The sequence below is a fragment of the Kosakonia sp. genome (genome assembly GCF_032104925.1).
Classification (GTDB): domain Bacteria; phylum Pseudomonadota; class Gammaproteobacteria; order Enterobacterales; family Enterobacteriaceae; genus Kosakonia.
The window spans coordinates 288,130-495,292 of the sequence record NZ_DAMCGF010000004.1; the positions used below are offsets into that span (position 1 = coordinate 288,130).

190 protein-coding genes, 2 pseudogenes and 1 riboswitch (1 of these 193 cut by a window edge) are annotated in these 207,163 nt (G+C 54.5%); of the genes and pseudogenes, 98 read left to right on the plus strand and 94 right to left on the minus strand.

Annotated features, from left to right (window positions below):
• The 12 genes from kdsB to RT644_RS10710 form a co-directional block, all read right to left on the minus strand.
• Positions 1-577 carry the 5' portion of a 3-deoxy-manno-octulosonate cytidylyltransferase gene (gene kdsB / locus RT644_RS10655; RefSeq protein ID WP_017456194.1) on the minus strand. 170 nt of this gene lie to the left of the window's left edge, so 577 of the gene's 747 nt are visible here — the first part of the coding sequence; the start codon lies at positions 575-577; the stop codon falls past the left edge of the window.
• Positions 574-756: a protein YcaR gene (gene ycaR / locus RT644_RS10660; RefSeq protein WP_020457241.1), complete on the minus strand. Its 183-nt coding sequence runs from the start codon at positions 754-756 to the stop codon at positions 574-576. The genes kdsB and ycaR overlap by 4 nt, the downstream gene beginning before the upstream one ends.
• Positions 757-809: 53 nt before the next feature.
• Positions 810-2,039, minus strand: coding sequence for a winged helix-turn-helix domain-containing protein (locus tag RT644_RS10665; RefSeq protein WP_313626609.1), 1,230 nt, complete (start codon positions 2,037-2,039; stop codon positions 810-812).
• Between the two features lie 45 nt (positions 2,040-2,084).
• Complete coding sequence (lpxK, locus tag RT644_RS10670) at positions 2,085-3,062, minus strand: tetraacyldisaccharide 4'-kinase (RefSeq protein ID WP_313626610.1); 978 nt, start codon at positions 3,060-3,062, stop codon at positions 2,085-2,087.
• On the minus strand, positions 3,059-4,807 hold the full coding sequence (gene msbA / locus RT644_RS10675; protein ID WP_045506679.1) for a lipid A ABC transporter ATP-binding protein/permease MsbA: 1,749 nt from the start codon (positions 4,805-4,807) through the stop codon (positions 3,059-3,061). Before msbA ends, lpxK begins: the two co-directional genes overlap by 4 nt.
• A 36-nt stretch (positions 4,808-4,843) precedes the next feature.
• A complete protein-coding gene (locus RT644_RS10680) occupies positions 4,844-7,108 on the minus strand; it encodes a ComEC family protein (RefSeq protein WP_313626611.1) in 2,265 nt (754 codons plus the stop codon).
• 215 nt (positions 7,109-7,323) lie between these two features.
• Positions 7,324-7,608 (minus strand): integration host factor subunit beta, encoded by a 285-nt coding sequence (ihfB, locus tag RT644_RS10685; protein ID WP_007374142.1) that lies wholly within the window; start codon positions 7,606-7,608, stop codon positions 7,324-7,326.
• Positions 7,609-7,791: 183 nt separating this feature from the next.
• A complete protein-coding gene (gene rpsA / locus RT644_RS10690) occupies positions 7,792-9,465 on the minus strand; it encodes a 30S ribosomal protein S1 (protein ID WP_017456188.1) in 1,674 nt (557 codons plus the stop codon).
• 113 nt (positions 9,466-9,578) lie between these two features.
• Positions 9,579-10,262: a (d)CMP kinase gene (gene cmk / locus RT644_RS10695; RefSeq protein ID WP_017456187.1), complete on the minus strand. Its 684-nt coding sequence runs from the start codon at positions 10,260-10,262 to the stop codon at positions 9,579-9,581.
• A 165-nt stretch (positions 10,263-10,427) separates the two neighbouring features.
• A complete protein-coding gene (gene aroA / locus RT644_RS10700; protein WP_313626612.1) occupies positions 10,428-11,711 on the minus strand; it encodes a 3-phosphoshikimate 1-carboxyvinyltransferase in 1,284 nt (427 codons plus the stop codon).
• Positions 11,712-11,782: 71 nt separating this feature from the next.
• Positions 11,783-12,868 carry a 3-phosphoserine/phosphohydroxythreonine transaminase gene (gene serC, locus RT644_RS10705; RefSeq protein ID WP_097406921.1) on the minus strand — a complete coding sequence of 362 codons (1,086 nt, stop codon included), beginning with the start codon at positions 12,866-12,868 and terminating at the stop codon, positions 11,783-11,785.
• A 162-nt stretch (positions 12,869-13,030) separates the two neighbouring features.
• Positions 13,031-13,723, minus strand: a complete 693-nt coding sequence (locus RT644_RS10710) for a DUF421 domain-containing protein (protein ID WP_020457234.1) — start codon at positions 13,721-13,723, stop codon at positions 13,031-13,033.
• Positions 13,724-13,859: 136 nt separating this feature from the next.
• Between RT644_RS10710 and ycaO the strand changes: the two genes are divergently transcribed.
• The 4 genes from ycaO to pflA all read left to right on the plus strand — a co-directional run bounded on the left by ycaO (position 13,860) and on the right by pflA (position 20,152).
• Entirely contained in the window at positions 13,860-15,620 is a 1,761-nt protein-coding gene (gene ycaO / locus RT644_RS10715) for a 30S ribosomal protein S12 methylthiotransferase accessory factor YcaO (RefSeq protein ID WP_045507236.1), read from the plus strand.
• 405 nt (positions 15,621-16,025) lie between these two features.
• Positions 16,026-16,883, plus strand: a complete 858-nt coding sequence (gene focA / locus RT644_RS10720; protein WP_020457232.1) for a formate transporter FocA — start codon at positions 16,026-16,028, stop codon at positions 16,881-16,883.
• 51 nt (positions 16,884-16,934) lie between these two features.
• A complete protein-coding gene (pflB, locus tag RT644_RS10725) occupies positions 16,935-19,217 on the plus strand; it encodes a formate C-acetyltransferase (protein ID WP_020457231.1) in 2,283 nt (760 codons plus the stop codon).
• Between the two features lie 194 nt (positions 19,218-19,411).
• On the plus strand, positions 19,412-20,152 hold the full coding sequence (pflA, locus tag RT644_RS10730; protein ID WP_020457230.1) for a pyruvate formate lyase 1-activating protein: 741 nt from the start codon (positions 19,412-19,414) through the stop codon (positions 20,150-20,152).
• Between the two features lie 65 nt (positions 20,153-20,217).
• Here the strand turns inward: pflA and RT644_RS10735 are convergent, their stop codons facing one another.
• The 6 genes from RT644_RS10735 to lrp form a co-directional block, all read right to left on the minus strand.
• Entirely contained in the window at positions 20,218-21,366 is a 1,149-nt protein-coding gene (locus RT644_RS10735) for an MFS transporter (protein ID WP_020457229.1), read from the minus strand.
• 453 nt (positions 21,367-21,819) lie between these two features.
• Positions 21,820-23,112 carry a serine--tRNA ligase gene (gene serS / locus RT644_RS10740; RefSeq protein ID WP_313626614.1) on the minus strand — a complete coding sequence of 431 codons (1,293 nt, stop codon included), beginning with the start codon at positions 23,110-23,112 and terminating at the stop codon, positions 21,820-21,822.
• Positions 23,113-23,203: 91 nt separating this feature from the next.
• The gene (gene rarA / locus RT644_RS10745; RefSeq protein WP_313626616.1) at positions 23,204-24,547 is read right to left on the minus strand and encodes a replication-associated recombination protein RarA; all 1,344 of its coding nucleotides are present in this window, start codon (positions 24,545-24,547) and stop codon (positions 23,204-23,206) included.
• Between the two features lie 9 nt (positions 24,548-24,556).
• Positions 24,557-25,168 carry an outer membrane lipoprotein chaperone LolA gene (lolA, locus tag RT644_RS10750; RefSeq protein WP_313626617.1) on the minus strand — a complete coding sequence of 204 codons (612 nt, stop codon included), beginning with the start codon at positions 25,166-25,168 and terminating at the stop codon, positions 24,557-24,559.
• 119 nt (positions 25,169-25,287) lie between these two features.
• The gene (ftsK, locus tag RT644_RS10755; protein WP_313626618.1) at positions 25,288-29,307 is read right to left on the minus strand and encodes a DNA translocase FtsK; all 4,020 of its coding nucleotides are present in this window, start codon (positions 29,305-29,307) and stop codon (positions 25,288-25,290) included.
• A 120-nt stretch (positions 29,308-29,427) separates the two neighbouring features.
• Entirely contained in the window at positions 29,428-29,922 is a 495-nt protein-coding gene (gene lrp, locus RT644_RS10760; protein WP_000228469.1) for a leucine-responsive transcriptional regulator Lrp, read from the minus strand.
• 553 nt (positions 29,923-30,475) lie between these two features.
• On the opposite strand from lrp, the gene trxB reads away from it, so the two are divergent.
• From trxB to RT644_RS10800, 9 genes and pseudogenes are all read left to right on the plus strand, one after another.
• Positions 30,476-31,441 (plus strand): thioredoxin-disulfide reductase, encoded by a 966-nt coding sequence (trxB, locus tag RT644_RS10765; protein WP_020457224.1) that lies wholly within the window; start codon positions 30,476-30,478, stop codon positions 31,439-31,441.
• Positions 31,442-31,555: 114 nt separating this feature from the next.
• On the plus strand, positions 31,556-33,322 hold the full coding sequence (gene cydD, locus RT644_RS10770; RefSeq protein ID WP_097406915.1) for a heme ABC transporter permease/ATP-binding protein CydD: 1,767 nt from the start codon (positions 31,556-31,558) through the stop codon (positions 33,320-33,322).
• Complete coding sequence (gene cydC / locus RT644_RS10775) at positions 33,323-35,044, plus strand: heme ABC transporter ATP-binding protein/permease CydC (RefSeq protein WP_313626620.1); 1,722 nt, start codon at positions 33,323-33,325, stop codon at positions 35,042-35,044. It abuts the gene before it with no gap.
• 106 nt (positions 35,045-35,150) lie between these two features.
• On the plus strand, positions 35,151-35,852 hold the full coding sequence (aat, locus tag RT644_RS10780) for a leucyl/phenylalanyl-tRNA--protein transferase (RefSeq protein WP_020457221.1): 702 nt from the start codon (positions 35,151-35,153) through the stop codon (positions 35,850-35,852).
• A 189-nt stretch (positions 35,853-36,041) separates the two neighbouring features.
• Positions 36,042-36,214 (plus strand): annotated as a pseudogene (locus RT644_RS23640) (hypothetical protein); the annotation flags it as partial.
• Positions 36,142-36,360, plus strand: a complete 219-nt coding sequence (gene infA, locus RT644_RS10785; protein WP_001040187.1) for a translation initiation factor IF-1 — start codon at positions 36,142-36,144, stop codon at positions 36,358-36,360. The pseudogene RT644_RS23640 and the gene infA, both read left to right, overlap by 73 nt.
• A gap of 159 nt (positions 36,361-36,519) precedes the next feature.
• The gene (locus tag RT644_RS10790) at positions 36,520-36,963 is read left to right on the plus strand and encodes an antitoxin Xre-like helix-turn-helix domain-containing protein (protein ID WP_020457220.1); all 444 of its coding nucleotides are present in this window, start codon (positions 36,520-36,522) and stop codon (positions 36,961-36,963) included.
• Complete coding sequence (locus RT644_RS10795; RefSeq protein WP_020457219.1) at positions 36,960-37,424, plus strand: RES family NAD+ phosphorylase; 465 nt, start codon at positions 36,960-36,962, stop codon at positions 37,422-37,424. Before RT644_RS10790 ends, RT644_RS10795 begins: the two co-directional genes overlap by 4 nt.
• Positions 37,425-37,526: 102 nt before the next feature.
• Positions 37,527-38,915: a diguanylate cyclase gene (locus tag RT644_RS10800; protein ID WP_313626622.1), complete on the plus strand. Its 1,389-nt coding sequence runs from the start codon at positions 37,527-37,529 to the stop codon at positions 38,913-38,915.
• Positions 38,916-38,982: 67 nt separating this feature from the next.
• On the opposite strand, the gene clpA is transcribed toward RT644_RS10800, so the two are convergent.
• Both clpA and clpS read right to left on the minus strand, forming a co-directional pair.
• Positions 38,983-41,271, minus strand: coding sequence for an ATP-dependent Clp protease ATP-binding subunit ClpA (gene clpA / locus RT644_RS10805; RefSeq protein ID WP_313626624.1), 2,289 nt, complete (start codon positions 41,269-41,271; stop codon positions 38,983-38,985).
• A gap of 30 nt (positions 41,272-41,301) precedes the next feature.
• A complete protein-coding gene (gene clpS / locus RT644_RS10810) occupies positions 41,302-41,622 on the minus strand; it encodes an ATP-dependent Clp protease adapter ClpS (RefSeq protein ID WP_017456164.1) in 321 nt (106 codons plus the stop codon).
• Positions 41,623-41,950: 328 nt separating this feature from the next.
• Between clpS and cspD the strand changes: the two genes are divergently transcribed.
• Positions 41,951-42,172: a cold shock-like protein CspD gene (gene cspD / locus RT644_RS10815; RefSeq protein WP_007374119.1), complete on the plus strand. Its 222-nt coding sequence runs from the start codon at positions 41,951-41,953 to the stop codon at positions 42,170-42,172.
• Between the two features lie 64 nt (positions 42,173-42,236).
• Here the strand turns inward: cspD and macB are convergent, their stop codons facing one another.
• Positions 42,237-44,183 carry a macrolide ABC transporter ATP-binding protein/permease MacB gene (gene macB / locus RT644_RS10820; protein ID WP_313626626.1) on the minus strand — a complete coding sequence of 649 codons (1,947 nt, stop codon included), beginning with the start codon at positions 44,181-44,183 and terminating at the stop codon, positions 42,237-42,239.
• Positions 44,180-45,292: a macrolide transporter subunit MacA gene (gene macA / locus RT644_RS10825; RefSeq protein WP_313626627.1), complete on the minus strand. Its 1,113-nt coding sequence runs from the start codon at positions 45,290-45,292 to the stop codon at positions 44,180-44,182. Before macA ends, macB begins: the two co-directional genes overlap by 4 nt.
• A gap of 90 nt (positions 45,293-45,382) precedes the next feature.
• Between macA and RT644_RS10830 the strand changes: the two are divergent.
• A pseudogene (locus RT644_RS10830) lies at positions 45,383-45,820 on the plus strand (VirK/YbjX family protein); the annotation flags it as partial.
• Here RT644_RS10830 and RT644_RS10835 read toward each other — a convergent pair.
• Positions 45,817-47,475 carry an ATP-dependent endonuclease gene (locus RT644_RS10835; protein ID WP_020457213.1) on the minus strand — a complete coding sequence of 553 codons (1,659 nt, stop codon included), beginning with the start codon at positions 47,473-47,475 and terminating at the stop codon, positions 45,817-45,819. The pseudogene RT644_RS10830 and the gene RT644_RS10835 overlap by 4 nt on opposite strands.
• Before the next feature lie 372 nt (positions 47,476-47,847).
• Here RT644_RS10835 and aqpZ point away from each other — a divergent pair, with 372 nt between their 5' ends.
• The 4 genes from aqpZ to hcr all read left to right on the plus strand — a co-directional run bounded on the left by aqpZ (position 47,848) and on the right by hcr (position 52,348).
• A complete protein-coding gene (gene aqpZ / locus RT644_RS10840) occupies positions 47,848-48,543 on the plus strand; it encodes an aquaporin Z (protein ID WP_313626629.1) in 696 nt (231 codons plus the stop codon).
• Between the two features lie 126 nt (positions 48,544-48,669).
• Complete coding sequence (locus RT644_RS10845; RefSeq protein WP_313626630.1) at positions 48,670-49,569, plus strand: lysine exporter LysO family protein; 900 nt, start codon at positions 48,670-48,672, stop codon at positions 49,567-49,569.
• Positions 49,570-49,716: 147 nt separating this feature from the next.
• Positions 49,717-51,369, plus strand: a complete 1,653-nt coding sequence (gene hcp, locus RT644_RS10850) for a hydroxylamine reductase (RefSeq protein WP_313626632.1) — start codon at positions 49,717-49,719, stop codon at positions 51,367-51,369.
• Between the two features lie 10 nt (positions 51,370-51,379).
• Entirely contained in the window at positions 51,380-52,348 is a 969-nt protein-coding gene (gene hcr, locus RT644_RS10855) for an NADH oxidoreductase (protein ID WP_020457210.1), read from the plus strand.
• Between the two features lie 52 nt (positions 52,349-52,400).
• Here hcr and RT644_RS10860 read toward each other — a convergent pair whose 3' ends face one another.
• Positions 52,401-52,829 (minus strand): DoxX family protein, encoded by a 429-nt coding sequence (locus RT644_RS10860; protein ID WP_020457209.1) that lies wholly within the window; start codon positions 52,827-52,829, stop codon positions 52,401-52,403.
• Positions 52,830-52,982: 153 nt separating this feature from the next.
• Here RT644_RS10860 and poxB point away from each other — a divergent pair, with 153 nt between their 5' ends.
• The 4 genes from poxB to RT644_RS10880 all read left to right on the plus strand — a co-directional run bounded on the left by poxB (position 52,983) and on the right by RT644_RS10880 (position 58,293).
• Complete coding sequence (gene poxB, locus RT644_RS10865; RefSeq protein WP_313626634.1) at positions 52,983-54,701, plus strand: ubiquinone-dependent pyruvate dehydrogenase; 1,719 nt, start codon at positions 52,983-52,985, stop codon at positions 54,699-54,701.
• 38 nt (positions 54,702-54,739) lie between these two features.
• A complete protein-coding gene (gene ltaE / locus RT644_RS10870) occupies positions 54,740-55,738 on the plus strand; it encodes a low-specificity L-threonine aldolase (protein WP_097406902.1) in 999 nt (332 codons plus the stop codon).
• 10 nt (positions 55,739-55,748) lie between these two features.
• Positions 55,749-57,185, plus strand: coding sequence for a DUF2867 domain-containing protein (locus RT644_RS10875; protein WP_313626636.1), 1,437 nt, complete (start codon positions 55,749-55,751; stop codon positions 57,183-57,185).
• 94 nt (positions 57,186-57,279) lie between these two features.
• Positions 57,280-58,293 (plus strand): NAD-dependent epimerase/dehydratase family protein, encoded by a 1,014-nt coding sequence (locus RT644_RS10880; RefSeq protein WP_020457205.1) that lies wholly within the window; start codon positions 57,280-57,282, stop codon positions 58,291-58,293.
• A 5-nt stretch (positions 58,294-58,298) separates the two neighbouring features.
• Here RT644_RS10880 and RT644_RS10885 read toward each other — a convergent pair whose 3' ends face one another.
• From RT644_RS10885 to RT644_RS10895, 3 genes are all read right to left on the minus strand, one after another.
• Positions 58,299-58,832 carry a WG repeat-containing protein gene (locus tag RT644_RS10885; RefSeq protein ID WP_233500360.1) on the minus strand — a complete coding sequence of 178 codons (534 nt, stop codon included), beginning with the start codon at positions 58,830-58,832 and terminating at the stop codon, positions 58,299-58,301.
• Positions 58,833-58,899: 67 nt separating this feature from the next.
• The gene (locus RT644_RS10890; RefSeq protein WP_020457203.1) at positions 58,900-59,730 is read right to left on the minus strand and encodes an N-acetylmuramoyl-L-alanine amidase; all 831 of its coding nucleotides are present in this window, start codon (positions 59,728-59,730) and stop codon (positions 58,900-58,902) included.
• On the minus strand, positions 59,727-60,050 hold the full coding sequence (locus tag RT644_RS10895; RefSeq protein ID WP_020457202.1) for a heavy metal-binding domain-containing protein: 324 nt from the start codon (positions 60,048-60,050) through the stop codon (positions 59,727-59,729). The genes RT644_RS10890 and RT644_RS10895 overlap by 4 nt, the downstream gene beginning before the upstream one ends.
• A gap of 102 nt (positions 60,051-60,152) precedes the next feature.
• Between RT644_RS10895 and RT644_RS10900 the strand changes: the two genes are divergently transcribed.
• The 6 genes from RT644_RS10900 to artJ all read left to right on the plus strand — a co-directional run bounded on the left by RT644_RS10900 (position 60,153) and on the right by artJ (position 64,650).
• Positions 60,153-60,668, plus strand: coding sequence for a lipoprotein (locus RT644_RS10900; RefSeq protein ID WP_020457201.1), 516 nt, complete (start codon positions 60,153-60,155; stop codon positions 60,666-60,668).
• 209 nt (positions 60,669-60,877) lie between these two features.
• Positions 60,878-61,606 carry an arginine ABC transporter ATP-binding protein ArtP gene (gene artP / locus RT644_RS10905; RefSeq protein ID WP_020457200.1) on the plus strand — a complete coding sequence of 243 codons (729 nt, stop codon included), beginning with the start codon at positions 60,878-60,880 and terminating at the stop codon, positions 61,604-61,606.
• Between the two features lie 19 nt (positions 61,607-61,625).
• Entirely contained in the window at positions 61,626-62,357 is a 732-nt protein-coding gene (artI, locus tag RT644_RS10910; protein ID WP_017456144.1) for an arginine ABC transporter substrate-binding protein ArtI, read from the plus strand.
• A gap of 6 nt (positions 62,358-62,363) precedes the next feature.
• On the plus strand, positions 62,364-63,080 hold the full coding sequence (artQ, locus tag RT644_RS10915) for an arginine ABC transporter permease ArtQ (protein ID WP_020457198.1): 717 nt from the start codon (positions 62,364-62,366) through the stop codon (positions 63,078-63,080).
• Positions 63,080-63,748, plus strand: a complete 669-nt coding sequence (gene artM, locus RT644_RS10920) for an arginine ABC transporter permease ArtM (protein WP_017456142.1) — start codon at positions 63,080-63,082, stop codon at positions 63,746-63,748. Before artQ ends, artM begins: the two co-directional genes overlap by 1 nt.
• A gap of 170 nt (positions 63,749-63,918) precedes the next feature.
• Complete coding sequence (artJ, locus tag RT644_RS10925) at positions 63,919-64,650, plus strand: arginine ABC transporter substrate-binding protein ArtJ (RefSeq protein ID WP_020457197.1); 732 nt, start codon at positions 63,919-63,921, stop codon at positions 64,648-64,650.
• Between the two features lie 31 nt (positions 64,651-64,681).
• On the opposite strand, the gene RT644_RS10930 is transcribed toward artJ, so the two are convergent.
• The 10 genes from RT644_RS10930 to nfsA all read right to left on the minus strand — a co-directional run bounded on the left by RT644_RS10930 (position 64,682) and on the right by nfsA (position 75,646).
• Positions 64,682-67,006: an FdhF/YdeP family oxidoreductase gene (locus tag RT644_RS10930; protein WP_313626640.1), complete on the minus strand. Its 2,325-nt coding sequence runs from the start codon at positions 67,004-67,006 to the stop codon at positions 64,682-64,684.
• Positions 67,007-67,129: 123 nt separating this feature from the next.
• The gene (rlmC, locus tag RT644_RS10935; protein ID WP_313626642.1) at positions 67,130-68,257 is read right to left on the minus strand and encodes a 23S rRNA (uracil(747)-C(5))-methyltransferase RlmC; all 1,128 of its coding nucleotides are present in this window, start codon (positions 68,255-68,257) and stop codon (positions 67,130-67,132) included.
• Between the two features lie 41 nt (positions 68,258-68,298).
• Positions 68,299-68,769, minus strand: coding sequence for a YbjO family protein (locus RT644_RS10940; protein ID WP_313626643.1), 471 nt, complete (start codon positions 68,767-68,769; stop codon positions 68,299-68,301).
• 73 nt (positions 68,770-68,842) lie between these two features.
• Positions 68,843-69,688 carry a putrescine ABC transporter permease PotI gene (potI, locus tag RT644_RS10945; protein WP_017456138.1) on the minus strand — a complete coding sequence of 282 codons (846 nt, stop codon included), beginning with the start codon at positions 69,686-69,688 and terminating at the stop codon, positions 68,843-68,845.
• Positions 69,685-70,638 (minus strand): putrescine ABC transporter permease PotH, encoded by a 954-nt coding sequence (potH, locus tag RT644_RS10950; protein ID WP_020457192.1) that lies wholly within the window; start codon positions 70,636-70,638, stop codon positions 69,685-69,687. The genes potI and potH overlap by 4 nt, the downstream gene beginning before the upstream one ends.
• A gap of 9 nt (positions 70,639-70,647) precedes the next feature.
• On the minus strand, positions 70,648-71,781 hold the full coding sequence (gene potG / locus RT644_RS10955) for a putrescine ABC transporter ATP-binding subunit PotG (RefSeq protein WP_045506612.1): 1,134 nt from the start codon (positions 71,779-71,781) through the stop codon (positions 70,648-70,650).
• Between the two features lie 140 nt (positions 71,782-71,921).
• Entirely contained in the window at positions 71,922-73,034 is a 1,113-nt protein-coding gene (gene potF / locus RT644_RS10960) for a spermidine/putrescine ABC transporter substrate-binding protein PotF (RefSeq protein WP_313626645.1), read from the minus strand.
• A 349-nt stretch (positions 73,035-73,383) separates the two neighbouring features.
• Complete coding sequence (locus RT644_RS10965) at positions 73,384-73,863, minus strand: YbjN domain-containing protein (RefSeq protein WP_313626647.1); 480 nt, start codon at positions 73,861-73,863, stop codon at positions 73,384-73,386.
• Positions 73,864-73,948: 85 nt separating this feature from the next.
• The gene (rimK, locus tag RT644_RS10970) at positions 73,949-74,851 is read right to left on the minus strand and encodes a 30S ribosomal protein S6--L-glutamate ligase (protein WP_020457188.1); all 903 of its coding nucleotides are present in this window, start codon (positions 74,849-74,851) and stop codon (positions 73,949-73,951) included.
• Positions 74,852-74,923: 72 nt separating this feature from the next.
• A complete protein-coding gene (nfsA, locus tag RT644_RS10975) occupies positions 74,924-75,646 on the minus strand; it encodes an oxygen-insensitive NADPH nitroreductase (protein WP_020457187.1) in 723 nt (240 codons plus the stop codon).
• 174 nt (positions 75,647-75,820) lie between these two features.
• Here nfsA and RT644_RS10980 point away from each other — a divergent pair, with 174 nt between their 5' ends.
• Positions 75,821-76,084, plus strand: coding sequence for a GrxA family glutaredoxin (locus RT644_RS10980; protein WP_017456131.1), 264 nt, complete (start codon positions 75,821-75,823; stop codon positions 76,082-76,084).
• 30 nt (positions 76,085-76,114) lie between these two features.
• On the opposite strand, the gene ybjM is transcribed toward RT644_RS10980, so the two are convergent.
• Positions 76,115-76,480 carry an inner membrane protein YbjM gene (gene ybjM / locus RT644_RS10985; RefSeq protein ID WP_313626648.1) on the minus strand — a complete coding sequence of 122 codons (366 nt, stop codon included), beginning with the start codon at positions 76,478-76,480 and terminating at the stop codon, positions 76,115-76,117.
• 281 nt (positions 76,481-76,761) lie between these two features.
• On the opposite strand from ybjM, the gene RT644_RS10990 reads away from it, so the two are divergent.
• Together RT644_RS10990 and RT644_RS10995 are read left to right on the plus strand one after the other, a co-directional pair.
• Positions 76,762-78,447 (plus strand): aspartate:alanine antiporter, encoded by a 1,686-nt coding sequence (locus tag RT644_RS10990; protein ID WP_020457185.1) that lies wholly within the window; start codon positions 76,762-76,764, stop codon positions 78,445-78,447.
• A gap of 285 nt (positions 78,448-78,732) precedes the next feature.
• On the plus strand, positions 78,733-79,395 hold the full coding sequence (locus RT644_RS10995; RefSeq protein ID WP_313626649.1) for a hypothetical protein: 663 nt from the start codon (positions 78,733-78,735) through the stop codon (positions 79,393-79,395).
• Here RT644_RS10995 and RT644_RS11000 read toward each other — a convergent pair.
• Positions 79,392-79,871, minus strand: coding sequence for a hypothetical protein (locus tag RT644_RS11000; protein ID WP_313626651.1), 480 nt, complete (start codon positions 79,869-79,871; stop codon positions 79,392-79,394). The genes RT644_RS10995 and RT644_RS11000 overlap by 4 nt on opposite strands.
• 109 nt (positions 79,872-79,980) lie before the next feature.
• Between RT644_RS11000 and RT644_RS11005 the strand changes: the two genes are divergently transcribed.
• Together RT644_RS11005 and RT644_RS11010 are read left to right on the plus strand one after the other, a co-directional pair.
• The gene (locus RT644_RS11005) at positions 79,981-80,199 is read left to right on the plus strand and encodes a hypothetical protein (RefSeq protein WP_313626652.1); all 219 of its coding nucleotides are present in this window, start codon (positions 79,981-79,983) and stop codon (positions 80,197-80,199) included.
• Positions 80,200-80,210: 11 nt separating this feature from the next.
• Positions 80,211-80,957, plus strand: coding sequence for a 2-phosphosulfolactate phosphatase (locus tag RT644_RS11010; RefSeq protein ID WP_313626654.1), 747 nt, complete (start codon positions 80,211-80,213; stop codon positions 80,955-80,957).
• Here RT644_RS11010 and RT644_RS11015 read toward each other — a convergent pair.
• Positions 80,928-81,470 (minus strand): TetR/AcrR family transcriptional regulator, encoded by a 543-nt coding sequence (locus RT644_RS11015; RefSeq protein WP_313626656.1) that lies wholly within the window; start codon positions 81,468-81,470, stop codon positions 80,928-80,930. The two genes, RT644_RS11010 and RT644_RS11015, sit on opposite strands and share 30 nt — an antisense overlap.
• An 80-nt stretch (positions 81,471-81,550) precedes the next feature.
• On the opposite strand from RT644_RS11015, the gene RT644_RS11020 reads away from it, so the two are divergent.
• A complete protein-coding gene (locus RT644_RS11020) occupies positions 81,551-82,753 on the plus strand; it encodes an MFS transporter (RefSeq protein WP_044489599.1) in 1,203 nt (400 codons plus the stop codon).
• Between the two features lie 31 nt (positions 82,754-82,784).
• Here RT644_RS11020 and RT644_RS11025 read toward each other — a convergent pair whose 3' ends face one another.
• Positions 82,785-84,017, minus strand: a complete 1,233-nt coding sequence (locus RT644_RS11025) for an MFS transporter (RefSeq protein WP_313626658.1) — start codon at positions 84,015-84,017, stop codon at positions 82,785-82,787.
• 274 nt (positions 84,018-84,291) lie between these two features.
• On the opposite strand from RT644_RS11025, the gene ybjG reads away from it, so the two are divergent.
• Together ybjG and deoR are read left to right on the plus strand one after the other, a co-directional pair.
• Positions 84,292-84,900, plus strand: a complete 609-nt coding sequence (gene ybjG / locus RT644_RS11030; protein ID WP_313626659.1) for an undecaprenyl-diphosphate phosphatase — start codon at positions 84,292-84,294, stop codon at positions 84,898-84,900.
• Positions 84,901-84,965: 65 nt separating this feature from the next.
• The gene (deoR, locus tag RT644_RS11035; RefSeq protein ID WP_097406890.1) at positions 84,966-85,724 is read left to right on the plus strand and encodes a DNA-binding transcriptional repressor DeoR; all 759 of its coding nucleotides are present in this window, start codon (positions 84,966-84,968) and stop codon (positions 85,722-85,724) included.
• A 31-nt stretch (positions 85,725-85,755) separates the two neighbouring features.
• Here deoR and dacC read toward each other — a convergent pair whose 3' ends face one another.
• On the minus strand, positions 85,756-86,958 hold the full coding sequence (dacC, locus tag RT644_RS11040; protein WP_097406889.1) for a serine-type D-Ala-D-Ala carboxypeptidase: 1,203 nt from the start codon (positions 86,956-86,958) through the stop codon (positions 85,756-85,758).
• A gap of 336 nt (positions 86,959-87,294) precedes the next feature.
• On the opposite strand from dacC, the gene RT644_RS11045 reads away from it, so the two are divergent.
• The gene (locus RT644_RS11045; protein ID WP_313626660.1) at positions 87,295-87,924 is read left to right on the plus strand and encodes a glutathione S-transferase family protein; all 630 of its coding nucleotides are present in this window, start codon (positions 87,295-87,297) and stop codon (positions 87,922-87,924) included.
• Positions 87,925-88,041: 117 nt separating this feature from the next.
• Here RT644_RS11045 and RT644_RS11050 read toward each other — a convergent pair whose 3' ends face one another.
• From RT644_RS11050 to RT644_RS11060, 3 genes are all read right to left on the minus strand, one after another.
• Complete coding sequence (locus RT644_RS11050; RefSeq protein WP_313626661.1) at positions 88,042-88,503, minus strand: hypothetical protein; 462 nt, start codon at positions 88,501-88,503, stop codon at positions 88,042-88,044.
• A 52-nt stretch (positions 88,504-88,555) separates the two neighbouring features.
• Positions 88,556-88,909: a hypothetical protein gene (locus tag RT644_RS11055; protein WP_020457173.1), complete on the minus strand. Its 354-nt coding sequence runs from the start codon at positions 88,907-88,909 to the stop codon at positions 88,556-88,558.
• Between the two features lie 215 nt (positions 88,910-89,124).
• Positions 89,125-90,015 carry a LysR substrate-binding domain-containing protein gene (locus RT644_RS11060; protein ID WP_020457172.1) on the minus strand — a complete coding sequence of 297 codons (891 nt, stop codon included), beginning with the start codon at positions 90,013-90,015 and terminating at the stop codon, positions 89,125-89,127.
• Between the two features lie 753 nt (positions 90,016-90,768).
• Here RT644_RS11060 and RT644_RS11065 point away from each other — a divergent pair.
• Positions 90,769-91,674: a flagellin gene (locus tag RT644_RS11065; protein ID WP_020457171.1), complete on the plus strand. Its 906-nt coding sequence runs from the start codon at positions 90,769-90,771 to the stop codon at positions 91,672-91,674.
• Positions 91,675-91,963: 289 nt separating this feature from the next.
• Here the strand turns inward: RT644_RS11065 and RT644_RS11070 are convergent, their stop codons facing one another.
• The 3 genes from RT644_RS11070 to RT644_RS11080 all read right to left on the minus strand — a co-directional run bounded on the left by RT644_RS11070 (position 91,964) and on the right by RT644_RS11080 (position 94,490).
• Complete coding sequence (locus tag RT644_RS11070; RefSeq protein ID WP_313626662.1) at positions 91,964-92,575, minus strand: protein phosphatase CheZ; 612 nt, start codon at positions 92,573-92,575, stop codon at positions 91,964-91,966.
• A gap of 247 nt (positions 92,576-92,822) precedes the next feature.
• A complete protein-coding gene (locus RT644_RS11075) occupies positions 92,823-93,929 on the minus strand; it encodes a PQQ-dependent sugar dehydrogenase (RefSeq protein ID WP_313626664.1) in 1,107 nt (368 codons plus the stop codon).
• A 177-nt stretch (positions 93,930-94,106) separates the two neighbouring features.
• On the minus strand, positions 94,107-94,490 hold the full coding sequence (locus RT644_RS11080) for a biofilm formation regulator BssR (protein ID WP_017456065.1): 384 nt from the start codon (positions 94,488-94,490) through the stop codon (positions 94,107-94,109).
• A gap of 431 nt (positions 94,491-94,921) precedes the next feature.
• On the opposite strand from RT644_RS11080, the gene RT644_RS11085 reads away from it, so the two are divergent.
• From RT644_RS11085 to RT644_RS11095, 3 genes are read left to right on the plus strand one after another with little or no spacing between them, the layout of a single operon-like run.
• Positions 94,922-95,545, plus strand: coding sequence for a glutathione S-transferase family protein (locus RT644_RS11085; RefSeq protein ID WP_313626665.1), 624 nt, complete (start codon positions 94,922-94,924; stop codon positions 95,543-95,545).
• On the plus strand, positions 95,532-95,930 hold the full coding sequence (locus RT644_RS11090) for an SH3 domain-containing protein (RefSeq protein WP_313626667.1): 399 nt from the start codon (positions 95,532-95,534) through the stop codon (positions 95,928-95,930). The genes RT644_RS11085 and RT644_RS11090 overlap by 14 nt, the downstream gene beginning before the upstream one ends.
• The gene (locus RT644_RS11095) at positions 95,911-96,348 is read left to right on the plus strand and encodes an NUDIX domain-containing protein (RefSeq protein ID WP_313626669.1); all 438 of its coding nucleotides are present in this window, start codon (positions 95,911-95,913) and stop codon (positions 96,346-96,348) included. The genes RT644_RS11090 and RT644_RS11095 overlap by 20 nt, the downstream gene beginning before the upstream one ends.
• A gap of 10 nt (positions 96,349-96,358) precedes the next feature.
• On the opposite strand, the gene RT644_RS11100 is transcribed toward RT644_RS11095, so the two are convergent.
• Positions 96,359-96,628, minus strand: coding sequence for a hypothetical protein (locus RT644_RS11100; protein ID WP_313626670.1), 270 nt, complete (start codon positions 96,626-96,628; stop codon positions 96,359-96,361).
• 117 nt (positions 96,629-96,745) lie between these two features.
• Positions 96,746-97,219, minus strand: a complete 474-nt coding sequence (locus RT644_RS11105; RefSeq protein ID WP_313626671.1) for a GNAT family N-acetyltransferase — start codon at positions 97,217-97,219, stop codon at positions 96,746-96,748.
• Between the two features lie 206 nt (positions 97,220-97,425).
• On the opposite strand from RT644_RS11105, the gene RT644_RS11110 reads away from it, so the two are divergent.
• The gene (locus RT644_RS11110) at positions 97,426-97,683 is read left to right on the plus strand and encodes a hypothetical protein (RefSeq protein WP_313626672.1); all 258 of its coding nucleotides are present in this window, start codon (positions 97,426-97,428) and stop codon (positions 97,681-97,683) included.
• A 29-nt stretch (positions 97,684-97,712) separates the two neighbouring features.
• On the opposite strand, the gene RT644_RS11115 is transcribed toward RT644_RS11110, so the two are convergent.
• Positions 97,713-98,612, minus strand: coding sequence for an alpha/beta hydrolase (locus RT644_RS11115; RefSeq protein WP_313626674.1), 900 nt, complete (start codon positions 98,610-98,612; stop codon positions 97,713-97,715).
• Between the two features lie 239 nt (positions 98,613-98,851).
• Entirely contained in the window at positions 98,852-99,259 is a 408-nt protein-coding gene (locus RT644_RS11120) for a hypothetical protein (RefSeq protein WP_086871778.1), read from the minus strand.
• 469 nt (positions 99,260-99,728) lie between these two features.
• On the opposite strand from RT644_RS11120, the gene rimO reads away from it, so the two are divergent.
• On the plus strand, positions 99,729-101,054 hold the full coding sequence (gene rimO / locus RT644_RS11125) for a 30S ribosomal protein S12 methylthiotransferase RimO (protein ID WP_020457158.1): 1,326 nt from the start codon (positions 99,729-99,731) through the stop codon (positions 101,052-101,054).
• Positions 101,055-101,091: 37 nt separating this feature from the next.
• Here rimO and gsiD read toward each other — a convergent pair whose 3' ends face one another.
• From gsiD to iaaA, 5 genes are read right to left on the minus strand one after another with little or no spacing between them, the layout of a single operon-like run.
• Positions 101,092-102,003, minus strand: coding sequence for a glutathione ABC transporter permease GsiD (gene gsiD / locus RT644_RS11130; RefSeq protein ID WP_020457157.1), 912 nt, complete (start codon positions 102,001-102,003; stop codon positions 101,092-101,094).
• 2 nt (positions 102,004-102,005) lie between these two features.
• Complete coding sequence (gene gsiC / locus RT644_RS11135; RefSeq protein WP_020457156.1) at positions 102,006-102,926, minus strand: glutathione ABC transporter permease GsiC; 921 nt, start codon at positions 102,924-102,926, stop codon at positions 102,006-102,008.
• Between the two features lie 45 nt (positions 102,927-102,971).
• The gene (gsiB, locus tag RT644_RS11140) at positions 102,972-104,513 is read right to left on the minus strand and encodes a glutathione ABC transporter substrate-binding protein GsiB (RefSeq protein ID WP_045506492.1); all 1,542 of its coding nucleotides are present in this window, start codon (positions 104,511-104,513) and stop codon (positions 102,972-102,974) included.
• Between the two features lie 33 nt (positions 104,514-104,546).
• On the minus strand, positions 104,547-106,406 hold the full coding sequence (gsiA, locus tag RT644_RS11145; protein ID WP_170956354.1) for a glutathione ABC transporter ATP-binding protein GsiA: 1,860 nt from the start codon (positions 106,404-106,406) through the stop codon (positions 104,547-104,549).
• A 19-nt stretch (positions 106,407-106,425) separates the two neighbouring features.
• A complete protein-coding gene (gene iaaA, locus RT644_RS11150; RefSeq protein ID WP_020457153.1) occupies positions 106,426-107,367 on the minus strand; it encodes a beta-aspartyl-peptidase in 942 nt (313 codons plus the stop codon).
• A gap of 163 nt (positions 107,368-107,530) precedes the next feature.
• Between iaaA and moeA the strand changes: the two genes are divergently transcribed.
• The 6 genes from moeA (at position 107,531) to RT644_RS11180 (ending at position 115,587) form a co-directional block, all read left to right on the plus strand.
• Positions 107,531-108,763 (plus strand): molybdopterin molybdotransferase MoeA, encoded by a 1,233-nt coding sequence (moeA, locus tag RT644_RS11155; RefSeq protein WP_313626677.1) that lies wholly within the window; start codon positions 107,531-107,533, stop codon positions 108,761-108,763.
• A 2-nt stretch (positions 108,764-108,765) separates the two neighbouring features.
• Positions 108,766-109,518 carry a molybdopterin-synthase adenylyltransferase MoeB gene (gene moeB, locus RT644_RS11160; protein ID WP_313626678.1) on the plus strand — a complete coding sequence of 251 codons (753 nt, stop codon included), beginning with the start codon at positions 108,766-108,768 and terminating at the stop codon, positions 109,516-109,518.
• Between the two features lie 122 nt (positions 109,519-109,640).
• A complete protein-coding gene (locus RT644_RS11165; RefSeq protein WP_313626679.1) occupies positions 109,641-110,540 on the plus strand; it encodes a glycyl-radical enzyme activating protein in 900 nt (299 codons plus the stop codon).
• A gap of 4 nt (positions 110,541-110,544) precedes the next feature.
• The gene (locus tag RT644_RS11170; RefSeq protein WP_313626681.1) at positions 110,545-112,977 is read left to right on the plus strand and encodes a formate C-acetyltransferase/glycerol dehydratase family glycyl radical enzyme; all 2,433 of its coding nucleotides are present in this window, start codon (positions 110,545-110,547) and stop codon (positions 112,975-112,977) included.
• 381 nt (positions 112,978-113,358) lie between these two features.
• Entirely contained in the window at positions 113,359-114,174 is an 816-nt protein-coding gene (locus RT644_RS11175) for a Cof-type HAD-IIB family hydrolase (RefSeq protein ID WP_097406880.1), read from the plus strand.
• A gap of 153 nt (positions 114,175-114,327) precedes the next feature.
• The gene (locus RT644_RS11180) at positions 114,328-115,587 is read left to right on the plus strand and encodes a DUF1479 domain-containing protein (protein WP_313626682.1); all 1,260 of its coding nucleotides are present in this window, start codon (positions 114,328-114,330) and stop codon (positions 115,585-115,587) included.
• On the opposite strand, the gene RT644_RS11185 is transcribed toward RT644_RS11180, so the two are convergent.
• Positions 115,584-116,657 carry a LacI family DNA-binding transcriptional regulator gene (locus RT644_RS11185; RefSeq protein WP_020457146.1) on the minus strand — a complete coding sequence of 358 codons (1,074 nt, stop codon included), beginning with the start codon at positions 116,655-116,657 and terminating at the stop codon, positions 115,584-115,586. The genes RT644_RS11180 and RT644_RS11185 overlap by 4 nt on opposite strands.
• A 298-nt stretch (positions 116,658-116,955) precedes the next feature.
• Between RT644_RS11185 and RT644_RS11190 the strand changes: the two genes are divergently transcribed.
• Both RT644_RS11190 and RT644_RS11195 read left to right on the plus strand, forming a co-directional pair.
• Positions 116,956-118,257, plus strand: a complete 1,302-nt coding sequence (locus RT644_RS11190) for an MFS transporter (protein WP_020457145.1) — start codon at positions 116,956-116,958, stop codon at positions 118,255-118,257.
• Positions 118,258-118,272: 15 nt separating this feature from the next.
• The gene (locus RT644_RS11195) at positions 118,273-120,639 is read left to right on the plus strand and encodes a glycoside hydrolase family 31 protein (RefSeq protein WP_313626683.1); all 2,367 of its coding nucleotides are present in this window, start codon (positions 118,273-118,275) and stop codon (positions 120,637-120,639) included.
• A gap of 286 nt (positions 120,640-120,925) precedes the next feature.
• Here RT644_RS11195 and RT644_RS11200 read toward each other — a convergent pair whose 3' ends face one another.
• A complete protein-coding gene (locus RT644_RS11200; RefSeq protein WP_020457143.1) occupies positions 120,926-122,518 on the minus strand; it encodes an ABC-F family ATPase in 1,593 nt (530 codons plus the stop codon).
• 208 nt (positions 122,519-122,726) lie between these two features.
• Between RT644_RS11200 and ldtB the strand changes: the two genes are divergently transcribed.
• A complete protein-coding gene (ldtB, locus tag RT644_RS11205) occupies positions 122,727-123,647 on the plus strand; it encodes a L,D-transpeptidase (protein ID WP_017456038.1) in 921 nt (306 codons plus the stop codon).
• Between the two features lie 46 nt (positions 123,648-123,693).
• Here ldtB and RT644_RS11210 read toward each other — a convergent pair whose 3' ends face one another.
• The 9 genes from RT644_RS11210 to mntR form a co-directional block, all read right to left on the minus strand.
• Positions 123,694-124,410: a GntR family transcriptional regulator gene (locus RT644_RS11210; RefSeq protein ID WP_017456037.1), complete on the minus strand. Its 717-nt coding sequence runs from the start codon at positions 124,408-124,410 to the stop codon at positions 123,694-123,696.
• Between the two features lie 15 nt (positions 124,411-124,425).
• Complete coding sequence (locus RT644_RS11215) at positions 124,426-125,745, minus strand: PTS transporter subunit EIIC (RefSeq protein ID WP_313626684.1); 1,320 nt, start codon at positions 125,743-125,745, stop codon at positions 124,426-124,428.
• A 24-nt stretch (positions 125,746-125,769) separates the two neighbouring features.
• A complete protein-coding gene (locus RT644_RS11220) occupies positions 125,770-127,146 on the minus strand; it encodes a glycoside hydrolase family 1 protein (protein WP_313626686.1) in 1,377 nt (458 codons plus the stop codon).
• Between the two features lie 153 nt (positions 127,147-127,299).
• Complete coding sequence (locus tag RT644_RS11225) at positions 127,300-128,346, minus strand: aldo/keto reductase (RefSeq protein WP_313626688.1); 1,047 nt, start codon at positions 128,344-128,346, stop codon at positions 127,300-127,302.
• 101 nt (positions 128,347-128,447) lie between these two features.
• Entirely contained in the window at positions 128,448-129,971 is a 1,524-nt protein-coding gene (locus RT644_RS11230; RefSeq protein WP_313626689.1) for an efflux transporter outer membrane subunit, read from the minus strand.
• Position 129,972: 1 nt separating this feature from the next.
• On the minus strand, positions 129,973-131,544 hold the full coding sequence (locus RT644_RS11235) for a DHA2 family efflux MFS transporter permease subunit (RefSeq protein ID WP_020457137.1): 1,572 nt from the start codon (positions 131,542-131,544) through the stop codon (positions 129,973-129,975).
• Complete coding sequence (locus RT644_RS11240) at positions 131,541-132,638, minus strand: HlyD family secretion protein (protein ID WP_313626690.1); 1,098 nt, start codon at positions 132,636-132,638, stop codon at positions 131,541-131,543. The genes RT644_RS11235 and RT644_RS11240 overlap by 4 nt, the downstream gene beginning before the upstream one ends.
• Positions 132,639-132,739: 101 nt before the next feature.
• Entirely contained in the window at positions 132,740-133,849 is a 1,110-nt protein-coding gene (locus tag RT644_RS11245) for an anion transporter (RefSeq protein ID WP_045506455.1), read from the minus strand.
• Positions 133,846-134,316, minus strand: coding sequence for a manganese-binding transcriptional regulator MntR (gene mntR / locus RT644_RS11250; protein WP_020457134.1), 471 nt, complete (start codon positions 134,314-134,316; stop codon positions 133,846-133,848). The genes RT644_RS11245 and mntR overlap by 4 nt, the downstream gene beginning before the upstream one ends.
• A 188-nt stretch (positions 134,317-134,504) precedes the next feature.
• On the opposite strand from mntR, the gene mntS reads away from it, so the two are divergent.
• Both mntS and RT644_RS11260 read left to right on the plus strand, forming a co-directional pair.
• Positions 134,505-134,636, plus strand: a complete 132-nt coding sequence (gene mntS / locus RT644_RS11255; RefSeq protein WP_045506449.1) for a manganase accumulation protein MntS — start codon at positions 134,505-134,507, stop codon at positions 134,634-134,636.
• A 281-nt stretch (positions 134,637-134,917) separates the two neighbouring features.
• A complete protein-coding gene (locus tag RT644_RS11260; RefSeq protein WP_020457132.1) occupies positions 134,918-136,507 on the plus strand; it encodes a phosphoethanolamine transferase in 1,590 nt (529 codons plus the stop codon).
• Positions 136,508-136,575: 68 nt separating this feature from the next.
• Here the strand turns inward: RT644_RS11260 and ompX are convergent, their stop codons facing one another.
• On the minus strand, positions 136,576-137,088 hold the full coding sequence (gene ompX, locus RT644_RS11265) for an outer membrane protein OmpX (protein ID WP_020457131.1): 513 nt from the start codon (positions 137,086-137,088) through the stop codon (positions 136,576-136,578).
• A 363-nt stretch (positions 137,089-137,451) separates the two neighbouring features.
• Here ompX and rhtA point away from each other — a divergent pair, with 363 nt between their 5' ends.
• From rhtA to ybiO, 6 genes are all read left to right on the plus strand, one after another.
• Positions 137,452-138,339, plus strand: a complete 888-nt coding sequence (rhtA, locus tag RT644_RS11270; RefSeq protein WP_313626692.1) for a threonine/homoserine exporter RhtA — start codon at positions 137,452-137,454, stop codon at positions 138,337-138,339.
• 297 nt (positions 138,340-138,636) lie between these two features.
• Positions 138,637-139,140 (plus strand): DNA starvation/stationary phase protection protein Dps, encoded by a 504-nt coding sequence (dps, locus tag RT644_RS11275; RefSeq protein WP_020457129.1) that lies wholly within the window; start codon positions 138,637-138,639, stop codon positions 139,138-139,140.
• 361 nt (positions 139,141-139,501) lie between these two features.
• Positions 139,502-140,248, plus strand: a complete 747-nt coding sequence (gene glnH, locus RT644_RS11280) for a glutamine ABC transporter substrate-binding protein GlnH (protein ID WP_020457128.1) — start codon at positions 139,502-139,504, stop codon at positions 140,246-140,248.
• An 85-nt stretch (positions 140,249-140,333) separates the two neighbouring features.
• A complete protein-coding gene (gene glnP, locus RT644_RS11285) occupies positions 140,334-140,993 on the plus strand; it encodes a glutamine ABC transporter permease GlnP (RefSeq protein WP_017456022.1) in 660 nt (219 codons plus the stop codon).
• Positions 140,990-141,712 (plus strand): glutamine ABC transporter ATP-binding protein GlnQ, encoded by a 723-nt coding sequence (gene glnQ / locus RT644_RS11290; RefSeq protein ID WP_017456021.1) that lies wholly within the window; start codon positions 140,990-140,992, stop codon positions 141,710-141,712. Before glnP ends, glnQ begins: the two co-directional genes overlap by 4 nt.
• Before the next feature lie 116 nt (positions 141,713-141,828).
• Positions 141,829-144,066: a mechanosensitive channel protein gene (gene ybiO, locus RT644_RS11295; RefSeq protein ID WP_313626694.1), complete on the plus strand. Its 2,238-nt coding sequence runs from the start codon at positions 141,829-141,831 to the stop codon at positions 144,064-144,066.
• Here ybiO and rlmF read toward each other — a convergent pair.
• A complete protein-coding gene (rlmF, locus tag RT644_RS11300) occupies positions 144,056-144,991 on the minus strand; it encodes a 23S rRNA (adenine(1618)-N(6))-methyltransferase RlmF (RefSeq protein WP_313626696.1) in 936 nt (311 codons plus the stop codon). The genes ybiO and rlmF overlap by 11 nt on opposite strands.
• Positions 144,992-145,089: 98 nt before the next feature.
• Between rlmF and RT644_RS11305 the strand changes: the two genes are divergently transcribed.
• The 3 genes from RT644_RS11305 (at position 145,090) to ybiJ (ending at position 146,615) form a co-directional block, all read left to right on the plus strand.
• A complete protein-coding gene (locus RT644_RS11305; RefSeq protein WP_097406867.1) occupies positions 145,090-145,704 on the plus strand; it encodes a flavin reductase family protein in 615 nt (204 codons plus the stop codon).
• A gap of 98 nt (positions 145,705-145,802) precedes the next feature.
• Positions 145,803-146,069 (plus strand): DksA/TraR family C4-type zinc finger protein, encoded by a 267-nt coding sequence (locus tag RT644_RS11310; RefSeq protein ID WP_020457124.1) that lies wholly within the window; start codon positions 145,803-145,805, stop codon positions 146,067-146,069.
• A gap of 285 nt (positions 146,070-146,354) precedes the next feature.
• The gene (gene ybiJ, locus RT644_RS11315) at positions 146,355-146,615 is read left to right on the plus strand and encodes a DUF1471 family protein YbiJ (RefSeq protein ID WP_045506432.1); all 261 of its coding nucleotides are present in this window, start codon (positions 146,355-146,357) and stop codon (positions 146,613-146,615) included.
• A gap of 113 nt (positions 146,616-146,728) precedes the next feature.
• On the opposite strand, the gene ybiB is transcribed toward ybiJ, so the two are convergent.
• Positions 146,729-147,691, minus strand: coding sequence for a DNA-binding protein YbiB (gene ybiB, locus RT644_RS11320; RefSeq protein WP_313626698.1), 963 nt, complete (start codon positions 147,689-147,691; stop codon positions 146,729-146,731).
• Between the two features lie 25 nt (positions 147,692-147,716).
• The gene (gene dinG, locus RT644_RS11325) at positions 147,717-149,870 is read right to left on the minus strand and encodes an ATP-dependent DNA helicase DinG (RefSeq protein ID WP_313626699.1); all 2,154 of its coding nucleotides are present in this window, start codon (positions 149,868-149,870) and stop codon (positions 147,717-147,719) included.
• A 331-nt stretch (positions 149,871-150,201) separates the two neighbouring features.
• On the opposite strand from dinG, the gene licT reads away from it, so the two are divergent.
• The 5 genes from licT to RT644_RS11350 all read left to right on the plus strand — a co-directional run bounded on the left by licT (position 150,202) and on the right by RT644_RS11350 (position 156,943).
• Positions 150,202-151,041 carry a BglG family transcription antiterminator LicT gene (gene licT / locus RT644_RS11330; protein WP_020457119.1) on the plus strand — a complete coding sequence of 280 codons (840 nt, stop codon included), beginning with the start codon at positions 150,202-150,204 and terminating at the stop codon, positions 151,039-151,041.
• 159 nt (positions 151,042-151,200) lie between these two features.
• Complete coding sequence (locus RT644_RS11335; protein WP_313626701.1) at positions 151,201-153,039, plus strand: beta-glucoside-specific PTS transporter subunit IIABC; 1,839 nt, start codon at positions 151,201-151,203, stop codon at positions 153,037-153,039.
• A gap of 11 nt (positions 153,040-153,050) precedes the next feature.
• Positions 153,051-154,523, plus strand: coding sequence for a 6-phospho-beta-glucosidase (locus RT644_RS11340; RefSeq protein ID WP_313626702.1), 1,473 nt, complete (start codon positions 153,051-153,053; stop codon positions 154,521-154,523).
• Positions 154,524-154,532: 9 nt separating this feature from the next.
• The gene (locus tag RT644_RS11345; RefSeq protein ID WP_313626703.1) at positions 154,533-155,924 is read left to right on the plus strand and encodes a glycoside hydrolase family 1 protein; all 1,392 of its coding nucleotides are present in this window, start codon (positions 154,533-154,535) and stop codon (positions 155,922-155,924) included.
• 65 nt (positions 155,925-155,989) lie between these two features.
• Positions 155,990-156,943: an alpha/beta hydrolase gene (locus RT644_RS11350; protein WP_313626705.1), complete on the plus strand. Its 954-nt coding sequence runs from the start codon at positions 155,990-155,992 to the stop codon at positions 156,941-156,943.
• On the opposite strand, the gene rhlE is transcribed toward RT644_RS11350, so the two are convergent.
• Positions 156,944-158,419, minus strand: coding sequence for an ATP-dependent RNA helicase RhlE (rhlE, locus tag RT644_RS11355; RefSeq protein WP_020457114.1), 1,476 nt, complete (start codon positions 158,417-158,419; stop codon positions 156,944-156,946). It lies immediately after the preceding gene.
• A 235-nt stretch (positions 158,420-158,654) separates the two neighbouring features.
• Here rhlE and cecR point away from each other — a divergent pair, with 235 nt between their 5' ends.
• The 5 genes from cecR to RT644_RS11380 are packed head-to-tail and all read left to right on the plus strand — an operon-like array spanning position 158,655 to position 164,295.
• Positions 158,655-159,329: a transcriptional regulator CecR gene (cecR, locus tag RT644_RS11360; RefSeq protein ID WP_313626707.1), complete on the plus strand. Its 675-nt coding sequence runs from the start codon at positions 158,655-158,657 to the stop codon at positions 159,327-159,329.
• Positions 159,329-160,324 carry a secretion protein HlyD gene (gene hlyD / locus RT644_RS11365; protein ID WP_313626753.1) on the plus strand — a complete coding sequence of 332 codons (996 nt, stop codon included), beginning with the start codon at positions 159,329-159,331 and terminating at the stop codon, positions 160,322-160,324. The genes cecR and hlyD overlap by 1 nt, the downstream gene beginning before the upstream one ends.
• Complete coding sequence (locus RT644_RS11370) at positions 160,317-162,056, plus strand: ATP-binding cassette domain-containing protein (protein ID WP_313626708.1); 1,740 nt, start codon at positions 160,317-160,319, stop codon at positions 162,054-162,056. Before hlyD ends, RT644_RS11370 begins: the two co-directional genes overlap by 8 nt.
• Positions 162,046-163,179, plus strand: coding sequence for an ABC transporter permease (locus tag RT644_RS11375; RefSeq protein ID WP_313626709.1), 1,134 nt, complete (start codon positions 162,046-162,048; stop codon positions 163,177-163,179). The genes RT644_RS11370 and RT644_RS11375 overlap by 11 nt, the downstream gene beginning before the upstream one ends.
• A 9-nt stretch (positions 163,180-163,188) precedes the next feature.
• Entirely contained in the window at positions 163,189-164,295 is a 1,107-nt protein-coding gene (locus RT644_RS11380; protein WP_175272647.1) for an ABC transporter permease, read from the plus strand.
• A gap of 52 nt (positions 164,296-164,347) precedes the next feature.
• Here RT644_RS11380 and RT644_RS11385 read toward each other — a convergent pair whose 3' ends face one another.
• A complete protein-coding gene (locus RT644_RS11385) occupies positions 164,348-164,785 on the minus strand; it encodes a YbhQ family protein (RefSeq protein WP_313626711.1) in 438 nt (145 codons plus the stop codon).
• Between the two features lie 132 nt (positions 164,786-164,917).
• On the opposite strand from RT644_RS11385, the gene RT644_RS11390 reads away from it, so the two are divergent.
• From RT644_RS11390 to RT644_RS11400, 3 genes are read left to right on the plus strand one after another with little or no spacing between them, the layout of a single operon-like run.
• Positions 164,918-165,679, plus strand: a complete 762-nt coding sequence (locus RT644_RS11390) for an endonuclease/exonuclease/phosphatase family protein (protein WP_020457107.1) — start codon at positions 164,918-164,920, stop codon at positions 165,677-165,679.
• Positions 165,676-166,920 carry a cardiolipin synthase ClsB gene (gene clsB, locus RT644_RS11395; protein ID WP_313626712.1) on the plus strand — a complete coding sequence of 415 codons (1,245 nt, stop codon included), beginning with the start codon at positions 165,676-165,678 and terminating at the stop codon, positions 166,918-166,920. Before RT644_RS11390 ends, clsB begins: the two co-directional genes overlap by 4 nt.
• Positions 166,917-167,885: a lysylphosphatidylglycerol synthase domain-containing protein gene (locus tag RT644_RS11400; protein WP_045514047.1), complete on the plus strand. Its 969-nt coding sequence runs from the start codon at positions 166,917-166,919 to the stop codon at positions 167,883-167,885. The genes clsB and RT644_RS11400 overlap by 4 nt, the downstream gene beginning before the upstream one ends.
• A gap of 4 nt (positions 167,886-167,889) precedes the next feature.
• Here the strand turns inward: RT644_RS11400 and RT644_RS11405 are convergent, their stop codons facing one another.
• From RT644_RS11405 to moaA, 7 genes are all read right to left on the minus strand, one after another.
• Complete coding sequence (locus tag RT644_RS11405) at positions 167,890-168,591, minus strand: Bax inhibitor-1 family protein (RefSeq protein ID WP_313626713.1); 702 nt, start codon at positions 168,589-168,591, stop codon at positions 167,890-167,892.
• Positions 168,592-168,666: 75 nt separating this feature from the next.
• On the minus strand, positions 168,667-169,374 hold the full coding sequence (locus RT644_RS11410; protein ID WP_017455996.1) for a Bax inhibitor-1 family protein: 708 nt from the start codon (positions 169,372-169,374) through the stop codon (positions 168,667-168,669).
• A 57-nt stretch (positions 169,375-169,431) separates the two neighbouring features.
• Positions 169,432-169,884 carry a molybdopterin synthase catalytic subunit MoaE gene (moaE, locus tag RT644_RS11415; RefSeq protein WP_020457103.1) on the minus strand — a complete coding sequence of 151 codons (453 nt, stop codon included), beginning with the start codon at positions 169,882-169,884 and terminating at the stop codon, positions 169,432-169,434.
• Position 169,885: 1 nt separating this feature from the next.
• A complete protein-coding gene (moaD, locus tag RT644_RS11420) occupies positions 169,886-170,131 on the minus strand; it encodes a molybdopterin synthase sulfur carrier subunit (protein WP_045514041.1) in 246 nt (81 codons plus the stop codon).
• Positions 170,124-170,609: a cyclic pyranopterin monophosphate synthase MoaC gene (gene moaC / locus RT644_RS11425; protein WP_045514037.1), complete on the minus strand. Its 486-nt coding sequence runs from the start codon at positions 170,607-170,609 to the stop codon at positions 170,124-170,126. The genes moaD and moaC overlap by 8 nt, the downstream gene beginning before the upstream one ends.
• Positions 170,610-170,612: 3 nt before the next feature.
• A complete protein-coding gene (gene moaB / locus RT644_RS11430; RefSeq protein WP_020457101.1) occupies positions 170,613-171,125 on the minus strand; it encodes a molybdenum cofactor biosynthesis protein B in 513 nt (170 codons plus the stop codon).
• A gap of 17 nt (positions 171,126-171,142) precedes the next feature.
• Positions 171,143-172,132, minus strand: a complete 990-nt coding sequence (gene moaA, locus RT644_RS11435) for a GTP 3',8-cyclase MoaA (RefSeq protein WP_313626714.1) — start codon at positions 172,130-172,132, stop codon at positions 171,143-171,145.
• Positions 172,120-172,265, minus strand: a riboswitch (molybdenum cofactor riboswitch). It overlaps the preceding gene by 13 nt.
• 226 nt (positions 172,266-172,491) lie before the next feature.
• On the opposite strand from moaA, the gene yvcK reads away from it, so the two are divergent.
• From yvcK to pmrB, 4 genes are all read left to right on the plus strand, one after another.
• Complete coding sequence (gene yvcK, locus RT644_RS11440) at positions 172,492-173,400, plus strand: uridine diphosphate-N-acetylglucosamine-binding protein YvcK (RefSeq protein ID WP_020457099.1); 909 nt, start codon at positions 172,492-172,494, stop codon at positions 173,398-173,400.
• Between the two features lie 109 nt (positions 173,401-173,509).
• Positions 173,510-175,153, plus strand: a complete 1,644-nt coding sequence (eptA, locus tag RT644_RS11445) for a phosphoethanolamine transferase EptA (protein WP_045514027.1) — start codon at positions 173,510-173,512, stop codon at positions 175,151-175,153.
• Entirely contained in the window at positions 175,150-175,821 is a 672-nt protein-coding gene (pmrA, locus tag RT644_RS11450; RefSeq protein ID WP_020457097.1) for a two-component system response regulator PmrA, read from the plus strand. Before eptA ends, pmrA begins: the two co-directional genes overlap by 4 nt.
• Positions 175,822-175,824: 3 nt before the next feature.
• Positions 175,825-176,910 (plus strand): two-component system sensor histidine kinase PmrB, encoded by a 1,086-nt coding sequence (gene pmrB / locus RT644_RS11455; RefSeq protein ID WP_020457096.1) that lies wholly within the window; start codon positions 175,825-175,827, stop codon positions 176,908-176,910.
• A 213-nt stretch (positions 176,911-177,123) separates the two neighbouring features.
• Here the strand turns inward: pmrB and uvrB are convergent, their stop codons facing one another.
• Positions 177,124-179,145, minus strand: coding sequence for an excinuclease ABC subunit UvrB (gene uvrB, locus RT644_RS11460; protein WP_313626717.1), 2,022 nt, complete (start codon positions 179,143-179,145; stop codon positions 177,124-177,126).
• A 412-nt stretch (positions 179,146-179,557) separates the two neighbouring features.
• Between uvrB and RT644_RS11465 the strand changes: the two genes are divergently transcribed.
• Together RT644_RS11465 and RT644_RS11470 are read left to right on the plus strand one after the other, a co-directional pair.
• Positions 179,558-179,935 carry a hypothetical protein gene (locus RT644_RS11465; RefSeq protein WP_160270908.1) on the plus strand — a complete coding sequence of 126 codons (378 nt, stop codon included), beginning with the start codon at positions 179,558-179,560 and terminating at the stop codon, positions 179,933-179,935.
• Entirely contained in the window at positions 179,898-180,620 is a 723-nt protein-coding gene (locus RT644_RS11470) for an ABC transporter ATP-binding protein (protein WP_313626718.1), read from the plus strand. The genes RT644_RS11465 and RT644_RS11470 overlap by 38 nt, the downstream gene beginning before the upstream one ends.
• Here RT644_RS11470 and bioD read toward each other — a convergent pair.
• Genes bioD through bioB form a run of 4 tightly spaced genes read right to left on the minus strand, consistent with a single transcriptional unit; the run spans position 180,562 to position 184,204 of the window.
• A complete protein-coding gene (gene bioD / locus RT644_RS11475) occupies positions 180,562-181,284 on the minus strand; it encodes a dethiobiotin synthase (RefSeq protein ID WP_020457092.1) in 723 nt (240 codons plus the stop codon). The two genes, RT644_RS11470 and bioD, sit on opposite strands and share 59 nt — an antisense overlap.
• Positions 181,277-182,026 carry a malonyl-ACP O-methyltransferase BioC gene (gene bioC / locus RT644_RS11480; RefSeq protein ID WP_313626720.1) on the minus strand — a complete coding sequence of 250 codons (750 nt, stop codon included), beginning with the start codon at positions 182,024-182,026 and terminating at the stop codon, positions 181,277-181,279. Before bioC ends, bioD begins: the two co-directional genes overlap by 8 nt.
• Complete coding sequence (gene bioF / locus RT644_RS11485) at positions 182,013-183,167, minus strand: 8-amino-7-oxononanoate synthase (protein WP_313626721.1); 1,155 nt, start codon at positions 183,165-183,167, stop codon at positions 182,013-182,015. The genes bioC and bioF overlap by 14 nt, the downstream gene beginning before the upstream one ends.
• The gene (bioB, locus tag RT644_RS11490) at positions 183,164-184,204 is read right to left on the minus strand and encodes a biotin synthase BioB (RefSeq protein WP_313626722.1); all 1,041 of its coding nucleotides are present in this window, start codon (positions 184,202-184,204) and stop codon (positions 183,164-183,166) included. Before bioB ends, bioF begins: the two co-directional genes overlap by 4 nt.
• An 86-nt stretch (positions 184,205-184,290) precedes the next feature.
• On the opposite strand from bioB, the gene bioA reads away from it, so the two are divergent.
• The 3 genes from bioA to RT644_RS11505 all read left to right on the plus strand — a co-directional run bounded on the left by bioA (position 184,291) and on the right by RT644_RS11505 (position 187,509).
• On the plus strand, positions 184,291-185,577 hold the full coding sequence (gene bioA, locus RT644_RS11495) for an adenosylmethionine--8-amino-7-oxononanoate transaminase (protein WP_313626724.1): 1,287 nt from the start codon (positions 184,291-184,293) through the stop codon (positions 185,575-185,577).
• Positions 185,578-185,635: 58 nt separating this feature from the next.
• Positions 185,636-186,112, plus strand: coding sequence for a kinase inhibitor (locus tag RT644_RS11500; protein WP_045514006.1), 477 nt, complete (start codon positions 185,636-185,638; stop codon positions 186,110-186,112).
• Between the two features lie 113 nt (positions 186,113-186,225).
• A complete protein-coding gene (locus RT644_RS11505; RefSeq protein WP_065368965.1) occupies positions 186,226-187,509 on the plus strand; it encodes a putative acyl-CoA thioester hydrolase in 1,284 nt (427 codons plus the stop codon).
• Positions 187,510-187,570: 61 nt separating this feature from the next.
• Here the strand turns inward: RT644_RS11505 and pgl are convergent, their stop codons facing one another.
• On the minus strand, positions 187,571-188,566 hold the full coding sequence (gene pgl, locus RT644_RS11510) for a 6-phosphogluconolactonase (RefSeq protein WP_020457085.1): 996 nt from the start codon (positions 188,564-188,566) through the stop codon (positions 187,571-187,573).
• 156 nt (positions 188,567-188,722) lie between these two features.
• On the opposite strand from pgl, the gene RT644_RS11515 reads away from it, so the two are divergent.
• Positions 188,723-189,541 (plus strand): pyridoxal phosphatase, encoded by an 819-nt coding sequence (locus RT644_RS11515; protein WP_313626726.1) that lies wholly within the window; start codon positions 188,723-188,725, stop codon positions 189,539-189,541.
• A gap of 109 nt (positions 189,542-189,650) precedes the next feature.
• Here RT644_RS11515 and modC read toward each other — a convergent pair whose 3' ends face one another.
• The 4 genes from modC to RT644_RS11535 all read right to left on the minus strand — a co-directional run bounded on the left by modC (position 189,651) and on the right by RT644_RS11535 (position 192,506).
• Positions 189,651-190,709, minus strand: a complete 1,059-nt coding sequence (gene modC / locus RT644_RS11520; RefSeq protein ID WP_045513997.1) for a molybdenum ABC transporter ATP-binding protein ModC — start codon at positions 190,707-190,709, stop codon at positions 189,651-189,653.
• Positions 190,710-190,712: 3 nt separating this feature from the next.
• A complete protein-coding gene (gene modB / locus RT644_RS11525) occupies positions 190,713-191,402 on the minus strand; it encodes a molybdate ABC transporter permease subunit (protein ID WP_020457082.1) in 690 nt (229 codons plus the stop codon).
• Positions 191,402-192,175 carry a molybdate ABC transporter substrate-binding protein gene (gene modA, locus RT644_RS11530; RefSeq protein WP_313626728.1) on the minus strand — a complete coding sequence of 258 codons (774 nt, stop codon included), beginning with the start codon at positions 192,173-192,175 and terminating at the stop codon, positions 191,402-191,404. The genes modB and modA overlap by 1 nt, the downstream gene beginning before the upstream one ends.
• Before the next feature lie 181 nt (positions 192,176-192,356).
• Entirely contained in the window at positions 192,357-192,506 is a 150-nt protein-coding gene (locus RT644_RS11535; RefSeq protein WP_017455971.1) for an AcrZ family multidrug efflux pump-associated protein, read from the minus strand.
• A 164-nt stretch (positions 192,507-192,670) separates the two neighbouring features.
• Between RT644_RS11535 and modE the strand changes: the two genes are divergently transcribed.
• From modE to gpmA, 9 genes are all read left to right on the plus strand, one after another.
• Complete coding sequence (gene modE / locus RT644_RS11540; RefSeq protein ID WP_313626730.1) at positions 192,671-193,459, plus strand: molybdenum-dependent transcriptional regulator; 789 nt, start codon at positions 192,671-192,673, stop codon at positions 193,457-193,459.
• A 67-nt stretch (positions 193,460-193,526) separates the two neighbouring features.
• Entirely contained in the window at positions 193,527-194,996 is a 1,470-nt protein-coding gene (gene modF / locus RT644_RS11545) for a molybdate ABC transporter ATP-binding protein ModF (protein ID WP_160270917.1), read from the plus strand.
• A gap of 175 nt (positions 194,997-195,171) precedes the next feature.
• Positions 195,172-196,092: a DUF2167 domain-containing protein gene (locus RT644_RS11550; RefSeq protein ID WP_313626732.1), complete on the plus strand. Its 921-nt coding sequence runs from the start codon at positions 195,172-195,174 to the stop codon at positions 196,090-196,092.
• Between the two features lie 3 nt (positions 196,093-196,095).
• Positions 196,096-196,791 carry a site-2 protease family protein gene (locus tag RT644_RS11555; RefSeq protein WP_233500364.1) on the plus strand — a complete coding sequence of 232 codons (696 nt, stop codon included), beginning with the start codon at positions 196,096-196,098 and terminating at the stop codon, positions 196,789-196,791.
• Between the two features lie 217 nt (positions 196,792-197,008).
• Positions 197,009-198,025: a UDP-glucose 4-epimerase GalE gene (gene galE, locus RT644_RS11560; RefSeq protein ID WP_020457076.1), complete on the plus strand. Its 1,017-nt coding sequence runs from the start codon at positions 197,009-197,011 to the stop codon at positions 198,023-198,025.
• A gap of 10 nt (positions 198,026-198,035) precedes the next feature.
• Positions 198,036-199,082, plus strand: coding sequence for a galactose-1-phosphate uridylyltransferase (gene galT / locus RT644_RS11565; protein WP_045513981.1), 1,047 nt, complete (start codon positions 198,036-198,038; stop codon positions 199,080-199,082).
• A gap of 2 nt (positions 199,083-199,084) precedes the next feature.
• A complete protein-coding gene (gene galK / locus RT644_RS11570) occupies positions 199,085-200,233 on the plus strand; it encodes a galactokinase (protein WP_313626735.1) in 1,149 nt (382 codons plus the stop codon).
• Positions 200,227-201,267 (plus strand): galactose-1-epimerase, encoded by a 1,041-nt coding sequence (gene galM / locus RT644_RS11575; protein WP_020457073.1) that lies wholly within the window; start codon positions 200,227-200,229, stop codon positions 201,265-201,267. Before galK ends, galM begins: the two co-directional genes overlap by 7 nt.
• Positions 201,268-201,474: 207 nt before the next feature.
• Positions 201,475-202,227, plus strand: a complete 753-nt coding sequence (gpmA, locus tag RT644_RS11580) for a 2,3-diphosphoglycerate-dependent phosphoglycerate mutase (RefSeq protein WP_020457072.1) — start codon at positions 201,475-201,477, stop codon at positions 202,225-202,227.
• A gap of 56 nt (positions 202,228-202,283) precedes the next feature.
• Here gpmA and aroG read toward each other — a convergent pair whose 3' ends face one another.
• Positions 202,284-203,336: a 3-deoxy-7-phosphoheptulonate synthase AroG gene (aroG, locus tag RT644_RS11585; protein WP_020457071.1), complete on the minus strand. Its 1,053-nt coding sequence runs from the start codon at positions 203,334-203,336 to the stop codon at positions 202,284-202,286.
• 318 nt (positions 203,337-203,654) lie between these two features.
• Between aroG and RT644_RS11590 the strand changes: the two genes are divergently transcribed.
• Together RT644_RS11590 and zitB are read left to right on the plus strand one after the other, a co-directional pair.
• Positions 203,655-204,032, plus strand: coding sequence for a protein YbgS (locus tag RT644_RS11590; protein WP_020457070.1), 378 nt, complete (start codon positions 203,655-203,657; stop codon positions 204,030-204,032).
• A 127-nt stretch (positions 204,033-204,159) separates the two neighbouring features.
• Positions 204,160-205,092 (plus strand): CDF family zinc transporter ZitB, encoded by a 933-nt coding sequence (gene zitB / locus RT644_RS11595; RefSeq protein WP_313626737.1) that lies wholly within the window; start codon positions 204,160-204,162, stop codon positions 205,090-205,092.
• Here zitB and pnuC read toward each other — a convergent pair.
• Together pnuC and nadA are read right to left on the minus strand one after the other, a co-directional pair.
• On the minus strand, positions 205,089-205,808 hold the full coding sequence (gene pnuC, locus RT644_RS11600; RefSeq protein ID WP_313626738.1) for a nicotinamide riboside transporter PnuC: 720 nt from the start codon (positions 205,806-205,808) through the stop codon (positions 205,089-205,091). The genes zitB and pnuC overlap by 4 nt on opposite strands.
• 38 nt (positions 205,809-205,846) lie before the next feature.
• Positions 205,847-206,890: a quinolinate synthase NadA gene (gene nadA / locus RT644_RS11605; protein ID WP_045514069.1), complete on the minus strand. Its 1,044-nt coding sequence runs from the start codon at positions 206,888-206,890 to the stop codon at positions 205,847-205,849.
• Positions 206,891-207,163 lie beyond the last annotated feature (273 nt).

Below are 207,163 nucleotides of genomic sequence, written 5' to 3' on the forward strand. Positions count from 1 at the left end.
GGATAAAACCGGCGCGATAGCCATAAATGCCGATATGGCGCAGGAAGGTATCGCCAATCGTCTCGCGAGATTGTGCGAAACGGTCGCGATCCCAGGGGATCGTGGCGCGGGAGAAGTAGAGCGCGTAACCCTCGGCGTCCATCACCACTTTCACCGCGTTCGGGTTGAACGCCTCTTCCGCGCTGTGAATCGGTACCGCCAGCGTTGCCATTCCAACATCACGCGCGGCAAGATTTTCTGCCACCTGGCGAATAATCGCCGGAGGGATCATGGGTTCATCACCCTGCACATTGACGATGACGGTATCGTCGCTGAAACCGCATTTTTCCACGACTTCGGCAAGGCGTTCAGTGCCGGACTGATGATCGGCGCGAGTCATACAGACTTCACCGCCAACCGCCTGGACCGCATGCATCACCTCTTCGTTGTCCGTCGCCACGATAATACGCTCAGCGCCGGATTCACGGGCGCGCTCCAGCACATGCACCACCATGGGCTTACCGTTAATGTCGACTAAAGGTTTGCCGGGCAAGCGAGTGGAAGCATAACGCGCGGGAATGATAACAACGAAACTCATGGCCGGCTCTCTTCGGCAGTTAATGAACGAGCTTCGGTTTCCAGTAATACCGGAATACCGTCCCGCACCGGATAGGCGAGGCTGTCGATTTTGCAGATTAGTTCTTGTTTATCCTGGGTGTAATTCAGTTTGCCGTTACACACCGGGCAGGCAATAATTTCAAGTAAACGGTGATCCATCTTTCCTCCTGATACACCGATAATTAACGGTTTAAGCTTATCATATTCATTTCTTACGCCGCGTCTATTTCCAGCCCGGCGCGGCATGCGGCAAATAACCCCGCAGGCAGTCGCGAGAACGTGACCCGCGACGCCCCCTGCCAGCGGGCAAAGTCGGTAATCGCGCCTAGCAACCCCTTTTCCAGCGAATGCCCGGGTTTAACGCCATCTTCCAGATACAGGGCAATAATCTCCAGTATGCCCGCTTTACGGTGCATTTTTGCATCCATACGCCCCACCAGTCGCCCACGATGCAACAATGGCAACACAAAATAGCCAAATTGTCGTTTCGGGGCCGGGGTATAGCACTCCAGACGGTAGCTAAAATCGAACAGTTGTTCGGCCCGTTTACGATCCCAGACTACGGGATCAAACGGTGAAAGCACCGCGCTGTGAGTAGCGACAAGTTTGCCAGCTTGCGCCTGTTCAAGCAGCGGCAATAAGGAGGCATGCAGCCAGGCCGGACCTATGTTTTCGACATTGACGGGATAAATGGTTCCCGCCTCCTGCATCTTCTCCAGCACTAACGGTAATGCTACGTTCCGCAAGCGGTAGTAATCCGCCAGCCACTGGGCGCGAAACAGTCCTAAACTGCGAGCGCTGTTTTCCAGCATTTGGTACTCCGCAGCATCCTGTGAGAGCAGATCGCGAGCATCATCCCAGTGCGGCACAACACGCTGCGTTAAATCATAAACACGCTGAAAATTGCGACGTTCCACCACCATCACTTTTCCGGCCGTAAATAGCCCTTCCAGATGCCGCTTATGCGGCTTCCACTCCCACCAGCCGCTGGCACCTTTACGTGGATGTTCAAAATCTGCTGAACGCACCGGACCATTTTGCGCAATATGTGCAATGAGCTGCTCTATTTCCGCCGCATGTTCCTGCATCCACGCTTCGCGATACTTCCAGCCCATTTTATCTGGCGCCAGCATGCGATGGCGCACCAGCGCAAAATCTTCACGCGGCAGAAAACAGGCTTCATGCGCCCAGTACTCCATCAGGTCACCGTTGCGTAGCGCGTCATCAAGCCAGTGCTGCGGGTAGTGCCCAAGGCGGCTAAAAAGCACCAGATAAGGGCTGCGGGCAACAATATTGATGGTGTCAATTTGCAGCAGCGACATGCGCTGAATAGTGGAGAGAATATCGCCCGGTTTTGCCCGACGGGAAGGTTTACGTAATAGTCCCTGGGCTGCGAGATGCAGATGACGGGCAGCAGTCAACGAAAGTTGTGGCACGGACATGGAGGTTCCTGTTTATCTAACAGGGCGCAGCCGATGCAACAACCGTCAGCGCGCCAGAGTGAACAATTCCTGTAGTAATTTTTGCGCCTGCTCACCCTCGAGCTGCGCGTCTACAGGCAAATACCACCAGTTATCCTCAGCAAATGACCGACACTTTACCGCGTCTTTTTCGGTCATCACCAGTGTCTGCCCCGGTTTCACCAGTGGCTTTACTTCATTCAGCGATAACGCCTGATGATCGGCAAGCGCTACCGTCTTTTGCAGCGTTGCACCACACTCGGTGAGAGTAGCAAAGAAACGCGGCGGATGGCCGATTCCTGCCATCGCAACGATATTGGTCAGTGTGTGAACGTCACGGCGTTCGCCGGTACGCAGATTAACAGCCAGTCCAGGGCGCAAACGCATCGGGATCTCTTCCGCTCTGGCTACACCGCCGTTGGTAATGATGGCATCGACACTTTTTAAACGCGACGCCCGCTCACGCATCGGCCCTGCGGGCAACCACCAGCCATTGCCAAAACGCCTGATGCCATCAACAACGACAATTTCCTTATCACGCGCCAGCTTATAATGTTGCAAACCGTCATCCGTAATGATCAGTTGTACCGGGTATTGCGCAAGAATCGCACTGACAGCGTCGCTTCTGACGGGAGAAACCGCAACCGGCGCGCCAGTGCGTTGATAAATCAGTACCGGTTCATCCCCGGCCTGAGCCGTAGTGGTTTCGGGTGTCAGCACGAGCGGGTAATGAGCTGCTTTACCACCGTAGCCACGCGACACCACGCCAACACGGATGCCACGCTGCTGTAGTTGCTCCACCAACCAGATGACAACGGGCGTTTTACCATTGCCGCCTGCCGTCAGATTGCCGACGACCACAACAGGAACCGGTGCACGCCAGGATTTTTTTAAACCAATGCGATAGGCGAAACGAATGGCACCACTCACCAGGCCGTAAAGCCAGGAGAGCGGTAGCAACAGCAGCCACAGCGGGGATTCACCGGACCAGATGCGTGCAATCATTCGCCAAACTGCATTTTGTGAAGCTGAGCATAGACCCCACGTTGTTCCAGCAGATCCGCATGGGTGCCACGTTCAACGATACGGCCATCTTCCACCACCACAATTTCGTCGGCCTGTTCGATGGTCGACAAACGGTGAGCAATCACCATTGAGGTACGGTTCTTTTGCAGCTCGTTCAGTGCGGCCTGAATGGCTCGTTCAGATTCGGTATCGAGCGCCGAGGTCGCTTCATCAAGAATGAGGATCGGGCTGTCGCGCAGCAGCGCGCGGGCAATCGCAATGCGCTGGCGCTGACCGCCTGAAAGCAGCACGCCGTTTTCCCCAATCACCGTATCCAGCCCTTCATCCATCTTATTGATAAAGTCGTAGGCATAGGCCATTTTCGCTGCTTGCTCAATCTCTTCGCGGCTGTACTGTTCGGTACGTGCGTAAGCGATGTTATTGGCAACCGTATCATTAAACAGATGTACGTTTTGCGACACCAGCGCAACCTGGTCACGCAACGACGTGAGCTTATATTCACGTAAGTCGTGACCATCCATCAGGATCTGGCCTTCGTCGACGTCATAAAAACGCGTGATCAGGCTTGCCAGCGTCGATTTACCCGAGCCAGAACGCCCTACCAGTGCGACGGTTTTGCCCGCCGGAATCGTCAGGTTGATATTGCGCAAGGCTGGCGTTTCACGCCCCGGATAGGTGAAGGTCACGTTGCGAAACTCAATATCACCGCGCGCACGTTCAATCACCCGCGTGCCTTCGTCTTTTTCTTGCTCGCTATCCAGAATCGCAAACAGTGTCTGGCATGCCGCCATACCACGCTGGAACTGAGCATTGACGTTGGTCAGGGATTTCAACGGGCGCATAAGCGCGATCATCGAAGAAAAGACAACGGTGATAGTACCCGCACTCAAGGTGGACATTACGCTTGGAAAGCTGGCGGCATACAGCACAAACGCCAGCGCCAGTGACGCAATAAGCTGGATAACAGGATCGGAAATAGACGATGCCGAGACCATTTTCATGCCCTGCAAGCGCATCTTGTTGCTGACTTTATCAAAACGGCTGGTTTCTACTTCCTGGCCGCCAAACATCAGCACTTCTTTATGCCCTTTCAGCATCTGCTCCGCGCTGGTGGTCACCTGCCCCATCGTGTTTTGCATATTTTTACTGATGTTACGAAAGCGTTTGGAAACCACGCGAATCGCTATCGAAACGATCGGCGCCAGCACAATGAGAATCAACGAGAGCTGCCAACTGTACCAGAACATCATGATAAACAAGCCGATGATCGATGCCCCCTCACGCACAACAGTAATCAATGCGCCGGAGGACGAGGAAGCGACCTGTTCAGAATCATAGGTAATACGCGAAAGTAAAGTGCCTGTAGATTGCTTATCAAAAAATGAAACCGGCATGCCCATCATATGGCTGAACAGGCGACGGCGCATGGTCATCACCACCTTTCCGGAAACCCAGGAAATGCAGTAACTAGAGATGTAGCTGGTGATACCTCGCAGGATCATCAGCCCAATAACCACCAGCGGCATCCACAGCAGCACAGAGCGGTCGGTTTTACCAAAACCATCATCCAGTAACGGTTTGAGCAGCGATAACATAAAGGTATCGCTGGCTGCGTTGAGGATTAACGCTATCCCCGACACGATCAGACCCGCTTTGAAAGGCGCAATAGTTGGCCATAATCGGCGGAATGTCTGCCACGTGGAGAGATCTTTGTCGTTATGCATTCAAAAAACCAGCACTTGTTGAAATAGCCGCATATTCTACCCGTTATCACTGGGGACGCCAAACCACTGATGATACCAACGCGGTAAAAGTTGATCTCGTAAGCTATGGATTTCCCAGCCCTGTGGCGTAAACGATACCGTTAACTGCCCTTGATGTGGTGTGTCGTACCAGCGATACCCCTGTTCACGGTAGCGGTCGATCACCTTTATCGAGGGAAATCGCCAGGCGTTGTAACGCGACGCCGACGCCAGTGCTGCTTCGCCGCCAATTCGCTGCACAAACGGCAGCGATGATGAACTATTGCTTCCATGATGAGGCACTTGCACTAGTGTAGACTGCAAATGCGTCCAGTAGTGGCTCAGCATCGCCATCTCACCTGCCGCTTCAATATCGCCTGTGAGCAGGAAGCTGTGTTGACCGTCATCGACTCTGACTACGCAAGAACGGTTGTTTCCTTTCGTCCCGGTACCGCTTAGCGGCCAATGAACGGTAAATGTTAATCCCTGCCATTGCCATTGCTGACCACGAAAGCATGGTTGATGTGCAGCCCAACCCAGCGGGCTACGGATCCATAATGCCGGCCAGGTTTCCAGCAAGGAGTCCAGGCCACCACGATGATCCAGATGTTCATGACTCAAAATAACGCCTTCGGGCTGCAAAGCATGCCAACGCAGCCATGGAATAATCAACTGTTGTCCACTATCGCCGCCCGGCCACGCGACGCCAGTGTCATAAAGTATCGCTTTGCCATTACGTTCAATCACCATTGCCAGGCCCTGCCCGACGTCGAGCATATGCACTGCCCACTCCCCCTGCCGTTCATTGCGCCAGAACGGCAGAGTAAGCAATGTCAGGCATACCAGACACAGCGCCGGTACGTTCCGCCATAAATGCAAACGCCAAACGATCAGCGCCAGCCACGGCAACCAGGCCAGCCACTGCCAGCGCATATCCACATTAAGCCAACCGGCAGGTAGCCAGTGCAGAAAAGTAAACAGGAAATCCAGTGTCCTATCTGCAAGGTACCAGCAAGCCAATTCCCCCGTCACAGGACCAATCAAGTGCAGCAACATTCCCAGTAAAATGAGCGGTACGGTAATAAACGTTACCAACGGAATAGCCAATAAATTTGCAGCTAGTGAACTCAGACTTATGCCGTGGAAAATTGATAACTGCACAGGAAGCAGCAATAACGTCATCCCTACTTGTAGATGAAGCAAATTGATACTGCCCTGGACCAGCTTAGTATGTTGTTTTGTAGAAGCTGGTAGCCATTGATACCAAAACAGCAGCGCGGCTACTGCGAAAGCGGACAGCCACAGACTGGTTGATAGCACGGCGAGGGGATCGGTGAATAAGATAGCGGCAATGCAACAAAGCCATACCTGCCAGGGCGACCACAATCGCCCGGATAGCCGTAACGCGGCCCAGACGCTAAGAGAAATAGCGGTACGCAATGCAGGAGCCTGTAGACCAGTCAGACAGGCGTAGCTTATTGCAAACCCTACGCCAGTAAGCAAGGGTAAACGCCAGCCAATCCAGCCGCCGGGAAAGAAAAATTGCACACTACGAACAACCAGCCAGCCCAACATTGCCGCCAGAGCAATATGTAGCCCTGATATCGCCATTAAATGCGCCGTACCGGTTTGCCGCATGATCTCTTTAACACTGGCATCCAGCGTTGTGCGCTCGCCCATCCCTAACGCCAGTATCACCTGCTGCCAGGGGTATGTATTCAGCGTTTCGGTTAGTGATTGCAGGTAGCGCGCGCGCCATGTGCACTGGGGGTCGCTCAGACGGGCATCCATAAAACGGCCACTCAGCGGCTGATGGGAAGTTATTGCATAACGCTGCGAGTCGAAGCCCCCATCATTCAGTTGCCCGTGGACGGCACGTGCTCTAATCGTCATTATCCATCGCTGGCCAGTACAAACTGGCTCCGGCAAATACTGGCCATAGAAGCTTATTCCTGCTGACGGAAACAGGCGTTTACCGTCCAGACGAGTGATTTTGCCCCAGTGCCGGGTCATATGATCCGTATCGGTAATTACCACTTCTGCCTGGTGATTCGCTCCAGGTAGATGCTCGCCAGGCCAGACTGCCTGCATTGCTGACAGCACTCCCCATGCGAATGCAAGTAATGTGACTGCACAATAACGAAACAGGCGGGAACGAAAACACGCAAACAGACATCCGATGGCAATCAGAAACCACACATACCCTGGAGTTGGTAGTGAAGGCATCCACTGTAATGGCAAAATGCCAATTATCAGGCATATAGCTAATGCCGGTAACGTCATGCATACCTCCTTGTTGCGTGGAGAGTATGCCCGCTGTCGCCAGGATTTTCTGTTTGGAATAGCTGTTTTGCGGTACAGGCTGTTGGATTTCGACGCTCTTACAGGGCATCTGCAAAATTGTGCGAAGTAACTTCAGAAATAAAGAGGTCAGAGAAACAAAAAAGCACCCACAGGTGCTTTTTTCGTCGAAGTGAATTTCAGCGTGTAGCTAAAAATTACTCATAAATATTGGCGCGGTCACGTAATTCTTTACCCGGTTTAAAGTGCGGAACGTATTTTCCTTCCAGATCCACTTTATCGCCTGTTTTCGGGTTACGCCCGGTGCGAGGTGCACGATAGTGCAGGGAAAAACTGCCGAAACCGCGGATCTCAATGCGCTCGCCCTGGGCAAGAGTAGAGGCCATATGCTCCAGCATCTCTTTTACAGCATCTTCCACAGCTTTAGCCGGAATATGCGACTGCTGGCTTGCAAGTCTTTCAATCAATTCTGACTTGGTCATGATTCCTCCGGTTTCCTTCAACGCAAAATTAGCTTTACTAGCTTTAACAAGGGCGGCCGTAGCCGCCCTTTGTCATTGATTACAGGACGAATCCTGTGATCTGTCAAGTAACTCATCATCGTTCACGCTGCAGCCGTGTGACTTACGTCCTGGTACAGCGTAAAGAATTCAGAGCGCTTGATATTACTCGCCTTTAGCTGCTTTGAAAGCTTCAGCCATAGCGTTAGAGAAATTGCCTTCTTCCTGTTTGTTGTTAACAGAAGCGATTGCATCTTTCTCGTCAGCTTCGTCTTTCGCACGAACAGACAGGCTAACTACGCGGTTTTTACGATCAACACCGGTGAATTTAGCTTCAACATCGTCGCCAACATTCAGAACCAGAGTTGCGTCTTCAACGCGGTCACGGGAAGCTTCAGAAGCGCGCAGGTAACCTTCAACGCCGTCAGCCAGTTCTACGGTCGCGCCTTTAGCGTCAACAGCAGTAACTTTACCGTTTACGATTGCGCCTTTCTTATTCAGTGCAACGTAGTTGTTGAACGGATCTTCGGCGAGCTGTTTAACGCCCAGAGAGATACGCTCACGCTCTGCGTCAACCTGCAGAACAACGGCTGCGATTTCGTCGCCTTTTTTGTATTCACGAACTGCTTCTTCGCCTGCAACGTTCCAGGAGATGTCAGACAGGTGAACCAGGCCATCGATACCGCCGTCCAGGCCGATGAAGATACCAAAGTCAGTGATAGACTTAATTTTACCTTCAACGCGGTCGCCCTTGTTGTGGGTTTCTGCGAACTGCTGCCACGGGTTGGATTTGCACTGTTTCAGGCCCAGGGAGATACGACGACGTTCTTCGTCGATATCCAGAACCATAACTTCCACTACGTCGCCAACGTTAACAACTTTGGACGGGTGGATGTTTTTGTTGGTCCAATCCATTTCGGAAACGTGAACCAGGCCTTCAACGCCTTCTTCGATTTCAACGAAGCAGCCGTAGTCGGTCAGGTTGGTCACGCGACCAGTCAGCTTGGTGCCTTCCGGGTAACGTTTAGCGATAGCTACCCACGGATCTTCGCCCAGCTGTTTCAGGCCCAGGGAAACACGAGTACGTTCGCGGTCGAATTTCAGCACTTTAACAGTGATTTCATCGCCAACGTTTACGATTTCGCTCGGATGCTTAACGCGTTTCCATGCCATATCGGTGATGTGCAGCAGGCCGTCAACGCCACCCAGATCAACGAATGCACCGTAGTCAGTGAGGTTCTTAACGATACCTTTAACTTCCATGCCTTCCTGCAGGTTTTCCAGCAGCTGATCGCGCTCTGCGCTGTTTTCGGATTCGATAACCGCACGACGTGAAACAACAACGTTGTTACGTTTCTGGTCCAGCTTGATTACTTTGAATTCAAGCTCTTTGCCTTCCAGGTGCAGAGTGTCACGGACCGGACGAACGTCTACCAGGGAACCCGGCAGGAACGCGCGAATACCGTTCAGCTCAACAGTGAAGCCGCCCTTGACTTTGCCGTTGATAACACCGGTAACAGTTTCAGCGTCTTCGTAAGCTTTTTCCAGCGTGATCCAAGCTTCGTGACGTTTAGCTTTTTCACGGGACAGCAGGGTTTCACCGAAGCCGTCTTCTACTGCATCCAGGGCAACGTCAACTTCGTCACCAACCTGGATTTCCAGCTCGCCCTGGGCGTTTTTGAACTGCTCTGCCGGAATGGCGGACTCAGATTTCAGACCGGCGTCAACCAGAACTACGTCTTTGTCGATAGCAACAACAACACCACGAACGATAGAACCCGGGCGGGTTTCGATTTCTTTCAGGGACTCTTCAAAGAGTTGAGCAAAAGATTCAGTCATATTGATAATCTTCAGGATTCTTCAATTTAACGTCCACCTGGCTTCATGCCGGATGGGGTTGTTTCACATGCCTGCTCACATTCCATTGCAGCAGGTACTACGAATTCGGTCGCTTATGCGAGAGCCAATTTTTGGCGAGCATATTGTAGCGCTTTCTCAATCACTTGCTCAATACTTAAACTGGTTGAATCCAGTACTAAAGCATCGGCAGCGGGAACCAGCGGTGCAACAGGACGGTTTCGATCGCGATCGTCACGTTCCTTTATCTCGGCCAAAAGGCGTTCAAAGTTAACACTAAAGCCCTTCTCCTGCAACTGTAGCATGCGCCGATGCGCACGCTCTTCAGAAGAAGCGTCAAGAAAAATTTTTACCGGCGCATCAGGAAAAACAACAGTCCCCATATCACGCCCATCGGCGATAAGTCCCGGCGCGTCACGGAATGCGCGCTGGCGACGCAATAACGCTTCACGCACTCGCGGAAACGCCGCAATCTGCGAGGCTGCATTTGCCACGTCCTGAGTACGGATTTCGCTGCTGACATCTTCGCCTTCCAGAATGACTTCCAGATGGCCATTTGTTGACACAAAACGCACATCCAGGTGCGCTGCCAGCGGAACCAAAACATCTTCGGAAGAAACATCGACATGGTGATGCAGCGCAGCGAGCGCCAGAACACGATAAATTGCGCCTGAGTCCAACAGATGCCATTGCAACGCTTCCGCCATTGCCTTGCAAAGCGTGCCTTTACCCGCGCCGCTTGGCCCATCAATGGTAATTACCGGGGCAATTGCCGTCATCTTTCTCTCCTTAATCAAGGCATATCGTTACATAACCGCGCGCATTATACGCGCCAATGTCCACAACCGTTACTGTTGCGTGCGAATAACCGAAGAGGATGCAGCTGAGTGTAGAATAATTGCGCGGGAAGCGGGCTGATTTACACCAGCCCGCAAGAAGGGAAGTTATGCCAGCGTACTAATATGGGCTAATTGCTCGAAATAGTCCGGGAAGGTCTTCGCTGTACATTTCGGATCAAGAATGGTGACCGGCGTATCAGACAGCGCCACCAGCGAGAAACACATCGCCATACGGTGATCGTTATAAGTCGCGATTTCCGCAAGCTGCAGCCTGGCAGGCGGTATCACGCGAATATAGTCTTCGCCCTCTTCCACTTCGGCTCCGACTTTACGCAACTCTGTCGCCATAGCGAACAAGCGATCGGTCTCTTTTACGCGCCAGTTATAGATATTACGCAGAGTGGTCGTGCCTTTGGCAAACAGCGCTGCCGTCGCGATGGTCATTGCCGCATCGGGAATGTGGTTCATATCCATATCGATGGCGTTCAACTCACCACGGGTGCAGGCAATATAATCATCGCCCCAGACCACGGTCGCGCCCATTTTCTCCAGCACATCAGCAAAGCGAATATCGCCCTGCACGCTGTTACGGCCTATACCGGTCACTTTCACCGTACCGCCTTTGATTGCACCGGCCGCGAGGAAATAAGAAGCAGAAGACGCATCACCCTCAACCAGATAATGGCCCGGAGACTGGTATTGCTGCGCACCGCGCACAACAAAGTGTTGATATTGCTGATTTTCAACCTCAACGCCAAAGGTCTTCATCAGATGCAGTGTGATATCAATATACGGTTTGGATACCAGGTCACCTTTGATAGTGATAACCGTGTCGTTGGGCGCCAGCGGGGCTGCCATTAGCAATGCGGTTAAGAACTGGCTGGAAACGCTGCCATCGACACTCACTTCACCGCCAGTAAAGCCACCGCGCAAATGCAGTGGCGGATAATTTTCCTGCTCAAGATAATCAACCTTTGCCCCGCCCTGACGAAGCGCATCAACCAGATGACCAATCGGACGCTCTTTCATGCGCGGCTCGCCAGTCAGCACAATATTGTTCTCGCCAAGACACAGCGCGGCGGCCAACGGACGCATGGCAGTTCCTGCGTTACCCAGAAACAGCTCCAGTTTTTCTGCTGAATGCAGCGGGCCACCAACCCCCGTCACTTCACAACGGGTACGATCGGCAGACAACGTGTAATGAACTCCCAGCGCGCTGAGGGCATTGAGCATGTGGCGCACATCATCACTGTCCAGCAAGTTAGTCAGAACAGTCGTGCCACGAGCGAATGCAGCCAGCAACAAGGCGCGGTTGGAGACACTCTTTGAACCAGGCAGATTGATGGTGCCATCTACTCGCGCGATGGGTTGTAACGTCAGGGATTCCATGAAACTTCACTCTCAACTAACAGAATAAAACCCCCACAGTGAAACTACGGGGGTACGTCAAAACAGCGCGATTAACCGTGGCGGCGTTCGAAATCGACCATGAAATCAGTGAGCGCCTGTACACCAGCTAACGGCATCGCATTATAGATAGAGGCGCGCATCCCGCCGACAACACGGTGACCTTTCAGCGCGTGCAGACCCGCAGCGAACGACTCCTCCAGGAAGACTTTATCGAGCGCGCTATCTGCCAGCTGGAACGGCACATTCATGCGCGAGCGGTTCGCTTTCGCCACATCGTTGCGGTAGAAATCGCTGCTGTCGATCACGCCGTACAACAGATCGGCTTTTTGCTGGTTGATTTTGTCCATTGCTGCCACACCGCCCTGTTTTTTCAGCCACTTAAACACCAGTCCAGAGAGATACCAGGCAAAGGTCGGGGGCGTGTTAAACATCGAGTCGTTTTCGTTCAGCACGGTGTAATCCAGGATCGACGGGCAAGCCTGATGCGCTTTACCCAGCAGATCTTCGCGCACAATCACCAGCGTCAAACCCGCCGGGCCGATATTTTTCTGCGCGCCTGCGTAGATCACGCCAAAACGGCTTACGTCAATCTGACGAGAGAGAATAGTCGAGGAGAAGTCAGCGGCGACAACCACATCACCGAAGTCCGGTGTTTCATCGATCGCAATACCGTCGATCGTTTCGTTCGGACAGTAGTGCAGATAGGCCGCATTATCGCTCAGTTGCCAGTCGCGCATCGGTTTCACCGCGCGCAGACCATCAACAGTGATTTTGGCGTCAATAACGTTCGGTGAGCAGTATTTTTTCGCTTCTTTTACCGCGCTCGCCGCCCAGTAGCCCGCATCAACGTAGTCAGCGGTGGTTTTATCGCCCAGCAAGTTCAGCGGAACGCCGGCAAACTGGCCGCGACCGCCGCCGTGACAGAACAGAACCTTATAGTTAGAGGGAATATTCAGCAGGTCGCGAAAATCCTTTTCTGCTTCTTCCGCCACGTGGATAAACTCTTTACCACGATGGCTAATTTCCATCACCGACGTTCCAAGACCTTGCCAGTCGCACAGCTCTTGTTGCGCTTGTTTGAGCACATCCGCCGGTAATACTGCCGGGCCAGAACTAAAATTAAAGACCTGAGTCATTTCCCCTCACCACGCTATAAAGCAATAAGTTATTCCTGTGACATCGGTTTTATCATTCAGCGCTACGCGCCGCAACGGGTAATGGGTGCCAGCGGCAAGATGTGCGCTAACTCACATAGCAGAAAGTTTTGTTTGCTCACCCCAGACCCGATAAAAACGCTGTTATGTCACGCGAACAGCCCGGCTTGCCTTCGACCATTCCGGATTTGCACAACGCGGGCAAGATTGCTTTTCCCCTTTATGCATGGCGACAATTTTACTGCAGCGGACACAAACATAATCCCCCGCTTCGGGAACCGTTGTGAAACGCTCACTGCAACCTTCAGGCAAAATACATAACCCGGGTTTCACCTCATCGTCTGGGAAGTAGTAAACGCTGATTTGACCGTTGGTTTCCATTATTGCCAGACGAATCTGTCCGAGTTGTTCCACGCCATTTAAACGTAGCTCCATAAAGAACTCGAACTCGGTCATGTTCGCCGCATGCACCTTTTCCCAGGCCAGTTCACCATTCTCAACAATGACAACCGGTTTGCCTTCCAGCAAATCTTCCAGCTTTTCGCTGTGCGACATCAGCCACATCACAAACCGGTAGAGCAACGCTAAAGTGATAAAAACCACCAGCACCGGCAGCATGGGAACATCGTCGTAAAAAGCGACATCCCCGGCCGCCGATCCCAGAGTCAGGATTATCAGCACCTCAAACAGGGACATCTGGCGTACGCCGCGTCGTCCGGTGATTTTGAGAAATAAAAAGACCAAAACAAAGGTATAGACACTACGCAGTGCGACTTCCCCGAGAAACTCAAGAGGGACCTTGTCGAGCGCCATGCGATGCAGATCAAACGCTTTCATTTTTTATGCCTGAACAGTCGTTACTTTTCTTAATCATAGCCATAAGTTTTATTTTCGTCGGTCAGACGTGGAAGATAGCGTCAGTCACGCAAAACCCGTATCATTGCGCGCTTTACGTACGAAAAAAGTGACCGCCATGACTCAAACATTTATTCCCGGCAAAGACGCCGCGCTGGAAGATTCCATCGCTCGCTTCCAGCAAAAGCTCACCGATCTCGGTTTTAACATCGAAGAGGCCTCATGGCTGAATCCGGTGCCAAACGTCTGGTCAGTGCATATTCGCGATAAAGAGTGCGCGCTGTGCTTCACCAACGGTAAAGGTGCGACCAAAAAAGCCGCGCTGGCCTCTGCGCTGGGCGAGTATTTCGAGCGTCTGTCCACCAACTACTTCTTCGCTGATTTCTGGCTGGGTGATGCTATCGCTCAGAGCCCGTTCGTTCATTATCCGAATGAGAAATGGTTCCCGCTGCCGGAAGATGATTCTCTGCCGGAAGGCATTCTGGATGCGCGTCTGCGCGCCTACTACGATCCGCAGAACGAACTGGCTGCCGGGATGCTCGTTGATCTGCAATCCGGCAATGATGAGCGCGGTATCTGTGCCCTGCCGTTTACCCGCCAGTCTGATGAGCAGACGGTTTATATCCCGATGAATATCGTCGGCAACTTATATGTTTCTAACGGCATGTCCGCCGGGAACACGCGCAATGAAGCCCGCGTGCAGGGGCTGTCCGAAGTGTTCGAACGCCATATTAAAAATCGCATTATTGCCGAGAGCATCAGCCTGCCAGAAATTCCGCAGGATGTGCTGGCGCGCTACCCGGGCGTTGTCGAAGCGATTGCCAAACTGGAAGCGGAAGGTTTCCCGATCTTCGCTTACGACGGTTCCCTGGGCGGTAAATACCCGGTTATCTGCGTTGTCCTGTTCAACCCGGCCAATGGCACCTGTTTTGCCTCTTTTGGCGCACATCCTGATTTCGGCGTGGCGCTTGAGCGTACTGTTACCGAGCTGCTGCAAGGCCGCGGGTTGAAAGATCTGGATGTCTTCACACCGCCAACCTTTGATGATGAAGAAGTGGCTGAGCATGCCAACCTCGAAACGCATTTTATCGACTCCAGCGGCTTGATCTCCTGGGATCTGTTCAAGCAGGATGCGGATTATCCGTTTGTTGACTGGAGCTTCGCAGGCACGACGGAAGAAGAGTTCGCCACACTCATGGCTATCTTTAAGGCAGAAGATAAAGAAGTCTATATTGCCGATTATGAGCATCTGGGTGTTTACGCCTGCCGTATTCTGGTGCCTGGCATGTCCGATATTTATCCGGCCGAAGATCTGTGGCTGGCGAACAACACCATGGGCAGCCATTTGCGCGAAACAATTCTCTCTTTGCCTGGCAGTGAATGGGAAAAAGAGGAGTACCTCAACCTTATCGCGCAGCTTGATGACGAAGGTCATGATGATTTCACCCGCGTTCGCGAGCTGCTGGGTCTGGCGACCGGTAAAGACAATGGCTGGTACACGCTGCGCATTGGTGAACTAAAAGCGATGCTGGCGCTGGCAGGCGGCGATTTGGATCAGGCATTAGCCTGGACTGAATGGACGATGGAATTCAATGCCTCGATCTTTAGTGCCGAACGGGCCAATTACTACCGCTGCCTGCAGACATTATTATTACTGGCGCAGGAAGAGGAGCGCGAGCCGCTGCAATACCTGAATGCATTCGTACGTATGTATGGTGCACAAGCGGTTGAAGCCGCCAGCGCCGCATTAAGCGGTGAAGCGCCGTTCTACGACCTGCAACCGGCAGACGGTTCCCTGCAGGCATTCCCGGCGCATCAGTCGCTGTTAGCGGCTTACGAAAAATTACAACGAGCCAAACGGGCATTCTGGTCGAAATAACGACAAGTAGCACGACAATATGTAGGCTTAATGAGTGGTCTACGCTATATTACGGGGCAATTTCATTGCCCCGTTTTATTTATTTTTTGGCAATGACTGCCATATGTAATATTAAAGTTAAATATGGGTAAATATAATTATCCACTCCAACTAATATTGTTACTTCTTATGGCAATTACTCCATTTTAATTAACTGTTTTTTGGGAGGTCACATAAAAAAATTCAACTCATTTTGCAATTTTTAAACTTTATTTTTATTTTGATAATCAACAAGTTACTCCGCATTCGTAGAAAAACCACGCTCTTTGCGGTCCTATAAGCCAGGCGAGATATGATCCATATCAAATTCTCTTCTATAATGCTTTGTTAGTATCTCGTCGCCGACTTAATAAAGAGAGAGTTAGTGTGAAAGCTGACAACCCTTTTGATCTTATTCTTCCAGCCGAGATGGCCAAAGTTGCCGAAGAAGCTGGTGTCTATAAAGCGACTAAACATCCGCTTAAGACTTTCTATCTTGCGATTACCGCAGGTGTGTTTATCTCCATTGCTTTCGTTTTCTACATCACCGCCACCACAGGTTCCGGTGCAATGCCGTACGGTATTGCTAAACTGATCGGTGGTGTCTGCTTCTCCCTGGGGCTGATTCTTTGCATTATTTGCGGTGCAGATCTCTTTACTTCAACCGTACTGATTGTCGTGGCTAAAGCCAGTGGGCGTATTACCTGGGGGCAACTGGCCCGCAACTGGATTAACGTCTATGTCGGCAACCTGGTGGGTGCGCTGCTGTTTGTGTTGTTAATGTGGTTGTCTGGCGAGTATATGGTCGCCAACGGCGGCTGGGGCTTAAACGTGCTACAAACCGCAGACCATAAAGTACACCACACATTTATTGAAGCCGTGGCGCTGGGCATTCTGGCTAACCTGATGGTTTGTATGGCCGTGTGGATGAGTTATTCCGGTCGCAGCCTGATGGATAAAGCCATGATTATGGTTCTGCCGGTGGCGATGTTTGTTGCCAGCGGTTTTGAACACAGTATTGCGAATATGTTTATGATCCCGATGGGTATTGTAATTCGCAACTTTGCAAGCCCGGAGTTCTGGACCGCTGTAGGTTCCAGCCCGGAAAATTTCTCACACCTGACCATTATGAATTTCATCACTGATAACCTGATCCCCGTAACAATCGGGAATATCATCGGTGGAGGATTATTAGTCGGGTTGACATACTGGGTCATTTACCTGCGTGGCAACGACCATCATTAATGGTTGTTCCAGGCAGTAAATAAAAAATCCACTTAAGAAGGTAGGTGTTACATGTCCGAGCTTAATGAAAAATTAGCCACAGCCTGGGAAGGTTTTGCGAAAGGTGACTGGCAGAAAGAAGTCAACGTACGTGACTTTATCCAGAAAAACTACACCCCGTACGAAGGCGATGAGTCCTTCCTGGCTGGCGCTACTGAAGCGACCACCAAACTGTGGGACAAGGTCATGGAAGGCGTTAAACTGGAAAACCGCACCCACGCGCCAGTTGATTTTGACACCTCCATTGCATCAACCATCACTTCTCACGACGCTGGTTACATCAACAAATCGTTAGAGAAAATCGTTGGCCTGCAAACTGAAGCTCCGCTGAAACGCGCAATCATTCCGTTCGGCGGCATCAAAATGGTTGAAGGTTCCTGCAAAGCGTACAACCGCGAACTGGATCCGCAACTTAAAAAAATCTTCACCGAATACCGTAAAACCCATAACCAGGGTGTATTCGATGTTTACACCAAAGACATTCTGAACTGCCGTAAATCCGGTGTTCTGACTGGTCTGCCGGATGCTTACGGCCGCGGTCGTATCATTGGTGACTACCGTCGCGTTGCGCTGTACGGCATCGACTTCCTGATGAAAGACAAATACGCTCAGTTCCAGTCTCTGCAGTCTGATCTGGAAAATGGCGTAAACCTGGAAGCGACTATCCGTCTGCGTGAAGAAATTGCTGAACAGCATCGCGCACTGGGTCAGATCAAAGAGATGGCAGCGAAATACGGTTGCGATATCTCTGGTCCGGCTACCAACGCTCAGGAAGCAATCCAGTGGACCTACTTCGGTTACCTGGCCGCTGTTAAGTCTCAAAACGGCGCTGCAATGTCCTTCGGCCGCGTATCCACCTTCCTGGACGTGTACATCGAACGTGACCTGAAAGCAGGCAAAATCACTGAGCAAGACGCTCAGGAAATGATTGACCACCTGGTCATGAAACTGCGTATGGTTCGCTTCCTGCGTACTCCTGAATATGATGAACTGTTCTCTGGCGACCCGATTTGGGCAACTGAATCTATCGGTGGTATGGGCGTTGATGGCCGTACGCTGGTTTCCAAAAACAGCTTCCGTTTCCTGAACACCCTGTACACCATGGGCCCGTCTCCGGAACCGAACATCACTGTTCTGTGGTCTGAAAAACTGCCGCTGAACTTCAAAAAATTCGCTGCGAAAGTCTCCATCGATACCTCTTCTCTGCAGTATGAGAACGATGATCTGATGCGTCCGGACTTCAACAACGATGACTACGCAATTGCTTGCTGTGTAAGCCCGATGGTTGTGGGTAAACAAATGCAGTTCTTCGGTGCGCGTGCTAACCTGGCGAAAACCATGCTGTACGCCATCAACGGCGGCGTTGATGAAAAACTGAAAATGCAGGTTGGTCCGAAATCTGAACCGATCAAAGGCGACGTGCTGAAATTCGACGAAGTGATGGATCGTATGGATCACTTTATGGATTGGCTGGCTAAACAGTACGTCACCGCGCTGAACATCATCCACTACATGCACGACAAATACAGCTACGAAGCTTCACTGATGGCGCTGCACGATCGTGACGTTATCCGTACCATGGCTTGCGGTATCGCTGGTCTGTCCGTAGCGGCTGACTCCCTGTCTGCTATCAAATACGCGAAAGTTAAACCGATTCGTGACGAAGACGGTCTGGCTATCGACTTCGAAATCGAAGGCGAATATCCGCAGTTTGGTAACAACGACGCTCGCGTTGATGATATGGCGGTTGACCTGGTTGAACGTTTCATGAAGAAAATTCAGAAACTGACAACTTACCGCAACGCTATCCCGACTCAGTCTGTTCTGACCATCACTTCTAACGTTGTGTACGGTAAGAAAACAGGTAACACCCCGGATGGCCGTCGCGCTGGTGCGCCGTTCGGACCGGGTGCTAACCCGATGCACGGCCGTGACCAGAAAGGTGCTGTTGCCTCTCTGACTTCCGTTGCTAAACTGCCGTTTGCTTACGCTAAAGATGGTATCTCTTACACCTTCTCTATCGTGCCGAACGCGCTGGGTAAAGACGATGAAGTCCGTAAAACCAACCTGGCTGGTCTGATGGATGGTTACTTCCATCACGAAGCGTCCATCGAAGGTGGTCAGCACCTGAACGTGAACGTCATGAACCGCGAAATGCTGCTCGACGCGATGGAAAACCCGGAAAAATATCCGCAGCTGACCATTCGTGTTTCTGGTTATGCCGTACGCTTTAACTCCCTGACTAAAGAACAGCAGCAGGACGTTATTACTCGTACTTTCACTCAGACCATGTAATGGTATTGACTGAAACTACGCAGTAAAAAGCGTATAATAAAGGCTCCACGACTGTGGGGCCTTTTTAACACCTGAAGTGTGCTTCGTCAGCCATCTATACTTGCTGGATGTCTGCCAAAACAGACTTAGCGCAGAAGGAATTAAACTGCGCAGACACAGGCCCCGGATGGGCCACATCTGGAGAAAACACCGCAATGTCAGTTATTGGTCGCATCCACTCCTTTGAATCCTGCGGCACGGTCGACGGCCCGGGCATCCGTTTTATCACCTTCTTCCAGGGCTGCCTGATGCGCTGCCTGTATTGCCATAACCGCGATACCTGGGATACACACGGTGGCAAAGAGATCACCGTTGAAGAACTAATGAAAGACGTCGTTACCTATCGGCACTTTATGAACGCCTCCGGCGGTGGCGTCACGGCATCCGGTGGAGAAGCAATCTTGCAGGCAGAATTCGTTCGCGACTGGTTTCGTGCCTGTAAAAAAGAGGGCATCCACACCTGCCTCGATACTAACGGCTTTGTGCGCCGTTACGATCCGGTGATTGATGAATTGCTGGAAGTTACTGATTTGGTGATGCTCGATCTCAAGCAAATGAACGATGAGATCCACCAGAATCTGGTCGGCGTATCCAATCACCGGACCCTTGAATTCGCCCAGTATTTATCGAAGAAAAATATCAACGTCTGGATCCGTTACGTCGTGGTACCCGGCTGGTCTGACGATGACGATTCCGCCCATCGCCTTGGTGAATTTACCCGCGACATGGGCAACGTCGAGAAAATCGAACTCCTGCCCTATCACGAGCTGGGCAAGCATAAATGGGTGGCGATGGGCGAAGAGTATAAGCTGGATGGCATTCACCCGCCGAAGAAAGAGACCATGGAGCGCGTTAAAGGCATCCTGGAGCAGTACGGTCATAAAGTAATGTATTGAGCCATCCTGAGACAAAAAAGCCACAACACTCAGTTGTGGCTTTTTTATTTATCAAGCGGCGTATATCAGGCGTGCGCCACCGGCGTTGGGTGATGTCCTGCTTTGCGCATCAGCATCACCAGATAGATAAACGACACACCCGCAATCATGATAAACAGCAAGCTATCTGAGTAGCTTTGCATCAGCATTGCGGTCAGCGTCGGACCAAGCAGGCTGCCAATGGTGTAACTCAGCAGAAGCGCCTGGTTCATTGCCACCAGCTGGTGATGTTCCACTTTCTCACAGGCCCATGCCATCGCCACCGGGTACAGGGTAAAGCCTGCGGTCCCGAGCACAAAAAGCGCGGGAGCCATAGCGGCATTGCTCAACATCGCAAAACATCCCACGATCACGACAAACACCTGCACACGCAGCACCAGCAGGCGACCAAAACGATCTGCCAGCCGACCAATCGGCCACTGCCCTACAATACCGGCGCTGACCATCAGCGCCATCCAGAAACCAATCCCCGAATCGCTGATCCCCTGGTGCGAAAGATAAAGCGGCATCAAGCCGTACAGTGAACCAAGGATGATCCCGGAGATAATACAGCCATTCACGCCCAGGCGAGCATGGCGCAGGCGCAGCATCGGCCATACCGAGGTCGGAGCCTGCTCTTCACTCTGCTGGTTGACAATGCGGGTAAACAGCAGCGGCAGGATCGCCGTTAACACCAGCGCAGTCGTCCACGGTAGTACGCTCATCAGATCTGTCGGCAGCTTACTGACCATCACCTGGCCAAGCACTGTGCCGACATAATAAACCATCATATAAGCTGCCAACAGGCGCCCACGATTGCGCGATGTACCGCTGCACATCAGGGCGCTTTCCACGACCACCCAAATCATCGCGCAGCCTACACCAGCGACAAAGCGCCAAACCATCCAGCTCCAGAAACCAATCATTAGCCCCAGGCCAACACAGCCTGCGGCAAAAATCAGCGAAGCAAGATAATAACTGCGGTTAAAACCCAGACGGCGAATTAATCGCCCGGTCAGTAACGTACCCAGCAAATTGCCAGTGAAGTAGGAAGAGCCCACCATCCCGACCTGCCAGGTCGGTAAGTTTTCGTGGGCGAGCCAGAGCGGCACGAGCGTATTTAACGTCGCGATCGCCAGCGTCAACAGCATTAAGCCACAGAGCAATAGCAGCACTGGCCGGGTATAGATGGACATGGATAAAAACCGTGAGGAAGTTCAGTTTGCGTGCGCATCATGCCACCGGTAAGAACATTGTCAATCCACGGATTTTTGACGCTGACACCTTTTGCATCACGACGATTCGTAAAACTTATCCAGCACTGGGCTTAACAAAAGACGATACAACTCACTCTATTGAAAACAAAAGAATACTTTTGCAAACAGACAGAATTGTCGGTCGAAAAAATTCATGATGAATGCCGGACTAAAAAGGCTGAAAAACGCACAGTAAAAATTATTGCCCACCATAGCGGCTGCATTATTCTCATTCAGGAAGGACATGCCAAAAAACTGAAAAAGAGCTTCGGCCAGTTCTGTGCAGGTTAAATACGAACCTGGTGCTGGCGCCACACGGAGCGAAGTTTTAACTAATCAATAAAAAAGCGCCCGCAGGCGCTTTCAGAATTAACATTCACTACAGGCAGATGATTAGCCGATGAACTCAAGGCCGTTCATGTACGGACGCAGTACTTCCGGCACTTCAATTCGCCCATCAGCCTGCTGATAGTTTTCCATTACCGCCACCAGCGTACGGCCAACTGCCAGACCGGAACCATTCAGGGTATGAACCAGACGAGTTTTCTTGTCGGACTTGCTACGGCAGCGCGCCTGCATACGACGAGCCTGGAAATCCCACACGTTAGAGCAGGAAGAGATTTCGCGGTAGGTGTCCTGCGCCGGGACCCACACTTCCAGATCGTAGGTTTTGCACGCGCCGAAGCCCATATCACCCGAGCACAGCAGCACTTTACGATAAGGAAGCCCCAGCAGCTGCAACACTTTTTCAGCGTGGCCAGTCATCTCTTCCAGCGCCGCCATGGAGTCTTCCGGGCGAACAATCTGCACCATTTCAACTTTATCGAACTGGTGCATACGGATCAGACCGCGCGTATCACGCCCATAAGATCCCGCTTCTGAGCGGAAACAAGGCGTATGCGCAGTCATTTTGATCGGCAGATCGTCTTCATCAATGATCTCATCACGCACCAGGTTCGTCAGCGGAACTTCCGCTGTCGGGATCAACGCGTAATTACTGCTGTCTGCCTCTTCTTCCAGCGGACGGGTGTGGAACAAATCACCCGCGAATTTCGGTAACTGCCCGGTGCCGTACAGCGTATCCTGGTTGACCAGATACGGGACATAGTTCTCAGCATAGCCGTGCTGTTCGGTGTGCAAGTCCAGCATGAACTGTGCGAGCGCACGATGCATACGCGCAATCTGCCCTTTCATCACCACAAAGCGAGAACCAGTAAGTTTCACCGCTGCGGCGAAATCCAGCCCGCCGTGCATTTCCCCCAGCGTTACGTGATCGCGAATGTCGAAATCAAATTTGCGCGGCGTACCCCAGCGGCTAACCTCAACGTTGTCGTTTTCGTCGCGGCCGACTGGAACACAATCGTCCGGCAGGTTAGGGATGGTCAGCGCGATGTCGCGGATCTCTGCCAACAGGGTTTCCAGCTCCGCTTTAGCCGCGTCCAGCTCTTCACCCAGCTTGTTCACTTCCAGGCGTAAAGGCTCGATATCTTCCCCGCGTGCTTTCGCCTGGCCAATGGATTTCGATCGCGAGTTGCGTTCCGCCTGCAAGTTTTCAGTGTTAACTTGCAAGACTTTACGACGCTCTTCGAGCGCACGTAATTTATCTACATCCAGCTTAAAGCCCCGGCGTGCCAGTTTTTCAGCGACTGCGTCTGGCTCGGTACGCAGCAGATTGGGATCGAGCATGCTTTTCCTGTGCTTATCGAATTGAAATAAAAGAATACGACCGCTGCCTGCGGTCGATGGTGTAAGTCGTAACCTTACCGCAACGCCCGCACTAGCGATAGCGTTTTATAGGGCTTTTATGATCCTGTTCGGTAAGCCAGGCGAGCTTTTCGCCAATCTTACCTTCAAGGCCTCTTGTCGAGGGGTGATAATAGCGCGTCTGTGCCATTTCTTGCGGGAAATATTCCTCACCGGCGGCATAGGCATTGGGTTCGTCATGCGCGTAACGATACTCCTGGCCGTAGCCCATCTCTTTCATCAGTTTGGTTGGCGCATTACGCAGATGAACCGGCACGTCATAATCGGGGCGATCGCGCGCATCCGCCAGTGCCGCTTTGAAGGCGGTATAAACCGCATTACTTTTCGGCGCACAGGCAAGGTAAACAATCGCCTGCGCAATCGCACGTTCGCCTTCTGCAGGACCAACGCGTGTAAAACAATCCCAGGCGGCAATCGCGACCTGCATCGCACGCGGATCGGCGTTACCGACATCTTCAGAGGCAATCGCCAGGCAGCGGCGCGCGACATATAAAGGATCGCCACCGGCGGTGATAATTCGCGCATACCAATAAAGCGCAGCATCCGGCGCACTGCCGCGGACCGATTTGTGCAACGCGGAGATCAAATCGTAAAACCGATCGCCTTTGTTGTCGAAACGGGCGCTGCGTTCACCGGCAATTTCCTTGAGCAGTTCTGGATTTAATACACGCTTGCCGGAACTGTCGAGTTCCGCCATATCCGCCATCATCTCAAGCGTATTTAGCGCCCGGCGCGCATCACCGCCAACCAGCTCGGCAATCGCCCGTCGGGTTTCATCCGGCAGAACAATATCCTGCCCGCCGTAACCGCGCACTTTGTCTTCCATCGCCTGCGTTAAAACCTGCTCGATATCCTCAGTGGTCAGCGATTTAAGCAAATAAACGCGCGCACGCGACAGCAATGCAGAATTGAGTTCAAAAGAGGGGTTTTCCGTCGTCGCGCCAATAAAAGTGATAGTGCCATCTTCAATATGCGGCAGAAAAGCGTCCTGCTGGCTTTTATTAAAGCGATGAACCTCATCGACAAACAGAATGGTACGGCGCCCGGCATTACGGTTTTGACGCGCACGCTCAATGGCTTCACGGATCTCTTTCACGCCGGAGGTCACCGCAGAGATACGTTCAACATCCGCGCTGGCATAACGCGCGATCACTTCTGCGAGCGTGGTTTTGCCCGTTCCCGGCGGTCCCCACAAAATCATGGAGTGTAAGTGTCCGGCTTCTATCGCGCGCGGGAGCGGCTTACCCGGCGCTAACAAATGTTGCTGACCAATGTACTGCGCTAAATTTTCTGGCCGCATACGCGCGGCCAGAGGTTGAAACGCATTATCGGAGAAGTCGAGCGACATGTTACTCATGCACGCCTCTTACTTGCGTTGATCGTCAACCGTTACGCCCTTCGGCGGGGTAAAGGTAAATTTAGACACATCAACAGTGCCATTTTGCTGTGATTTCAGCTGATAGCTGCTGCGCTGATCGTCCTGCTCAATGGCGCTAAATTGATGGATAGTGCCATCACGCCCCACGTTGATGGTGAACTGTTTCAGATTCCCGTTGTTGCCTTTCGGCGTCAGCACAAAATCGTCACCTTTTTGCTCAATATTGTACTGTTGCCAGTCGCTTGCCTGATTACGGGCTATCAGCATAAACGGCGTGTTACCCGTGGCGTCTTTCAGCCAGGTCGCTGTTGCCTGCTCAACAAATGGATTATAGAACCACAGCGTTTTACCATCTGACACCAGAACACTTTCATCCGGCTGGGTCATGTGCCAGTTGAACAAGTTTGGACGTTTCACCCACAGGTCGCCCTGACCTTCCTGCACCGCAGCGCCGCTGCCGTCAGTCACTTTTTGAGTGAAGGTAGCGTGAAAGCTGCTGACTTTATCGAGACGGCTTTTTAGGTCGCTGGAAGCATCAGCCCAGACATTGCTGACCAACAAACTACCCATTAATGCACAAACCAAAGCGACTTTTTTCATTGCTGTTCCTTAAATACGTCACTCCCGACGTGGGAGAATACTTCTGTCACTCTAAACACCGTGAACCAACAGCAACAGAAGAAAAGACTGAATTTCTATTGCGTTACATATCCTTGCAATCAGTCAAACGGCGGCGGCGCCAGCACTTCACGGTTTCCGTTATGCCCTTGTTCGCTGACGATCCCCTGCGCTTCCATCTGCTCGATGATACGCGCTGCGCGGTTGTAGCCGATACGGAACTGGCGCTGTACGCCGGAGATTGAGGCTTTGCGTTTTTCAGTTACGAAGTTAACAGCCTGATCGAATAACGGATCCAGCTCTTCTCCCCCCTCAAAACCGCCACCTGCACCGCCTTCGCTTTCGCTATCCGAGGTAATGCCATCGACATATTGCGGTCGCCCGCGCGCTTTCCAGTCCTGCACAACGGCGTGCACTTCCTGGTCGCGAACGAATGCACCATGAACACGTACAGGTGCAGAGGTCGAGTTCGGACCGGAATAGAGCATATCCCCCATTCCCAGCAGCGATTCCGCACCGCCCTGATCGAGGATGGTACGCGAGTCAATTTTGCTCGAAACAGTGAACGCGATACGTGTCGGGATGTTGGCTTTAATCAGACCAGTAATGACATCCACTGACGGACGCTGGGTCGCCAGCACCAGGTGAATGCCCGCGGCACGCGCTTTTTGCGCCAGACGCGCAATTAGCTCTTCCACTTTCTTACCGACGGTCATCATCAAATCGGCGAATTCATCCACCAGCACCACGATATACGGTAGTTTTTCCAGTACCGGATGCTCGACATCCATGCTGTCCCCCGGTTTCCAGTAAGGATCCGGGATCGGGCGGCCCATTCGCGCAGCCTCTGCGATCTTCTCGTTGTAGCCCGCCAGATTACGTACTCCGAGCGCCGACATCAGCTTGTAGCGCCGCTCCATTTCGTTGACGCTCCAGCGCAAGGCATTTGCAGCGTCTTTCATGTCGGTGACGACTTCGGTAAGCAGGTGCGGGATCCCCTCATACACTGACAGCTCAAGCATTTTCGGGTCGATCATGATAAAGCGCACCTCTTCCGGCGTCGCTTTATACAGCATGCTGAGGATCATGGCATTCACGCCCACCGATTTACCTGAACCAGTTGTACCCGCAACTAACAGGTGCGGCATCTTCGCCAGGTCGGCTATTACCGGATCGCCCGCGATATCTTTTCCCAGCACCACCGTCAGCGGCGACGGGTTTTCGCGGAATTTCACGCAGTCCAGTACTTCACGCAGGTAAACGGTTTGGCGTTTCTTGTTCGGCAGTTCCAGACCCACATACGGTTTCCCCGGAATAACTTCCACCACACGCACTGCAACGGTCGACAACGAACGTGCCAGATCGCGGGAAAGGTTCGAAATACGCGCAGCTTTCACACCTGGTGCAAGATTCAACTCAAAACGTGTGATAACCGGGCCTGGAGAATAGTTGACCACATCAGCTTTGATGCGGAAATCCGCCAGTCGCGCTTCCACCAGACGCGCCATCTGTTCCAGCGCAAACGTGTCTACCGGTTCGACTTCCGCGGGCGGCTGCGTCAGTAAATCCAGCGACGGCAGCGGTGTAGTCGGTTTTTGCATCGGCCGGCTGTCGCCATTACGCATTAGCAACGGGTGAATCAGGCTTTCTTGCGGCTGCGGTTGCGCCACAGGTTGGTGAGCTGGCTGCTGATAATGCTGCGGCTGTGCGACAGGTTGCTGCGCCGGCTGCTGATACTGCTGCGGCTGTGCGACAGGTTGATGCACCGGCTGCTGATATTGCTGCGGCTGTGCAACAGCTTGATGAGCTGGCTGCTGGTATTGCTGCTGTGCAACATGTTGATGCACTGGCTGCTGGTATTGCTGCTGCGCAACAGGTTGATGAGCTGGCTGCTGGTATTGCTGCGGCTGTGCAACAGCTTGATGAGCTGGCTGTTGATAATGTTGCTGCGGTTGTTGTTGGTGCTGTTCTGCAGGGGACTCCTGCTCCGGCATCACGCCTGGTGTAAACAGCGGTTCGCCTGGGCCATCATCTACCAGCGTCTTCATTGGTGAGAACGAAAAGTCCTCCGGCGTAAACGCCTGAGTCCCGGCAGGTTGTTCACCCGCATACCGCTGCTGCTGCGACGCAGCGAACTGACGCGCGAGCTCCGCCTCTTCAGCGTCTTCTTCACTCGGTACAGCATGCTGCGACTGGAATTGCGGCGTCTCATGCTGGAATCCATCACCATAGCGATGGTGCTGCGTGGCGGCGAACTGGCGTGCCAGTTCATCCTGCTGCTGCATATCAGCATCGTCTTCTGTGAATTGATCGTGATGATGGCGCGTTTCATCTTCTTCGCGCGCGCGCTCTTCGGCCATCCGCTGAGACGGCAACTTGATACCATAAGAAGCCAGTTCACGGCGCGTTGGTACACGGACCCGGTTCGGGCGCGGAAGCTGCGGGCCGATGCCCTCTTTCACCTGCGGACGCGGTGTACCACCTGCCGCAAGGCTGAACACCGGACCTGCCGCAGCGGTTGCCGCGGCTACGCTACTGGCAGCCTGCTGTACTCCGGCTGCAACTGGCGCAACGGTTGCTTCAACAGGCGGTATTGATGGCATAGTCGGCACAACCGGCTTCGAAACCGGTTCAATATTCTCAGGCTCAGGAAGCGGCTGATACCACGCCGCCAGTTGCTCACGCTCGCGTGCACGTTTCTCCTCTACTTCTTCGAAGTAATAGAGCGGTGGACGAGTCTGTTTCACTTCTTCAACGACAGGTTCAGGTTCGACTACGAGTTCTGGTGCCGGGGAGATTTGCGGCTGCGCCTCACCCTGCCATGGCAGCGGATCGTGTACCGACTGCGTATAAATATCGTCTTCTTGCGGCTGCGCCGTCACCGGAGCTTCTGGCGTCCAGCTATCCTGCGCGACAGGCTGCTGCCATTGTGGTTCTGCATATTGTGCAGACGGATACGCCGCTTCCGGTGAAACCGACGGGTTTGATACAGGCTGATAAGATGCAGGAGCGTTATGCTCATCTGCCGTTGGCTGATACGCAGCAGCTTGCTGTACAGGCGGCTGTGCATAGGGCCATTCAATTTCCTGCGGTGCCTGCACTACCGGATCAACCGGCGCGGCATAGACCTGCGCAGCGACAGTCGTCGCGGCAGCAGCGGTGGCCACGGGGGCCGTTATGCTGCGACCATTGAGCAGCGGATCGTATTCCTGTTCAGATTCAGTTGCGCGATGCCCGGAGAACAGCACGTCGTCAGCATCGGCAGGTATACCGCGAGCGCTATAAGCAATATCGTCTTCATCGTCATCCATCCGCTTACCAGAGAACAACGCCTCATCAGTTTTGCGCCCCATCGGATTCGCAAACTTTTCGGCAACCCGTTTTCGCCGCGCCAGTGCACCACGCAAAATACGGGTACGGCGAGATTCACGCGGAGTGTCGATATCACCTTTATCTTCATCATCCTCTTCATACTCTTCGTCATCGACCCAGGTATCATCACGACGGGTACGATTACTGGCAAAAGTGAGAATGTTGAGGATCACACTGCCAATTTTCTCGGCAATGGTCACCCATGACCACCCGGTGAACAGCGTCAAACCGGCGGCCCAGATACAGAGCAGTGCCAGCGTACCGCCACTGCTACGCAGCAGGGGTTGTAGCGTGGTACTTAGCAAACTGCCAATGACGCCGCCGGAGGCGAAATACCAAATATCATCCGCATTAATCGCCGCAAGACCACAAGAAGTAAGGATCAGCGCCAGCGCGCCAATCATGCGCAGCGATACAGCAAAATAGTCGATGTAGTCTTCACTGGCCCGATGGCGATAAGCAAACCAGCAGCCGCCGATAATAATCACCGGGATGGTATAAGCCATGATGCCAAAAATGAAAAACAGCGTATCGGCAAGCCACGCGCCGGGCACGCCGCCAAGATTATGGATAGGCTCATGCCAGGCCGTTTGCGACCAACTCGGATCGGACGGGTTAAAGCTGAGAAGCGCTGCCATTAACCAAACGGCAGAAAGTGAAACGAGGATCAGCAACGCCTCCAGGAGTCGACGTCCGCTGCTTAACTTGGTCAGTGTGACTTCTTTGTCTTCGGTGTATTCCTGGCTCAAGACAGGCTCTCCAGGTCCTTGATGCTAAAACGGACAACAGCGCCGGGTCTCCCCGGCACTGTTGCTGTATGGATTAACAGGAGTGTAATCAAAAAACAGCGATTTTGCACCTGTTCCGTATTAGCGCGTCTTAATTACCAGACGATTGCTCTGTTTGACTTCTTCCATTACCACATATGTGCGGGTGTCGTTAACGCCCGGCAGACGCAGCAGGGTTTCCCCTAACAGTTTGCGGTAAGCCGACATATCCGGTACTCGCGTCTTCAACAGATAGTCGAAATCGCCTGAAACCAGATGACACTCTTGAATCTCTTCAAGTTTTTGCACGGCAGCATTGAATTGTTCAAACACATCCGGCGCGCCACGATTCAGAGTAATCTCAACAAATACCAGAAGTGATGCATCCAGATAATGCGGGTTCAGCAGCGCCGTATAGCCCTGAATAAACCCTTGTCTTTCCAGCCTGCGCACACGCTCAAGGCATGGCGTTGGGGAAAGCCCCACTCGTTTAGAAAGCTCGACGTTGGAAATACGCCCATCTTTTTGCAATTCGTTCAGAATATTACGATCGATGCGGTCGAGATCTTTGCCAGGGCGCTTCTTGCTATCTACCATTATTATTGTCTCTCTGTATTCCTTCCCTACTCCTGTCTTGACCCTGTGCACTTCACTGTTCAGAGTCTTTGCCCGTCGCGCTACGCGGCGCGTAATGAAAGTTAGCGCGTCACGTAATCCCAGGGGCAGTATTGAGAAGACCGTTGCCTGGGGCAGCTATCGATATCACGAATGGCGTCTGTCCACGCCATACGTAGATTTCGCTAGCCCGGTAAAAATGGCATTTACATGCATGAATTTGCGTCACGCGCGAAACACTGCTTTTTTTCTTCCTTTGATGTTTTCGCAAATGCGCAGGGGATTGTCAAAGCAAAACATCTTTTTTTAGTACAACATGCCAGATATTCATCAGGGTCGTTCCCTAATCATCATTTTATCACCTTATAACTGCCGCTTTTTCAGTAGGAATTATTATATTTAGGCGGTTAACAGCCCCTCAGCCATCGGTCCTTTCTATTACACATATCGTTAACAAAATCGCTGCACCCTTTTTTTACGCCGGTAAATTCCCTACAATCCAGCCCAATGTCTGCCAAACAACAATGAGGATCTCATGGGTACGGCCAAACACAGTAAGCTGCTTATCCTTGGTTCAGGCCCTGCCGGTTATACCGCTGCGGTCTATGCTGCGCGTGCAAACCTGCAACCCGTTCTGATTACCGGTATGGAAAAAGGCGGCCAGCTCACCACCACCACTGAAGTGGAAAACTGGCCGGGTGACCCGCACGATCTGACCGGGCCACTGCTGATGGAGCGCATGCATGAACATGCCACCAAATTTGATACCGAAATCATCTTCGATCACATCAACAGCGTGGATTTGCAAAATCGCCCGTTCCGCCTGACTGGCGACAGCGGCGAGTACACCTGCGACGCATTGATTATTGCCACTGGCGCGTCTGCTCGTTATTTGGGCCTGGCGTCTGAAGAAGCATTCAAAGGCCGTGGCGTTTCCGCCTGCGCAACGTGTGACGGTTTCTTCTACCGCAACCAGAAAGTCGCGGTGATTGGCGGCGGTAACACCGCAGTGGAAGAAGCGCTGTATCTGGCAAATATTGCCTCTGAAGTGCATCTGATCCATCGCCGTGACACCTTCCGCGCGGAAAAAATCCTCATCAAACGCCTGATGGATAAAGTGGAAAGCGGCAATATTGTGCTGCACACTCACCGTACGCTGGAAGAGGTGACGGGCGATCAGATGGGCGTTAGCGGTCTGCGTCTGCGCGATACGCAGAATGCGGATAATGTCGAATCGCTGGAAGTTGCAGGTCTGTTTGTGGCTATCGGCCACAGCCCGAACACCGCTATCTTTGAAGGTCAACTGGCGCTGGAAAACGGCTACATCAAAGTGCAGTCCGGTATTCATGGTAACGCCACGCAAACCAGCGTTCCTGGCGTCTTTGCTGCTGGTGATGTCATGGATCATATTTACCGTCAGGCGATCACTTCTGCGGGTACAGGCTGTATGGCAGCGCTGGATGCAGAACGTTATCTCGACGGGCTCGCTGAACGTAAATAATCTTTACAACTCAGTAACAAAGGTAAAAAAGGCGACTATAAGTCGCCTTTATTTTTGCTCCGATGTAACATTGCGCCAGCTCAAAATCCGATAACTTCACCTGCAAAGCGCGCAATGAATAAAACCCGTCAACAAGAACTGACTCGCTGGTTAAAACAGCAAAGTATTATTTCCCGTCGCTGGCTGACGCTCTCCCGCCTGCTCGGCGTGGTCAGCGGCGTGCTGATCGTCGCGCAAGCCTGGATTATGGCGCGTATTCTGAACCATATGATTATGGAGAATATCCCGCGCGAAGCCCTGTTACTGCCGTTCACCTTGCTGGTTCTGATTTTTATCCTGCGCAGTTGGGTAGTCTGGTTACGTGAACGTGTCGGTTTCCATGCAGGTGCGCATATTCGCTTCGAAATTCGCCGTCAGGTTCTTGATCGACTGCACCAGGCCGGTCCGGCGTGGATCCAGGGAAAACCCGCAGGAAGTTGGGCCACGCTGATACTTGAGCAAATCGATGATATGCACGATTTCTACGCCCGCTACCTGCCGCAAATGGCGCTGGCGGCGAGCGTTCCGCTGCTGATTGTTATTACCCTGTTCCCGATTAACTGGGCTGCGGCGTTAATATTGCTAGGTACAGCTCCGTTAATTCCGCTCTTTATGGCGATGGTCGGAATGGGCGCGGCGGATGCAAACCGTCGTAACTTCAAAGCGCTGGCGCGCCTGAGCGGCCACTTCCTTGACCGCTTACGTGGAATGGAAACGCTACGCATTTTTGGCCGCGGTGCTGCGGAAACAGAAAATATTCGTCATGCCTCGCAGGATTTTCGCAGCCGCACCATGGAAGTGCTGCGCATGGCCTTCTTATCTTCCGGCGTGCTGGAGTTCTTCACCTCGTTATCGATTGCATTGGTGGCGGTCTACTTCGGTTTTTCCTATCTTGGCGAGCTGAATTTTGGTCACTACGGGGCTGGCGTAACCCTGTTCGCCGGTTTTCTCGCGTTAATTTTGGCACCGGAGTTCTTCCAGCCGCTGCGCGATCTCGGTACCTTTTATCACGCTAAAGCCCAGGCGATTGGCGCAGCGGATAGCCTGAAAACCTTTATGGAAGCGCCACTCGCACATCCGCAGCGAGGTGATATCACGCTGAAAACCGATGAGCCGGTAACACTGACGGCGAGCGATTTGCTGCTGAAATCTCCCGAAGGCGCAGTACTCGCCGGGCCGCTCAATTTTTCCCTGTCCGCGGGTCAGCGCGTCGTCGTGGTAGGAAGAAGCGGCTCTGGCAAGAGTTCGCTTATCAATGTACTTTCCGGTTTTCTGCCTTATGAAGGTTCATTGCGCGTTAACGGCATCGAACTGAGTGAGTTAGATCCGGATAGCTGGCGCGAAGCGATAAGTTGGGTTGGGCAAAATCCGCAACTTCCCGCCACCACGTTGCGCGAAAATGTGCTGCTGTCACGCCCCACTGCCAGCGATGCAGAGCTGCAAGCCGTTCTGGATAAAGCCTGGGTCAGCGAGTTTCTGCCACTGCTGCCAGAGGGACTGGAAACACAGCCTGGCGATCAGGCGGTACGCCTCTCTGTTGGTCAGGCGCAACGTGTGGCTGTTGCCCGTGCCCTGCTCTCTCCCTGCAAACTGTTGTTGCTGGATGAACCTTCCGCCAGCCTTGATGCCCACAGTGAACAACGCGTAATGCAGGCACTTACCGATGCCTCACGCCAGCAAACGACTCTGATGGTGACGCACCAGTTAGAAAACCTGGCTGACTGGGATGCTATCTGGGTAATGCAGGATGGCCAGATTATGGAACAAGGCAGCTACGCCGAACTCGTTGCTGCGCAGGGGATTTTTGCGGATCTCCTTGCCCATCGCCAGGAGGAGATTTAAATGCGCGCCTTACTGCCTTATCTCGCACTGTATAAACGCCACAAGTGGATGTTGATGCTCGGGGTTATCCTCGCCGTTATCACTTTGCTTGCCAGCATTAGCCTGTTGACGCTCTCCGGCTGGTTCCTCTCTGCGTGCGCCGTGGTTGGCGTCGCGGGCATCTACAGTTTTAACTATATGCTGCCCGCCGCCGGTGTGCGTGGCGCAGCGATTATTCGTACCGCCGGGCGCTATTTTGAACGGCTGGTCAGCCATGATGCGACGTTTCGTGTACTGGAACATTTGCGCGTTTCGACATTCAGTAAACTGCTCCCCCTCTCCCCTGCCGGACTGGCGCGTTTTCGCCAGGGCGACCTACTGAACCGCGTCGTCGCCGATGTCGACACGCTCGATCATCTTTACCTGCGCGTCATCTCCCCGCTGGTTGGTGCACTGGTGGTGATCATTGTTGTCACCCTGGGTTTAAGCGTACTGGACATACCGCTGGCGCTGATATTGGGCGGTATCATGCTGGCAACCTTGATTATCCTGCCGCCGTTATTTTACCGCGCGGGCAAGCCGACCGGCGAAAGTCTGACCGCACTGCGCGGGCAGTATCGCCAGCAATTAACCAGCTGGCTGCAAGGCCAGGCGGAATTAACCATTTTTGGTGCCAGCCAGCGATATCGTGCGCAGTTAGAAAACACCGAACTTAGCTGGCATGACGCCCAGCGCCGTCAATCCGATCTAAGTGCAGTCTCGCAGGCAGTGATGCTGCTCATCAGCGGCACGGCAGTGCTGGTTATGCTGTGGTTTGCTTCCGCCGATATTGGCGGTAACACGCAGCCCGGCGCGTTGATTGCGCTGTTTGTATTCTGTGCGCTTGCGGCTTTCGAAGCGCTGGCTCCGGTGACCGGTGCATTCCAGCACCTGGGGCAGGTTATCGCTTCCGCCATACGTATTACGCAGGTAACGGAATGCCAGCCGGAAGTGACGTTCCCGCAAAATAGTGTCATCACGCCAACAGATGTCGCCGTGCAATTCGATGCCCTGACATTTAGCTACCCAGGCCAACCACAGCGTGCGCTGGACTCAATTTCTTTATCGATTGCCGCCGGAGAACATGTCGCGATCCTTGGCCGAACCGGGTGCGGCAAGTCCACGTTATTGCAATTACTGACGCGCGCATGGGATCCGCAGCAAGGAGAGATTCATCTCAATGACCAGCCGCTGGCAAGCTTTGCAGAAGCTGATTTACGCAAACTTATCAGTATGGTGCCACAGCGTGTTCATCTGTTTAGCGCGACGCTGCGTGATAACTTATTGCTGGCCTCACCGCAGGCCAGTGACGATACCCTGAGTGCGATGCTAACCCGCGTCGGACTGGAAAAACTGCTTGAGGATAATGGACTCAACGCCTGGCTTGGTGAAGGTGGACGCCAGCTCTCCGGTGGTGAACTACGCCGTCTGGCGATTGCTCGCGCATTATTGCATGATGCACCGCTGGTGCTTCTGGACGAACCGACAGAAGGCCTGGATGCCGCAACAGAGAGCCAAATCCTTGAATTACTGGGTGATGTGATGAAAGGCAAAACGCTGCTGATGGTCACACACCGTCTGCGTGGACTGGCGCGTTGCGATCGGATAATTGTGATGGACAACGGGCAAATAATTGAGCAAGGTAATCACGCAGCGTTAATGGCGAAACAGGGTCGGTACTACCAGTTTAAGCAGCGTCTGTAGTGGCTATTCGTCATTTTGCCGTTTCTGTAACGGCAACGTTAAAGTGGAACGGCCAAAATGACGATAGTAAGTAGGGTCCCTTGTCGCGTTGTGGAGCACAGAAGTCATGCGCCTGGTGCAGCTCTCTCGTCATTCTATCGCTTTTCCTTCGCCCGAAGCGGCGTTGCGTGAACCCAATGGACTGCTGGCGCTGGGCGGCGATCTCAGTCCGGCGCGTTTGTTAATGGCCTACCAGCGCGGTATCTTCCCCTGGTTCTCGCCTGGCGACCCAATCCTGTGGTGGTCGCCCGATCCGCGCGCCGTGCTGTGGCCGGAAACCTTTCATGTCAGCCGCAGCATGAAGCGTTTTCATAAAACCTCTCCCTATCGCGTAACGCTGAATCATGCTTTTGGTCAGGTGATCGATGGCTGCTCGCAGGATCGCGATGAGGGCACGTGGATCACGCCTGACGTGGTGATGGCTTATCATCGCCTCCATGAGCTGGGGCATGCGCACTCGATTGAAGTCTGGGAAGGTAACGAGCTGGTGGGTGGGATGTATGGCGTGTCACAAGGTGCGCTGTTCTGCGGTGAATCAATGTTTAGTCGCCGTGTAAATGCCTCCAAAACAGCATTGCTTGTTTTTAGCGGTGAATTTGTACGTATGGGCGGCGAGTTAATTGATTGCCAGGTGCTGAATAGCCATACTGCGTCGCTCGGCGCCATTGAGATCCCACGGCGGGATTATCTTTTACACCTCGAGAAAATGCGCAAACTTCCGCTCCCTTCCCACTTCTGGGTGCCCCGAACGCTGTTTTCATCGCTCTGACGAATGTTTTCGGCACATTTTTTATCAGGGTGTTATAATGGACGCTCAGAGCAGCTTTTGCCTGTTGCCCCGCCCCACCCGGGAGTTGTTCGTATCAGGGATGCCCTTCGCTTTACTCCACCGCTCCCCTTTACGGTTGCGCTTTTAGCGCGTCCTGGCTGTTGGCGTGAGGGTAACTGGCAAAAGTCGTTTTGCTGCGTTTTATCAGCGCAAATCTTTACTTAACAGACGAACTTCGGCATTATCTTGCCGGTTCAAAAATTATGGTAGTGATACCCCCGAGGATTAGATGGCCAAAGAAGACAATATTGAAATGCAGGGTACCGTTCTTGAAACGTTGCCTAATACGATGTTCCGCGTAGAACTGGAAAACGGTCACGTGGTCACTGCGCATATCTCCGGTAAAATGCGTAAAAACTACATCCGCATTCTGACGGGCGATAAAGTGACTGTGGAACTGACCCCGTACGACCTGAGCAAAGGCCGCATTGTCTTCCGTAGCCGCTAAGATCTTCCATCAGCACAGCTAAGTGCATCAATTTTAAAAAAGGCCGGGTAATTCCCGGCCTTTTGTTTTTCTTACGCCAATCCTTCCTGATTAGACTTTAACCAATAACGACAATTGTCTATACTCAAACCTGACAAATGTCATCACACGGGAGGAAAGATGAGAACCTGGAGCCCGGATCAAAAACCAGCCGAAAATGCACTCTGGCGCTTTGCCGGTTTCCCCGCCAACAGAGGGCTAAAACTCGTTCAGATGTTGAACGAAGGCTTGCCAGTCAGCATTCTCGACAATATTCATGAATGGACAGAAATGTCCCGCTCCGACATCCTGCGCGTCACGGGTATCAATGAACGCAATGTTGCGCGTCGCAAAAGCGCCGGCCGTACACTCACACCGGAAGAAAGTGAGCGTATTGCGCGTTTAGTGAGGGTTGTTGATGCTGCGGTACAGTTTTTCGGTAGCAAAAAAATGGCGTGGGACTGGCTGGAAACCCCCGTTCGCGGCCTTGGCAATGTGGCGCCAATTTCGCTGATTGCCACTGAAAGTGGCGCGCTGGAGGTGACCGACCTGCTCGGCAGGCTGGAACATGGAGTGTTTGCGTGATCTTTTATCGACTGGTAACGCGCCGCTACGCCAGCGAAGCCTGGACAGGCAGCGGTGCAAATCTTTATGGCGGTCGCTGGAATCACAAAGGTCACCCGGCGGTTTACGTCGCCTCATCCGTTTCGCTTGCCGCACTCGAAATGCTGGTGCATATGCACAGTGACGCGGTTATGAACCAGTATGGACTGTTCAGCATTGAGATCCCTGACAAGGAGATTGAATATCTGGATAAGCAATGGCTACCGCCGGACTGGCAGGAAAACCCGGCGCCGCTTTCGACCATGGATTTAGGTACCGCCTGGCTGGAAGCCAACAGCGCCGTCGCGCTGGTGCTGCCGTCATGCGTTGTTCCGCTTGAGAATAATGCAATTCTGAACCCGAATCACCCCGCCTTTAATAAGCTGCTAAAAACCGTAAAAGCGCTTCCTTTCTTTTTTGATCCACGCCTGGCACACCCGTAATTTTTGCACAACTTACCGGGCGATGTTTTTTCTTGACCAGCCCCCTGCCTTCCGCCGTACTATCTTGCGCATACTTCATCAAAATTAATGGTTGGCGAAAGCATGGAACAGGTTGGACACAATCATCACTCATTACTTCTCACAGAGTGGCAGGTCTTACTGCAGCAAACGCCACCGCAAGTACACGATATTCTGTCTGCCCTGGCCGATGAGGAAATTCGCCATCTGGTTAATGTTTTTTATGACTACATGCTTTCGCACAGTGAAAGTGAGCTGTTTTTAAACACTGAACAGGTTAGTACACGCCTTAGTCATAGTATGTTTCACTGGCTGCGCAGCGTTCTGGGTAGTGCGAAAGAGGACATCGAACAACTTCTGGAAAAACAGCGGGAAATTGGCATCGTTCATGCGCGTATTGGTTTACCGATCGACCTTGTCGCTCGAGGAGCGCGTAAGCTGAAAAATGAACTTTATGATTTATTACAAGCAAAAGCGACGATTCCCCCCATATTACTCAGCCAAACCCTTTGCTTTAGCAGCCTGGCAATGGATACCGCGATAGAAGCCATGACCGTTTCATATTCGCCAGGTTATCAGAATTCAATGCAGGCACAGGAACAGTACCGCCTGTTATCCATTTATGATGATGTGAATGTTGAGCGCGAGCGGCAGATTAGCGCCCTGACCAGCTGGGAAAACCAGTTTATCTACAATATCGCCACCGGACTGCCCGCGGCGGATCTGATTTACCTGTCGGAATCGGATTTCGGCATGTGGTTTTCTCATAAAGGTAAGCATCTGCTGGGCAATCAGAAGATGCTGGCTAACATGGATGCACTCATTAATCAGGCTGACGAGCGCATTACTCGGGCGCTTACGGCAGAACAATCGCCAGAGATGAAGCCACGAATGGCGGTGTTGCAGACAGTACGCCAGCTTACCGGGCAAATCCACCGTCTGCTTGTCGCGATGTTCGATGCGCTGGTAGAGCTGGAAAATGGCAAAGATCCACTGACGCAACTGCTTAACCGCCGCTTTATTCCCACCATTATGCGCCGGGAGATCTCGCTGGCACTGAATGTGCGTAAACCCTTTATTCTGGCGATGCTGGACATTGATCACTTTAAGAGAATCAACGACAGCTTCGGGCACAGTGCGGGGGATATCACGCTCAAAACGGTAGCCGCTGCCATCTATGATCACTTCCGCAGCAGTGATTACGTATTCCGCTACGGCGGTGAAGAGTTTATGGTGCTGCTGGTCGAATCTGACCTGTTACAGGCGAAGATCATTCTGGAAGCGCTGCGGCAGAAAATCGCCGCGTTGACGATTGAAGTCACACCCGCACAACACTTCTCGGTCACCGTTAGCATCGGCGTCGCCGGGTTTGATTACCACCCGGATTACAAGCGTTTAATTGATAAAGCGGATCGTGCGCTTTATGTTGCTAAAAGCCACGGGCGCAATCGTATCGAAACCAGCGTTATTTGAAGCTGCTTTTGCAGGCATAAAAAAACCGGGCTGATATCGCCCGGTTTTTAGAAGTGAAGTACAGAGATTAATGTGCTGCTTCCGGTTTGTGCTTCTGCGCACTCTGGAAGCCATACTCCAGCTCATTTTTCTCTTTATTCAGCGTTACCGTGACCTGGCCACCATCAACCAGCGAACCGAACAGCAGTTCGTTGGCCAGCGGTTTTTTCAGGTTGTCCTGGATAACACGCGCCATCGGGCGAGCGCCCATTGCGCGGTCGTATCCTTTCTCTGCCAGCCAGTCGCGAGCTTCCTGGCTGACTTCCAGCGATACGCCTTTCTGATCCAACTGCACCTGGAGTTCGACAATAAACTTGTCGACCACCTGATGGATCACCTCAGTCGACAAGTGATCGAACCAGATAATGTTGTCCAGACGGTTGCGGAACTCCGGCGTAAAGATCTTTTTGATCTCTTCCATCGCATCGGTGCTGTTATCCTGGTGGATAAGACCAATGGATTTGCGCTCGGTTTCACGCACCCCGGCGTTGGTGGTCATCACCAGCACCACGTTGCGGAAATCAGCTTTGCGCCCGTTGTTATCGGTCAGCGTTCCGTTGTCCATCACCTGCAACAGCAAGTTAAAGACGTCCGGATGCGCTTTTTCGATTTCATCAAGCAGCAGCACCGCGTGCGGATGTTTGATCACCGCGTCGGTCAACAGACCACCCTGATCAAAACCTACATAGCCCGGAGGCGCACCAATCAAACGGCTGACAGTATGACGTTCCATATACTCGGACATATCAAAACGCAGCAGCTCAATGCCCAGCGCTTTTGACAGCTGCACTGTCACCTCGGTTTTACCCACGCCGGTTGGGCCAGCAAACAGGAAGGAACCGACCGGTTTATGGTCTTGACCCAGCCCTGCACGGTTCATTTTGATGGCCTCGGTTAATGCCTCAATGGCTTTATCCTGACCGAACACCAGCATTTTCAGACGATCGCCAAGATTTTTCAGCGTGTCGCGATCGCTCTGAGAAACACTCTTCTCAGGAATACGCGCGATACGGGCCACCACCGATTCGATATCCGCCACGTTAACGGTTTTCTTACGCTTGCTTACCGGCATCAGACGCGCGCGCGCGCCCGCTTCGTCGATAACATCAATCGCTTTATCCGGCAGATGGCGATCATTGATGTATTTCACCGCCAGCTCTACCGCCGCACGCACCGCTTTCGCCGTATAACGTACATCGTGGTGCGCTTCGTATTTCGGTTTCAGGCCATTGATAATCTGCACCGTTTCCTCGACGGACGGCTCAGTGATATCAATTTTCTGGAAGCGACGCGCCAGAGCACGATCTTTTTCAAAGATATTGCTGAATTCCTGATACGTGGTGGAACCCATGACGCGGATTTTACCGCTGGAAAGCAGCGGCTTAATCAGATTTGCGGCATCCACTTGCCCACCAGACGCAGCGCCTGCACCGATGATGGTATGGATCTCATCGATAAACAGAATGCTGTTATTGTCCTGCTCAAGTTGTTTCAGCAGCGCCTTGAAACGTTTTTCGAAATCGCCACGGTATTTAGTACCGGCCAGCAGTGAACCGATATCCAGCGAGTAAATTGTGCAATCTGCCATCACTTCTGGCACGTCGCCCTGCACAATACGCCACGCCAGCCCTTCGGCGATGGCGGTTTTACCTACGCCGGATTCACCCACCAGCAGCGGGTTATTTTTACGACGGCGGCACAGAACCTGAATCGCACGTTCAAGTTCTTTACCACGGCCAATCAGCGGGTCGATTCCTCCCACACGAGCAAGCTGATTAAGGTTGGTGGTGAAGTTTTCCATACGTTCCTCCCCTCCTGCCTGCTCTTCGCTGTTCACCTGCCCGCTACTGCTGCCAGTGGCGTCAGATGATGGGCCTGGCTCGTCTTTACGCGTGCCGTGAGAGATAAAGTTCACCACGTCAAGGCGGCTTACTTCATGTTTGCGCAGCAGATAAGCCGCTTGCGACTCCTGCTCGCTAAAAATGGCAACCAGCACGTTCGCGCCGGACACTTCACTGCGCCCGGATGACTGAACGTGAAACACCGCGCGCTGAAGAACACGCTGGAAGCTGAGCGTCGGCTGTGTGTCGCGCTCCTCTTCGCTCATGGGTAGAACGGGTGTGGTTTGTTCGATGAAGGCTTCGAGTTCCTGCCGCAGCGCCACCAGGTCCACTGAACACGCTTCCAGCGCTTCGCGGGCAGATGGGTTACTGAGCAGCGCCAGTAACAAGTGCTCGACGGTCATAAACTCATGTCGGTGCTCGCGCGCTCTGGCGAAAGCCATGTTTAAACTGAGTTCCAGTTCTTGATTGAGCATAGGCACCTCCCCCAAGTTTCATGCCTGCATTCAGGCTCTTTCCAGCGTACACAGCAACGGATGCTCGTTCTCCCTGGCGTACTTGTTCACCATTGCGACTTTCGTCTCGGCAACCTCAGCGGTGAAAACACCGCAAATGGCCCTGCCGTGATAGTGAACCGTAAGCATCAGTTGCGTTGCACGTTCTACATCATAAGAAAAGAACTTTTGTAGCACGTCAATAACAAATTCCATCGGCGTGTAATCATCGTTCATTAACATAACTTTATACATGGATGGCGGTTTCAGCGCGTCGCGCAGTTTATCTTCCGCCAATTGGTCGAAATCCAGCCAGCTATTGCTCTTACCCATCGTTAGCGTTTCATCTTAGGTTACAGTTTCCGGCAGCGTTTAATCGGCCGATTACATGAGTCTAGATGTATTTTCAATCTACATCAGATGACAGATAACAATCATCTATCGTTGTCATTCGCGACGGCTGTCACATTCCTTTGTAATAGCGTTAACTGCTTCAAAATTTTGATGCGTCGCCTCCAAGAACCCCTGCCAAATGCTTGACGCGTTATACGAATTATCTAAATTGTACAGTCGAGAGTTGGCGAGGTTTTGAACAGCCTGCTTGCTCTACCACCGGTTCATTCCATCTTACTTAAATAAGATTTACGAAGGATGTCGAAGCATGGAAACGGGTACTGTTAAGTGGTTCAACAATGCCAAAGGGTTTGGTTTTATCTGCCCTGAAGGCGGCGGCGAAGATATCTTCGCGCATTACTCCACCATTCAGATGGATGGTTACAGAACGTTAAAGGCCGGGCAGACTGTCCGGTTTGATGTACACCAGGGCCCTAAAGGCAATCACGCCAGCGTCATCGTGCCCGTAGAAGTGGAAGCCATGGCCTGAAGCCTGTTATCACATTGTGTACATGCCGCAGTCAAAATGCCAGCCCAATCGGCTGGCATTTTTATTACTCGCGAGCCAGCGCGTCTACCGGATCCAGCCGTGCGGCATTACGCGCAGGCAACCAGCCGAACAGCACACCGGTAAATGTCGAACATAAAAACGCCGTTAACAGTGCCACCGGTGAAAACCCAATCTCCCAGCCCGGTAAAAAGAGTTGCAAGGTAAAGGCAATCAACATAGATAGCGTGACGCCGAGCGCGCCACCGACAAGGCAAACAAACACCGCCTCAATCAGAAACTGCGACAAGACGTCCCCCGCCCGGGCACCAACTGCCATCCTGATGCCAATCTCACGCGTCCGCTCGGTGACCGACACCAGCATAATATTCATCACACCGATACCGCCAACCAGCAACGAAATGACCGCCACCAGCGTTAAAAACAGCTGAAGAGTACGTGTGGTCTTTTCCGCTGTTTTCAAGACCCCGTCCATATTCCAGACGAAGAAATCTTTCTTACCGTGGCGCAGGCTGAGCAACCGCGTGAGCTGCTGTTCCGCCTGCTCACTGCTGTAGCCCTCATTCACCCGCACCGTAATGGAGTTTAGCCAGGACTGCCCCATAATACGCCCGGAGATGGTGCTGTACGGCAGCCAGACGCGCAGGATTTTGCTGCTGCCAAACATCGATTGCTTCTCCTCCGCCACACCAATCACCGTCGCCGGCATGTTACCCACCAGGATTACCTCGCCGACCACGCTGGCTTTATTGGGGAATAACTGACGGCGGGTGTTGCTGTCGAGCACCACCACTTGCGCCCGACCTTTCAGTTGCTCTTCGTTAAACGAGGCACCTTCGCTGAACGTCATGCCATACACATTAAAATATTGCCCGCTTACGCCATTGGCGCTCGCCGCCACATCAATATTGCCGTAGCGCAAACGCAGATTTTGTGAAACGGCAGGTGTGGCTGATTTAACCCAGGGCTGCTTCTGAATCGCCTGCAGATCGTCATATTTCAGCGCCTGCTGGTATTGCGGCTCGTCATCGCCAAAATCTTTGCCGGGATAGACATCAATCGTATTGGTGCCTATTGAGCGAATATCCGCCAGCACCAGCTGTTTAGCCGCGTCGCCGACCACCACAATCGAGACCACCGAAGCAATACCGATAATAATGCCGAGCATGGTCAACAAGGTGCGCATTTTATTGGCCGCCATGGCGCGCCAGGCCATGGTCAACGCTTCCTGAAAACGGCTGACAAATTGCCGCCAGCCCCCGGCGTGCGTCATGATCGTGTCATGGTTTGCGGGCGCGGCGGCTTCCGTTTTGGCTGGCGGATTACTGATTATCTCGCCATCACGAATTTCAATCACCCGCTCAGCCTGTGCGGCCACCTGCGGATCGTGCGTCACGATAATTACCGTATGCCCGCGATCGCGTAACTGATGCAGGATTGCCATCACCTCTTCGCCTGAGTGGCTGTCGAGGGCACCGGTCGGTTCATCGGCCAGAATCACCTGGCCGCCATTCATCAACGCGCGGGCAATACTCACGCGCTGTTGCTGTCCGCCGGAGAGCTGCGACGGTTGATAATCCGCCCGCTCCCCCAGCCCTAAGCGGGTCAGTAATGCTTTTGCGCGCTCCAGTCGCGCTTTACGTTCCGTCCCCGCATACACCGCCGGAACTTCGACGTTCTGCGCAGCGGTCAAATGGGAAAGCAGATGATAACGCTGAAAGATAAAACCGAAATGTTCGCGGCGTAGCTGCGCAAGCTGATCACTACTGAGCAACGATACATCCGTTCCCGCCACCCGGTAAGTGCCGCTGGTGGGCTTGTCCAGGCACCCCAGAATGTTCATCAGCGTGGATTTACCGGAACCGGAGGCACCAACAATCGCCACCATTTCGCCAGCATTAATGCGCAGCGTGATGCCTTTTAGCACCTCGACCTGTCCGTCGCCGGACGGATAACTGCGGCGGATATTATTCAGGTCCAGCAATGCGGTCATTGCGCCGCTCCGCTTTTCTCGCCAATCACCACTTCTTCGCCCGCATCCAGGCCTTTCGTCACCACCACTTCCGTATCATTACGTGCGCCCAGCGTCACCTCGCGCTCGCGGGTTTCACCATTACGCAGCACCTTCACTTTATAACGGTTGTCCCCCACCGGATCGCCAAGCGCCGCCAGAGGGATGGTGATCACATTCTTCAGGCCGGTCAGTTGGATATGCACCTGCGCGGTCATATCAAGGCGCAACACACCCTCCGGGTTTGGCACTTCAAAACGCGCATAGTAAAAAATCGCATCGTTGACCTTTTCCGGCGTCGGCAGAATATCTTTCAGCTCGCCTTCATAGCGTGTTCCCGGATCGCCCAGCACGGTGAACCATGCTTTCTGCCCCGGCTTGAGGTGGATGACATCCGCTTCGGAAACCTGCGCTTTTACCAGCATGGTACTCATATCGGCCAGCGTCAGGATGTTTGGCGCTTGTTGCACGGCAATCACCGTCTGGCCCTGCAGCGTGGTGATTTGCGTCACTTCACCGGCCATCGGCGCAAGGATGCGTGTGTAATCAAGGTTGGTTTTCGCGGTATCCAGTGTGGCCTGGTTACGTTTGATCTGGGCATCAATGGTGCCAATTTGCGCTTCTTTTACCGCCACATCCGTCGCAGAGGTGTCCAGATCCTGGCGGGAGATCAAATTGCTTTTCACCAACTGCTGCTGACGCACTAGTGTTACCTGGGCCAGCTTCAGTTCAGCCAGCGCCTGACGCCGCTGCGCCCGCAGTTCCATTAACGTCGCATCGACTTCCTTGATTTGGTTTTCCGCCTGCTCGGGGTCGATCACGCCTAAAAGCTGATCTTTCTTTACCTTATCGCCGATATTCACCGACAGTGTTTTTAACTGACCATTTACCTGGGCGCCAACATCTACCTTACGGAGCGCATCCAGCTTCCCGGTCGCCAGCACGCTTTGTTGCAATTCACCCGGCCGCACTATCAGCGTCTGGTACTGAATGACCGGGGCATTAAGTTTGCCCCACAACCAAAATGCCGCCAGTAAAACCACCACTGCCAGCACAATCATTACCGTCCTGCGTTTTCCCTTCAGTTTCATAAAAATCCCAGCTCATCGGACATGCAGTTTATAGAGGCCAATCTTAACTAAACAGAACACCAACGAAACAAAAAATTCGTATTTTCTCCATTGTGCCAGTTCGCTGGCAAGACAACGCTCTATATTGGTGGACTGCAGGGCGCGAAAGCGCATGTTCCGCATGAGGCGATTCAGGTAGCGACCAAGGCGTGTCATGGGTTGTTCCCGAAACGTCTGCTGGTGGAAACGGCCATGATGATGGCGCAATTTCTGCAAGTGGAAGAGATCCGCGCTGTCAGTAATGAAACGCATATCTACCGCAACGCGCGTTATCGCAAGAAAAAACAGGGGCTGCTGCATGCCGATTACAACAGTTTCTGGGAATCGCTGAGTGCCATTGCCGATCAGCACGGCGACTTCGTGCTGCCCTTGGTGATGCCGCGCAAACCGATGGAAGAGATCGCCAGCAAAAAGCGTTCTGAATATCGCCGCCGCTACGAGCTGCTCGACAGCCTGCAGGCGCAGACTGTCGCTCACTGCCAGAACTAATCTGCCCGCCCGCGTGCCAGCCATAGCACGCGGGAAAACATTTTACGAAACAGATGCGGCACCGACTCCACGCCGCGCCTGCCCGCTTCCAGTGCCACTTCAATCGCCAGATCCGGTTTTGACGAACGGTGGATCGCTTTGATAATCACCCGCCGCATATTCATCGACACATTGTCCGGTAACTGTGCGACACGGTGATAGACATCGGCGAACCCTTCCCGATACATAAAATGCTCCATATCCAGCGCCGGCAGTTCCGTCAAATGTTCGCGCGTCTGATCCCTGTCGTTATCGAGCAGGCTACGCACGGTAGCGGCATACTTCTTCCCGGCTTCGTCACCATCCACCAGCACATGCCACTCAATACCCATGCGGCGCGCAAACTTAATGAGCGGCTTTAAGCCTGACTGGGCAAATTCGATAATTTTCACCCCTTCGGCATCGAAATGATGACCGCACTGGCGCGCCAGTTCATTGATAACCCAGTTCTCCGTCTCCCCTTCCACCAGCAACCAGCATCGGGCAAAGAGTGAAGAAGGCCGGTTAACGCGAATATGAAACGCAATGCGCCGCCCATCTTCGGCACTTAAACCGCCAGGGCCAAGACGCCAGGCCGCCACACGCGAAGACTCGCGCACCAGGCGACAAACATGTTCAACCGGTGTTAACGACAGCAGCTCACCGGAGTTGGTGGTGGTTATCTTTTGTAGCGGCAGCAAATTCAGCAATTGCCAGGCCACAGAGAGCATGATCGGATGCAGCCGCGTTTCCGGATCTTCCACCAGCAATAGCGGCCGCGCGTCACGGTCGAGATGGACAGAACCTTTCGCCTGCAACAGCGTGGCGAAAAACCCCAGCAGAATAACCCGGTACATCCGCCCGCCGGGCTTATCGATCATGCGGTTAATAATGTCGAGATAGCGCCAGCTACGTTGCTCATCATGAGAGCGGCGGCGCATCAGGCGCTGGTGTGAAGCGCCACTTCCCTGCTCGGCAAAATAGTGCTCAAGCAATTGCACCATCGCTGACAGCCCGTGGCGTATCTGCGCGTCGGTTAAATTTTGCGGGCGGGAGATCAATTCGTGGGAGAGGAAATCAAGCTGACGCGCGGTGTTTTCCAGCAACGGCGTATCCGGCACGCTGCCGTTACGGATGCGGCGCATAAAGCGCGCATCACGTAGCCGCAGTACCGGCATCAGCCGCACCAGGTGCCGGGCACTTTCATCGATGTCCTCCAGCGGCAGCAAATTCCCCTGTGCATCCAGAAAACCGCGTAGCGTCATTACGCTGCCATCGTCGGAAAGCTCGCCTTCATGCCGGTAGAAGAGGCGGCGATAACCGTCATTCCCGGCAACCCAACAATCTGCCAGCGGGCGATAACGTCGCGTGCGGTAGCGTCCGGGTTCGGATTCGCGAAAAGTCAGAATAATATGCAGATGATGTTCCCGCCCTTGCAGATCCCCCGGCGGGAACCAAAAATCATCGCGGACAAAATGGTAGAGATCCGTTTCCGGTGACAGCAGCAGGGTTAACGCGTCCAACAGGCTCGATTTACCCCAGGCGTTTTCCCCAATTAACACGTTGTTCTGCTCAAGCATCAGCGATAAACGATTAATGCCGCGAAAGCCGACAATATCCACGCGCTCCAGAATCATTCTTCCTCCGGCATCTCTGGGCTTTTCCGTCTATTCTTGAAGGAGTATAGCGGGACGAAAAGCGGCAGAACACGCGCTAAGTGCAATATTTCATTGAAATATATGCAGTGACTCCATCGTTGTAATATTTAAAAAATGAACCGCGATATTAAATAGCATATATTTCTTATTTGCTGACATAAGTAAAAACTTCACACCAGCAAAAAGCAACAACTTACGATAAATTATCTATTTTAAATCAATTTACTGGTTTTTATAACTGGTTATTTTATTTTGTAACTCCCTACAATACGCACGCTTTTATTCACGCATCCATTGATGTCTGACACACGGCGCGGGTCTGGGCCCGTTTCTGTTTTTATCGAGGTGGCTATGTTTAGAAAATTAGCTGCGGAATGTTTTGGCACATTCTGGCTGGTATTTGGTGGCTGCGGCAGCGCAGTGCTGGCGGCAACGTTTCCGCAAACCGGCATTGGTTTTGCCGGGGTGGCGCTGGCGTTCGGTTTAACGGTCATGACCATGGCATTTGCCGTCGGGCATATTTCCGGCGGTCATTTTAATCCGGCAGTCACACTCGGCCTGTGGGCTGGCGGTCGTTTTCCGGCAAAAGAGGTGGTGGGATATATTCTCGCGCAGCTGGTTGGCGGCATTATTGCCGCGGCAGTGCTCTATTTAATTGCCAGCGGTAGAAGTGGTTTCGATGCGGCGGCCAGCGGTTTCGCCTCTAACGGCTACGGAGAACATTCCCCAGGACATTACTCAATGTATTCCGCCATTATTATTGAGATTGTCCTGAGCTGCGGTTTCCTGCTGGTTATTCACGGTGCGACAGATAAAAATGCACCTGTCGGCTTTGCACCTATCGCCATTGGGCTGGCGCTGACATTAATCCATTTGATCAGTATCCCGGTCACCAACACCTCGGTTAACCCGGCGCGCAGCACCGCCGTGGCGATTTTCCAGGGCGGCTGGGCGTTAGAACAGTTATGGATGTTCTGGGTGATGCCGATTATCGGCGGTATCCTCGGTGGCGTTATCTACCGTACGCTGCTGGAAAAACGCACTTAAGATAAAGACCCGGTTTTGTGCCGGGTCTTTTGCATAATCTTTCTTATTTTTTGCAGCTTTACTCATTTTCAACCTTTGGGTAGTGTGTTCCCCGGTGTTTTCACTTTGCAAGGATTCGGGCGCTTCATGCTTTCAGGACTGTTAATTATTCTTCTGCCGTTGGTCATCGGTTATCTGGTTCCCCTGCGTCACACTGCTGCGCTCAAACTTATCAATAAATTACTCAGCTGGATTGTCTATCTGATCCTCTTTTTTATGGGGATAAGCCTCGCTTTTCTCGATAATCTCAGCGCGAACTTACTGGCGATATTGCATTACTCGGCGGTCAGCGTGGTGGTGATCCTGCTTTGTAACGCCGCTGCACTGCTGTGGCTGGAGCGTACGCTGCCCTGGCATCACCAGCACCAGCAAGAAAAATTGCCTTCGCGGATTGCGATGGCGCTGGAATCCCTGCGTCTGTGCGGTGTGGTGGTCATCGGTTTCGCCATTGGTCTTTCCGGGGTGGCGTTTTTACGCTATGCCACGGAAGCCAGCGAATACACGCTGATCTTCCTGTTGCTGCTGGTGGGCATTCAGTTGCGTAACAGCGGCATGACGCTGAAACAGATTGTCCTTAACCGCCGGGGAATGATTATTGCCGTGGTGGTTGCTGCCAGCTCGCTGATTGGCGGCGTGATTAATGCGCTGATCCTCGGCCTGCCGCTGAAAACGGGTCTTGCCATGGCTTCGGGATTTGGCTGGTATTCGTTGTCGGGCATTCTGCTGACCGAGTCGTTCGGCCCGGTGATCGGCAGCGCCGCCTTCTTTAACGATCTGGCGCGCGAGTTGATTTCCATCATGCTGATCCCTGGTCTGGTGCGCCGCAGCCGCTCTACCGCGCTTGGGTTATCGGGCGCGACCTCGATGGATTTCACCCTGCCGGTACTCCAGCGCTCCGGTGGCCTGGAGCTGGTGCCCGCCGCCATTGTGCACGGTTTTATTCTCAGCTTGCTTGTGCCGCTTTTAATGGCCTTTTTCTCTGCCTGATACTTCATTGGCGGTAGACGCCTGCCGCCAAACTTGCGCTAAATCAATATCCCCTTAAATTGCCGTCAAAATCGCTTTTAAGCCTGCCGACAGCAGCATAATCTTAAACATGTATTTCAAATATAACTTTAACATAAAGGTGTGACCATGTTTTGTGTGCAATGTGAACAAACCATCCGAACTCCGGCGGGCAACGGCTGTGCGTACGCGCAGGGGATGTGCGGTAAAACTGCCGAAACCTCCGACCTGCAGGATCTATTGATTGCCGCGTTACAAGGGCTCTCCGCCTGGGCCAGCAAAGCACGTGAGTACGATCTGATTGACCATGAGATCGATAACTTCGCGCCGCGCGCCTTCTTCTCTACCCTCACCAACGTTAACTTCGATTCCGTGCGTATTGTCGGCTACGCGCGCGAGGCCATCGCCAAACGTGAAGTGCTGAAAGCACGCTGCCTCGCTATTGATCCGAATTCCCACATCGACAACCCAATGGCCGACCTGCAACTGGTCAGCGACGATCTCGGCGAATTACAGCGCCAGGCGGCAGAGTTCACGCCGAACAAAGACAAAGCGGCGATTGGCGAAAACATCCTTGGTTTACGCCTGCTCTGCCTGTACGGCCTGAAAGGCGCGGCGGCCTATATGGAACACGCCCATGTGCTGGGCCAGTACGACAACGATATCTACGCCCGTTATCACAAAATCATGGCATGGCTGGGTACCTGGCCTTCTGATATGAATGCCCTGCTCGAATGTTCAATGGAAATTGGCCAGATGAACTTCAGCGTGATGAGCATTCTGGATGCTGGTGAAACCAGCACTTACGGTCACCCGACGCCTACTCAGGTCAACGTCAAAGCCGTTGCCGGGAAATGCATCCTGATTTCCGGCCACGACCTGAAAGATCTCTACAACCTGCTGCAACAAACCGAAGGCACGGGCGTAAACGTCTATACCCACGGTGAAATGCTGCCGGCGCACGGCTACCCGGAACTGCGCAAATTCAAACATCTGGTCGGTAACTACGGTAGCGGCTGGCAGAACCAGCAGGTGGAGTTCGCCCGCTTCCCTGGCCCCATCGTCATGACGTCCAACTGCATTATCGACCCGACCGTTGGTGCTTATGACGACCGTATCTGGACGCGCAGCATCGTCGGCTGGCCGGGTGTCAACCATCTGGAAGGCGACGACTTCGCACCGGTGATCCGCCAGGCGCAGCAGATGTCCGGCTTCCCGTTCAGCGAAATCGAACACCTGATCACCGTCGGTTTTGGTCGCCAGACGCTGCTTGGCGCGGTGGATTCACTGATTGATTTGGTGAGCCGTGAAAAACTGCGTCACGTCTTCCTCGTTGGTGGCTGTGACGGTGCGCGCGGTGAGCGTAACTACTTTACCGACTTCGCCACCCAGGTGCCGGATGACTGCCTGATCCTGACGCTGGCCTGCGGTAAATACCGCTTTAACAAACTCGACTTTGGCAACATTGAAGGTCTGCCGCGCCTGATTGATGCGGGTCAGTGTAACGATGCTTACTCAGCCATCATCCTGGCGGTGACGCTGGCGGAAAAACTGGGCTGCGGTGTTAACGATCTGCCGCTGTCGCTGGTGCTCTCCTGGTTCGAACAAAAAGCGATTGTCATCCTGCTGACTCTGCTCTCGCTGGGTGTGACGAATATTGTCACCGGGCCGACGGCCCCGGGCTTCCTGACGCCGGATCTGCTGGCGGTGCTGAATGAGAAATTCGGTCTGCGCCAGGTCACGACCGTGGAACAGGATATGCAGCAGTTGCTGAGCGCATAAGGAGCTAACGATGACCATGCCAACCCCTCAATGCCCGTGGCGTATGCAGGTTCACCATATCCAGCAGGAAACGCCGGATGTCTGGACACTGTCGCTGTTGTGCCACGATTACTACCCCTATCGCGCCGGGCAATATGCGCTGGTGAGTATCCGCAACAGCGCGGATACGCTGCGGGCCTATACCATTTCGTCCACGCCGGGCGTTAGCGAATACATCACGCTGACCATCCGCCGTATTGATAATGGCGCAGGTTCTCAGTGGCTGACACGGGAAGTAAAACGCGGCGATTATCTGTGGCTTTCCGATGCGCAGGGGGAATTCACCTGCGATAACGAACCGAACGATAAGCTGTTGCTGCTGGCGGCGGGGTGCGGCGTGACGCCGATTATGTCAATGCGTCGCTGGCTGGCGCATTACCGTCCGCATGCTGACGTACAGGTGATCTTCAATGTGCGTTCGCCGGAAGACGTGATTTTTGCCGATGAATGGCGTGATTACCCGGTCACGCTGGTGGCAGAAAATAACGCCACGGCGGGTTTTGCCGCTGGTCGTCTGAGTCGCGAGTTACTGAGCCAGGTGCCGGAACTGGCGGCGCGCACGGTAATGACCTGCGGCCCGGCGCCGTATATGGATTGGGTTGAAAGCGAAGTCAAGGCGCTTGGCGTGACGCGTTTCTTTAAAGAAAAATTCTTTACCCCAGTGGCTGAAGCCGCAACCAGCGGGCTGAAATTCAGCAAACTCTCGCCGATGAAAACCTTCTACGCGCCAGTGGGCAGCACGCTGCTGGATGCGCTGGAAAGCAATAAAATGCCGGTCAATGCCGCCTGTCGCGCCGGTGTCTGCGGTTGCTGTAAAACGCAGGTAGTTTCCGGTGAATACACCGTCAGCAGCACCATGACGCTAACGGAACAAGAGATTGCCGACGGCTTCGTGCTGGCCTGCTCCTGCCACCCACAAGGCGATTTAGTGCTGGCGTAATCCGCAATAAAAAAGCGCCCCTCATCTGAAGGGCGCTTTTTCCTTAAACCGTTTACTTCCAGGCAGGTGCGACGGAGTAACGACCCGCACCGATAAATGCAATTACCAGCGCCGCAATAAAGTAATACACCATGCTCTCAATCGCCCATGCGCCAGTCGCATCCAGCGATCCGGTTTTACCCACGCCAACCAGCAGCCAGGCCACAACCATGGTGAACGCCAGCACCAGCGCAGCAGGACGCGTCAGTACGCCGAGAATAAGCAGGATCGGGCACAGCACTTCGCCAATCAGCACACCATAAGCGATAAAACCGGGAAGCCCCTTCGCCGCCAGCATCCCCGCAATCCCATCGATACCGCCGATTAATTTGTGCAGCCCGTGGAATAACATCAGCCCGCCGACCATCAAACGCAGCAGCAGACGACCAAAATCTTCATGCGAAAACATCTTATTAACTGAGTTTAACAATGATTTAACCATTTGAAATGATTCCTGTTTTCATCGACCTGTGTCAGACTATTCCGATCTGTAACAAAAATAAACCCCTGTTTTATAAAAGCTCATTCTAAATCCGCTTTGTGACGCATTCATTGTCTAAGCTTGTAAGCAAGATCACAAAAAGGAGCGTCGTAGATGAAACAGACAGTGGCCGCGTATATCGCCAAAACGCTGGAGCAGGCAGGCGTAAAACGCATCTGGGGGGTAACCGGCGATTCCCTTAACGGCTTAAGTGACAGCCTGAACCGTATGGGCACCATCGACTGGATGCCGACCCGTCATGAAGAAGTCGCCGCCTTTGCCGCCGGCGCAGAAGCACAACTCACCGGCGAGCTGGCCGTCTGCGCGGGTTCGTGCGGGCCAGGAAACCTGCATTTGATTAACGGCTTGTTCGACTGCCACCGCAACCATGTCCCGGTGCTGGCGATTGCCGCTCATATCCCTTCCAGTGAGATCGGCAGCGGTTATTTCCAGGAAACCCATCCGCAGGAGCTGTTTCGCGAATGCAGCCACTACTGCGAGCTGGTGTCAAACACGGAACAGATCCCACAGGTACTGGCGATCGCCATGCGCAAAGCCATTCTCAACAAAGGCGTATCGGTGGTGGTACTGCCGGGTGATGTCGCACTGAAACCTGCGCCGGAAAGCGCCAGCAGTCACTGGTATAGCGCCCCGCAGCCGGTTGTCACCCCTGCCGAGCAGGAGTTGCACAAACTGGCGCAACTGCTGCGCTATTCCACTAACATTGCGCTAATGTGCGGCAGCGGCTGTGCCGGGGCGCATAAAGAGTTACTGGCATTTGCCGGTAAGCTGAAGGCGCCGATTGTCCACGCCATGCGCGGCAAAGAACATGTGGAGTACGACAACCCCTTTGACGTGGGAATGACGGGCTTAATTGGCTTCTCATCGGGTTTCCATACCATGATGAATGCCGACACACTGGTGCTGCTCGGCACTCAATTCCCTTACCGCGCGTTCTACCCCACTGATGCGAAAATAATCCAGATCGACATCAATCCGGGGAGTATCGGCGCGCACAGCAAGGTAGACATGGCGCTGGTGGGCGATATCAAAGCCACCCTGGCCGCTCTGTTACCGCTGCTGGAGGAGAAAACCGACCGCAAATTCCTCGACAAAGCGCTGGAAGACTATCGCCAGGCGCGCAAGGGGCTGGATGATTTAGCAAAACCGAGCGACAAAGCGATCCATCCGCAATATCTGGCGCAGCAAATTAGCCACTTCGCTGACGATGACGCCATTTTCACCTGCGATGTCGGTACGCCAACCGTCTGGGCGGCGCGTTACCTGAAAATGAATGGCAAACGCCGTCTGATTGGTTCCTTTAACCACGGTTCAATGGCCAATGCTATGCCGCAGGCGCTGGGCGCGCAGGCCACATTCCCACAACGGCAAGTGGTCGCGCTGTGTGGCGACGGCGGTTTTAGCATGCTAATGGGCGATTTCCTGTCGGTCGTGCAGATGAAACTGCCGCTGAAAATCATCGTTTTTAATAACAGCGTGCTCGGTTTTGTGGCGATGGAGATGAAAGCGGGCGGCTATCTGACGGATGGCACAGAACTGCAGGATACCAACTTTGCGCGTATCGCCGAGGCCTGCGGCATTACCGGTATTCGCGTGGAAAAATCGGCCGATGTTGACGACGCGCTGCAACGCGCCTTCTCGATCGATGGTCCGGTACTGGTGGATGTCACCGTGGCGAAAGAAGAGCTGGCGATCCCGCCGCAAATCAAGCTGGAACAGGCCAAAGGCTTTAGTCTCTACATGATGCGCGCCATCATTAGCGGGCGCGGCGATGAGGTAATCGAACTGGCGAAAACCAACTGGCTCAGGTAAAACAGAGGGCATTACCCATCGTAAGATAAGGAAATGCCGTGATCGATTTACGCAGTGATACCGTAACCCGCCCGAGCCGCGCCATGCTGGAACAGATGATGGCCGCCCCGGTCGGGGACGACGTTTACGGTGATGACCCGACGGTCAATGAACTGCAACGTTACGCCGCCGAACTGAGCGGTAAAGAGGCGGCGTTGTTTTTGCCGACCGGTACCCAGGCCAACCTGGTCGCCCTGCTCAGCCACTGCGAACGCGGTGAAGAGTACATTGTCGGCCAGGGGGCGCATAACTATCTCTACGAAGCGGGCGGCGCAGCGGTGCTCGGCAGCATCCAGCCGCAACCGATTGATGCCGCCGCCGATGGTACGCTGCCGCTGGACAAAGTTGCGGCGAAAATCAAAGCCGACGACATTCACTTTGCCCGCACCAGACTACTGAGCCTTGAGAACACCCACAACGGCAAAGTATTGCCGCGCGACTACCTGCGACAGGCATGGGAGTTTACCCGCGAACGTGGGTTGTCGCTGCATGTCGACGGTGCGCGCATCTTCAACGCGCTGGTGGAATATGGCTGCGAGCTGAAAGAGATCGCCCAATTTTGCGACTCGTTCACCATTTGCCTGTCGAAAGGCCTCGGCACGCCAGTAGGCTCCCTGCTGGTGGGCGATAAAGCGTATATCACCCGCGCTAATCGCTGGCGCAAAATGACCGGCGGCGGTATGCGTCAGGCCGGTATTCTGGCGGCGGCGGGCCTTTATGCATTACAAAACAACGTCGCGCGGCTGAAAGAAGACCATGAGAATGCCGCGTGGCTGGCCGCGCAACTGAAAGAGGCTGGCGCAGATGTGATGCGCCACGACACCAATATGCTGTTTATTCGGGTAGGCGATAACGCACAAGCGCTGGGCGCGTATCTGCGCGAGCGCGGCGTGTTGATCAACGCCTCGCCAGTGGTGCGCCTGGTCACGCATCTGGATGTTAATCGTCAGCAACTGGCAGAGGTGGTTCACCACTGGCAGGCCTTTTTACAGCACTAAGGAGCGGGATGTGGCGCAGCGGATCCTGGTGCTTGGTGCCAGCGGCTATATTGGACAACGTCTGGTCGAAGCGCTCAGCCAGCAAGGTCATCAGATCAAAGCGGTCGCGAGAAACTTAACTCGCCTGCAAAAGCAGCAACTGCCGGGCGTAAGCTGTCATCGCGTTGATCTCTGGTGGCCGCAGGAGTTGCCCGCGTTACTGCGCGATGTCGATACACTCTACTATCTGGTGCACAGCATGGGCGAAAGCGGCAATTTCGTCGCCCATGAGCGGCAAATCGCGCTGAATGTGCGCGATGCGCTGCAGGGGTCGTCGGTTAAGCAGGTTATCTTTCTCAGTTCGTTACAGGCCAAGGGCGAAACGAATTCCGACCACCTGCTGGCCCGGCAATACACCGGCGATCTGCTGCGTGCGGCGGGCATTCCCGTTACCGAATTACGCGCCGGCATCATTGTTGGTGCAGGTTCCGCCGCCTTCGAAGTGATGCGCGACATGGTATTTAACCTGCCGGTGTTAACGCCGCCGCGCTGGGTGCGCTCGCGTACCACGCCGATTGCGCTGGAAAACTTGCTGCACTATCTGGTCGAACTGCTTCAGCACCCCGCGCAGGAACACCGGGTGTTTGAGGCCGCCGGGCCGGAAGTATTGAGCTACCAGCAGCAGTTCGATCACTTTATGCGCGTCAGCGGCGTTCATCGCCCGCTGATCCCGATCCCCCTCCCCACCCGACTGATTTCCGTCTGGTTTTTACACCTCATCACCTCTGTGCCGCCGACCATCGCCAAAGCGTTAATTCAGGGCTTAAAGCACGATTTGCTGGCAGATGATACCGAATTGCGCCGCCTGATCCCGCAGACACTGATCCCGTTTGACGACGCGGTGCGCCGCACCCTGCAGGAGGAGGAAAAACTGGTTAACTCCAGCGACTGGGGTTACGACCCGCAGGCGTTTTCCCGCTGGCGTCCGCAATATGGTTACTACCCAAAGCAAGCGGGTTACACAGTGAAAACCGCTGCCAGCCTGAGCGCATTATGGGAAGTGGTTAACCGCATCGGTGGTAAGGAGCGCTACTTCTTCGGCAACATTCTGTGGCAAACCCGCGCGGCGCTTGATCATTTAATTGGCCACAAATTGCCGCATGGTCGACCTGCGCGCCCGTTTTTGCAAACCGGTGACGCGGTAGACAGCTGGAAAGTGATCATCGTCGAGCCCGAGCAGCAACTGGCGCTGCTGTTTGGTATGAAAGCACCAGGGCTGGGACGGCTCAGCTTTACGCTGACCGATAAAGGCGATCACCGGCTGCTGGATGTCCGCGCATGGTGGCATCCGCACGGTATGCCGGGGCTGTGGTACTGGTTATTAATGTTCCCGGCGCATCTGTTTATTTTTCGCGGCATGGCGCAGCGTATTGCCCATCTGGCAGAACAAAATAGAGAAAAAGTCTGAGCTTAACCGCTTTTCTTTTCGTCATCCCATTGCATCAGAGCGTAATTCACGGAAGAATGCCCGCGATAAAGCCTTTTCAACACAATGGATCGATATGAAAGTACTGGTCACGGGCGCAACCAGCGGTTTAGGCCGAAACGCGGTCGAGTATTTGCGGCAAAAAGGAATTAGCGTCAGGGCCACTGGTCGTAACGAAGCCATGGGCAAGTTACTCAGTAAAATGGGCGCTGAATTTGTGCACGCCGATCTGACCGAACTGGTCTCCTCGCAGGCAAAAGTGATGCTTGCCGGGATCGACACGCTGTGGCACTGCTCAAGTTTCACGTCGCCGTGGGGCACGCAGGAAGCGTTTGATCTGGCAAATGTGCGCGCGACTCGCCGTCTCGGTGAGTGGGCCGTCGCCTGGGGCGTGCGCAACTTTATTCATATCTCCTCCCCTTCGCTCTATTTTGACTATCACCACCATCGCGATATCAGCGAAGACTTTCGCCCGGTGCGTTTCGCCAATGAATTTGCCCGCAGCAAAGCGGCCGGTGAACAGGTGATCGACCTGCTGGCGCAGGCGAACCCGAATACCCGTTTCACCATTTTGCGCCCGCAAAGCCTGTTTGGTCCGCACGATAAAGTCTTTATTCCGCGTCTGGCGCAGATGATGCACCACTACCGCAGCGTGTTGCTGCCGCGCGGCGGCGATGCGCTGGTGGACATGACCTATTACGAAAACGCGGTGCAGGCAATGTGGCTTGCCAGCCAGCCTCAGTGCGATAAGCTGCCTTCCGGGCGGGCGTACAACATTACCAACGGCGAGCCGCGCTCGCTGCGCAGCATCGTGCAAACATTAATTGATGAACTGGGTATTCACTGCCGGATTCGCTCGGTGCCTTATGCGATGCTGGATATGGTAGCGCGCAGTATGGAGCATTTCGGCGATAAACGCGCCAAAGAGCCTGCGTTCACCCATTATGGCGTGTCGAAGCTCAACTTTGATTTCACGCTGGATATCAGCCGCGCCCAGCAGGAACTGGGCTATACGCCGATTGTGACGCTGGATGAAGGCATCAAACGCACGGCGTACTGGTTAAAAGACCACGGCAAACTGCATCGCTGAATGATTTAAAACGGGCCGGATTTGACGTCAGAAATTTTCTGCCCGCTTTTATCGATGTAGAACCACTCCCCGCCGACCAGCGCGGTATGCTCGCCATCCTTTTGCGGTTTGCAGCCGTTACACACCAGCGCTCTGCCCTCTTTAAACTGCCAGCCGTAATCGAACTGTGGCGCGATGCGGTTGCGGAAATTGTCGTCCCAGTAGCCCACTTTGCCGTTCTGGCGCGAGCGCACCAGCCCTTCAACAAACCAGTCCGGCCCATTATCAAAATGCACAACGGAAAGGTAGCTGTCCGGCGAACGCACATAGTAATCGGCATCCATCAACCCGGCGGCGCGCATATAGTCATACAGACCGACCCACGACATGCCCTCGACATCACGGGTTTTTGCAAACAGCGCAGGCAGGAATCTGAGCTTGCCCTCTTTCACTTCAACGCATTTATCGAGCTTTTCCACGTTATCCGTGGATTTATCCCAGTAAGCACAGCTGAACACCGTCACCGGGTTTGGCGCGGCATGGGCAGAAAAAGCCGCCATCAGCAGCGCGCCTGATATGATGCGAAACCTCATCTCCATTGACCTCGTCATAAAAAAGCAGTGGGAATTACCCCGCCTGGCCATATTTTTCCAGTAATGCCTCGGCAATCGCCTGGCTTTCAGCGTCAGCAATGCCGTTCCACAGCCCCGGACGGAAATGCATTTGAAACGCCATGATGACCCGTTTTTGCTCTGCGGGCGACATCTGCGGTTTCACGTCGTAACCGTACCGCGCCAGTAAATCAAGCAAGGAAGCCGTATCTACCGGTTCATGCGCCGAACGACCATTCAGGTAAAACGCGACACGCTGCGCATCCGGCCAGGCGCCAATCCCCTGGGAAAACAGCGTTTGCCACGGGAACAACGGGCCAGGATCGTCTTTACGCTGCGGCGCGATATCCGCATGTGCTACCACATTCTGCGGTGCAATGTGGTAGCGCGAGATTATATCTTTTACCAGAGGAATCAATGCATTAATTTGCGCGGGCGCAAAAGGTGCGAATTGTTTTCCGCCGGAAGTACGTTGCCAGCCGCGATTTTCCAGTTCAATGCCGATGGAGGTGTCGTTGATACGTGTCGCGCCGCGCCAGAAACTCGCCCCTGCATGCCAGGCTAACTCCTGCTCTGGCACCAGTTGCCAGATCCTAGGTTTACCGTGATGCAGCGGGGGCTCCGCCGGGATCAGGTAATGCGCGCTCACCTGCTTATCCGTAAGCGTTGCCAGCGACACATCAAAATCATCGGCAGTGTAGTGAATAACCAGCACTTTAATACGCGGATACGCCGCCTGCGCCTGCCGCCGGGTATCAAGCTGATAACCGTCTTTATCAATGATGCCTTTTTCACTGGCGCAACCTGCGAGCAGCAGCGCCAGCAGCAGTAACGCGATGTTTTTCATGTCCGCGTTTTCACCGCCGTACCGCTGACGCACACCATTAGCATACTGCCGTCCTTGCCCACCGTTTCGTAATCAACATCAATGCCGACCACCGCATTTGCACCCAGTGCTTTAGCCTGCTCGCCGAGTTCGCGAAATGCGATATCGCGCGCCTTGCGTAACTCTTTTTCATAAGCGCCGGAGCGGCCACCGACGATATCGCGAATACCGGCAAAGAAGTCACGAAAAATATTCGCCCCGAGAATCGCTTCCCCGGTCACGACCCCGCAGTACTCGACAATCGGTTGCCCTTCCAGCGTCGGTGTGGTTGAAAACTGCATCGGTTTCTCCTTTTAACGTTCAATGCGTTACACCACACATTATCAGATCAATACACTATTCTTGAAAGGTCGTGACTTCTGAAGAGAAATAAGGAAATCAATATGCGCTATTCAGTTTTGACTCTCGCCTTGCCATGCGCGCTGCTGTTAAGCGCCTGCACCACGGTAACCCCGGCATTTAAGGATACGGGCGCGCGTGTTGGCCCGTGTGTGGAAGGCGGCCCGGATTCCGTAGCACAGCAATTTTATGACTACCGCATCGCGCACCCCGGTAACGACTGGACTGCGCTGCGCCCCTATCTGAGCGATGATCTGAGCAAAATGCTCACCGCCGCCAGCCGCGATTCGCGCAATGCCACGCTTTTAAAAGCGGATCCGTTCTCCAGCCGCAACGTCACCCCTGAAAAGGCTGACGTCGCCAGTGCATCGACCATTCCGAATACCGATGCACGGAATATTCCGCTGCGCGTCACGCTCACCAAAGGTGACCAAAGCTGGCGGGATGAAGTGCTGATGATCCGCGAAGGCCAGTGCTGGGCAGTAGACGATGTGCGCTATCTCGGCGGCACCGTTCATGCCCCCGCCGGAACGCTACGTCAGTCGGTAGAACATCGGTGATTATTTCATGCCGCAATAGATAACCCCCGTAAAATGTCTGGCATTCCGCGGTGAATGCCGACATTTATGCCTGGTTCCCGCACCGCTCGGTATTTTGTGCTAACTTTATGTAGGAAGTTGGTTTATTTTTAAGTTTTAACGCACAAATATTGCATAACTATTCTGTCAACGTTACTATTTGCGGCCTCAATTGCTATCAGACTGCTTCGATGAGTATTAAATTAAACAGCATCAATTGCTTTTATGGCGCACACCAGGCGCTGTTCGATATCACGCTGGATTGCCCGCAAGGGGAAACACTGGTGCTGCTCGGCCCAAGCGGTGCGGGTAAAAGTTCGCTGTTGCGCGTACTCAACCTGCTCGAAATGCCGCGTTCCGGCCAGTTAAGCATTGCAGGCAATCACTTCGACTTTGCCAAAACCCCGTCTGATAAAGCGATCCGCGAATTGCGCCAGAATGTGGGCATGGTATTTCAGCAATATAATCTCTGGCCGCATCTGACCGTGCTGCAAAATCTGATTGAAGCGCCGTGCCGCGTGCTCGGTTTAAGCAAAGATCAGGCGCTGGCGCGCGCGGAAAAGCTGCTGGAGCGTTTACGTCTAAAACCGTATAGCGACCGTTTTCCGCTACATTTATCCGGTGGTCAGCAGCAGCGTGTCGCTATCGCCCGTGCGCTGATGATGGAGCCGCAGGTGCTGTTGTTTGATGAACCTACCGCCGCGCTCGATCCGGAAATCACCGCGCAAATCGTCAGTATCATTCGTGAGCTGTCGGAAACCGGCATCACGCAAGTTATCGTGACCCACGAAGTGGAAGTGGCGCGTAAAACCGCCAGCCGCGTGGTGTACATGGAAAATGGTCACATTGTTGAGCAAGGGGATGCGGGCTGCTTTGCCGCGCCGCAGACCGACGCGTTTAAATATTACCTATCTCACTGAAGAATCGGGATTAATGACAATGAAAAAAGTACTGATTGCCGCGCTACTTGCAAGCGTAAGCCTTACCGCTACAGCAGCCCAGACTATCCGTTTCGCCACCGAAGCGAGCTACCCTCCGTTTGAATCAACCGACGCGAATAATAAAATCGTCGGTTTCGATGTCGATCTGGCTAACGCGTTGTGTAAAGAGATTGATGCGACCTGTACCTTTACCAACCAGGCGTTTGACAGCCTGATCCCGAGCCTGAAATTCCGCCGTTTCGACGCGGTGATGGCCGGTATGGACATCACCCCGGAACGTGAAAAACAGGTTCTGTTCACCACGCCTTATTACGACAACTCTGCGCTGTTTGTGGGTCAGCAGGGTAAATTCACCAGCATTGACCAGCTGAAAGGCAAACGTGTAGGCGTGCAGAACGGCACCACCCACCAGAAATTCATTAACGACAAGCACCCGGAAATCACCACCGTTCCTTACGACAGCTACCAGAACGCGCGTCTGGATCTGCAAAACGGCCGTATTGATGCCGTGTTCGGTGACACCGCGGTGGTCACAGAATGGCTGAAAGCGGACGCGAAACTGGCGGCAGTTGGCGATAAAGTAACCGACAAAGAGTACTTTGGTACCGGTCTGGGCATCGCGGTACGCCAGGGCAACACCGATCTGCAGCAGAAATTCAATGCCGCGCTGGAAAAAGTGAAGAAAGATGGGACTTACCAGACCATCTATAACAAATGGTTCCAGAAGTAATCCTTAATGAACGAAATGTTTCCATTAGCAAGCGCCGCCGGGATGACCGTCGGCCTTGCCGTTTGTGCGCTGATCATCGGCCTGATTCTGGCGATGATCTTTGCCGTTTGGGAGTCCGTTAAGTGGCGCCCGATTGCCTGGATTGGCACCGCGCTGGTCACCGTACTGCGTGGCCTGCCGGAGATCCTGGTGGTTCTGTTTATCTATTTCGGCTCTTCACAGCTGTTGCTGACGCTCTCTGATGGTTTCACCATTAATCTCGGCGTAGTGCAGATCCCGGTGCAGATGCAGATTGAAAACTTCGACGTTAGCCCGTTTCTGTGCGGTGTGATTGCGCTCTCCCTGCTGTACGCGGCTTACGCCTCGCAAACTTTGCGCGGTGCGTTAAAAGCCGTACCGGACGGGCAGCGGGAATCTGGCCAGGCGCTGGGTTTGTCGAAAGGGGCGATCTTTTTCCGCCTGGTGATGCCGCAAATGTGGCGTCACGCGCTGCCGGGGCTGGGTAACCAGTGGCTGGTACTGCTGAAAGATACCGCGCTGGTATCGCTGATTAGCGTGAACGATTTGATGCTGCAAACTAAAAGCATTGCTACCCGTACGCAGGAACCCTTTACCTGGTATATCGTGGCGGCGGTGATTTACCTGGTTATCACACTGTTGAGTCAGTGGATCCTTAAACGCATCGATATGCGCGCGACCCGCTTTGAACGGAGGCCGGAATAATGCTCGAGTTTTTACCGGAGCTGTTCAAAGGCCTGCACACCAGCCTGACGCTCACTGTGGCCTCGTTGATTGTGGCGCTGATCTTATCGCTGCTGTTCACCATTGTGTTAACGCTGAAAACGCCGGTGCTGACACACATTGTGCGCGGTTATATCACGCTGTTCACCGGTACCCCGCTGCTGGTGCAGATCTTCCTGATTTACTACGGTCCGGGGCAGTTCCCGTCGCTGCAAAACTATCCGGTTATCTGGCATCTGCTCTCGGAACCGTGGCTGTGCGCGCTGCTGGCGCTGTCGCTGAACAGTGCGGCGTACACCACACAGCTATTCTATGGCGCGATTCGCGCCATTCCGGACGGGCAGTGGCAATCCTGCGGCGCGCTCGGGATGAGCAAGAAAGACACGCTGGCGATTTTGCTGCCTTATGCATTTAAACGCGCGCTGTCGTCCTACTCTAACGAAGTGGTGCTGGTGTTTAAAAGTACTTCGCTGGCGTACACCATTACGCTCATGGAAGTGATGGGCCACGGTCAGCTTCTGTATGGTCGCACTTATGACGTCACAGTTTTCGGTGCCGCAGGGCTGATTTATCTGGTGGTCAACGGGTTGTTAACGCTGATGATGCGCCTGATTGAGCGTAAAGCGCTGGCATTTGAACGCCGCAACTAATTGCATAAATAGTAAACAAAGGCGAGCTAATGGTTTCATTACTCGCCTTTTTTATTTTTATGAAAATATATTTAAGCATTTTTATTGAATATAAATTCATTTAATGGCATGGTTAACGTCACGCTTTAGACACGGCAACAACCATAAGATTGACCGACAGGAGTTCGATAATGAAAAAACTGGTACTCGCCGCCCTTCTCGCTTCGTTCGCCGCTGGTGCTTCTGCGGCAGATAAAATTAACTTCGGTGTTTCCGCCACTTATCCGCCATTTGAATCGATGGATGCCAGCAACAAAATCGTCGGCTTTGATATCGATCTGGCAAACGCGCTGTGCAAACAGATGCAGGCCGAATGTACGTTTACCAATCACGCCTTCGACAGCCTGATCCCGTCGCTGAAATTCAAAAAATATGACGCGGTAATTTCCGGTATGGACATCACCCCGGAACGTAGCAAACAGGTCGCTTTCACCGACCCGTACTACGCTAACTCCGCGTTGGTGATCGCCAAAAAAGATGCCTTTAAATCTTTTGATGATCTGAAAGGCAAACGTATCGGCATGGAAAACGGCACCACGCACCAGAAATACCTGCAGGACAAGCACCCGGAAGTAAAAACCGTGGCTTATGACAGCTATCAGAACGCGATTATTGACCTGAAAAACGGGCGTATCGATGGCGTGTTCGGTGACACCGCCGTGGTCAACGAGTGGCTGAAAACCAACCCGCAGCTGGGCGTAGCGACACCGAAAGTGACCGACCCGCAATACTTCGGCACGGGCCTTGGCATTGCGGTGCGCCCGGATAACAAAGCGCTGCTGGAAAAACTGAACGCCGCGCTGAAAGCGATTAAAGCTGATGGCACTTATCAGAAAATCAGCGATCAGTGGTTCCCGCAGTAATTACCTTTCAGGCCGGGTAGCTCCCGGCCTGTTAACGCAGCGCCCCCGATGTTTCCGTTCCCCGCCCGACACGCTCCATCGCCACCGGAATGCTTTTATAAGCCGGAATACCGCTTTTGGTATCGTGGCTGTCCAGCGGCACCAGGATATTCGCTTCCGGGTAATACGCGCCGACCGAACCCGGTGCCATATCCAGCACCACAATCGTCAGGTTGTCCATGCGCCGCGAGGTGGGGTTACCGTCAGGATCGAGCGCGATAATATTCACCTGATCACCGACGCGTAACTGCCGCGTTTCTGCCTCATCGGCATTAATAAACAGTACATCGCGCCGCCCGGTCACTCCGCGATAGCGATCGTTAAGCCCGTACAGCGTAGTGTTGTATTGATCGTGGCTGCGCAAAGTGGTTAATACCAGATCGTGACATTTCAGCGATCGCGGATCTTCGTTAATTCCCTGCATCACTTTGAACTGCGCCAGACCCGAGGGCGTGTTCCATACGCGTTCCGAAGCCGTATTACGTAAACGAAATCCCCCCGGTTTTTTAACCCGCTCGTTGAAATTGCTAAACGCCGGGAAAACCGCTTCGATCGCATCGCGAATAGTGCTGTAGTCGCTGACCATTTTATCCCAGTCCACCACGCTATCCGGCAGAGTTGCTTTCGCCAGCGCGGCCACCAGCGCAGGCTCGGATTTCAGGTGCGGCGAAGCTGGCGTTAAACTCCCGCGCGACGCATGTACCATCGACATCGAATCTTCGACCGTCACGCTCTGCGCACCCGATGCCTGCATATCCGTTTCCGTGCGCCCGAGCACCGGTAGCAGATAATTATGTTTGCCTAACAGCAGATGCGAGCGGTTCAGTTTCGTCGCCATATGCACCACCAAATCGAGCTTGCGCATCGCCGGGAAAGTGGTTTGCGGATCAGAAATCGCTTCCGCCAGGTTGCCGCCAAGGCACAAAAGCGCATTCACTTTGCCATCGCGCATCGCCTGGATAGCGGCCACCGCGCCGTGCCCATGTTGCCGTGGCGGCTTGAAACCAAATACCTTTTCAATATTGTCCAGCAACTCGGGATACGGGATCTCAGTAATGCCCACCGTGCGGTCACCCTGCACATTCGAGTGGCCGCGCAGCGGGCAGATGCCCGCCCCTTGCTTACCTATGTTGCCGCGCATCAGTAGCAAGTTGGCAATTTGCTGCACATTCTGCGTACCGTACTGGTGCTGGGTGATCCCCATGCCGTAACAGATAATGGTGCGTTCGGCACTGGCGTACAGCCGGGCGATATTCTGGATCTCTTTGCGCTCCATGCCAGAGACTTTAAGAATGTGTTGCCAGTCGGTCGCGTCGAGATCGGCTTTCAGCGCCTCAAACCCTTGCGTATGCTGGCGAATAAACGCCTCATCAATCACGCCAGGCTCACCTTTCGCCAGCGCCTCTTCGTGCATCGACAGCAGGATTTTCATCACCCCTTTCAGCATCGCCGCATCACCGCCCACCCGCACTTTGTAGTAGGTGGATGCCAGCTTCGTGGAGCTTAACGCCAGCATTTCAATCGGGCTTTGTGGCGACGTGAACCGCTCAAGCCCCCTTTCGCGCAGCGGATTGATGGCCACGATCGTCGCGCCGCGTTTTGATACTTCGCGAAGCGTGCCAAGCATTCTGGGGTGGTTGGTTCCGGGATTATGGCCGATGCACAACACCAGATCGCAGTGGTCGAAATCTTCCAGTTCCACCGTGCCTTTACCAACTCCAATGGATTCCGGCAACCCCACACTGGTCGGCTCATGGCACATATTGGAGCAGTCCGGGAAGTTATTGGTGCCATATTCGCGGGCAAACAGTTGCCAGAGAAAAGCGGCTTCGTTGGAGGCGCGTCCGGAGGTATAAAACTCGACGCTGTTGGGATCGTCGTAGCCGCGCAGAAGTTCGCCAATCTCGCGAAAGGCGGTATCCCAGTCGATGGGCTGATAGGTATCACTGGCAGCGTCATACTTCATCGGGTGGGTTAAACGCCCTTCGCCTTCCAGCTCAAACGCGTTCCTGTTCCACAACTCACTGACTGTATGCGCCGCGAAGAATTCCGGCGTTGTGCGTTTACTGGTGGCTTCCCACGACACCGCTTTCGCGCCATTTTCACAAAATTCAAACGACGAGGTATGTTGCGGATCGGGCCACGCGCAGCCGGGGCAGTCGAACCCCTGCGGTTGATTAACTTTGAACAGCGCAATGACGTCCTGTTTCACCGACATTTGCCCGCGCAGTGCATCCGCGACTGCTTTCAGCGCGCCCCAGCCACCTGCCGAACCGCCATACGGCGCGATACCTGTTGTCCGATTTTGATTTTTCATGTTGCCCCATTTTTCTGTGACCAGCGTTGGCTTAAGCCTGGTACAGAAAACGCGGGCTGGAGCGGCATAACAGGAACTTAGTCGCACTAAGTTCTTAAAAAATGTTTCCGCGTTGCGCTGGGATCAGCGTTTAACCAACAGCGTCAACACCTCGTAATGCGCGGTATGCGGGAACATATCGAACAGTTGAACGCGCTCAATGCGATAACCCGGCAGCAGGCGAATATCTTTCGCCATCGAACTGGCGTTGCAGCTGGAGTAGATGATGTACGGCGGTGCCATGTGGCTTAAATAGTCGCACAGCGCCGCGCCAATCCCGCGCCGGGGCGGGTTAACCAGCACCAGCTCAGGAATATCAAGCGAAGCGGTAGCAAACTGGGTGGAATCCAGCGCCTGGAAATGCAGATTTTGTAAGCCAAGCGCTTGTGCCGATTGCGTGGCGCAGGCAATCGCTTCCGGGGCGATTTCAATACCGGTCAGGCGCATCTCCGGCGTTGCGCAGTGCAGACCAAAACCGCCAACGCCGCAAAACAGATCCCACATATGGTTAACCGGCAGCGCCCGAACCCAGTTGCGGGCGGTCGCGTACAACGCGCTGGCAACGGTCGGGTTGGTCTGGAAAAAACTCTGCGGGCGGATCCACAGCGGCACGCCGTTAAAGTTTTCCGCCAGCGCCTGCTGCCCGGTGAGAAAAATCTCTGTCTCACCTTCCATGATCGCCATATGTACCGGCTGGATATTGGCGGAAATCACTTTAAGTTGCGGTAATTGTGCTTGCAACTCAGGCAACGCCGCGCGCAACTGGGCGAGTTTCGCCTCCGAGCGCAGCACAAAGCGCAGCATCATGCCGCCATCCTGCTGGCTTTCAGTCAGCAGCAGGTATTTCAGCTCACCGCGTTTACGCGCCACGTTGTAAGGCGTTAACCCGGCGCGGGCAATAAACGGTTTGAGCGCGGCAAAAACCGGTGCGAAAGTCTGCGGATAGAGCGGGCATTCGGTGAGATCTTCCGGCGTCCCGTCACGATGCAGCATCCCAAACAGCGGTTTTTCTACGCTGCCGCTGACCACCATTTTGGCTTTATTACGAAAACCCTGCTCCGGGCCACTCACTGGCGAACACCACTCGGCAACAGGCAAGCCGTCCAGCAGCGTGTGGAGATCGTCCATTTTCGCGGTAAGTTGCTGTGAGACCGGTTGTTCTATCCATTGACAGGAACGACAACGACCAGCATCGAAGAGAGCGCACTGCATAGTAAAGCCTTTCATTTTGCGGGGCCGGGATTGTACCACCGTTATTGCAGGCGGAAAAAGCGTCGGCTGGGCGCGGGAACAAACAGCAGGAATAACACCAGCAGATCGGGGAGTTTTTGCATCACTAACGCCTGGAAAATCTCCCGCCGGGAACCACCCGCAATACTGAACAGTTCCGGATAGCCATACCCGAGCGAAGCGGCCCATAAATAACCGGTCGCCACCATCTGCGTGGCGAAGTAAAGCCAGCGCGCCCAACGACGCCCTTTAACCACCGAGAAAGCACAGAGAATTTCAACAAACACTAAAAACAGGCTACCAAGGAAAACCAGTGTCAGGCTCCAGGTTTGCGCGCTGCGCTGCACAAAATCGAGCAGGCCGCGCCAACCCAGCAAATTCAGTATCATCAATACATCCACACAGCGAATCATAATAATGGCGATGGCCGCCACCTGCACCAGCGCTGGCACATTCAATTTCGCGTGATGAGCGGTTTTCTTGAAGAACCCCAATCCGATGATTTCCCTGTGAAAAATGCCGCGACAAGCGCGGCATCAGCAACACAATTTCACGATTCTAATAAGTTCAGCCTTGTCTTGCACGCTGGATATCACGGATCCGCTGTTTTTCCGCCCGCGCCATTAAATACCAGGCGATAAAACCAACAATCCCGACCACGCCAAGGATAAGTGTCGCCAGCGCGTTGATTTCCGGGTTCACCCCCATGCGCACGCTGGAGAAGACCAGCATCGGCAATGTCGTCGCTCCCGGCCCCGAAACAAAACTGGCGATCACCAGGTCATCCAGCGACAGGGTAAAGGCCAAAAGCCAGCCGGAAACAATCGCCGGCATGATCATTGGCAGCGTGATAACGAAGAACACTTTTAGCGGTGTCGCACCAAGATCCATCGCCGCCTCTTCAATGGAGCGGTCCAGTTCGCGCAGACGCGAGGAGATAACCACGGCAACATAAGCGGTACAGAAGGTCACATGGGCCAGCCAGATAGTGAGCATCCCGCGGTCGGCGGGCCAGCCAATCGCATGGCCGAGCGCCACAAACAGCAGCAGCAGCGACAAGCCGGTGATCACATCCGGCATCACCAGCGGTGCCGTTATCATAAAGGCGAAACCGTTTGAGCCACGAAAGCGGCCAAAACGCACCATCACCACCGCCGCGATAGTCCCCAGCACCGCCGCCATTGTCGCCGCACAAGCGGCGATGGTCAGGCTTAACCCCACCGCGCTCATCATGGCGTCGTCGTGAAACAGCTCGCCATACCAGCGCGTCGACCAGCCCGCCCACACGGTCACCAGTCTTGAGCTGTTAAAGGAGTAGATCACCAGCATCAGCATTGGCGCGTACAGGAACGTAAAACCGAGCACGAGGATTAAAATGCGCCACGGAGAGCGCACTACCGGTAAGTTGTTCATGCGTGGTCCTCCCCTTGTTTCTGCTGATGTTTGTGGAACCACATGATCGGCACAATCAGCAACAGCAGCATAATCACCGCCACCGCCGATGCCACCGGCCAGTCGCGGTTATTAAAGAACTCCTGCCACAACACACGACCGATCATAATGCTGTCCGGGCCACCGAGCAGTTCCGGGATGACAAACTCGCCAACTGCCGGAATGAACACCAGCATCGATCCGGCAATAATCCCGCCTTTGGTCAACGGCACAATCACGCTGAAAAAGGTTTTCAGCGGACGCGCCCCAAGATCCAGTGAGGCTTCCACCAGTGAATAATCGATACGCGTCAGCGCGGTATAAATCGGCAACACCATAAACGGCAAATAGGCATAAACAATCCCGATATATACCGCGAGATTGGTATGCAGGATCGTCAACGGCTGATCGATAACCCCCAGCCACATCAGGAAGTTATTCAACACGCCGTTATTTTTCAGGATCCCCATCCACGCATACACGCGGATGAGAAACGACGTCCACGACGGCAAAATCACCAGCAGCAGCAGAATATTGCGCGTCGACGGTTTGCTGTGCGCCACAGCCCAGGCCAGCGGATACCCCAGCAGCAGACAACAAAGCGTTGAGATCGCCGCCACCTGTAACGACTGCAGATAGGCTTCAAAATAGAGCGGGTCGTCGGTAAGTTGCAGGAAGTTGCCGATATTCAGCGTGACCGTCAGTTGGCTGTCCGCCCACTCGATAAGATCGGTATACGGCGGGATCTGCCGCGCCATCTCTGCAAGGCTGATTTTGAACACAATCAAAAACGGCAGCAGAAACAGCAAAGTCAGCCAAATATAGGGCAGCGCAATAACCAGTTTGCGCCCGTGACGCATCTGCATGCGCCCCAGCCATAAAGTGAAACCGCCCGGTTTTTCGACGCGGGACGGTGGCTCCAGTGTACTCATCGCCGCTCCTTAAACCGTCAGAACCACACAACTATCGGCATCCCAGCAGAGGCGAACTTCATCGCCCCAGGTTGGCGCGCCTTTACGGTAGCGATGCGCGTTCTGCAACTGGGCGCTGATCATCTGCCCGCTTTGCAAACGCACGTGATAAATAGAGAGGTCGCCAAGGTAGGCGATATGCACCACTTCCCCGACGGCAAAATTATAGCCGTCGGCCGGTGGATCTTCGCAGAGCATGATCTTTTCCGGGCGCAGCGCCACGAACACCGGCACGTTATCCACGACCGACGCATCGGCGTCCACTTTCAGCGGATGCACCAGCCCCGGGGAGTCGATCACCAGACCATCTTCCTGACGCTCTTTCAGCAGCCCTTCGAACACATTCACCGAACCGATAAACTCGGCGCTGTAACGCGTGGTCGGGTGCTCGTAGATCTCTTCCGGTTCGCCGATTTGCACAAACTTACCGCGGTTCATGATGGCGATACGCCCGGCCATGGTCATCGCCTCTTCCTGGTCGTGGGTCACCATGACGCAGGTCACGCCAACGCGCTCGAGAATATCCACCACTTCGAGCTGCATCCGGTCGCGCAGCTTTTTATCGAGCGCGCCCATCGGTTCATCCAGCAGCAGCAGTTTCGGCCGTTTCGCCAGGCTGCGCGCCAGCGCCACGCGTTGACGCTGACCACCGGAAAGCTGATGCGGCTTACGTTTGGCGTACTCGCTCATGTGCACCAGGTGCAACATTTCGGCCACGCGGCTGGCGATTTCCGCTTTCGGCAACTTGTCCTGTTTAAGGCCAAAAGCAATGTTCTGTTCCACGGTCATATGCGGAAAGAGCGCGTAGGACTGGAACATCATATTGATCGGGCGCAAATAGGGCGGCACATGCGCCAGGTCTACGCCATCAAGCATGATTTGCCCGTGGGTAGGCAGCTCAAAACCGGCGAGCATGCGCAGCAATGTTGATTTGCCGCAGCCGGACGCACCAAGCAGGGCAAAAATTTCACCTTTATAAATCGTCAGACTGACATCATCAACGGCGTGCTGACCATCAAAGGATTTGGTCAGATTGCGAATTTCCAGCAGCGGCGTCAGATCCTTGCGGCTCTTCGCCTGTGGGCGGGGGATAGCGTCATTCACTCAAGTGCTCTCCGGCAAAAACATCAACCCGTTTCAACGAGTTGTCGTACAAATGACTGGACAGAGGCGCATCACCTCTGTCCATTTTTGGGGCAGGCGCACCGCCACGGTGCAGCCTTATCACCTGTCAGGTGATTGAATTATTTGCCGCTTTTAACTTTAGTCCACGCGCGGGTTCTTACGCGGTCGATTTTCGGATCCTGGACTTTCAGCGTAAAGAGTTTGGCGAAAACATCCGGCGGCGGGAAGATAGCCGGGTTATCACGCACTTCCGCGCTGATCAGCGGAACCGAGGCTTTGTTACCGTTGGCGTAGAACACATGATCGCTGATATGGGCAATCACATCCGGGCGCATCAGGTAGTTGAGGAACTGATAGGCTTCTTCTTTGTTTTTGGCATCAGCCGGCATCGCGAAGACATCGAAGAACGCCAGCGCGCCCTCTTTCGGAATGGTGTAAGTGATATTTACGCCATTCTTCGCTTCTTTCGCGCGGTTTGCCGCCTGCCACACATCACCCGCCCAGCCAATAGCCACGCAGATGTCGCCATTTGCCAGGTCATTAATGTACTGAGAAGAGTGGAAGTAACGAATGTTCGGACGCAGTTTTAACAGCAGGTCGGTTGCGGCAACGCTGTAATCATCCGCTTTGCTGCTGTTCGGATCTTTGCCGAGGTAATTAAGCACGGTGGCAAAAATCTCTTCCGGCGCATCAAGGAATGAGACGCCGCAGCTTTTCAGTTTTTCCAGGTTTTCCGGCTTCAGCACCAGATCCCAGCTGTTTACCGGCGCGTCTTTGCCGAGCGCGGCTTTCACTTTGTCAATGTTATAGCCAATACCGGTGGTGGCCCACAGGTACGGAATAGCGTATTTGTTGTCAGGGTCGTGTTTGGCGACCATTTTCAGCACGTCTGGATCGAGGTTTTTCCAGTTCGGCAGTTTGCTCTTATCCAGCGGCTGGAATACCCCGGCGGCCAACTGGCGCTCAAGGAAACTCGCGGACGGCACCACCAGGTCGAAGCCGGTGCTGCCCGCCATCAGTTTGCCTTCCAGCACTTCGTTGGAGTCAAACACGTCATAAATGACTTTGATGCCCGTCTCTTTTTCAAAATTCGCGACGGTGTCCGGCGCAATATAATCAGACCAGTTATAAACATGCAGTGTCTTTTGCTCGGCTGCGAGCGTGCTGGCAGAGACAGCCATCAACGCACCCGCGACAAGACCTGATACCCATTTTTTGCTCAAGGCGGTCATATCTCATTCCTTCTGGAAAGTCCGTTAACATACGAACTAAATGTACGCATCATAAGATATGCAAGAATCATGCATATTTTGTCACTCTGCACAGCCCCGGAGAAGAAAACGCTTCCGGCTGACACCGCATGCTGTTTTAAGCATCGCAAGAATAACTGTAGCCAGGGTTTGAGGCTATAGGTCAGATTAAAAAACGCCTTTTATCAATTTTTTATGCAGGATACGTCTATGTGATAAGCCGTTACGCGAGGAATAGCGGTGAAAAATTCTTTAAGGAAAGGTTAATAGCAGAATAAAAATATTTATTATGCAGCCGCCGTGGCAGCGACTGCGTTAATGCTGCACAGAGTCAGTGGAGAAAATTGTGCGACTCTTCACCTGCCACCATCTCTTCTTCGCCTGGCGTGAACAGCAGTTGATGTGCGTTGGCTTCCATAATGACCATTGAAATCTGCTCTTCGCTCTGGCGCATAAACCAGGCGAACTGTTCAAACGTAATGGCAGGCCGGACGCATAAAGACTGGCAAACCACCAGCTTCGGCAGATTATCATCCTGAAGGTCGAGGAATGCTTTCACGGTCAAAGAACTGGCATTAATGGCGGAGAGATCGGCGGCCAGCGCCAGCAGTGCTGACGGTTTGACTTCCGCCATGGCGGTAAATAACACAACGTCATTAACAAGGTCGACTTTTGCATCAAACACGCCATCAAAATTTTGCATGTGCGGCAGGTGCAGCGCCTGGCAGTTATCGCACTCAAAAAAGTTAATGCCCAGTTCATCCAGCCAGTGACGCAGCGTGTCCAGACCCGGAACGACGAGTGAATCCATAAAGCAGTGCTCTCTTAGCGAAAAAATTGGCCATAGCTTACGCAAAAAGGCCAGAACGTACCATTCATTGCGCGGGAAAATCGCCTCAGCCGCCGGTTTTAAGGCAAAAACCCGGCGTTGCCTGGCGTTCGATCCACTGGATCATGCGGCCCGCAATATCGATGCCGGTGGTTTTTTCGATGCCTTCCAGCCCGGGCGATGCGTTAACTTCCATCACCAGCGGGCCACGTTCGGCGCGCAGGATGTCGACGCCAGCCACATCCAGCCCCAGCGTTTGCGCAGCAGCCAGCGCGATTTCACGCTCACGCTCGGTGATATGTGCCACCAGCGCCTTGCCGCCGCGATGCAAATTAGAGCGAAAATCCCCCTCTTTCGCCCGGCGTTCAATGGCGGCGACCACATCATTGCCGACGACCAGACAGCGAATATCGGTTCCCTTCGCTTCGGCAATAAACTCCTGCACCAGAATGTGCGCATTCAGACCGCGAAAAGCGTCAATTACGCTCTCCGCTGCCTGGCGGGTTTCCGCCAGCACCACGCCGATGCCCTGCGTCCCTTCCACCAGCTTCACCACCAGCGGCGCGCCGCCGACCATATCAATCAAATCGCTGGTATCATCCGGTGAATGGGCAATGCCGGTTACCGGCAGATCAATCCCCTGGCGCGCCAGTAACTGCAACGAACGGAGCTTGTCTCTGGCGCGGGTGATCGCCACCGACTCATTGAGCGGATAACTGCCAAGAATTTCAAACTGACGCAGCGCGGCAGTGCCGTAGAAGGTGATGGCCGAGCCGATACGCGGGATCACCGCATCGAAATGCGGCAGCTGGCGGCCTTTGTAATGAATGGACGAGGCCGCCGGGCTGATATTCATATAACAGGAAAGCGGATCGAGGATCTCGACCAGATGACCGCGCTGCATCGCCGCTTCGCGCAGGCGTTTACACGAATAGAGCGTTCCATCCCGGGACAATATGGCAATTTTCACCCTGCACCTCTCTAAAAAGACCTGTCAAAGCAGGCGTATGATACACGCAGCGACGTGCAGGATGAACGGGAATTAGCGTGTCGCCCATCCCTGTTTATGCAAATAGTCGAGAATAAACGGGCGGCTCTCTTTAATGATGGTGCGGCGGATATGATCGCTCCAGGTGTCACGCCGCGTATTGCTGTCGCGCGTCATATAGTAGTGGGCGATCTCCTCGTCATATTGCGCCAGCACATCTTTATCCAGCGGCTGATAGCGGTTTTCATGCACCACCAGTTGCGCAGGCAGACGCGGTTTCTTATCCGGCGTGTCGGCAGGCCAGCCAAGGCACAGGCCAAACAGCGGTAACACATGTTTTGGCACCTGCAATAACTCACCTACGGCTTCAATGCTGTTACGAATTCCACCGATATAAACGCCACCCAGCCCGAGCGATTCTGCCGCAGTGAAAGCGTTTTGCGCCATCAGCGCGGTATCGACTACGCCGAGCAGCAACTGCTCCGCCAGCCCAGGATTCGCCTCTGGGCAAATCTGGAAATTACGATGGAAATCAGCGCAGAACACCCAAAATTCCGCCGCCTGCGCCACATGTTGTTGCCCGCCGGTGAGCGTCACCAGTTGCTGGCGTAGCGCAGGATCAGTGATGCGAATTATCGAGCTGCATTGTAAAAAGCTGGAGCTGGATGTCGCCTGCGCGCTGGCGATAATCGCCTCGCGCTGCGCCTGGGTAATCGGTTGATCGGTAAAATGGCGAATGGAGCGATGGGCGCACAGCAATTCAATAGTTGGTGTCATGAATAATCCCCCAAATAAACAAGACCCTCAGTATAGGCGAAGCCTGCATCCTCGTTGTATCCGCAATTTGCGCTGAAAGGTTGCAAAGATTAAAGCAACAGGCATAACCTGCTTTTCATTACGCGCAGTTATGGTCATGATAACCGGCAGTTACCTTCAGATTTGGGAGAGAGTATGTTTGCTGTAATTTTTGGCCGCCCTGGCTGCCCATACTGTGTACGCGCAAAAGAACTGGCAGAAAAACTGACCGCCGAGCGTGATGATTTCAACTATCGCTACGTCGATATCCACGCGGAAGGCATCACTAAAGCCGACCTGGAAAAAACCGTCGGGAAACCGGTTGAAACTGTGCCGCAGATTTTCCTCGACCAGAAACACATTGGCGGCTGCACCGATTTCGAGGCCTATGCCAAAGAACATTTCGGCCTGTTTGCCTGAGCCGAGCAACGCCCTCTTTCTGAGGGCGTTTTATTTCTTGCAGCGCAGAATTTTGCGCACAAAAAGATAGAATAACCCGCCCATTCCGCACCAGAAAATCGCGCTGAACAACCAGGCAATAACCTGCCAGTTCGACTGCGAAGAGGCTAAATGCAGGTAAATCAGCATGTAGCAGAATGGAGCCGCCAGCACGGCGCCGAAAAGCGGCACGATCGCTTTGCGTCGGCGAGCAATCAGCCCACCGACAATACCGGGAAGCGTGAAAAGCAGTAAGCCTAATTCAGGATTACCGGACACGGGTAGCTCGCCGTTCATATTTATGACCAGCAACAAACACACCGCAATAAAAAGTAATGCGCAGCAAATAACGCCGACCCGACTTCGCCTGTTCTTCAAACACGCCTCCTGACTTTTTCTCTATCGCACTAACAACTCGTTCAAAAGAATGTCCGGACAGATAAAGCGTTGCGGCAATCCGTGCCAGAAAAGCACCCACGTAAATACGCGATTCTCACTAGCCGTTGTAATCTAATACGATTAAACTAGCGGCCTGTTTTTGTTTTGTGAGGAGTGTCTGGTGTTGCACCGCTTTTTTCGTACGCCAGCGCATGAGCAAAACACTAGCTCAAATAACCATTTCTTTCAACAGCTTACAAGTAAACAAGAAGTTAGCCTCCGTGAATATAAACGTCGCAGATTTGTTAAACGGGAATTACATACTGTTATTGTTTGTCGTTCTGGCACTCGGACTTTGTCTCGGTAAATTACGACTGGGTTCTGTTCAACTCGGTAATTCCATTGGCGTTTTAGTGGTTTCATTATTATTAGGCCAGCAGCATTTCAGCATTAACACGGATGCACTTAATCTTGGCTTTATGCTGTTTATTTTTTGCGTTGGTGTTGAAGCCGGACCAAACTTTTTCTCTATTTTTTTTCGCGACGGTAAGAATTACCTCATGCTGGCGCTGGTATTAGTGGGCAGCGCGCTGTTGATCGCTTTAGGCCTTGGCAAACTGTTCGGCTGGGATATTGGCCTGACGGCAGGCATGCTGGCCGGTTCGATGACCTCGACACCAGTTCTGGTGGGGGCGGGTGACACGCTGCGTCATTCCGGTATGGAAAATGGACAACTCTCCAGTGCGCTGGATAACCTGAGCCTCGGTTATGCCCTGACCTATCTGATTGGTCTGGTGAGCCTGATTTTCGGCGCACGCTATTTGCCGAAATTGCAGCACCAGGATTTACAGACCAGCGCCCAACAGATCGCCCGCGAACGCGGTCTGGACACGGATGCGCACCGTAAAGTGTATCTGCCGGTGATCCGCGCCTACCGCGTGGGGCCGGAACTGGTGGCATGGGCCGATGGTAAAAACCTGCGTGAACTGGGGATCTACCGCCAGACAGGATGTTATATCGAGCGCATTCGGCGCAATGGCATTCTCGCCAGCCCCGACGGTGATGCCGTGCTGCAAATGGGTGATGAAATTTCGCTGGTCGGTTACCCGGATGCGCACGCGCGCCTTGACCCGAGCTTTCGCAACGGCAAGGAGGTGTTCGACCGCGATCTGCTCGACATGCGTATCGTCACCGAAGAAGTGGTGGTCAAAAACCATAATGTGGTCGGTCGTCGCCTCGCGCAGTTAAAGCTGACCGATCACGGCTGCTTCCTCAACCGCGTGATCCGCAGCCAGATTGAGATGCCGATTGACGACAATATCGTGCTCAACAAGGGCGATGTTTTGCAGGTCAGCGGCGACGCGCGTCGTGTAAAAACCATTGCTGACCGCATCGGCTTTATCTCTATTCACAGCCAGGTCACCGACCTGCTCGCCTTCTGCGCGTTTTTTATTGTCGGGCTGATGATCGGTATGATCACCTTCCAGTTCAGCTCCTTCAGCTTCGGCGTGGGTAACGCTGCCGGCCTTCTGTTCGCCGGGATCATGCTCGGCTTCCTGCGTGCCAACCACCCCACTTTCGGCTATATCCCGCAGGGCGCGCTGATGATGGTAAAAGAGTTTGGCCTGATGGTATTTATGGCGGGCGTGGGCTTAAGCGCCGGTAGCGGCATCGGCAACGGTCTTGGCGCGGTGGGCGGCCAGATGCTGATCGCCGGGCTTATTGTCAGCCTGGTACCGGTGTTAATTTGTTTTCTGTTTGGTGCGTATGTGCTGAAAATGAACCGTGCCCTGCTGTTCGGCGCGATGATGGGTGCGCGCACCTGCGCTCCGGCAATGGAGATCATCAGCGATACAGCGCGCAGCAATATCCCGGCGCTGGGCTATGCGGGCACCTACGCCATCGCCAACGTTCTGCTGACGCTTGCGGGGACATTAATCATCATTATCTGGCCTGGTCTCGGATAAGTCTGAAGCTGAGAAATATTTCAGTTATGCGCAGAACTTTTTTGTGGGGCGTCAGTCATAACTAGTGCCACTGCTTTTCTTTGATGTCCCCATTTTGTGGAGCCCATCAACCCCGCCGCTTAGGTTCAAGGTTGATGGGTTTTTTGTTGCCTTTTTCCCATTATCCTTCCTCGATTTGAACCGATAAGAAGCCTGTGTTTCGCCTTCCCTCTGCCGCTGGCGAAGCAACAAAGATTTGGTAATATCGATGCCGAAAACGGCATAACTTGATATAACGGGACGACGATGAAAGCGGAAGAAAACATACTCGAAAGTTGGTTAAAAAAATCATTATACCGCGATGTTTTTTATAAAATCGGTATGTGGTGCATTATCTCCATTATCTCGTTTTATATCGCAGGAAAAACAGCGAATTTTGATATCGCAAAATATCTGCTTAGTTTTCTGGATAAAAGTATGCCGCAAATTAATTACGGCTGGATGGTGTTATGTATTATTATCCCGATCTCATTTTTCATGAAAGATATGGAAGCAATGAAACCCGACACATGGGGAATGGACACCCTGCGAGGCAGGTTTGGCGCAGCCCTGCGCAAAGTGACCAGCGACCTGCTGCTGTGGTCCGCCGGGATTTCTACCGCATTACTGACAACATCATTAATTGCACTGGCGATTCTCTTTTACAGAGAACCTCAAGTGACCTATAAAAGCCTTGCGCAAATCGCATTTGTATTAACGGTATTATTCATTTTCTTATTTGCTAATATATGGTGTTATTTCATATTAAAACGCAACAACGCTGTGCTCTTTTCTATTATGAATAGTCAGCGTGGAATAAAGTTAGGACATCTTGTTATTATTCTGTTGTGTTTGTACGCTGCGCATAAAATATCTGTCGATATCGACAAAAAAGCAACAACGGAACAATCGCAGCCCAAAACCTCTTAAAACGCCAGACGAAACCATATCGCCCACAGCACATAAACACCCCCCGCTAAAAAGCAAAGCCCGTAGGCCCATACAATCCCCGCTTCGCGGCGCAGGTAGAACTTAAGCGGGTTGCGGTGCAGATTCGCGGCGTTATAGGTTTTATGAAAATGCGTCATCTGTTGTGCACCTTTGCTGATAAGCGCAAAGAAAAAACTCACCGTTATGATCATCGCTAACGCCATATAACACTTTAAAAACAGCCTGAGACCGGTAAGCACCCATGGACCGGAGTCTCTGCTAACACCCGCAACGCCGTGCTTTTTCAGCATAATGGCAGCACCGCTCAACATCAGATGCACAAGCAAAAAAAGGGCAAAATGTTTCGCATTGGTGGCAAAGGTATTTTTTAAAGTGATACCAAAGATCCAGGCGAGAAACGCTGCCACGGATATTAGCCACATTACAGTGTCTAAAAACATTTTATTCCTTTTCAATGGGTTGTTTGAATTACCTATTTTTGCATTAATACTAAAGCAATCGCCAGCGCCGTGTTTTTCATTGTGCTCTTTTTAACCATTACCCGACACCGTAAGGAGCCACCTGATGCTGATTTACAACGTTTTTGGCCGTTATATTGGGGTAAAAGGCGTGGGGGATGGCTGGCATGTGTTCCGCGTGGACAGAAACGAAGGAAAGCATTCGCGCCTTTATAACATCATCGTTCCGAGTGAATTAAGCGAAGCGGAGATCCCCGGCTGGTTGGGGGATATTTTCCATGAGGCCGCAACGGAACAACATCCTGATGTTTTTCGCGTGGAATAAAGGAGCAGAAAATGTGTGCACAGTGGTACAGCCAAAGCTCGTTCGATGTGCGTCTGGAGTGGGGTTTAACTGCAGCGGAGCAGCTGGCGCAGGAAGCTGATTGTGTGGTAATTGTCGACGTGATGTCGTTCTCCACGTGCGTTAGCATCGCCACTGATAACCAGGCGCTGATTTACCCATGGCCATGGAAAGATGCGAGCGCGCAGCGCTACGCACAGGAAAACCATGCCGACGTCGCCAGTTTTGACCGCACCTTTGCCGGTGGGAATTACACACTCTCGCCCGCCTCGTTACTGCATATTCCCGCCGGACACCGGCTGGTGCTCCCCTCACCTAACGGTTCCACGCTTTCGTTTAAAGCACGCGATTGCGGCGCAGCGGTGTTTAGCGGCTGTTTTCGCAACCGACTGGCGACCGCGAAAGCTTGTGCAGGCTTTGAGCGCATTTTGCTGATCCCGGCCGGGGAACGCTGGCCGGATGGTAGCCTGCGCCCGGCGCTGGAGGATTATCTGGCGGCGGGTGCCATTATTGCCGCACTTGGCAAGCGTAAACTCTCGCCTGAAGCGCAAGCGGCAAAGGCCGCATTTCAGGGCGGTGACTTCAGTGCTCTCCGTCACTGCGCATCCGCCAGTGAACTCCACGCCCGGGGTTTTTCAGCGGACGTAGAACTGTGTCTCGCGCTTGACGCAAGCCATCGCGCCTGTGCATTAATCGACAACGCGTACCGCTCACTGCCCGGCGAGACGCCCGATCATTAAGCGAATAGCTTCGCGGCTCAGCGGCTCGCGATCGACCACAAAATGCAGCGTCATCCCTTCGATAAACGCATCCAGCGCACGTGCCGTCATCGGTTCGAACCAGTGCTCCAGCATGGTCTGGCTGGTGCACATCCAGTCTTGCATCACACTTTTCAGCGTGGGCTGGCGGCTCATAAACGCATACAGCTGGTACATCAGTTCCATATTGCGCGCGGTGGTCACCTGGGCGCTGTAAATCAGCTCGGTTAGCGCCTCACAGGCTTTTGCCTGACTGTCAACGCCGTCGAAAAAAGCGGCATATTGCGCCGACATCTGCCGGGTAAACAGACTGAAAGCCTCAGCTAATAACGCATCGATACCGGAAAAGTAATAGGTCATTGAGCCCAGCGGCACATCCGCACAGCTGGCGATTTTACGGTGCGTCACCGCCTGAATCCCGTGTGCGGCAATGGTATCCAGCGTCGCTTGCAGAATGCGGTCACGCCGCTGCGGGTCGTTGGGTCTTCGGGCCATAGATCCTCTCACTCATTTATGTACAAATGTACACTTGCTTGCTAGTGTTGTCTTATCTTTTCCCTCTTTGCCGTGACGTTATGACTGGAAATGCTTCGCGAAAAGCCCTGCAACATCGCTTGTGGGCGCTGTTTACCTTCTTTTTTATACCGGGGCTATTAATGGCCTCGTGGGCTACACGAACGCCCGCAATCCGCGATATTTTATCGGTTTCCACCGCTGAAATGGGCGTGGTGCTGTTTGGCCTGTCGGTCGGTTCGATGAGCGGCATTCTCTCCTCCGGTTGGCTGGTAAAGCGCTTTGGCGCGCGGAAAGTGATCCGCGCCAGCATGTCGTTCAGCGTCATCGGCATGGTGGTGCTGAGTATCGCATTGTGGCTGGCGTCTCCACTGTTATTTGCCGTTGGTCTGGCTCTTTTCGGCGGCAGCCTGGGTGCGGGCGAAGTGGCAATGAATATCGAAGGCGCGGAAGTCGAGCGTGAAATGGGCAAAACCGTGCTGCCAATGATGCACGGTTTTTACAGCTTCGGCACGCTGGTCGGCGCAGGCATTGGTATGAGCGTTACCGCTGTTGGCCTGGCGGCCAACTGGCACATTCTGGCGGCGGCACTGGTGGCGATTGTTCCCATCATGCTGGCGATTTCCGCCATTCCGCCTGGCACCGGCAAAGACTCCGCCGAGGAGAAAGCGCGCGCGAAAAAAGGGCAACCGTTCTGGCGTGATACCCAACTGTTGCTGATTGGCGTGGTCGTGCTCGCAATGGCATTTGCCGAAGGTTCCGCCAACGACTGGTTGCCGCTATTGATGGTGGACGGGCACGGCTTTAGCCCGACGTCCGGCTCGCTGATCTACACCGGTTTTACTCTTGGAATGACCGTCGGGCGATTTATCGGCGGCTGGTTTATTGACCGTTACAGCCGCGTCACAGTGGTGCGCGCCAGCGCGTTGATGGGTGCGCTGGGCATCGGGCTGATTATCTTCGTTGATAGTGCCTGGGTGGCGGGCTTCTCGGTGATTTTGTGGGGGCTTGGTGCCTCGCTCGGTTTCCCACTGACCATTTCCGCCGCCAGCGATACCGGCCCGGACGCGGCTACCCGCGTCAGCGTGGTCGCCACCACCGGCTACCTGGCGTTTCTCGTTGGCCCGCCGCTGCTCGGTTTTCTCGGCGAGCACTACGGCCTGCGTAGCGCCATGCTGGTGGTGATGGGGCTGGTGCTGATTGCCGCCGTGGTTGCCCGCGCGGTCGCCAAACCGGCTCCGGAAACACAGGCTGAAACCTGCTGATTACGCGGCGGCGCTGTTAATGCGCGCCGCCCTATCCTTCCAGCGAATTCCCCACTCGTTTATCACGCAGAAATACCACCATCAAGCCCAGCCACAGTACGCCATTAGCCAGGTTGAAGAGGCTGAACAAGCCATTGCCGCCGCTTAGCCAGGCGTGTTTACTGATTTCGATACCGACGGTAAAGATAAACATCTGCAACATGCCCATTGCCGCCGAAACGGTGCCTTTACTCATGTCGCTGGCAAACAGGGTCAGACGCACCAGCCCGGCATTCGCCAGCCCGATACCAAAGGCGTAAAGGCTCAGCCCGGCGGTCATCCACAAATAGGCATGCGAAGAGGCAACTGTCGCAACAGCCGCCAGCAGCAACCCGGCCGCGATAGGCCAGCCGCCCATAATGATCAACGCGCGCACGGTGCGCCGTGAAGTCAGTCGCGCCAGTACCAGGTTACCGATAATCAGAGCGCCAAAAATCGGCACCTGCAGCAGGCCGTATTCATAGCTACTCAGTTGCTCGCCGCTGATGATGATAATCGGCGACTGAGCAATCCACGCCAGCAAAGGCAGGCTGACAAAACCTGTCGCCAGCGCCCCGGCGACAAAACGCAGGTTCCTCATCACTTCGACGTAGTCGCGCCACAAGGCTTTAAAGGAGAGCTTTTCACCCAGCCGCGTGGCAGTCTCCGGCATTGCCCGTTGCAGGCCAACAAAGGAGAAAGCCGCCAGCAACGCGAAAAGGACAAACATTCCCTGCCACGGCGCGGCATGCACCCACGCAGCGCCCACCAGCGGGCCGAGCAGCGGCGCTATCAGCGCCACGTTTGCCATCAGCGCGGTGATTTTTATGCACACCGCTTCTTCGAAAGATTCCTGGATCGCCGCGTAACCTACCGCGCCAATAAAGCACAGGCTAATGCCCTGCAAAAAGCGCAGTAACGTGAATTGCTCAATGTCCTGCGCCAGCAGTGTTGCCAGGCAAGTAACGATAAACCACACCACGCCGGTCAGCATCACCGGGCGGCGGCCAATGCGATCCGACAGCGGCCCCAGCAGCCACTGCAAAAACATGCCGCCCGCGAGGTAAGCGGTCATTGACGTTGGAACCCACTCAATGCCGGCGTTGTACTGCTCCACCACGGCCAGCATGCCGGGCTGGATCATATCGTTGGCGATATAGGTGGAGAATTCGTAAAGCACCAGGCAGAGAGGAAACAGTAGCGCCCGTCGTCCCAGACGTTGGCCCGTTAAGGAATGGTTTTGCATGCAATCTCTTCATCTATGAAAAATCGCGCAGAGTGTAATCAAAGCCGCTTTGCAGCGATAGGAAATTTTCAGTCACACAATAAATAAAGCACATTTCAGTTCGTTTAAGGTTCACTTAAGTGCACCGCCGTATTATACGCCTTCCGTGCTTTACTCCAGGAATCGTCTAACTCTCAGATGAGTAAGACAAAACCGCTTTACCGTTAATCATGCCGCTTTTAAGGTGGGCACTTTCGCGTCAATTTTGCTTATTTCATCAAAGAGTAACAAACGTATGTTAGAGAGCCTGAATTACACCGTGTTTTACTGGATTAACGCCACGCCAGACTCTCCGCGCTGGCTGATTGCGTTTGCCGATTTTGCCGCCAGCGATTTGATTAGCATCGTACCGCTGTTAGCCGTTGGCCTCTGGTTATGGGGTCCACGCGAACAGGTGAACGCGCAGCGCCAGCTGGTAATTAAAGTCACACTGGCGATGCTGGTCAGTCTCTGTTGCTCGGCGTTACTGGGACATTTTTTCCCCCACGATCGCCCCTTTGCCGATCGCGTGGGCTACAACTTCCTGCACCACGCACCGGACAGTTCTTTCCCGAGCGATCACGGCACGGTGATCTTCACCTTTGCGGTCGCTTTCCTTGCCTGGCACCGTTTGTGGTCGGGCGCGCTGTTGATGGTCATCGGTCTGACCATCGCCTGGTCACGCGTTTATCTTGGCGTGCACTGGCCGCTGGATATGCTCGGCGCACTGCTGGTTGGTATCGGCGGCTGTTTGTCCGCGCAAATCCTCTGGCAAGGCTTTGGCCCGGCGCTCTACCACAGTGTGCAACAACTCTATCGAGCCTGTTTCGCCATGCTGATTCGCCGCGGCTGGGTACGTGACTAAGCCCTGAGGCAAAGGTAATATGAACGCCCTGCTCAATGCAGGGCTTTCTTTTATTCAGGGGAATTATGGAAACAAGACGCGACGAACGGATAGGCCAGCTGCTGGCGGCGCTCAAGCGCAGCGATAAACTGCATCTGAAAGAGGCGGCGACGCTGCTTGGCGTATCTGAAATGACCATTCGCCGCGATCTCAGCGCCAACAGCGCGCCGGTCGTGCTGCTGGGCGGTTACATCGTCCTGGAGCCGCGCTCCGCCAGCCATTATCTGTTAAGCGACCAAAAAAATCGTCTGGTAGAAGAGAAGCGCCACGCGGCAAAACTTGCCGCCGGGCTACTTAAAGCGCATCAGATGGCCTTTTTCGATTGCGGCACCACCACGCCGTGGATCATTGAAGCCATTGCGGACGATCTGCCCTTCACCGGCGTCTGTTACTCACTGAACACCTTTCTGGCATTACAGGAAAAACCACAGTGTCGCGCCATTCTCAGCGGCGGTGAGTTCCACGCCAGCAACGCCATTTTCAAACCGTTGAACTTCAACGAAACGCTGAACAATCTGCGCCCGGATATCGCCTTTTATTCGGCGGCGGGCGTGCATGCGCAGCAGGGCGCGACCTGTTTTAATCTGGAAGAGTTGCCGGTAAAACACTGGGCGATGGCCTGCGCGCAATACCACGTTCTGGTGGTGGATCACAGCAAGTTCGGCAAAGTGCGTTCGGCCTGCATGGGGCCATTAAGCCGCTTTGATGTACTGGTCAGCGACTGTTGCCCCGACGAGGCGCTGGAGAGCGAAGCAAAAAAACACCAGCTAACGTTGCTCTATTGACCGTGCCCGGCTGGGCACGGTCGAGGTTGTATCAGGAGAACCAGCCGCCAAACCACTGATGAAATTTCAGCAACACAAAATCCCACATCCGGCCAATGAAACCGGCCTCTTCCACCGCTTCCATCACCACCAGCGGACGTTGCTCAATGGTTTTACCGTTCAACTGAAAATCGATGGTGCCCACCACCTGGCCTTTAGCCAGCGGTGCCTGCAGTTCCGGCTGCGTTAAGGTGTAGCTGGCTTTCAGGTTATTTAATTGCCCCTTAGGAATGGTGATAGAGCCTGTATCGCCCGCGCCAAGTTTCGCTTCGCTCTCATCGCCAAACCACACGCGCTGGCTGACAAACGTCGCGTCAGGCTTGATAGGCGTAACCGTGTCGAAGAAACGGAAACCCCAGGTGAGCAATTTTTCTGACTCATTAAAACGGATGCGGTCGGTTTTCGCGCCCAGCACCACAGAAATCAGGCGCATATCACCTTGTGTCGCCGAGGCCACCAGGTTGTAACCCGCGCCATCGGTGGTGCCGGTTTTCATGCCATCCACGTTCATGCTGGTGCTCCACAGCAACCGGTTACGGTTCGGCTGGCGGATCTTATTGAAGGTGAACTCTTTTTCTTTGTGAATGGCGTACTCATCCGGCACATCACGAATCAGTGCTTTGCCGAGCAGCGCCATATCACGCGCGGTGCTGAACTGCCCTGGCGCATCCAGGCCATGTACCGTTTTAAAGGTGGTATTGGTCAGGCCGAGTTTTTGCGCGTAGCTGTTCATCAGGCTGACGAATGAGTCCTGACTGCCCGCCACAAAATCTGCGATGGCGATACTGGCATCGTTGCCGGACTGGATAATCACGCCTTTGTTGAGATCGGCCACGGAAACCTGATCGCCGGGTTTCAGGAACATCAGCGAAGAGCCACGCAGCGCCGGGTTGCCGGTCGCCCAGGCGTCTTTGCCGACGGTCACTGTATCAGTGAGATGAATTTTTCCGGCTTTCAGCGCCTGGCCAACTACATAGCTGGTCATCAGCTTCGTGAGGCTGGCAGGATCAAGCTTCTCGTCAGCGTTGCCTTCTGCCAGCACCTTACCGCTGGCGTAATCCATCAGGATCCACGCCCTCGCATCGACGGTAGGCGCACCCGGCGTTTGTTCCACCGCGTACAACGAAGGGGAGAAAAGCATCAACAGCGCAGAGCCCGCAACCAGGCTGCGAAGGGATAAAGAGAAATGCGTCATAGGGGCCACCCGAGTATCCATTCAAAAACGTCACAACACCGTGCCGCAACAAACGGTGAGTAATAGCGCACAAACGAAACGAAAAAAACCGTCACTGGGTAAAGTTTTTAAAGTTTACGCAATAACAGCGTGTTGCGCTCCGTTTGTGCGGAATATTTATCCCCTGAATCATTCGTGTTGCACCTCGCGCGTTGAGCCGTGCTTGCGCTGGCGTCGAAGGAACGACGCTTACGAAGAAACCGGTAACAAAACCCGCACATCTGCAACTTGAAGAATGTCGGAGATTGGCACACGATGAATGTCACACCGACACTCATTCACACCACTGAGGTAAAAATGATAACGCTATGGGGCAGAAATAACTCTACTAACGTCAAAAAAGTTCGCTGGCTGCTGGAAGAGCTGGAATTACCGTACCAGCATATTCTGGCGGGCAGAGAGTTCGGCGTGAACCATGAGCCTGAGTATCTGGCGATGAACCCGAATGGTCTGGTGCCGCTGTTACGGGACGATGAAACCAACGTGGTGCTGTGGGAGTCCAACACCATCGTGCGTTACCTGGCGGCGCAGTACGGTCAGGGCCGTTTGTGGGTCGACTCCCCTGCTGAGCGTGCGCAAGGGGAAAAGTGGATGGACTGGGCGCTGAGTACCCTTTCGCCAAAACATGGCCCACTGCTGCAGGGGCTGGTGCGCACCGCGCCGGAACAGCGCGACAACGCCGCGATTGAAGCCAACAAAAAAGCGCTGGATGGGCTGTTCGCGATGCTCGACGATGTACTGGCAAAACAGCCCTGGCTCTCAGGGGAAGCGTTTGGCTGCGGCGACATCGCCGTCGGCCCGTTCATCTATAACCTTTACAATATCAACGGGTTAAGTTGGGCACCGCACGCCAACCTGCAACGCTGGTATGTGCAATTGTGCGAACGTCCCGGCTTCAAAAACGCGGTAATGATCCCGGTGACCTGAACCTGTTTTTAACCGGTGGCGCTGACGTTATCGCCTGCTGTTGACAGCAAACGCGCCGGCGCCATCCGGTACACCCACGCAGCAATCTATAAAGTCTGGCAGCCAGCAGCAGAGACGTTACTCCTCTTCGCCCTCGCCATCCGCAAACAGTGGATCGTCTTCTAAGGGAACCAGGCTACTTTCATCCCATTCGATCTCATCCGTCGCGTAGTCAATACGATCCACTTCGCAGCACTCTTCCAGCAGCGCTTCTGCCTCATCAAGAAGCTCGATTGCATCCTGATAAAAGGCCATCACATCAGGCGATGCCACTTCATCATTATTTATCGCGTCGAGTTTATGGATAGCAAAATCGATATTCTGCAGAGTCTCCTGCAAAAGCGTCACCTCTTCGCCAAACTCCATACCCGAAATCACCGCAGCATGATCATCACTCAGCGCATCATCCCGCTGAGTAAAAGCGTAACCGGCTAAGCCAGATTGTCTGGCGACCGACAGAAATGATTGCGATCTTTTCTTTAAAAAACTTGCCCGTTCTAACGACAGCCCCAACTGCTCAGTGGCGACATTATCCATCATACCCATCTCGTAAAGTGATATAAGATTTCCGCTACAGCTAAATCATTAATTTTCACATGGCTTGCATGCGGTACTGAACCGAAACACGCCGCAGCAATACCGGGACGGTTTCTATATATTGAAAGCAGGTGCTAATGGCGTGACTCATTTCTCTGGGGGAGCTGGAGTGTAAATAATCATCCAGTGTTATCAACGCACATTCATAGGTAAATAAAAAATCGGTCAACTCTGGCGGATATGGCTGCAGCGTCAGTTCAACGCGAAGTTCATTATACAACGCCATCAATTTTTTCAGCGCAAAACAGGCGTCCGTTCTTTTATTTTCAAAAGCATGTTCATTCAATGCAGGTTTGATAATGGCAAGTAGCGAACGATGAACGTTGGTATATTTTGGATTAAGAAACATGAGTCACCTCTGACATCATTAAATTTGCCAGCGTCTACACCCGGCGTTTTCATTGACGATTAAGCGCAATAAAACGGACTAATCCCAAATTACAGATACAGTAATAGGGCTGAGAGACAAACACTTTTCAAAAAAAGAATGTTTGTATCTCAACATATGTTCATAGCCAGCGATCATGAGGCTGTGGTTACTGCGTAATTAAGACAATAAAGCCATTACAGCGTATTCAGCCTTGCGTTAATTCTGCCGCCAACGTCGCTGCCAAAACTATAATATTTTTCCTTCATAATATCGCCTTCACGCACCATCATGAAAACCCGACGGGATAAATTATTATTTTTGATATTAATATATTTTATACTATTATGATCGTTACCGAGCGTTGAAAGTTTTGGAAAAAACGAGACATTATCCGAATTTTTTACCATATATCGGATAGTTTCCAGATCGTTTGAAATACTCCGTGCATGGTTGAGGATCTCTTCGCTGCCAGGTTCAAGATTGAGATGTTCTGGCATCGATTTGGTCATAATAAGTTTATGTTTTTTCAACTCGCTGAGATCAATCACTTCTTGTTTCGACAGCGGATGGCTGTTGTTTACGCCCAGCACAAATTGCTCTTCATAGAGCTGAGCCTCGAGGAAGTTATCGTTAGCAATCGGCCCTATCAGCAGCCCCAACTGTAATTGCCCTTTCCCTAACATACTCAGCAAATTATCTTCACTGACTTCATGGAGCTTGATCTCATTATCCGGAAATTTTTCTTTGAACGCGCTGAACAGGTCTTCATATATATACGACCCAAGCGTCGGGGTTACACCAATATTGATAACGCCAACCGGTTGAAAACGTAGCCGCTGCGCTAACTCATGCAGGTTATGCACCTCTCGAAGAATATTTTCGATCAGTGGCAACAAATGCAAGCCGATCGGCGACAGGCTAAACCCTTTGCCTTTGCGGTGCAGCAATGGAATGCCTAATTCCTCTTCCAGTTTTTTGATTTGAATGCTCAGGGTGGGTTGAGAAACATCGCACTCCTCAGCCGCCTTTTGAAAATTCATATGTTTTATCAACGCGACGAAGTATTCCAAATCTTGCGTTCTCATAACGTCAACTCTCCCGTGTGCAGACAAAAAACACAGAAACACCACACAATATAAGCCTTTTATGTTTCAGCCAGGGCAGCAAACACGACCGGGACTGATGCGTGATTTTTCGTGCTAAATTTAATTTAAGTGCCATCTCCGGCACAACTATTCAGTTATTTGTTATATAAACAACGCAATATTCTTTCTAATCAGTAATCGAAATTCTGGCGCAAAACTTTAATTGTTAATTCATATCATCAACCGCTTAATAGGATGCAACGATGCAATAATGTTAGAATTTGCTTTTAGTACCCATATTATGGGCAACATTTAACCTTTCAGGACAAATAACGTTGAAGACAACCACCTGATTAAATATGAGCCTAGCAGCATCCTGGCGTCAGGAAAAGCGAATTTACCTGCATTAAAGTTACAAAAAATATTCTTTCCAACAAACAATTCAACAACACTTAATAGTAGTTTAGCAATACTAAAATAGTCTAATGCGGTTATTCTTATTTCTCACTAACCTATGCGAAACTATGATCGAATCAGCCTATAAGCACTATTAAAATAGAATGCATCAGCGGCAATTTAAATATATTTAAAACTACTATTAGTTATAAAATCATCATATTAAATAGCTTCTTTTATAAAAATAAACTATTAGGCATTTAAATTTAAAGTTTTATTCCCCTTGGACGATATCCATTTCGCCCAGCGATATTGGGCAATACTCATAGATTACTTCTATATTTCTGGAGAAATGAAATGGCCGTTATTAATACCAACACGTTGTCTTTAATGACCCAAAATAACCTGAGCAAATCTCAGTCTTCTTTAGGCACGTCTATTGAGCGTCTGTCATCCGGTCTGCGTATTAATAGCGCAAAAGATGATGCTGCTGGTCAGGCAATTGCTAACCGTTTCACGTCAAATATTAATGGTCTTTCCGTTGCGGTGCGTAACGCGAATGACGGCATTTCACTGGCGCAGACTACCGAAGGCGCACTGAGCGAAGTGAATAATAACCTGCAGCGTATTCGCGACCTGACTGTACAAGCGCAGAATGGCTCTAACTCCGCGTCCGATGTCGACTCCATCCAGGCGGAAGTTAACCAGCGTATGGAAGAGATCAACCGTATTACCACCCAGACTGACTTTAACGGCCTGAAAGTGCTGAATACCGGTTCGGGCGACAGCCAGTATAATTTCCAGGTTGGCGCGAAAGATGGCGAAACCATCAGCATTACCGTGAGCAGCAGCGACGCGTTCAACCTCTACAACACCACCGGTGCGACGGCCGCAACAACAGGCCAGATCGTCAACGGCAGCGCACGTTCTACTGACGCCCATGGCTTTGATGTGCTGCAGGGCGTTGTCAGCTCCGGCGGCACCACCGACGGTAATCCGCTGGCCGATCTGGATAAAGCCATCAAAGCCGTGGATACCGAACGCAGCCTGCTCGGTGCATCCCAGAACCGTTTTGAATCAACCATTTCCAACCTGAACAACACCGTGAACAACCTGTCGGCAGCGCGCAGCCGTATTCAGGATTCTGACTACGCGACAGAAGTGTCTAACATGTCCCGTTCGCAGATCCTGCAGCAAGCTGGTAGCTCCGTACTGGCGCAGGCTAACCAGGTTCCGCAGACCATGCTGTCCCTGCTGCGTTAAGTTGTGTGAAATCCGCTTACCTCCTTCAGAGCGGATTTCAACGATGTCATTCCTTGACTAACACCCGCTTTGTCATGAGGGCGGGCTTCATTGAGCATAACGAATTTATTTTTCTTTTTTATCCCGCATATGTTGATGGCATTGCGGGATTTTTTTATTTAAAGGCGTGCGTTTGTTATGCGAGATAAACCGCCAAAAAAAGTGAATGCAATAGAATTGCATTCACCAAAATAACAATTAGAGGATATCAATAAGCACAACAACGAGGGTGAAGCACTAACAAAATAAATTACAGGCCAAGGCTATTCAGCAATTCGTCAATATCTTGCTCGGCTGCCTGCGGGGCTGTCGGATCAGCGCTGGCTTGCTTGATTGTCGCGCACCCTTCTCGCGCTACGTTTTCTAACAGCACGTTCAGGAATTCTTTCTCAATATTTTCCAGCAACGCCATCATGCGCACAATAATCCGCGCCGTGGTATCCGGGAAATCCTGCGCCATCATAATTTCCCGCAGCCAGGATTTGCTGGCTTCGGTGCACGTCGGCACAGAGCCCAGCCAATCATGCGTGGCGCGGGCAAGCGCCATCGTCTCATCGATACTTGCGGCTTCATTATGTTGCTGCCATTGCGAAAGCAGCTGGCTGGCTTGCTGGCTCAGTTGCTCCTGCAGGGGTTGTGTCAGTTCGATATAGGTGAGCGTCTTACCCGATGCCTGCGCCGTAAGATCGACGACATATTGCAAACGACTGCGCGCGTCAGGGATGGAGTTAGCCAGTTCAGCAATGGTGATATCGTGGCCTAACTCACGCAGGCTGCTTCTTAACATGCGGGTGACGTTACCAATGCGCGAAATCAATTCATAAATATCCGTCGACGTACCCGAAATACCTTGATGATGCATTATTACCTCTCCTTTAACGCATACTCTAAGATATTCAGTTATCGGCAATCGCGGCAGGCACTTAAATAAAAAGAGCCACATAACCAAACGCTATAAAAATAAAAAATTCGGCATTTATTTATTTAAAAATAATTAGATGAAAACGTTTATAGAAAAATAAAATATAGCTTTTACCTGTTAACGCCAGAACGGAAAATACCTACGACTAATACGCAGAATGAAGAAAGGGGAATATCCCCTTTCTGCTTCAGAAGGCCGGGCTGACTTTCCACAATGCGCCGTCGGATTCATCGGTCAGAACATAGAGATAACCGTCCGGCCCAACGCGGACATCGCGAATACGCTGCCCGCGATCGCCGAGAATACGGCCATCTTCCGTCACCTTGTCACCCTGCACGCTCATGACGATGACATTTGTATCTTTCAGCGCGCCGATAAACAGTTTGTTTTTCCACTGCGGGAAAACGTCAGCGTTGTAAAACGTCATACCGCTGACCGCCGGGGATCGTTTCCAGTAAAAGATCGGCTGCTCGGTTCCGGCGACAATCTCCCCTTTAGCTTCCGGGATCTTCAGCCCGCTGTAGTTGATACCCCAGGTGGCAATTGGCCAGCCGTAATTTTTACCCTTTTGCGGAATGTTGATCTCATCGCCGCCGCGCGGGCCATGCTCGTTGAGCCACAACGCGTTACTCCACGGGTTGATTGCCATTCCCTGCGGATTGCGAATACCGTAAGACCAGATTTCCGCTCGTGCCCCCGCTTTACCGGCAAACGGGTTATCCTGCGGCACCTTGCCCTGGTCCGTCAGCCGCACCAGCTTGCCCTGTAATTTATCCAGATCCTGCGCCGTCGAGCGCTGGTTATTCTCGCCCAGCGCAATCCATAAATAGCCTTTACCATCAAACACCAGCCGACCGCCAAAATGGTTACCGGTAGAGAGTTTCGGCTGCTGGCGAAACACCGTTCGGAAATCGTCGAGGCGTTTAAAATCCTCGCTAAGACGGCCGTACCCGACCGCCGTTCCGGCTTTATCATCCTGACCGGCCTCGGCGTAGCTCAGCCACACCCGGCGCGACTGGGCAAAATCCGGTGCCAGCGCCACATCCAGCAAGCCCCCCTGCCCGTGCGCCCAGACTTCGGGAACGCCAGTAATCGGGTCGGAAATGCCCTTATCTCGTTGCCATAAACGCAGTTGCCCGCCGCGCAGGGTAATCAACATGCCGTGATTATCGGGCAGAAACGCCAGCGCCCAGGGGTGATCGAGTTTGGTTTGCAATACATCGACTTTCACCGCAGCAGGTACGGCGCACACCGAGAGGGAGAGAAACAGAAAAAGCAGCGGGATCTGGCGCATACGGCGCTCCTTTATGCAGTTTTTTATTCTGATAAAGGGTAGACCGCGCAGCGCGGGCAGAAGCGACTTTTACATTGCCTATACACAACCGCATGCGCATCGCGGGTGTTGCAGTAAAACCGGCGGAGCAACGTCGAGGAGGCAGGCGCAGAAAGGGGGAGTTTCCTCCCCCTGGTATCAGGCTTCTTCGAGCGGTGAATGCTCGTTCAGATACTGAATGCAGTAATTAAGCACATTCAGCGAACGTTCCAGCTTGTCGACATTCACCGAAATATAGGTGGGACAATCCTGTCGCCCGCTCATCAGACAAACAGCTGCTGAGGAGAGCGCTTCCTCGGCGCGGTATATCGCACTACGTGAGTCGCGATCCGGCATTTCGTTTAACCGTTCGCCTTTATCGCGGATCTCCAGCGCCAGGGCAAAGAAGCGTTCACGCAGACGATCATTTTCGCTGACCGACATATACCCTTTCGCTTTTCGCATCTGGATATAGGCCGCAAGGTCACTTCGGGCAGCAATCAACTTCGTCAGCAGACGACGCGCAAGTTCATCAACGGTCATACATCTTCCCCCCTTGTCAGCCAGTGTAGGATCATAGTATGGTCGCTTTTTGAACAAAAGCATGCGTCCGGTCAATATTTAATTTTATCTGCCGGACCTTTACATTTCACTTAAAGTGAGCCACGCCAGCCAACCAACGTGCTCGGTGATATCCCGCGCCCGCAGCAATCCATAATTTTCACAAATGAATCAGTTAACTTGCTCAATCTCACCCGCCGCTCACTGAGCCAGACTGCCCCCATCACGCCCCCGCACGACTGTTCTCACCCTTACGCGTCTGCCGCCATGCATTACGCTTTATCCCGGGTGTTTGCCGTCCGCTAATGTCATGAGTGACCGTGACGTGCTGGCACGCATCTGCAGGTGGTCAGAAAGCATTTGTCTGGTGTATTGTTTTTAAACGATTAATTACACGAATGGACACCTGCAACATGCTTAAAATTCTTGGCAAAACGACATCGATCAATGTGCGAAAAGTACTCTGGACCTGTGAAGAAGCCGGGCTGGATTATGTGCAGGAAGATTACGGCAGCGGTTTTGCCTCCACCGAAACGGATGAATTCCGCGCCATGAACCCTAACGCGATGGTGCCGGTACTGATAGACGACGGTTTTGTATTATGGGAATCCAACTCGATTTGCCGTTATCTGGTGCGTAAAGCCGGGCGCGAGGATTTGCTTCCCAGTGAGCCGCAAGCCTGCGCCAACGTTGAACACTGGATGGACTGGCAGGCCACCGAGTTCAACAACGCATGGCGTTATGTCTTCCCGGCGCTGGCACGCAAGAACCCGGACTTTAACGACCCGAAAGCCATCGCAGCAGGCATCAAAGAGTGGAATCACTGCATCGGCATTCTGGAGCAGCAATTGCAGCGCACCGGAGCATTCGCCGCAGGTGACACCTTTACGCTGGCGGATGTGGTGCTGGGGCTGTCGGTCAACCGCTGGAAGATGACGCCATTCGACCACCCGCAGGTTCCTGCCATTGACGCGTGGTTCGCGCGGTTAAACCAGCGCCCGGCATTTCTGCGCCACGGCAATAATGGCATGGTGTAAAGCGATGCCATCCCAGGCGAAAGTTATCCGCGATTACACGTCGGCGTATCCCGATCCGATTGCGGTCGGCAAAGGCGAACGCGTGCTGATAAGTCATTGCGATTTGCAGTGGCGCGGCTGGGTGTGGGTGACGTTAGCCTCAGGAAAAAGTGGTTGGGCGCCGCAGCAGCTTTTCGCACCGCTGAGTGCGTATGAAGGAACAGCGCTTGATGACTATTGCGCCCATGAACTCACCGTGCGTGTCGGGGAAACGCTCACGCTTATCAAGGCGCTTAATGGTTGGTACTACGCGCAAAAAGCGGATGGAGAACAGGGTTGGGTGCCGCAGGAGCATATCAGGCTGAAGGATAAACAGAGGGAAGAAAATGACAAGAGAGCGCTATAACCTGTCGGTTGCGGTATTCGTATTGCTGCGAAAAGAGAAGCAGATTTGCATGCTTAAACGCACCGGAACAGGCTGGATGGACGGTTGCTATAGCCTACCCGCCGGTGGTCTGGAGCAATACGAAACGCTGGGGGCAGCAGCGGCACGGGAAGCCAATGAGGAGACGGGCGTGGTAATCGCACCGGATGATCTTCAGCTGGCGCATACGCTGCACGTCTGGACAGAGAATCGCTCGTGGATGGGCCACTTTTTCAGTTGCACGCGCTGGCAGGGCGAGCCGTTTATCGCCGAGCCGGAGAAACATAGCGATTTATGCTGGCACGCCATTGACGATTTACCTGAAAACACGATTGGCTATGTCAAACAGGCGATTGCGCAGATCGCCGCCGGGCAACCTTATTCAGAATACGGATGGTAAAACGCGGCACTCAGCGCCCGATTTTAGCCCGTAGCACTTTAACGCTGCGGGCTAAAAGCCAGGCGATAACCAGCACAATGATCACCAGCATTATGGTGCCTGGTGGATCCATGCCCCATTCGTAGGTATCGGTAATCATGTGGTGTCGCCAGAGCAGATCAAACAGCCAGTCCGATGACCATTGCCAGAACTGGTTAACCGGCTTGATGACAGCGCAAATAAAAAAGGCGAACACCACATACAGCAGCCCCGCCAGAATCTTAATGATTGTCCTGCGCATCGTTTTTCCCTTTCCGGTGTTAGTAAACCGGGCGTTTTTACCAGCGCGGGAACGGCATAGCAATGGCAACGCGGCATTAACCACATTGCCCACTTTTACCGCGATGGTGCAGGCGCGCTACTCTTTAGTCGGGTTATTCCTGCTCTTGTAGATATCCGGGCGGGCAATCGTCCACGTGTAATCGGGCCGGTTAACAGGTTCATAACCCGCCTGCGCGTACAGCCAGGGCGCGGTGGAAGTAAACAGAACAATCCGGCGCAATTTTTCAAAAACCGGATGCGCATGGCAGCAGGCGATTAACCATTTTCCCAGTTTTTGCCCCTGATACGCTTCCAGCACATACACATCACACAGGTAGGCGAAGGTGGCATAATCGGTCACTAACCGGGCAAAACCTATCTGCACCTCACCATGAAACAGACCGAAATTAAGGCTATTTTGCACGGAGATCGCCACCGTCTCCCGGTCAATCCCCACCGCCCATGTTGATCGCGTCAGATAACGGTGGATCGCTGCAATATCCTGCTTTTCGGCGTCGGTTGTTACCAGGTAATTCTCTTTGCGCCATTCCTGAACGTCGAAACTTGCCATAACCCTGCCTTTATCACGTGAGGAAAACGTTCAAATTAGCATGAATTTTGCTCACCGGTGAGCGCGAGAAAAGACGAAAACCAGGGGCTTCTTTACCGGGCAAGCGAAGCGCATAGTAATAATTTATATTGTGCAGGGGTAAACGAACGTTGCCCGATGCCGATAACATAGCTGCCACCAACCGCTTCATTTACAAGGAAGATGTCATGAAAACCTATGTGTTCTACTCCAGTGACATTGCCGTGAATGTCTATGAGAAAAAAACCTTGTCCCCCGAAGAAGTGCGGCAGCTTAAAGCTGATGGCTTTCACAAAATGCCATTTGAAACCCAGGCGGAAGACGAAGCGCAGGCAATTGATATCATGCTGGCGCATTTCAAAGAGAACCTGGAAGCACTTGAAGAGTTCACCAAAGACTGGTGTATTCCCGCCACCATTTTCGACGCGATTTATGCATTGAGCTAAACCGCTGAAGGCCGCATTCGCGGCCTTTTTTACTCTGCTTCAGAAAGCGTCTCACCGGACACATGCAACAGCGCCGAGTGCATCGAGGCGGCAAACATCGCGCCGTGCGTCAGGCCGGGATAAAGCCGGTAAGTCGCCGGTATGCCTCTGCTACGCAGGCGTGAAACCGTCTGGCTTAGGGCAGCTAACACGTCCGAGGTGGCGTTTTCGTCCTGCGTTTTTCTGTCGCCGTCGCCTTCCATAAACCACACTGATTTCTGGCGGCTCTGCGCTGTGTTGACACGCTCAAGTGCGCTCAGTAGTGCAGCGTTATTACGATCCAGCGAAGGAACGGCTGAGTAGAACGTGTGAAAGAAATCGGACGACAGAAAACTCTCCAGCACGAACAGTCCCCCGTAAGAGTGCCCCCACAGCGCCCGCTTTTGTGGGTCGATAGCGAGATCTTTTTCAGCCAGCGGGGCAATGGTCTGCTCCAGTAACCTGCGGAAAACCGCGCTACCGCCACCGGTTCTGCCGCGCAGATTCTGCGGGCTACTTTGCGTTGCGGGCGTGTAGTCATACGCTCTGGCGGTTAACTCAAACGGCAGATCGGTCTGATAGCCAATCGCCACCAGCACGGGCGGATCGCGCTGCGACAGTTTTTGCAACAGCTCATCGGATAACCGGTCCATCACCGCGTTGCCGTCCAGCAGATAGAGCACCGGATAACCACTGGCGGGCGGCTTTTTATTCGGGATGGCGGTCCACACTTTGTAATGGCGCTTGCCGTCGGCGGAATCAAAAGTATTAACAGTGAAATGATAAAACGCAGAGCCTTTATCGGCGATATTCGGCCCCAACGGCGTCATGTCCGGGCGGGCATAACTGTTCGCCGCGCAGAGCATCAGAAAAGGCACCAGGCGCATGGCATAAGCTCGACAATTGATCATGCCGTTTTCCCTTATATTATCAAAACGCAGCTCTGGCTGCTCCGGCTGAAAAATGAAATTGAACCGGGCAAAAGTTAATAGGAATTATTCTTAATTGCAACAAATTCGCCATAGGTCCATATCTTTCGAACACACCTCAACGTTACCGTCGGCAGGGTTCTTTTCTTAGCGTCATTTACTACTGCGCAGGAAAAAGCCGCCCCTGAAGCGGTGCGGCTTTAAGGTAAAAAGAGCGAAGGTTACTGGATTTTGTCTGCCTGAATCGTCGCCTGCCCAGTGTTATCCACGCAGTTATCATCTGTGACATACGCCATGAATTTGGAAACCGTCGGTACGTTAACTGTAATCGGCGTAGTGCTGAGCGTTAAGCCCCAGCGCCCATTCCCCAAGCCGCCCTGCAAATAGATTGTGCTGATATTGCAGCCATTCGCTAACGAACCGTTCATGCAGCTCATATTATTGGATAGCAGCGACATCGTATATGTACCTGGCGCCAACTGGAACTGCAATGCTGTTCCAGCCTGCAATGCCACATTACTCAGCGGCGGATAAATACAGTGGGCTTTAGCATTAATAGTGAATGATTCAGCCTGGCTTCCGAACGACAGGAATCCCAGCAAGAAAAGTGCATGTAATTTGGTTTTCATGGTTTGCGTTCCTTTGAGGATTAACAGTGTAAGGGCATGACAGCGCTGTCAAAAAGGAGCATACCGCTTATGCCAGAAATGCCTCAAAGCAAAGCTGTATTGATGCAAACCATACAACGAACCCGGCAAAAATCGCTTGTCTGCGAGGTGTGATATTCAGTATGAAGATCAACATAAAATGCCGTGCCTTGGTAGAAAGATAATGTCCTCAGGATCAGGTCGGCCTAAGTCCTCCGGGCTGTTACCACCGAGCACGCTGTAATAGCGAGGCGAATTTGCTGCTTGCAAATATTCAGGCTGATATGCAACAGCCTCCTTGTGAGTTATCCATCCGATTACCTTCTGCGGCATTCTCTTTGTAGGCCGCATGCGCTTCTGTAAGTATTCCCCCTTAATTACCCTATAAATCCAGGCGAGAGCCCTGTACAATCCCTGCCCTAAGATCCTATAACTGATTAATTTTTGAACTATGAGCAATGTGAACCTGCAGCCGAAAATCGGCTTTGTCTCTCTTGGCTGCCCAAAAAACCTGGTGGATTCCGAACGGATTCTCACCGAACTGCGCACCGAAGGTTATGACGTGGTGCCAAGCTATGACAACGCTGACATGGTTATCGTCAATACCTGCGGTTTTATCGACAGCGCGGTGCAAGAGTCGCTGGAAGCCATCGGCGAAGCGCTGAATGAAAACGGCAAAGTCATTGTGACCGGCTGCCTGGGCGCAAAAGAGGATCAGATCCGCGAAGTGCACCCGAAAGTGCTGGAGATCACCGGGCCGCACAGCTATGAGCAGGTACTGGAACATGTTCATCACTATGTGCCGAAACCAAAGCACAATCCGTTCCTGAGCCTCGTGCCGGAACAGGGCGTCAAACTGACGCCGCGCCACTACGCTTACCTGAAAATTTCCGAAGGCTGTAACCACCGCTGCACGTTCTGCATTATTCCGTCGATGCGTGGCGATCTGGTAAGCCGCCCGATTGGCGAGGTGTTAGCCGAAGCCAAACGTCTCGTCGATGCCGGCGTGAAAGAGCTGCTGGTGATCTCGCAGGACACCTCCGCTTACGGCGTGGATGTAAAACACCGCATGGGCTTTCACAACGGCGAGCCGGTGAAAACCAGCATGGTTGGCCTGTGTGAGCAACTGGCGAAACTCGGTGTCTGGACGCGTCTGCACTACGTTTACCCGTACCCGCACGTGGATGATGTCATTCCGCTGATGGCGGAAGGCAAGATCCTGCCGTATCTGGATATCCCGTTGCAGCACGCCAGCCCGCGCATTCTCAAGCTGATGAAGCGCCCCGGCGCGGTCGACAGGCAACTGGCGCGCATTAAGCAGTGGCGTGAAATCTGCCCGGAACTGACGCTGCGTTCCACCTTTATCGTCGGTTTCCCTGGCGAAACTGAAGAAGATTTCCAGATGCTGCTCGATTTCCTTCAGGAAGCGCGTCTGGATCGCGTCGGCTGCTTTAAATACAGCCCGGTAGAAGGCGCAACCGCCAACGAACTGGCCGATCAGGTGCCGGAAGAGGTGAAAGAGGAGCGCTGGAACCGCTTTATGCAACTGCAACAGCAGATCTCCGCCGAGCGCTTGCAGGAAAAAATCGGCCGCGAAATTCTGGTGATCATCGATGAAGTGGACGAAGAAGGCGCGATTGGCCGCAGCATGGCGGACGCTCCGGAAATCGATGGCGCGGTGTACCTGAACGGCGAAACCGGGGTTAAACCGGGCGACGTTGTCCGCGTGAAAGTGGAAAACGCCGACGAATACGATCTGTGGGGCTCCCGCGTTTAAGCCTTCCTTCCCTCTCCTCATACGGAGAGGGAACCTCCTATCCCTTAATCTTCGGGTCCAGCGCGTCGCGCAGGCCATCACCCAGCAGGTTAAACGCCAGTACCGTCAGAAAAATCGCCAGCGAAGGGAACAGCGCCACATGCGGCGCAATTACCATATCCGCACGCGCTTCATTGAGCATCGCGCCCCACTCCGGGGTGGGCGGCTGCGCGCCCAGGCCTAAAAACGACAGGCTGGCGGCTGAGATAATCGACGTGCCGATACGCATGGTGAAATAGACCACAATCGACGATACCGTGCCCGGCAGAATATGGTGAAACAGGATCACCGCATCGCTGGCCCCGATGCTGCGCGCGGATTCGATAAAGGTTTGTTGCTTGAGCACCAGCGTGTTACCGCGCACCAGACGGGCAAACGCCGGCACGGAGAACACCGCCACGGCGATGATCACGTTCGCCATGCCGCTACCCATCACCGCTACCACCGCAATCGCCAGCAGAATGCCGGGGAACGCGAACAGCACATCACAGATGCGCATAATCAGGCGATCCCACCAGCCTTCGTAGTAACCCGCCAGCAATCCCAGCACCGTACCGATGAGCGCGCCAATCAGCACCGCAAAAAGACCGGCGGCAAGCGAAATCTGCGCGCCGACCAGCACGCGGCTTAAAATGTCGCGCCCCAGCGAATCGACGCCGAACCAGTGCACCAGCGACGGCCCTTCATTAAGCCGGTCATAGTCAAAATAGTTTTCCGCATCGAACGGGGCTATCCACGGGGCGACAATCGCCAACAGGATCAGCAGCAGCACAAAAATCCCGGCGGCCATCGCCAGCGGCTGGCGGCAAAAACGCCGCCAGAATTCATGCCACGGCGTGCGCACATGCCCCGGTTTGACTACGGGCATGGCGTTTAGCACCGCCTGTCGACGCCAGTTTAATAATCGCATCCTTACTTGTACCTGATCGTGGGATTAAGGGCGGCGTAGAGCACATCCACCACTAAGTTGATAAGAATAAACTCCAGCGAGAAGAGCAGCACCTCGGCCTGAATCACCGGGTAATCGCGCATCTCCACCGAGTCCACCAGCAAACGGCCCAGCCCAGGCCAGTTGAAGACTTTCTCCACCACAATGGAGCCGCCGAGCAAAAAGCCGAATTGCAGCCCCATCATGGTGACCACCGGGATGAGCGCGTTGCGCAGACCATGTTTGAGAATAACCCAGCGCTCGCTTACGCCTTTGGCACGCGCGGTACGCATGTAGTCCTCGTTGAGCACGTCCACGAACGAGGCGCGGGTAAAACGCGCCATCACCGCCGCCACTGCCGCACCGAGCGTTAATGACGGCAAAATGTAGTGTTGCCAGCTGTCGGCACCCACGGTCGGCAGCCAGCCGAGTTCAACCGAGAAGATCTGCATCAGCAACATACCGAGTGCAAACGCGGGGAATGACATGCCCGTTACCGCCAGCGCCATCCCCAGATGATCCGGCCAGCGGTTGCGCCACACGGCGGCGGCAATTCCCGCGCCGAGCCCAAACAGCATCGCCCAGCACATACTGGTGATAGTCAGCAGCAGCGTCGGCATAAAGCGGCTGGCGATTTCCTCCACCACCGGGCGGCGCGAGGCCATCGAGATACCAAAATCGCCTTGCAGCACATTGCCGATGTAGTGCCAGAACTGCCGCCACAGCGGTTGATCCAGCCCAAGCTGTTGGCGCACCAGCTCAATGACCTGCGCGTCGGCTTCCGGCCCGGCAATCAACCGCGCCGGATCGCCCGGCAGCAAGTGGACAAACAGAAACACCAGCACCGCCACAATCAGTAGCGTCGGGATCAGGCCCAGCAAGCGTTTAATAATATAATTTTGCATTGTGCGTTCCCTCACGCCTCCTTTTGCTCTGCGAGGTGGAGTGAGTTATTTCACCAAATCCGCGTTATCAAAACTGAAACCGGTATCGGGCATAATGTAGAAACCGGTGAGCTTCTTGTTATGTGCTGAAACCAGCTTTTCCACCACCAGCGGCACCCATGGCGACTCCTGCCAGATGAGATCCTGCGCCTGTTTGTACAACTGCTCTTTCTCCGCGGCATCCGTGGTTTTTAACGCCTCGGCCAGGTCTTTATCCACCTGCGGGTTGCTGTAAAACGCGGTGTTGAACTGCGTTGGCGGCCAGTTCCATGAGGCGAACAGCGGCGACAGCGCCCAGTCAGCTTCGCCGGTCGAGGCCGACCAGCCGGTATAGAACATGCGCACGCCGCTCTGCGCCTGCGCTTTGGCTTCCACTTCCGCTGCGCGCTGCCCGGCGTCCATCGCCGTCACCTGCACTCTAATGCCCACCTGCGCCAGTTGCTGCTGGGTAAACTGTAATACTTTCTGCGCGGTGCTGTGGTTATGCGACGACCACAAAGTGGTGCTGAACCCCTGCGGATAACCGGCTTCTTTTAGCAGTTCGCGGGCTTTTGCCGGATCGTACGGCCAGGGTTGATAGGCCTGGGAATAGGCAATGGTTGGCGGTACAACGCCGGTGGCGGGCGTCGCGAAACCGGCGAATGCCACTTTCACCAGGGCCGGACGGTTAATAGCGTAGTTGATCGCCTCGCGCACTTTCGGGTTATCGAACGGTTTTTGCGTGACATTCATGCTGATGTAACGCTGCATAATCGACGGGCTGGCGACCAGCTCCAGCTTGCTGTTTCTTTTCAGCACTTCCGCCTGCTCGTAAGGGATGGGGAAGGCAAACTGCGCTTCGCCGGTTTGCAGCATCGCCGCGCGGGTGTTGTTGTCTACCACCGGCCGCCAGGTAATGGAGTCCAGCTTGGGTAAACCTTGCTGCCAGTACCCGGCGAATCTCTTCACTTTTACGTAATCGGTCTGGTTCCACGCTTCCAGTTCATACGGGCCGGTGCCGACCGGGTGAAAACCAATGTCGTTGCCATATTTTTGCAGCGCCGCCGGAGAAATCATGGCCGTTGCCGGGTGGGCGAGGATATTGATAAACGCGGAAAAAGGCTGCTTCAGGGTGATTTTTACCGTGTAGGCATCCACCACATCGGTTCTGGCGATATTTTTATACAGGTTATAGCGCTTCAGGCTGTTGCGCGGGTTGCTGGCGCGGTCGAGGTTCGCTTTTACCGCAGCGGCGTCAAAGTCCGTACCATCCTGGAACTTTACCCCGTGGCGCAAGTTGACGGTATAGACCATGCCGTCAGCGGAAACGCTGTAGCTTTCTGCCAGCACGTATTCCAGCTGCATATCTTTATCAAGGCCAAATAGCCCCTGATAGAACGATTTCGCCACCGCCTGCGACAGCGTGTCGTTGGCATCATACGGATCGAGGGTAGTGAAGTTGGATCCCACCGCGACAACCACATCCTTCGCCGCAACGGCCGGGATGGCGGTCAGCGCAAACATCACGCTGGCGAGTCCCCGCCAGTGCCGTGAAATGAATTGTGTCATGTTGCTCTCCTGAAGAACCCTGCCAGTGCTCAGTTAAAAACGGGATTGCGTGCTGCCGGGCGTCGAGCGGGCAACAAAATGCCCCGGCCCCACATTCTGCAACTGCACGCGTTGCATTGACTCGCCGCGTTTGCGGATATTGCTGGGCATGTCATCAGACAACAACACACGCTGCGCGTGATGGTGCGCAGGGTCGGCAACCGGCACCGCCGACATTAACTTACGTGTATACGGATGCTGCGGGTTTTCAAACACCGCCTGCCGTGGGCCGATCTCAACAATTTGCCCAAGGTACATCACCGCGACGCGGTGGCTGATGCGTTCTACCACCGCCATATCATGCGAGATAAACAGAAACGCAATGCCCATCTCACGCTGCAAATCGAGCAGTAAATTGATGATTTGCGCGCGGATCGAAACATCCAGCGCCGAAACGGATTCGTCCGCCACCACCACGCGCGGGTTGAGCGCCAGCGCCCGGGCGATGCAGATGCGCTGACGCTGCCCGCCGGAAAACTCATGCGGGTAGCGCCAGGCATGTTCCGGTTTCAGGCCGACGCGCTCCAGCAGCCACTCCACGCGCTGCCGCCCCTCTTCTTCACCCAATAAATTGTGCACCCGCAGCGGTTCGATAATTGAATCGCCAACGGTCTGGCGCGGGTCCAGCGAGGCGTACGGATCCTGAAAAATAAACTGAATATCGCGGCGGATGCGTTTCATTTTGCTATCCGGCAGCGTATCAATGCGCTCGCCGTTAAAGGTGATAGAACCGCTCTGGTGCTCCACCAGGCGCAGCAGCGCGCGCCCGGTGGTGGATTTACCGCTGCCGGATTCACCCACCAGCGACAGCGTCTCGCCCGGCCAGAGATCAAAACTCACCCCTTCCACAGCGTGCACCTCTTTGGTGACGCGATTAAGAATACCGCTGCGCAGCGGGAAGCGCGCCACCAGATCGCGCACCTGCAAAATCGGCTCACCCGGCACGACTGTATCCTGTTCAATTTCCGCTTCCTGATGCGCCGGGTTTTTCGGTGAGATCAGCGGAAAACGGCGCGGCAGCGTGCTGCCGTGCATCGCCCCCAGTTTGGGCACCGCCGCCAGTAGCGCTTTGGTATACGGATGCTGAGGATGGTTGAAAATCTGCTCAACGCTGCCGGTTTCTACCGCTTCGCCCTGGTTCATCACCAGTACGCGGTCGGCAACATCAGCGACCACGCCCATATCGTGAGTGATGAAAATCACCCCCATCGACATCTCTTTTTGCAGCACGGCGATGAGTTGCAGGATCTGCGCCTGGATCGTGACATCCAGCGCGGTGGTCGGTTCGTCGGCAATCAGCACCGCCGGGCGACAGGAGAGCGCCATGGCAATCATCACGCGCTGACGCATGCCGCCGGAAAGCTGATGTGGAAAGCTGGATAAAATCGACTGCGATTCCGGGATGCGCACCAGATCGAGCATACGCCGCGCTTCAATCATGGCGTCTTCGCGCCCCAGCTTCTGGTGCAGGCGAATTGACTCGGCGATCTGCTCGCCCACAGGAAACACCGGGTTGAGCGAGGTCATCGGCTCCTGAAAAATCATCGCGATATCCGCGCCGCGCACGCTGCGCATCTGCGATGCGCTCAGCCGGGTAAGCTCCACATTCTGCCGGTTACGCCGGGTCAAACGCATATGATCGCAGCTCACTTCGCCGCCCGCCTGCTCAATCAGGCGCAGCAACGCGAGCGCGGTAACCGATTTACCGGAGCCGGATTCGCCGACAATCGCCAGCGTTTCGCCGCGTTTAAGGGAAAAGGAGAGATGGCGAACCGCCGGGACGAGTTGCTTGTCATGGCTGAAAGCGACGTTCAGATTACTGACATCCAGCACCATGTTCGCGTCGGTTTCCATCCGCGCAACCCCACTCGCATTATTCACGATAAATGCCCACGCTTGGCGCATCGCCCGCGTAACCCCACGCGCGATACATCCCTTCACTGTTGAACGGCAACGCCACGTTACCTTCGCGATCAACCGCAATCAGCCCACCGCTACCGCCCAGCGCCGGCAGTTTTTCCATCACCACGGCATCGCAGGCTTCCTGCAAACTCAAACCGCCGTACTCCATCAGCGCGGCGATGTCGTAAGCCGCCAGCGCGCGGATAAATACTTCACCGGTGCCGGTGCAGGAGACCGCCACGTTGGCGTTATTGGCATAGCAACCTGCGCCGGGCAGTGGGCTGTCGCCCACGCGACCCGGTAATTTATTGGTCATGCCGCCGGTCGATGTCGCAGCCGCCAGGTTGCCCTGCTTATCCAGCGCCACCGCCCCCACGGTGCCAAATTTTTTGCTCTCATCGAGCGGCGCACCGCCATGATCCAGCACTGTGTTCCCGGCGTCGCGCGCTTCCATCAATTGCGCAAAGCGTTCCGGGGTGGAAAACAGGCTCGGCGATACCGCCTCCATACCGTGGGAAAAGGCAAACTTTTCCGCCCCTTCGCCAATCATGAAAACGTGCGGGCTGTGCTCCATCACCAGACGCGCCGCCAGCACCGGATTGCGCAAGCGGCTGACGCCCGCCACCGCGCCCGCTTGCAGTGTGTTGCCGTCCATCACGCAGGCATCCAGCTCATGGGTTTCATCGCGGGTAAATACCGCGCCGATACCGGCGTTAAATAAGGGACACTCCTCCAGCAGCCGCACCGCTTCCGTTACCACATCCAGCGCGCTTACGCCCGATTCCAGCATGCGCTGTCCGGTTTCGATAATTGACGAAAGTACATGTACGTAACGTTGCTCTTTTTCCGGGCTCATCTGCGCACGGCCGATAGCACCCGCACCGCCGTGTATTGCGATTACCGCTTTAACCATTTGTGCCGCCTGAATTTCTCTGCGCCTGGAGGGATTTCTGAATATAGAAAGTCGTTACAACGATGTAAAGCAATGTCATTACAATGGGGTAGGCGTAAGGCATGTTGAGGCCTTCTCTTTTCTGCCATAATGGCCGCTTCATCGCGTTGACTGGATATTAACTATGGAATCATCAAACGGCCTGATCTCGCTCGATACGGCCCTGTCACAGATGCTGTCACGCATTTCACCGCTGACTGAAAGCGAAACCCTGCCGCTGGTGGCCTGCTTTGGCCGCGTGGTGGCGCAAGATATTATCTCTCCGCTGAACGTACCGGGTTTTGATAACTCGGCGATGGACGGCTACGCCGTGCGGCTGGCGGAGGTACAAAGTGGTAACGCCCTGCCGGTGGCGGGTAAAGCGTTTGCCGGGCAGCCCTTCGACGGCGAGTGGCCTGCCGGCACCTGTATACGCATTATGACCGGTGCGCCGATCCCCGCCGGGTGCGACGCGGTAGTGATGCAGGAACAGACCGAACAGACCGACGCCGGTATTTGTTTTACCGCCGAGGTGCGGGCCAATCAGAATATCCGCCGCGCGGGCGAAGATATTCGACAAGGTGCCAGCGTTTTTGCGGCGGGCACAAAACTGACCGCCGCCGAGCTGCCGGTCATTGCCTCGCTGGGCATTGCCGATGTTAGTGTGCTGCGCAAAGTGCGCGTGGCGCTGTTTTCCACCGGCGACGAATTGCAACTGCCAGGCCAGCCGCTGGCTGACGGGCAAATCTACGATACCAACCGCCTATCCGTTCACCTGATGCTGAGCCAGCTCGGTTATGAGGTGATTAACCTTGGCATCGTGCCGGATGACCCGCAGAAGCTGCGCGACACCTTTATTGCTGCCGACAGCCAGGCCGATGTGGTGCTGAGCTCCGGCGGCGTGTCGGTGGGCGAAGCCGACTACACCAAAACTATTCTCGATGAGCTGGGCGAAATCGCATTCTGGAAACTGGCGATCAAGCCGGGTAAACCGTTCGCCTTCGGTAAGCTCAAAAACAGCTGGTTCTGCGGCCTGCCGGGCAACCCGGTTTCCGCGACGCTCACCTTTTATCAGCTGGTACAACCGATGCTGGCGAAACTTGCCGGTAACACCGCCGATACGCAGCCGCTGCGTTTTCGCGCTCGTGCGGCGGAGCGCCTGAAAAAGTCGCCGGGGCGTCTCGATTTTCAGCGTGGCGTGTTAAGCCGTGGCGACGATGGCACGCTGGAAGTGCGCAGCACCGGGCACCAGGGTTCACATATTTTCAGCTCCTTTAGCCAGGGCAACTGCTTTGTGGTGCTGGAGCGCGAACGTGGCAATGTCGAAGCCGGTGAATGGGTGGATGTCGAGATGTTTAACCATCTCTTCGGAGGCTAAAGATGGCTGAAGCACTCAGCGACGCGGAGATGATGCGCTATAACCGGCAGATTATTTTGCGCGGTTTTGATTTCGACGGCCAGGAGCGGTTAAAAGCCGCTCGCGTGTTGGTGGTCGGGCTCGGCGGCCTCGGCTGCGCCGCCGCACAATATCTGGCCGCGGCAGGCATCGGGCAGATGACGCTGCTCGATTTTGATACCGTGGCGCTCTCCAACCTGCAACGCCAGACGCTGCACAGCGACGCGGATATCGGCGCGGCAAAAGTGGACTCGGCGCGCGAATCGTTACTGCGCATCAACCCCAATGTGCACTACACCGCCATCAACGCCCTGCTTGATGATACGGCGCTGCTCACACAGATTGCCGCACATGACCTGGTGCTGGATTGCGCCGATAACGTCGCGATTCGTAACCAGCTCAACGCGGGCTGTTTCCAGCATCGCGTACCGCTGGTTTCCGGTGCGGCCATTCGCATGGAAGGCCAGATCAGCGTCTTTACCTGGGGCGAAAACGACCCGTGCTATCGCTGTCTGAGCCGTTTGTTTGGCGATAACGCGCTGACCTGTGTCGAAGCGGGTGTCATGGCGCCGCTGGTCGGGGTGATTGGTTCGTTGCAGGCGATGGAAGCCATCAAAGTGCTGGCGCATTACGGTACGCCGGCGGCGGGAAAAATCGTGATGTACGATGCGATGACCTGCCAGTTCCGTGAAATGAAACTGCTGCGCAATTCTGCCTGCGAAGTCTGCGGGCGTTAATCTCCCTTTATTTTCCGGATGGCGCAACGTCATCCGGCATCGCGATAAAAGGTCGACTCTCGTCACGGAAGCTTTCATTCGAAAGTAATTTAATCTCCACATGAAATAAGTGGAGATAAAAAATGATCTTCAACATCCAGCGCTATTCCACTCATGACGGCCCGGGCATTCGCACTGTCGTGTTCCTGAAAGGCTGCTCGTTAAGCTGCCGCTGGTGCCAGAACCCGGAGAGCCGCAGCCGCACGCGGGATCTGCTCTTTGACAACCGTCTGTGCCTTGCCGGGTGTGATTTATGCCAGCACGCCGCACCAAATGTGATCGAACGTGCGGTAAACGGTTTGGTTATTCATCGCGAAAAACTTGATGATAGACAGCTGGATGCGCTCACTGGTTGCTGCCCGACCGAGGCGCTGAGTGTCTGCGGTGAGACGCCAGATGTGGGCGATATTATGGCTACCGTTTTGCGCGATAAACCCTTTTATGACCGCAGCGGCGGCGGCATCACCCTTTCCGGCGGCGAGCCGTTTATGAACCCGCAACTGGCGCAGCAACTGCTCCAGAGCAGCCATCAGCACGGCATTCATACGGCAGTGGAAACCTGCCTGCATGTGCCGTGGCGCTATATCGAACCGTCCCTGCCCTTTGTTGATCTGTTTCTCGCTGATTTAAAACATGTCGATGATGCCACGTTTCGCCAGTGGACCGGCGGCTCGGCAAAACGTGTGCTGGATAACCTGAAACGGCTGGCACAGGTGGGGAAAAAGCTCACCATTCGCGTGCCGCTGATCCCCGGTTTTAATGCCGATAAAGACGCCATAAGCGCCATTACCGCCTTCGCCGCCGATGAGCTGAACGTCAGCGACATTCATTTTTTGCCTTACCACACGCTGGGCATGAACAAGTATCACCTGCTCGGCGAACCCTACACCGCCCCAGAGAAGCCGCTCGACGCCCCGCAACTGCTGGCGTTTGCACAGGATTGTGCCCAGCGCAAAGGGCTGGCGGCGACATTACGAGGATAGAACCATGACCACGCTGCAACTCAACACCCTGACCGATCGTATAAAAGCCCATAAAACCGCGCTGGTGCATATTGTGAAGCCACCGGTTTGCACCGAGCGCGCCCGACATTACACCCAGGTTTACCAGCAGAACATGGACAAACCGCTGCCGGTACGCCGCGCGCTGGCGCTGGCGCATCACCTGGCCGAACGTACCATCTGGATCAAGCATGACGAGTTGATTATTGGTAACCAGGCAAGCGAAGTGCGCGCTGCGCCGATCTTCCCGGAATACACCGTTTCGTGGATCGAAAAAGAGATCGATGAGCTCGCCGATCGCCCCGGCGCAGGCTTTGCGGTTAGCGAAGAGAACAAACGCGTGCTGCATGAGATCTGCCCGTGGTGGCGCGGTCAGACGGTGCAAGATCGCTGTTACGGTATGTTTACTGACGAACAAAAAGCGCTGCTGGAAACCGGCATTATCAAAGCCGAAGGCAATATGACTTCTGGTGACGCGCACCTGGCGGTGAACTTCCCGCTGCTGCTGGAGCTTGGTCTTGACGGGTTACGCCACAAAGTGGATGAACGCCGGACGCGCATCAACCTGACGGTGCTCGACGACCTGCATGGCGATCAATTCTTAAAAGCGATTGATATTGTGCTGGAAGCCGTCAGCCTGCATATCGAACGTTTTGCCGGGCTGGCGCGCCAGATGGCCGCGGAAGAGACGCGGCAAAACCGCCGCGATGAACTGCTGGCGATGGCGGAAAACTGCCTGATTATCGCCCACGAACCACCGCGCACCTTCTGGCAGGCGTTGCAGCTCTGCTACTTTATCCAGCTGATTTTGCAGATTGAATCCAACGGGCATTCGGTCTCTTTCGGACGCATGGATCAGTATCTGTATCCGTACTATCGCCGCGATGTTGAATTGCAGCAGTCATTGCCGCGCGAACAGGCCATTGAGCTGCTGCACAGTTGCTGGCTGAAACTGCTGGAAGTGAACAAAATTCGCTCCGGCTCGCATTCGAAAGCCTCGGCGGGCAGCCCGCTCTATCAGAACGTCACCATCGGCGGTCAACAGTGGCATAACGGTGAAGCGCGCGACGCGGTTAACCCGCTCTCTTACGCGATTCTGGAATCCTGCGGACGCCTGCGTTCCACCCAGCCGAACCTGAGCGTGCGTTACCACGCCGGCATGAGCAACGACTTCCTCGACGCCTGCGTGCAGGTTATTCGCTGCGGCTTTGGCATGCCCGCGTTCAATAACGATGAAATTGTCATCCCAGAATTTATCAAACTCGGCGTTGAGACCGCCGACGCCTACGACTATGCGGCCATTGGCTGCATTGAAACCGCCGTTGGCGGCAAATGGGGCTACCGCTGCACCGGCATGAGCTTTATCAACTTCGCCCGCATGATGCTGGCGGCACTGGAAGGCGGACGCGACGCCACCAGCGGCAAAATCTTTCTGCCGCAGATCCAGGCGCTGTCGGCGGGTAATTTCCACGGCTTCGAGGAGGTGATGCAGGCGTGGGATCGGCAGATCCGTTATTACACTCGTAAATCCATTGAGATTGAGTATGTGGTCGACACCATGCTGGAAGAGAACGTGCCGGATATTCTCTGCTCCGCGCTGGTCGATGACTGCATCGAACGGGCGAAAAGCATTAAACAAGGTGGCGCGAAATATGACTGGGTGTCCGGCTTGCAGGTGGGGATCGCCAACCTGGGTAACAGCCTCGCGGCGGTGAAAAAGCTGGTTTTTGACCAGGGTGTTATCGGGCAACAACAACTGGCGCAGGCACTGGCAGAAGATTTTGACGGCCTGACGCACGAACAGTTGCGCCAGCGGCTGGTCAACAGCGCGCCGAAATACGGCAACGATGATGACAGCGTGGATACGCTGCTGGTACGTGCTTATCAAACCTATATCGATGAGCTGAAGCAGTATCACAACCCGCGTTACGGTCGCGGCCCGATCGGTGGCAATTATTACGCCGGAACTTCGTCCATTTCCGCGAACGTGCCGTTTGGCGCAGCGACGATGGCGACACCGGATGGTCGCAAAGCGCATGCGCCGCTGGCGGAGGGCGCAAGCCCGGCGTCCGGCACCGATCATCTGGGGCCGACGGCGGTGATAAGCTCCGTGGGTAAATTGCCGGTGGAGGCGATTCTCGGCGGGGTGTTGCTGAACCAGAAACTGAATCCGTCGACGCTGGAAAACGAGAGCGATAAGCAAAAGCTGATGGTGCTGCTGCGTACCTTCTTTGAGGTGCATAAAGGCTGGCATATTCAGTACAACATCGTGTCGCGCGAAACGCTGCTGGAGGCGAAGAAACACCCGGATCAGTATCGCGATTTGGTGGTGCGCGTCGCCGGTTATTCGGCGTTCTTTACCGCCCTGTCGCCAGATGCGCAGGACGACATTATCGCCCGTACTGAACATACCTTATAAGGTGGCGACCGGATGACCGTTATTCGTTATTAACTAACAGCCGCCTTTTGTCCGTTACTATCTGATGTTTAACCTATGGATTTCGGATTGCAGGAAGGCGGCAAGGCGGTAAGTCCCCGGGAGCTTACACAAGTAAGTGACCGGGGCGCGCCGCCGCAGCCAACACACCTGCAGTTCGAAGACGACGGGTAAACGAACTTACAGCAGTCAGTGTCCGGCCGCACCGCCGCAGCCAACGCCCCTGCGCTTCGAAAGACGGCGGGTAAACATCTACCCTGAGAAAAGACGACAGGTTTACTTTCGAATGAAATAAAATTTGTGCTTCCCCTCACATTATCTCTAGAATGTTTCTCGTCGCAGTTACATTCAGGAGTTCTATGTATGACCGTCAAAGTTATCGTTACCGATATGGACGGAACCTTCCTTGATGACGCCAAGCAGTATGATCGCACACGATTTATGGCGCAATTCGAGCAGCTTCGTCAGCGGAATATTGAGTTTGTTGTCGCCAGCGGCAACCAGTATTACCAGCTGATCTCCTTCTTCCCGGAGCTGAAAGAGACCATTTCGTTCGTCGCGGAAAACGGCGCGCTGGTGTATGAGCACGGTCAACAGTTGTTCCACGGTGAGCTGACCCGCCACGAAGCGCAGGTGGTGATTGGCGAACTGTTAAAAGACAGCAGCCTCAACTTTGTTGCCTGCGGCCTGGAAAGCGCGTACGTAAGCGAAAACGCTCCGGCAGAGTTCGTCGATCTGATGTCGAAACACTATTACCGCTTAAAGCCGGTACGCGATTTTCAGCACATTGACGATACCCTGTTCAAATTTTCGTTGAACTTGCCGGACAGCGACATCCCGCAATTGATCGACGCTCTGCATGTCTCGCTTGACGGCATCATGAAGCCGGTCACCAGCGGCTTTGGTTTTGTCGATTTGATAATCCCTGGTCTGCATAAAGCCAACGGCATTACGCGACTGCTTAAACGCTGGGGCATCTCGCCGCAACAGTGCGTCACCATTGGCGACAGCGGTAACGATGCGGAAATGCTGCGCATGACCGATTTCTCGTTCGCCATGGGCAACGCCAGCGACGCCATTAAAGCCATTGCCCGTCATCAGACCGATGACAATAACCACCACGGCGCATTGAATGTGATTCAGGCCGTACTTGATAACACCGCGCCATTCAATCGCTGAACCTCTGCCGGAGCGCCCGCTCCGGCCCTTCCTGTGGCTAATTTTCCGCTTTGTGCTCCGCATCAAGTTTTTAAACTTGCATTAACTTCTTTTTAACTTATCTTATCATTTGTAAGTTAAATGACTTTCGAATGAAAGAATGCGAGGTTCAACATGGCTTTTACCAGTGAAACGCTGCCCACCGATCACAAAGCATCGATTCGTCAGATGAAACAGGAACTGCGCGCGCAGATCGGCGATGTACAGCAGGTGTTTAACCGTCTGAGCGAACAGATTGCCGCCCGCGTAGCCGATATCAATGCCCTTAAAGCACAAGGCAAATCCGTGTGGCCACAAATTGTCTACAGCGACATTGCGCAAGGCAAGGTTAGCGAGGCGCAGCGGGCGCTTATCAAGCAACGCGGTTGTGCGGTCATTAAGGGGCATTTCCCGCGTGAGCAGGCGCTGGACTGGGATCGCTCAATGCTGGATTACCTCGACCAGAACCATTTTGATGAGGTGTACAAAGGGCCTGGTGACAGCTTCTTTGGCACGCTGGAGGCTTCGCGCCCGGAAATCTACCCTATTTACTGGTCGCAGGCGCAGATGCAGGCGCGCCAGAGCGAGGAAATGGCCGCGGTGCAATCCTTCCTCAACCGCCTGTGGCGCTTCGAAAGTGAAGGCCAGCAATGGTTTGATCCGGATGTGAGCGTCATCTACCCGGATCGCATTCGCCGCCGTCCGCCGGGAACCACCTCGAAAGGCCTCGGCGCGCATACGGATTCCGGTGCGCTGGAGCGCTGGCTGCTCCCCGCTTACCAGCGTGTGTTTGCCAGCGTGTTTAGCGGCAAATTTGAGGAATATGACCCGTGGAATGCGGCGCACCGCACCGAGGTGGAAGAGTACACAGTGGATAACACCACCAAATGTTCGGTGTTCCGCACCTTCCAGGGCTGGACAGCATTGTCGGACATGATCCCCGGACAAGGGTTGCTGCACGTGGTGCCGATCCCGGAAGCGATGGCATATATTCTGCTGCGCCCGCTGCTGGATGATGTTCCGGAAGATGAGCTTTGCGGTGTGGCGCCTGGGCGTGTATTACCGGTCTCGGAGAAGTGGCATCCGCTGCTGATGGAAGCCCTGAGCAGCATTCCGGCGCTGGAAGCCGGGGATTCCGTATGGTGGCACTGCGATGTGATCCACTCGGTTGCGCCGGTGGAAAACCAGCAAGGCTGGGGCAATGTGATGTATATTCCCGCCGCGCCGCTGTGCGCGAAAAATCTCGCGTATGCGCGCAAAGTGAAGGTCGCGCTGGAACAAGGTGCTTCGCCGGGCGATTTTCCGCGTGAGAACTACGAAAGCGCCTGGTCAGGCCGCTTTACGCTGGACGACCTGAATATTCATGGTAAGCGCGCGCTGGGTATGGACGTTTAGACATCGTACAATCCTTCTCGCTCCACGGCGGTACGTTGTTGCCCGGGACGTATCCGCCGTACCGATTCGCGCACCGCAAGCGTACCGTTGAGTAACAGCGAACCGGTGGTGGCCTGCGGGCGGATCAACCGTTGTTGCAGCAGGTGTACCGCCTCCACGCCAAGTTCATCACGCGGGACATGCACCGCGGTGAGCGGCACATCCTGAATCGCCGCCAGATTAAAGGCGTCAATGCTCATCACCGAGACATCCTGCGGCACGCGCAGCCCACGCTGCTGGAGCGCATGAACCGTGCCTTCCGCCATAAAATCGCCCCCGACGAGAAAGGCGGTAGGCGGTGATTTATGCGCCGGATCATCAAGCCACTCCCCTACCCGCATCCCCGCTTCTTTGGCACTAAAACTGGGGACAGTGATCAGATCCCGCTTACTTTGGAAACGCAGATTGCGCCGCTGCCAGGCCTCTTTGATGCCCGCCAGACGCAGATCCATCGTGTAGCGACGCAGGCACATCACATTCACCACCTCGCGGTGGCCCATATCAAACAGATAATTTGCAGCAAACTCGCCGATCGTGCGGTGATCCGGCGCGATGGAAGGCAAACGCATACGCCCGTCACGGCAGTTGATTAACACGCAGGGTTTACCCATATCCGCCGCCAGGTCATGAATATGGGGATCATCAATGCCCAGCAGGATCGCCGCCTGGGTTTCCGCTGCGTTCATACGCGCGAGAAATTCATTGGCGTCGCTGTCCAGCTCTTCCAGCGCGCAGTAGCGCAGCCGCACTTCATGGGGTGACAACGCTTTGTTAATGCTCTGGATCACACGGTAATAGAAGATATCGGAACGCTCATCAAAGGCCCGCTGCGGTGCGAAAACAATCAGGTTATTCAGCAACAGCCGCCCGGCGGCAATCCCCTCCATCACCCCAAGCTCACGCGCGCAGGCCAGCACTGCTGTGCGCGCTTTTTCACTGGTATTGGCTTTACCTGCCAGCACGCGGGAAACCGTGCTGGTCGACAGATTCGTACGCAGGGCAATTTCGGTGATTTTGAGCTTTTTATCCATTCTGTGATCTTGCTCCGTTTCCGAAATGGGAAAATTTTCATGAATCGAAAAGCCTGATATTCATGGCACCAATACAAGTTTGCCGCATGTCGTCGCTGATTGATGAGAATCCTTGCACAAAATCCACTTTAGCTGCCGATTTTTCTCGCCTAACGTAAACGTGTCATACAACTTCCATACTAGTTGTAGGAACAATAACCAAAAAAATGCAGATAAATCATCATGCAAACCTGTGCGGTATAACAACTCCGCAAGAGTTTGCCCCGACTTCCCTACAAGAAGATATGCGGAGAAAAGAATGAGCCAGGGGATCAACAATGAAATGGCGGCCAGCAAGAGCCGCCGGATAGTCAAAAAATTACGCTGGTGGATGTTGGTGCTGTTCTTATTCGGCGTCACGGTGAACTACATCACCCGAAACTCGCTGGGGATTCTGGCACCGGAATTAAAAACCAGCCTCGGCATCACCACCGAACAATACTCATGGATTGTCGGCGCGTTTCAGCTGGCTTACACCATTTTCCAGCCGCTGTGTGGCTGGCTGATTGACGTGATTGGCCTGAAAGTTGGCTTTATGGTGTGCGCCATCATCTGGGCGCTGGCCTGTATTTTCCACGCTGGCGCAGGCAGTTGGGTACATCTGGCGATTTTGCGTTTCACCATGGGCGCATCGGAAGCGGCGGCTACACCGGCGAACGCCAAAACTATCGGCGAATGGTTCCCGAAATCAGAACGCCCGGTGGCTGCCGGTTGGGCGGGCGTTGGCTTCTCGATTGGTGCCATGCTGGCTCCGCCGATTATCTACTTCGCTCACGCCTCATTTGGCTGGCAGGGCGCGTTTATGTTTACCGGTGTGCTGGCGCTGCTGTGGGTGATTTTGTGGTGGGCGTTTTACCATAACCCGGACAAACACCCGAACCTCAGTAAAGACGAGCTGACCTTTATTCAGCAGGATAATGAACCGCCAGCGGTCAAACTGCCCTTCTTTACCGCTCTGAAAACTGTCTCGAAAAACAAACGCTTTTACGGTATCGCCATCCCGGCGTTTATGGCAGAACCGGCCTGGGCGGTGCTGAGCTTCTGGGTGCCGCTCTATCTGGCGAAAGAACACGGTATGGATCTGAAACAGATCGCCATGTTCGCCTGGCTGCCGTTCCTCGCCGCCGATCTCGGTAGCGTCGCCAGCGGTTACCTGACCAAACTCTACACCCGCTGGTTTGGCTGCTCCCGCGTGAACTCGGTGGTTGCCAGCTCGGTGACCGGCGCATTTTTGATGATTTCGCTCGCCATTGTCGCGATTACCCGCGATCCATACATCACCATTGTGCTGATTTCGATTGGCGGTTTTGGTCATCAGATCATCTCCTGCATGTTGAGCGCGCTGGTGGTGGAATCCTTTGATAAAGGCCAGATGGCAACAGTAAATGGCATGCGCGGCTCGGCAGCGTGGATCGCCAGCTTCCTCTTCTCACTGCTGATTGGCGTCACCGCCGACAAAATTGGTTTCAACCCGCTGTTTATTGCCATGGGTTTCTTTGACCTGATTGGCGCTTGTTTCCTGGTGGCATTTATTGCTGAACGACGCGCAAAACGCGCCTGATTGTGGATGTCTGATATGAAAACCCTCAAGAACTGGACGTTACAAAACCAGGCCGCTCACCATGTTGAGCTACTGGTAGACGGGCAACACACCCTGTGTCTGTATGTGCTGGAAGAGAACCTGTTCCGCGTGCTGCTCAAGCGTAAAGGTGAGCTGGCGCTGGACAGAACCTGGAGCATTGCGCCGAAAGATGATGTGCCGTGGGAAGGCCGCTCGCGCGACGATCTGTCGGGTTTTAGCCTGCCACACTGGTCGCTGGCGCAACAGCACGAGACATTAACCATTGAGAGCGCAAAACTGCGCGTCACTGTACACCAGCCACTGTGGCTGGAGTGGCACTACCGCAATGACGCGGGAGAGTGGCAATGGCTGGCGAGCGATCGCCCGACCAGCGCGTATCTGGTTAACGCCCATGGCGACGGCGTGGCGCACTATCTCAGCCGTAAAAAAGAGGAGCGTTTCTACGGCCTCGGCGAGAAGGCAGGTAATCTGCAACGCAATGGTCAACGCTATGAGATGCGCAACCTTGATGCGATGGGCTATAACGCTGCCAGCACCGACCCGCTGTACAAGCATATTCCGTTTACCCTCACCCGCCGCGACGATATCAGCTACGGGCTGTTTTATGACAACCTCAGCAGTTGCTGGCTGGATCTGGGTAACGAGATCGATAACTATCACACCGCCTATCGCCGCTGGCAGGCGGAAGCGGGCGATATTGATTACTACATTTTTACCGGCGCGCGTGCGCTGGATGTTACCAAAGCGTTTGTGCGCCTCACCGGGAAAACGCTGTTCGGCCCGAAATGGAGCCTCGGTTATAGCGGCTCAACCATGCATTACACCGATGCGCCGGATGCGCAAAACCAGCTGATGAATTTTATTCGTCTGTGCGAAGAACACGCGATTCCGTGCGATTCGTTCCAGCTCTCATCCGGCTACACCTCGATTAACGGCAAGCGCTATGTCTTTAACTGGAACTACGACAAAGTGCCGCAGCCGAAGGTGATGAGCCAGGCGTTCCACGATGCGGGACTGAAACTGGCGGCGAATATCAAACCCTGTCTGTTGCAGGATCACCCGCGTTATAGCGAAGTGGCGGAGCGCGGTCTGTTTATTCGCGATTCCGAAACCGATGCGCCGGAACGCTCCAGTTTCTGGGATGACGAAGGCTCACACCTCGACTTTACCAACCCGCAGACTGTCACCTGGTGGCAGGAAGGCGTCACCACGCAACTGCTGGAGATGGGCATCGATTCGACCTGGAACGATAACAACGAGTTTGAAGTGTGGGACGGTGAAGCGCGCTGCCACGGTTTTGGCCAGCAAATTGCCATCAAACATATTCGCCCGGTGATGCCGCTGCTTATGATGCGCGCGTCGATGGAAGCGCAGCAGCGGTTTGCTCCGCAAAAGCGCCCGTACTTGATCTCCCGTTCCGGCTGCGCCGGGATGCAGCGTTATGTGCAAACCTGGAGCGGTGATAACCGTACCAACTGGGACACGTTGCGCTACAACATCCGCATGGGCGTGGGCATGAGTTTGTCCGGTTTGTATAACGTGGGCCACGATGTCGGCGGTTTTTCCGGCGATAAACCGGATGCGGAGCTGTTTGTGCGTTGGGTGCAAAACGGGGTGATGCATCCGCGTTTCACCATCCATTCGTGGAACGACGATCACACGGTGAACGAACCGTGGATGTATCCGGCGATCACACCGTCGATCCGCAGCGCAATTGAGCTGCGCTACCGTCTGCTGCCCTATCTTTATACGCTGCTGTGGCAGGCACATGCTGACGACGAACCGATGCTGCGCCCGACGTTCCTCGATCACGAACATGACGAGCAGACGTTCGAAGAGTGCGACGACTTCCTGCTTGGCCGCGATCTTCTGGTGGCAAGCGTCGTCGAACCCGGCCAGCGCGAGCGCCGCGTCTGGCTGCCAGCCAACAATAGCGGCTGGTACGATTTTTACACCGGTTGCTGGTATGCGCCTGGCCAGTGGGTGACGCTGGATGCGCCGCTGGAAACGCTGCCGCTGCTGGTGCGTGCCGGTGCCGGTCTGCCGCTTAGCGATCGCATCAGGCATGTTGATACCAAAGCGGATACCACGCGTGAGCTGCACCTGTTCCCGGTGAAAGGTCCCGGGCGTTCACGCGGCCTGCTGTTTGAGGATGATGGTGAGTCCTGGGGCTATAAAGAGGGCAACGCGCTGTGGCTGGAGTGGGAAATGGTTTGCTCGGGCAGCACCATTGATTTGCAGGTACATACGCGCGGCGACTATCGCCCGGCCTGGCAGGCGCTAAAAGTGACGCTACCTGCGGGTGAAAACCGCCAGTTGTTAATTAATGGCGTTGCGGCCAGCGAGTGGACGTTTGCTTAATGTGAAAAGCCCGGAAGCCATGTGCTTACCGGGCTTGCTTCACTTATTTACCTGAGTATTTCACAGCAAATCTGCGTATCTCCGGGGACTTACACAAGTCAGTGACCGGGGGGCGAAGTGCAGCCAACACACCTGTGATGTGGGAAAGGACGGTAAAGTATTTACCTCAGTATTTCGCGCGACAGGAAGGCGGCCAACCTGAATCTCCCCGCGAGCTTACACAAGACAGTGACCGGGGGGTGAAGGTGCAGCCAACACACCTGTCGCGTGAAAGACGACGGTAAATTTATTCGATACCTTTACTGCGCAAATAATCCTCATAATTCCCGGAGAAATCCACCACGCGCTGCGGCGTAATTTCAATCACGCGGGTTGCCAGAGAGCTGACAAATTCACGGTCATGGGAAACGAAGATCAATGTGCCCTGATACATCTCCAGCGCCATGTTCAGCGATTCGATGGATTCCATATCCAGGTGGTTAGTCGGTTCGTCCATAACGAGGATGTTCGGTTTTTGCATCATCAGCTTGCCGAACAGCATGCGACCTTTTTCACCCCCGGAGAGCACTTTCGCCGGTTTCTTGATATCGTCCTGGCTGAACAGCAGACGACCGAGGATACTGCGCACCGCTTGTTCGTCATCGCCTTCCTGTTTCCACTGGCTCATCCAGTCGAAGACGGTCAGATCGTTATCAAAGTCTTCGGCGTGATCCTGCGCGTAGTAACCGATTTGCGCGTTTTCAGACCACTTAACGGTACCGTTATCGGGCTCAAGCTCGCCCACCAGCGTTTTCAGCATGGTGGATTTACCCACGCCGTTCGCACCCAGAATGGCGATTTTCTCACCCACTTCCAGCAGCAGATTGAAGTTTTTAAACAGCGGGCCTTCATCAAATCCTTTGCTAAGCGCTTCCACTTCCAGCGCGTTACGGAACAATTTCTTGTCCTGTTCGAAGCGGATAAACGGGTTCTGACGACTGGAGGCCTTAACCTCTTCCAGTTTGATTTTGTCGATCTGACGCGCGCGGGACGTCGCCTGGCGAGATTTAGAGGCGTTCGCGCTAAAGCGGCTGACGAACGATTGCAGATCGGCGATCTGCGCTTTTTTCTTGGCGTTATCCGCCAGCAGACGTTCACGCGCCTGCGTTGCCGCCGTCATGTATTCATCGTAGTTGCCGGGGTAAACACGCAGCTCGCCGTAATCGAGATCCGCCATGTGCGTACAGACCATGTTAAGGAAGTGGCGGTCGTGCGAAATGATGATCATGGTGCTGTCGCGTTCATTCAGCACCTGCTCCAGCCAGCGAATGGTGTCGATGTCCAGGTTGTTGGTCGGTTCATCGAGCAGCAGAATGTCCGGGTTGGCAAACAGCGCCTGCGCCAGTAACACACGCAGTTTCCAGCCGGGAGCGATTTCGCTCATTGGGCCGTAGTGCTGCTCAACCGGAATACCGACGCCGAGCAGCAGTTCGCCCGCACGCGCTTCCGCCGAGTAGCCGTCCATTTCGCCGTACTGCACTTCGAGGTCGGCCACTTTGTAGCCATCCTCTTCGCTCATTTCCGCGAGGCCATAAATACGGTCGCGTTCCTGTTTCACTTCCCACAGTTCCGCATGGCCCATGATCACCGTGTCGAGCACGCTGAACTCTTCGAAGGCGAACTGATCCTGGCGCAGCTTACCGATGCGCTCATTCGGATCGAGAGAGACGTTACCCAGCGTCGGTTCTAAATCGCCGCCGAGGATTTTCATAAAGGTGGATTTACCACTCCCGTTAGCCCCGATCAGGCCGTAACGGTTGCCGCCGCCAAATTTGACGGAGATATTTTCGAACAGCGGCTTGCTGCCGAATTGCATGGTGACGTTGCTGGTGACTAACACAGAGGTATCCTGAAATATGTGACAAACACCCTATTATGCCACAATTCCGAATTAGATTCCTGCCTGGTGTCAGGCCACTAAACTGCAAGCAAAGGGAAAAAAGTGTGATTTCGTACACATCTGAATTCCCTGGACGGTGGAATGCACATATAATGCGCTTCCTGCATTCTCAACCCAACGGCCAGTGTGGCAATAAGTCTTGCACAAGATGAACATGAAATTAACAACCCTTTTAGCGGCGGCGTTTGCTGTCGTGGGATTTTGCAAAAGCGCGTCTGCTGTTACATATCCGCTGCCGACTGATGGCAGTCGTCTGATCGGTCAGAACCAGGTCGTCACTATTCCGGAAGGCAATAACCAGCCGCTGGAATATTTTGCGGCTGAATATCAAATGGGTCTGTCCAACATGCTGGAAGCAAACCCAGGCATTGATGCCTACCTGCCGAAAGGCGGCACTGTGATGAATGTTCCACAGCAGCTGATCCTGCCGGATACGGTTCACGAAGGGATCGTGATCAACAGTGCGGAAATGCGCCTCTACTACTATCCGAAAGGCACCAACACGGTGATCGTGCTGCCAATCGGTATCGGCCAGTTGGGTAAAGACACCCCGATTGCCTGGACCACCAAAGTAGAACGTAAAAAAGCCGGTCCGACCTGGACGCCGACGGCGAAAATGCACGCGGAATATGCAGCGATGGGTCAACCGCTGCCGCCGGTTGTACCGGCTGGCCCGGATAACCCGATGGGTCTTTACGCGCTCTATATCGGCCGCCTGTACGCCATTCACGGCACCAACGCTAACTTCGGTATCGGCCTGCGCGTGAGCCACGGCTGTGTGCGTCTGCGCAACGACGACATCAAATTCCTGTTCGAAAACGTGCCGGTCGGTACGCGCGTACAGTTTATTGATGAGCCGGTAAAAGCGACCACCGAGCCGGATGGCAGCCGCTACATCGAAGTCCACAACCCGCTGTCCACCACCGAAGCGCAGTTCACCGGTGGTGAGATTGTGCCGATTGCGCTGACCAAAGCGGTGCAGGCCGTGACTAACCAGTCTGATGTTGATTCAAACGTGGTTGATCAGGCAATTCAGAACCGTTCCGGTATGCCGGTTCGTCTGAACTGATTACGGTTGATAGCATAAAAAAGCGGAGCAATGGCTCCGCTTTTTTTTACCCGTGATTCACCACAATAATGCCACCGTGATCGTAACGGTAATGACAATGGGCATATTCCAGCGGCGTGCCATCCTCCAGATAAATCACCTGCTCCACTTCCAGCACCGGATCGGTCTCTTCGCAATTCAGATACTGTTTATCTTCCGCCCAGGGTTTTAAGGCGCGCACAATGCGGTATGAACCCATAATCTTCAGCGCCAGATCGTCCTGCACATAGCGAAACACGGAGCTTTCCAGATGACCGCGGTTTAACCCCGGCACCAGGTTTACCGGCATCAGCGTAAACTCCAGCGACATCGGTTCACCTTCCAGCAACCGCAGGCGAATGAAGTCATACACCGGGTCATCCGGCCCCACCAGCAGCGAGGCCTGCTCCTTTTCCGTGGGGAAACGCAACTCGAAGCGGATGATTTTACTGGTCACTTCACCGACGTTTTCCCAGGTTTTGGTCGCGCCAAAATAGTCGCTACCGGGTAGATCCCAGCGCGACAGTTGCAGGAAATTCTTACGGATAAACGTGCCCTGGCCCTGACGGGTATAAACCAGCCCTTCAACAATTAGCTGGCGCATCGCCTGCTGAATGGTCATCCGGCTGGTGGCAAACTCCGCCGCCAGCGCGAACTGATCCGGCAATGGCGCGCTGGCGGCGTACTGCTGGCTGAGAATGCGCCGCTTAATTTCCCGCGCGATAGTGATGTATTTTGCCGCCATAGCCTTCCTTCGTTTTTAGTCTATCCCATTGTTTCTTAAGGCCACTCTCTCGGCTATTTTGAGGAAAGGCAGGTAGAAGAATACACCAAAGATGATGATTATCAACTGAACCACTACCGCCCGCCAGTCGCCTGCGGTGGCCAGCCAGGCGCTTAAAATCGGCGGCGTTGTCCACGGGATCATCACCACACAGCGCGACATCCAACCCAGCGTGGTACAAAGCCAGGCAAACCAAATCCCCAACGCCGGAAGCAGCACAAACGGGATCATCAGCGGCAGGTTAAAGACGATGGGCAGACCGAAAATCACCGGTTCATTAATATTGAATAAGCCAGGCGAGATGGCGAGCCGCGCCACCTGCTTCGCCGACTGCTGCTTCGCGAAGATAAAGATGGCGATCAGCAGCGAAAGGGTGCTGCCGGTGCCGCCAATCATACCGAACGTGGGCACAAAAATACTGTTGATGATATGCGGGATTGGCTGCCCGTTGGCAAACGCCAGCATGTTCTCGTTGGTGTTAATCAACAGCAGGGGTTCAAGGATCACGCCGTTGACCACCGTCTGGTGAATACCGAGCGTAAACAGAAAGTTACCAAAGCTATAGATAAACAGCGTGCCCGGTAAACTGGTATTAATCTGCCGCAACGGTTGCTGGATAAGCGTGGTGATAAGGTGAATCAAATCCGTGTGCAACAGGTTCGCCAGCAGCGCCGCAACAATGGCGAACAGCGAGAGGGTAATGATTGCCGGAATCAGCGAGGAGAAAGATTGCCCCACCGCCGAGGGCACATTTTCCCCGAGCGAAATAGCAAATTTCTTCACGCTGGCGACGCGGATAAACAGCTCCGTTGAGAGCAAACCAATAATTACCCCGGCAAAAATCCCCGTCGTGCCAATGTTGGTGAACGCCAGCATCTGCGTCACGCTTACCGTTGCTTTCCCGCCAACGGGCACCACATCCAGTTGCATCGGCATCATGATGATGAAACTGGAGATCGCAATGACCACCGCCGACACCGGGTTGTCAAAGTTCTTATTGCGCGCCAGCGACCAGGCGGTCATCGGCGCAATTAATAACGCGGCGATATTCAGCGTGCCGTTGATCACCGCCTCGCCCCAGACTTTAAAACGCGCCAGCGTTTCCCCTTCCAGCACCCAGGGGAAAACCACGTTATTAATCAATACCGCCAGCCCGGCGAGGATAAAAATCGGCATCACCGCCGCAAACGCGTCACGCAGCGATCGCAGATGCACCTGGTTTGCCAGCCGGGCGGAGAACTCGACAAATTTATCGACGAATGACTGCATTTTCGGCGTGATATTGCTGTCAGACATTGCGGCTACCCTCTCAATCGTTACTTACATGTCGCGGCCGTTGCTGCGAATCAGCTGTTGCAGCCAGCGATAGCTCTTTTTCGGTACGCGTTTTAAATCTTTCAGGTCGTGGTTTTCGCGATTGACGTACACCACGCCGTAGCGCTTACGCATATCGCCCTGGGAACTGAGAATGTCGATCAAGCCCCAGCCGAGGTAGCCCAACACCTGTGCGCCGTCCTCAAAGATGGCGTCCTGCATCGCCTGGATATGGTCGCGGTGATAAGCAATGCGGTAATCGTCCTCAATCGGGTTAACGCCGTCCCACTCTTCAATCACGCCGATGCCGTTTTCAATCGGGAACACCGGCAAGCGCCAGTCGTTGTAATAGCGGGTAATAATGGCGCGAAAACCGAGTGGATCGATTTGCCAGCCCCATTCGGTCGCCTCAAGATACGGGTTCGCTTTATCGCCCTGTTGCAGGAAATAATTGACCGGGGTTCCCGGCGCAATGGCATCGCTGTCGAGGGTTTTGCTGGCGTAGTAACTAAACGCCATAAAGTCGTTTTTGACCCGCGCGATTTCCGCCAAATCCTCATCACGGTAGATATCGCGAAAACCTTCTCTTTCGACCACCGCCAGCACTTCCGGGCTGTACCCCTGCCCGGCATACACTCGCAGTAAGTTTTGATTGAGGAATTCGTCATATTGCGTGGCGCAAAACACATCGCGCGGTTTGCAGGTCGCCGGATAAACCAGCTGGTGCGCCAGCATGCCGCCCATTAATTTTCCGGGCTGGGTAGCGTGCAGATAATGGGTCAGCAGCACATGTGCCATCATCACATGGTGCTGAATCTGATAAAGCTCACGCAGGGTTTTCTCACCTTGCAGATAGCCACCGACCTGAAACGCGCCAGGCATGTGGTAAATATTCTGCTCGTTAAACGTCAGCCAGTACTTCACCCGGCTGCCAAAGCAGTCGATCATCTTTTTGCCGTAGCGTACAAAAGCGTCCTGCACGCGCCGGTCGGCAAAACCGTTGTACTGCTCTGCCAACGCCAGCGGCATATCAAAGTGGTAGAGGCAGATCATCGGCTCAATGCCGCGCGCCAGCAGATCGTCGATAAAGCGGTCATAAAAGGCGATACCCTCGTCATTGAACTCGCCATCACCCTGCGGGCAAACGCGGCTCCAGGAAATCTGGAAACGGTAGCAGTTCATGCCCAGATCCTGCATCAGGTCGAAATCCTCCTGATAGCGGTGGTAGGAATCTGTGGCGACTTTCCAGTCGGAGGCAAATTCGCTGGGTTCGCGAATATCATAGACCGACATCCCTTTTCCGCCCTCGTTCCACGCGCCTTCGGTCTGCATGCTGGATACGGAGTTACCCCATAAAAAGCCGTTCGGTAACGTTTTGCTCATCGCGCTTCTCCATGACTAGTCATTTTTAAGATATGACTAGTCATATAGATAACGGCGAAAAAATGGGCAAAAGGGACGATGCGATTTTGTGACGCTATTCGAAAGAAAAGAAAAACGCGACGGGGTGAGCGTCGCGTTTGAGAGGAAGGATAATTACTGTTGTTTTAGCTGGTTACGGCGGTATTCCCCCTGACGCTCAAACATCCAGCCGGGATATTCGCGCGGCAGTGCGCTCACAGCATCCAGTTGCTGCAGTTCGTCATTACTCAGGCGGATCGCCGTCGCCGCAATGTTATCGTCCAGTTGTTCCGGGCGTTTCGCGCCAATAATCACGCTGCTGACCACCGGCTGATGCAGCAGCCAGGCCAGCGCGATTTGCGCCACGGAAACCCCTTTGCTGTCGGCGATGGTGCGCATAACGTCCACGCAATCAAAAGCGCGGTCTTTATTCACCGGCGGGAAATCAAACGCCAGGCGGCGTCCACCGGCTTCCGCCTGACCGTCGCGGCTATATTTACCGCTCAGCAAGCCGCCCGCCAGCGGGCTCCAGACCATCAGCCCCACGCCTTCGCTCTGCATCATCGGCACCAGTTCACGTTCCAGATCGCGGCCGGCAATGGTGTAGTAAGCCTGAAGCGAGGCAAAGCGCGCCAGCCCAAGACGCTCCGAAATCCCCAGCGCTTTGGCGATTTGCCACGCTGCCCAGTTAGAGACGCCGATATAGCGCACATGCCCGTGCTGAACAAGGTTATCCAGCGCGTAAAGCGTCTCCTCGATGGGTGTGGCCGGATCAAAGCCATGTAACTGGTAGAGATCAATATGATCCAGTTGCATACGCTTGAGGCTCTCTTTCACGCTATTCATGATGTGATAGCGCGAACTGCCGCGCGAGTTCACCCCGGCGGTGCCGGTTTCGCCAAACACTTTGGTCGCGACGATAACGTTTTCACGCGGCACTTTCAGGTTTTTCAATGCCTGGCCGGTGATCTCCTCCGAACGCCCGTCGGAATAGACGTTAGCGGTATCGATAAAGTTAATACCGGCATCGAGCGCGCTGCCAACCAGCTGCTCGGCTTGCGCCTGTTGCAACTGGCCGATTTTGCTCCACATGCTCTCGCTGTCGTCACCGCCAAACGTCATGGTGCCGAGGCACAGTTCAGAAACAAACAGTCCGGTATTACCCAGTTTTTTGTAGCGCATGATGGCGTCTCCTCATCTGTTTAGTTGACGCAGACAGTTATACGCAATCCTCTGCGGCGGCGAATGTGAGGATCCTGCCTGTTTCTTGCCCAATTCTCTGATTATCCGCGCGGCGCTTCACCAAACACTTTGTAATCAGGGAGTTGCACATTCTGATACGGTTCCCAGCCGCCGCCGAGCGCTTTATACAACGCCACCAGATCGAGGCTGCTTTGTACCCGCGCCTGCTCGCGCTGCTGGCTGGCCTGCGCCAGCTGACGCTGAGCATCCAGCACATCGATAAAACTGGCGATCCCCTGACGGTAGCTGTCGGTGGCAAGCGAGAAGGCGTTTTGCAGCGCACTGAGCGTTTTATCCAGTCCCGCTTCACGCTGCTGATCGGCGCGGTAACTGACCAGCGCATTTTCCACATCACCCAGCGCACTGAGCACCGTCTGGCGATAGTTCAGCACCGCCGCGCCCTGCTCAGCACGTGCCAGCTTGACGCTGGACACCAGCCGCCCCCCCTGGAAAATGGGAATCGAAATCTGCGGTCCGAAGCTATAAAAATGGCTGCTCCAGTCGGTAAGCCAGTTGGTTTCGCTGTTGCGCAGACCAAACTGGCCGCTCAATGACAAGCTGGGAAACAACTGCGCAACCGAAACGCCAATCTGTGCGGTCGCCGCATGCAGGCTGGCTTCCGCTTCGCGAACGTCCGGCCGACGGCGCGCCAGCGTCGACGGAATTCCGGTGGGTACAATGTCCGGCAGCGCGGGTAACGGCTGCGCATTGCGCAATTCGCTGTCCAGCGCACCAGGCGGTTTACCGAGCAGGATCGCTAACGCGTTCATCGCCTGGCGCTCCTGCGCTTCATATTGCGGGAGTTGTGCTTCCAGATTGCCGACCTGCGCGCGGGCGTTTTCCACATCCAGTTGAGGTGAAAGTCCGCCTTTTTGCCGGTTTTCGGTCAGCGTAAATGTCTGCTGCGCGCTGTCGATTTGGGTTTTCAGCGTACTAATGATGTTCTGCGCACCGCGCAGTTGCAGCCACGCGCGCGCCACTTCGGCTTCCAGCGACACCAGCGCATCGTTACGTTGTTCAATTGCCTGTTGTTGCTGCGCCGACGCCGCTTCTACCTGGCGTCTTACTTTGCCCCACAGATCCAGCTCCCACTGGGCATCAAAACTGCCCTGATAGAGATTTACCGGTTGGGTAAGCGCGCCAAGCGCCCCGCTGATCGCCGGGTCAGCATCCTGCAACTGGCCCTCCACGTTATGGGATTTCAGCTCACCTTCAATGCCCAGTTGCTGGCGAGTCGCTTTCAGCGACCCGTTAACCGCTGGCAGAAACGCGCCACCCGCCTGGTTAATCTGCTCGCGCGCACCGGCAATGCGCAGGACGGTTTGCTGGAGCGAAAGGTTATCTTTTATCGCCCGCTCAATCAGGCTGTTCAACTGCGGCGACTGGAAGGTTGTCCACCAGCGCGGATTCACCGCCTGCGAAGAGGCCTGCGATTTAACCGCTTTGTCACCCGGATCATTCCAGCGCGCAGGCGTTTGCGGTTTGGGCGCCTGGTAATCCGGCCCGACAGCACAACCGGCAAGCCACAGCGACAACAGGGTTACGGGAAAACGACACCACGTCATATTAATGTGCTCCTGCGCTGCCTTCGCTTTTGATCGGCGAAAGCAATAAACAAAAAGGAATCAGCAATAACGCCACCAAACTGAGGATGGTGAACACGTCGATATAGGCAAGAAAACGCGACTGGGCGATCATCGCTTTGTACATCTGCCCGGTAGCGCTGGTCAGCGGATCGCCGACCAGGCTGGTGAAGTTACGGATCGCCTCCGCGGATTCACGTAAAGCCTGCTGAAATTGCTCATTAAAGGGAGAGGTATGCTCTGATAAGTGCGACATATGCGCCTGCGAGCGCTCGGTGATCGCCGCCGTCGAGAGCGAAATACCAACCGATCCCGCCACGTTACGGAACATGGTAAACAGCGCTGCCGCATCGGCATTAAGCTGGCGCGGGATCGAGATAAAGGCGATGGTCGTCAACGGTACGAACAGGAAACCCAGCCCAATCGACTGGGCGCTGCGAAACAGCATCAGCGTTTCAAAGTCGATATCCGGCGCCAGCGTACGCGACCACCAGAATGAGGCGGCCAGGCAGAAAAAGCCGAAGGCGATTATCCAGCGCGTCTGCACCACCGGCATCAGTTTCAACACCAGCGGAATGGTCAGCACAATCAACACTGCGCCGGGCGACAGCACCAGCCCGGACCACGTGGCGGTGTAGCCCAGATCCTGCTGCGCCAGTTGCGGGATCACCACCGAGCTGCCATAGAGGATCATCGCCATGCCGGCCATCAGCAAGCTGGAAACCGTAAAGTTCTTGTCTGCCATGCAGCGCAAGTCGACCACCGGCTTTTTGGCATACAGCAGCCAGTAAATAGCCCCGACAATACCAATTGCGGTGAGAACGGCGAAAATACGGGTGAAATCGGAGTTAAACCAGTCTTCATCTTCACCGCGATCGAGCATCACCTGCAGACAACCCAGCCCCAGCGCAATCAGGCCAATGCCCGGCCAGTCGATGGACAATTTCTGCTTCGATTTGCGCTCCCAGGGCGGATCTTCCAGCAGCTGGTAAATCGCCAGAACCGTAATAATGCCCACCGGGATATTGATAAAAAAGACCCAGCGCCAGGAGTAGTTATCGGTTATCCAGCCGCCCAGCGTTGGCCCCAGCACCGGAGCGACAATAATGGCGATAGACGACAAACCAAAGGCTTTGCCGCGATCTTCCGGCTTGAAGTAATCCAGCAACACCGATTGCTGCGTGGGTTGCAAACCGCCGCCAAAAAAGCCCTGCAAAATACGAAACAGGATGATTTGCCACAGTTCGGTGGCAATTCCGCACAGAAACGAACAGACGGTAAACATCACAATGCAGATCAGGAAAAACTGCTTGCGCCCAAAGGTGCGACTGAGAAAAGCGGAGATCGGCAGGACGATCCCATTCGCCACCAGGTAGCTGGTCAGCACCCAGGTTGATTCGTCATAACTGGCGGAGAGCGACCCGGCGACGTGCGGCAGCGCCACGTTGACAATCGTGGTATCGAGGATCTCCATAAACACCGCGAGGGTGACGACCCACGCCACCGCCCACGGGTTACTGGCGGGTTTCCAGTTCTCGTGGCTGTGATCCGTCATTCCAGCGTCACCTTCGGTTCAACGGAAAGGCCTAACGGCAACGGTTTGTTGGGATCCAGGCCTTTATCGATGACGATTTTCACCGGCACGCGCTGAACGATTTTGACAAAGTTGCCAGTCGCATTTTCTGAAGGGAAAGCGGCGAACTTCGACCCGCTGCCCTGCTGGATGCTATCGATATGCCCTTCCAGCTCCAGATCCGGCCACGCATCCACTTTGACGCTGACTTTATTTCCCGGGCGCATCCGCTCCAGCTGCGACTCTTTAAAGTTCGCCACCACCCACACATCCGGTGAGACCAGGGAAAACAACGCGGTGCCCGCCTGCACTAATGTACCGTTTTGCACATTGCGTTTGGTGATAAAGCCATCGAATGGGGCACGAATCTCCGTCCAGGATAAATTCAGATTCGCGGTTTCCAGCTGCGCTTTTGCCTGCGCCACTTGCTGCTGGCGCGCTTCGACATTGGTTTCCTGCTGGCGGATTTGCAACTGCACCTGGTCGGCGACTTCCAGCTGTGCCTGGGCGCTGGCAAGTTGTGCCTGCGCGCTACGCAACTGGGCATTGGCGCTGTCAATATTTTGTTGTGTGGTGGCGCGAGGATCGACACCACGCTGACGGCGATAAGCGGCTTCGGCATTCGCCAGGTCTGCTTTTGCGTTCAGTACCTGTGCGCGCGCTTCGTCACGCTGAGCGGGATACTGCACTTTTGATAAGTCCAGTTGCGCCTGCGCCTGGTGAAGCTGTGCGATTGCCAGCCCCAGTTGCGCTTGCGCCTGATCGCGCTGCGCGGTGGCATCGCGCGGGTCAATCGTGACCAGCAAATCCCCTTTCTTGACGCGCTGGTTATCTTTCACCCGCAACTCAGTGACGTAACCGGCCACTTTCGGCGCGATCGTCACCGCGTCGCCATCGGTAAAGGCGTCGTCTGTGGTCTCTTCATTACGGGTTAAAAACCACCACACCAGCGCAACGATCACCATCACGCCGACAACAATGGCGAGGATAATCAGTGGCTTCTTTCCGGGGCGTTTACGTGGGTTTTGGTTGTTATCGTCCTGAACATCGTCAGGATGCGTTGTGTTTTCTGCCATAGTTTCGCAACAGTCCTGTCAGGTAACGGCGCCAGGGATGCGCCGTTAACTAAAGTTAGGCGGTTGCTATACATTTGCCAGGATAAACTGACAAATCAGCACTATCTGAATAAGAGTAATCCGTATCCCACCAGCGCCGCCCACAGCAGCATCGGCATGGAATAAAGATGAAAGCGCCACCAGATGCGGCGATCGTTTGCCATACGCAGCGCGATAAGATTGGCCAGCGAACCGGGCAGCAAACCAAAGCCGCCAACGTTTACCGCCCAGGCCAGCAGCGTATCCGGCGGTACATAATTGAGCAGCAAAATGGTCGCGGGCACATTACTGATAAATTGCGACAGACCAATGGCTGTCAACCACAACCCTGGAGGTGACAACTGGCTGGCACTGTTCAGCACCGCGTGCAGCGCAGGCAACTGAATAAGCAGGTGGACATCAATAAACATGGCGATAAACACCAGCAGCAGCGTCCAGTCCACGCTCAGCACTACCCGCCGCGCCAGCAGCAAGAAGCCGATGGCGACAATTGCCAGCCCCCACAACTCCTGTTTCAACTCCAGCGCGGTAATAAAGATTAAGTAGAAACCGAGGCAGCTCCACACCAGACGCGGTTGCCAGTCCGGCGTTTGCACGCCGCTATGGTAGTTAAGCGCCTTTTTCGGAAAACAGAACCAGCACAACACCAAGAGCGTAACCATCATTGCCAGCGCCAGCGGCGCCATCTGCCAGATGAACGCCGGGAAAGAGAGGCCAGAGCGTCCCCAGATAAGAATGTTTTGTGGGTTTCCGATAGGCGTTAATAACGACCCGGCATTTACCGCCAGCGCTTCAAAAATGATCAGCCGGTTAACCGGGATTTCGCACAGTTTCTTCAGCGTGATGGTCAGCGGTACCACAATAAACAGCGCCACATCATTGGTGAGAAAGGTGGAGAGGAGCGCTGCAGCCAGCACCATAAACATCGCCAGCCGACGCTGATGATGAAAACGACGCACCATACGCCGCCCAATCACATCAAAATAACCGCTCAGCTCAACCCCTTTGGTCAGCAGCATCAGGCCGCTGAGGGTAATAATGGTGTGCCAGTCGATCGCACCCGGCCAGTTTTTCGGCGCAAACGGGGCAAAAAAGCACAATGCAAAACCAATAAGCAGTAACAGATGCAGGAAACGGTCGCGCGCCAGGGCGCGGAAGAACGGCATACTCATTCAGGAGGTTGCTCATGTTGCAGGGTGAAGCGACGGAAACACTCCAGCGTTTCCTCGCTGACGTGATGTTCCATACCTTCGGCGTCGCGTCGCGCGATTTCAGGACTGACACCCAGTACCAATAAGAAGCTTTCCACGATTTGGTGACGCTCGCGGCTCTCCTGCGCCAGCCTCTCACCTTCCGCAGTCAAAAAAACGCCGCGCCAGGGAATCTGTTCAATCAAGCCCACCGTTGCCAGTCTTTTTAACATTTTCGCAACCGTCGGTTGTGAAACGCCAAGGCGGGCGGCCATATCCACCTGGCGGGCTTCGCCTACTTCGCGGATCAAATCCGAAATCAGTTCAACATAGTCATCAATCAGTTCGCGACGATGTGCTTCGCGCACCTGACGAAAGCCTTCAACGTGCTCTTCTACATTTACCAGCGTCACTTTTTTTATTGTTTGCTTACCTGCGCGACGGTTCATTGTGCTTCCTCTGAAGGTGTGACACCTGTGCAGCATCATATAAGAGAAGCGCCATTGTAAACCATCCGTGAATCAGCACAAAAAATTAACGTCTTAGCCATAGCTATAGAACATAGCCTGTGCTATATCTGTATGTAATGCGTTCACCCTTCATGGAACGAAGGGCATGAAAATGGCAGGAGGTAACGATGAATGAGTTCAAGAGGTGTATGCGCGTGTTTAGTCACTCTCCCTTTAAAGTCCGTTTAATGCTGCTGAATATGTTGTCCGATATCATTACCGGCAAACCTCAGCAGGACTCCGACAAACCTTCTCACTAATGCGGCGTCGCGGTACGCCGCTTCATTTTTCTGTCACAATCCCCCGTCATACTGGCCAATTCGTCTAAAAATCAGCGTATTTTTGCTGGATTTGCAATCATTCTCTCAAAACAACCGTTTAGCCCCTGTTGACCTTCGACGCGCCTCGCTCTATCTTTGCGCTGCCCTGCACAAATTGCGGCTCGCAGATGCGGACCCCCTCCCCTCTTCACACGCACTGTTCGGCAGGTTTTGACCCTTAACGCCAGGGTGAGCACATGGCGTTTTCATGACAGTAATCTATGAGCTTAATCCTTAAAGAATCCGTTGCCTTTCGCAGCCAGACGCTCAACCCGTGGACGGGTTTCTACTTTTTACAATCGATGTTGATTAACTTCGCTCTGGGTTATGAATTTAGCGTGATGTATGCGGTTCTTTTAACCTGCGCGCTGCTGATCCTCTGGCGTCATGCGCCTCGCGCGCAGAAAACCGTTATCGGGATTATCTCGCTGGTTGCCGCCTGTTATTTCCCCTTTGGTCGGGCATATGGCGCACCAAACTTCAACACGCTGCTGGCGCTGCTGTCGACCAATATGGAAGAGTCGACGGAAATTCTGACTATCTTCCCGTGGTATCACTACGCTATCGGCGTATTCATTTTTGCGCTGGGCGTTATTTCGCTGCGCCGCCGGATAATCGTGCGATCCACGCCGTGGCTGAAATGGGACACGCTGGGCACGATTGTGTGCATCGCGTCTTATTTTATTGGCCCGGTACAAAACCATTTCAAAGGTTACGAATTCAGGATCATTGATACCGGTGTTCCGGTGTTGCGTTTCGTGCGCGATGTGGCGTTCAACTACTATGTTGTTAAAGAAGAACAGAAAAATATGGCCGCGCTCGCCAGTGTGAAAGACACCTGGACTGTGCTGGCGGTAAAACCGAAATACCATACTTACGTGGTGGTGATTGGCGAAAGCGCACGTCGTGACGCGCTGGGCGCCTTTGGCGGCCACTGGAATAACACTCCGTTTGCCAGCCAGGTGAACGGCACGCTGTTTACGGATTACATTTCCGCGAGCGGTTCAACACAAAAATCCCTTGGCCTGACGTTAAACCGCGTGGTAGATGACAAACCGCAGTATCAGGATAATTTTGTCACGCTGGCGAACCGTGCCGGTTTCCAGACCTGGTGGTTTTCTAATCAGGGGCAAATTGGCGAGTACGACACCGCCATCGCCAGTATCGCTAAGCGTGCCGATGAAGTGCAGTTTTTGAAACGTGGTGACTTCGAAGCAGATAAAAACACCCGCGACGAGGATCTGTTAAAACTGACCAATCAGGTCCTGAGCACAAAACGCACCCAGCCGCAGCTGATTGTGCTGCATTTGATGGGCTCGCACCCGCAGGCCTGCGATCGCACCGGCGGCAAGTACAATGAGTTTGTGCAGTCAAAAGAGACTTCCTGCTACCTCTATTCCATCACGCAGACCGATGATTTCCTCGGGAAAATGTATTCGCAACTGGTTAATACCGGCGAAAGTTTTTCGATGGTTTACTTCTCGGATCACGGACTGGCGATTAAAGAACGCGGAAAAGAAGTGCAGTACCTGGCGCACGCCGATACTTTTCAGCAGGACTTCCAGGTGCCATTTATGGTGCTTTCCAGCGACGATACCAAACATCGGGTAATTAAAGCGCGCCGTTCAGCGAACGACTTTTTGAGTTTCTTTTCGCAGTGGACGGGGATCAGCGCAGAGCAGATTAAAAATCCTTACCGTTTTATGTCCGAGCAAAAAGCCGGGCCAGCGTACATTACCAACTTTAAGTTACAGAAAGTTGACTATAACCATCTCGGTACGGATCTCTTCGATACGCGCAGTAAGCGGTAATCTCTGAAGTAAATTGCAGATAAAAAAAATCCGCCCAGTGGGCGGATTTTTTATTATCGCCGAAGCGATTAGAAGCGGTAACCTACGCCGGCAATCCAGGTGCCAACGTCTACGTTACGAATACGGCTCTGCTCGTAGGAGAAGTCCAGAGCAACGTTTTCCATCGGGTTGAACTGCAGACCAGCACCGTAAGAGAAACCGTAGTCGCTGGTATCAGACACTTTAGCGGTGTCTACAGTCTGCTGGAATTTACCGTAACCTACACCCACAACACCGTAGATGCTCGCCCAGTCGTTGATGCGGTAAGCCGGACCTGCGGTGATGCCGTAGTACTGCGCTTTGTTATAAACGCTGCTTTCGGTGCGATCTTTTTCAGTGTAAGTAAAGGAACCGATAACACCCAGCGGGTTGTTGTCCTGCTCGTAGCGATATTTCAGGTTGAAACCGTTAGTTTTGTTAGCAATACCCTGAGCGTCGCTCTGAGCGTAACCGCCAGTTACGGTTGAAGTAGCTGCTACTGCGGAACCTGCAGAAACCGCCAGAAGTGCGGCCAGTGCTGAAAGACATGCAATTTTTTTCATAATCCACCTCAAATGTGCTTCAAGTAAATCCTACGTCCTACGCATTTAAATATATCAAAATTAGTTAAGAAACTCTTTGCGGGAATTGGGGTCTAAAGCGCCATTTGATGTAACAGAAAGTTTCCGTTACTGACCAACCCTTTCAAAAAAAAGCACTTTTCCCGCACAACGCACCATTATGCTGCGTATTTAATGGCACATTCATCCAGATAATTCTTAAATGGATAGGTTAATTAACCATCAGAGGGGAGCTATTCTACGGATTTTTCAGTTACTTTTTTTCAACAAACGCTCAACCAGCCGGGGGTAATTCAAGTAGACTGCCTCTTTTACTTTATTTGACAGAAATTGACGGGAGAAAGGATGCCTGCGCAGTCTCGTAAATTACCGGTTTGGTTGCCGGTGCTCATATTGCTTGTGGCGATGATGTCCATTCAGGGAGGCGCGTCGCTGGCGAAATCACTCTTCCCGCTGGTTGGCGCACCGGGCGTCACCGCGTTGCGTCTCGCACTTGGCACGATTATTTTGGTCGTGGTGTTTAAGCCATGGCGTTTACGTTTTACCCGTGAACAACGTCTGCCGCTGCTGTTTTATGGCCTGTCGCTCGGCGCCATGAACTATATGTTCTATTTATCGATCCAGACGATACCGCTCGGCGTTGCGGTGGCGCTGGAATTTACCGGCCCGCTGGCGGTGGCGCTTTTCGCCTCACGCCGCCCGGTGGATTTCATCTGGGTGATCCTCGCGGTACTTGGCCTCTGGTATCTGCTGCCGCTAGGCGAAAATGTCTCTCATGTTGATCTCACTGGCGCGGCGTTTGCCCTTGGTGCTGGCGCTTGCTGGGCAATCTATATCCTTTCCGGGCAGCGCGCCGGGGAAGAGCATGGCCCGGCAACAGTAGCGCTGGGTTCATTAATTGCGGCGGTAGTTTTTGTGCCGCTTGGCGCGTTCCAGGCGGGGGAAGTGCTGTGGCACTGGTCTGTTCTGCCGCTGGGGATCGCCGTGGCGATTTTATCCACCGCCCTGCCTTACTCGCTGGAAATGATCGCCCTGACGCGCTTACCGACTCGCACATTCGGCACATTGATGAGTATGGAACCGGCGATGGCGGCAATTTCCGGCATGATTTTCCTCGGTGAAACGCTAACATTCCAGCAAGCGCTGGCGCTGGCGGCGATTATTATTGCGTCGATGGGCTCGACACTCACGCTGCGTCGGGAAGCGACAGTCAAAAAAATTGATATCGGCTAAATAACTATTATTTGGCATGAGATCCTTCTTATGCCAAATATCCAACCCCGCCGCAGACATTATTTCTTACTTTTCCCTGCATCCTGCATTAAATAGAATCATTCGCATTTTAAAAATAATAAGTTATTAGAATTATCTTACATTTCATTTGATTAGTTGCGTCATCCTGAAATCCTTTCCTATATTTTATATTCGCTATCGAACTGATAGGTACAGCCAAGACTGTCAGCGAAAATCTGGTGCTATACTTAGTTTCGGTAATTTCCTGGGACACAAACATCAAGAGGATATGAGATTATGAGTACCGCTAAACTGGTTAAAACGAAAGCGTCTAATCTGCTTTATACCCGCAACGATGTATCGGATAGCGATAAAAAAGCGACCATTGAGCTGCTGAATCGCCAGGTGATCCAGTTCATTGACCTGTCTCTGATCACTAAACAGGCCCACTGGAATATGCGCGGTGCTAACTTCATTGCCGTACATGAAATGCTGGATGGCTTCCGTACTGCGCTGGTAACCCACCTTGATACCATGGCAGAACGCGCCGTACAGCTGGGCGGTGTCGCACTGGGCACCACACAGGTGATTAACAGCAAAACCGCGCTGAAAAGCTACCCGCTGGATATCCATAGCGTGCAGGATCACCTCAAAGAACTGGCCGATCGTTACGCGGTAGTTGCCAACGATGTGCGTAACGCCATTGGCGAAGCGAAAGACGAAGATACCGCTGATATCTTCACCGCCGCTTCCCGCGACCTGGATAAATTCTTGTGGTTCATCGAATCCAACATTGAGTAAAACATAAGTTTTGCCTATACGCCCTGCGCCTCACGCGCAGGGTTTTGCACCATTACAGTGCGCATTATTTCCCCTTTACGCCCACAAAGTTATCACTTCGTAATTATCCCATCACAAAACTGTTAATAACTGATTGTTTTCACCCCACGATCTGCGCTAAAAAAAAGCAAAACAGGCCACGCCGCCAGAATGCACCAAAACAGTGACTCAAAATGGTGCGCACGGCTATTGTTGCTACACTTATTGTGCAACCGGGTAAAGGTTCGCCTTTACAAAACAATAGGTTGTAAACCTGGCATGATTTTTTCATACTGCGTTCATTCTCGCAGGGGTTCGTTCCCCGGATACAAAAGGAAAAACTATGAAGTCTGTATTGAAATTTTCCCTGGCTGCACTCGCTCTCGCTTTTGCCGTCTCTTCTCAGGCTGCTGATAAAAAACTGGTTGTCGCCACCGACACTGCGTTCGTTCCTTTCGAATTCAAACAAGGTAACCAATATGTTGGTTTCGACGTGGATCTGTGGGCAGCGATCGCCAAAGAACTGAAACTGGATTACGAACTGAAACCGATGGACTTCAGCGGCATCATTCCTGCGCTGCAAACCAAAAACATCGATCTGGCGCTGGCGGGTATCACCATTACGGAAGAACGTAAAAAAGCCATCGATTTTTCTGACGGCTACTACAAAAGCGGCCTGCTGGTGATGGTGAAAGCCAACAACAACGACGTGAAAAGCGTGAAAGACCTCGATGGTAAAGTGCTGGCAGTGAAGAGCGGCACCGGTTCCGTTGACTACGCGAAAGCGAACATCAAGACCAAAGACCTGCGTCAGTTCCCGAACATCGATAACGCGTATATGGAACTGGGCACTGGCCGCGCTGACGCTGTACTGCACGACACGCCGAACATCCTGTACTTCATCAAAACTGCTGGCAACGGTCAGTTCAAAGCTGTCGGCGACTCTCTGGAAGCGCAGCAGTACGGTATTGCTTTCCCGAAAGGCAGCGATGAACTGCGCGAGAAAGTGAACGGTGCGCTGAAAACGTTGCACGACAACGGCACTTACAACGAAATCTACAAAAAATGGTTCGGCACCGAACCTAAATAATTATTAAAAAATAAAGTGTTACACCTCGGAGGCGGCTTTCGCCTCCGATGCTTTTTGTTAAAACCACGGTATACAGGAACACATCATGCAGTTTGACTGGAGCGCCATCTGGCCCGCCATTCCGCTTTTGCTTGACGGGGCCAAAATGACCTTATGGATCTCAATCCTTGGTCTGGCTGGCGGTATCGTTATCGGCCTGCTGGCCGGTTTAGCCCGTACCTATGGCGGCTGGATTTCTAACCACATCGCACTGGTATTCATCGAAGTTATTCGCGGTACGCCAATCGTCGTTCAGGTGATGTACATTTACTTCGCCTTGCCAATGGCCTTCCCCGATATTCGTATCGACACCTTCAGCGCCGCGGTGATCACCATCATGATCAACTCCGGGGCTTATATCGCCGAAATCACCCGCGGCTCCGTGCTGTCCATCCATAAAGGGTTCAGCGAAGCGGGCCAGGCGCTGGGGCTTTCCCGCGTTGAAACTATCCGCCATGTGATCATGCCGCTGGCGCTGCGTCGCATGCTGCCGCCGCTGGGTAACCAGTTGATCATCAGCATCAAAGACACGTCGCTGTTTATTGTTATCGGCGCAGCCGAATTAACCCGTCAGGGCCAGGAAATCATTGCCGGTAACTTCCGTGCGCTGGAAATCTGGACCGCCGTTGGGGTGATTTATCTGATCATTACCCAGGCGCTGAACATCGTGCTCCGCCGTCTTGAAAAAAGGATGAAAATCCTGTGATTGAATTTAAAAACGTTTCCAAGCACTTCGGTCAAACCCAGGTGCTGCACAATATCGATCTGAACATTACTCAGGGTGAAGTGGTGGTGATTATCGGGCCGTCGGGCTCCGGGAAATCGACGCTGCTGCGCTGCATTAACAAACTGGAAGAGATCACCAGCGGCGATCTGATTGTCGATGGTCTGAAAGTTAACGATCCAAAAGTGGACGAGCGCCTGATCCGCCAGGAAGCGGGCATGGTGTTCCAGCAGTTTTATTTGTTCCCGCACCTGACCGCGCTGGAAAACGTCATGTTTGGCCCGATTCGTGTACGCGGCGCAAAGAAAGAAGACGCAGAAAAACTGGCGAAAGATCTGCTGGCGAAAGTCGGTCTCGCTGAGCGAGGTCACCACTATCCGTCTGAGCTTTCCGGTGGTCAGCAGCAGCGTGTGGCGATTGCCCGCGCGCTGGCAGTCAAACCGAAAATGATGCTGTTTGATGAGCCAACCTCTGCACTCGACCCGGAACTGCGTCACGAAGTGCTGAAAGTGATGCAGGATCTGGCCGAAGAAGGCATGACTATGGTCATCGTGACCCACGAAATCGGCTTCGCCGAGAAAGTGGCCTCACGCCTGATTTTCATCGATAAAGGCCGCATTGCCGAAGATGGCAACCCTCAGCAGCTGATCGAAAATCCGCCGAGCCAGCGCCTGCAGGAATTCCTGCAACACGTCTCCTGATTTACCCCCGCCCCTCCTTGCGGAGGGGCACTCCCCCAGATTCTTCTCAATTCATCGCGGCCGCGGTACGGCATCTATACTTATCATTTTGCTGGACTTTCTCACCGGAGGAGCACATGCCGTGGATCCTGCTATTGATTGGGTTGTGGTGCGCGCCGTTACAGGCTGCGACGATACCCGGCATTACCTCTGCGACAACCACGCCTGCGCCTTCCACGCAAACGAGTGAGCCCAATGTCGAGCAGAAAAAGGCCGCTTATGCCGCACTTGCGGACGTGCTGGAAAACGATGAGTCGCGCAAGGAACTGATCGATCAGCTACGCAAAGTTGCCACCGCGCCAGCACAAGAACCCGTGCCGGAACTCACCCCGCCCGAGGTGAAAGAGCAAAAAACGGTGCTGGAAAACGTAACCGAGGTGAGTGAACATTATGGCAATGCACTGGCATCCCGTTTTGCTCAGCTGTATCGCAATATCACCGGTTCGCCCCACAAAGCCTTTAACCCGCAGACCTTCAGCAACGCCGCCAGTCACTTCCTGCTACTGGCCGCGCTGGTTTTTGCTTTCTGGTTTCTTGTTCGCTTAGCGGTATCGCCGCTGTATCGCAAAATGGGCGCCTGGGGACGGCGTAAAAACCGCGACCGCAGTAACTGGTTACAACTGCCCTCAATGATTATCGGCGCGTTTATTATCGACCTGATGCTGCTGGCGTTAACAATATTTGTCGGTCAGTTGCTTAGCGCGAACCTTAACGCAGGCAACAGTACCATTGCCTTTCAACAAAGCCTGTTCCTGAACGCCTTTGCGCTGATTGAGTTTTTTAAAGCGATTTTGCGGCTGATTTTCTGCCCGCGTATTGCCGATCTGCGCCCATTTCGCATTACCGATGAAACCGCTCGCTACTGGCATATGCGTCTGAGTGCGCTGAGCAGCCTGATTGGCTACGGTTTGCTGGTTGCAGTGCCGATTATTTCCAATCAGGTAAACGTGCAGTTTGGCGCGCTGGCGAATGTGGTGATCATGCTCTGCATTACCGTATGGGCGCTGTACCTTATTTTTCATAATAAGCGGCAAATTCAGCACAACTTAATTGTGCTGGCGGATCACTCGCTGGCCTTTTTTAGCTTGTTTATCCGCGCGTTTGCGTTGATCTGGCACTGGCTCGCCAGCGCTTACTTTATTGTGTTGTTTTTCTTTTCGCTGTTTGATCCCGGTAACAGCCTGAAATTCATGATGGGTGCCACGGTCAATAGCCTGGCGATTCTGAGCATTGCTGCGTTTCTTTCTGGCGTATTGTCGCGCTGGTTGAATAAGACCATCACCCTGTCGCCACAGGTACAGCGCAACTATCCCGAACTGCAAAAACGGCTCAATGGCTGGCTCTCGGCGTCGTTAAAAGCCGCACGGATTCTGGTGGTTTGCGCAACCATCATGCTGCTGCTGAACGCCTGGGGGCTGTTTGATGTCTGGCACTGGCTGAATTACGGTGCGGGCGAGAAAACCGTCGATATCCTCATCCGTATTGCCTTGATCCTCTTCTTCTCCGCCGTGGGCTGGACCCTGCTTGCCAGTATTATTGAAAACCGGCTGGCGTCGGATATTCACGGTCGCCCGCTGCCAAGCGCGCGCACCCGCACACTGCTGACGCTGTTTCGCAATGCGCTGGCAGTGGTGATAAGTACCATAACGGTGATGATTGTGCTGTCGGAAATTGGCGTGAATATCGCGCCATTGCTGGCCGGGGCCGGGGCGCTCGGGCTGGCTATCTCGTTTGGCTCGCAAACGCTGGTGAAAGATATTATCACCGGCATTTTTATCCAGTTTGAAAACGGCATGAACACCGGGGATTTGGTCACTATCGGCCCGCTAACCGGCACCGTAGAGCGAATGTCGATTCGCTCCGTTGGCGTACGTCAGGATACTGGTGCGTACCACATTATTCCGTGGTCATCGATCACCACTTTCGCCAATTTTGTGCGCGGCATTGGCTCGGTGGTGGCGAATTACGACGTAAATCGCCAGGAGGATACCGATAAAGCGAATCAGGCGTTAAAAGATGCCGTGGCAGAACTGATGGAGCAGGAGGAGATCCGCGGCTTGATTATCGGCGAGCCGTCTTTTGCCGGGCTGGTCGGACTGACCAACACGGCATTCACGCTTCGCGTCACCTGCACGACCCTGCCGCTGAAACAGTGGACAGTGCGTTTTGCCCTCGACACGATGGTGAAAAAGCATTTCGACCGTGCAGGCGTGCGCCCGCCGGTGCAGACATACCAGATGTTACCAGCGCCGGAAAGCGCAGCACCGACAGTTTTACCCGCCAGCCCGCCACCGCCGGCAGAACCTACCCTTTAAAACGCGTCTGCGCCCAGCGTTTACGCTGGGCCTCATCGAGAAACGTCCAGGCGATAAAACGGCTCTGCTTCTGGCCCTGCGCCATCTCTTTTTTCATCACTTTCACGGCGCCGGCCTGGGTCAAGGCGCGATACAGCTCGGGCAGATTATCGCCGCGAGACACCAGCGAGGTAAACCACAACACCTGGCGCGCAAACTGTTGGCTTTCAGCAATCATCTTGCTGATAAAAGCCACTTCGCCGCCTTCGCACCACAACTCCTGCTGCTGGCCACCAAAGTTGGCCGCATCGTTAACCGACTGGCCCAGATTGCGACGCTTGCGCTCACTGCCAGCCTGCGCGCTTTGCGCGGAATCATGAAACGGTGGGTTGCAGAGAACCGCATCGTACTGCTCATTTTTATGAATAATACCAGTGAGAACAGACGCCGGATCTTTCTGTCGACGCAACCGTACCGCACGGCTCAACCCAGGGTTGGCGTTGATGATCGCCTGTGCGCTGGCAAAGGCCTGATCGTGAACTTCGCTGCCGGTAAAACGCCAGCCGTATTCATGCGCGCCAATCAGCGGATAGATGCAGTTGGCACCAGTGCCAATATCCAGCACGCTGGCCTGCGTCGGCACCTTGCCGTCGTTGCTTTCCGCCAGCACATCCGCCAGATGGTGAACGTAATCCGCACGCCCCGGCACTGGCGGGCAGAGGAAACCGTCGGGAATATCCCATTCGCGCACGCCATAGAATTGTGCCAGCAGCGCTTTGTTCAGGGCTTTAACTGCCTGCGGATCGGCAAAATTGATGGTCGTCTCACCGTTCGGGTTAGTGGTAAGAAACGCGCGCAGTGACGGGTTCACGGCGCACAGCGCGTCGAGATCGTAGCGGCTGTGGTGGCGGTTACGCGGGTGCAGACCCGGCTTCTGGGCATTCATGGCATTCTCCTGTTAGCAGCGGCGTAAGATACCCGTTGACGATGGTCGGGTAAATAAGTGAGGCTGAAGAATCTGTTTTTTAACGACCGGAAAGCGCTATGTATTTTTATGAACCTGCAAAAGGTCATGGTCTACCCCATGATCCCCTGAATGCCATTATTGGCCCGCGCCCCATCGGCTGGATCGCCTCGCTGGATGGGCAGGGCCGACGGAACCTCGCCCCATATAGTTTTTTTAACTGCTTTAATTATCGCCCGCCGATTATTGGCTTCGCCAGCAGCGGCTGGAAAGACAGCGTACGTAATATTACGGAAAGCAAAGAGTTCGTCTGGAATCTGACAACACGCGCACTGGCCGTACCCATGAATGAAACGTCCGCTTCGTTACCACACGGCGAAGATGAGTTTGCCCGTGCGGGTCTGACGCCCGCAGCCAGCCGGGTCATCAAAACGCCACGCGTGGCGGAAAGCCCGGTCAACTTCGAATGCCGCCTCTCGCAGTGTATTCAATTGACCGCCGCCGACGGGACGCCGGTTGATAGCTGGCTGGTGCTCGGTGAAGTGGTTGCCGTGCATATTGATGAGACGTTGCTGGAAAACGGCATCTACCAGACGGCAAAAGCAGAGCCGGTGCTGCGTGCGGGTGGCCCTTCAGCCTACTACGGCATTAGCGAAGCGCAGCGTTTCGATTTGACGCGCCCGGATAACCGCTAGCCTCTTCGCCGGGCAACGATTTTACCGTTCGCCCGGCCCGACATCAGCGCCGCCGGGCAGTTTGCTATAATTATGGTTTTAGCCCGGGAGAACACATTATGGCTTCAGGTTGGGCAAATGATGGCGCAGTTCAGCAGCAAATCGACAGTACCATTGACGATGCCGTCGCACGTGCGCGCAGCGGTTTACCATCCGGCGAAAGTTTAAAGGTTTGCGAAGAGTGCGGTGAGCCAATTCCGGAAGCACGGCGTAAAGCGATTCCCGGGGTACGCTTGTGCATCACCTGTCAGCAGGAGAAAGATTTACATAACTCCACATTTTCAGGATATAATCGCAGAGGTTCGAAAGACAGCCAGCTACGTTGACCTTTCCTGACGTGTGTAACCAGCGCAAGCGGTTGCCTTTACTTCCATAAAATCCCGCCCTGAACGTAGCAAAATGTGCCGCCAAAATGGATGCCAGTCCGGGCGGTGGGAAAATGCGTTGTTTGCATCCTTAAATCGATTTAAATTCAATAAATTAATCTTTATTCAATTTTTTAGAATAAGGCCGTCAATTCTCTTCGGTTTTATCTCCCGCCAAAAACCGTGATACTCATCACATCGACGGAACATTGTTCCCCAAACAGAATAACCTGCGAGAGATTAACTATGAAAACCATTAAATATGCTGTTGCTGCTATCGCGCTGTCTACCCTCTCTTTCGGTGCTTTCGCGGCACAATCAGTCACCACTGCTCAGGCAGAGAATCTGAATAAAATCGGTGTTGTTTCCGCTGAAGGCGCGACCACGCTGGACGGTCTGGAAGCCAAACTGGCCGAGAAAGCACAAGCCGCTGGCGCCACGGGCTACAGCATCACGTCCGCGACAGGCAATAACAAACTGAGCGGCACCGCGGTTATCTACAAATAACCGAAAACCGTGTTTTACCCCCGGCATATTAACCCTCTGCCTGGGTGCTCCACCCTCATTAACCCTGTTGTTACCCTGTTTTGCCCGTCCAGAAATGTGACGGGCTTTTTTTATCAGAAGTTTTGCGCAACCCGCGCCAGCCCCTCTTCCAGTGTCGCCACTTCACCTGTCGCCACCAGGCAGCAAGCAAGCTGAATTTTGAGCGACTCCGGCACTGCTTCACTTCCCGCAAGGCAGCGCTCTGTCCAGCGCGCAGTGCTTTCCGCATCTTTCGCAGCACCGTCACTTACCGGCGCTACCGCATCATCACGGGCATAAAGCACGCGTTCGCCCTGCGCATCAATCAGGTTGATTTGCGGGCATCGTTGCGGGTTGGCATAAACTTCCCCTTCCGTGCCATGCATCAACAGCCCGCGTCCACCAATATCAGCAAAGAATTTCCCCACCCGCGTGATGTATTCCGGGTGCGAAACGCTGGATAAACGCAGCGCGGCGTCTTTTTCAAACGGCGTAGCCAGCTTCGCCAGCGTGTGCGCGCTGTTACGCACACCCATCCGCCAGCGCATCGCCAGCTGTTTTTCCAGCGGCGGGCAGAGTACGCTCACTGGAATATAGACCGGGTGATGCCCCTCCAGCTTCGCCTGCGCCTGGCCGGCATGCAGCGTGGCATCGATCCCCAGCAGTTTGAAAATGCTCTCCGTCACCACGCGCGTTGGATCTTCAGTAACGCCATGGACCACCACCGGAAAACCGAGTTTGTTGAGCAAAATTGCCAGCAGCGGCGTCAGGTTCGCCTGCTTGCGCGCGCCGTTATAGCTGGGGATCACAATCGGCATCGGCTTTGCGACCGGCGGCGTCAGTTTCAGGGTGTGCTGCTGCATCGCCTCGTAAAAGCCGAGCATTTCCGCTTCCCCTTCCCCTTTAATACGCAGGGCAATCAAAATGCCGCCCATCTCCAGATCCGGCACTTCACCCTTCAGCATCTGCGAGTACAGACCACGAGCGGTATCGAAATCCAGATCGCGGGCGTGGTTTTTCCCACGACCAATTTCTTTAATGATTTTGCGGTAATCCATAGCGACTCCTTGCGGGCTCACATCGTTAACGGCGTTTGCGACGCTTCTGTTCTGCTTTTTTCACAGGTTTCTTCACTATAACGTCCGGCATTGCCGGTTGTGAAATAGGAAACACAGGTAGCGCGTCGAGCAGCCGTTTACCGTAGTTTTTAGTTAGCAACCGTTTATCGTAAATCACCACTTCGCCACGACAACTGTGGCTGCGAATAAGCCGCCCCACTTGCTGAATAAGGTTAAACGATGCGCTGGGCAGGCTCTGTACTTCAAAAGGATAGCGATTCAGGCTTTTCAGCCACTCGCCTTCGGTGATCACCACCGGGCTGTCGATAGGTGGAAAAGCGATTTTATGGATGTGGACCTGCGTCAGGTAATCGCCTTTGAGATCCAACCCTTCAGCGAATGACTGCAAGCCCACCAGCACACTGCGCTCGCCATTATCGATACGTTTACGGTGCAGTTCCACCAGCCGATAGCGCGGCTGATCGCCCTGTACCAGCAGCAATAAACGCAAGTCCGCGACATAGGTTAAAAACAGCTGCATCGCGCGCTGGCTGGCGAACAGCACCAGCATCCCGGGATGCGCTTTACTCTCAACCTGCTCGCGAAACCAGGTCGCCATTTCCGCAATATGCTGCTCTTCGTTTGCCATCAGTGGCTCGTAGCGCATCTGCGGAATAACAATTTTTCCCTGCTCAACATGGTTGAACGGCGAATCAAGCGTGACAAAGCGATCCCCGGCTTTCTCTTTTAAACCACTCATCTCCTGCAGACGATTAAAACTGTTCAGCGAACGTAACGTCGCCGAGGTCACCACAATGTGCGGTACGCTGCGCCAGAGCAGCTTTTCTAACTGATCGCTTACGCGAATCCCCACGCAATGGAACAGTAGATGCAACTGCCCGTCACGCGCCTCGCGGGTAACCCATTTGGTCACCGGCGCACCGGACGCCTGCGCCATTGAGGCCAGCCGCCAGAGTTTACTCTGACTTTCGAACATACCCAGCGCGCGGTTCATCTGCAAAATAACCCGGTGCAAACGCACAATGTCGTGGCTGCCCGTCTTCTCGCTTAAATCATTCAGAAACAGCTCTGCCAGCCCGCGCAGCATCTCCGTCAGTTTTGCCAGCCGCTGGCAAATCTCCATCACTTCATCGGGCAGTTCCCCCATTGCAAAGCGATATTCCGCCTCCTGGCCCGCCGGAAGGTAAAGGTTGAGAATGTTGTTAAGCGACGCGATGAGCGCGTAAAGCTCCTCGCAATGGGCGTTGAGCCGCTCTGGTGTCGCCAGCGGCGGCAGCGTTTTCGGGCGAAACTGCTCAAGGCAGGTCGCCACCAGTTTGGTGAACAGATCGAGCTGAAGCTGATACCAGGGGGCGGTGATTTCCGCCGTCATCTCCAGCGCGTCGCGCGCCACGTCCGGCAAATGGTGGCCTTCATCGAGCACCAGCAACAGGTTTTTTGGCTCCGGTAGCACCGCTTCGCTCTCCATCGCCGCCATCACCAGCGCGTGGTTGGCGACCACCACTTCCGCTTCCTGGATTTCGCGGCGTGCGACAAAAAAGGGGCATTCGCGGTAGTAGTGGCAATTACGGTTCAGGCAGCTGGCTTTATCGGTGCTGAGCCGTCGCCACAAATCATCGCTAATCGCCTTGTCAGTGTGATCGCGCAGGCCATCCCACTTGTAGCTGTCGAGATCCGCTTTCAGCGCCGCGCAACGTTTCTGCTCTTCCTGGTTACCCGGCGTCAGTTCATCGTCCAGAAACGCCAGCAGATCCTGCTGGTTCGGCTCGCTGCTTGCCAGCGCCGCCAGGTTGCGCGGACAAACATAGCGCCCACGGCCAAACGCGGCGGTAAAGCGTAAATCCGGGATGATTTTGCGCAGTAGCGGCAGATCTTTACTGAAGATCTGATCCTGCAACGCCACGTTCGCGGTGCTGACCACCAGCGTTTTTTGCTCTTCACGCGCGATGGCGATGCCCGGAATTAAGTAAGAGAGCGTTTTCCCCACGCCGGTTGGCGCTTCAATCGCCAGATGACGCCCTTCATCCCCCGCCAGCGTTTTCGCCACGTCAGCAATCATCTGCCGCTGCGGCGCGCGGGGAATAAAGTCCGGGATCTGTTGTTGCAACGCCTTATACCAGGCGGCGATCTGCGCTTTTAGCGCGGCGGTAAGGGCCATGAGGAAACCTGAAACACTGTATAAACAGCCACTATTGTGGCATTTTTAGCGCCCGTAGGGTAACCCTTTTTGCCATGCCGGAAGCGCGCCCGCATATCCTGTGCGTCATCATTCTGATACAGGATATTTTTCACAACGCCGATCACAAATTGGCAGATCCAATCACCATTGCCGTTGAGGTCGCGTTGATCATTTATTCAGGCAATGCTAGTTTTTACCTGCATTACGCTTGTTACCGAATATCGGGCAAAACCTAAATGCAGAGAATGAGGGCGACATCCGCTCGCTGCTGTATTTACGTTTTGCCCGTTTTTGTTTGCAGGAGTTGGCGATGCTGGTCAAACAAATATTAAATAATAACGTTGTCAGCGCCATTGATGAGCATGGCCTTGAGGTTATTCTGACCGGGCGCGGCTTAGGGTTTAATACCCAAAGCGGTGCCCGCGTCGATGCGCAAGCCATCGAAAAAATATTCCATTTGCAGGACTCACAAGTCTCCGCACGTTTTAAAGATCTGGTCAGCGAAGTGCCGGTGGAAATAGTGCAACTCACCGCCGATATTGTTGCGCTGGCACGATCTGCGCTTGCGCATAAATTAAGTGAAGGCCTGTACGTTACGCTGGCCGATCACCTGCACTTTGCGCTACAACGCACAGAAAAAAATGAAGTTTTGCCTAATCCGTTAGAGTGGGAAGTGCGCCATTTTTATACCGAAGAGTATGCCATTGGCCGCCAGGCGCTTGGCATGATTGTCGCGCGTACCGGCACACTATTACCCGACAGTGAAGCCTGTAGTATTGCGCTGCATATTGTGAATGCCGGGCTGAACGATACGATGGGTAAAACCACAAAAATTACACGGCTTATTTATCAGTTACAGAATATCGTTAAATACTTTTTCACCCTGCCGCTCGACGAGCACAGTCTGAATTATCAGCGTTTCATTACCCATTTAAAATTTTTCGCCCAACGGGTGATTGATGGTGTGGTGTTAAATAATGACGACGAAGAGTTATTCGCTATGGTGCAGCGTCGTTATCAAACCACCCTGAAATGCGTTGACGCGATTAACGAATTTGTCGGCAAAAATTATCACCACACGATGAGCAATTCGGAAAAACTTTACCTGACCGTGCATATCGAAAATGTGGTACAGCGGACAGAGTCGTAAGGTAACAACGTCGCGCCTGCGACCCGAAGTATGACGTGTATGAATTCTTTCCAGGCTTGTTACTGTTAAATCAGGCAAACCCCAGAAGAACAAAGCACCGGTGAGTACCGGTAATTGTTATGGCACCTGCCACGCAGGTGTCAGTCTGGAGGAATGACCATGAACTATCAGGATACCGCGCAGCAGATAATCAACAGGATCGGCGGCAAGGGCAATATTCTGTCACTGTTTCACTGCATCACCCGTTTGCGTTTCTTACTGAAAGATAACGACAAAGCCGATCGCGCCGCGCTGGAAGCGCTGGATGGTGTGATTGGCGTAAACATTTCCGGCGATCAATATCAACTCATCATCGGCAACGATGTCGCACCGCTGTGCGATGCCTTGCTGGCGAAATTACCGGGGGTTTCCGCCACCAGCGCAGCACAATCCGGAAAACGCCGCAACCCGGTGTCGGTGGTGCTGGAGGGGTTATCCAGCATCTTTTCACCGATCATTCCGGCGATTGCCGGGGCCGGTATTCTGAAAGGTGTGCTGGCATTGATGGTGGCAATGCACTGGCTGGAAACCAGCAATCAGACATACCAAATCCTGCTCGCCATCAGCGATGGCGTGTTCTACTTCATGCCGCTGGCGCTGGCCTTCAGCGCGGCGAGTAAATTTGGCGCGAACCCCTATGTGGCGGTTGCGCTGGCTGCCGCCCTCTTCCACCCGGCGATTCAGACACTGTTTAAATCTGGTGCGCCAGTCCATTTTATGAGCCTGCCGGTGCCAACGGTGAATTACGCCTCAACGGTGATCCCCATTCTGCTCGCCGTCTGGCTGCTTAGCCGGGTGGAAAAGCTGATAGATCGCATCATGCCCGGCGTGCTGAAAACCATGTTCGTGCCGTTGCTCAGCCTGGTTATTGTCACCCCCATCACCTTGATCGCCATCGGCCCGTTGGGGATTTTCGCCGGGAACGCACTCTCCAGCGGCATTATCTGGCTGGTGGAAAACGCCGGGATCGTGGCGGGCGTGGTGGTTGGCGGCACGCTGTCGATGATCATCATCACCGGTATGCACTACGTGCTGGTGCCTATCATGATCAACAACATCAGCACCATGGGCTTCGATCCGTTCAAAATTCTTTTTTATGTGGCCAACCTCGGCCAGGCGGGCGCGGCATTTGGCGTGTTCCTGCGCGCCCGCGACAAGAAGCTGAAATCACTGGCGTTAAGTACCAGTTTCAGCGCCGTGATGGGTATTACCGAACCGGCGATGTACGGCATCAACATTCGCTACAAACGCCCGTTTGCCGCAGCGCTTATTGGCGGTGCCTGCGGCGGCGGTTTTGCAATGGCGATGGGCGTCAAAACCTACGCCTTCGCGCTGAGCGGTTTGCCCGGTCTGCCGGCGCTGGTTGGCCCGACGTTTACGTGGGCGCTGGTCAGCCTCGCTATCTCTTTTGTCTGCGCGGCAGTTGTTACCGTGGTGCTTGGTTTTGAAGAAACCGTGGTGGCAGGCGTTAGTCCGATGCCGGTTGCGCGCAGCGAAGAGAGACTTTTCGCGCCGGTCAGCGGCGAGTTAAAACCGCTTAATAGCTTAAGCGACCCGGTGTTTGCCGATGAAATTTTCGGTAAAGGGATCGCCATCTATCCCACCAGCGGCGAGCTGCGTTCTCCGGTCAACGGCACGGTGGAATCCCTGTTTGAAACCCATCACGCGCTGGCGCTGCAAAGCGATACCGGGGCGGAGATCCTGATCCATATCGGCATCGATACGGTGAAACTCGGCGGCAAACACTTCACCAGCCACATAACTGCCGGGCAAAACGTGGAGGTCGGTGATTTGCTGGTGAGCTTCGATCTGGCGGCATTGCAGGCCGCAGGCATCGATCCCAGCGTGATTGTGGTGGTCACTAACAGCGAACAATACGGCGATATCAGCCCGGTAAAAGCCAATGGCGATGTCGCCAGCCGGGACGCATTTCTCACACTGACCGCAAGCGCGGCGTAAGGAGCAGAGGCATGGCATTTTCGAAAGCATTTCCGGAAGGGTTTTTATGGGGTGGCGCAACCGCTGCTAACCAACTGGAAGGCGCGTGGAATGTAGGCGGCAAAGGGCTTTCCGTGTCGGATGTTTACACTTTTGATAGCAACACGCCGCGTGAGCGCTGGCTCGATCAGTGGCTGGGCATGACGCACGCGCAAATACGGGAAGCACAGGATCCGCACAGCAAAAAATATTATCCGAAGCGCAAGGGCAACGACTTTTACCACCGTTTTAAAGAGGATATCGCGCTGTTCGCCGGCATGGGTTTTAAATGCTTCCGCATGTCGATCGCCTGGACGCGCATCTTCCCGCGCGGCGATGAAACCACGCCCAACGAAGCGGGACTGAAATTTTACGATGAGGTGTTCGACACGCTGCTGGCGCATGGTATCGAGCCGATTGTTTCGCTCTCGCACTATGAAATGCCGCTGGCGCTGGTGACCGATTACGGCGGCTGGCCGAACCGCCAACTGGTGGATTTCTATGTGCGTTTCGCCACCACTGTATTCACCCGCTATCGCAAGAAAGTGAAGTACTGGATGACGTTTAACGAGATCAACTGCGTGAAACATCACCCGTATGTCAGCGTGGGGGTGATCGAAGAGGACAACCCGCATCTGGAGCAGGATAAATACCAGGGCGCGCATCACCAGTTTGTCGCCAGTGCCCTTGCGACCAAAGCCTGCCACAGCATAATTCCCGGCTCGCAGGTCGGCTGCATGATCAGCTACCAGATGCTCTACCCGCACACCTGCCATCCGGATGATTTGCAGGCGTGTGAAGAGATGCAGCGCGTGTCGCTGTTCTTTAGCGATGTGCAGGCGCACGGTTATTACCCTGCCTACACCGACCGCATGCTGGCCGAAAAAGGCGTGACGCTGCAAAAAGTGGTCGGCGATGACGAGATCCTGCGCCAGCACCCGGTCGATTTCGTCTCCTTTAGTTACTATATGTCGAGCACCGTCAGCGCACACCCGGAAACGCTGGAAGGCACAGAAGGCAACCTGGTCACTGGCGGCATCCGCAACCCGTATCTGCCCACCAGTCAGTGGGGCTGGCAAATCGATCCAAAAGGGCTGCGCCTGGCACTCAATCAGCTCTATGACCGTTACCAGAAGCCGCTGTTCATTGCCGAAAACGGCCTTGGCGCGGTGGACACCGTTAACCCGGATGGTTCCATCGATGACGATTACCGCATCGATTATCTGCGCCAGCACGTTGAGCAGATGAAAGAGGCCATCGCCGATGGCGTGGATCTGTTCGGTTATACCTGGTGGGGACCCATTGATGTGGTCAGCGCGGGCACGGCGCAAATCTCCAAACGCTACGGCTTTATCTATGTCGACCAGGACGATATGGGCAACGGCACGCAGGCGCGTTCGCTGAAGAAAAGCTACCACTGGTATAAAAAACTGATCGCCTCGAACGGCGAAGACTTAGCCGATTAAGGAGTAGATATGTCTGTTTTTCCAAAAGGTTTCTTATGGGGCGGCGCGATTGCCGCCAACCAGGCGGAAGGGGCGTGGAATGAAGACGGCAAAGGGCCGTCCATCGCCGATGTGGTACGCGGCGGTATCGCCTCCGGCAAACACGATGCGGTGATTGACCCCAACCTTTACTATGCCAGCCACGACGCGGTGGACTTTTACCACCGCTACAAAGAGGACGTGGCGCTGTTCGCCGAGATGGGTTTTACGTGCTTTCGCACCTCGATTGCCTGGTCGCGCATTTTCCCGCGCGGCGATGAAACCACACCCAACGAAGCCGGTTTAGCATTTTATGATTCGCTGTTCGATGAGCTGCGAAAGTATGGCATTGAGCCGGTTATCACCCTCTCGCACTACGAAACGCCGCTGGCGCTGTATCAGGAGTATGGCGGCTGGAAAAACCGCCAGTTGATTGACTTTCTTAGCCGCTACTGCGAAACGGTATTTCGCCGCTACAAAGGCAAGGTCAAATACTGGATGACCTTCAACGAGCTGAACAACATGAACCGCATGCCGTTCGCCACCGGCGCGGTGGATGCCGATGCCGGTGCGCAGGCGATCTGGCAGGCCAATCATCACCAGTTTGTCGCTAACGCGCTGGCCAACAAGTTGTGCCACGAGATCATCCCTGAGGCGAAAATCGGCTGCATGTTGTCGCTGAGCACCGTCTACCCGGCAACCAGCAACCCGCAAGACATCTTCTCGACCATGCAGTTACGCCGCCGTTCGCTGTTCTTCTCGGATGTGATGATGCTCGGGCAATACCCGGCGTATGCGCCGCGTCTGTTCCGCGAACTGGGCGTCAAGCTGGAGATAGCCGATGGCGACCTGCAACTGCTGGCAGAGTACCCTTCGGACTACCTCGGCTTTAGCTACTACCGCAGCGTGCTGCACCAGGCAGGCGGCCAGTTCCGCATTGATACCGGCGGCACGGCCGGGCTGGACAACCCATATCTGGAGAAAACCGAATGGGGCTGGCCGATTGACCCGCAAGGTTTTCGCATCGTCTGTAACGAGCTGGCGGATCGCTACCGTAAGCCACTGTTCGTTGTTGAAAACGGTTATGGCGGCGTGGATGAACCGGACGCCAGCGGGCAAATTAACGATGACGCCCGCATTGATTATGGCCGTCGCCATATCCAGGCCATGGCGGAAGCGATTGACGATGGCTGCGACATTATGGGCTACACGTGGTGGGGGCCAATCGACATTGTTAGCGCCGGGACGGGTGAGATGAAAAAACGCTACGGCTTTATCTATGTCGACAAGGACAACGACGGCCGCGGTACGCTCACGCGCAGTAAGAAGAAGAGTTTTGCCTGGTATCAACAGGTTATCGCCAGCAATGGCGAAGTGCTGTAAGGTTAAAACCGGGAAGCGCTGCGGCGCTTCTCTTATTTTGGCCTGTTGACGATAAAGGTTTACGCATGAGTACATGGCATCTGGTTGACCCCGAGCTTCGCCCCGCCCTGCAATCCTGGACACCTTCCACGCTGAACGCCGACGCCCTTCCCGCCATACGCGAGCAGCGCCAGCAAGCCGCGCTGCAGGCCATGCATCTTGATGATGGGCTTTCACTGGCGATGCACGAACAGCACATTGCGGGTGCCCACGGTGAACCCGCCGTGCGCGTGCGCGTGATCACGCCAACGATACGTCGCACCAACCGGATGGGGATTTTGCATCTGCACGGCGGCGGTCATCTGTTTGGCAGCCCCGAACAATCTTTGTCGCTCACCCGCCCGACAGCCGCGCGGCATGACTGCGTTATCGTCTCTGTCGATTACCGCTTGTCGCCGGAGCACCGCTTTCCCGGTTCGCTTAATGACGGCTATTCCGCGCTGGTGTGGATGGCGGAAAACGCGGCGCAATTAGGCATCGATGCCAACAATATCGGCCTGATGGGCGACAGCGCCGGCGCGGGTGTTGCCGCCGCTCTGGCGCTGCTGGCGCGCGATCGCAAAGGGCCGCAACTGGCGTTTCAGAACCTGATGTTCCCGATGCTCGATGATCGTACGGTGGTGGAGACGGAACGAAACCCGGTGACGGGCGAATTTATCTGGACGCGGGAAAACAATGCGTTTGGCTGGCGTGCGCTGCTTGGGTGTGAACCCGGGAGCGTTGACGTATCGCCGTATGCCGCTCCGGCGCGCGCCGATGACCTGGCAGGGCTACCGCCGACCTGGATAGGCGTTGGCACGCTGGATCTGTTTCTTGATGAAGATATGGCGTATGCGCAGCGGTTAATACGTGCGGGAGTCGCGGTGGAGTTGAATGTCTGGCCGGGGGCGTATCACGGTTTTAATTCCGACCCGCAGGCGAGCATCGCACAGCGGGCCAGAGAGACGCGCCAGAACTGGCTGGCGCGTTTTAACTGCTAATTACTCGGCGGCAGAAGGCTTACGCGGGCGACGACGGCGAGACGGATTGCCCGCCGGTGCCGCACCGCCATCAAGACGGCGTCCACCTGCCGGTTTAGCGGCTCCGCCATCCAGACGACGACCACCGGCCGGCTTCGCACCGCCTTCAGCACGGCGTCCCCCCTCCTGCTTCGCAGCGCCACCTTCGGCGCGGCGCGGGGAGCGCGGTTTTTGTCCTTCGCCTTCACTGCGGCGCGGCGCAGACTGACCACGGCCACCGCCGCCCTGCCCGCGTCCACTGCCCTGACGACCGCCGCCCTGGCCGCGACCATTCTGAATCGGCTCGGCTTTGATCGACGGATCCGGCTCATAGCCTGCCAGCGCAATGCGCGGGATCTCTTTTTTCAGCAGGCGTTCGATATCGCGCAGCAATTTATGTTCGTCCACGCATACTAGCGACAGCGCTTCGCCGGTCGCCGCTGCCCGGCCGGTACGGCCAATACGGTGCACGTAATCTTCCGGCACGTTCGGCAGTTCGTAGTTCACCACATGCGGCAACTCTTCAATGTCGAGCCCACGCGCCGCGATGTCGGTCGCCACCAGCACACGAATGTCGCCAGATTTGAAATCCGCCAGCGCACGCGTACGCGCCCCCTGGCTCTTATTGCCGTGGATCGCCGCGCTGGTGATGCCGTCTTTATTAAGCTGCTCCGCCAGGTGGTTAGCGCCGTGTTTCGTGCGGGTGAAGACCAGCACCTGCTGCCAGTTGCCCTCGCCAATCATCTGCGACAGCAGTTCCCGTTTGCGTTTTTTATCGACGAAATGCACATGCTGCGTCACCTGCTCAGAAGCGGTGTTGCGGCGCGCCACTTCGATTTCCAGTGGATTACGCAGCAGCTTTTCCGCCAGCTGTTTGATCTCATCAGAGAAGGTCGCGGAGAACAGCAGGTTCTGACGCTTCGGCGGCAGTTTTGCCAGCACGCGGCGAATATCGTGAATAAAGCCCATATCCAGCATGCGGTCGGCTTCGTCGAGCACCAGAATTTCCACGCTATCGAGTTTCAGCGCGTTCTGGTGTTCCAGATCCAGCAGGCGCCCCGGTGTCGCCACCAGGATGTCAACGCCGCCGCGCAGCTTCATCATCTGCGGGTTAATGCTCACGCCGCCGAATACCACCAGCGAGCGGATATTCAGGTATTTGCTGTACTCCTGAACGTTTTCACCCACCTGCGCCGCCAGCTCACGGGTTGGCGTTAAGATCAGCGCCCGGATCGGGCGACGGCCTTTGGCGTGCGGCTCGTTTTGAATCAGGCGTTGCAACAGCGGCAGCGTAAAACCGGCAGTTTTACCGGTGCCGGTCTGGGCGCTCGCCATCAGATCGCGGCCTTGCAGCACCGCCGGGATAGCCTGCTGCTGAATAGGGGTCGGCTGAAGATAACCCTGCTCGGCAACAGCGCGCAGGATTTCCGGGTTCAGGCCAAGGGCATCAAAAGACATAACAACTCCACACCGCCCCGACCTGTGAACAGGTGTAGTTTTCGAGGAGATAATAATTTGGCTGATGACAAAAACCACAATGTCATGAAGGGGCGGAGTGTATCAGCTTTTGTGATCACACGCATAAAATATCCCTCCGGGTACGGAATGCGTGATATTAACGCACCGCTAACTGGACAAGCCTAAAATTTAGCCATAAAGTTAATCAATCGATTGATTAACTTTCATCACCGCCATGCATACAACACCGACCACCAGCCGGGGCGAACAGGCCCGAAACCAGCTGATTGCCGCCGCGCTGGCACAGTTTGGTGAATATGGCTTGCATGCCACCACGCGGGATATCGCCGCACAAGCCGGGCAGAACATCGCCGCGATCACTTACTATTTTGGCTCAAAAGAGGATTTATATCTCGCCTGCGCGCAGTGGATCGCCGATTTTATCAGCGACAATTTTCGCCCTCATGTGCAGGCCGCCGAAGAGCTGTTCGCCCAGCCCGTGCCGGATAAAGCCGCCATTCGCGAGCTTATCCACCGCGCCTGTAAAAACATGATTGTGCTGCTCACTCATGACGAGACGCTCAACCTGAGCAAATTTATCTCCCGCGAACAGCTCTCGCCGACGCGCGCTTACCAGTTGGTGCATGAACAGGTGATTGCGCCGCTGCACAGCCACTTTACGGCACTGCTCGCCGCCTACACCGGGCGCGACGCCAAAGATACGCAAACCATTATTCATACCCATGCGCTTATCGGCCAGATCCTCGCCTTTCGCCTCGGGCGGGAAACCATCTTGCTGCGCGCCGGATGGACGCAGTTTGATGAAGAGAAAGCGACACAGATTTATCAGGTCATCACCTGTCATATCGATCTTATCTTGCAAGGATTAACGAACAGGAGTTCAACGTGATGAAAAAACCCATCGTCGTGGTAGTGATAGTTGTGTTGGTACTGGCCGCGCTGGGCGGCGGCTGGATGTGGTATCAAAGCAAACAAGACCGCACGCTCACCCTGTACGGGAATGTCGACATTCGCACGGTGAATTTAAGTTTCCGCGTTGGCGGGCGGCTCTCTGCGCTGAACGTGGATGAAGGGGATGCGATAAGCGCCGGGCAAACACTTGGCGAAATAGATAAAGCACCCTATGAAAACGCGCTGTTGCAGGCACAAGCCAATGTCGCAACGGCACAGGCAAAATACTCGCTGGCGACTGCCGGTTACCGTGATGAAGAGATAGCCCAGGCCGTCGCCGCCGTGCGTCAGGCACAAGCGGCATATGATTACGCGCAGAACTTCTTTCAGCGCCAGCAGGGACTGATGAAAAGCCGGGCGATTTCGGCAAACGACCTGGAAAATGCCCGCTCCTCACGGGATCAGGCCCAGGCAACGCTGAAATCGGCACAAGATAAACTGAGCCAGTACCGCGCCGGTAATCGCCCGCAGGAAATCGCCCAGGCAAAAGCCAGCCTGGAACAAGCCGAAGCCGCGCTGGCACAGGCGCAACTGGATCTGCATGACACCACGCTTATCGCGCCGAGTAACGGCACCGTGCTGACGCGCGCTGTCGAACCCGGCAGCATGCTCAGCGCCGGAAGCACTGTATTAACCCTCTCCTTGACCCGCCCGGTATGGGTTCGCGCCTACGTGGGTGAACGCAATTTGCACCAGGCACAGCCGGGGCAAGAGGTTTTGCTGTATACCGATGGCCGCCCGGATAAGCCTTATCACGGCAAAATTGGCTTTGTTTCACCCACCGCCGAATTCACGCCAAAAACCGTCGAAACCCCGGATTTGCGTACCGATCTGGTCTATCGCCTGCGCATTATTGTGACCGATGCCGATGACAGCCTGCGCCAGGGGATGCCTGTTACGCTGCGCTTTAGCGGCGAGGCGCGCCATGAATGACGCGGCTATCCATCTGCGCGGGTTAGTAAAGCGCTTTGCCGGAATGGAAAAACCCGCCGTCGCGCGGCTGGATTGTGAGATCAAAGCGGGATATGTCACCGGCCTTGTCGGGCCGGATGGCGCCGGAAAAACCACGCTGATGCGCATCCTTGCCGGGCTGATGCGCCCGGATGAAGGCAGCGCGCGCGTCATGGGCCTCGACCCCATCGCCAATGACAGCGAACTGCATGCCATGCTCGGCTATATGCCGCAGAAGTTTGGCCTGTATGAAGATTTGACGGTCATGGAAAACCTCAATCTGTATGCCGATTTGCGCAGCGTTACCGGCGAGCAGCGCCGTCAGACGTTTGCGCGGCTGCTGGAGTTCACCGCCCTCGCCCCGTTTACCGGGCGGCTGGCCGGGAAACTCTCCGGCGGCATGAAACAGAAGCTGGGGCTGGCCTGTACGCTGGTCGGCGAACCGAAAGTGCTGTTGCTGGATGAGCCGGGTGTCGGTGTCGATCCGATTTCCCGTCGCGAACTGTGGCAGATGGTGCATGAACTGGCCGGCGACGGCATGCTGATCCTCTGGAGCACCTCTTATCTTGATGAAGCCGAGCAGTGCCGCGATGTGTTGCTGATGAACGAAGGCGAACTGCTGTATCAGGGCGAACCGAAAGCACTGACGCAAACCATGGCCGGGCGCAGCTTCCTCGTCACCAGTTCAGAGGAGAACAACCGCCGTCTGCTGCGGCGTATCCTGCGGCAGCCGCAGGTCAGCGACGGCATGATCCAGGGCCGCTCGGTGCGTATGATCCTGAAAAAAGGGGCGCAGCCCGAGGATCTGCGGCATGCAGAAAAGATGCCCGCTCTGGAGATCGAGGAGACCGCGCCGCGCTTTGAAGATGCTTTTATCGACCTGCTTGGCGGCGCGGGCACTTCCGAATCGCCACTGGGGGCGATTCTGCATACGGTGGAAGGCAGCGCGGAAGAGACGGTAATTGAAGCCAAATCGCTGACCAAAAAGTTTGGCGATTTCGCCGCCACCGATAATGTCAATTTCGCCGTCAAACGCGGGGAGATTTTTGGCCTGCTCGGCCCGAACGGCGCGGGGAAATCCACTACCTTCAAAATGATGTGCGGTTTGCTGGTGCCGACGGATGGCCAGGCGCTGGTGCTGAATATGGATCTGAAAGTCAGCTCCGGCAAAGCGCGCCAGCATCTGGGGTATATGGCGCAGAAGTTCTCCCTGTACGGCAACCTGACGGTCGAACAAAACCTGCGCTTCTTTTCCGGCGTCTACGGCCTGCGCGGGCGGCCGCAGAACGAGAAAATCGACCGCATGAGCGAGGCTTTCGGGCTGAAAAGTATCGCCAGTCATGCCACCGATGAACTACCGCTCGGCTTTAAGCAGCGGCTGGCGCTGGCCTGCTCGCTGATGCATGAGCCGGACATTTTGTTTCTGGATGAGCCCACCTCCGGTGTCGATCCGCTGACGCGGCGCGAGTTCTGGCTGCATATCAACAGCATGGTGGAAAAAGGCGTCACCGTAATGGTGACCACCCACTTTATGGATGAAGCGGAGTATTGCGATCGCATTGGGCTGGTCTACCGCGGGAAGTTAATTGCCAGCGGCACGCCGGATGCGCTGAAGGCGCAAACCGCCGATGCGGATCACCCGGACCCGACAATGGAACACGCATTTATTACGCTTATCCATAACTGGGATAAGGAGCACAACGATGAGCGTTAAAGCCCTCTCCTGGCGGCGCGTACGCGCGTTATGCGTCAAAGAGACGCGCCAGATTGTGCGTGACCCGAGTAGCTGGCTGATTGCGGTGGTGATCCCGCTGCTGCTGCTGTTTATTTTCGGTTACGGTATTAATCTCGATTCCAGCAAACTGCGCGTAGGCGTACTGCTTGAACAGCACAGCGAAGAGGCGCTCGATTTTACCCATACGCTGACCGGTTCGCCCTATATTGATGCCACCATCAGCGATAACCGCCAGTTGCTGATTCAGATGATGCAGGCCGGGCGCATTCGCGGGCTGGTGGTGATCCCGGTGAACTTCGCCGCGCAGATGGCGCGCCCTGGCGACAGCGCGCCGGTGCAGGTGATAACCGATGGCAGCGAACCGAACACCGCTAACTTTGTGCAGGGGTATGTCGAAGGCATCTGGCAACTCTGGCAGCAGCAACGCGCGGAAGACAGCGGGCAGACCTTTAAGCCTTTGATCGATGTGCAAACGCGCTACTGGTTTAACCCGGCGGCTATCAGCCAGCATTTCATTATCCCTGGTGCGGTGACCATTATCATGACGGTGATTGGCGCTATCCTCACCTCGCTGGTGGTGGCACGCGAGTGGGAGCGTGGCACCATGGAAGCGCTGCTCTCCACCGAAATCACCCGCGCGGAACTGCTGCTGTGCAAACTCATTCCCTATTACTTTCTTGGCATGCTGGCGATGGGGCTGTGCATGCTGGTGTCGGTATTTATTCTCGGCGTGCCGTATCGCGGCTCGCTGCTGATCCTCTTTTTGATTACCAGCCTGTTTTTGCTCAGCACCTTAGGCATGGGGCTGTTGATTTCTACCGTCACACGCAATCAATTTAACGCCGCGCAGGTGGCGCTTAACGCCGCGTTTTTACCGTCGATTATGCTGTCCGGTTTTATTTTCCAGATAGACAGCATGCCCGCGATTATCCGCGTGGTGACGTACATTATTCCGGCTCGCTACTTTGTCAGCACCCTGCAAAGCCTGTTTCTGGCGGGCAATATCCCGGTGGTACTGCTGGTGAATGTGCTGTTTTTAATCGCCTCGGCGGTGATGTTTATTGGCCTGACGTGGCTGAAAACCAAACGCAGACTGGATTAAGGAAAAGCCATGTTTTACCGTTTACTGACGCTTATCCGCAAAGAGTTGCAATCGCTGCTGCGCGAGCCGCAAACCCGCGCCATTTTGATCCTGCCGGTGCTGATTCAGGTGCTGCTGTTTCCTTTCGCCGCCACGCTGGAAGTGACCAACGCCACCATCGCCATCTATAACGAAGATAACGGCAAACACGCCGTCGAACTGACCCAGCGTTTTGCCCGCGCGAAAGCCTTTACCCATGTGTTACTGCTGAACAGCCCGCAAGAAATTCGCCCCACTATCGACACGCAAAAAGCGCTGTTGCTGGTGCGCTTCCCGGCGGATTTCTCGCGCAATCTCGACAGCGGCGTTACCGCGCCGATGCAGTTGATTCTGGACGGGCGTAACTCGAACAGCGCGCAAATTGCCGCCAATTATTTGCAGCAGATCGTTAAGGACTATCAACAGGAACTGCTCAGCGGACGGGAAAAACCGAACAACAGCGAACTGGTGGTACGCAACTGGTATAACCCGAATCTTGATTACAAATGGTTTGTGGTGCCGTCGCTGATTGCGATGATTACCACCATCGGCGTGATGATTGTTACCTCGCTGTCGGTGGCGCGTGAACGCGAGCAAGGCACGCTCGATCAATTGCTGGTTTCACCGCTGGCGACGTGGCAAATCTTTGTCGGTAAAGCGGTGCCCGCGCTGATTGTCGCCACGTTCCAGGCAACGATTGTGCTCGGCGTGGGTATTCTGGCGTACAAAATCCCCTTCGCCGGTTCGCTGCTGCTGTTCTATTTCACCATGCTGGTGTATGGCTTGTCGCTGGTGGGTTTTGGCTTGCTGATTTCGTCGCTCTGTTCAACCCAGCAGCAGGCGTTTATTGGCGTGTTTGTCTTTATGATGCCAGCGATTTTGCTCTCCGGTTATGTGTCACCGGTGGAGAATATGCCTGTCTGGTTGCAGGATCTCACCTGGGCGAATCCAATTCGCCACTTTACCGATATTACCAAGCAGATTTACCTGAAGGACGCCAGCTTTACCATTGTCTGGCAAAGTTTGTGGCCGCTGCTGGTGATTGCGGCGACCACCGGTTCAGCGGCGTATGCGCTATTCAGGCGCAAAATCATGTGACGGGTTTTCAGCTTATGTACGGGCAGGTTTGCTTGCCCGTCTGTTTGACTGCTTAGCGGTGATCGTGAGAGTTGGTTGCGTTACCGCGTTGATGCAGGCCGAAAGATTTAGCAGGCAGTTTTCTCTCTTTGGTCAGCAGCGACACCACCGCTGGTCCCGCGAGGATCGCCAGCCCGACAACCGCCAGTAAATAGTTATTTTGCAATACGCGGGAGAGCAGCCAGATAACAATCAGCGACGCGCCAAAATACCAGGTGGTGGTCAGCTCCTCCAGCACATCGCCGAACTCGCGCCAGCGCGCTTCATGGTGGCGCTGGAGAAACAGCATCAGCAGCACGGAGATGCCATACAGCACGCAAAGCCCTAAGCCAACACGCACCAGCGTGCCGCTCATCCAGCCCATCACCAGCAGCGTTACAATCAGTACGTGCAACATAATCTGCCAGCAACTCAGGCCAGTCGCGACACGAACACGTTGTTGCCACTTCATGGTTTCTCTCCTGGAGAATTTTTATCTGTATGAAGCGTACTCGTATTTACGGAAAATTCCGTAACCCCGCCCTTTTTTGTGACAGGGACTACAATTTATTTTCACGAGGAGAGTGACGCTGGCAGGAGAGTTATGACCCAACACGCGCGAAATTTTTCATTAAAAGTGCTCACCATCAATACCCATAAAGGCTTCACCGCGTTTAACCGCCGCTTTATTTTGCCCGAGCTGCGCGACGCGGTGCGTACCGTTAGCGCCGACATCGTCTGCCTGCAAGAGGTGATGGGCGCGCATGAAGTTCACCCGTTGCATGTGGAAAACTGGCCGGACACCACCCATTACGAATTCCTTGCCGATACCATGTGGAGCGATTACGCCTACGGGCGCAATGCGGTTTACCCGGAAGGACATCATGGCAATGCGGTGCTCTCCCGCTTTCCGATTGAGCATTATGAAAATCGCGACGTCTCCGTTGACGGCAGCGAAAAGCGCGGCCTGCTCTACTGCCGCATTATGCCGCCGGATCTGGGTCATGCGTTGCATGTGATTTGTGTCCACCTCGGGCTGCGGGAAGCGCACCGCCAGGCACAACTGACCATGCTGGCGGAGTGGGTCAATGGGCTGCCGGAAAACGAACCGGTGGTGGTCGCTGGCGACTTTAACGACTGGCGGCAAAAAGCCAATCACCCATTAAAAACGCAGGCCGGGCTGGAGGAGATCTTCACCCGCGCGCATGGCCGCCCTGCCCGCACGTTTCCGGTGAGCCTGCCGCTGCTGCGCCTCGATCGTATTTATGTGAAAAACGCGAACGCCAGCGCACCGACCGCGTTGCCGCTGCGTAACTGGCGTCATTTGTCCGATCATGCCCCACTGAGCGCGGAGATCCATCTATGAAATGTAGCTGGCGGGAAGGTAATCGCATTCAGTTGCTGGAAAACGGGGATAACTATTATCCCGCGCTGTTTGACGCCATCGATCATGCAAAACAGCGCGTTATTCTGGAAACCTTTATCTGGTTTGAAGACGATGTTGGACGTAAGTTGCAGCAGGTGCTGCTGCGTGCCGCCCAGCGCGGGATCAGCATCGAAGTGCTGCTGGACGGCTATGGTTCGCCGGATCTGAGCGAACCGTTTGTCAGTGCGCTGACCTCGGCGGGGGTAATTTTCCGTTACTACGATCCCGGCCCACGGCTGTTCGGCATGCGCACCAATCTCTTTCGCCGCATGCACCGCAAAATCGTGGTAATCGATAACACGGTGGCGTTTGTTGGCGGCATTAACTACTCGGCAGAGCACGTCACCAGCTACGGCCCGGAAGCGAAGCAGGATTACGCCGTGCGGGTTGAAGGCCCGGTGGTGCTGGATATTTTGCAATTTGAACTGGAGAACCTGCCGGATAACGCACCGGTCAAACGCTGGTGGCGCAAACGCCGCCATCGCCCGGAGGAGAACCGCAAACCCGGCGAAGCGCAGGCGCTGTTTGTCTGGCGCGACAACGATGATCACCGCGACGACATTGAACGCCACTACCTGAAAATGCTGGCGAATGCGCGCCGCGAAGTGATCATCGCCAACGCCTACTTCTTCCCCGGCTACCGGTTGTTGCACGCCATGCGCAGCGCCGCCCGGCGTGGTGTCAGCGTAAAACTGATTGTGCAGGGTGAACCAGATATGCCGATTGTGAAAGTCGGTGCGGAGCTGCTTTATAACTATCTGCTGAAAGGTGGTGTCCAGGTGTATGAATATCGCCGCCGCCCGCTGCATGGCAAAGTGGCGCTGATGGACGATCACTGGGCCACTATCGGCTCCAGCAATCTTGATCCGCTGAGCCTGTCGCTCAACCTTGAAGCCAATCTGATTATTCATGACCGCGTGTTTAACCAGACGCTACGCGACAATTTGCAGGGGCTGATTAATAACGACTGCGTGCGGGTAAATGAGTCCATGGCGCCGAAACGAACGTGGTGGAACCTCGGAAAAAGCGTGGTGGTGTTCCACTTTTTACGCCACTTCCCGGCGATGGTCGGCTGGCTACCGGCGCATACGCCAAGGCTGGCCGAGGTGGAGCCGCCCGTTCAGCCCGAAATCGAAACCCAGGATCGGACTGAAGCGCAGCACTCAGGGGTGAAACCATGACATCACGCTCACATCCGCGCTGGCGGCTGGCGAAAAGAGTCCTCACGGTCCTGTTCTTTATTGCTGTTGTGGTACTGCTGGTGCTGTATGCACAAAAAGTGAACTGGGATGATGTCTGGAAAGTCATTCGCGACTATAACCGCACCGCGCTGCTGAGCGCCGTCGCACTGGTGGTAATCAGCTACCTGCTATACGGCTGCTATGATTTGCTCGGCCGTGCTTACTGCGGGCACAAGCTGGCAAAACGCCAGGTGATGCTGGTGTCGTTTATCTGTTATGCCTTTAACCTGACGCTCAGCACGTGGGTCGGCGGCATCGGTATGCGCTACCGGCTTTACTCACGTCTTGGCCTGCCGGGGAGCACGATTACCCGCATTTTCTCACTGAGTATTACCACCAACTGGCTGGGCTACATTTTGCTCGGCGGGGTGATTTTTACCTTCGGCGTGGTGCAGATCCCGGCGCACTGGTATATCGACGACACGACGTTGCGCATTGTCGGCGTGGTGTTACTGCTGGTGATCGCGGTTTACCTGTGGGGCTGCGCATTCGCCAAACGCCGCCATCTGACGATTAAAGGCCACAAGCTGGTGCTGCCATCGTGGAAATTTGCCGTTGCGCAGTTGGCTATTTCCAGCGCCAACTGGATTGCCATGGGGGCGATTATCTGGCTGCTGATGGGCATGCAGGCCGATTTCTTCTTCGTGCTTGGCGTGTTGCTGGTCAGCAGTATCGCGGGTGTGATTGTGCATATTCCGGCGGGGATCGGCGTGCTCGAAGCGGTGTTCATCGCCCTGCTCGCCAGCGAGCACGTTTCACAAGGCATGATTATCGCCGCCCTGCTCGCCTACCGCGTACTTTACTACTTCCTGCCGCTGCTGCTGGCGCTGGTTTGCTACCTGTTGCTGGAGAGCCGGGCGAAAAAGCTGCGGGCGAAAAACGAAAAAGCGATGGCGCAGCAGTAAGTTTTTAGCGCGAGCTGGTGCCAGGTAAGAGGTACGACAGCAGTTCCAGCGTTCTGAAAAACGCGGTGATGACCCCAAGCCAGATAGCCAGTGCGCCACGGATCGCACTGCTCTGCACGGTGGTAAATTCGCGGGCGTAGAGCTCGCGCGCGCTTACGGCGATGGACTTGCTTTTATATGCGCTCACGGCGCTAAAGAACAGCACCGCCATTATGCTACCGAACCACAGTAACAGACCGCTGTGACGCAGGCTGTTTACGGCTATCGCCAGCAACAGACCCGCCAGCGCCATCAGCCAGTAGTAACCGCTGCCGCGCAGGGATGAACCGGCAAAATGGGCAATTGCTGCGCCAAGCAGATACATGCCACCGGTAATCGCCAGATGGACGATAATCCCGGCGAGCGGAAACAGGCTGGCGAGCAGCAAGCCCGAGAGGATACTCATCAGCGCCAGACCGGCTAACGCCAGCCAGGTATTGAAGCGGTCAAAAAGAACGTTGAGCACCAGGGCGGCGACAAACCAGAGGATCAACAGCAGCACAATAATCGCGCTGTGTTCGGTAAACGCGCGGATCGCCATGACATCCAGCACCAGCCAGGCCGTGGCGATACTCAGCGCCATTCCTGCCGCCAGCCATAAGCAAATATTGACCATCAGCTCTGCAGGCGCGACCTGTGCAGGCTGGATCCAGCCAAAGGGTTTCACCGGGTTCCTCCCTGAATAGCGGCTGTCCGCAGGGCAAAAAAATCCCGGCAAATGCCGGGATCGTGAAGCGGGATATTAACGGCGGTTGCCGAAAATACGCAACAGCATCAGGAACAGGTTGATGAAGTCGAGGTACAGCGTCAGCGCGCCGAGAATGGAGGATTTACGCAGCTGCGACGCGTCGCGAACATCGATTTGCTGACCGATATTTTTCAGCTTCTGCGTGTCGTAGGCGGTCAGACCAACGAAAATCACCACCCCGATATAAGTTACTGCCCACATCAGCGCTTCACTTTTCAGCCAGAAGTTGACCAGTGAGGCCAGCAGAATACCAATCAGCCCCATAAACAGCATGCTGCCGAGGCCGCTGAGATCGCGTTTGGTGGTGTAACCATACAAGCTCATCGCGCCAAACATCCCGGCGGTGACGACAAAGGTGGCGGCAATAGATTGCGCGGTGTAGACCAGCAAAATACTGGAAATTGTTAGCCCGGTTAGCGCCGAATAAAGCATAAACAGCGTGGTTGCCAGCCCGGCGCTCAGCTTATGAATCAGCCCGGAGAGCACAAACACCACCGCCAGTTGCGCAATCACCAGGCCAAAGAAGGTTATCTGGCTGGAAAACACGAACGACATGATGGCTTCGCTGCGCGCGGCGTACCAGGCGACAAACGCCGTCAGCAGCAGGCCGCAGGTCATCCAGCCATATACCTGCGCCATATACGTTTGTAAGCCGGTACGGCTGTGCTGAACAATTGAATCAGAACGAGGGAAACGGTCCATAATCACTCCAGATTGATGGGTTAGCCTTTTAAGGTTAACACATCCCTGCTCAACGGATTACCAACGTTTCGCCGCCTGCTGGTCGCTGTCGCGGGCTTCCACCCAGCGATCGCCTTCCGGCGTCGCCTCTCGTTTCCAGAACGGCGCGCGGGTTTTCAGGTAATCCATAATGAATTGCCCGGCGTCAAACGCGCTGCTGCGGTGCGCGCTGGCCACACCAACAAAGACAATTTCGTCGCCCGGCCACAATTCGCCCACACGGTGATATACGGTGACACGCCCGAGCGGCCAACGGCTGCGCGCTTCATCAACGATCTCCGCCAGCGATTTTTCCGTCATACCCGGATAGTGCTCCAGCGTTAACGCACTGACGCTGTCACCTAAATTGTGATTGCGCACTTTACCGGTAAACGTCACTACCGCGCCGTCTTCATCGCACGCCGCCAGCCAGGCGTATTCATCGCCGACGCTGAACGTCGCATGATCGACGCAAATTCGCGTTTCGCTCATTTCAGCCCCCGGTGACCGGCGGGAAGAAAGCGACTTCATCGCCGCTTTGCAACGGATGGTCAAAACTGACCAGCGTCTGATTCACCGCCGCCAGCAATTTGCCCTCTTCCAGCGCCAGCGCCCAGCGCTCGCCCTGTGCGGCCAGATGCTGGCGCAGCGCTTCCACAGAGCTAAAAGACGTTTCAATGGTGGTGCTGTCGCAGCCGACCAGTTCGCGCACCTGCGCAAAAAAAAGGACTTTAATCATTGCTATCCGCCCTGAAATCACCCGATTTGCCGCCGCTTTTCGCCAGCAGGCGCACCGGGCCAATCACCATATCTTTTTGTACCGCTTTGCACATATCGTAAATAGTTAACGCGGCCACCGAAGCAGCGGTCAGCGCTTCCATCTCCACACCGGTTTTGCCGCTCAGGCGGCATACGGCTTCGATACGTACGCGATTATGTTCCGGCTCGGCCTGCAACTGCACTTCGACTTTGCTCAACAATAGCGGGTGGCACAGGGGGATCAGCTCCCAGGTGCGTTTCGCCGCCTGGATCCCGGCGATACGCGCAGTGGCAAAGACATCGCCTTTATGGTGGCTACCGTCAACGATCATCGCCAGCGTTTGCGGCAGCATGGTGACAAACGCTTCAGCGCGCGCTTCACGGACTGTTTCCGCTTTGGCGGAGACATCCACCATATGCGCTTCGCCGTCGGCGTTAATATGGGTCAGTTGTGACATAACTTATTTCTTAAGATGGGGATAGAAATTACACGGGCGCGTACGCGCATCCAGCTGCGGCGCAATAATATTTTCCCATGCGGTACGGCAGGCTTTGGTCGAACCGGGCATGGCAAAAATCAACGTCTTATTCGCTATACCGGCGACAGCGCGGGATTGCAGCGTCGCGGTGCCAATCTCTTCAAACGAGAGCATGCGGAACACTTCGCCAAACCCTTCGACTTCGCGGTCGAACAGCGGCAATAACGCTTCCGGCACCTGGTCGCCTTCCGTCAAACCGGTGCCGCCGGTGATCAACACGACTTGCACATCATCGCTTGCGATCCACGCGGAAACCTGGGCGCGAATGGCGTAACGGTTCTCTTTGACGATGGCTTTATCGACCAGTTGATGACCGGCTTCATGCGCGGCGTCGCGCAGCCAGTGACCGGATGTATCGTCTTCTTCACCGCGACGGCTGGAGACCGTCAAAATAGCTAGCCTGACCGGGATAAACTCAGCGCTGACCTGGCTCATGTCATTCTCCTTGCGGTTTAACCGCCGATGTATGAAAGGTTTTGCGTAATGCCTGTATTGCCCTGATGCAGGAAGTGCGTCTGCTTTTTGTGCGTTAACGCCACCGCAATACGCTGTTCAAGCATCACCTGCTGCGCATCGTCTTGCAGCAGATCGCGCAGATTCACGCCGCCATCGCCAAACAGGCACAGATGCAGTTTACCGGTCGAGGAGACGCGCAGACGGTTGCAACTGGCGCAGAAATCTTTTTCATACGGCATGATAAGGCCAATTTCCCCTTCGTAATCCGGGTGGCAGAAAACCTGTGCCGGGCCGTCGCTGCGCTGGCGCAACTGGTGGATCCAGCCGCGTTTAAGTAGCTCATCGCGCAGCACCATGCCGGAGATATGGTGGTTGCGAAAAAGCTCGCTGCCCTCGCCGGTTTCCATCAGTTCAATAAAGCGTAGCTGGATGGGACGCGATTTGATCCACGCCAGAAAGGTGTCGAGCTGATGATGGTTCACATCGCGCATCAGCACGGTGTTGACTTTGACTTTGGCAAACCCGGCGCTGAAGGCGGCATCGATACCGTCCATCACCTGGCGGAATTTATCCTGTCCGGTAATGGCGTGAAATTGCCGCGCATCGAGACTGTCGACGCTGACGTTGATGGCGGTAAGCCCCGCCTCGCGCCACTGGGCCGCGTCACGTGCAAGGCGGTAGCCATTGGTAGTGACGGCGATTTGCCGGATAGCGCTGTTTTCACGCACCGCCGCAATGATGTCGGTAAAATCGCGGCGCAGGGAGGGCTCCCCGCCGGTCAGGCGCACTTTCTCCGTGCCCATCGCGCTAAACGCGCGCGTCACCCGGCGAATTTCTTCGACGCTCAGGAAGCCATTATTGTTGACGCCGCTCGGCTTGTAGCCGTCGGGCAGACAGTAGGTGCAACGGAAATTGCACACATCGGTGATCGACAAACGCAAGTAATAGAACTTACGCGCGAACGCATCGGTAAGTTGTGAGGCCATGTACACCTTTCCAAGTACGGGAGATGCAGTCATTTCTTTCTGCACCCTGGCAGCAGAACCGTTCGGTTTTGCTACGGCCAAAGCACCATGTCGTGAGAGTTAGGTTGCTTAGGCTTGAGTGTATGTTTTGTCAGTAACGCTAAAATTGCTTAAGCGATAGTAGCGCGAACGTCGGGCTTTCGCTATCACGATCATCGCTATATAAACAGATACATAGCGGCATGATCATGCACTTTCGCTACAGAGTACGCGAAAATCGCCTTTTTGCTTTGATATGTGTCATTTTCCTTCCTGCGCGGCATCGTCTTTTGGTGGTATTTAGGCTAACGTAGCGCGGTAAATTTTCATAAGGAACCATTATGCGTAATCGCACACTTGCAGACCTGGATCGTGTTGTCGCCCTCGGCGGCGGGCATGGCCTCGGGCGTGTGATGTCTTCGCTTGCCTCGTTGGGATCGCGACTTACCGGCATTGTCACCACCACCGATAATGGCGGCTCAACCGGGCGTATTCGCCGCTCTGAAGGCGGAATAGCCTGGGGCGATATGCGTAATTGTTTAAACCAGCTCATCACGGAACCGAGCGTGGCGTCGGCGATGTTTGAGTACCGTTTTAGCGGTAACGGCGAACTTTCCGGGCATAACCTCGGAAATTTAATGTTAAAGGCGCTCGATCACCTGAGTGTGCGGCCTCTGGAAGCGATCAATTTAATTCGCAATTTATTAAAGGTGGACGCGTTTTTGATCCCGATGTCTGAGCAACCCGTCGATTTAATGGCGACAGACAGTGAAGGGCATCAGGTTTATGGCGAGGTCAACATTGACCAGCTTCACGCGCCAATCCAGGAGTTAATGCTGTTTCCGAAGGTGCATGCCACTCGCGAAGCAGTACAGGCAATCGCAGAAGCGGATTTGATTATCATAGGCCCAGGCAGCTTTTACACCAGCCTGCTGCCACTGCTGCTGCTCGACGATCTGGCACAAGCGTTACGCCGTACACCCGCGCCGGTCGTTTACATTGGCAACCTTGGTAAAGAACTCAGCCCGGCAGCCGCCAGCCTGACGCTGGCAGACAAACTGGCGATTATGGAGCAGTACGTCGGTAAAAAAATTATCGATGCCGCCATTGTTGGCCCGAAAGTCGACACGCAAGCCGTTAGCGATCGGTTAATTATTCAGGAAGTGCTGGAAGCCAGCGATATTCCTTACCGCCATGACCGGCATCTGCTGCGCGTCGCGCTGGAAAAAGCGGTGCAACATTTGGGTTAAGAGGCGGACGGCGGGAATTTTTTCTCCCGCCAGTGCTTTGCTTAATTTCTTAAGGTTGTCTTAAAAATCGGCTGTCAGCATAGCGCTACTTTCATTGCAGGATCCGAGTATGCGTATGCTTCACCTTCGTCGGCCAACCTTAAGCCGCCTCCATTTTCTTCTGCTCTTCGCCGCTTATATTGCGCTGGGCCTGAATATTGCGTTTTATCACCAGGCATTCACTTTATTGCCGGTGAACTCATTGCATAGCTGGCTGGTTTTCCTCTCCATGCCACTGGTTGCTTTCAGTGTCATTAATATTGTGTTGTCTCTGGCGTCATTTGTGCGTCTTGATCGCCTGGTTATCTCACTCTTTGTGCTGGTGAGTTCGGCGGCGCAGTATTTCATTTCGACGTTTGGCATTATTATCGACCGTTCAATGATCACCAATATTCTCGACACCACGCCGGCGGAAAGTTTCGCCCTGCTGTCGACCAAACTGGTGCTGACGCTGCTGCTGACCGGCATTCTGGCCGTGGTTATCGCCTGGTGGATTAAAATAAAACCCGCCCGATCCGCGTTACGCAGCGTAATGTTGCGCGTTGCCAGCATTATTATTTCTGTGCTGGTTATCGTGGCGGTGGCGCTGCTGTTTTATAAAGATTACGCCTCGCTGTTTCGCAATAATAAAGAGCTGGTGAAAACACTCAGCCCGTCAAACTCCATTACGGCTTCACTGTCGTGGTATTCCCATAACCGCACCGCCAATTTGCCGCTGGTGAGAATTGGCGAAGATGCACGTCAACGCCCGGAAATGCAGCGCGGTCCGCACAAAAACCTCACTATTCTGGTGCTGGGTGAAACTTCGCGTGCGGCGAACTTTTCACTCGGCGGGTATGAGCGTGAAACCAACCCGTTGTTAAAACAGGATAATGTTATTTACTTTCAGAACACCGCTTCCTGTGGGACGGCGACCGCCGTCTCCGTACCGTGCATGTTCTCCGGTATGACACGCGCCCATTATGACGATCAACTGGCGGCGCATCAGGAAGGGTTGCTGGATATTATCCAACGTGCGGGAATTAACGTGCTGTGGAATGAGAACGACGGTGGCTGTAAAGGCGCATGCGATCGTGTTCCGCATCAGGATATGACGCAATTAAACTTGCCGGATTACTGTATTAAAGGCGAATGCCAGGATGAGATCTTATTCCACGATCTCGCCAGTTATATCGATAAATTGCAGGGTGACGGGGTGATTGTATTACACACCATCGGCAGCCACGGGCCAACGTATTACAACCGCTACCCGGCGCAGTTCCGTAAATTTACGCCGACCTGCGATACCAATGAAATTCAGACCTGCTCACAGCAGCAGTTGATCAATACCTACGACAACACCATTTTGTACGTCGATTATATTGTTGATAAAGCAATAAAATTGCTGCAATCGAAGCAGGATAAATTCACCACCAGCCTGGTTTATCTCTCCGATCACGGTGAGTCGCTTGGCGAAAATGGCGTTTACTTGCACGGCCTGCCGTACTCCATTGCGCCGGAAACACAAAAACATGTTCCGCTGCTGATTTGGCTATCGCAGGAGTATCAAACGCGTTATGGCGTGAACAGTCAGTGTCTGCAAAAAAATGCGCGGGAGAAGGCAGTTTCACAGGACAACCTCTTCCCGACGATGTTGGGTATACTGGGTGTCAGCACGAAAGAGTACCGTGCTGAAGACGATCTTTTAACCGCGTGCCGGGGGCAGTTGAAATGAAGATTCTGGTGGTTGAAGATGATGCTCTGCTGTTGCAGGGGTTGATTCTGGCGATGCAAAGCGAAGGGTACGCCTGCGATGGCGTCTCTACCGCGCATGAAGCTGCGCTGTGTCTGGCAAACGGCCATTACAGCCTGCTGGTGCTCGATTTGGGTCTGCCGGATGAAGACGGTTTGCATCTGCTCACCCGGCTGCGCCGCGAAAAATATACGTTGCCAGTATTGATCCTCACTGCCCGCGATACGCTTGAAGATCGCGTGGCAGGGCTGGATACCGGTGCAGACGACTACCTGGTCAAACCCTTTGCGCTGGACGAGCTGAACGCCCGCATTCGCGCGCTGTTGCGTCGCCATAATAATCAGGGCGATAACGAAATCAGCCACGGTAATCTGACGCTGAATGTGACCCGCCGCCAGGCATGGCTGGATAACCAGTTGCTGGAGCTGACGCCAAAAGAGTACGCCCTGCTGTCGCGCCTGATGCTGAAAGCCGAAAGCCCGGTACACCGGGAGATCCTCTATAACGATATTTACAACTGGGATAACGAACCGTCGACAAATACGCTGGAAGTACATATTCATAATTTACGCGACAAAATCGGTAAATCGCGTATCCGTACCGTGCGCGGATTTGGTTACATGCTGGTACAACCGCAGGAACGGAGCTGATTGATGGCGCTCTTCAATTTCAGGCGCTGGAGCATGCGCCGCCGTTTGTTACTCACCATCGGTGGCATTCTGGTGTTTTGCCAGTTGGTCAGCGTGTTCTGGCTGTGGCATGAAAGCGAAGAGCAAATCCAGCTGCTGGTGCAGGCAGCCATTCATAATCACAACAACCGCAAACATATCGAGCATGAAGTCCGCGAAGCAGTGGCCAGCCTGCTGGTGCCAAGCCTGTTGATCATCGGGCTGGCCCTGCTGCTCTGTATGCAGGCGGTGAAAGCCATTACCCGTCCGCTGCTTGAGCTGCAGGAAGAGCTGAATAAACGCACACCGAACAACCTGCAACCCATCACGCTCAACAACAGCGTCAGCGAAGTGGAAGCTGTCACTTCATCGATTAACGAGCTGGTCTCCCGCCTGACGCTAACCCTCGACAGGGAGCGGCTGTTTACCGCCGACGTTGCCCATGAGCTGCGCACGCCGCTGGCGGGGTTACGTCTGCATCTGGAATTGATGGCGAAAACCAGCGGCATCAACGTCGACCCGCTGGTGCAGCGCCTTGAGCAAATGACGGAAAACATTGCCCAGCTATTACTGCTGGCGCGCGTCGGGCAGTCTTTCTCCGCAGGGAGTTACCAGCAGGTGATGCTGTTGCAGGATGTGGTGCAACCCATGCGCAGTGAACTGGAACAGATGCTGACCGCGCGCGAACAGACGCTGGAAATTGCAGAGCCAGAAAGGGACATTGCGGTTGCCGGTGACGCCACGCTGCTGCGGCTGCTGGTGAGAAACCTGGTGGAAAACGCCCACCGCTATAGCCCGACAGGATCGGCCATTACCGTACGTATCGAAAACGCTGCCGCACCGGTACTGGCGGTGGAAGATGAAGGGCCGGGCATTGATGAAAGTCGCAGCGGAGAGCTCAGTAAAGCCTTCGTGCGTATGGACAGCCGCTATGGCGGCGCGGGCCTGGGATTAAGCATTGTGTCGCGTATCGCGCAACTGCATGACGCGCAGTTCTTTTTACACAACCGGCTGACGCAATCTGGCGTACGGGCGTGGGTAAAATTTCTCCCCGGCGCCCGCCAGGCATAAATCAGTAGGTCAGCACCCACAGACGGGCAAAAACAATCACTAACGCCAGCGTGAAAGCGACAGCGAAAAACTCACGAACCTTAAATTGTTGCATCAGATTGCCCTCCAGAATACCGGTGGGCAGTGTGTCAGGCGTAGGTTAAGCCAACATTAAGAGAGCCCGGACAGGCTCTCTTTTTTGTTATTTTGTGCTGTCATGTCATCGCACGGATTTCAGGATGCGGCAATAAACAGATCGCGTAACTGGTGCAACTGGTCGCGTACTTTCGCCGCTTCTTCGAACTCCAGATTTTGCGCATGCTGCATCATCTGACCTTCCAGTTCGTGGATTTTCTGCTGCAGCGCTTTCGGCGAGAGCGCCAGTTCAGCCGCTTCCACCTGCGCAGGCGTGCGCGTTTTACCACGCCCTTTCGCACGCGTCTTCGCCAGCCCTTCGCCAAGCGCCAGAATATCCACCACTTTCTTGTTCAGACCCTGTGGCGTAATACCGTGTTCTTCGTTATAGCGCTGCTGTTTCTCACGACGACGCTCGGTTTCGCCAATCGCTTTCGCCATCGACGGTGTGATCTTGTCGCCATACAGAATCGCTTTACCGTTGATGTTACGTGCGGCACGGCCAATCGTCTGGATAAGTGAGCGCTCAGAACGCAGGAAGCCCTCTTTGTCGGCGTCCAGAATCGCCACCAGCGAGACTTCCGGCATATCCAGCCCCTCACGCAGCAAGTTGATGCCGACCAGCACATCGAACTCGCCAAGGCGCAAATCGCGAATAATCTCCATACGTTCAACGGTGTCGATATCCGAGTGCAGATAACGCACCCGCTCGCCATGCTCTTCCAGGTATTCGGTGAGATCTTCCGCCATGCGTTTGGTCAGCGTCGTCACCAGGACACGTTCGTTAATCGCGGCGCGCTGGCGAATTTCAGAGAGCAAATCGTCCACCTGAGTCGCCACCGGACGCACTTCAATTACCGGATCGAGCAGCCCCGTCGGGCGCACCACCTGATCAATCACTTCGCTGCCCGATTTCTCCAGCTCGTAATTGCCCGGCGTCGCCGAAACATAAATTGACTGCGGTGCCAGCGCTTCAAACTCTTCAAATTTTAACGGTCGGTTATCCAGCGCCGACGGCAGGCGGAAACCGTACTCCACCAGCGTCTCTTTACGCGCGCGGTCGCCGCGATACATCCCGCCGATCTGCGGAATGGTCACGTGGGATTCATCGATTACCAGCAGCCCATCAGCTGGCAGGTAGTCGAACAGCGTCGGCGGCGGCTCGCCCGGCCCGCGCCCGGAAAGATAGCGCGAGTAGTTTTCAATCCCCGAGCAGTAGCCCAGCTCGTTCATCATCTCCAGATCGAACTGCGTACGCTGGCTGAGCCGCTGCTCTTCCAGCAGTTTATTGTTTTCCAGCAGCGTCTTACGACGTTCCGCCAGTTCAACTTTGATCTCCTCCATCGCCTGCACGATCCGCTCGCGCGGCGTCACATAGTGCGTTTTTGGGTAGATGGTGAAGCGCTGGATGCCCGACTCAATATGGCCGGTCAGCGGATCGAACAGCGACAGGCGCTCAACTTCTTCATCGAATAATTCGATACGCAGCGCGAGATCATCAGATTCCGCCGGGAACACATCGATAACTTCGCCGCGCACGCGGAAGGTGCCGCGCTGGAACGCCTGATCGTTGCGGGTATATTGCAGCTCCGCCAGACGACGCAGGATCGCGCGTTGATCGATGATCATGCCCTTAGTCAGATGCAGCATCATTTTCAGGTAGAGATCCGGATCGCCCAGACCGTAGATCGCGGAAACAGAGGCCACCACAATCACATCGCGACGCTCCAGCAGCGCCTTCGTCGCTGACAGACGCATCTGCTCGATATGCTCGTTCACCGAGGCATCTTTTTCGATAAAAGTGTCAGAACTTGGCACATACGCTTCCGGCTGGTAGTAGTCGTAGTAAGAGACGAAATACTCGACCGCATTCTCCGGGAAGAACTCTTTCATTTCACCATACAGCTGCGCGGCCAGCGTTTTGTTCGGTGCCAGCACCATTGTCGGGCGCCGGAGATCGGCAATCACATTGGCGACGGTGAATGTCTTCCCTGAACCCGTCACCCCGAGCAGCGTCTGGTGCGCCAGGCCGTCTTCCAGACCTTCCTTGAGGCGGCGGATAGCTTCAGGCTGATCGCCGGAAGGACGAAAAGCGGAATTCAGTTTGAACGGTTTACTCATGAACGGCTACCTGATGAAGGAATGAGCGGGCAGGTAACACATTTTACTCACCCTGTTCACTTTTGCCAATAAATAACACTGGATGAAAAAACAGTAGCGAAACAGGCAATCTGTACTACTCCCCGTTAGGGCACCGCTTCTCCCCGCAAATTTCAGCGCGGACAAGATAAAACACTAACCCTTTCAGGTTATCCCCAAAATTTTTCCTCTTTTAACATTTGTCAAGCGAGCCTTTGAAAGTTTTGTGGCAGCGGGTGACACTTTTCTTACAGGCATTGCTTTTATATAACCTTTTGATTATTAAAAATAATCTTAAAAAGACGTGTTTAACACCAATTCAGGCGCAACCCGCGTCCTCTCTCGCTTGCCGCATGTTTTCTAACTCTAATACACAAGGTTATCCACAGGAATAGTGGATAACTGCCGCCAGGCCGGATACCTCGCCTTCCCGCCAAATCCCATTTTGTCCCAGGCGGGCGCCGCTAAAAATTTTTTATCTTTTCTTTTTGATAATTATCGGCAAACGAAACGCAGGATCCGCATGAGATCGTTCTCACAGATCCAGCCATTGCTGCACCACAACTCAACACTGCAAGCACTGGCAAAGTGCAGAATTTTTACCTGGCTTCTTCCCTCCTCACGTTTTAAAAGCCACTTTTCTCAGCGGCATCCGAAAAAAAAGCCTTTTTTATGTTCTGGCAAGCCTTTTGCAGAATCATCAAAGTCATCAGAGCCGAAACAAGGAGCGGACAATGTTGAGCTTACGGGCAGTAAACCAGTATTACGGTAATCAGCATACATTGTGGAATGTCGACCTCGATTTATCCCCCGGGGTCTGCACATCAGTTATTGGGTTGCCAGGCATGGGCAAGACGACACTGGTGAATTGCATCACCGGCTATTTACCCATTGAAAGCGGCAGCATAATTTGGCAGGAAGCGGGCGCACCGCCGCGCGACTTGCTCTCTTTGCAAGCCGAACACCGCAGCGCCATCGGCATCAGCTATGTGCCGCAGGACAGGCGGATTTTTTCGCAACTCACCATTGAGGAAAATCTGCACGTCGCGATGCGCGCCGGCAGTGAACCGGGCAGCGCAGTGCGGCGGGATATTTACGATTTGTTCCCTGAACTGTATGAGCTGCGCCAGGTACGTGGCGCGGAGTTGTCAGAAGATAACCAACAACAACTGGCGATGGCGCGGGCGCTGGTTACGCACCCACGGCTGTTGATCCTGGATGAGCCAACGCGCGGTCTTGGGCAGGCTTTTATTCATAAACTGGGCAATTTGATCGTGCGGCTCAACCAGGAGTTTGGCATGACCATTTTGCTGGCTGAACAGCACTTGTCATTTATTCGCCGGGTCGCCGACCGTTTCTGCCTGCTGCACCGCGGGCGCAATGTCGCGCAGGGCGACGTTAAACTGCTTGATGATCCACTGCTCTCAAAGTGGATGACACCGGAGTCAGGACACTGAGGTCAAGATAATGACCCGTTTTTTCTTTTTCCGGTGCGTGGGCAAACCAGGGAATTTCGCCAATCAGCGGAGCCTGCATCACGCGCCGAAGCGTTGCCAGATACTCCGGGTGTCGCCTGCCCGGCTGCACCACATCGTTAGCAATCCAGCCCGCCAGCCGTAACCCCGCCTGACGCACCGCTTGTGCGGTTAACATGGCATGGTTGATACAGCCAAGTTTTACGCCAACGACCAGAATCACCGGCAACTGCTCCTGCACCACCCAGTCGGCGAAAGTGAGCGTCTCTGAAAGCGGCGTAAACCAGCCCCCCGCCCCTTCCACCAATAGCCACTCCGCCTGTGTTTCCAGCGCGCGTAGCCCGGCGGACATCACCTGCGCATCAATGGGTTCACCCACATCGGCACTCACAATATGCGGTGATGTGGGTTCTGCGAAGGTATACGGATTGACGGTCTTATACGCCATCGGCAGGCTGCTGTGGTGTTGCAGCGCCAGCGCATCGCTGTTGCGTAACCCGTCTGCGGTCATCTCACTCCCGGAAGCCACCGGTTTATAACCCGCGCTGCGTAAACCACGCAGATTTGCCGCCTGCAAAAGCGCGCAGCTGGCGACAGTTTTCCCGACTTCCGTATCCGTACCGGTCACAAAATAGCGTTCAATCACGGGCGATCACTCCCCAAAAAAGATGGTAAGTCAGCGGGCATTTGCCCTGCTGTTGCGGCCAGGCCAGCTGCAAGCGTTGCAGTTTGCCGCGTGTCAGCCCCTGCTGCCTGCCCGCGTGTAAATGTGTTGCGCCAATACCTTTTAGCGAACGCAGCGCCGCAGTGGCATCGTCAAAGTGCAAGGTTATCGTCTCGACGCCACTGCACAGCCGCCAGCCACGCAAAGCCTGTCCGATGGCTGGCAAGGTTAAAAAACGGTTGGCGTGCGGATGGTCGTCAATCGCGCGCCACGCCTGGTTCAGCTCCGGCAGTGATGCCGCGACCAGTGTCGTAAAAGCAACACAACCGCCGGGTTGAGTCACGCGATACAACTCCCCGACAGCCTGGCGCAAATCATCACACCACTGCACCGCCAGGTTGCTCCAGACCAGTGAAAATTGCGCATCCGCCAGCGGCATGGCTTCAATATCGCCCCTGACATAGCGCTGCGCGCTGTGCTGACGGCGCGCCTCATCGAGCATATTCGCCGAGAGATCCAACGCCGTTACCTCACCGCCCTGCCCGCGCCAGTAGCGGCTCATTACGCCGGGCCCACAACCGGCGTCCAGCACCTGAGCAGGCGTGACAGCGCCCAACTTAGATAACAGCAGATCGGCGCTCCGGCGCTGCAATTCATCGTGCTGAGTGTAACTGTGCGCCGCGCGGCCAAAAGCAGCGGCGACCGCCTGTTTATTCACCGTCATGCAAAGCCTCCAGCAAACGGTCGATATCATCGAACTGGTGCTCTGCCGTCAGCGTCAGGCGTAACCGCGCCGTGCCCGGCGGTACAGTGGGCGGGCGAATCGCTGTCACCCAACAGCCGCGCTGACGCAAGCGTTCAGCCAGCCGCAATGCGCGGCTATTTTCACCCACAATCAGTGGCTGGATTGCGCTGGTGGAATCCGTCATCGTGACGGATTCGTGTGCCACACTGTGACGAAAATGGGCAATCAGCGCCGCCAGTTTTTCACGCCGCGCTTTCCCCTCGTCGCTACGAATAACCTGCAATGCCGCGCCAAGCGCCACCGCCTGTGCGGGGGGCATCGAGGTGCTGTAAATCAGGTGGCGGGCAAATTGCAGCAGGTAATCCGCCACCGTGTCACTGCACAACACCGCCGCACCACTGACGCCAAAGCCTTTGCCGAAGGTCACCACCAGCACGTGCGGCTTGATGCCCTGCAGGTGACAACTGCCGCGCCCCTGCTCGCCCACCACGCCAATGCCGTGGGCATCATCCACCATCAACCAGGCCCGCGCTTCCCGCGTGGCATCAGCAACCGCCACCAGCGGTGCGCTGTCGCCATCCATGCTGAAGACGCCCTCGGTCACCACCAGTTGCTGCCCGGCAAGCGGTTTTGCCAGCAGCGTGGTCAGTTGCCCGATATCGTTATGGGCAAAACGCCGCAGCTGCGCCGGGCTGTGGCTGGCGGCTTCCAGCAGTGATGCGTGGCTTAATTTGTCAGCGACAATCCTGTCCTCTTTGCCCGTCAGCGCAGCAATGACCGCCTGATTAGCGGCAAAACCAGAGATAAACAGCAACGCGCGCGAGTAACCAAGCCAGTCGGCCAGCGCCTCCTCCAGTTCCCGGTGCGCGGTGGTGTAGCCGCTGACATGACCGGAGCCACCACTGCCCACGCCATAACGTTCCGCGCCCTGTTGCCAGGCGCGGATCACGGCAGGATGTTGGCTTAAACCGAGGTAATCATTACTGGAGAAGTTGCAAAAGCGCTGCTCGCCAAGTGTGAGCCAGCGCCCCGCGCCCTGCGAGACGGCACGCCTTGTGCGCAGCGCATCTGCCGCGCGACGCTCATCCAGAGCGGCATCAATACGCTGTTGCCAGCTCATATGGCTGCCGCGTTGTAATACTGGTCGGTATCGGCGTGTAACAACTGTTGCTCAAGCTGCTGCTGTTGCTCGTTGTCGCCGTTCAGCACCGCCGTCTGCTGCGGGTTCAGGCCGAGCTTACGGAACAGTTGCAGATCTTTATCCTCTTCCGGGTTCGGCGTGGTAAGCAGCTTGCAGCCGTAGAAAATGGAGTTCGCCCCGGCCATAAAGCACATCGCCTGAGTCTGCTCGTTCATCTGCTCGCGCCCGGCAGAAAGACGCACATGCGAAGTCGGCATCATGATCCGCGCAACCGCAATGGTGCGGATAAAATCAAAGGCGTCGACGTCCTCGTTATCCGCCAGCGGCGTCCCTTTTACTTTGACCAGCATATTGATCGGCACGCTTTCCGGCGGTGTTGGCAGGTTCGCCAGTTGCAATAACAGACCGGCGCGATCGTTGACCGTTTCACCAAGACCAACAATGCCGCCGGAGCAAACTTTGATGCCCGCGTCGCGCACTTTATCCAGCGTATCGAGGCGCTCCTGATAGGTGCGCGTGGTGATGATATTGCCGTAAAACTCCGGCGAGGTATCAAGGTTGTGGTTGTAGTAATCCAGACCCGCTGAAGCCAGGCGTTGCGCCTGATTTTCGTTGAGCGTGCCAAGCGTCATGCAGGCTTCCAGCCCCAGCGCTTTTACCCCTTCGACCATTTTTTCGAGGTAGGGCATATCGCGATCGTGCGGGTTTTTCCACGCCGCGCCCATGCAGAAACGCGTCGATCCCGCGCGTTTCGCCTGGCGGGCGGATTCCAGCACCTGTTCAACTTCCATTAACCGTTCGGACTCCAGCCCGGTTTTATACCGCGCGCTCTGCGGGCAGTATTTGCAATCTTCCGGGCAGGCACCGGTTTTAATCGACAGCAAGGTGCTGACCTGAACCTGGCGCGGATCGAAATGCTGGCGGTGGACCTGCTGCGCTTCAAACAGCAGTTCAAGGAGGGGTTTTTCAAATAGCGCGGTCACTTGCGACATTGTCCAGCGTGCGTGGTGAGCCATCGGGCATCTCCAAAGGGTGTTGTAAAATCGTTATTCGGTGTAGACTCGTAAACCTAAAACTTTTTAATTTGGTTTACAAGTCGATTATGACCCTGGACGATCTCGCCTTTGACACGCGACATATCTGGCACCCTTACACCTCCATGACCTCCCCACTGCCGGTTTATCCGGTGCAGTCCGCACAAGGTTGCGAGCTGATACTCAGCAGCGGCGAACATCTGATTGACGGTATGTCCTCCTGGTGGGCGGCAATTCACGGCTACGGGCACTCGGCGATTAACGCGGCGATGAAAGCGCAAATCGATGCGGTATCCCATGTGATGTTTGGCGGCATCACTCACCCGCCAGCGATTGACCTGTGCCGCAAGCTGGTGGCGATGACGCCGGAAGTGCTGGAGTGCGTCTTTCTAGCCGATTCCGGCTCCGTGGCGGTGGAAGTGGCAATGAAGATGGCGCTGCAATACTGGCAGGCGAAAGGCGAGCCGCGACAGCGTTTTCTCACCTTCCGTAACGGCTATCACGGCGACACGTTTGGCGCGATGTCGGTCTGCGATCCGGATAACTCCATGCACAGCCTGTGGAAAGGCTATTTGCCGGAAAACCTGTTTGCGCCCGCGCCGCAAAGCCGCTTTGACGGCGAATGGGACGAGCGTGACATGGTGGCCTTCGCACGCCTGATGGCGGCGCATCGCCACGAAATAGCAGCAGTGATCCTCGAACCTATTGTTCAGGGCGCGGGCGGCATGCGTATCTATCACCCGGAGTGGCTTAAGCGAGTGCGCAGGATGTGCGACCGGGAAGGCATTCTGTTGATTGCCGATGAAATCGCCACCGGTTTTGGTCGCACCGGCAAGCTGTTTGCCTGCGAACATGCCGGGATCGCCCCGGACATTCTGTGTCTTGGCAAAGCGCTGACCGGCGGCACAATGACGCTTTCGGCAACGCTCACCACCCGCAACGTGGCAGAGACCATCAGCAACGGTGAAGCAGGCTGCTTTATGCACGGGCCAACGTTTATGGGCAACCCGCTGGCCTGCGCGGCAGCCAACGCCAGCCTGACCATATTGCAACAAGGTGCATGGCAAGCTCAGGTGTCGGCGATTGAAGCGCAGTTAAACGCGGAGCTGGCACCCGCGCGCGAAGCGGCCAATGTCGCCGATGTGCGCGTGCTGGGAGCCATCGGCGTGGTGGAAACCCGTTCGCCAGTTAATATGGCGGCCCTACAACGCTTCTTTGTTGAACAAGGCGTATGGGTACGCCCGTTTGGCCGGCTTATCTATCTGATGCCGCCCTATATCATCACCCCGGAGCAGCTCTCCCGTCTGACCAGCGCCGTCAATGCCGCCGTGCTGCGCGATGACCTTTTTGCCTGAGGTTTTGCCGGGGATCGGCTACACTTCCCGGCACGCATGAAAAGCAGAAGGAGTGCATATGAAGTTGGTCAGCCATGATTTACGCGACGGCGAAAAGCTGCCGCATCGCCAGGTGTTCAACGGTATGGGCTACGACGGCGACAATATCTCCCCGCATCTGGCGTGGGATGAGGTACCTGCCGGCACCAAAAGTTTTGTTGTGACTTGCTACGATCCGGATGCACCAACCGGCTCCGGCTGGTGGCACTGGGTAGTCGCGAACCTTCCCGCTGATACACGCGTGCTGCCGCAAGGCGCCGGTTCCGGTCTGGCGGCATTGCCGGATGGCGCAGTGCAGACACGCACCGATTTCGGCAAAGCCGGTTACGGCGGTGCCGCACCGCCGAAAGGCGAAACGCACCGTTATATCTTTACCGTCTATGCGCTGGACGTAGAGCGCATTGAGGTCGATGAAAATGCCAGCGGCGCGATGGTCGGTTTTAACGTCCATTTCCATACGCTTTCCAGCGCCTCAATTACTGCCCTTTTTAGCTAAAAAGAAGGGATTTACAGCCGATTGTACAAATCGGCTTCCCGTTTCGCTCAACTTAGTATAAAAAAGCAGGCTTTGAAGTCCTCTTTCAACTTTTGCATAGTCTGGAGCTCCCCTTGAACACATCATCGGTTTCCCGTCTGGCGCTGGCGCTCGCTTTTGGCGTGACACTGACCGCCTGTAGCTCAACCCCGCCGGCGGAACGTCCGTCTGAACAGAAAGCGCCTGGCACCGCCGCGCGCCCGATCCTCAGCGCAGGTGAAGCGAAAAACTTTGTAGCGGACCGCTATTTTACCGCCATGACGCCGGATAACGCGGCATGGAAACCGGTCGCCATCCGTCTGCCGGAAAAAGCGAACTTCGTGGTCGGCCCGGCCGGTACGCCGGGTGTGACACATACCACCATTCAGGCAGCGGTAGACGCGGCAATCAACAAACACGCCAGCGATCGTCAGTACATCGCGGTGATGCCGGGTGAATATGAAGGTACGGTTTATGTGCCTGCCGCGTCCGGCAGCGTGACCATTTACGGTACCGGTGAGAAAGCGCTGGATGTGAAAATCAAACAGGCTATTGATGCCGAAATGGACCCGAACAGCTGGCGTCGTCTGGTCAATCCGTCGGGCAAATACATGCCGGGCAAACCGGCGTGGTATATGTTCGATAACTGCCAGAGCAAACGTACCGCAACTGTCGGCGTAATGTGTTCTGCGGTCTTCTGGTCACAGAATAACGGCCTGCAACTGCAAAACCTGACCATTGAAAATACGCTGGGTGACAGCGTTGACGCGGGTAACCACCAGGCGGTGGCGCTGCGCAGCGATGGCGATAAAGTGCAGATCAACAACGTCAATATTCTGGGTCGCCAGAACACCTTCTTTGTTACCAACAGCGGCGTGGATAACACCCTGCGTACCGATCGCCAGACCCGTACGCTGGTGACCAACAGCTATCTTGAAGGCGATGTCGATATCGTGGCCGGTCGCGGCGCGGTGGTGTTTGATAACACCGACTTCCGCGTAGTGAACTCGCGCACCCAGCAGGAAGGTTATGTGTTCGCACCAGCCACCCTGTCTAACCTGTATTACGGTTTCCTCGCCGTCAACAGCCGCTTTAACGCCGCCGGTAACGGTGTGGCACAGCTCGGCCGTTCACTGGATGTTGATGGCAACACCAACGGCCAGGTAGTGATCCGCGATAGCGTAATCAACGAAGGCTTTAACGTGGCGAAACCGTGGGCCGATGCCGCTGTTTCCGGCCGTGCTTATGCCGGTAACACCGGAACCGTTGACGATAAAGGCAACGTGCAGCGCGAGCTGAACAACCCGCAGTTCAACCGCATGTGGGAGTTCAACAACCGCGGCGTTGGTAGCCAGGTTGTGGCGATGCCGAAAAAATAAGCCGCTCCTGATAAGAAAAAACCTCGCCGTGGCGAGGTTTTTTTATGCGCGACATGCAGCATCAGAACGCGTTAACCACCACCCACATTGGCCCCTGACCTACCGCATAGCGGGATTTCTCGGTCAGCAACCCTTGCTCGCCGCTGATCTCGTACACCGCAATGTGGTGCGATTTCTGCCCGGCGGCAATCAGGTATTGACCGCGATTATCAATATTGAAGCCGCGCGGCTGCGTTTCCGTTGGCTGGAAGCCTTCAATCGCCAGCACGCTACCATCTTCCGAAACGCTGAACACGGTGATAATGCTGGCGGTACGGTCGCAGGTATAAAGATGGCGACCATCCGGCGTGATATGAATATCCGCCGCCCAGCGCGTGTCGCTGAAATCCGCAGGCATCATATCCAGCGTCTGCACACACTCGATGTTGCCGTGCGCATCGCTGAGCTGCCAGACATCGACTGAACCGTTGAGTTCATTGACGCAGTAGGCAAAACGCTGGTTCGGATGAAACACCATATGACGCGGGCCAGCGCCCTCAACGGTGGTGACCTCCGCTGGCTCCTGCGCCGTCAGATTGCCGTCATCGGCCAGCGTAAACAGGCAGATGCGATCCTGTTTCAGTGCCGGTGTCCACAGAGTGCGGTTGTCCGGGGAGATATTCGCCGAGTGGCACCCTTCCAGCCCTTCCACCACGTCAACCGTCCCGGTCGGCAGGCCATCGTCCAGACGGACGACGCTCACACTGCCCGCGTTGTAGGACGCGCTGAACAGGAAGCGCCCGCTGCGATCGGTTGAGATATGCGTCGGGCTGCCCGGCAGCGGCGATTCCGCCGCGAAAGTCAGGGCGCCATCATCCGGCGCGATACGATACGCGATAACGCGAAATTCAGGGCGAACCCCGACATAGAGGTAACGTTTATCCGGGCTGACAACCATCGGCTGCACCTGGCCGGGCACATCCACCACCTGGACAAGCGTCAGGCTACCTTCAGAGTTCAGGCGCCAGACGTGGATCTGCTGGCTTTCCGGGCTGGCGGTATAAACGGTTTGTTTCATGAACGCTCCTCTCCTCTAATTCTTTTTTGCATTAAGTAACCAGGATAGCTGCTTTTGTTGGTTGATGCTGAATTTTACCCGGAGATTTTGCGCAGCCGGTGACCCGGTGTACCATCCCCCGACATTTGAATTTCAACATCGACCACGGAATACGATATGACTTCGCGCGTGATTGCACTGGATTTAGACGGTACGCTACTGACCCCGAAAAAAACGCTTCTGCCCTCATCCCTTGAAGCGCTGGCTCGCGCAAAAGCCGCCGGTCATCAACTGATTATCGTGACAGGTCGGCATCATGTTGCCATCCACCCTTTTTATCAGGCACTGGCGCTGGATACACCTGCAATTTGTTGTAATGGCACTTATTTGTATGATTATCATGCAAAAAAAGTGTTAAGCGCCGATCCGTTGCCGGTTTTACAGGCCCAGCAGTTGATCACACTGCTTGCTGAGCACGCGGTTCACGGTCTGATGTACGTCGACAACGCCATGCTGTATGAAAAGCCAACCGGCCATGTTGAGCGCACCAACACCTGGGCGCAACAGTTGCCGCCAGAGCAGCGCCCGGTCTTCCGGCAAGTGGCTTCCCTGCGCACAGCGGCGCAGGAGGTTGAGGCTATCTGGAAATTCGCGCTCACCGATACCGACACGCAGAAACTGAAAAATTTTGCCCGCCACGTGGAGCAAACGCTGGGGCTGGAGTGCGAATGGTCATGGCATGATCAAGTCGATATCGCCCGCGCGGGCAACAGCAAAGGCAAACGTCTGAGCGAATGGGTGGCGTCACAGGGGCTATCGATGAAGGACGTGGTGGCGTTTGGTGATAACTATAATGATATCAGCATGCTGGAAGCCGCTGGCGTCGGCGTGGCGATGGGCAATGCCGATGACGCGGTAAAAGCCCATGCTAACGTGGTGATTGGCGACAACACCGTCGACAGCATTGCGCAATTTATCAACAAAGAACTGCTGTAAACCCCCGCCCGGTTCGCCGGGTAAAAAGCTTATGCCCCTGCGTCAGGGGCTAATACCGGGCGCGGGCTGATGACCGCCCACAATGCATCGCAGGCGGCGCATCCAGCGATCAGGCGGTTATCGACACGCTTTTGATTTGCGCATATAACCACTGACCCGGCTTCACGGCCAGCTCATCTCTGGCCCACGGACTGATGCGCGCCCACAGGGTGCGGCTGCCTACTTCCAGTTGCACTTCCACCTGGCCGTCGATATCAAAACATTGCGCCACTTTCGCACGCAGAATATTACGGATACTGGTATTCATCGGCGGCTGCAGCACCAGCGAAACATCTGTCGCCTGAATACGGATCCGCAGCGCGCTTTGCAGCGGAAGGTCGACCTTGTTAACCCAAATATGCTGATCGCCAAGCGCCAGCGCCGTCATCGCATAGTGCGGATGGTGCTCCAGCACCACCACTTTCAACACGCTACTTTGCTGCTCCGCCGGTAACCACGGGTTCATCACGCGGCTGCCCCAGACATCTTCCAGGCTGCCGAAGGCTTTCACTTCTCCCGCCTCCAGCACCATCACTTTATCTGCCAGATGCAGGATTTCATCCAGGGAGTGGCTGACGTACAGCATCGGAATATTGATCTCCCGCGCCAGCCGTTGCAGGTACGGCAGCAGCTCGCGCTTACGAGGAATATCCAGCGACGCCAGCGGTTCATCCAGCAGCAGCAATTCCGGCGCGGTTAACAGCGCACGGCCAATCGCCACACGCTGCTTTTCGCCGCCGGAAAGCCCACCGGGTAAACGATCCAGCAACGGTTCAATACCGAGTAACGCCACCAGTTTGTCGAACTGACCAGCCATGGATTTGGCCATACCGTAACGCAGGTTGCCGCGCACTTTGTAATGAGGAAACAGCCGCGCGTCCTGGAAAACATAGCCGACACGCCGCTTCTCCGGCGGCAGGCAAATTTTGCTTTCGGTATCAAACAGCACGCGATTATTCAGCGCTATCCGCCCTTGCTGTGGGTGTGTCAGGCCGCCAATCGCGTTGATCAACGAGGTTTTCCCGGCGCCCGAAACGCCAAAAATCGCGGTGATGCCGCTGGCGGGCAGCGTTTCAGCAATGCGTAAGCGATGCGTACCCAGTGTCTGGGTGAAATTGAGTTCCAGCATGACTTACCTCCCTGTCCTTTCGCGACTAATACGGGCCAGCCATTCGGAAACCAACAGCGAAACCAGTGCCAGCACTATCGAGATAATACATAACCGCGCCGCCGCGCCTTCACCGCCGGGCGTCTGAATCAGGGTGTACATTGCAGAGGGAATAGTGCGGGTTTCGCCCGGAATATTGGAAACAAAGGTGATCGTCGCGCCAAATTCACCCAGTGAACGGGCAAAGGCCAGCACCGTGCCAACGATAATTCCCGGCAAAGTAAGCGGTAACGTGATGGTGAGAAAAACGCGCCAGCGCCCGGCACCTAACGTGCGGGCTGCCTGCTCCAGTTTGGTATCTACGCCCTCCAGCGCCAGACGGATAGCGCGCACCATCAGCGGGAACGACATCACCGCTGCGGCCAGCACCGCGCCGCGCCAGCTAAAGGCAAAGGTGATACCAAACCAGTCATACAACCACTGACCAATGAAACCGCGCCGCCCCATCGCCACCAGCAATAAATACCCCACCACCACCGGCGGCAGCACCAGCGGCAGGTGCAGCACACTGTCGAGCAGCGCTTTGCCCGGAAACGTGCAGCGCACCAGCAGCCAGGCAAAAAAGATCCCAAACGGCAAACTGAAAACCACTGCCAGGGATGAGACTTTCAGGCTCAGCAATACCGCCTGCCATTCGGGATCCGTCAATATCATTAGTGCGTAGTAAATCCGTAACGTTTAAAGATTTCAGAAGCCTGCGGGCCTTTCAGATAGTCATAAAACGCCGTTACCGTCGCGTTTTTATGGCCGTCGATAATAGCCAGCGGGTACTCAACTTTTTGGTGTGAATCTTCCGGGAAGGTCCCGACCACTTTCACCCCTTTACTGGCAACCGCGTCCGAGCCGTAGACAATGCCAAGCGGCGCTTCGCTGCGCTCCACCAGCGCCAGCGCACCGCGCACATCTTCCGCCGGAGCCAGCTTCGGCGACAGGGTTTCCCATGCGCCCAGTTTGGTCAACGCTTCTTTGGCATAAATCCCCGCCGGAACATGTTCCGGGTCGCCAACGGCCAGACGCCCGCCTTTCAGCAGACTGTTCCAGTCGGTTTTAGCATTAATAACGATATCGCCCTGCGCACTGTTTTTGGGTGCCACAACCACCAGGCTGTTACCGAGCAGTGTTGCGCGGGTTGCGGTATCGATAGCTTTTTTATCTACCGCGTAATCCATCCATTTCTGATCGGCTGAAATGAAAAGATCCGCTGGCGCTCCCGCTTCAATCTGGCGCGCCAGAGTAGAAGAAGAAGCAAACGAGGAGACCACCTCAACGTTTTTCTCTTTTTTATAGGCCGCCGCAATATCCTGCATTGCGTTAGTCAGTGATGCCGCTGCAAAAACGGTAATTTTACCTTCATCCGCCAGCGCATGCCCGGCAACGGAGAGCGTTAATGTCGCCGCGGCAAAAAGGCGTAACCATGTACGTGCCATCTGGAACTCCTGTGAGTGTCGTTATATACGTAAAAACATAACGATATTACCAGAGTTTCCCGGCGGTTAGGTAATACCCATCAAGAATTAGCAACCTATATAAATATATCGGCAGGAAGTAACGAGATCTTGAATATCTGACAGATAAACGCCCGCGAAAGCGGGCGTTTGCAAGAGAGGATCAGCGTTGCTGACGGCTTTGGTCGCGGCGACCGACGCCAGAAAACACGTTAAACACTTCACCCAGACCATAAATCAGCCCCAGGATAATCGCCATCACGACAGGCACCATGACGACGGCAAACACCAGACTTTTCAACAACTCAAACATAGTCGTCTCCAGAAATTGTGAACGAGGCATTCTAGCCTGATTCAGGTGATAAACACTCGCCTTTTGTGCGATTGGCCTCGCAGCGTTATGCGCATTCACCGGCATCAGGCTAGGCGTAGTGACGGTTTTCCTTCACAATAGTTCTTTTGCCAGGACATTGCGTAATGCAGGCTGAAATTCTCCTCACACTCAAACTCCAGCAGCGCCTTTTTGCCGATCCGCGCCGTATTTCTCTGCTCAAGCAGATTGTTGAAACCGGATCCATCAGCCAGGGCGCGAAGAACGCCGGTATCAGTTATAAAAGCGCCTGGGATGCCATTAATGAGATGAACCAACTCAGCGAACAGACGCTGGTTGACCGCGCGACCGGCGGCAAAGGCGGTGGCGGCGCGGTGGTGACGCGCTACGGGCAGCGTTTGATTGAGCTTTACGATCTGCTGGCGCAAATCCAGCAAAAAGCGTTTGACGTGCTGAGTGATGATGACGCCCTGCCTTTAAACAGCCTGCTGGCGGCGATTTCGCGTTTCTCGTTGCAGACCAGCGCCCGCAATCAGTGGTTTGGCACCATTACCGCGCGCGACCACGACCACGTGCAGCAACATGTCGACGTGCTGCTGGCGGACGGTGAAACCCGCCTCAAAGTCGCTATTACCGCGCAAAGCGGCGAACGCCTGGGCCTCGACGAAGGCAAAGAGGTGCTGGTGCTGCTGAAAGCGCCGTGGGTGAGCATCACGCAGGATGCTAAACGCGCCGCGCAGGCCGATAACCAACTGACCGGGCGCATCAGCCATATTGAGCGCGGCGAGCAGCAAAGTGAGGTGCTGATGACGCTGCCTGACGGCCAGTTGCTCTGCGCCACCGTGCCGACGCAAGAGATGGATAATTTGCAGGAACAGAGCGAAGTGACCGCATATTTTAATGCCGATCGCGTGATTATCGCCACGTTATGCTAATCGCATTGACAAGATAGCCCATTGCACGTATCCCTGAGTTTCTACGCTGCAAAAAATGGGATACATAATGTCATCATTGCAAATTTCGCAAGGCACGTTTCGTCTTAGCGACACCCGCACGCTGCACATTGAACACTTGGCGCTACGCGCTGGCGAAAGCTGGGCTTTTGTCGGCGCGAATGGCAGCGGCAAGTCAGCGCTGGCTCGCGCGCTGGCGGGTGAATTGACCTTACTGAAAGGTGAACGCCAGTGCCAGTTTACCCGCCTCACCCGCCTCTCTTTTGAGCAGTTGCAAAAGCTGGTCATCGACGAGTGGCAGCGCAATAACACCGATATGCTCAGCCCCGATGAAGAGGATACCGGGCGTACCACCGCCGAGATTATTCAGGATGAAGTGCAAGACGCGCAGCGCTGCGCACAACTGGCGGCGCAGTTTGGCATCTCGCATCTGCTGGAGAGACGCTTTAAATACCTCTCGACCGGCGAAACCCGGAAAACGCTGCTCTGCCAGGCCCTGATGGCCGAACCGGAGTTACTGATCCTTGACGAGCCTTTCGACGGGCTTGACGTCCATTCACGCCAGCAACTGGCAGAACTGCTCGCGCGCCTCAATGCTGACGGCTTTACGCTGGTGCTGGTGCTGAACCGCTTTGATGAGATCCCGGACTTCATACAACACGCCGGGGTTCTGGTGGATTGCTCGCTCACAGAAACCGGAGAAAAAGCAGCCCTGCTGCAACAAGCGTTGATCGCCCAGTTAGCCCACAGCGAAAAATTATCCGGTATCACGTTGCCGGAACCGGATGCGCCCCCGGCGCGCGAAACATTAAACGCAGACGCGCCGCTTATCGTGCTGAACGATGGCGTCGTCTCTTATAACGACCGGCCAATCATCGATCACCTTTCATGGACGGTAAAGCCCGGCGAGCACTGGCAGATCGTCGGCCCGAACGGCGCGGGCAAATCGACACTATTAAGCCTGATAACCGGCGATCATCCGCAGGGCTACAGCAACGATTTGACCCTGTTTGGCCGTCGTCGCGGCAGCGGTGAAACCATCTGGGATATCAAAAAGCATATTGGCTATGTCAGCAGCAGCCTGCATCTGGATTACCGCGTCAGCACCAACGTGCGCAATGTGATCCTCTCTGGCTATTTCGACTCGATTGGCATTTACCAGGCCGTTTCGGATAAGCAGCACAAACTGGCACAGCGCTGGCTGGATATTTTAGGTTTCGATGCGCGCACCGCCGACGCACCGTTTAATAGCCTCTCCTGGGGTCAGCAGCGGCTGGCGCTGATTGTACGTGCGCTGGTCAAGCACCCAACGCTGCTCATTCTTGATGAACCGTTACAGGGTCTTGATCCTTTAAACCGCCAGCTTATTCGCCGCTTTGTTGATGTATTAATTAGCGAAGGTGAAACCCAGTTGTTATTTGTTTCGCACCACGCCGGAGACGCGCCCGCTTGTATTACCCACCGGCTTGAATTTGTACCAGAGGGCGATGGATATCGTTATCAACTTACACCACAATAATTAGGGGGATGGTTCCATTTCGCCGGATATGATGTAATAGCCCCGCTTTAAATAAGCAACATAATAACGATCTCTGACTGGTCAGTTGGCAACATAAAATTGTCGGCGGCCAGTTTTTGTTATGGCAAGAAAAAAGCCCGTCGATGGACGCCGGGTAAAAAATTACGGGACTATGATGAATCAATTCCTCCGCATGACCCGCGCCATTTCTCTGGCTGCGGCGCTGTTACTGGGTTTCTGCAGTGCCGCTGTCGCCGATGAGAATGCGCAAACACCCGCCTCCGGTCAGGAAGCACAATTAAAGCAAGCCGTTGAAAATATGCAGCGTGCCAGTATTCACGGCCCGCATAAAATTGATCTCGGTAATCAGGCGATTCTGAACCTGCCTGAAGGTTTCGCTTATATTCCGTCGCAGCAGGCAGCGGTATTTATGCGTGTGCTGGGCAACCATGTTGATAACAACTCTTTTTATGGGCTGGTATTTAGCAATGATATTTCGGGCTTTGTTTCCATTGAATATGCCAATGCCGGTTATATCAAAGATGACGATGCCAAAGACTGGGACGCCGACGAACTGCTGAGTAATTTGCAGGAGGGCACCAAAGCCGGCAATAAAGAGCGTAGTGAAAAAGGCATCCCGCCAATTGAAGTGTTGGGTTGGGTAGAAAAACCGACCTACGAGGCGGCCACGCATCGCCTGATTTGGTCTGCGGCAATCCGCGATATTGGCAGCAATGTGCCGGAAAAAGAACAGGGGGTTAACTACAACACCTATCTGCTGGGTCGTGAAGGTTATCTGTCGTTAAACCTGGTAACCGATCGCGGCACCGTTGAGCAGGAAAAACCGCTCGCCAAAACGTTACTTAACGCCGTGACCTTTAACGACGGCAAAAAATACAGCGATTTTAATGCTTCTACCGACAAGATTGCCGAATATGGCCTGGCGGCGCTGATTGGCGGCCTGGCGGCAAAAAAACTGGGCCTGCTGGCACTTATCGGCGTGACGCTGCTGAAGTTCTGGAAACTTGGCCTGATCGCCGTGGCAGCATTCGGCATGGGTGTGAAAAAAATGCTGTTTCGCAAAAAAGCCGAGTAAGCCATGAGCATGCTCTTGCTGCTGCTTAAAGGCGCCAGCCTTGGGAAGTTTTTCCTTTCCGGGGCCACTATGCTGCTGTCGATCGCTACCTATGCGCTCGCCTTCGGCTGGCCTTATGCGACAGGGTTTGTGGTGCTGCTGTTTTGCCATGAGCTGGGACACTATCTGGCGGCGCGTCAACGTGGTTTAGCGACGGGATTACCGATGTTTATCCCCTTCGTGGGTGCCTGGATCACGTTGAAAGATGAACTGCCAGATGCGGAAACCGAAGCCTGGGTCGGCATTGCCGGCCCGCTGCTCGGCTCGCTTGCTGCCCTCGGTTGCTACTATCTGGCGGAGTATTTCCACAGTTCGCTATTGATGGCGGTGGCCTATTCAGGTTTTGTGCTTAATCTGTTTAACCTGATCCCCGTGCCGCCGCTGGATGGCGGGCGCATTACCGTCGCCATCTCGCGCAAGATCTGGTATCTGGGCATTCCCGTACTGCTGGGTTTCTTTTATCTTCACCCGAGCCCGCTGTTACTGCTGGTGTGCTTTCTCGCGGCATCACAAATCTGGGCGCGACGCCATGATCAACCGAATCTCGACACGCTGACCCCTGGCAAACGTCTGGAATATACGCTTTTGTACTTCGGGCTGATTGCCTGGCTCTCCCTGATGACTTATAACCTCCACGAGGCGTTATCCGGCTTTCGCTGACGCCGCCTGCGTTGCTGCACCGCAGTGACACCATTTTTAAGACTTTTTACTTGCGTCGGACGAACCCCGCTATTGCGGGGTTTTTCTGGCGTTTACCCCACAAACCGGCTGGCAGAAAATTGAGTGTAAACGATTCCACTAATTTATCCCATGTCACAGTTTTCACCTCTCTGTTATGCTAAGGTTTGTTCATATCAAATGCTTTATGGAGGGAAATATGCGAGTTCTGGTTACAGGTGGTAGCGGTTACATTGGAAGTCATACCTGCGTCCAACTGCTGCAAAACGGCCACGACGTTATCATTCTCGACAATCTCTGTAACAGTAAGCGCAGCGTGCTTAATGAGATTGAGCGCTTTGGCGGAAAAGCCGCGCTGTTCGTTGAAGGCGACATTCGCGATGAAGCGCTGCTCGCAGAGATCCTGCACGATCACGCCATTGAAGCGGTGATTCATTTCGCCGGGCTGAAAGCCGTTGGCGAATCCGTGGCGAAGCCGCTGGAGTATTACGACAACAACGTCAACGGCACGCTGCGCCTGATTAACGCGATGCGCGCCGCAAATGTTAAAAACTTCATTTTCAGCTCCTCCGCCACCGTTTACGGCGACCAGCCGAAAATCCCTTACGTGGAAAGCTTCCCGACCGGCACGCCGCAAAGTCCCTATGGTAAAAGCAAGCTGATGGTGGAACAGATCCTCACCGACCTGCAAAAAGCGCAGCCGGAGTGGAGCATTGCGCTGCTGCGCTACTTCAACCCGGTTGGCGCGCATCCGTCAGGCGATATGGGCGAAGATCCGCAGGGCATCCCGAACAACCTGATGCCGTATATCGCCCAGGTTGCGGTTGGCCGCCGCGATTCGCTGGCAATTTTCGGTAGTGATTACCCGACGCCAGACGGCACCGGCGTGCGGGATTACATCCATGTGATGGATCTGGCGGACGGGCATGTTGCGGCCATGCAACAACTGGCCGGCAAACCGGGCGTGCATATTTATAACCTCGGCGCGGGCGTCGGCAGCAGCGTGCTGGATGTGGTGAACGCCTTCAGTAAAGCCTGCGGCAAACCGGTGGCCTGGCACTATGCGCCGCGCCGCGAGGGCGATCTCCCGGCTTACTGGGCCGATGCCAGCAAAGCGGATAAAGAGCTGAACTGGCGCGTAACCCGTACGCTTGACGAAATGGCAGAAGATACCTGGCGCTGGCAGTCACGCCACCCGCAGGGCTATCCCGATTAAAGGAATGGTAATGACGCAATTTAATCCGGTCGATCACCCGCATCGCCGTTATAACCCGCTGACCGGCCAGTGGATCCTGGTTTCTCCGCACCGCGCAAAACGCCCCTGGCAAGGGGCGCAAGAGACGCCTGCGAAACAAACCCTGCCGGCGCACGATCCGGACTGTTTCCTCTGCCCGGGCAATACCCGCGTAACCGGGGATAAAAATCCGGATTACACCAGCACTTATGTGTTCACTAACGACTTCGCCGCGTTGATGACCGATACGCCAGACGCGCCGGTAAGCGACGATCCGCTGATGCGCAGCCAGAGTGCGCGCGGCACCAGCCGGGTGATTTGTTTCTCGCCGGATCACAGCAAAACGCTGCCGGAACTGAGCGTGGATGCGCTGGAAGCGGTGGTGAAAACCTGGCAACAGCAAACCGCTGAGCTGGGCCAGCAGTACCCGTGGGTACAGGTGTTTGAAAATAAAGGCGCGGCGATGGGTTGTTCCAACCCGCATCCGCACGGGCAAGTCTGGGCCAACAGCTTCCTGCCCAATGAAGTGGATCGTGAAGATCGCCTGCAACGCGACTATTTCGCCCGGTATCACTCCCCGATGTTGCTGGACTATGTAAAGCGCGAGCTGAACGATGGCAGCCGTACGGTGGTGGAAACGGAGCACTGGCTGGCAGTCGTTCCTTACTGGGCGGCGTGGCCGTTTGAAACCTTGCTGCTGCCGAAAGCGCAGGTACAGCGCATCACTGATTTAAGCGATGAACAGCGCCGCGATTTAGCGCTGGCATTGAAAAAACTGACCAGCCGTTATGACAACCTGTTCCAGTGCTCGTTCCCCTACTCGATGGGCTGGCACGGCGCGCCATTTAACGGCGAAGAGAATGACCACTGGCAACTGCACGCGCATTTCTACCCGCCGCTGCTGCGCTCCGCCACGGTGCGTAAATTTATGGTCGGCTATGAAATGCTGGCCGAAACCCAGCGTGACCTGACGGCGGAGCAAGCCGCTGAACGTCTGCGCGCGGTCAGTGATATCCATTTTCGCGAATCCGGAGAATAACAATGAGTCTGAAAGAGAACACACAATCCCTGTTTGCTGAAAAATTCGGCTACCCTGCCACCCACACAATTCAGGCACCGGGTCGTGTGAACCTGATTGGCGAACACACCGACTATAACGACGGTTTTGTTCTGCCGTGCGCCATTGATTACCAGACGGTGATCAGCTGCGCACCGCGTACTGACCGCATCGTTCGGGTAATTGCCGCCGATTATGACAACCAGAACGATGAGTTCTCGCTGGATGCGCCAATTGTGACCCACGACAGCCAGCAGTGGTCGAACTACGTGCGCGGCGTGGTAAAACACCTGCAAAAACGCGATGCCAGTTTTGGCGGCGCGGATCTGGTTATCAGCGGCAATGTGCCACAGGGTGCGGGCCTGAGTTCTTCTGCCTCGCTGGAAGTGGCGGTCGGTACGGTGTTCCAGCAGCTTTATCATCTGCCGCTGGATGGCGCGCAAATTGCCCTCAATGGTCAGGAAGCGGAAAACCAGTTTGTCGGCTGTAACTGCGGCATCATGGATCAGCTTATCTCGGCGCTGGGCAAAAAAGGCAGCGCGCTGCTGATCGATTGCCGTTCGCTTGGCACCAAAGCGGTGTCGATGCCGGAAGGCGTGGCGATCGTCATCATTAACAGTAACTTTAAACGCACCCTGGTTGGCAGCGAGTACAACACGCGCCGCGAGCAGTGCGAAACCGGCGCGCGCTTCTTCCAGCAAAAAGCGCTGCGCGATGTCAGCATCGATCAGTTCAATGCGGTAGCGCATGAGCTGGATCCGCTGGTCGCCAAACGCGTGCGCCACGTACTGACCGAAAACACCCGTACCGTGGAAGCCGCGGCTGCGCTGGAGAAAGGCGATCTGCAACGCATGGGCGTGCTGATGGCAGAATCACACGCATCAATGCGTGATGATTTTGAAATTACCGTCCCGCAGATCGATACGCTGGTTGAGATTGTCAAAGCGACCATTGGTGACCAGGGCGGCGTGCGCATGACCGGCGGCGGTTTCGGCGGTTGCATCGTCGCGCTGATGCCAGAAAACCTCGTACCGGCAGTCAAAAAGGCTGTTGAGAGCCAGTACGAAACCAAAACCGGTATCAAAGAAACCTTCTATGTTTGCAAACCTTCACAGGGAGCAGGACAGTGCTAAACGAAGCTTCTGCAGCGGCCCCGGACGGGCTGCCCTTTCGCCTGATCACCCTGCGCAATAGCGCCGGGATGGTGGTGACATTGATGGACTGGGGCGCGACGCTGTTATCTGCGCGCGTACCGTTAAAAGATGGTTCCGTGCGTGAAGCGCTGCTGGGCTGCGCCACTCCGGAACACTACCTGCAACAGACAGCGTATCTCGGCGCGTCGGTCGGCCGTTACGCCAACCGTATTGCCAAAAGCCGGTTCACGCTGGATGGCCACACCTATACGTTGACGCCCAGCCAGGGTGAAAACCAGCTGCATGGCGGCCCGGAAGGGTTCGATAAACGGCGCTGGTTGATAGAGCGGCAAAATGATAACGAAGTGGTCTTTGTCCTGAATTCAGCGGATGGCGACCAGGGATTCCCGGGTAACGTTCATACCCGGGCGCATTTCCGCCTCGGCGACGATAACCGGCTCGCCATTGAATACCGGGCAACGACTGACAAACCGTGCCCGATCAACCTGACCAACCACGCTTATTTTAACCTTGATGGTGAGCAGTCGGATGTCCGCAACCACACGTTGCAACTGCTCGCGGATGCTTATCTACCGGTCGATGAGATGGGCATTCCGACAGACGGGTTAAAAGACGTTGAGCGGACCAGTTTTGATTTCCGTACCCCGAAAACCGTGGCGCAGGATTTTCTGGCTGAGGACGATCAGCGCGTGGTGAAAGGTTACGACCATGCGTTTTTATTGCAGGCAAAAGGCGACGTCAGCCAGCCCGCCGCACAGTTGTGGTCGGCGGACAAACAGCTGCAAATGACGGTATATACCAGCGCGCCTGCGCTCCAGTTCTATTCCGGTAATTATCTGGAAGGTACGCCTGCGCGCGGCGGCAAAACCTATGACGCGTGGCAGGGCCTGGCGCTGGAGAGCGAGTTTTTGCCCGACAGCCCGAACCGTCCGGATTTCCCGCAGCCGGACTGCTTCTTACTGCCTGGCGACGTTTATGTCAGCCTGACGGAATACCACTTTATTGCGCAGTAATCCCCCCGCCCTCCTGACGGAGGGCTTTTTTTACCCGTTTTGCTGAAATATGCGCCACTTATCGACAAAACCATAACCCCTGATTCACAAGCACCTTACACTCGGCGGCTATTTTCGCTATGGTTATGGGTAACCGTTGCCGGGAGCACCTTCACGGCAATATAATGAGAATTATTATCATTCAATCAGGCTCACAGGAGTAAGTGTATGGCTGTTACTAAGCTGGTTCTGGTTCGTCATGGCGAAAGCCAGTGGAACAACGAAAACCGCTTCACCGGTTGGTACGATGTTGATCTGTCCGAAAAAGGCGTTGGCGAAGCAAAAGCGGCAGGCAAACTGCTGAAAGAGGAAGGCTACACCTTCGATTTTGCTTATACCTCTGTGCTGAAACGTGCCATCCATACGCTGTGGAACGTGCTGGACGAGCTGGATCAGGCGTGGTTACCGGTAGAGAAAAGCTGGAAACTCAACGAGCGTCATTACGGTGCGCTGCAGGGTCTGAACAAAGCTGAAACCGCTGAAAAATACGGTGACGAGCAAGTTAAACAGTGGCGTCGTGGCTTTGCTGTTACACCGCCGGCGCTGACCAAAGATGATGAACGTTACCCGGGTCACGATCCGCGCTACGCAAAACTGACCGATGCCGAGCTACCGCAGACCGAAAGCCTGGCGCTGACCATCGATCGCGTGATCCCTTACTGGAACGACACCATTCTGCCGCGCCTGAAAAGCGGTGAGCGCGTGATCATCGCCGCTCACGGTAACTCCCTGCGCGCGCTGGTGAAATACCTCGATAACATGAGCGAAGAAGAGATCCTCGAACTGAACATCCCGACTGGCGTACCGCTGGTTTACGAGTTCGACGAAAACTTCAAACCGTTGAAACACTACTACCTGGGTAACGCAGACGAGATCGCTGCAAAAGCTGCTGCGGTAGCAAACCAGGGTAAAGCGAAGTAAGTTTTCGCTGATAAAAAAAGCGTGGAAAATTCCACGCTTTTTTATTTGTGCAACCGTTAACTGCGGCGCGCTTTCACTGCCGCCGCGAGCTGGCGCAAAATAGTTTCGGTATCGTCCCAGCCGATGCAGGCGTCGGTAACACTTTTACCGTACACCAGCGGTTCACCGCTCTCCAGGCTCTGGTTGCCTTCCACCAGATGGCTTTCAATCATCACACCGATAATGGCTTTTTCACCACCAGCGATCTGCTGGCACACATCCGCGCCCACTTCCATCTGTTTCTTGAATTGCTTGCTGGAATTGGCATGGCTGAAGTCAATCATTACCTGCGGCTCCAGACCCGCTTTCTGCAGGCCGACTTTTACTTCCGCGACATGTTTGGCACTGTAATTCGGCTCTTTACCGCCGCGCAGAATGATGTGGCAATCACCGTTACCGGCGGTGTTTACAATCGCGGAGTGACCCCATTTGGTGACAGACAAGAAGCAGTGCGGCGCACCTGCGGCGTTAATCGCGTCAATGGCGACTTTAATGGTGCCATCGGTGCCGTTTTTGAACCCCACCGGGCATGAGAGGCCGGAAGCCAGCTCGCGATGCACCTGCGATTCCGTCGTACGCGCGCCAATCGCTCCCCAGCTCATCAGATCGGCCATGTATTGCGGGGTGATCATATCGAGGAACTCCCCCGCCGCCGGTAAACCGCTGTCATTAATTTCCAGCAGCAGCTTACGCGCAATACGCAACCCGTCGTTAATCTGGAAACTGTTATCCATGTGCGGATCGTTAATCAGCCCTTTCCAGCCCACTGTGGTACGCGGTTTTTCGAAGTAAACGCGCATAACGATTTCTAAATCGTCTTTTAACGCTTCACGCAAAGCCAGCAGGCGCGAAGCATACTCTTTCGCCGCCGCAGGATCGTGAATGGAGCACGGACCGATAACCACCAGCAGACGATCATCATTTCCACGCAGGATTTTATGAATCGCTTTGCGGGCATGCGAAACCGTATTGGCGGCGGTTTCAGTGGCGGGGAATTTTTCAAGGAGTGCTACAGGAGGTAATAACTCATTGATCTCTTTAATACGTAAATCGTCGTTCTGATAATTCATGTTCGTTCCAGTCTGTCCATACTTTTTTTGATGAATGCAATCTTTCCAATCTATCTCGTCGGCGGCGAAGTGTAAACGCGATTTTACACTTCGGCCGGATAATTCCTGGAATGCGGCCAAATCGCGTTAAAAAGTAGCGAGCGGTGATATCAGCGCTACACTTTTTAACTGTTAACACTTCTATTTTTCATTTTATCGCTATTCTATGCTGCTATACCGCGCATGAATGGTATCTTTAACCACTGAGCGTGATAATTCGTTCGCGCTGCTTTTACCAGCCTCAACGGCGGTAAAAACGACCGGAACAGGAGCATCATGATGAAAATGAATAAATTAGCGACACTTTTACTGACGACGACGCTGACTTTCGCAGGTGGCGCAGCCTACGCGGCCGACGCAGCCTCTTCTACCGACAGTAACGGTGATGCCAATGCCGCAGCGGCTGCAGGCCAACCGGCACCGGACGCCAAACAGAATGTTGCGCCAAACAATGTGGATAACAGCCAGATCAACAGCGGTAGCATGAATACCAACTCGACCTCTCAACACAGCGCTAAGCAGCATATGAGCAAAGATCAGGTGCATAAAAACACCATGTGTAAAGATGGCCGCTGCCCGGATGTGAACAAAAAGGTTGAAACCGAAAGCGGTAACAACCATAGCGTCGATAAGAAAACCGACGGCACAACCCAGTAAAATCCGGTGCGTTAATCATCAGGGAGAGCTTCGGCTCTCCTTACTTTTTTCTCTCCCGTCTCCCCCGCAAACTAAAAAATCTGTAATGATGTAAGGCGTTAAAATAATTACAAGGAACGACCCGCCCATGGCGCATTCACACTCGCACACTCCCGCTGATGCCAACGCCCGCCGCCTGCTGCTGGCGTTTATCGTTACTGCCGTTTTTATGGTTATCGAAGTGGTCGGCGGCCTGGTTTCCGGATCGCTGGCGCTGCTGGCCGATGCCGGCCATATGCTGACGGACGCCGCCGCGCTGCTTTTTGCGTTATTAGCGGTTTACTTTGCGCGCCAGCCACCCAGCGCTCACCGTACGTTTGGCTGGCTACGTTTGACCACGCTTGCAGCATTCATCAATGCGCTGGCGCTGGTGCTGATTACCGTGTGGATTGTCTGGGAAGCGATTCAGCGTTTCACCCATCCGCAGCCCGTTGCAGGCTTAACCATGATGGTGATTGCGATTGCCGGGCTTGTGGCCAACGTGCTGGCATTCTGGTTACTGCACCGGGGAAGCGAGGAGAAGAACCTGAATGTCCGCGCCGCCGCACTGCATGTGCTGGGGGACTTACTCGGTTCTGTCGGTGCCATCGCTGCGGCACTGGTGATTTTGTTCACCGGCTGGACGCCGATTGACCCGATACTTTCAGTGCTAGTTTCCGCGCTGGTGTTACGCAGCGCCTGGCGGCTAATGAAAGAGAGCGTTAACGAGTTGCTGGAAGGTGCGCCGGGCTCGATGGATATTGGCGCGCTACAGCGACATCTGCGACGCGCTATCCCGGAGGTGCGTGATGTTCACCACGTCCATGTCTGGCTGGTGGGTGAAAAACCGCTTATGACGCTGCATGTGCAGGTGATCCCACCACGCGACCATGACAAGCTGCTGGGTGAGATCCACCACTTTCTGGCACATCATTATGAGATTGAACATGCGACGGTGCAGATGGAGTACCAGCCCTGTAGCGGGCCAGACTGCCATCTGGGCGAGGCGCAGCCTGAGCACCACCATTCACACTCGCATTAATGCGAAAGCGCGTGAGAACCCCGCTCACGTGCGCTGTTAATCCACATTCTGCTGCCGTTAAGAGCGATAAAGGTCAGGATCAAATACTCCAGCGACATCGCCCAGACGCCCTGCAGTGCGAAAATCACCACGCTTATCACGTTAATCACCACCCACAGCAGCCAGTTCTCAACGTATTTGCGCGTCATCAGGATCATCGCCACGATGGAGAGCACCATCATGCAGGAGTCCCAGAACGGGAACGCATCGGGCTGCAATTGCGGCATGACCACATTCAGCCCTAAGGTTTGCATGACGGCCACGGCAATTTTCGTCAGGAATGCAAAGACCGGATCGATAAAGAAAGTCATCAAACCAATCGCCACCACGCATACCGCCAGCCAGCTCATCGCTTTGGGTAACAGTAGCCAGCGGATTTGTAATTCAGCTTCATTCTGCGAGGTTTGCCGTGACCAGGCATACCAGCCATAAATGTTGGCGGCAAAGAAAAACAGCTGCAGCAGTAAGCTGGCATACAGCTGGATCTGGAAGAAAATAATCGCAAACAGCGTCACGTTGATCAGACCAAACACGTAATTACTGATCTTCTCAAGGCTGGCGAGCCAGATGCACAATAAACCGGCCAGTGTGCCTGTGGCTTCAATCCATGAAAGATCGTACCCACCGGTGCCAATCGGGATATGCACCAGGATGTTCTGCGTACTAAAAAAATCCATTCTTTCCCCACAGCGTATTGCTACGCATTGATTATTCACTAAGAACGTAGTGTAGCCGCAAAATCGAGCATACGGTTAAGCGGCAGCAGCGCGCCTTCACGCAGCGCGGCATCAACGTGGATTTCATGCTCCGCGCCACCATTTTCCAGGCTTTCAGCGATAGCTTTCAGACCGTTCATCGCCATCCATGGGCAATGCGCGCAACTGCGGCACGTCGCCCCCTCACCTGCGGTTGGCGCTTCCAGTAACTCTTTTTCCGGCACGGCCTGCTGCATTTTGTAAAAGATACCGCGATCGGTCGCGACGATAAGTTGCTTATTCGGCAGTGTTTTTGCCGCAGCGATAAGCTGGCTGGTTGAACCGACTGCATCTGCCAGATTCACGACTGACTGCGGCGATTCAGGATGCACGAGGATGGCAGCATCAGGATAGAGCGCTTTCATGCGCGTCAGCGCCTGCGTTTTAAATTCATCATGCACGATGCACGCACCCTGCCAGCACAGCACATCCGCACCGGTCTGTTTTTGTACATAGTTGCCGAGATGACGATCCGGAGCCCAGATAATTTTCTCGCCAAGGCTGTCGAGATGCTCAATTAACTCTACCGCAATACTTGAGGTTACAACCCAGTCGGCACGCGCTTTCACGGCCGCAGAGGTGTTGGCGTAAACCACCACGGTGCGATCCGGGTGCGCATCGCAAAAGGCGCTGAACTCTTCAACCGGACAGCCGAGATCAAGCGAGCATTCCGCATGCAATGTCGGCATCAGGATGGTTTTTTCAGGGCTGAGGATTTTGGCGGTTTCCCCCATAAAACGTACGCCTGCCACCAGCAGCGTTGAGGCGGAATGTCTGGCACCGAAACGCGCCATCTCCAGTGAATCAGAGATACAACCGCCGGTCTCCTCCGCCAGTTGCTGAATTTCCGGGTCGGTATAGTAGTGTGCAACCATCACCGCATCTCGCTCTTTGAGCAAGCGCTTGATTTTCTCGCGGTAAAACTGCTTCTCGTGCAGGTTTAGCGGTGCGGGTTTAGGCGGGAACGGATAGATTGCGGTTTCAGGATCAAACATTACGCTCATCATGCTTACTCGTTTTGCTTGCTTAACTTAATTACCAGAACAACGCAAATGCGTGACGTCATTAGCGCACCGGTGTTTTATATACTAAACAAGATAGCTGATTGGACAAAAAATGTCGTGGGGAATTTTTGTGGAATAGCAGAAAGCAAAAAGCACTGCCAGCGCCATATTTATAGTGGTGGCTCGTGCAGGGTGACCGCTTTGCTCGCCCTTAGGGTCGTCGCCGCAAGCGGCGACCTTGTCTCACTACGTTCGACCCGAACCTGCTGCAGG

What these genes read in the sequence shown, in the direction of transcription:
- ompX (WP_020457131.1), bottom strand. Translation starts at nt 137,088, where the DNA reads ATGAAAAAAATTGCATGTCTTTCAGCACTGGCCGCACTTCTGGCGGTT.
- RT644_RS11005 (WP_313626652.1), top strand. Translation starts at nt 79,981, where the DNA reads ATGCTGATTTACAACGTTTTTGGCCGTTATATTGGGGTAAAAGGCGTG.
- galT (WP_045513981.1), top strand. Translation starts at nt 198,036, where the DNA reads ATGACGCAATTTAATCCGGTCGATCACCCGCATCGCCGTTATAACCCG.
- modB (WP_020457082.1), bottom strand. Translation starts at nt 191,402, where the DNA reads ATGATATTGACGGATCCCGAATGGCAGGCGGTATTGCTGAGCCTGAAA.
- cmk (WP_017456187.1), bottom strand. Translation starts at nt 10,262, where the DNA reads ATGACGGCAATTGCCCCGGTAATTACCATTGATGGGCCAAGCGGCGCG.
- RT644_RS11380 (WP_175272647.1), top strand. Translation starts at nt 163,189, where the DNA reads ATGTTTTACCGTTTACTGACGCTTATCCGCAAAGAGTTGCAATCGCTG.
- hcp (WP_313626632.1), top strand. Translation starts at nt 49,717, where the DNA reads ATGTTTTGTGTGCAATGTGAACAAACCATCCGAACTCCGGCGGGCAAC.
- RT644_RS11410 (WP_017455996.1), bottom strand. Translation starts at nt 169,374, where the DNA reads ATGGACCGTTTCCCTCGTTCTGATTCAATTGTTCAGCACAGCCGTACC.
- RT644_RS10680 (WP_313626611.1), bottom strand. Translation starts at nt 7,108, where the DNA reads ATGACGTTACCGGCATTAGCTATATGCCTGATAATTGGCATTTTGCCA.
- RT644_RS11340 (WP_313626702.1), top strand. Translation starts at nt 153,051, where the DNA reads ATGGCATTTTCGAAAGCATTTCCGGAAGGGTTTTTATGGGGTGGCGCA.
- RT644_RS10790 (WP_020457220.1), top strand. Translation starts at nt 36,520, where the DNA reads ATGAGAACCTGGAGCCCGGATCAAAAACCAGCCGAAAATGCACTCTGG.
- moeA (WP_313626677.1), top strand. Translation starts at nt 107,531, where the DNA reads ATGGAATCATCAAACGGCCTGATCTCGCTCGATACGGCCCTGTCACAG.
- hcr (WP_020457210.1), top strand. Translation starts at nt 51,380, where the DNA reads ATGACCATGCCAACCCCTCAATGCCCGTGGCGTATGCAGGTTCACCAT.
- rarA (WP_313626616.1), bottom strand. Translation starts at nt 24,547, where the DNA reads ATGAGTAACATGTCGCTCGACTTCTCCGATAATGCGTTTCAACCTCTG.
- rimO (WP_020457158.1), top strand. Translation starts at nt 99,729, where the DNA reads ATGAGCAATGTGAACCTGCAGCCGAAAATCGGCTTTGTCTCTCTTGGC.
- aroG (WP_020457071.1), bottom strand. Translation starts at nt 203,336, where the DNA reads ATGAATTATCAGAACGACGATTTACGTATTAAAGAGATCAATGAGTTA.
- ihfB (WP_007374142.1), bottom strand. Translation starts at nt 7,608, where the DNA reads ATGACCAAGTCAGAATTGATTGAAAGACTTGCAAGCCAGCAGTCGCAT.
- RT644_RS10710 (WP_020457234.1), bottom strand. Translation starts at nt 13,723, where the DNA reads ATGAAAGCGTTTGATCTGCATCGCATGGCGCTCGACAAGGTCCCTCTT.
- rhlE (WP_020457114.1), bottom strand. Translation starts at nt 158,419, where the DNA reads ATGTCTTTTGATGCCCTTGGCCTGAACCCGGAAATCCTGCGCGCTGTT.
- cydD (WP_097406915.1), top strand. Translation starts at nt 31,556, where the DNA reads ATGAATAAAACCCGTCAACAAGAACTGACTCGCTGGTTAAAACAGCAA.
- modC (WP_045513997.1), bottom strand. Translation starts at nt 190,709, where the DNA reads ATGCTGGAACTCAATTTCACCCAGACACTGGGTACGCATCGCTTACGC.
- RT644_RS11310 (WP_020457124.1), top strand. Translation starts at nt 145,803, where the DNA reads ATGGCTTCAGGTTGGGCAAATGATGGCGCAGTTCAGCAGCAAATCGAC.
- RT644_RS10930 (WP_313626640.1), bottom strand. Translation starts at nt 67,006, where the DNA reads ATGAAAAATCAAAATCGGACAACAGGTATCGCGCCGTATGGCGGTTCG.
- rhtA (WP_313626692.1), top strand. Translation starts at nt 137,452, where the DNA reads ATGCCTGCGCAGTCTCGTAAATTACCGGTTTGGTTGCCGGTGCTCATA.
- lolA (WP_313626617.1), bottom strand. Translation starts at nt 25,168, where the DNA reads ATGAAAAAAGTCGCTTTGGTTTGTGCATTAATGGGTAGTTTGTTGGTC.
- RT644_RS11555 (WP_233500364.1), top strand. Translation starts at nt 196,096, where the DNA reads ATGAGCATGCTCTTGCTGCTGCTTAAAGGCGCCAGCCTTGGGAAGTTT.
- RT644_RS11020 (WP_044489599.1), top strand. Translation starts at nt 81,551, where the DNA reads ATGACTGGAAATGCTTCGCGAAAAGCCCTGCAACATCGCTTGTGGGCG.
- RT644_RS11210 (WP_017456037.1), bottom strand. Translation starts at nt 124,410, where the DNA reads ATGGCGGCAAAATACATCACTATCGCGCGGGAAATTAAGCGGCGCATT.
- clpA (WP_313626624.1), bottom strand. Translation starts at nt 41,271, where the DNA reads ATGCTCAATCAAGAACTGGAACTCAGTTTAAACATGGCTTTCGCCAGA.
- RT644_RS11050 (WP_313626661.1), bottom strand. Translation starts at nt 88,503, where the DNA reads ATGATGGATAATGTCGCCACTGAGCAGTTGGGGCTGTCGTTAGAACGG.
- RT644_RS11235 (WP_020457137.1), bottom strand. Translation starts at nt 131,544, where the DNA reads ATGACGGATCACAGCCACGAGAACTGGAAACCCGCCAGTAACCCGTGG.
- RT644_RS11010 (WP_313626654.1), top strand. Translation starts at nt 80,211, where the DNA reads ATGTGTGCACAGTGGTACAGCCAAAGCTCGTTCGATGTGCGTCTGGAG.
- ybiB (WP_313626698.1), bottom strand. Translation starts at nt 147,691, where the DNA reads ATGGATTACCGCAAAATCATTAAAGAAATTGGTCGTGGGAAAAACCAC.
- RT644_RS11015 (WP_313626656.1), bottom strand. Translation starts at nt 81,470, where the DNA reads ATGGCCCGAAGACCCAACGACCCGCAGCGGCGTGACCGCATTCTGCAA.
- clpS (WP_017456164.1), bottom strand. Translation starts at nt 41,622, where the DNA reads ATGGGTAAGAGCAATAGCTGGCTGGATTTCGACCAATTGGCGGAAGAT.
- RT644_RS11055 (WP_020457173.1), bottom strand. Translation starts at nt 88,909, where the DNA reads ATGTTTCTTAATCCAAAATATACCAACGTTCATCGTTCGCTACTTGCC.
- serC (WP_097406921.1), bottom strand. Translation starts at nt 12,868, where the DNA reads ATGACTCAGGTCTTTAATTTTAGTTCTGGCCCGGCAGTATTACCGGCG.
- artP (WP_020457200.1), top strand. Translation starts at nt 60,878, where the DNA reads ATGAGTATTAAATTAAACAGCATCAATTGCTTTTATGGCGCACACCAG.
- pgl (WP_020457085.1), bottom strand. Translation starts at nt 188,566, where the DNA reads ATGAAACAAACCGTTTATACCGCCAGCCCGGAAAGCCAGCAGATCCAC.
- pflB (WP_020457231.1), top strand. Translation starts at nt 16,935, where the DNA reads ATGTCCGAGCTTAATGAAAAATTAGCCACAGCCTGGGAAGGTTTTGCG.
- RT644_RS11120 (WP_086871778.1), bottom strand. Translation starts at nt 99,259, where the DNA reads ATGAAAACCAAATTACATGCACTTTTCTTGCTGGGATTCCTGTCGTTC.
- RT644_RS10800 (WP_313626622.1), top strand. Translation starts at nt 37,527, where the DNA reads ATGGAACAGGTTGGACACAATCATCACTCATTACTTCTCACAGAGTGG.
- pmrA (WP_020457097.1), top strand. Translation starts at nt 175,150, where the DNA reads ATGAAGATTCTGGTGGTTGAAGATGATGCTCTGCTGTTGCAGGGGTTG.
- RT644_RS11335 (WP_313626701.1), top strand. Translation starts at nt 151,201, where the DNA reads ATGAACTATCAGGATACCGCGCAGCAGATAATCAACAGGATCGGCGGC.
- lpxK (WP_313626610.1), bottom strand. Translation starts at nt 3,062, where the DNA reads ATGATTGCACGCATCTGGTCCGGTGAATCCCCGCTGTGGCTGCTGTTG.
- RT644_RS10835 (WP_020457213.1), bottom strand. Translation starts at nt 47,475, where the DNA reads ATGATTCTGGAGCGCGTGGATATTGTCGGCTTTCGCGGCATTAATCGT.
- nfsA (WP_020457187.1), bottom strand. Translation starts at nt 75,646, where the DNA reads ATGACACCAACTATTGAATTGCTGTGCGCCCATCGCTCCATTCGCCAT.
- RT644_RS11375 (WP_313626709.1), top strand. Translation starts at nt 162,046, where the DNA reads ATGAGCGTTAAAGCCCTCTCCTGGCGGCGCGTACGCGCGTTATGCGTC.
- RT644_RS10880 (WP_020457205.1), top strand. Translation starts at nt 57,280, where the DNA reads ATGAAAGTACTGGTCACGGGCGCAACCAGCGGTTTAGGCCGAAACGCG.
- galK (WP_313626735.1), top strand. Translation starts at nt 199,085, where the DNA reads ATGAGTCTGAAAGAGAACACACAATCCCTGTTTGCTGAAAAATTCGGC.
- ycaO (WP_045507236.1), top strand. Translation starts at nt 13,860, where the DNA reads ATGACTCAAACATTTATTCCCGGCAAAGACGCCGCGCTGGAAGATTCC.
- gsiC (WP_020457156.1), bottom strand. Translation starts at nt 102,926, where the DNA reads ATGCAAAATTATATTATTAAACGCTTGCTGGGCCTGATCCCGACGCTA.
- RT644_RS10965 (WP_313626647.1), bottom strand. Translation starts at nt 73,863, where the DNA reads ATGGATTCACTCGTCGTTCCGGGTCTGGACACGCTGCGTCACTGGCTG.
- gsiB (WP_045506492.1), bottom strand. Translation starts at nt 104,513, where the DNA reads ATGACACAATTCATTTCACGGCACTGGCGGGGACTCGCCAGCGTGATG.
- RT644_RS11305 (WP_097406867.1), top strand. Translation starts at nt 145,090, where the DNA reads ATGTATTTTTATGAACCTGCAAAAGGTCATGGTCTACCCCATGATCCC.
- galE (WP_020457076.1), top strand. Translation starts at nt 197,009, where the DNA reads ATGCGAGTTCTGGTTACAGGTGGTAGCGGTTACATTGGAAGTCATACC.
- RT644_RS11085 (WP_313626665.1), top strand. Translation starts at nt 94,922, where the DNA reads ATGCTTAAAATTCTTGGCAAAACGACATCGATCAATGTGCGAAAAGTA.
- RT644_RS11100 (WP_313626670.1), bottom strand. Translation starts at nt 96,628, where the DNA reads ATGCGCAGGACAATCATTAAGATTCTGGCGGGGCTGCTGTATGTGGTG.
- RT644_RS10665 (WP_313626609.1), bottom strand. Translation starts at nt 2,039, where the DNA reads ATGTCCGTGCCACAACTTTCGTTGACTGCTGCCCGTCATCTGCATCTC.
- moaE (WP_020457103.1), bottom strand. Translation starts at nt 169,884, where the DNA reads ATGAGCGAAACGCGAATTTGCGTCGATCATGCGACGTTCAGCGTCGGC.
- pmrB (WP_020457096.1), top strand. Translation starts at nt 175,825, where the DNA reads ATGGCGCTCTTCAATTTCAGGCGCTGGAGCATGCGCCGCCGTTTGTTA.
- mntS (WP_045506449.1), top strand. Translation starts at nt 134,505, where the DNA reads ATGAATGAGTTCAAGAGGTGTATGCGCGTGTTTAGTCACTCTCCCTTT.
- gsiD (WP_020457157.1), bottom strand. Translation starts at nt 102,003, where the DNA reads ATGCGATTATTAAACTGGCGTCGACAGGCGGTGCTAAACGCCATGCCC.
- potI (WP_017456138.1), bottom strand. Translation starts at nt 69,688, where the DNA reads ATGAACAACTTACCGGTAGTGCGCTCTCCGTGGCGCATTTTAATCCTC.
- RT644_RS11080 (WP_017456065.1), bottom strand. Translation starts at nt 94,490, where the DNA reads ATGACCGTTGATGAACTTGCGCGTCGTCTGCTGACGAAGTTGATTGCT.
- ybiJ (WP_045506432.1), top strand. Translation starts at nt 146,355, where the DNA reads ATGAAAACCATTAAATATGCTGTTGCTGCTATCGCGCTGTCTACCCTC.
- RT644_RS11260 (WP_020457132.1), top strand. Translation starts at nt 134,918, where the DNA reads ATGAGCTTAATCCTTAAAGAATCCGTTGCCTTTCGCAGCCAGACGCTC.
- RT644_RS11230 (WP_313626689.1), bottom strand. Translation starts at nt 129,971, where the DNA reads ATGACGTGGTGTCGTTTTCCCGTAACCCTGTTGTCGCTGTGGCTTGCC.
- artJ (WP_020457197.1), top strand. Translation starts at nt 63,919, where the DNA reads ATGAAAAAACTGGTACTCGCCGCCCTTCTCGCTTCGTTCGCCGCTGGT.
- RT644_RS11370 (WP_313626708.1), top strand. Translation starts at nt 160,317, where the DNA reads ATGAATGACGCGGCTATCCATCTGCGCGGGTTAGTAAAGCGCTTTGCC.
- RT644_RS11105 (WP_313626671.1), bottom strand. Translation starts at nt 97,219, where the DNA reads ATGGCAAGTTTCGACGTTCAGGAATGGCGCAAAGAGAATTACCTGGTA.
- lrp (WP_000228469.1), bottom strand. Translation starts at nt 29,922, where the DNA reads ATGGTAGATAGCAAGAAGCGCCCTGGCAAAGATCTCGACCGCATCGAT.
- RT644_RS10885 (WP_233500360.1), bottom strand. Translation starts at nt 58,832, where the DNA reads ATGGCGGCTTTTTCTGCCCATGCCGCGCCAAACCCGGTGACGGTGTTC.
- RT644_RS11350 (WP_313626705.1), top strand. Translation starts at nt 155,990, where the DNA reads ATGAGTACATGGCATCTGGTTGACCCCGAGCTTCGCCCCGCCCTGCAA.
- bioA (WP_313626724.1), top strand. Translation starts at nt 184,291, where the DNA reads ATGACCCTGGACGATCTCGCCTTTGACACGCGACATATCTGGCACCCT.
- bioF (WP_313626721.1), bottom strand. Translation starts at nt 183,167, where the DNA reads ATGAGCTGGCAACAGCGTATTGATGCCGCTCTGGATGAGCGTCGCGCG.
- moeB (WP_313626678.1), top strand. Translation starts at nt 108,766, where the DNA reads ATGGCTGAAGCACTCAGCGACGCGGAGATGATGCGCTATAACCGGCAG.
- poxB (WP_313626634.1), top strand. Translation starts at nt 52,983, where the DNA reads ATGAAACAGACAGTGGCCGCGTATATCGCCAAAACGCTGGAGCAGGCA.
- RT644_RS11190 (WP_020457145.1), top strand. Translation starts at nt 116,956, where the DNA reads ATGAGCCAGGGGATCAACAATGAAATGGCGGCCAGCAAGAGCCGCCGG.
- rlmC (WP_313626642.1), bottom strand. Translation starts at nt 68,257, where the DNA reads ATGCAGTGCGCTCTCTTCGATGCTGGTCGTTGTCGTTCCTGTCAATGG.
- eptA (WP_045514027.1), top strand. Translation starts at nt 173,510, where the DNA reads ATGCGTATGCTTCACCTTCGTCGGCCAACCTTAAGCCGCCTCCATTTT.
- RT644_RS10995 (WP_313626649.1), top strand. Translation starts at nt 78,733, where the DNA reads ATGAAAGCGGAAGAAAACATACTCGAAAGTTGGTTAAAAAAATCATTA.
- nadA (WP_045514069.1), bottom strand. Translation starts at nt 206,890, where the DNA reads ATGAGCGTAATGTTTGATCCTGAAACCGCAATCTATCCGTTCCCGCCT.
- rpsA (WP_017456188.1), bottom strand. Translation starts at nt 9,465, where the DNA reads ATGACTGAATCTTTTGCTCAACTCTTTGAAGAGTCCCTGAAAGAAATC.
- infA (WP_001040187.1), top strand. Translation starts at nt 36,142, where the DNA reads ATGGCCAAAGAAGACAATATTGAAATGCAGGGTACCGTTCTTGAAACG.
- gpmA (WP_020457072.1), top strand. Translation starts at nt 201,475, where the DNA reads ATGGCTGTTACTAAGCTGGTTCTGGTTCGTCATGGCGAAAGCCAGTGG.
- RT644_RS11115 (WP_313626674.1), bottom strand. Translation starts at nt 98,612, where the DNA reads ATGATCAATTGTCGAGCTTATGCCATGCGCCTGGTGCCTTTTCTGATG.
- dinG (WP_313626699.1), bottom strand. Translation starts at nt 149,870, where the DNA reads ATGGCCCTTACCGCCGCGCTAAAAGCGCAGATCGCCGCCTGGTATAAG.
- deoR (WP_097406890.1), top strand. Translation starts at nt 84,966, where the DNA reads ATGGAAACAAGACGCGACGAACGGATAGGCCAGCTGCTGGCGGCGCTC.
- RT644_RS10895 (WP_020457202.1), bottom strand. Translation starts at nt 60,050, where the DNA reads ATGCAGTTTTCAACCACACCGACGCTGGAAGGGCAACCGATTGTCGAG.
- artQ (WP_020457198.1), top strand. Translation starts at nt 62,364, where the DNA reads ATGAACGAAATGTTTCCATTAGCAAGCGCCGCCGGGATGACCGTCGGC.
- RT644_RS11170 (WP_313626681.1), top strand. Translation starts at nt 110,545, where the DNA reads ATGACCACGCTGCAACTCAACACCCTGACCGATCGTATAAAAGCCCAT.
- gsiA (WP_170956354.1), bottom strand. Translation starts at nt 106,406, where the DNA reads ATGGAAACCGACGCGAACATGGTGCTGGATGTCAGTAATCTGAACGTC.
- RT644_RS11225 (WP_313626688.1), bottom strand. Translation starts at nt 128,346, where the DNA reads ATGCGCTACAAAAAACTGGGTAATACCGGACTGTTTGTTTCTGAACTG.
- modE (WP_313626730.1), top strand. Translation starts at nt 192,671, where the DNA reads ATGCAGGCTGAAATTCTCCTCACACTCAAACTCCAGCAGCGCCTTTTT.
- msbA (WP_045506679.1), bottom strand. Translation starts at nt 4,807, where the DNA reads ATGCATAACGACAAAGATCTCTCCACGTGGCAGACATTCCGCCGATTA.
- RT644_RS11500 (WP_045514006.1), top strand. Translation starts at nt 185,636, where the DNA reads ATGAAGTTGGTCAGCCATGATTTACGCGACGGCGAAAAGCTGCCGCAT.
- RT644_RS11515 (WP_313626726.1), top strand. Translation starts at nt 188,723, where the DNA reads ATGACTTCGCGCGTGATTGCACTGGATTTAGACGGTACGCTACTGACC.
- ldtB (WP_017456038.1), top strand. Translation starts at nt 122,727, where the DNA reads ATGAACATGAAATTAACAACCCTTTTAGCGGCGGCGTTTGCTGTCGTG.
- moaA (WP_313626714.1), bottom strand. Translation starts at nt 172,132, where the DNA reads ATGGCCTCACAACTTACCGATGCGTTCGCGCGTAAGTTCTATTACTTG.
- aat (WP_020457221.1), top strand. Translation starts at nt 35,151, where the DNA reads ATGCGCCTGGTGCAGCTCTCTCGTCATTCTATCGCTTTTCCTTCGCCC.
- modA (WP_313626728.1), bottom strand. Translation starts at nt 192,175, where the DNA reads ATGGCACGTACATGGTTACGCCTTTTTGCCGCGGCGACATTAACGCTC.
- RT644_RS11400 (WP_045514047.1), top strand. Translation starts at nt 166,917, where the DNA reads ATGACATCACGCTCACATCCGCGCTGGCGGCTGGCGAAAAGAGTCCTC.
- mntR (WP_020457134.1), bottom strand. Translation starts at nt 134,316, where the DNA reads ATGAACCGTCGCGCAGGTAAGCAAACAATAAAAAAAGTGACGCTGGTA.
- RT644_RS11245 (WP_045506455.1), bottom strand. Translation starts at nt 133,849, where the DNA reads ATGAGTATGCCGTTCTTCCGCGCCCTGGCGCGCGACCGTTTCCTGCAT.
- aqpZ (WP_313626629.1), top strand. Translation starts at nt 47,848, where the DNA reads ATGTTTAGAAAATTAGCTGCGGAATGTTTTGGCACATTCTGGCTGGTA.
- RT644_RS11175 (WP_097406880.1), top strand. Translation starts at nt 113,359, where the DNA reads ATGACCGTCAAAGTTATCGTTACCGATATGGACGGAACCTTCCTTGAT.
- RT644_RS11075 (WP_313626664.1), bottom strand. Translation starts at nt 93,929, where the DNA reads ATGCGCCAGATCCCGCTGCTTTTTCTGTTTCTCTCCCTCTCGGTGTGC.
- RT644_RS11470 (WP_313626718.1), top strand. Translation starts at nt 179,898, where the DNA reads ATGTTGAGCTTACGGGCAGTAAACCAGTATTACGGTAATCAGCATACA.
- potH (WP_020457192.1), bottom strand. Translation starts at nt 70,638, where the DNA reads ATGAGTACACTGGAGCCACCGTCCCGCGTCGAAAAACCGGGCGGTTTC.
- cydC (WP_313626620.1), top strand. Translation starts at nt 33,323, where the DNA reads ATGCGCGCCTTACTGCCTTATCTCGCACTGTATAAACGCCACAAGTGG.
- RT644_RS10860 (WP_020457209.1), bottom strand. Translation starts at nt 52,829, where the DNA reads ATGGTTAAATCATTGTTAAACTCAGTTAATAAGATGTTTTCGCATGAA.
- glnP (WP_017456022.1), top strand. Translation starts at nt 140,334, where the DNA reads ATGCAGTTTGACTGGAGCGCCATCTGGCCCGCCATTCCGCTTTTGCTT.
- RT644_RS11390 (WP_020457107.1), top strand. Translation starts at nt 164,918, where the DNA reads ATGACCCAACACGCGCGAAATTTTTCATTAAAAGTGCTCACCATCAAT.
- RT644_RS11215 (WP_313626684.1), bottom strand. Translation starts at nt 125,745, where the DNA reads ATGTCTGACAGCAATATCACGCCGAAAATGCAGTCATTCGTCGATAAA.
- bioC (WP_313626720.1), bottom strand. Translation starts at nt 182,026, where the DNA reads ATGACGGTGAATAAACAGGCGGTCGCCGCTGCTTTTGGCCGCGCGGCG.
- RT644_RS11180 (WP_313626682.1), top strand. Translation starts at nt 114,328, where the DNA reads ATGGCTTTTACCAGTGAAACGCTGCCCACCGATCACAAAGCATCGATT.
- zitB (WP_313626737.1), top strand. Translation starts at nt 204,160, where the DNA reads ATGGCGCATTCACACTCGCACACTCCCGCTGATGCCAACGCCCGCCGC.
- bioB (WP_313626722.1), bottom strand. Translation starts at nt 184,204, where the DNA reads ATGGCTCACCACGCACGCTGGACAATGTCGCAAGTGACCGCGCTATTT.
- macB (WP_313626626.1), bottom strand. Translation starts at nt 44,183, where the DNA reads ATGACCGCATTGCTGGACCTGAATAATATCCGCCGCAGTTATCCGTCC.
- RT644_RS11195 (WP_313626683.1), top strand. Translation starts at nt 118,273, where the DNA reads ATGAAAACCCTCAAGAACTGGACGTTACAAAACCAGGCCGCTCACCAT.
- RT644_RS10735 (WP_020457229.1), bottom strand. Translation starts at nt 21,366, where the DNA reads ATGTCCATCTATACCCGGCCAGTGCTGCTATTGCTCTGTGGCTTAATG.
- ybiO (WP_313626694.1), top strand. Translation starts at nt 141,829, where the DNA reads ATGCCGTGGATCCTGCTATTGATTGGGTTGTGGTGCGCGCCGTTACAG.
- moaD (WP_045514041.1), bottom strand. Translation starts at nt 170,131, where the DNA reads ATGATTAAAGTCCTTTTTTTTGCGCAGGTGCGCGAACTGGTCGGCTGC.
- macA (WP_313626627.1), bottom strand. Translation starts at nt 45,292, where the DNA reads ATGAAACTGAAGGGAAAACGCAGGACGGTAATGATTGTGCTGGCAGTG.
- RT644_RS11060 (WP_020457172.1), bottom strand. Translation starts at nt 90,015, where the DNA reads ATGAGAACGCAAGATTTGGAATACTTCGTCGCGTTGATAAAACATATG.
- artI (WP_017456144.1), top strand. Translation starts at nt 61,626, where the DNA reads ATGAAAAAAGTACTGATTGCCGCGCTACTTGCAAGCGTAAGCCTTACC.
- cspD (WP_007374119.1), top strand. Translation starts at nt 41,951, where the DNA reads ATGGAAACGGGTACTGTTAAGTGGTTCAACAATGCCAAAGGGTTTGGT.
- RT644_RS10845 (WP_313626630.1), top strand. Translation starts at nt 48,670, where the DNA reads ATGCTTTCAGGACTGTTAATTATTCTTCTGCCGTTGGTCATCGGTTAT.
- RT644_RS11535 (WP_017455971.1), bottom strand. Translation starts at nt 192,506, where the DNA reads ATGTTTGAGTTGTTGAAAAGTCTGGTGTTTGCCGTCGTCATGGTGCCT.
- RT644_RS11095 (WP_313626669.1), top strand. Translation starts at nt 95,911, where the DNA reads ATGACAAGAGAGCGCTATAACCTGTCGGTTGCGGTATTCGTATTGCTG.
- cecR (WP_313626707.1), top strand. Translation starts at nt 158,655, where the DNA reads ATGCATACAACACCGACCACCAGCCGGGGCGAACAGGCCCGAAACCAG.
- artM (WP_017456142.1), top strand. Translation starts at nt 63,080, where the DNA reads ATGCTCGAGTTTTTACCGGAGCTGTTCAAAGGCCTGCACACCAGCCTG.
- trxB (WP_020457224.1), top strand. Translation starts at nt 30,476, where the DNA reads ATGGGTACGGCCAAACACAGTAAGCTGCTTATCCTTGGTTCAGGCCCT.
- pnuC (WP_313626738.1), bottom strand. Translation starts at nt 205,808, where the DNA reads ATGGATTTTTTTAGTACGCAGAACATCCTGGTGCATATCCCGATTGGC.
- potF (WP_313626645.1), bottom strand. Translation starts at nt 73,034, where the DNA reads ATGACCGCCTTGAGCAAAAAATGGGTATCAGGTCTTGTCGCGGGTGCG.
- RT644_RS11045 (WP_313626660.1), top strand. Translation starts at nt 87,295, where the DNA reads ATGATAACGCTATGGGGCAGAAATAACTCTACTAACGTCAAAAAAGTT.
- pflA (WP_020457230.1), top strand. Translation starts at nt 19,412, where the DNA reads ATGTCAGTTATTGGTCGCATCCACTCCTTTGAATCCTGCGGCACGGTC.
- RT644_RS11090 (WP_313626667.1), top strand. Translation starts at nt 95,532, where the DNA reads ATGGCATGGTGTAAAGCGATGCCATCCCAGGCGAAAGTTATCCGCGAT.
- RT644_RS10900 (WP_020457201.1), top strand. Translation starts at nt 60,153, where the DNA reads ATGCGCTATTCAGTTTTGACTCTCGCCTTGCCATGCGCGCTGCTGTTA.
- glnH (WP_020457128.1), top strand. Translation starts at nt 139,502, where the DNA reads ATGAAGTCTGTATTGAAATTTTCCCTGGCTGCACTCGCTCTCGCTTTT.
- RT644_RS11220 (WP_313626686.1), bottom strand. Translation starts at nt 127,146, where the DNA reads ATGAGCAAAACGTTACCGAACGGCTTTTTATGGGGTAACTCCGTATCC.
- RT644_RS11590 (WP_020457070.1), top strand. Translation starts at nt 203,655, where the DNA reads ATGAAAATGAATAAATTAGCGACACTTTTACTGACGACGACGCTGACT.
- RT644_RS11185 (WP_020457146.1), bottom strand. Translation starts at nt 116,657, where the DNA reads ATGGATAAAAAGCTCAAAATCACCGAAATTGCCCTGCGTACGAATCTG.
- dps (WP_020457129.1), top strand. Translation starts at nt 138,637, where the DNA reads ATGAGTACCGCTAAACTGGTTAAAACGAAAGCGTCTAATCTGCTTTAT.
- modF (WP_160270917.1), top strand. Translation starts at nt 193,527, where the DNA reads ATGTCATCATTGCAAATTTCGCAAGGCACGTTTCGTCTTAGCGACACC.
- RT644_RS11025 (WP_313626658.1), bottom strand. Translation starts at nt 84,017, where the DNA reads ATGCAAAACCATTCCTTAACGGGCCAACGTCTGGGACGACGGGCGCTA.
- iaaA (WP_020457153.1), bottom strand. Translation starts at nt 107,367, where the DNA reads ATGGTTAAAGCGGTAATCGCAATACACGGCGGTGCGGGTGCTATCGGC.
- RT644_RS11240 (WP_313626690.1), bottom strand. Translation starts at nt 132,638, where the DNA reads ATGGCAGAAAACACAACGCATCCTGACGATGTTCAGGACGATAACAAC.
- clsB (WP_313626712.1), top strand. Translation starts at nt 165,676, where the DNA reads ATGAAATGTAGCTGGCGGGAAGGTAATCGCATTCAGTTGCTGGAAAAC.
- rlmF (WP_313626696.1), bottom strand. Translation starts at nt 144,991, where the DNA reads ATGAATGCCCAGAAGCCGGGTCTGCACCCGCGTAACCGCCACCACAGC.
- uvrB (WP_313626717.1), bottom strand. Translation starts at nt 179,145, where the DNA reads ATGAGTAAACCGTTCAAACTGAATTCCGCTTTTCGTCCTTCCGGCGAT.
- licT (WP_020457119.1), top strand. Translation starts at nt 150,202, where the DNA reads ATGCTGGTCAAACAAATATTAAATAATAACGTTGTCAGCGCCATTGAT.
- yvcK (WP_020457099.1), top strand. Translation starts at nt 172,492, where the DNA reads ATGCGTAATCGCACACTTGCAGACCTGGATCGTGTTGTCGCCCTCGGC.
- ycaR (WP_020457241.1), bottom strand. Translation starts at nt 756, where the DNA reads ATGGATCACCGTTTACTTGAAATTATTGCCTGCCCGGTGTGTAACGGC.
- hlyD (WP_313626753.1), top strand. Translation starts at nt 159,329, where the DNA reads ATGAAAAAACCCATCGTCGTGGTAGTGATAGTTGTGTTGGTACTGGCC.
- RT644_RS11165 (WP_313626679.1), top strand. Translation starts at nt 109,641, where the DNA reads ATGATCTTCAACATCCAGCGCTATTCCACTCATGACGGCCCGGGCATT.
- moaC (WP_045514037.1), bottom strand. Translation starts at nt 170,609, where the DNA reads ATGTCACAACTGACCCATATTAACGCCGACGGCGAAGCGCATATGGTG.
- RT644_RS11345 (WP_313626703.1), top strand. Translation starts at nt 154,533, where the DNA reads ATGTCTGTTTTTCCAAAAGGTTTCTTATGGGGCGGCGCGATTGCCGCC.
- RT644_RS10890 (WP_020457203.1), bottom strand. Translation starts at nt 59,730, where the DNA reads ATGAAAAACATCGCGTTACTGCTGCTGGCGCTGCTGCTCGCAGGTTGC.
- RT644_RS11070 (WP_313626662.1), bottom strand. Translation starts at nt 92,575, where the DNA reads ATGCATCATCAAGGTATTTCGGGTACGTCGACGGATATTTATGAATTG.
- RT644_RS10980 (WP_017456131.1), top strand. Translation starts at nt 75,821, where the DNA reads ATGTTTGCTGTAATTTTTGGCCGCCCTGGCTGCCCATACTGTGTACGC.
- RT644_RS11065 (WP_020457171.1), top strand. Translation starts at nt 90,769, where the DNA reads ATGGCCGTTATTAATACCAACACGTTGTCTTTAATGACCCAAAATAAC.
- dacC (WP_097406889.1), bottom strand. Translation starts at nt 86,958, where the DNA reads ATGACGCATTTCTCTTTATCCCTTCGCAGCCTGGTTGCGGGCTCTGCG.
- RT644_RS11385 (WP_313626711.1), bottom strand. Translation starts at nt 164,785, where the DNA reads ATGAAGTGGCAACAACGTGTTCGTGTCGCGACTGGCCTGAGTTGCTGG.
- moaB (WP_020457101.1), bottom strand. Translation starts at nt 171,125, where the DNA reads ATGAGCCAGGTCAGCGCTGAGTTTATCCCGGTCAGGCTAGCTATTTTG.
- RT644_RS11110 (WP_313626672.1), top strand. Translation starts at nt 97,426, where the DNA reads ATGAAAACCTATGTGTTCTACTCCAGTGACATTGCCGTGAATGTCTAT.
- aroA (WP_313626612.1), bottom strand. Translation starts at nt 11,711, where the DNA reads ATGGAATCCCTGACGTTACAACCCATCGCGCGAGTAGATGGCACCATC.
- ybjG (WP_313626659.1), top strand. Translation starts at nt 84,292, where the DNA reads ATGTTAGAGAGCCTGAATTACACCGTGTTTTACTGGATTAACGCCACG.
- serS (WP_313626614.1), bottom strand. Translation starts at nt 23,112, where the DNA reads ATGCTCGATCCCAATCTGCTGCGTACCGAGCCAGACGCAGTCGCTGAA.
- RT644_RS11550 (WP_313626732.1), top strand. Translation starts at nt 195,172, where the DNA reads ATGAATCAATTCCTCCGCATGACCCGCGCCATTTCTCTGGCTGCGGCG.